Here is a 184,627-nt window from a genome sequence, read left to right on the forward strand (position 1 = left end):
TCAGGGCGAGGTCACCGACGGTTTTCACCCCGAGGCGGGCCAACCGGGCGGCCGTGGCCGGCCCCACACCGGGCAGTACTCGGATCGGCAGCGGGTGCAGGATATCGAGTTCTGTGCCGGGCTCGACGACGACGAGTCCGTCGGGTTTGGCCTCCTCGGAGGCGATCTTGGCGAGGGTTTTGGAGGTGGCCGCGCCGACGCTGGCGGTGATCCCGGTGGCGTCGTGGATTGCTTCACGTAGCCGCTCGCCCAGCTGCCGCACACCGTCGACGGATAGGTCGTGGCCGGCGTCGACGTCGAGGTCGACGAAAGCCTCGTCGAGGGAAAGCGGCTCCACCAGCGGCGACAACGCCCGTAACCGGTCCATGACGATGCCGCTCACGGCTCGGTAAGCCCCGAACCGGCCACCGAGGAAGGCGGCGTTCGGGCAGCGGGCGCGGGCTTCGGACATCGGCATAGCCGAGCGCACGCCGAACGGGCGCGCCTCATACGACGCGGTCGACACCACCCCGCGCGGCCCGAGTCCGCCGACGATCACCGGCCGCCCCCGCAACGATGGCTTGTCGCGCTGTTCGACCGCGGCGAAGAACGCGTCCACGTCGAGATGGAGCACGCTCGCGGTGGCCCGGATCCGGGCACCATTCTCCCGGCCGGGAGGGCTGTTCACACCGGCCACCGCGTCGCCTCCACGCCCTGAATGGTGCCATGGCCCGGGGACATGGTGCGGCGCTCCGGCCCGGCGCGCTAGTGTCCCGTTAGCGGAATGGGGCCACGGTGCTTCGTGCGGGTGGTGTTAGAACGTCAGTGTCGACCAGAGGAGGGCGAGAGGCGATGACGGCGATCGTGGTGGGGTATGTCCCCAAGCCGGAGGGCCGGGCCGCGCTGCGCCGGGCCGCCGAAGAGGCCAAATTGCGCGGTGCGCGGCTGGTCGTGATCAACTCCGAGCGGGGCGGGCGCAGCTTCGACGCCGACGACGCCCAGGAGCACGAGGCTGAACTCGACGCGGTGCGTGCGCAGCTGGCCGAGGCCGGTATCGAAGCCGAGGTGCGCCAACTCGTGCGTGGCATGGAGGTCGCCGACGACCTCATCGCCGTCGCCAAGGAGTCAGCCGCGGACTTCATCGTCATCGGGCTGCGCCGGCGCAGCCCGGTGGGTAAGTTGATCCTGGGCAGCAACGCGCAGCGCATCCTGCTTGACGCGCCGTGTCCGGTCCTCGCCGTCAAAGCCGACGACGGTGCCGACGAGGCAGAGGACACACCGTGATGGTCGAGCTCCACTTGGCTGGCGATCCGGCCGCCGACGAACTCCTCGGCCGCGACCCGTTCGCTTTGATGGTCGGCATGTTGTTGGACCAGCAGATCCCTATGGAATGGGCGTTTACCGGCCCGGCCACCATCGCCGCCCGGCTGGGCGTCACCCACCTTGATCCGGCGGCCATCGCCCACCACGATCCCGAGCAGTTCGCGGCCCTCATGGCCCAGAAGCCGGCCGTGCACCGATACCCGGGCTCGATGGCCAAGCGGGTGCAGGCGCTGGCCGCGTACGTCGTCGAACACTGGGGTGGCGACGCCGGCGCGATCTGGCAGGACGTCAGCACCGGTCGGGAGTTGTTCACTCGGTTCAAGGCCCTGCCGGGGTACGGTGAACAGAAGGCACGTATTCTCGTCGCTCTCCTCGGTAAGCAGTGTGGTGTCCAGCCTGACGGTTGGCGGGAGGCGGCCGGGCCATACGGCGAGGAGGGTGCCAGGCGGTCCATCGCCGACGTCGTCGACACGGAGTCGCTGGCCGAGGTGCGCGCGTTCAAGAAGGAAGCCAAACGCCGCGCGGCCGGCGCCACCAGCACGTGACACCGGCCGTCCGACCCGACCCGACCGCTACCGGTGGGGGCGCTCGACATGAGGGGGGTTAACCGTGCGGCCAGCCGATGCCCAGCGGTTGCTGGGCGCGTTGGCAGGTGCTGACGCGCCCGTCGGCTTCGCCGTCTTCGATACCGATCACCAGTACCTGGCCATCAACGCCTTTCTGGCCGAGCGCGCCGGCAAGACCATCGCGGAGCATCTCGGCCGCCGCCCATCCGATGTGCTCCCGCCTGAGCTCGCCACCCATACCGAGACGATGATCGACCGAGTTCTGCGCAGCGGTGAGACGATCAAGGCGGACGAGCCGCCATGGCCGAGTCCGTCGGGCTCCGCGCCCTACCTCCGGTCGACGTGGTACCTGGTCAGTGACGATGACCAGCGTCAAGTGGCGATGTTCGTCGTTGACGACACGTCCCAGCGCAGTGCATTGTCGGCGTTGCGGCACAGCCGTGCACGTAATGCGCGGCTCCTGGAGGTGGCCGAGGAGTTGGCGGAAGCCGTCACGGTGGACGAGGTCGCCGCCGCGGTGGCGGTGATCGGCCGGGCCACGGTCGGCGCTCGGTGGATCGGTCTGAGCCTGGTGGGGGAGGCGGCCAACAGCGTTCCAGACGGGCTGTACCTCTCGATGTGGCCGGATGACGCCGTCACGCCTGTCTCCGAAGTCCTCCGCACGGGCTGGCCGGTCTTCCTGGCGTCGAAGGAGCGGGCTCGCGAGGAGTTCGCCAACGAGCAGTTCCATGCCTTCCTGGACAGCACGGACGAGCAAGCGTGGGCCATCCTGCCGCTGAGCGCGGACTCGGGACGGATCGGCGTGGTGCGGTTCGCGTTCGACGAAGCACAACCGTTCGAGTCCGATACCTGCCGGTTCCTGCGGGCGGTGGCTCAGCAATGCTCGGTGGCCTTCGACCGAGCCCGGCTGTTCGAGCAGGAGCGCACGGCCACGGCGTCACTGACCGAAGGGCTCAAACCCCCTGTGCTGCCGGTCATCGAAGGCATCGAGGTGGGCGCCCGCAGCCTGGGCGGCTCCGCGGAACACGTCGTCGGCGGCGACTGGTATGACGCGTTCGAGCTGCCCTCCGGTGAGGTCGCGGTGGCCGTCGGCGACGTCATGGGTCATGGACTGACGGCGGCGTCGGGGATGGGCCAGCTACGTGCGGCGCTGCGGGCGCTGGCGCTGGCCGACCCCGATCCCGCGGCGGTCCTGGCCGGGTTGGACCGGCTGGTGGAGGGCGGCGGCTCGGTCGAGCTGGCCACCGTCGTGTACTTCGTTATCGATCCGGCCGACGGCACGGTGCGTCTGGGGGATGCCGGGCACCTGCCGATGGTGCGGATGCCTCCGGACGGTGAGCTGGAGTTGATCGACACCGGGACCGACACCACTCCGATCGGCGTGGCCGAACAACGGTACTGCCGGCGGATCCGGCTGGGCGCCGGCGAGATGCTGCTCGCCTTCACCGACGGTCTCGTCGAGAACCGCCTGCGTAGCCTCGAGGAAGGCGTCGGTGAGCTGCTCGCCTGTTTAGAAGAACATCGTCACGACACACTCGATGGCATACTTGATGCTGTGGTCTCGCGGTTGCGCACCGCGGGTGCTGCGGACGACCTCACGGTTCTCGCGCTACGGTGGGGTGGTTCATGATCCGCACGGTTCGTCGCGTCGGCATGTCCGGAGAAGACCGGAGAACCTCCTTCGTGTCAGAATGATGTGTTGCCCCGTTCAGTGATTCTTTGCCCCCGTTGATGACGAGAGGTTGTTCGTGTCGCCTAGCCCCTCCCGCTCCAAGTACGCCCGGATCTTCGAGCTGCCACCCGTGCAGGAGCTTGTGATACGAGGCCGGGAAGCCGGCTCAGTCGACGCACAGGATGTGCGGGCCGCGTGCGAAGCGGCCAACCTTCAGATGAAAGAAAGCCGCATCGTCGTCGAGCATTTGAAGTCAACAGGTATTACTGTCGAGGTTGCGGCTGCTGACTCGCGGGTCTCGCGCAAGCGAGTAGTGGCTGCGGCGTCGCGTCGTTCCTCGGCGACGGCGACCGCGCCGGCGGACGGGGCCATCACCTCTGCCGGGGAGAAGCGCAAACAGGCAGCGGAGAAGAGCGAGGCATCTGTGAAGACTGCGGTGAAGAAGACAACGGAGACAGCAGCTCAAGATGAACCCTCCGAGGCGGCGGCGACGCCCCCAGCGGCCAAGGCTGGCGGGGCCAAGACGAAGCCCGGGCGCAAACGCAAGGCCGGCAAAGCCGATGGTGGTGAGGCTGCCGACGCCGCGTCTGACGGTCCCGCGGACGCTGCCGAATCCGCGGACGAACCAGCTCCCAACGAGCTGACGGATGAAGGTTTCGTCCTTTCCGAGGATGACGACACCGATGAGCCAGAGCAGCAGGTGGTGGTGGCAGGTGCCACGGCCGACCCGGTCAAGGACTACCTGAAGCAAATCGGCAAGGTGCCCCTGCTGAACGCCGAGCAGGAGGTCGAACTCGCCAAGCGGATCGAGGCCGGTCTGTTCGGCGAGGAGAAGCTCGCCACCGAAGCCGACACCATGGATCCGACGCTCGCGAACGAGCTGACCTGGATCGCCGAAGACGGCCGTCGGGCCAAGAACCACCTTCTCGAGGCCAACCTGCGGCTTGTGGTGTCCCTCGCCAAGCGGTACACAGGTCGAGGGATGCTCTTCCTCGACTTGATCCAGGAGGGCAACCTCGGCTTGATCCGCGCCGTGGAGAAGTTCGACTACACCAAGGGCTACAAGTTCTCCACCTACGCCACCTGGTGGATCCGGCAGGCGATCACCCGTGCCATGGCCGACCAGGCCCGCACCATCCGCATCCCGGTGCACATGGTCGAGGTCATCAACAAGCTCGCCCGCGTACAGCGGCAGATGCTGCAAGACCTGGGCCGTGAGCCTACTCCGGAGGAGCTGGCCAAAGAGCTGGACATGACCCCGGAGAAGGTGGTCGAGGTCCAGAAGTACGGTCGTGAGCCCATCTCGCTGCACACTCCGCTTGGTGAGGACGGCGACAGCGAGTTCGGTGATCTGATCGAAGACTCCGAGGCCATCGTCCCGGCCGAAGCGGTGTCGTTCACCCTCCTGCAGGAACAGCTGCACGCCGTGCTCGACACCCTGTCGGAACGAGAGGCGGGGGTCGTGTCGATGCGGTTCGGGCTCACCGACGGTCAGCCGAAGACGCTCGACGAGATCGGTAAGGTCTACGGCGTCACCCGTGAGCGTATCCGGCAGATCGAGAGCAAGACGATGAGCAAGCTGCGTCATCCGTCTCGTTCGCAGGTGCTACGCGACTACCTCGACTAAGCGGCCGCGGGTCCATGCGTGTGGTCGGCAGCTCGCATAAGGTGAAGGCGTGAGTTCTTCCGGCGAGATCGAACGACGCAGCCTACCCGCCCCGGTCGCTCTGGTGATCCCTGTGCTCGGCATGCTCGCCGTGATGTGGGGCCAAGAGATCGTGGACCAGCTTCCGGGTGTCAACCTGGACCAGTACGGGATCCGGCCACGCAGCGGCGAGGGTCTGCTGGGTATCGTCACCGCGCCGTTCTTGCACAGTGGGTTCAGCCATCTGATCGCCAACAGCGGTGCGTTTCTTGTGCTCGGCAGCCTGATCGCGCTCACCACCCGCCTGTTCTGGCCGGTCACCATCGGAGTGGCGTTCCTGGGTGGATTCGCTACCTGGCTGGTGGCTGCGTCCAACACCAATCACATTGGCGCTAGCGGCCTTGTCTACGGGTTCGCGGCGTTCCTCGTCGCCTGGGCTGTGCTCACTCGGCGGTTGTTGAGCCTTGTGGTGGCTGTTGTGGTGGTCATCATGTACGGCAGCATCGTGATCGGCGTGCTGCCCGGTCAGCCGGGCATCTCGTGGCAAGGCCACCTTTTCGGTGCGCTTGCCGGGGTGCTTATGGCGTTCGTGCTCCGCGGCCGCGCGGCCGAATCTACGGCCCGCGGATAGCCGACCTCGTCAGCTGACAACAACGGCGGGTGTACGAGAGGGGAGTACCCAACTCGCACACCCGCCGTGGATAGGCGTGTGTGTAGAGCCGCCGATCAGCCGACGGGCTCGCTGGTGGTCAGACGGGAGGTCTCGTCGTGCCATCCGAGCGACTTCGGACGTAACGTCGCCTCGAATTTGCGACCGTGATGCCCGCAGAAAAGCAGGTCCCCTTGGTCGAGAACCGCACGGACGTAGGCTTGGGCACCACAGCTGTCGCAACGGTCAGTGGTGCTGAGTGGTGTGGTCGCGAGAGTAGCTGTCACGGTCGCGCACCTTCCTGTCGATGGGCCACCGGGTGTGTTGGTGGTCGTGTCACTGCATCCGTATAAACATCAAACCATCCACGAGCGTTCCCGCCACGCTGTGGCAGGCCGGTTCGCTCTGCGCGTACAAGATGCTAGGTGACGCTGCTCACATGGGGGTGGCTTGGTCGTCGAGCCAGGGCCGACGCCGTCGTCGACTGTCCACATTCTGACACGATCTGTCTCAAATGGCACATCGATCATGGTGTCGTTCCTATTGACGCCTGCCTGGCGTCTGCTTGACCGCTGCGTCTCCTCGGCCGGCGAACATCGCCCCAGCGTGGCTGCTCGGCCGGACCCACCGCTGGGTTTATGCTGGGCCAGGCCGGTGCGTTCCTGGTGCCGGCTATCAAGGTGAGGAGGATGTGCGCCCGTGACCGCGCAGACGGCCCGTTCCACCAGCCGGGGCAGTGACTACACCGCCCGCCACCTTTCGGTTCTCGAAGGGCTGGAAGCCGTCCGGAAGCGCCCCGGCATGTATGTCGGCTCCACCGACTCGCGGGGCCTGATGCACTGCCTGTGGGAGATCATCGACAACGCGGTCGACGAAGCACTCGGCGGGCATTGCGACCGCGTCGAGGTCGTGCTTCGGGCTGACGGCTCGGCTGAGGTCCGCGACAACGGACGCGGCATTCCGGTCGACATCCATAGCAAGTCCGGCCTGTCCGGCGTCGAGGTCGTCTTCACCAAGCTGCACGCCGGTGGCAAGTTCGGCGGCGGCTCCTACGCCGCCAGCGGTGGGCTACACGGCGTGGGCGCCAGTGTCGTCAACGCGCTGTCGGCCCGGCTGGACGTCGAGATCGACCGAGACAGCCGGATCCACGCCATGTCCTTCCGCCGTGGCGAGCCGGGGGAGTATGGCGGCGACGGCCCAGATGCGCCGTTCCAGCCGTTTACCGACCACTCCGAACTCCGGATCGCGGGCAAGGTCCGCAAGGGTGTCACCGGCTCGCGGATCCGGTTCTGGGCCGACCGACAGATCTTCCTCGGTGATGCCGACTACTCGTGGGATGATCTCGTCTCGCGCGCCCGCCAGACGTCGTACCTCATCCCCGGCCTGGAACTGGTCGTCCGCGACGAGCGCGGCGAGACGCCGATCGAGGAGAAGTTCCGGCACGACGGAGGTATCAGCGAGTTCGTCGAGTTCCTGAGCCCCGGTGCGCCGGTCACCGACGTGCTCCGGGTGACCGGGCAAGACACCTTCCGCGAGACCGTACCGGTGTTGGACGACGACGGCCAGTTGGTCTCCAAAGACACCGAGCGCACCTGCGAGGTCGACATCGCGTTGCGGTGGGACACCGGATACGACACCGTGTCGCGTTCGTTCGTCAACGTCATCGCCACCCCCAAAGGGGGCACCCATACGGCCGGGTTCGAGCAGGGCCTGATCAAAGCCGTCCGCGAACAGGTGAAGGCCAACACGCGGCGGCTCAAGGCGGGTAACGACAAGATCGAGAAAGAGGATGTCCTCGAGGGGTTGACGTCGGTCGTCACGGTCCGGCTGGACGAGCCGCAGTTCGAGGGACAGACCAAGGAGGTCCTGGGGACGGCGGCCGTACGAGGCATCGTCTCCGGCGTGGTCGACCGTGAGCTCAAGGCCATTCTCGGCTCCACCAAACGCGCCGAGAAAGCGCAGGCCACAGCGGTCCTGGAGAAGGTGGTGTCGGCGGCCAAGGCACGGGTGGCCGCTCGTCAACACAAGGAGGCGGTCCGGCGCAAGAACGCCTTGGAGACGAGTGCGCTGCCCACCAAACTGGTCGACTGCCGCTCCAGCAGCCTCGAGAAGTCAGAACTGTTCATCGTCGAGGGAGACTCCGCGCTCGGCACCGGAAGGTCGGCCCGCGACGCCGAGTTCCAAGCCCTCCTGCCGATCCGCGGCAAGATCCTCAACGTGCAGAAAGCATCCGTCGGCGACATGCTCAAGAACGCCGAATGTGCCGCCATTATTCAGGTGCTCGGTGCGGGCAGCGGCAAAACATTCGACATCGACCAAGCCCGGTATGGCCGGGTGATCCTCATGGTTGACGCCGACGTCGACGGCGCACACATCCGAACGTTGCTGATCACCCTGTTCTTCCGCTACATGCGCCCGTTCGTCGAGGCTGGCCGGTTGTTCGCGGCGGTGCCGCCGTTGCACCGGATCGAGTTGGTCAACCCGAAGAAGGGCCAGGACAAGTACATCTACACCTACACCGACGCGGAACTGCACCGGGTGAGCCTCGACTTGCAGCGCAAGAATGTGCGCTGGAAAGAACCACCTCAACGGTACAAGGGTCTGGGGGAGATGGACCCCGACCAGCTGGCCGAGACCACCATGGACCCGCGGCATCGCCGCCTGCGCCGGATCACCGCCGCCAACGCCGAGGCCGCCGAGAAGGCGTTCGAGCTGCTCATGGGTAACGACGTCGCCCCGCGTAAGGAGTTCATCATCGCCGGGGCCGCTGAGCTGGACCGCGAACGTATCGACATGTAACCGGCTGGGTGGGTTCGTGGTGATCAGCTTCCTGCTCTTACATTCTCCGTTGCTCGGTCCCACGTCGTGGCGGCCGTGTGGTGAGGTCCTCGCCGCGGCTGGGCACCAGGTCGCCATCCCTGATCTGCGGTGGTGTTTGACACCGGTGGAACGGTGGTGGGACCGGGTCGTGAGCCAGGCGGCCGTGGCTTTGGGGATGGCGGGGCCGCCGGATCGGATCGTGGTGGCCGGGCATTCGGGTGCCGGGATTGTCCTGCCGCTGGTCGCTCAGGGGGTGACCGCCAGCGCCGTCGTGTTCGTCGACGCCGTCATTCCGGCCGCGTCAGGCGCCACCCGAACCGACGGTGGGCTCCGCGAGAAGGTCGCCGCACTAGCGGACGACGACGGCCTGTTGCCACCGTGGAGTTCGTGGTGGCCGCCGTCGACCATGGCTGAACTTGTACCTGACGACGCGTTGCGCCAGGCACTCGAAGCCGAACAGCTCCGGCTGCCGGAGACCTTCTACGACGTCGAAGTGCCGGTCCCGGACGGCTGGGAGCAGGCCGACGTCAGTTATGTGCAGCTGAGCCCGGCGTATGACGTCGTTGCTGCCGAGGCAGTCGATCGTGGCTGGCGTGTCGACGCCATCCCCGGCCTCCATCTCGACATCGTCCGGCGCCCGGCCGAGGTGGCGGCGGCGCTGTGTGGGGTGATCGAGTGAGCGTCGCCACCGTACTGTTCCTCTCCGGTGGTTTCGTGTTGCTGGTCGTCGGCGGAGAGGCCCTCGTCCGTGGTGCTGGTTCGTTGGCCCGCAGCATCGGGATGTCGTCGCTGGTGGTCGGGCTGACTGTAGTGTCGTTCGCCACGTCGGCACCCGAGTTGGCCGTGAGTACCGGAGCGGCGCTCACCGGCTCGCCCGGGTTGGCAGTTGGCAACGTGGTCGGCAGCAACATCGCCAACATCCTCTTGGTACTCGGCATGTCCGCGCTGTTCGTCCCACTGCTGGTGAAGTCTCAGGTGGTCCGGGCCGACATTCCGGTGATGCTGGGGCTGACCGTCGTGCTCCTGCTGCTGGTCCTTGACGGCAACGTCGGCCGGTTCGACGGAATGCTGCTGTTGACCGTCTTGCTGGTGTACGTCACGGTGACCGTTGGCATGGCGCGCCGGCGAACGTCTGAACGACCCCGAGCGCCGGTGCGTCCGGAGGTCAGCCGGCGCCGGTCGATGACTCGGGACCTCGGCCTCATCGTGCTGGGGATCGCCACGTTGGTTGGCGGTGCACAACTGCTCGTGCGCGGAGCCACCGACGTCGCGCTGGCCTTAGGGGTAAGTGAGCTCATCGTCGGGTTGACGGTCGTCGCCATCGGAACCTCGCTCCCGGAGTTGGCCACGAGCATCATCGCCGTCATTCGCGGGGAACGCGATCTTGCGGTCGGCAACATCGTCGGTAGCAATGTCTTCAACATCGGCGCGGTGCTGGGGCTGACCGCCATCATCGCCCCTGACGGGATCGACGTGGCCCCCGCGGCGGTGCGTTTCGACATCCCGATCATGTTGGCCGCAGCGGTTGTGCTGTTGCCCATCGCTTTCACCGGCCAGGCGGTAGCTCGTTGGGAGGGCGCTCTGCTGGCGCTCCTCTACGGCGGCTACATCACCTTCCTCCTGCTGCAAGCGACCGAGCATGCCGCGTTGGAGCCGTACAGCGCGGCCATGTTGTGGTTCGTCATCCCGATTGTCGGCGTCACGCTCCTGCTGTTCGCCGTCTATGAGATGGGTGTGCGCCGCGGCCGTCGTCAGGCGAGGGGGAGCGAACGAACTCACCCGCCCGATGAGTCCTCCGGGCGCTGAGTGCTGACTAGTTCCCCGGACTTCGGGGTCCTGCAGCAGTTTAGGAATTGAAGAATTCTGCAATTGTGTAGATGATGAAGTAGAACACCGCAGGCGATCCAAGGGAGGCGTACCCGTCATGCCGGTGCCGCTCTACCAAGCGAAGGCTGAGTTCTTCCGGACTCTCGGGCACCCGGCGCGGATCCGCATTCTGGAACTCTTGCAGGACGGCCCAGTGTCGGTTCGTGACCTTTTGGCCGCCATGGAGATCGAACCCTCGAACCTGTCACAACAGCTGGCGGTACTTCGGCGGACCGGTCTGGTGATCTCGGAGCGGGATGGCCAGACCGTGGTCTACCAGTGCAGCACACCTGATGTTGGGCACCTTCTCCGCGCAGCCCGGGGTATTCTCACCGATGTCTTGGCCGATCAAGGTGAGCTTCTGGCCGCGTTGCGGGACGACGCCGCAGCTAACGCGCAGTGAGCGCGCGCACGGTCCGGGTAGCCGCCGGCCGGTTTCGGTCGCTTCTGCCATCTCGGCTAGACCTCGCGTTGATGAGGCGAACTCCGGGGCGCGATCTTCTCGCCGGAGTGACGGTGGCCATCGTCGCGCTGCCACTGGCGCTGGGGTTCGGGCAGACGTCCGGGCTCGGCGCCGAGGCCGGGCTGGTTACTGCCATCGTGGCGGGTGTGCTCGCCGCCCTCTTCGGCGGTTCCAACCTTCAGGTGTCTGGGCCTACCGGCGCCATGACGGTGGTCCTGGTGCCGATCGTCGCTCAGCATGGCCCCGCGGGTGTACTCATGGTTGGCTTGCTCGCCGGCTTGCTGTTGATGGCGCTGGCGGTGGCCCGAGCTGGCCGGTACATGCGATATGTACCCGCGCCGGTGGTTGAAGGGTTCACCGTCGGTATCGCCGTCGTGATCGCCCTGCAACAGGTGCCGTTCGCCCTCGGGGTTGACGTGCACGGTGAGCGGGTGATCGGCGTAGCGTTCGACGCGATCGTGGCGTTCGGCAGGAACCCGGACTGGGGTGCGGTGGGTATCGCCGTCGGTGTCGCGGCAGTCATGCTGATCGGGGCGCGCTGGCGTCCAGTCATTCCGTTCTCGCTGGTGGCCGTAGCACTCGCGACGATTCTGGTCGAGATGACCAGCCTGACGACGGCGCACATCGGTGATCTACCTCGTGGCCTCCCGCTGCCGTCGTTGGACTTCCTACACCTGTCTGAACTGTCGCACCTGATCGGACCAGCTATCGCGGTGGCCGCGCTGGCCGCCCTGGAGTCGTTGTTGTCGGCCACCGTGGCCGACGGGATGAGCGTCGGCCAGCGGCATGATCCTGACCGCGAGCTGTTCGGGCAGGGTGTCGCCAACATTGCGGTTCCAATGTTCGGTGGTGTCCCAGCCACCGCGGCGATCGCCCGGACCGCGGTTAATGTCCGCTCCGGAGCGACGTCTCGCCTGGCCGCGATCTCCCATGCTTTGGTCTTGGCCGCTGTTGTCTTCGCATTGGCACCGTTGGTGGGCAAGATCCCGCTGGCGGCGTTGGCCGGGGTGCTGATAGCGACGGCTGTGCGGATGATCGAGGTGGGGTCGGTGCACGCGCTCGCCCGATCCACGCGTTCCGACGCCATCGTTTTGGTCCTGACCTTCGCCGCCACCGTGGTGTTCGATCTCGTGATCGCGGTTCTGCTCGGTCTGGCCGTGGCGGGCGCTCTGGCGTTACGCGCCGTGGCCAAACAGGCCCGTTTGGATCAGGTTCCGCTCGACGCCGACGACCTACCCGGCGAGCACAGCGACGAGGAGCATGCGCTGTTGGTGGAACACATCGTCGCCTACCGGATCGACGGTCCGCTGTTCTTCGCCGCCGCCCACCGGTTCCTGCTGGAGTTGTCCGAGGTTGCCGACGTGCAGGTGGTGATCCTGCGCATGTCACGGGTCACCACCATTGACGCGACGGGTGCCCTCGTCATCAAGGACGCGGTGGACCGGCTGACCGCCCGGGGCGTCAAGGTACTGATCTCTGGGGTAAAACCGGGGCAGGTGCAGGCTCTGGACTCGGTTGGAGCGATAGCCGCCGTCCGTGCCGCCGGGCACGTCTTCGACACCACACCGGAGGCGATCTCAGCCGCTCACCAGCTGGTACGTCGATGAGGAACGGGGAAACCGACGGGGCGCATTCGTCAGTGCGGTCACGTCACCGCCGTCAGTCGCCCGGTGCCGACGTCGTAGACGAAGCCACTCACGGCGATCCCGGGTGGAAAGAATGGCCACGAGCGGATCTTCTGCACGTCGATCAGCAGTGTCTCCCGTTGGTCGGATACCAGGCGGAAGTCGAGGCTGCGCACGTCGATACCCGACGCCTGCTCCACGATGTCGATCACTTGGTCGCGAGTAGCGCTGGCCATCTTGCAATTGGTATGGGGAACCACCATGATCCGGTCGACGCCGAGCAGGTGCGTAGCGAGGGCGAGCGTACGCAGGACGTCTTCGGTGACTCGGGCGCCGGCGTTGCGGATGATCTTTGCGTCCCCGGGTTTGAGACCGAGCATGTCCAGGGGTTCGATCCGTGAGTCCATACACGTGACGATGGCCAGGCCACGGGCGGCCCGCGGCGCTAGGCCATCGAGGTCGAACGTCTTGACATACTCGTCATTCGCGGCCAGGACGTCGTCGAACGCTTCGAGGTGCTCAGGCACTGAGACCTTCCTCCACTGGTAGTGTCCCGCTGACGGCAGCGATTGGCTGCCGGGCAGGGCTGCCGGAGCCGTCACGGCGGCCGGGCTCGTCCGGAAGGTCGACGGGGACACCGCTAGCCGCGGCTGCCCGGGCCGGCGCCGGGCCGGTCCATGCCAGCAGCAGAGTGTCCTCACCTTTGAGGAAGCGGTGGCAGCGCACGCCGCCGGTGGCCCGGCCTTTGGCTGGATACTCGCTGTAGGGTGTGACCTTGATGTTTCCGGCCTGAGTGCCGGGCAGCGCCGACGACGAGCCCGATATGGTGACGACGTTCAGCTCCGCGGTGGGGTCCGTCGCCCCGAAGAACCGCACCTTGGCCCCGGTGGTCAGTTTGATGCCGGCCACCCCGCCACCCGACCGGCCTTGCGGGCGCACCAGAGTGGCAGAGAAACGGAGCAGTTGTGCATCGGTGCTGATGAACACCAGGTCTTCGGACCCTGACGTCAGCTGGACCGCGCCGACGACGCGGTCGCCGTCGTCGAGCCGGATGATGTCCCAGGAGTCTTTGTTGGACGGGTGGTCGGGGGCCACCCGCTTGACGACCCCCTGCTCGGTACCGAGAGCCAGCCCGGGCGAGTCGGGGTCGAGAGTGGCCAGGCACAACAGCTGCTCGCCCGGATCGAGTTCGATGAACTCCTTGACGGGTGCACCGCCAGCCAGGGTTGGTGATGTTGTGGGTGGCAGCGCTGGCAGGTCGAGCACCGACATTCGGATGAGCCGGCCGGCGCTCGTCACCGCGCCGATCTCACCGCGGGCAGTGGCAGGCACCGACGACACGACGAGATCGTGCTTGGCCCGTTTCTCACCGGGTACGAGTGGATCGTCGCCCGCCGTGCGGGCCAGGAGCCCGGTGGACGAGAGGAGAACCCGGCAGGGGTCGTCGGCCACCTCCAGCGTCGCGGGCACACCGCGGGCTGTCGGCTTGGGGAGGCCCGTGTCTTCCAGCAGAACCGTGCGCCGCGGGGTGGCATGGCTCGCCGCGACGTCGGCCAACTCGGAAGACACGGCCTGACGCATCAGGGTGTCGTCCTCCAGCAACGCGGTCAGCTCGCTGATGGTCCGGCGCAGCTCGTCAGCCTCGCGGTCCAGCTCCAGCCGGTCGAACTTGGTGAGCCGGCGTAGCGGAGTGTCCAAGATGTAGCGGGCCTGGATCTCGGACAGGTCGAAGATCTCCATCAGGCGATCGCGTGCGGCCGTAGCGTCGTCGGAGGAACGGATCACCGCGATGACCTCATCGATGTCCAGCAACGCGACCAATAGGCCATCGACCAGGTGCAGGCGGTCTGCTGCCTTCTGCCGACGGAACTCGCTACGCCGGCGCACGACCTCTAGCCGGTGTTTGATGAAGACCTCGAGCAGTTCCTTCAAGCCCAGCGTGCGTGGCTGGCCATCGACCAGCGCGACGTTGTTGATAGAGAACGAGTCTTCCAGCGGAGTCAGCCGGTACAGCTCCTCCAACACCGCTTCCGGTACGAACCCGCTCTTCAGCTCGATCACCAAGCGCAGGCTGGTGTTGCGGTCGGTGTAGTCGACGACGTCGGCCACCCCGGAGAGCTTCTTGTTCTTGACCAACTCGACGATCCGCTCGCGGACCCGCTCGGGCCCGACCATGTACGGCAGTTCGGTGATGACGATGCCCTTGCGGCGCGCGGTGATGTTCTCCACGCGGGCCGTCGCGCGGGTTTTGAACGCGCCACGGCCGGTCTCGTACGCCTCGCGGATGCCGTCGAGGCCGACGATCCGTCCGCCGCTGGGTAGGTCTGGTCCGGGCACGAACCGCATGAGATCGTCGAGCGTGGCGTCGGGGTTGACGAGCAGGTGCCGGGTAGCGTCGATCACCTCGCCCAGGTTGTGTGGGGCCATGTTGGTGGCCATCCCCACCGCGATCCCGCTCGCCCCGTTGACCAGTAGGTTCGGGAACGCCGCCGGCAGCACCTCAGGCTGCTCGAACTGGCCGTCGTAGTTCGGCACCATGTCGACGACGTCCTCGTCGAGCGACCGGGTCAGCAGCATGGCGGGTTCAGCCAGGCGGCACTCGGTGTACCTGTAAGCCGCGGGACCCGCGTCCAACGAGCCGAAGTTGCCGTGGCCGTCGACCAAGGGCACACGCATCGCCCAGGGCTGCGCCATCCGCACCAAAGTGTCGTAGATGGCGCCGTCGCCATGTGGATGCAGCTTGCCCATGACGTCGCCGACGACGCGGCCACACTTGACGTGGGCACGGTCCGGGCGCAGGCCCATCTCGTTCATCTGGAACAAGATGCGCCGCTGTACCGGCTTCAGGCCGTCGCGGGCGTCCGGGATGGCCCGAGAGTAGATAACCGAGTACGCATACTCGAGGAAGCTGCCCCGCATCTCATCGGAGACGTCGACATCGATGATCGTCTCCTCGAAGTCTTCGGGTGGGGGAGTCTTGGTTCCGCGCGCCATGGGCCCCATTCTTACCCCTGCCACCGACGAGTTCCGGCAGCGACCCACGTCTTCGGCGTGATGTCGGGCATGCCGCGCCGGGTATAACCGCCGGGGAAGTCGGGTGGCGCTTAAGGGTACGAGTACGCGACGAGCTGCCAACCGGGGGTGTTCTGGTCGGCTGGGTTGTGTTGTGGTCGGGGTGGCCTGTGTTGTGGTCGGGGTGGCCTGTGTTGTGGTCGGGGTGGCGGCGCCGGAGGTGGTGTCCGGTGACGAAGCGTCGGCTGTGGCTTCTTGTCCACTGCCGACATGATCTCCAGCGCGCCAAATAGTTCCGCCTGGCCATGACGGTTGATCCGAATGAGTGTTCGAGTTAGGATGGGTGTAGTTGCCGGGAGAGTTCGTCTGGCTCTTCGAGACGGCGTGTTGACGAGTGCTTTTTCCTTCAGGTGTGTCGAGCTGGCACACATACTCCTTTCCTCTGCGCGTTGGAGTGTTTGGTCGTCCGGCGCATGCAGTTGGTGCCTGATGTGGGAGCGCATGTCATGTTCGTCTCCGACCGGAATGGTCATGTCCACAGTGGCGGCGGGGTTGATGCGCCGGTACCTGTCCCCGACGGACTGGCGACGATGCCGCCTGGTCCTGCTTTGGCTGCCCTGCTTGCCGAGCTTCCTATGCAGCGGGTGTGCGGATATGACACGGTTGAGATTCTGACAGCAGCGTACCGCCAGGCCAATCATGACCGAGCGGTGTTCTTGCAGGCCATGCTCGAGACCGGGATGCGGCGGGCGCATACACCTGACACCGTCGCCCGCTTGGAGCACCCGGGCGAGTTTGCCGCTGAGGAGGCTCGGGCGGCGCTGGTATGGTCGCGTCGCCGTTCTGACACCACGTTCGCGCTTGCGTATGACGTGCACTTCCGGCTGCCGATGCTGGGGGAGGCGATGCTGGCTGGCGAGCTGGACGAGCCGCGCGCGGCGGCGTTCACGCACTGGACAGTCGGATTGAGTGACGATCAGGCAGCACAGGTCTGCTATGACTTGCTGCCGGCGGCGGCTTCCATGCTGGTGGGCGAGTTGATCGACGCGCTCAAGCGGGCTGCGATCGCCATTGACCCGGAATGGGCAGGTCGGCGGTACCGGCAGGCGGTCAGAGGCAGACGAGTGCAAGGGTCGCGGAACCCGGATGGCAGTGTGAATGTGTCCGGGCTAGATCTCCCAGTCGACCGCGCGGCGGCAGCGTGTCACCGGGTCGATACGTTGGCCAGGAGATGTAAACGTGCTGGAGACACTAGGCCCAGCAACCACATCCGGGCCGACCTCTATCTCGGCATGTTGGATGGAACTTTCCAAGCGATGGATGACGGGGACATCGTCAACCATGTGCTGGCCAACCCGTTCGTGGAACCTTCAGCATCCCCCGCAACGCCCCGCCCGGATGACGACGGCGGTGCCCTTGATGGCGGCGACGCACCTAGCTCGCAGCCCGGCGGCGGTGGTGGGTCTTCGGGTGGGTCTTCGGGTGGTGCTGGGTCGCCTGGCGGTGTTGGTGGTGCTGGGTCGCCTGGCGGTGTTGGTGGTGCTGGGTCGCCTGGCGGTGTTGGTGGTGCTGGGTCGCCTGGCGGTGTTGGTGGTGCTGGGTCGCCTGGCGGTGTTGGTGGTGCTGGGTCGCCTGGCGGTGTTGGTGGTGCTGGGTCGCCTGGCGGTGTTGGTGGTGCTGGGTCGCCTGGCGGTGTTGGTAGTGCTGGGTCGCCTGGCGGTGCTGGCCAGCGGGATGTTGGCGGCGCAGGGAAGGGCGGAGTTAACTCTGCGTATGGTGACTGCGCCGGCCGTCCGGATCGCGAGTATGAGGCTTCCCATTCGGATCCTAGACCGTCGGACGTTGAGCGGCGGGCGTCTCGCCAGCTTGATGGTGGCGGTCCAGACACCGACTCGCGGCATCGTGGCGGGCCCGGTGATGGCGGGCCCGGTGACGGTCGTCCCAATGATGCTGGACGTTGGACGCCTGGTGAGTTGCGGGTCGGCCTGGCGACTCTGCTTGGTTTGGACGAGCGGCCGGCTGAGCTCGTCGGATGGGACTTCATTCCGGCGGCTCTTGCCCGCCAGATCATTCTCACCATGACCAGCGCGGAGTTCAGATGGGTTCTGTGCGATGCGGAGGGGCACCTGGTGGCCACCGGCATTACCTCAGCACGTCCGGATGGGGGTGCCCCGGCTGGTGGTGTGTCTGGATCGGGACGTGGCGTCGTCGAGTTGCAGCTACGCGGCGACGAGGTCTCTCGTGTCGCCGCGGTGGCACATTCGGCGCGTCCGGACTACAAGGACGTCGTCGACGATGTCATCGCCCTGATCACTGTCTCTGGGGTTGATGTTGCGCCGGTGCCGGGACTGGACGGTAAGTCCGGGGTGGAGAAGGCTTCCGAGTCTTCTGCGTCGGACCATAGCCGGCGTCGTACCCCGGGGGCTCGGTTGCGTCGATTGGTGCAGATCCGGGATCGGAAGTGTACGCATCCGGCCTGTCGGGCTCCGGCGCGGCATGCTGACCAGGATCATGTCGTCGACTATGCACATGGCGGGCTGACGACGGACGCCAATCTGGCCTGTTGCTGCCGACATCATCACAGGTTGAAGCATTGTGGGGGATGGGCAGTGGCGAAGCCGGGTCCGCTCACCACGGTGTGGACCAGCAGCCTAGGGCGCCGTCATACAAATATCGCGCCACCGATCATGCCAATGGTGTCCGCGCCGCGGCCATACGCTGGCTATCCGGCCGATTCGATTCCGTCCAGCCTGGGCTGTGGTTGTTGTGGCTACTGCGGTTGTGGGCCAACGTTGCCTTCTGCCGGTAGGTCCGCGACCTCAGAAGGGCCCCGCCAGCCCAGTCATCCTTCATCCCAGCTCGAGCCCGACGAAGCTGGCCACGAGGAGGTTCCACCGTTCTAGCGTCATGGACGTGGATCGCTGTCAATCGGGAGCTAGGCGGCGAAGTCGCCGTCCGGCCACGCGGCCAGACACATGACAGAAGGCGCGTTGCGGTCTACGTGGTGGCGGGGTGAGTGTGGTGGCGCGGTGAGTGTGGTGGCGGGGTGAGTGTGGTGGCGGGGTGAGTGTGGTGGCGGGGTGAGTGTGGTGGCGGGGTGAGTGTGGTGGACGTTCTCGGCACCCACGACAAGAGGGCTGTATGGCCTAGATCGCGATGACGAGGTGCCCTATGCCTGACGTGGCGCCGGTGATGTGGTGGATTCGTTGAAAGGAAGCGATGCAACGTTCACAGAGGGAGGAATCATGCGAGCGACCGTCGGTGACCGAATTATCGTCAAAGCACACCATGTGGGCGAGCCGGAGCGTGATGGTGAAGTCCTCGACGTGCGTGGAGAGCACGGCGGGCCTCCGTATCTGGTGCGTTGGAGTGACGACGGACACGAGGCGCTGGTGTTTCCGGGGGTTGACGCCGTCATCGACCACTTTGACGACGCGCCGATGTCGCGGTCGACAACACGCCCCTAGGCCCAAGCAGCGGGCAGCGGGCAGGCAGCTGGCAGGCAGCGGGCGGGCAGCTGGCAGCGAGCAGCGACTGGGGTGTTGTGGTCTGGTGGCTGGTGAGGTGTCCGGGGCTGGTGAGGTGTCTGGGCGACTTCGTGGGTGTTGGTCCGAAGCCTTTCATGTGGAGTTGGTGATTCGGTATTCTCCACCGTGCCGAGTGCGGTGTCCGAGGGGGACATGTGGATCTCAGCGCAGCGTTGGAGTTTCTCAGAGCTCACAACATCAATCTTGGCGTGAACAACGCGCTGGTCGCGTGGCGCGCTTTGGAGCGGGGGATCCGAGTCCAGGGTGACGCGAAGGGGCGGGTCCGGATGCGCGCTTACGGCCGGACTATGCGCTTCAAACATGGCTGGACGAACCTTAACCCCAGAATTGTTGGACGCTGCACTGTCAACAAGGACGTGACGAGCCGGCTGTTGCGCCCACGCGGTGTCAGGGCGCCAGAGAACGCGTTTTTTGGCGCCGACGACATCAAGCGCGCTTGGGCCTGGGCGGAGCCGATCCTCCCCGTCGTGGTGAAGCCGAGTAACTCCACGAAGGGACGGCTCGTCTATGTCGGAATCACTGATGTCGACGATTTTGGTGCTGCTTTTGCCAGTGTTGCCGAGGTGTTCGGCGGGGCGTTGGTGGAAGAGTTCGTGCCGGGCGTGGAGCATCGGGTGACGGTGGTCGGCGGCGCAGTGGTGGCTGCTACCCGCCGGGTGGCAGCGAATGTGGTTGGTGATGGCGGCTCCACGGTCGGCGAACTGGTGGCCGAGAAGAACAGGCAACGCGCTGATGGCTCCAATCCCATCCACAAGTACATCGCGTTGGATTCGTTCGCTGATCGTGAGCTGACCCGTCAAGGTTTGACGTTGCAGTCTGTCCCGTCCGCGGGTCAGCGGGTGTTTCTGCGGGCCACTACCAACTTGCACACCGGTGGCGATGCGGTGGATGCGACGGACGCCCTCACGCCCGTCGATATTCAACTGGTGGAGCGGGCCGCCCGGGCGCTCCCGGGGCTGAAGCTGGGTGGCTTCGATGTGCTACGTCCGCCGCCAGGCGATGCCGGCGAGCCGTGTGTGCTGGAGGTCAACATGTCACCCATGTTGTCCATGCATCACTATCCTTGGGAGGGGCAACCGCGGGAGGTCGCCTCACGGTTGATCGACGTGATGTATCCCGAGACCGCTGATAAGGATCATCGTCTGGAGTAGATCGCCGCGAAACCGGCCGATGAGGTGTCGTACGAGCGTCTCCATCAGCTCGTCCCGGCGGCGTGGGAGCGTGCCTTCGTGTTCCGGCCCATCTCGGGTCCCTTGGTTGCCGTTACACCGAGGTGAGCGTGCAGATGACAGAGCTCTGGTGTGGTCGAGGACTGGGCTACGTCGTCCGGCCCGCGTGTCGGTGGGCTCAAACTCGACGTCGGTTCCCTCGCCGATGGCTCCGACACCACCCATGACCTCTACGTGGCAGTCCACTGAGGATCACAGCCGGCCGTGCTGGCAACGGATGGGTCTTAGCTGAAACGTGGTGGCTACATGACCGTGAACGCCGCGACGACGGCGGCAATCATGACGATCCCCACCAGGACGAGGATGGCGACTCCGACCATTTTTATGAAGCTCAGCCGCTCGTACCACGGCAGCGCTTTGGGGTAGGAGGTGGCGAACGTGGGTGGGTCAACCACGTCCGGGTGGACCACTGGCCGCATCCCCAACCGCTGGATCAACGCTGTGCGGTCCTCCCGTGACCAGTGGGTGCTGCGCAGGCGGAGGATAGTACGCCCGGTGCGGTCCAGGAGGAACAGGTTCTCGGCGAAGCGGCTATCCACGATGGAGAGATGGATGTCGGCTACTACGAGCATCGCGATGTCCGAGCGTGGCCACATCCGACGCCGAGGGGTGAGTCCGGACCGGCCGATCTCAGTGGGCGTGAGCACGATGTGTACGCCGCGGAAGTAGAAGTGCAACCCCACGAAGCAGCAGGCAGCCGTGACGACGGCGATGACCAGACCGGCCACACCCTGCTGGATTGCTGGGAACAGCGCGAGCAGGAGGATCACCGGTGGGGTGGCCTTGAGCATCTGTTTGTACTCTTCGCGGCATGGCCGGATGAGGAACTCGTCGGTGCTGGTGTGGACGGACATCGCGCTTAACCTACTGTCTCCCCGGCCGGTGGTGGTTCGCCCCAGCGTGTCCCATCCGCTGGCTCCTGTGCTAGGGAGCGTCATGAGGCTGGGTGCGTCGGGGGTGCCGGATCGGGATCCGGACGGTGAACCGGGCTCCGGGGTAGGCGTCTTCCACGTGGACGTCGCCACCATGCGCCTGGGCTACCTCACGAACGATGGCCAGGCCCAGGCCGGTCCCGCCGGCGTCGCGGCTGCGGGCATCGTCCAGTCGGGTGAAGCGTTCGAAGATGCGTTCCCGGTCCGCGTGTGGCACCGGTGGTCCGTCATTGCTGATCCGCAGATCGGAGATGACCCCGAAACTGCGGATCTCGATGTCGACGCGGTTGGCTGCGTGTCGCAGCGCGTTGTCGACGAGGTTGCGGATCATTCGGCCGAGTGCGTCACGGTTCCCGTACACCCACGCGGGGGCCAGAGCGTCGATGTGGACGGGAACCCGTGGCTCGCGATAGGAGTCGATGACCTCCTCGACCACCTCGCGCAGCTCGATTGGGGCCGCGCTGCTGCGGCGTGGCTCGTCGAGACGGGCCAACACCAGTAGGTCCTCCACGAGCCGCGCCATCCGGTCTACCTCGGCGAGGGCCTCTTGGGCGGTTTCGTGAGGGTCGACGGCCTCGGGGTGTGCCAGGGAGACCTCGAGTTCGGTGCGTAGGGTGGCGATCGGACTGCGCAGCTCGTGCGCGGCATCGGCGACGAAGGCCCGTTGCCGGGCGGAGGCCGTCTCCAGCCGGCGCAACATGTCGTTCAGCGTGGTGGCGAGTCGGTGTAGCTCGTCACGGGCGGCCGGCACCGGCAGCAACCGGCGTTCCCCGGCGCCGGTAATCTCGGCGGCCCCGCTGCGCAGCTGCTCAACCGGCCGGAGCGTGCGCCCGGTGATGAACCAGCTGAGCACGCCGACAGCCACGGCGACGGCGGTGCTGACGGCGATCACCGCCAGCCGGAGAAGGTGTGCCGTGCGGCGTTGCTCCGCCAGAGACACCGCGACGAGGACGGTTTGCGGGTCATCCGGCGGGCCGGCCTGCACCCCGACGGCGCGGAACGGCTCGGCGTGCCCGAGGCGGGTACCGGGCATGGTCACGGCGTCTCCGGCCCGGGCCGCGGCGAGGTCGAGTCCGCCCAGGATCGGCGCCAGCCGGTCTCCTCCGGGGGTGGACGTGAGCACCCGGTTCTGTGCGTCCACGACCTGTGCGACGGCGGCGCCCGAGCTTGGCAGCGGGTCGGTGAGGCGATCCGCTTCGACCAGGGCGGCGATGTCGTGTGCGTGGCTGCGGGCCGACTCGTCGAGGTCGCGCAGCAACACCTGTTGCAGGAGGACGACGATCAAGGCGCCACCGAGGACCAAACCCAGCTCCGCGACCGTGGTGGCGGCGATGGTGAGCTTCGCCCGCAGTGACAGCTTGTCCAGCAGTCGCGCGACGAGTCGGCGTGGCGTGCCAGCGCGCTGCTCACTTGTACCGGCGGGGTTGTCGCTCATGCCAGCTGATCGTCCACCAGCCGGTATCCCGCGCCGCGGACGGTTCGCAGGCTACGCCGGCCATAAGGAGTGTCGATCTTGCGACGTAAGTATCCGACGTAGACCTCGACGATGTTCGGATCGCCGTCGTAGTGCGCATCCCACACGTGCTCAAGCAGTTCGACTTTGGAGACGACTTCGTCACGGCGGTACATAAGGTAGTGCAGCACCCCGAATTCGCGTGGGGTGAGCGCGATGGTCTCCGCGCCCCGGCGTACGGTGTGGGTGGCTGGATCGAGAGAGAGGTCGCCGATGGCTAGCACCGCTGGTCGTTCCGGCGCTCCGCGGCGCATCAGCGCGCGCAGCCTGGCGACGAGCACTACGTACGAGAACGGCTTGGTGAGGTAGTCGTCGGCGCCGACATCGAGCCCGTCGGCTTGGTCGTATTCACCGTCCTTGGCCGACAACATCAAGATGGGTACCCAGTTGCCCTCGGCGCGCAGCGCCTGACAGATCCGGTAGCCCGACAACGACGGCAGCATGATGTCCAGCACGATCGCGTCGTAACGGTTCTCACGGGCCAGGTGCAGCCCCTCCAGCCCGTCCCCGGCCAGTTCCACGGAGAACCCTTCAGCACTGAGCCCGCGCTTGAGCGCCCGCGCCAGTCCACGCTCGTCCTCGACTACCAGGATCCGCATCCGAACGCTCCCTTCTTCGACGCCGGCCACAAGACGGTACCCGCCGAGTGGCGAGCCCGTGTCCACCAACAGTCTGCCGCGCCAGGGTTCCTTTCGTCCCACGAGGTCGTCCGTGGCGGGCAACCACTCTCAGTCCGTTCACAGGGCATGTGCGTCATAGTCAACGGTGAATCAACAGGTCCCAGGGGTTACCCTGGATGGGGAGAGATCCAATGAGTTCGCTGCGTTCTACTTTGTTCAGTTCGTCCAGGTTGCCGTGGACAGTGCCGCTGGCTGTGACGTCACTGGTGTTGGCCACCGCGGTGGCGGTGCCGCGGATCGCCGATGCCGACGCCGACCTTCCGGACCGCAGCGCCGGACAACTTATCGTGGCGTTGGCCGAGTCCCGCGAGGTTCCGTTGGCCGGCACCATCGTGCATTCGGCCGACGTCGGTATCCCGGAGCTGCCTCGGTTCTCCTCGTCTGGCACGTCGCCGCTCTCTCTGCTCAGCGGCGCCACGAGTCTGCGCGTCTGGTACGCCGATGAGACCACGTACCGGCTGGCGCTGTACGGCGACCTCGCCGAGACCGATCTCATCCGTGACGGCAACGACGTGTGGTACTGGAACAGCGATCAGAACGTCGTCATGCATCAACGGGCCGACGAGCTCGAGGCCGCGACCGAGCACAAGCAGAATCCCACCGCTGGGCTGCCCACGGAGACCCTCGCCGAACTAGCCCTGTTGGCGGTGGAGGAGTCCACGGTGGTCGAGGTGGACGGTACCGTCACGGTGGCCGGTCGGGCGGCCTACGAGCTGGTGGCCCGCCCACGCGATGACCGGTCCCTGATCGGTGAGATCCGAATCGCGGTGGACGGCGACCACGGTGTCCCGTTGCGTGTTCAGGTGATCGGCACTGACGGGGGAGACCCAGCGGTAGACATCGGCTTCACCTCTGTCGCCTTCGATGAACCCGACCGTTCGGTGTTCGACTTCACCCCGCCTCCAGGGGCGACGCTCGAAGAGTTCGACATGAGCCGGTGGTTTGCGGACGCCGACGACGAGAAGTTCCCGTCCGACCTCGAGGCGGAGGTGGTCGGCGACGGCTGGACGTCGGTCCTGGTGGTGTCCGGATTCGACCTCGACATGCTGATGGACCACTTTCGAGAAATGACCGACGGTGTGCAGGAGTTCGGCGACCTGTCCGGGCTGGTCGACGCGTTCATCGCGGAAATGCGACCCACCGTCGGACCCTACGGCACCGGGCTGGCTCTCGAAAGCCGGCTGTTCTCCGCGTTATGGCTCGACGACGGCCGGCTGTTGGTCGGCGCGGTGGATGTCGACGTGCTCGAAGACGCCGCTGAAGGGCGCACCTCGACACCGTGACCGCCGCCATCGCCACTACGGGCCTGACCAAGCGGTTCGGCCGGCAGACCGCCGTCGACGCGATCGACCTGAACGTCCCGCAAGGGGCCGTGTACGGATTCCTCGGCCCGAACGGCTCGGGCAAGACCACCACCATCCGGATGCTGCTCGGATTGGTGTCGCCCACCGCCGGCACCGTCGAAGTGCTCGGTGAGCCGATGCCGGTCAACGGCGGCTCGGTCTTGCCCCGGGTCGGCGCGCTGGTGGATGGCCCAGCCTTCCACCCCTACCTCTCGGGCCGGGCCAATCTGGTGCGTTTGGACGCGGCGGACGGCACAACTGGCCGGCGCGACCGGCCGGCCCGGGTGGCGTCGGCCTTGGAGGCCGTGGGCCTGGCACCGGCGGCGGGTAAACCCTACCGCGCGTACTCCCAGGGCATGCGGCAGCGGCTCGGTCTGGCCGCCGCGTTGCTGAAGCGTCGTGAACTGCTGGTGCTGGACGAACCCACCAATGGGCTGGACCCGCAGGGGACCCGCGAGGTGCGCCGGATCGTCGCCGAGGTGGCGGCCGCCGGTACCACCGTCTTCGTATCGTCGCACCTGCTGGGCGAGATCGACCAGATGTGTACTCATCTCGGTGTCATGCGGTCCGGCCGGCTGGTCGCCCAGGACGACATCGGTGCGTTGCGCGCCGCGTTGTCCGCGCGGATCCGCATCGATACCCCAGCCAGTGACGATGCGCTGGTGGTGCTGCGCCGGATCGGCCTCGATCAACCGCGGGTGCTCGCCGGCGGCGGCGTCGTCGGCGAATTGGGCGGGACGCCGTCGGAGGATGTCGTGGACGAGTTGGTGAAGGCGGCGGTGCCGGTACGTCAGGCCGTGGTGGAGCGCCCAGGGCTGGAGGAGCTGTTCGTGTCGCTGACCGGAGAGGGCTTCGATGTCGACGAGTAGCCTGACCGCCTCCGAGCTCGGTTTGGTGCTCCGCCGGCGGCGGAATCTGATACTGCTGGTGGTGCTGGCCGCGGCGCCGCTCATCATCGGACTGGCGTTGCGTCTGTCGACCGGCGAGCCGAGGGGGCCCAACCCGGGCTTGCTGGCCGAGGTAGCCAGCAACGGCCTGTTCCTCGGGTTCTCCGCACTCATCCTTCTCACCCCGTTCTTTATGCCGCTCACCATGGCTGTGGTGTCGGGTGATGCCATCGCGGGAGAGTCCGCGGGCGGGACCCTCCGGTATCTGCTGACGGTGCCGGTGGCGCGCGGGCGGGTGCTGGCGGTGAAGTACACGTCGTGTGTGGTCTTCGGGTTGGTGGCCGCCGTGATCGTGGTGGCATCCGGGATGATCGTGGGAGCGTTGTTGTTCCCGGTCGGCGACGTCACGCTGCTATCCGGGCAGACCGTCGGCTTCACCGGCACGGTCGGCCGGGCGCTGCTGATGGCCAGCTACGCGGCGGTGATGCTGGCCGGGCTGGCGGCCATCGGCATGTTCATCTCGACGCTGACCGAGGTTCCGGCGACGGCGATGGCTACTACGGCGGCGGTCCCGGTGGTGGCGCAGATCCTCGGTGCCATTCCGCAGCTGTCCGGGTTGCACCCGTGGCTGCTCACCGACACGTGGCGGGTGTATGGCGACTTTCTGCGAGAACCCATGATGCTAGAGACGATTCAGCGTGGCTTGCTGACCCAGGCCGCCTACGCGGTGATCTTCTTGTCGTTGGCCTGGGCCCGGCTGACCACCCGAGACGTCACGTCGTAAGAGCCTGCCGGCGCCTACCTGGTCTACTCGGCGGGGCTGCTGGCAAGCAGATGTGAGAGTAGCTGTGCGGGCGCGTCCTCCTGCAACAGGTGTCCCGCGTCGTCGACCCAGTGCAGCTCCGAGTGGGGGATGTGTTGGTGCAACCAGCTCCCATACTCCGGCGGGAGAATCCGGTCCTCGCGTCCCCAGAGCAGCGTGACCGGCACGGCGATCTGTCCGAGTTTGGCCTCGTACGGTTCGGTGTCGGACTGGGAGAGCTGGCGGTATTGGCGATAGAAGGCCGCCTGTCCGGTGGGTCCGAGCCACGGGGCGAGATGCGCCTTGAGCACGCCGGGCGAGAAACCGAGGTGGGTGGCGTTGTTGAGGTGGCTGACGACGAGGGCCTCGTGGGCATAGCCGGGAAGTTGATCGAAGACGTCGGGATGGGTCCGCATGAGCGTGAACAGACCGCGCTCCCACTCGCCGCCGCTGACCGCGTCGAAGATCGTGAGATCGCGGTAGGAGGCGCCCTCGAGAAGCAAAGCACGCAACACTATGGCGCCACCGATGTCGTTGGCGACCACGCTGGGACGGCGCAACTCCCAGTACGCGAGAAGTTCCACGAATCGGCGCGCCTGAGCGGCCAGGGTCAGATCCTGGTCCGCGTTCTGCTCGGATTGCCCGTAGCCGAGAAGATCGAAGACGAAGACGGAGCGCTTGAGGGCGAGCGCTGGTGCGATGTCCCGCCAGAGGAAAGATGAGTAGGGCGTGCCGTGCACGAGCACGATCGGATCCGGCCCGGCGCCGAACCGCGCCCAGCGGACCACGCCGCCGTCGGTCTCGAACGTTTCGGACAAAGTCCAGGCCATGGGAGGTCCTTTCGCTGCCGGCGGACATACACGTTGCCTGCCAGCGTTACCCAACCTCGTCGCGGTTATGACACCGCGGAGCGGTCCGCGATGTCCGCGTCGACGATCCACGTGGGGTGATGGCCTCGACGAGCCGAGAGGTCGCCTGGACGAGCCGAGAGGTTGCGCCGGCGGTTGCCGCGAGGGGCCCGCGAACCGCGGCCGCAGGGGGGCCGGCCGTTCGGGTCGCGGGACCCCGCCGGGGGCACGGGCGGAGAGCCCGCCGACGCAACGTTTCTCAGCGAATCCGGCGTGCTTCGATCACTCGAAGGCGGGACCGGCCTCCGCGGCAGCCTTCTCGCCGTCGGCGACCTTGGCCTCGATCGCGTCGAGGACCTCGTCCTTGCGGTCCGCGGCCGCTGTGGCCAGAGCCCGGCTGCTGCGCGAGCTCAGGGCCGCCGCCGCGCTGGTGTCGCAGTTCTCAGCACCACGGATGCGGTTGTCGCTGACCACCGGTGCCGGGCTGTTGTCGCTGCACACCAGGTCGCCACGGATCACGTTGTTGCTGACGAACGAGTCGGCCTGGTTGCCGGTGAGGGTGAGGTCGCCGCCGAACACGTTGAACCCACAGTCTTGCACCGGCCCGTTGGCCCCGATCTGTACCAGGCCGGTGTTGCCGGTGAACGAGGCGTCGCCATCGATCTCCGACAGGCAGACGACGCTTCCGAGCTCGGCTCCGGTCACCGACACGTTGCCCTCGACCACGGAGTCGTGCAGGTCGGTGAGGTAGGAGCCCTCGCTGGTGACGTTACGGCTGACCCAGCTTTCCTCGAGGAACGTCTCGGCGTTAGTGCTGGTCACGTTACGCTGCAGGTCGGCTCCGAGAGTGTAGAAGAACTCGGAGTCGGTGGCGACGACGTTGAGCTCGTGGACGCTGCCTTCGGAGTACACACCGTAGGCCCCGACGAGCCGGGTGTTGCCGGCGACGTGGGAGTCGACGAGGCTGGCGAAACCGTCGGCGTTCACCCGGAGGTTGCCCTGCACCGTGGAGTCGTCCAGCAGGAGGTTCGCGTCAGCCCGCACGGTGGCGTTGCCGTTGATGGTCACGTTGGTGAGTTCACACGACGCACCCGCCCGGACGACGAGGTCACCCGGGACTGTGACGTCGGAGGCGACACCGTTACAGAACGTGGTGAGGCTGGCCTGCGACGGTACGGCGAAACCGACGGCAATGAGGGCGGCACCGACCGCCATGAGAATAAGTCGTTTCAAGCGCATGGTTTTCTCGTCCCCTTGGATCGCTTGGTTGGCGCACGCTTAGTGCCTCTCCTGCCTCGATGCGGCTCATCCGGGTTGCGGACAATTCGGACAACGGGCATTCGGGCGACCCGAGTGGTCACGACATCGAGCGCGGCGCTCACGATCGGCGAGCGTCCTCGGCACAAAAGACGCGACCCCCCGACCCCATGTGGGGCAAACCGTGCAGTTGGACTCTTTCGGGAATACGGTTGCCTGTCAAGGTTTTGCGCCGCGTAAGGTCGAAAAGACAGAAACGTGTCGCCATTCGGACGGCATGCCGTCACCCGCGCGCCCCCACGGATCATCTCAGGATGTCGCCACGATCATGGATGCGGCGGCCAGATGTTCTAGCCTCGAACCGTGCAGCCCGATCCGACCTACCCGGACCACTGGGAAGCCGACGTGGTGTTGTCCGACGGCGCCACCGCCCACGTGCGGCCAATCCGGGAAGACGACGCCGACCGGCTGGTCGACTTCTATGCCCGCGTCAGCGACGAGTCGAAGTACTACCGATTCTTCGCCCCTTATCCGAGGCTGAGCGAACGCGACGTCGACCACTTCACCCGGGTCGACCACGTCCAGAGAGTGGCGCTGGTGGTCCTGGTCGGCGACGAGATGATCGCCGTCGGCCGCTTCGACCGCATCCGGGCCGGCGAGGCCGAGGTGTCGTTTCTCGTCGAGGACGACCACCAGGGGCGCGGTGTCGCCACGGTCCTCCTCGAACATCTGGCCCAGGCCGCTCGGGAACGCGGGCTCCACCGTTTCGTCGCCGACGTGCTGCCCACCAATCGCAAGATGATCACCGTCTTCGCCGAGGCCGGCTACCGCGTCGACGACCACTTCGAGGACGGCGTCGTCCACGTCGAGTTCGAGATCCTGCCCACCGACAGCTCACTCGCGGTTATGGCCGCACGGGAACACCGCGCCGAGGCGCGTTCCATCGAGCGTCTGCTGACCCCACGCTCGGTCGCGGTGATCGGCGCCAGCCGGTCAGCCGGTAAAGCCGGACAGGTCTTGATCCGCAACCTGCAGAATGGAACCGGCGACAACGGCTTCACCGGCCAGCTCTACGCCGTTCATCCCGAGGCCACGTCGGTCGCCGGAGTCGACGCCTACCGGAGCGTACGAGACATCCCCGGCGAGATCGACCTGGCCGTGCTGGCGGTGCCGGCAGCCGCCGTCAACGACGTCGTCCTCGACTGCGCCGCCAAAGGAGTGCGTGGCCTGGTCGTGGTCGCCGCCGGATTCGCCGAGCGGGGCGACGCCGAGGGCAACACCCGGCAGGCTCGGCTGGTGCGGGTCGCCCGGGCCAACGGCATGCGAGTGGTCGGGCCGAACTGCCTCGGTATCGTCAACACCGATCCCCGGTACTCGCTGAACGCCTCTCTCGCACCGGTGCTGCCGCCGCCCGGCCGGGTGGGGCTGTTCTCTCAGTCCGGCGCGCTTGGTTTGGCGGTTCTCAGCGACGGCGCCGCGCGAGGCCTGGGTTTGTCGACGTTCGTCTCCGCGGGGAACCGCGCCGACCTGTCCGGCAATGACCTCCTGCAGTACTGGCGTGACGACGCGGCGACGGAGGTGGTGTTGCTGTACCTGGAATCGCTGGGAAATCCGCGCAAGTTCTCCCGGCTGGCCCGGCGGGTGGCCGAGGTCAAACCGGTGGTGGTGGTCAAAGGAGGGCGTTCCACGCAAGGGGTGCCGATCGGCCACGCGGTGCGCCCGATCGACGTGCCGCCGGCGGCTCTCGACGCGATGTTCCGCCAGTCGGGTGTGCTACGCGTCGACACCATCGCGGAGATGTTCGACGTCGCCCAGGTGCTGGCGTACCAGCCGTTGCCGAGCGGCGACCGGGTAGGCATTATCGGCAACTCCAGCTCGTTGTGCATGCTCGCCGCCGACGCCGTGGTGACCAGCGGGCTCCAGATCGTCCGGGAGCCCATGGACCTCGGCGTAGCGGCCTCCGCGGAGGACTACGCGGCCGCCCTGACCGACCTGGCCGGATGCGCCGAGGTGGACTCGCTGCTCGTGGTGTTCGCCCCCGCCGTCGACGCATCCAGCGGCGAGGACGTCGCCCGGGTGCTGGCCCAGGCGTCCGCGGCGGGGGAGAAACCCATGGTGACCACCTTCCTCGGCATCCGTGGTGTTCCTCAACAGATGCGCCAGCTCGACGAACTCGGGGTCGCCCAGCGCGGCTCGGTGCCGTCCTACCCGTCGCTGGAGGAGGGCGCGCGGGCACTGGCGCACGCCACGTCGTACGCGGCCTGGCGCCGGCGCCGGCACGGGGCGGTGCCCGAACTCGACGACGTCGACCCAGACGGCGCGCGCCGGCTCGCCGAACGGTTGCTGGCCGCGGCGGATGGCGAACCCGTCGACCTCACCGCCTCCCAGACCGCCACCTTTCTCGCTCACTATGGGATCCGGCTGCTGCCGATGGAACCCGCCCCCACCTTGGAGGCGGCCCTAGACGCCGCGGTGCGCATCGACGGTGAGGTGGTCCTCAAAGCCACTGCCGCCCATCTCCGGCACCGCCCCGACCTCGCCGATGTGTGGCGCAACATCGGCAGCGCCGACGAGATGCGCGACGCTTGGCACACGATGTCGCAGACGCTGGCCGACCCGGCCGAGGCGGCGTTCGTGGTGCAGCCTATGGCGGCCGCGGGTGTACCGGTCGCGGTCTGGTCGCGCGAAGACCCCATGTTTGGCCCCGTGGTGTCGTTCGGGATCTCCGGCGTCGCCACCGAGCTGCTCGAAGACCGCGCCTACCGGATCCCACCCCTCACCGACGTCGACGCCGCCGAGATGGTCCGCGAGGTGAAAGCCGCGGCTCTGCTGTTCGGCTACCGTGGTAGCCAGCAGGCCGATGTGACAGCCGTGGAAGACCTCCTGCACCGCGTGTCGCGGATGTCCGACGACCTACCAGAATTGGACGGGCTCGAGTTGAACCCAGTGCTCGCGGGCGAGAAGGGATTGTCGGTGGTCAACGCCGCGGTGCGGCTGGCCCGCCCGCAGCCACGACCCGATTGGTATGCGCGCCGGCTCGGCCCGGCCACGGCGTGACGCCTAACCAGCGCAGAGCGTGTAAGGATAGGACGCATGGCGGACATAGGGACCCGCGAAGGGCTTCGCATCGCGATTCAGCAGGCCGGCTACTACCCCAACCTTGTGGCGGAGACGCTCGAGACGGCGCTGGCGGGGGAGCCGGTGGAGTCTTTCGTCGTCCACCACGAACCACACTTCGACCGAGACGAGCTGCGCCGGCATGTGAGCGTGCTGGTGCTCACGCCCACTCGGCTGATCGTCGGGCACTCCGACGAGTACCCATCCGACGACACCCACGCAGCGCCATACGCCACCACGTCCACCGAGGCGGTGCCGCTGGCCAGCGTCACGTCGGTGGTGGTCAGCCGCACCGTGCCCACCCCGGCGTCGCACCAGATCGGCGACCGCCCGCTCGACGTGGTCCTGACCGTCGGGTGGGGTGCCATGAGCCGCATCGACCTCGAGCCGGCCACCTGTGGTGATCCCGATTGTGAGGCCGACCACGGCTACACCGGAACCGTCACCTCGGACGACTTCACGCTGCGGGTCAGCGAAGCTGGCGACGGCATGAGCCGGGTCGACGACATGCTGACCTTCTCCCGGGCGCTCTCGGCCGCTACCGTACGGGTGCGGTGACCGCGTGCCCTTGGTGCCCGAGTACGGCGAACGTTCGCTGGCCGACGTCATCCGGTCGGCGCTGGGTGCGCTGGGCGTCGCCGGTGAAGACAACCCCCTGGGGCTCCCACCGGCCAGCCGTTACTGCGTGCTGCTCGTCGACGGCCTCGGATGGAACCTCCTCAAGTCGCACACCATTCAAACCCCGTTCCTGTCATCGCTGCGGCAGCAGCCCATCACCTGCGGCGTGCCGAGCACCACGGCGACCAGCCTCACCAGCCTCGGCACCGGCCTGCCACCCGGTCGGCACGGCGTGCTCGGGTACACCACCCGAATGCCGGGCCGGAACGAGCTCTTCCATGCGCTGAAATGGGAGCCGACCGTCGACCCCCTCACCTACCAGCCATATCCATCGTTGTTCGAGCGGGCCCAGCGCTCCGGCGTGACAACCACCGTCGTGAGCAAACGACGGTTCCGCGACACCGGGCTCACGAACGCCGCGCTTCGCGGGCCGTTCCGGCCGGCCGACTCCTACGGTGAACGGGTGGCGACGGCGGTCAGCGCGCTCGCCGGCCAACCCGCTCTCGCCTACGTGTACGAGGCCGACCTGGACTCCACCGGCCACCAGCACGGCTGCCAGTCGGCGGCGTGGCGGCACCAGTTGGTAATGGTGGACCGGTTCGCCGAAGAGCTCTACGAGTCCCTGCCAGCTGACACCGTCCTCCTGATCACCGGCGACCACGGCATGGTGGACGTCCCGGCGGACGACCGCATCGACGTCGACGACATTCCGGCGCTGCGGGCCGGGGTGACGCTGATCGCCGGAGAGGCCAGATTCCGGCACCTCTACGTCGAGCCCGGCGCCGACACCGACGTGCAGGCCACATGGCGCGAGCAGCTGGGAGCCACCGCGGCGGTACTGCTCCGCGACGAAGCCATCGAGGCCGGCTGGTTCGGCGCGGTGGAGAGCCGGGTGCTCGACCGCATCGGTGATGTCGTGGCCGGCCTACACGGCAGCGGGGCAGTGTGCCAACGCAGCGTGTTCCCAACCGAGGCCAAGCTGGTAGGTCTGCACGGTGGCCTCAGCGAAGACGAACTCTTGGTGCCCCTGCTCCTGGCTCATTGACGCAGGTGGCATGGTGAGCCTCACCCCTGGTCGGTTGTCCAACCGGTGACAAACGGGGTACGGGTGGGGTCGTCGAACTGACATGAGAACGCCAGCGGGCCAGCTGGCACCTCGGTGGCGCGGAACCGGCCGTGGCCGTCCGCCCGGACCTGGACGGCGGCACCGTAGGCGGTGCGGATCTCCACGTTGGCATCACCAGCCGGCAGAACCTGCCCGATCACCCGCCGCCCGGCCGCCGGCTCTCCCACCCTGGCGACGGTGACGATCTCGACAACCAAGGTGGTGCCCTCGGCGTCGAACGTCAACACCCGTGGCGGGGCCGCGGCCCGCAACGCGGGAGCACCGGTAGCTGCGGAGTCGGCGACGAGTTCGGCGAGGATGGCGTCGGCGTTCATCCAGTCGAGGCTGGTGTGAGCCGCGTGCAGCAGGTGCGGGGGTGGTGGATCGAGCTGTTGGAAGGCATCGCGCAAGTCCGCCAGCAGGGCGCGGTCGGCCGCGGTGAGATCATCCATCACCGGCCTCCTTCAACGTCATGGGCGTCATTCGGCCCGCCCAGGAGCTTGCGTAGATGGTTGAGGCAGCGGCTGCGGTTGGGGCCCACACTGCCGACCGGCACGTCCAGGAGTTCGGCGATCTCCTGGTAGCTAAGCGGCGGGTCGGCGAGATAGAGCCGCAACAGGCTCTGACAGCGGGCCGGCAGACGCCGGTAGGCATCGAGAAGTTCATGGTTGCGCTCACGGCGAAGCAGCGCGGCGTCGGGTGCGTCCACGGGTCGCTCAGACACACCGAGGAGCTGTGTCCCGCCATTGTGCACCGCGGTGCCGGCGTCAAGCGCGTCGGCGTCGGGAATCTCGCGGTCGCGCCGCTTGATGAGGCGTAGGCACTCTCGGCGGGCCGTGGTAACCAGCCACGCTGACAGTTGGTCGGGTTGCCGCAAACGATGCAGACTCTCCACCAGCCGTAGCCAGGTGGTTTGGAACGCGTCGCCCGCGTCGGGGTCCGGGAGCCGGTGGCTGCGTACCACCGACCACACCAGACCGGCGTGCCTGTCGACGATCTCGCGCCAGGCCCGCTGGTCCCCTTGGGTCGCCTCGCGAACGAGGTCGCTGATGGAGCAATCCGCCAAACGTTCCCCCGGCAAGTCACTAAGCTCTCCGGGCGGTTCCCGGAAAGCTGCTGGGTGACATTATCCATCGACGATCCCATCCCATGTGATGACCGTCGGCGACGAGCGCGCGACCCCCGACACGAGATGCCGTGTCACACTCACGCGCCCGTCACCCCCGTGGTGCTCCGATCCTGCAAGCAAGGCCCCCTCGCGCCTTTACCCCCTCAGGACGGCTAGCCGCCATCCGTCGTGACGCAACCTGGCTCTCAGGATCCCGACGGTGCGGACTCGGTGGTGAGTCCGCACACAGTCCGGATAAGTGCGCGCGTCGTGGCCCACCGAAGCCGAGACGGCGACTGGTCGGTTCTCAGATGGCGTCACCGTCTCTGCTCCGTTTCCCTCATAAGCACGACGCGACCGGAGGATCCGGACCGTCTTGGACGCCGCAAGGTGGTCAACGGCGCCCACCTATACAGAGCATCCGGGTAGCGGTTTGATACATAATTCCGCAGATTTCTTTCTGGGAGCGCCCAAGTCAGCGTCAGAAGCGGCTCCTACCTGCGGTATCTCTTCTGGGCCGTGCAGCCTCATGAGCTCAGATCGAACGACCTGAAGCAACCGATCGCGGATGATACGACCCCGACCCAGTGGATGGTCGTGCGAGAGGCCATTCTTGGGGTGCGGCAGCGGCGCTCCACGAACACCGTCGCCTACGACCCGGCTTCGGAATGGGAACTCGAGACGCCCGGGCCGGCGCCCGATCTGACGGAACCGGCGCAAGGCGAGGCCCCTGTCGTCTGACGCGATCGTGCTGAAATCGAGCGCATGTGGCCCGAGGAACTCGCGGACGATATCGCTCAAGCAGACAACGCCGAAGAGCTCCACAACATTGCCGTGTTCCTCGAGGATCCCGACCCTCTCGCCCTCGTGCTCGAACACCCGGCCCTGGACGTCGGCACCGCACTGCTCGCCTATTGGAGGCTGAGGCGAGCCGCCATAGTCTGGACAACCGCGGACGCGCTGCTGGAACACGCGGAGCGACTGCTGAGGTCAGGGAAACTCCCCTCGGTCGTGGCCTATGAACCGATCGGTGATCCCCACAATGAAGAACTCATCCGCGCTCCGCGGTGGGGCATCCCAGACGTCCTAATGCGTCCGACTCCGGCCGTCAGCTAGGTGTCGCGCCGTCTTCCTCAGCTACCGCCGAGGATCTGCCTGGTTGGTGCGGCCTCTCAGTGGGTCAATCGTTTGGGTCAATCGTTCTTACGTCGCCCGAACATGATCTCGTCCCAGCTGGGCACACTCGGCCGACGCGAGCGCGACGAGCCGGTACGGCGGGGCGGGGTGGGCGGAGCGTCCTGGGCGGTGGGCGCGAGCTCGTCCGGTGTGTCGTCCGGCGGCTCGTTGTCCTCAACCTCGATGTGGTTGGCGATGTCGCTGAGCCGAAGCCGATCGGTGTTGGTGGTGTCAGCGTCGGCTGGCTCGCTGGGCTCGGTAAGTTCGGCCGGATCGCCGAGCCACGACTCCGACGCCTCACGGCGGCGGCGCTCGGGCCGGCCGTAACGTCCGGTGCGTCGAGAACGCCGCGTGGGATCCAGCGGCGCCACGGGGTCGACGGGGTCGACGGTGTCGGGTGTGTCATCCGTCCGGGTGTCCGGTCCGGATGTGCCCATCGGACCAGTGACAGGTTGAGCGTCGGTGCCGGCGTCGGTGCCGGCGGCGTCGAACGGCAGCGGTTCGGCGTCGGCCACGGTGTCTTCGGCGTCGTCGTCGACGGGCGACTGCACCACCGACAGCCGTGCCGGGCCGGACGGCTCGGGGGCGGCGACGGGTTCGGGTTCGGGCTGCGGTTCAGGCTCCGGGCGGGCCTCGCCGGCGACCACACGAGCATTGATGTCCAGAGGCGACACCGACCGTCCGGACGGGTCGAACGAGAACAGCGCGGAGTGGCCATCGGCGTCGGTAGTGGTGTCCTCGGCCTGCCAGACGCACTGCACCCGCCACCGGCCGTCCTCGGCCCGCCAGGCGTCCCACGTCAGGGTGTCCGGCTGGGCGCCGACCGAGGCCACATGGTCGGCGGCGGCGGCCTCGAGTGTGCGTACCGGGCCTTCGCCAGCGACCCGGCGCATGTTGGATTGCCGGGCACGTTGGGCGATGTGCTCACGTTCGGCCAGCACGGGGCCGGCGAAACGCTCCACCTTCTCCCGCGGCATCGTCGCGGCCGCGGCGACGGAATCAACCGACTCGCCGGCCCGGATCCGGGCCTGGATCTCCCGCGGACGCAGTTGGCTTTCGAGCTGAATATCCAACTGTCCCAACCTCGCTCGGTCGCCTCGAATCGCAGCGTGCACCCGCTCGTCGGCACGCAACGCGTACTGCTCGTCACCGTCGGAGAGGATGAAGTACGCGCCGTCCTCGCTGACCGCGGTCAGGCGAAGCTCGCGCATCGTCTACCTCCCCAACATCACTGTGTCCATCGTCGCTTGTGCGGGACTTTGTACCAAGCCGCCACGCCGGATGGGTGCTGTCTGCCGACGGGCTTGGCCTTCAGCATAGGTGCCGGATACCCCGATAAGGACCACTCACGGGCCCCCATCTCGCTGCCGTAGCTCCAGTTGGAGGTCGATCTCGATCTCCTGGCGCTGCTCGGCGCCGTCACGTTCGACGACCATGGTGGTGCGGGACGTGGTGTGGGTGGCCGCCGCGGCGGCGATGGGGCTGTTGAGGCTGCCGCTGCTATGCCCCGTACCACGGCCCGATCCGCCTATCACGTCGATGGACGTCCCGTTGTCGGCGATGGTGGTGGGCGCGACACCCTGCGTCAGCTCGATGTCGAGCTCGTATTGGTCGCCATCGAGGCTGGTCAGCGTATAGGTGGTCAAGGTGCAGTAGACAACGCCGCCGGACTCGAAGGAGCTGGCGACCTCCCACCGGGCGCCGACCCCCACCGGTTCGGTTGGTAGCGGTGCGGTGAGCGCGGCGAGGTGCCGTTCGGTCTGCTCGACCAGCGACTCCACCTCGGGATCGAGACCGTCGGTGGAGATCCCGCCATCCTGGAACGCGCCGGAGCGGTCGGTCCGGAGCATGCCGGACGCGCCCGGGAGGTCGGCCAGCATCTCGCCGAGCGCCGTCTCGTCGTCATCGGTCGACGCTTGGTCATAGGTGAACGACATGTCGACGGTGTCGTCGGAGACGTCGTCGACGCTGATGAGCAGGCCGAAACTCAGTGGCGGAGCATCGTGATCGGCTCCCGCGCGGCCGTCGATGAGCGCTTCGGTGCCGACGGACATATCGAGGTCGAGTTCGATGACGTCACCTGGTGTGGGGTCCAGCCGCAGCGGGACGGTCGGTTCGGCGCCGGCGTCGAGCAGGGTGAGTTCCACCGGCGCCGCCTCACACGGCAGCGTCGGAAGGTCGTCGTCGTTCGCGTCGTCGCCGCATCCGCTGAGCCCCACGACGAGCACGGCCAGCACAGCCGGCACGGTGAGCGGCATGATCGGGCGCACAGGAGCTTCCGTTCGGTCGAGTGGGCCGGCGACGTGCCCCAAGTTCGTTGCGTCGTGGTTGCGTCGTGGTTGCGTCGTGGTTGCGTCGTGGTTGCGTCGTGGTTACGTCGTGGTTACGTCGTGTTCGTCTCGTCGCCTCGTCCAGCGTAGCGACGCCTCACCCGCCGCTGATGGGTGATACCGGCTGTCCGCTGGAACCCGACCCTGTGTACGGCACCGGCGAGGCACTTGGGAGGATCGGAGGGTGAGCAGTAGTAGAGACGTAGAGGTCAACGGGTCGCGAGTGGCCCCGTACGACGCGTTGCTGGTGGTCTCGTTCGGAGGGCCCGAAGGACAGGACGACGTCATCCCCTTCCTGGAGAACGTCACACGAGGTAAGGACGTGCCTCGTGAACGGCTGGAAGAAGTGGGGGAGCACTATCGCGCGTTCGGCGGCAAAAGCCCCATCAATGATCAGAACCGTGCGTTGGTGGCCAACCTCGAGCACGAGCTCGCCGAGGCAGGGTTGTCCATCCCGGTGTACTGGGGCAACCGCAACTGGCATCCGTATCTGGTCGACGAGATCGCCCGGATGGCCGCCGACGGTATGGGGCGGGTGGCCGCCTTCATCACCAGCGCTTACGACTCCTACTCCGGCTGCCGTCAATACCGGGAGAACCTCGCCGACGCGGTGGCCGAGGTTGGGCCCGGCGCGCCGGTCATCGACCGGCTGCGGCACTGTTTCGACCACCCGGGGTTCATCTCCGCCAACGCCGACAGCGTGGTGGGGGCCTTGGGCGAGCTGTCCGGCGAGGTGGCCCAGCGGGCCCGTCTGGTGTTCGTCACCCACTCCATCCCGGTCGGCATGTCCGAGACGTCCGGACCCAACGGTGGTTCGTACGTCGCTCAGCACGAGGCGGTCGCCCAGGCGGTCACGGAGCAGGTGTCGCAACGGCGCGGGGTCAGGTACGAGTACGACCTCGTCTATTGCTCACGCAGCGGACCTCCCGACATGCCGTGGCTGGAGCCCGACGTCAACGACCACCTGGAGGCGTTGGCGGCCCGCGGTGTCCCGGCCGTCGTGATGGCACCCATCGGGTTCCTCTCCGACCACATGGAGGTCGCCTACGACCTCGACACCGAGGCGATGGAGACGGCCGCGAAGCTGGGGCTTCAGGCGGCCCGCGCGGCCACCGTCGGCACCCACCCGGACTTCGTCGCGGCCGTCATCGACCTCCTGCTGGAGCGGGCTGCGGCGGAACGTGGGGAGGCGGTCACCCGGTCCAGCATCGGAGCGCCCGGTCCCGCCGCCGACGTGTGCCCGGCCACCTGCTGCCCGAACCTGCGCGGCCCCCGGCCCGCCTTGTGCGGCGCGGACGCACCGCCACATCCCAACGCTGCCGACGGACAATAGCCGCCGACGGACAATAGCCGCCGACGGACAATAGAGGAGACCTTCGTGACGGTCGATGTGAAGAGTCTGGTCGAGTTGGGCGTAGCCGCTGCCCGCGAAGCCGGAGAGTTGGCGCGAGAGCGGCGGCAGGCCGTTGAGCGGATGGCGGTGGCCGCCACGAAGTCCACCCCGACCGATGTGGTCACCGAATCCGACACCGCGGCCGAGAAGCTCATCCGGGAGCGCCTGCTGGCGGCCCGGCCGGGCGACGCCGTCCATGGTGAAGAAGGTGGGCACAGCGCGGGTGACTCAGGTGTGGTGTGGGTGGTCGACCCCATCGACGGCACGGTCAACTACCTGTACGGCATCCCGCAGTATTCGGTGTCGATCGCCGCGCAGGTCGACGGTGTCGTGGAGGCGGGCGTCGTCCACAATCCGGTGAGCGGCGAGACCTGGACGGCGATGCGCGGGTCGGGTGCGCTGCTGGATGGCGAGCCCATCCGGGTATCCGGCTGCACTGATCTGGGGCTGGCGCTCGTGGGCACCGGCTTCGGCTACGACGCGCAGCGCCGGGCTCGCCAGGCGGCCGTGCTGGCCGAGGTGGTGCCAAGGGTCCGGGATATCCGCCGGGGTGGCTCAGCCGCCTTGGACCTGTGCTGGGTGGCGTGTGGTCGGATGGACGCTTACTACGAGCGGGGACTGAACCCGTGGGACCGAGCCGCCGGTGGTTTGATCGCGGAGGAGGCCGGAGCCGTGGTTAGCGGGCTCCACGGCCGGCCGCCCGGCGAGGCCATGACCCTGGCGGTCAGCCCGGGTATCGAGGCCGACCTGCGAGCACTGTTGGAGCGGCTGGGTGCCGACCGCGACCCCCAACTCCCGTGATCATTGGCTTTTGACTACCGAATTCGGTAGTCAAAAGCCAATGATCACGGGAGGAAGGGGAGTTGTGGATCTTGTCAGGGCGATGTCAGGGTCATGTCGCTGGGCGATCAGGTGCATGATCCACAACGCTTAGGTGCGCAGGATGCAGCGCCGCTGGACACCGATCCGCGACCAGCGGCCGCCGAAGTCCGGCACATCAGGTCCGGGCCGGTCGCGCCCATCCGGGGGGCATGGGTGCCACCGGCCCGGCTTGTGTTCGGGCGCCGGCATGGATCGCCCCAGAGTCGGTCGGCGCCCGGACTCGCCGAACGCCCAGCGCCTCAGCTGGGCCACTGCTCGGGCGGAGTGGGTGGTGTGGGCGGTGTGGGTGGCGTGGGCGGTGTGCCGCCGTGGACGTCATGCAGATAGCGTCGCGCCGCACGGACCCCCTCCTCGTCGCCGGCGTTCTGGTACAGCTCGAGTGCCGCCGTCAGGTGGGTGAGGGCCCCGGTAGGGTCGCCATCGAGAAGGGCCAGGTGGCCAGCGCCGAGGTGAGCCGCAGCCCGGTCCGTGTCGGGGGTCGGGCCTGTGTCGGGGGTCGGGCCTGTGTCGACGCGATCCGCCGGCTCTGGGCCGTCAGCACCAGCCGGATCGGCCGTGGCCGCCAGGGCAGCCTCCAGCCAGGCTCGACCGGCCGCGTAGTGCCCGCGCCACCGGCAGTATGGGTACAAAGCGCCGGTGAGCCGTATCGCGGCGCGGCGTCGGGGTTGGGCCAGCGCACGATCGACGGCTATCCGCACGTTGTCTATCTCGGTGTCGATCCAGGTCAGCCACCTCGTACGATCGACGGCGTCGGCTGACGAGCCGTCATGGGCGACCGCCCGTAGGAAGTGGTCCACGTGTGCGTGTTCGGCGGTGTCGGTCAGACCGAATTCGGCCAGCCGCTCGGCTGCGTGCTCCCGGATGACGTCGAACATGTGATACCGGGCGGCGGAGCCGTCATGCCGCACGACGATGAGCGATTTGTCGGCCAGTCGACCGGTGATGTCCACCACTCTCGCCCACGACGGGTCAGGGGCCAGTGCGGTCCACACGTCGTATGCCGCGGGCATGGTCCATCCCGCGGAGAACACCGACATCGCGGCGAAGAAGTGTTGTTCTTCGTTGTCGAGCAGGTCGAAACTCCAGCCGATGGTGGCCCGAAGGGTGCGCTGGCGCGGCGGAGCGGTCCGTGAGCCGGACGTGAGGATCCGGAACGACGATGCCAGCTCGGCCGAGATCTGCTCCACGGTAAGGATCCGAACCCGCGCGGCGGCCATCTCGATCGCTAGCGGGATGCCGTCGAGCCGGTGGCAGATCTGGCCGACGTGTGCCTGCCCGTCGGCATCCAGTTGTACCCCGTGGGCTCGGGCCCTGGCTTTGAACAGCCGGGTCGCGTCGGGGACGGGCAGCGGGTGGACGACGTTGATGACCTCGCCCGGAACCCGGAGCAGTTCGCGGCTGGTGGCGAGGATACTCAGGGCCGGGCAGCGCCGTAACAGGGCGGCGCACAGCGCAGCGGCGTCGTCGACCACATGCTCGCAGTTGTCCAGAATGAGCAGGGTGCGGCGTTTCCCGAGTTGGTCGGCGAGTTGGTCCACACCGGCCGGAGCCGCCGGCTCCGGTCCGCCGACCACGGCCGCCACCGCGCTGGCCACGTCGGCCCGCGGCTCCGACGCCGGCTCGGGAGTGCCCACCAGCGACACCCAGTGGACGCCGCCGGGAAAGGTCGGACGAAGTGTCGACGCGGCCTCGTTCGCCAGCCTGGTCTTCCCGACGCCGCCCGGCCCGATCAGCGTGATCATCCGGCCGTCGGCCGCGGTGAGCAGCCTGGTCAGGGTGGCCAGCTCGCCGGCTCGGCCAACGAGTTCGTCCGGACCGGCCTGAGACCGTCCCCGGGTTAGCCCGCCCATCGGGCGTTGGCTGGGGACCGACTCAGCCTCCGCCGAGGTTCTGGAGGCTTCGATGAAGGCGCTGCGGCCGGCACCGTCCAATCCGAGCGCGTCGGCGAGCAGCCGGACGGTCAGCGGCCGCGGGGCCCGGCGCCGGCCACGCTCCAGTGCGGCGATGGCGTCGCCACTGAGGCCGGCCCGCTGGGCGAGTTCTTCCTGCGACAAGCCGGCAGCATGCCGATACTGCCTGAGCAACGCGGCGAACTCAGTCGGCGGCATTCGCACATCTAAATCCCGATCTGGCGGTGTTGTCCAGTCGGCGGGTAAATGACTGCCCCCTTGACTTTTCGGCCGCCAGGTCAAAGGGTCAGTCGCGGCCGGTCGACGTATGCTGTCCGGTTGTGAGCGACGACGGGCCCCATCAACCCCGACCGTGGTCCGGACGGGCCGGCGACACGTGGCTGACCCTCGCCACCGCGCTGTTGGTCATCGGGGGCACCGCCGTGACCGGGGCTAATGACGTCTCGGTGGTCGGTTGGATACTGATGGCGGCCGCCTCCGCGGCGGTGTTCTTCCGGCGTGACTATCCGATAGCCGTAGCCGTGTTCACCTTGGTGACCTCCGCTATCTACCTCGTTATGCCAGATCGCGACGGCCCGATCATCGTGGCGTTCGCCATCGCCCTCTACACCGTGATGGCGGCCGGACGGTTCGCCGCCGGCATCCTCATCGGTGCCACGGCCGTGGTGGCCGCCTTCTATGGCGAATACGCGACGGACACGGAGAACCTCGGCGATCTCGGTGTCGTGTTCTTCGCGAGCTGGCTGGTGTCGGTGATGGCGATCGGTGGTGCCATCCACAGCCGCCGTGCCTACCTGCGGGAGATGGAACAGGCTCGCGAGGAGGAAGTGCGTCGGCGCACCACCGAAGAACGCCTGCGTATCGCCCACGAAGTGCATGACGTGCTCGGTCACACCATCTCTCTGATCAACGTCCAGGCCAGCGCGGCACTGCACCGGTTGCCAAAAGATCCCGGCCAGGCCACCGAGGCGTTGTCGACGATTAAGGCCAGCAGCCATGAGGCGCTGCGGGAACTACGCTCCACCCTCGGTGGTTTGCGGGACGTCGACGGCGCGGCTCCTATGGCACCGGCTCCGACCCTCGGCCGGGTCGGGGAACTCGTCGACCGGACCAGCTCGGCCGACCTGTCCGTCGCCCTGGAGGTCGAGGGGGCACCGCGGGAGCTGACACCCGCAGTGGATCTGGCAGGCTATCGGATCGTGCAGGAGGCCTTGACGAACGTGACCCGGCATTCCGGTGCCCGTGCGGCGAATGTCCGGATCGCGTATGGCGACGACACCGTCCGGGTGGAGATCACCGACGACGGTTCCGGTGCCACCCCCGACGCCGGCGACGGTGATGGCTGGCAGGGGAGCGGCATCATCGGCATGCGGGAGCGGGCTGATTCGGTGGGTGGTGAGCTCAGCGCGGGACCGTCCCCCGACGGCGGGTTCGTGGTGCGCGCCCGGCTGCCGATCGGAGGTGTCCGGTGATCCGCGTCTTGCTCGCCGACGACCAACGGCTGGTCCGCGCCGGGTTCGGGTCGATTCTCGATGGTGAGGATGACATCACCGTCGTCGCGGAGGCCGCCGACGGCCAGGAGGCGATGGACCTGACCCGTGAGTTACGCCCGGACGTCGTCCTGATGGATATCCGGATGCCGGGCACCGATGGCCTGGAGGCCACTCGACAGATCGTGGCCGACCCCGAGCTGGCCGCGGTGCGGGTGGTGATCCTGACGACGTTCGACCTCGACGATTACGTCTACGGCGCACTCCGCGCCGGGGCCAGCGGATTCATGGTCAAAGACACCGAGCCGTTGGAGCTGATCCACGCGGTCCGCGTAGCCGCTCGTGGCGACGCCCTGATCGCGCCGTCGGTCACCCGCCGGCTCATCTCCGAGCTGGCCGGCCGGGCCGCTCGGCCAGAACCCAACCCGCGACTCGACGCCCTGACCGACCGCGAGCGCGAGGTTACGGTGCTCGTCGCGGCGGGAATGTCCAACGACGAGATCGCCGAGCAGCTGGTGTTGAGCCCGGCCACCGCGAAGACCCACGTCAGCCGGATCATGACCAAGCTGCAGGTCCGCGACCGGGCCCAACTGGTGGTCCAGGCCTACGAGTCCGGCCTCGTCACCCCTGGCTGGCTGGACTGACCGGCGCGCCGTCGTAGGTGGGTTCACCGGCCCGCGGACGCTACCAGCGTGGTACGCCGCGGCGGCCGCCCACAACCAGGGGTGTAGAGCAGGTGTCACCCCACGGCCGACGACGTGACCTGCACTTTCGTCAGATCCTGGAGTGTATTCACTCCTGAGACGAAAGAGGTCGGACGACGGTGGCACCCACGCCAGAAACTCCGGAACCGGTAGACCGGGACAGGCCGCTATCGCAACCAGCCAGCCGCATGCAGCGCCTGGCCGGGTGGTCGCAGCGGCGCCGCTGGCTGGCGCTGGCCCTCTGGGTGCTGGTGCTGGTGGGCGTCACCGCGGTGTCCCAGGGCATCGGCAACGACTATTACGACGACCACACCTTGCCGGGCACCGAGTCGCAAGAGCTCAGCGACATGCTCGCCGAGCACGCCCCGGCGCAGGCCGGCGACTCGATCCAGATCGTCCTCCACGATCCCGACGGGGTCGACGCCCCTGCGGTGCAGGAGCGGGTGGCGACGATGCTAGACGACGTGTCGGCGCTGCCACACGTCGTCGGGTTCACCGGCCCGTACGAGTCGGCACACACGATCTCCGACGACGCCACGATCGGCTACGCCACCGTCGCGCTCGACGGCGGCGCCACCGACGTCCCGCGGGATGCCGTCGAAGACATCATCGACACCGCACACGCGGCGGCCGGCGACGGGCTGCGGGTCGAGCTCAGCGGCGACGCGGTCCGCGGTGCGGAGGAGGCCGAAGGGGGAGCGGCGGAGGGGGCCGGGATCCTGGCGGCCCTGGTGATCCTCGTCTTCATGTTCGGCTCGTTCCTCGCGGCGACGCTGCCGGTGATCACGGCGATCTTCGCGGTGGGCAGCACTCTCGGCGTGATCGCGCTGATGTCCAACCTGACCACCATCGCCAGCTACACCCCACCGCTGATGATGCTGGTAGGCCTCGGGGTGGGCATCGACTACGCACTGCTGATCTTCGCCCGTTACCGCAGCGAGCTGTTGCGCGGGTCCGACCGCCACCAGGCCGCGAGGACGGCCTTGGACACAGCCGGCCGGGCGGTGATCTTCGCCGGGGTGACGGTCGTGTTCGCGCTGCTCGGGCTGTTCGCGCTCGGCCTCGGTGCCCTCCAGGGAGTGGCGCTGGCCGTCGCGCTCACCGTGCTGGTCACTATGGTGGCCTCGCTGACGTTGCTGCCGTCGTTGCTGACCGTGTTCGGCCGCCGGATCGAACGACGCATCACCCGGCACGCCGCCCGCACCAAACGTGGTGAGGGGGAGGGGGAGGGGGAATGGTGGCGACGGCTCGCCGACGGTGTGGCGCGCCGCCCATGGCCACCGGTGGCCATTGCTCTGGTGCTGCTGGCAGCGCTGTCGGTGCCGATGCTCGGTATGCGGCTCGGGTTCGCCGACGCCGGCAACGACGCGGAGACCACCACCAGCCGGCAGGCCTACGACCTGCTCGCCGAGGGGTTCGGCCCGGGCGTGAACGGGCCGCTGTTCGTCCTCACCGACGGGGTGGCCGAGCAGCACGCCGGGGTGGTGCAGCAGACCCTCGCCGCTACCCCCGGGGTGGCCAGCGTGTCGCCGCCTCAGCCGATTCCGGACAGCGACCTCACCACCATGATGGTGATTCCCGACAGCGCACCCCAGGATGAGGCCACCAGCGATCTGGTCGCGGACCTACGCGGCGATGTCCTGCCGGAGCTGACCGGGCAGACCGGCGGCACCTACCTGGTGGGTGGCTCCACCGCGGCAGCCGACGACTTCTCAGCCGCCATCAGCGACCGGATGCCGCTGTTCCTCCTCGTTGTCGTTGGGCTGTCATCGCTGTTGCTCATGGCGGTGTTCCGGTCCGTTCTCATTCCGTTGAAGGCAGCCCTGCTGAACCTGCTCGTCATCAGCGCCGCACTCGGTGTCGTGACCATGGTGTTCGGCGAAGGAATGTTCGGTGTCGCCGCTGGCCCGGTCGAAGCGTTCGTGCCAGTGATGATCTTCGCGATCGTGTTCGGCCTGTCGATGGACTACGAGGTATTCCTGGTCTCGCGGATGCACGAGGAATGGCGCCGGACCGGCGACGCGCGCCTGGCCATGCGGGAGGGCCTGGCGCGGACCGGCGGCGTGATCACGGCGGCGGCCGCCATCATGATCGTGGTCTTCGGCGCCTTCATGCTGAGCCCGGACCGGATGTTGCAACAGTTCGGTCTCGGCCTGGCGGTCGCGGTCTTCCTCGACGCCATCGTCGTCCGGTGCCTCGTCGTTCCCGCCGTCATGCGGCTGTTCGGCACGAAGGCCTGGTGGCTGCCGCGCTGGTTGGACCGCATCTTGCCGGAGATCCCGATCGAACGTGCTGAGACCACCGCGCCGTCGGCGCCCGCCACCGCACCGGTCGGGGAAGGTGTTCGATGAGGGCACGCCGGACCGGTGGGAGAACGCTGGAAGGTCCTGCGGCGCCGCGAGCGGTGGTAGCTGACCGATGACTCCTGAAACCGTCGAGCTGGCCCGCCTCCAGTTCGCGTTGACCGCGGGGATTCACTTCCTCTTCGTGGCGTTGACCCTCGGGTTAGCGACGACGGTGGCCTGCCTTCAGCTTCGGGCCACCGTCACCCGGAGCCCACTCCACACCCACATGGTGCGATTCTGGGGGCAGCTCTACGTCATCAACTACGCCATGGGTATCGTCACCGGACTGGTGATGGAACTCCAGTTCGGCCTGAGCTGGAGCGGGCTCACCCACTTCGCCGGGAACCTCTTCGGCGCCGCGCTCGCGATGGAGACCCTGGTCGCGTTCTTCATCGAGTCCACGTTCCTCGGCCTGTGGATCTTCGGTTGGGGCCGGATGAACCGGTGGCTCCACCTAGGTGTGATCTGGGTGGTCACCCTGACCGCCTACGCGTCGGCGTACTGGATCCTGGTGGCCAACGGCTTCATGCAGAACCCGACCGGTGCGGCGCTCGACGGCGACACCCTGGTGCTGACCGATCTGAGCGCTCTGCTGACCAATCCGAGCACACTCACCGCGTTCGGGCACATCGCCGGTGGTGCCCTCCTGACCAGCGGCTTCTTCGTAGCCGGGGTGAGCGCCTATCACCTGCGTCGGCGGACCGAACAGCGGGAGTTCTTCGGGCGCTCGCTGCGGATCGGGGTGTACACGTCGGTACCCGCCCTGTTCCTGGCGGTGGCGACCGGCGGCCTCCAGTTCGGCCACCTCGAGGGCACCCAGCCGATGAAACTGGCGGTGTTCGCCATGGACGGCGACGAGATAGACGCACTCCAAGCGGCGATGATCGAGCAGTTCGGTGCGGGCGACTACACCCCACCGGGCCTGGCCCGGGCGGCAGGGTTGGTGATGCTCGTGGTCTTCGCCGCGATGTTCTGGATCCTGCTCGTCGGCGCCCTACTGGCCATATCCAGGAAGGTGATCGTCCGGTTCCGCCTCTGGCACGTCGTCCTGATGGCTGCGATGCCGTTGCCGTACGTCGCGATGATTTCGGGTTGGGTCTTCCGGGAGGTCGGCCGACAACCGTGGGTCGTGTACGAGATGTTAACCGTCGACGACGCCGTCTCGGACATCTCCGACACCGCGATGCGTGCGTCGCTGATCACCTTCACCACCCTGTTCGGCGTTCTCGTCGCCGTGACGATCTGGCTGATGGCCCGGCACGCCCGCCGCGGCCCGGACGCCGTGACGCTGGGGGCCGGCGAGCTGGGTGGCGACACGTCATCCAGGCCAGCGCGCGACCCGTCCGAGGCCATCTTGACCTTCGTAGGGAGGTGAGCACAGATGGAGATACTGGCCATCGCCATCCTGGGTTTCTACGCCATCGGGTATTTCGTGCTGGGTGGTGCGGACATCGGCGCGGGTATGCTGCTGCCGATTCTGGCTCGCACCCGCGGCGAGCGGCAGCGGGTGGTGGCGACCATCGTGCCGTACTTCCTGACCAACGAGGTGTGGCTGGTCGCGGCCGCCGGTGTCTTGATCGGATTGTTCCCGGTGGTCGAAGGTGACCTGCTGACCGGCCTGTTTCCGCTGGTGTGTGCCCTGCTGGTGGGGTGGGTGAGCCGGGACGCCGGGGTGTGGTTCCGGGGCCGCGTCGACGGCGACGGCCGTGGTGCCCGGGTGTGGAGAGCCACCTGCGACGCCACCATCTGTGCAGGAAGCTGGATCGTGGCCGGTGCCTGGGCGTGGATTCTCGCGGGCCTGCTCGCTGGTGAGACCGACCACGTCGTGACGGACCCGACGGTCGTCGTGGCGATCGGCGCGGTGTTGTCCGTCTTCGCGCTGCACGGGCTGGCGTTCGTCGGGCTCCGGAGCAGCGGCGACCTGCGGCGACGGTCGATGCGATGGTTCGGTTCGTCGGGGGAGCGGCGGATGTTCGTCGTGACGGGGGCGATCGTGGCAGGCTTGGTTATCGCCGCCGGATCGAACATCCCGCTCACCGCGGCGGCCGCGGACCGGGCCACCCTCGACTGGCTGGTGCCGGCGATCCTGATGGTGACGCCGGTGCTACTGGCCGCACAGATGTGGGCATGGCGGCTGTTCAGGCATCGGATACCCAGTCATCGGATACCCAGTGGACATCACTCCGGCCAGGGCAGCTCAGCGGTCAGGGTGAAGCCGAGGTCGGACGTGGGACCGTAAGACAACGCACCACCGGCCAAAGCAGTCCGCTCGGCCAACCCGACCAGGCCGGTACTGGAGCCAGGGATAGACGCCTGCGGTCCAACCGGCCCGGCGGGCGGGCCGTTGCGCACGTGTACCGTCAACACCCCACCGGCAGAGCCGGCCAAGGCAACGGCCACCGCGGCGCCCGCGGCGTGTTTCCGGGCGTTCGTCAGCCCTTCCTGCACGACGCGGTAGGCGCACCGGGAGACGGCGGTCGGCAGCGGCTGGTCGCCGTCGCGCCAGTCATCGAAGGTGACGCTGGCGCCGGCCCGCCGAGAATCGTCCAGCAGGGCTGGAAGATCGTCCAGGTCCGAACCGACCTCGTCGGGACTATGGCCGGTCGGCGCGCGCAATACGCCGATCACCTCGCGTAGGTCACGTAAGGCCTGGTGGGCACTCTCCCGGATGACATCGGAGACCTGTTCGATGTCGTGGCGGCTGGCGTCGCGCCGGTGGATGAGTGCGTTCGCGTGCACGCTGAGCAGCGACAACCGATGCGCCAACACATCATGCATCTCGCGGGCGATCCGCTGCCGCTCGCGTTGCCGTGCCTGATCAACCCTGAGGTGAGCCTCGGCCTCGGCCTGGCGGGCGCGTTCACGGAGCGACACGAGCAGCTGTCGGCGGGCCCGGATGAACATCCCCCACACCGCGGCGATGACGATCACCAACGCCGAGAACACCATCGACACGGTCCAGGACTCGTTCGGTGACGGAAACAGCCAGAAGTGCACCCCGCCGACGAGGATGTTGGCCGCGGCGATCGCGACGGCCGGCGGGTAAGGACGGTGAACGGCGACAGTGAAGATCAAGATCAGTTGGGCGCCACCGATCGACGCTGCGAACACCGACACCGCGGTGGCGGCGACCGCCAAATGCACCGGCCAGCGGCGCCGGAACCACAGAGCCACCACACCCAGCACCCCGACGGCGACATCCACGGCCCGGAACGTGGTGAACCCGTCGTCGGCGTTCACCCGTTCGACAACACTCACCAGGCCAACCGCAACAGCGATGAGCGTGCACAAGACGTCGACCAACCAGTCGCGGGCCGAGCGCCCGTGCTGCGGGCCGGCAGCCCGGTCAGCGGTGAGGAAAGCAGGAAGCAAGCTGGGCAATTCCGGATGGGGCCGGTTGGATGAGGAGGTGGTGGCCACGGGCACACGTTAGCGAAGTGGGCGCGACAATGCGGACTCAGCGGCGGACGTACGTACCTTTGGCCGGCAACGTCCAGATGAGCTGGCGGTCCCGCAGCTCGGCGGCAACCCGCCGGACGGTGCCGATGGAGACACCATACTGGCGGGCCAAATGGCGTTCCGCCGGAAGTTGACTGCCTGGTTCGAGATCATGAGCCTCGATTCGGGCAGCAAGGTGGTCGGCGAGGCGTAAGTAGACATAACCTCCGTCGCGCGTGTCGGGATCGAACTCGGGGATACGTGGGGTGTGGGTGGGTGGGTGTCGGGATTCGGTGCCAGACCGGCGCGACTCGGTGGCTGGCCGGGCAGGTGCGGCGGCCCGGCGCTGCGACGGGTGCGGCGGCTGACCCGGCGCGCCCCGCTCAGCCGCCCAGGGATCGGTGGGGTCGATCCCGGCGGCGAGCAGCGCCTGTTCGGCCGCGGCGGATGCGGCCACATCGACCTGGCGGCGAGCGAGCAGCGAGATGTCCGGCGTCTCAGACGTCGCGCCGGGAGCACGCGAGACCTCGACCAGCGCGGACTGCAAAGAGCGTTCAGAGTCCGACATGACGACGATGCTAACCCAACGTAAAACGCTAAACAAGCAGGTCAGGCGTCTAGTCCGGGGTTGACGCCGGGGTTGGTGCTGGCTCGACGCCGCGGGGCGATCAGGCGTCGGATGTGGGGGCGTCCACCCGGCGCAAAGCCACGCCGTTGATGCAGTAACGCTGGTCGGTAGGGGTAGGGAATCCCTCACCGGTGAACACATGCCCGAGGTGTGAGCCGCAGCGGCCGCATCGAACCTCGGTGCGCACCTGGCCAAGAGTGCGGTCTTCGACGTACTCGACTCGGTCCTCGGCCAGCGGGGCGTAGAACGCCGGCCAGCCGCAGCGGGCGTCGAACTTCGTCTCGCTTCGGAACAACTCGGCACCGCAGCCCCGGCATTGATACACGTAGGGACGATCGTCCAGATGCTCCAACGGGCTGGAGCCGGGCCGCTCAGTGCCAGCCTCGCGTAACACGTGATATTCCTCGGGCGAGAGTTCGGCCTGCCATTGCTCGTCGCTCTTCTCCACGTCGTAGGGCATACCTTCGACTCTAGCGCCCAGCGCAGCGTTGCCACCGTGACGGCGTACGTCGTCCACGCCCCACCCCGGCCCGGCGCGGGTTTCACCGCCGCCCCCGTTGCGCACCTGATCTCCGTTTTGTCACCTGATCGTTCTTGTGGCGACGATCAGGTGCACGGCGGATGGCGTTTACCCTGCTCAACGGCCCGTTGGCGCATGCGACCTCGTCTCAGGATATGGGCGAGCCGTGGATCAGATGCACGGTCGCGCCTCGTGGGGCGGGTTATGCATCTGATCGTCAGAGCGGCTGCCGCCTTCGCCAGCTCGGGCGTCGGGTTGGACGCCCAGTCCGGCGGCACCCGTCCTCAGCTGACCGCCACAAGCTTCCTTGCGGCACGCTGCCGTGTGCAGTAAGCCTCCTTGTTGTTGCCCTGGTGACAGTAAGCCTCCTTGTGCCCGGGGCGGGGGCCGCAGTAAACCTCCTTGTTGTGGCCTGGACGGCGACACGTTTCCCCTGCGGTGCGGGCCGCGCCGGCGTGCCCCGGCACTTCGCTACCGCCAGATGGGGTTGAGGGCCGGAATCGGGTGTTAACGCCATCTGGCGGTAGCGAAGTGCGCTATGCCGTACCGGGATCTGGCGATCATCCGGCTCATACACCGCCACAGCGCCGCGTTCGCCGTCGTCGCACAGCCCGACGGCCGTATTTCGCCTGACAGCAATCCCAGCCAGCACCACCAGCCCCAAAACGCACAGATCGTTTTCGCGGGGACGATCAGGTGCGGAAACGGAGATCAGGTGCGGAAACGGAGATCAGGTGCGGAAACGGGGTGGGTCAGTCCCCGGGGTGGCGGGCGCGGCTGGGTTGGACCCGCATGGGTTCGCCGGGCATCTTCGGATACTCAGGTGGGTACGGAAGGTCGCCGAGGTCGTGGTCTCGGGCGTCGCGTTCGGCCATCGTCAGCAGCGGCTCGATCGAGTACGCGTTCTCCTCCATGTCGGCGTGTGGATCACCGATTTCCGCATACCGCGCCGGCATAGTGGCGACGTCGAAATCCTCTGGCCGGGCGTCGCCGACTTCGTCCCAGCGCAGCGGGGCCGACACCGTGGCCTGCGGCCGTGGCCGGATCGAGTAGGCCGAGGCGATGGTGCGGTCGCGGGCCATCTGGTTGAAGTCGATGAAGATCTTCTCGCCGCGCTCCTCTTTCCACCATGACATGGTGACCAGCGACGGTAGCCGCCGCTCCAACTCTCGGCCGAAGGCGATCACCGCGCGCCGGACCTCGACGAAGTCCCACCGCGGTTCGATCGGAACGTACAGGTGTAGTCCGCGTCCGCCGGAGGTTTTGGGGAATCCGTCCAGGCCGAGTTCTTGCAGCAATGCCCGTGCCTCTGGTGCGACTCGGGCGGCGTCGGCGTAGTCGGTGCCTGGCTGCGGATCGAGATCGATTCGCAGTTGGTCGGGGTGGTCCGGGGTGTCTCGCCGGACCGGCCAAGGGTGGAAGGTCAACGTCCCGAGGTTGGCCGCCCAGGCAACCACGGCCAGTTCGGTAGGGCAGACCTCGTCGGCGGGGCGACCGCTGGGGAAGGTGATGCTGGCCGTCTCTACCCACGACGGTGCACCCTTGGGTACCCGTTTCTGGTAGAACGCGTCGCCCCGGTTGTTCTGCCGGGTGGACAGCCGCGCACCCTCGACGACGCCGCCGGGCCAGCGTTCCAGCGTGGTGGGCCGCTGATGTAGCGCCCCCAGGATGCCGTCGCCCACCGCCACGAAGTAGTTGACGACGTCGAGCTTGGTGAAGCCCCGCTCCGGAAAGTAGATCTTGTCTGGGCTGGACACGCGGACCTCGCGCCCTCCCACGTCGAGGAAGACCGGTTCACTCACCTGGGCGGCCCCTTGTCATTCGTGCGTCGTTCTTGCCGTCACGGGCTGTCGCCGTTCTGGTGCCGTACCTCCGATTCCCAATCCGGCTCGGACTGGGCGAGCAGGTGCAGCACCGGCACGTTCAGCTTACGCCGAGCGCGGGCGGTCCAATCGACGTGGAACAGTTCGGCTACGACGTGGGGCCGGGTCAAGATGATGACCTCGGCAGCGCCACACTCCTGTACCAGCGTGGCGAGCCGGTCGAGCGGGTCGTGTGCGGTGACCTCGCCGGTGACCTGCGCGCCGAGGGTACTGAACGCTTGTACGGACATGTCGAGCGAGCGGCGGCTGGCCTCGCGGATCTCTTCGTGGACCCGTTCGAGGTCGTTCTCGTCGAGGTACAGCGCGGCGGTTCCCATGACCTCGCTGGCGGCCAACGAGCCGATGGTGGACTCGACCCGGCTCGCGGCATCCTCGACCGGGATCAGGACGTAGTAGTGGACCGGCTCCGGGGTGTCGGAATGCAGAGCGACGATCTGCCGGGCGTCCCAGCTGGTGACCGGCTCTTCGACGAGGACGACAACTTTGTACGACATGGCGTACCTCCCGGGTCTCGACCGACGTGGTGCCGTCGATCCAAGGATTCATACGTCATCGTGACACCAAAGTCCACCGCTGCGGTGAAGATGAGACCTTGCGGTGCGGTCCTGTACGGAAAGCGTTACATTTCTGCGCCGCTGGGGTATCAACGACGTTGCCGAGTGCGCCTTCGCCGACGTCGTCGGTGGGTGCCATTAGTGTGTGGCCATGGATCTGCCCGTGATGCCGCCGGTGGTGCCGATGCTGGCACGGTCGGCGAAGAAGCTCCCGCCCGCTGCGCACTATGAGGGCAAGTGGGACGGCTTCCGCGCCATCATCTTCCGCGACGGCGACGACGTGGAGATCGGCAGCCGCAACGAGCGGCCGATGACGCGGTACTTTCCGGAGGTCGTCGCGGCCGCCCGGGAACACCTGCCGCCGCGGTGTGTCGTCGACGGCGAACTGATCATCGTCACCGACGACCACCTCGACTTCGAGCGCCTCCTCGACCGCATCCATCCGGCTGAATCGAGGGTCCGCGAACTTGCCGAGCGGACTCCGGCCAGCTTCGTCGCCTTCGACGTGTTGGCGCTCGGCGACACCAACCACATGGCCGACCCGTTCAGCCACCGCCGCGAGGTCCTCGCCGCTGCACTCGCCGACGCCGGCCCACCGGTGTACCTGACCCAGGCCACCACCGACCAAGCCACCGCTCAGCAGTGGTTCGAGCAGTTCGAGGGGGCTGGCCTGGACGGGCTGATCGCTAAGGGCCTCGACGACTCGTACCGCCCCGGCGAACGTATCCTCACCAAGATCAAACACGATCGCACCGCCGAGTGCGTCGTCGCCGGGTTCCGCTGGCACAAGAGCGGCGGGGTGGTCGGATCGCTGCTGCTGGGTTTGTACGACGACGCCGGAGCGCTCCACTTCATCGGGGTGAGCGCGTCGTTCGCGATGAAACGCCGCGCCGAGCTGGTCGACGAGCTCGAGCCGTATCGGATGTCCGACGACACCGTCGCCGAACACCCGTGGGCCGAGTGGGCCCAGGCCGAGGCACACGAGAGCACCCGGCTGCCGGGCGGGCAGAGCCGGTGGAGTGCCGGCAAGGACATGTCGTGGCAGCCGCTGCGGCCGGAACTGGTCGTCGAAGTCGCCTACGACCACATGCAGGGCACCCGCCTACGGCACACCGCGCAGTTCCGCCGCTGGCGGCCGGACCGTGACCCGCGCAGCTGCACCTATGACCAATTGCAGGAGCCGGTCAGCTTCGACATCGCCGAGGTGCTCGCCGGCTGATCGACGCCAGGCACCTGCCGTCTGGTCCCCAGCGCGTTCGGAGCAACGACGGCGTCCCGCGGTGGATGGGTGGAAAATCCGTTGCCGGCCCTCGAAAGGCTACGTAGCATCGATTTTCCGATCATGAACTCTCAGCTAGACGCCTCCCATCCCGACGCCCGCCGGCTGGTCCTTTCGACGTTGCGCCCTGGCCGGCGGGCAATGTTCGCGCTGGTTCTCGCGGTCCTGGCGGCTACCGTCCTGCCGTTGGTGGCGCCGCTGTTCACCCGGCGGTTCGTCGACGGCGCGATGGCCGGCGACGGTCTCCGGCTGTTGACCTTCATCGCCCTCGGGTATCTGGGGTTCGCCGTCGCCGGTCAACTCGCCCGGATGCTCACCGCATGGCTGGCCAGCCGGCTGGCCTGGGACGGCACCAACCGACTACGTGAACTACTCGCGGCGCACGCGCTCGGCCTCGACATGGCGTATCACCGCCAGCGCACACCGGGCGAGATGATCGAGCGGGTCGACGGAGATGTCGACGCCATCGCACAATTCGTCGTCGCCTTCCTGCTCGACGTCGTGGTCAGCGTGTTGTTGCTGTTCGGCGTGGTGGCCGTGGTGTTCGCCGTCGACCCGCGGATCGGCGCCGTATTGCTGGTGTACTGCGTAGCGCTGGTGGTTGGCATGGTTCGGGCGCAACGCCTGGCCGTGCCCGCGGCCACTACCGTGCGCCAGCGGCACGCGGCCTTGTTCGGTCAGCTGGAGGAGCGGCTGGCCGGCGCGGAAGACATCCGGGCCAACGGCGCCGGCCACCACGTCGTCAACCGATTGCACCAGAGCAGCGCCGAACTCTACCGGGCCGATCTGCGAGCCGAGCGGATCGCCGGTGGGCTTTACGCCGGAACCACGGTGGCCTTCGCCGTCGGCACCGCGCTGGTTCTCGGCATGGCGGCGTGGGGACACAACGCCGGCACTCTCACCGTTGGCACCGCCGTGTTGCTGTTTCAGTACATGCAGATGGTGCGGGCCCCGTTCGAGCGGCTCATCGACCAGTTGAAGAACTATCAGAAGGCACTGGCCGCGGTGTCGCGAGTGGGTGGTCTGCTGGCGGAGCAGCGGACACTCCCGGTGCCGGCACACCCACAGCCGTTGCCACCGGTCGGTCCGCTCAGCATCGACATGGACGGGGTCGCGTTTGCCTACCCGGACGACGACGAGCAGATACTGGCCGACGTCGACCTCCACCTGGCACCGGGGGAGACCCTCGGACTGGTCGGGCGCACCGGCAGCGGCAAAACCACCATCGCCAGGATGGTGCTACGGCTGTACGACCCTACCGCCGGCTCGGTGCGCGTCGGCGGCGTAGACCTGCGCGACGTCGGCCTGGCCGACCTGCACCAGCGGGTCTGTGTCGTCACCCAAGACGTGCAGTTGTTCGCGGCAAGCGTGCGCGACAACCTGACGTTGTTCCGGGCCAGCGACAGCACGGCAAGCCCAGACGCGAGCGCCGACGTCCCGCCGGACATCGACGGCGCCATGTCGGAGACGAACACCGACCGGTACTCCGATGATCGGCTGCGGTCCGTCCTCGCCGAGGTCGGCCTGGAAGACTGGCTCGATGCGCTGCCGGACGGTCTCGACACCGTCCTCGGCCCACAAGGTGAAGGGGTCTCCGCCGGGGAAGCGCAGTTGCTCGCCTTCGCCCGCGCGTTCCTCACCAACGCCGGCGTGGTCGTGCTCGACGAAGCGTCCAGCCGGCTCGATCCCGCGACCGAACTGCGCATCGATGCCGCCCTCGACCGCCTGCTGGCCGCGCGGACCGGCGTGTTGATCGCCCACCGGTTGTCGTCGCTGTCGCGGGTCGACAAGATCGCCGTCGTCGACGATGGCCGGGTCATGGAGTATGGACGACGGGCCGAGCTCGACGCCGCGGGGGTGGCCCGATGAACCGGCCGCGCGGGGTGTGGCTAGTGATCGGACGGCTGGCCATGGTGACCCCGTCCCGGTATCTCGGCGGCGGTGTGTTGTGGGTGCTGCTCTTCGTCGCACCCCTGCTCAGCGGGCTCGTACTGCAGGCGCTCTTCGACTCGATCAGCGGTGAACGGACCGCATCGCTGGACGCGGCGTTGTGGCTGTGCGCGGCGTTCGTCGCGGTGGAGCTGGTGCGGGGTGGGCTGTTCTGGTCGGCGCTAGTGCTGTGGGCCTACTGGTGGAACGGGGCCGGCACTACCCTGCGGGCCAACACGTTGCGCTCCATCCTCACCGCACGGGGGCCAGCGAAGAGCCGGTTGCCGCATTCCTCCGGCGAGGCCGTGGCCCGGTTCAGAGACGACGTCAACGATCTAGTGATGGTGACCGACCAGTTGGTCGACCTCATTGGTGCCATCCTGTTCGCCGCCGGTGCCTTCGCCATCATGGCCAGCATCGATCCCGTCATCACCGTCGTGCTCGTGCTCCCGCTCACGGTGATCGCCGTGCTGAACCGGATGCTGCGGGTCGTCATCGCGCGGATCCACCGGCGGGCCCGGCAACTCGGCGCGGTCGTGACGGCCTACATCGGAGAGACGTTCGCCGGGGTCCTCGCCATCAAAACCGCCGGCGCCGAGCAGGCCGTCCTGCGCCGGCTTCGCGAGCACAACCGTCGGCGCCGGGATGCCGCGGTCAAGGACCGGCTGGCTATGGACATGCTCGACACCGCGACGAGCGCCACCGTCGAGGTGAGTGTTGGTCTGGTGCTGCTGCTGGCGGCCCCGGCGATGCGCACGGGTGAGTTCACCGTAGGTGACTTCGCCTTGTTCATCAGCTACGTGAGCTGGTTGACCATGCTCCCGCGGGTGCTCGGCCGGATGCTCTACCGGGTACCGCAGGGTGCGGTAGCCACCGAGCGGCTGGGCCGGCTGATGGCTGACCACGAAGACGCCGATCACCTCTCCGAACATGCCGGTTTCTGGTTCCACTCGGACCCGCCGCCGGCGATGACCACCACCCCGGAGCGCACCGACCCACTCGAGACTCTCGAGGCGCGGGGATTAACCGTGGTGCACGACGATGCCGGACGTGGTCTACACGACGTCGACCTGACCCTCAAACGCGGCACGTTCACCGTGGTCACCGGGGCCGTGGGAGCGGGCAAGACCACCCTCGTCCGTGCGTTGCTCGGGTTGCTGCCGCTCGACGCCGGATCGGTGTCGTGGAACGGGCGTCCCATCGACGATCCGGGCACCTTCCTCGTGCCGGACCGGGTGGCCTACGCCGGCCAGGTGCCGCGGTTGTTCTCCGAATCGCTGCGCGAGAACCTCCTGCTGGGCTGGCCGGCACCTCCGGATAGTGTCGAGGCGGCTATCGAGTTGGCCGTCTTCGACGACGACGTCGCCGCGATGCCCGAAGGTATGGACACCGTGGTGGGTTCGCGTGGAGTGCGCCTGTCCGGTGGTCAAGTGCAACGGGCCACGGCGGCGCGGGCGCTGGTGCGCCGTCCTGATCTGCTGGTGGTGGACGACTTGTCGTCGGCATTGGACGTCGAAACCGAACGACGGCTCTGGAACCGCATCGGCACGGCCACCGGTGCCGGACACGGACCGGCAGCACTGCTGGTGGTGTCACACCGCCGGGCCGCCCTCGAACGCGCCGATCAGGTGGTGATTCTCGACCGCGGCCGGGTCGTCGGCGTCGGGCCCCTGCCGGAACTACTCCGCGACTGCCCCGAGATGCGGCGGCTGTGGAGCGAGGAACTCGTCGTCGAAGCCGAGGAAGACACACAGGCCGACCAGCGGCGCGGTTAGCCGGACGGCGCCAGCCACCGGGTCAGCAGCGTGCCGTCTGCTTCGATCACATGGGCAAGCCTCCACGGGCTGCCGTCGACGGGGGCACCGTCGAGGATGTGGGTGGCGTAGCCGCCAGCGAGCATGGGTGTCATGGTGTAGCAGAGTTCGTCGAGCACACCGGCCTGTACCACGTGGGCCAGCAGTTGTGGCCCGCCCTCACACAGCACCCGCGGCAGGCCCCGCTCGGCCAGGTGCGCCATCGCGGCGGGAAGATCGATGTCGGTGTCGCCGGCGACGATCACGTCGGCGACCTCGGCCAGCGCGGAGCGCCGATCGGTAGGCGCCGCGTCGACGGTGAACACGATGGTGCGTTGCGGTGAGCCGGTCAGCTCTTCGGCGCGCGTGAACAGGGGCGACGCCGGATGCAGGTCCAGTCTGCGGCTGACGACGGCCATCGGCGGCGAGGCCGAGCGGCCCGCGCGCAGCCCGGCGAACCGTGGGTTGGGTTCGGCCGGGCCGTAGCGCTCGGCACGGGCGGTTCCGGCGCCAACGAGCACCACGTCGGCCAGCGCCCGCAACAACGCAAGAACATGCTGGTCAGCCGGGGAGGATAAGGTTCCGGAACGGCCATCGTGGCCCTGCGCAGCACCGTCGATGCTGCTGACCATGTTGGCTCGCAGCCATACGTGGCGCCCGTCGACGTCCGGATATCCGTAGGCCGCGGCCAAGCGGTCCGGCCGGGTGAGATCGGCATCCGGGTCCATCGCGGAACCGCGGGGCGGGTAGATCAGGCGCATACCCCGATTCCACCAGAACGGGGACGTGACCGTCGGTGTTGCAGTGGTGCCGGGGCGGGCGTGTCGAGGTGGTGCGGCTTGGTGCGGGGTGGTGCGGGGTGGCGGCCCGCACCCGTACCACCACGCCATGGTGGACGGCCTATCCTGTCAACCGTGCCCGATCAGCTGGTGAGCCGACGCCCGGAGGTTCCGGCATCCCGTCTGATCGCCGAGATGGTGCCACCGCCGCGGTTCGCCGCGGTCAGCTTCGACACCTATATTCCCGACCCCTCCCAGCCCTCACAGAACGAAGCAGTTGTCGCGCTGCGGTCCTTCGCCGGGGCCGTCGTCGACGTCGGTGGGTCGTCAGTCCGGTGGTGGCGACGACGTGGACGCGGGTCTGGCCCGGCCCGATCCGCCGACATCAGCCGGCCCGGTATGTACGTCGATGGTGGGTTCGGGGTGGGGAAGACCCACTTGCTCGCGTCACTCTGGCATGCCGCTGACCTTCCAGCCGAACAGAAGACGTTCTGTACGTTCGTCGAGTTGACCCACCTGGTTGGTGCACTCGGGTTCGCAGCGACGGTCGACGCATTGTCGAGGCGTCGACTGGTGTGCATCGACGAGTTCGAACTCGACGACCCCGGCGACACCGTGTTGGTGTCCACCCTGCTGAACCGGCTGACCGAAGCCGGTGTGCGGCTGGCCGCCACAAGCAACACGCTGCCCGACAAGCTGGGAGAGGGACGTTTCGCCGCCGCCGACTTCCTCCGCGAGATCCAGGCACTCGCGGCGCGGTTCACCGTGGTACGAGTGGACGGCGAGGACTACCGGCACCGAGGCCTGCCCGCGGCGCCGGAACCGCCGGGCGACGACTCCGTCGCTGCGCGCGCCGCCAACACGGCTGGGTCGACGCTGGACGACTTCAGCACGCTCTGCGACCACCTGGCCCAGGTGCATCCGTCCCGGTATGGGCCGATGCTGGACGGGGTGCGGCAGGTGTACCTGACCGGTGTGACAACCGTGGCCGACCAGAACGTCGCACTGCGTCTAGTGGTGTTGGCCGACCGCCTCTACGACCGTGAGGTCCCGGTGGTCGCCAGCGGAGTGCGGCTGGACCGGCTGTTCGCGCCGGAGCTGTTGACCGGGGGATACCGCAAGAAGTACCACCGCGCGGTGAGCCGCCTCGTCGCCCTGGCCCGCGACGCCCCTCCCGCGTTGTGCACCTGATCTTCGTTTTGACGCCTGATCGTTTTCATGGCGACGATCAGGTGCGTCGGTGGTGGCGACGGGCAGTGTCGACGCGCGGTTGCCGCGCCTGATCGTCTCCACGATGTGGGACGGTTGGCGATCAGATGCGTGAACCGTCGCATGGCGTCTGGTAGCGCATCTGATCGTGTCGAGGCGGCACCGTGCTATGCGGATGTGGCGGTGGCCTGCGGGGCGGATGTGGCGGGGTGCCGGTGCCGACTACTCCAGGGGGTTGTCCGGGGCTTGCCGGGGTAGCCCGGTGTGCCAGGACCTGGGTTGGTGCGTTGACCGCCTCCACAACTGCGACATTTCACCCACGGCAACAAGCGGCCAGCGCACCAGGCCTTCGTCCGACGGTGCTGCCCTCGTCCGTTGGCGGGCACCCGTGCGCCCTGCGCGTCCACGTAGCGCCCATTGCGACGCGATCAGATGCACTACCGGACGCCATGCGACGGTTGGCGCATCTGATCGCCAAGCGTCCCACATCGTGGAGACGATCAGGTGCGGCAACCGCGCGTCGCCACTGGCCGTCGTCACCACCGACGCACCTGATCGTCGCCATGAAAACGATCAGGCGTCAAAACGGAGATCAGGTGCACACCCGGGTGAGGGGGGTGGGGAGATCGCCGCTGTGGATGATGTCGAGCCGCTGGGTAGGGCGGGTCAGTGCGACGTAGAGGTCGGTGGCGCCCCGCGCGGACTCGGCCACGATCTCACCCGGCTCGACCACGATCACCGTGTCGAATTCCAACCCCTTCGCCTGTTCCACCGTCAGGACGGCGGCGCGGGCGTCGAGTGCGCTGGGGTCGTCGGTGCCAAGCGCAACGGTCGCCCCGATCGTCGTGTCCAACATCCGATGGAGTTCGCCAGCTAGCGAGCGAGGTGTGATGACCGCGAGCCGGCCATCATGGTCGGCATCGATATCAGCCGCGACGGCGGCCGCCACTTGGTCGGCCAGTTTCTCGGCCGGAACCTGACTGGCCTGCGGGTAGATGCCGGTGGAACGCACCGACGTCGGCGGCTCGAGGTCGGAGTTGATGGTGTGCAGGACGTCGGCGGCTAGCTCCATCACCTCCGCCGGGGTGCGGTAGTTCACCGTCAGCGTCTCCTGCCGCCACCGGCCGGGTACATGTGGGTCGAGCACGTCGGCCCAGGAGTGTGCGCCTGCGGCGGCCGTGGTCTGCGCGATGTCACCGACGACGGTCATGGATTTGTTCGGCACCCGCCGCACCACCATGCGCCAGGCCATCGGCGACAACTCCTGGGCTTCGTCGACGATCACATGACCGTAGGCCCAATGGCGGTCAGCGCCGGCTCGTTCGGCGACGGCGGCGGTGGCTGTCGCGCCGCGGTAGCGTTCGGCCACTTGGGCGGCGTCGACCGGGAACCCGAGGTCGAGACCGGTCAGCATCTCCTGAGCGAACCGCGCCTCGGCCTGCCGCTCCTGCGCTTCTCGCCGGGCCGCGGCGAGTGCGGCCTCATCCGGAGGTTCGCCGAGTAGATCGGCGGCCTCGTCCAGCAGCGGAATGTCGGCCTCGGACCACACGTCGTCACCACGGGAGTATTCGGGTTGGTGCAGGGCGGCACGTTCGGGTTCGTCGAGGGTCCGTGCGGTCGCGAGCAGGCGTGGGGTGGTGAACAGGCGGGTGAGAAGCTGCGTCGGCGACAACACTGGCCACAGGTCGTCGATGACCGCCTGCACGTCGGGTTCACCGGCCAGGTCGGCCCTGGCGTCGGTGACGTCTTCGTCGTCGGCCACCTGACCGGAGCGTTCGAGATACTGGCGGGCCAGCACGGTGCGGATCTCGCGGGAGAACGTCGCCCGGGCCTCGTTGTGCGCCCGTCGGGTCCGTCGAGCACGGGTACGGGCGGTCCGCACGGCGTCCGGCTCGAGAATGAGGGCGGTTCCGTCGACGTGGAGTGGGACGGGGGAGCGGGGCACACGTTGGTGGTGCCGCACAGCGGCGGCCACCACCGACGCCATCCGCAGATCGCCTTTGAGGATCGCGGTGTGGTCGGGTTCACGACGCTGAGCTTCGACGCCGGGGAGCAGCCGGCCGACCGTCGTCAGCGTCACCCCGGTCTCGCCCAGCGACGGCAGCACCTGCTCGATGTAGCGCATGAACGTGGCGTTGGGGCCGAGCACCAGGACGCCACTGCGTTCTAGATGGTCGCGGTGGGTGTAGAGGAGATAGGCGGCGCGATGGAGCGCGGCCACCGTCTTGCCCGTGCCGGGGCCGCCTTGCACGACGAGGACGCCACCGAGTGGGGAGCGGATGATGCGGTCCTGTTCGGCCTGGATGGTGGCGACGATGTCGGACATCCGTCCGGTGCGGTGTTCGCCGAGCGTGGCGAGTAGGGCGGCTTCCCCGCTGAGCGCGCCGGTTCCGGTAGACCTGGCGGTTTCGGCGAAGGTTTCGGCGAAGACTTCGTCGTCCACGCCGGTGACGACTCGCTGGCGGATCCGGATATGCCGCCGCCGGGCGATCTCGCCCGGGTTGGCCGCGGTGGCGCGGTAGAACGGTTCGGCCGCCGGGGCCCGCCAGTCGATCAGCAGCGGGTTGTACTCGTCGTCGGCCAGCGCGATCCGTCCGATGTGCGAGACGGCGTGGTCTCGGGTGTCCAACCGGCCGAAACACAGTCCCCGGTCGACGGAGAGGAGCCGCTCGAGGCGTTCGACCTCACGATCGACGAAGGCTTCCCGTTCCCACACCGCTTGGTGGTTGAACCCCTGCTGTTTGTACAGCTCGGCCAGGCGTTCGGTGGTGCGGGTGCGGAGCTGGTCGAGGCGGTCGTAGAGCAACGAAACGTACTGCTGCTCCTCCGTGACCGGATCCGAAGCTGAATGACCGGCGTCATTTGACAGAAGGCGCCGCCGCTCACTATTGTTAATAGTAATTCCTCTCTCGCGTATTTCTAATTCTGCAATTCTTTAAATTCTGACGCGAATTGCTTACTATACCGAAAAGCGCGAGCCGCGGAAACTCTGCCGTCACCCACCACAAATGATGTGGGGTCGCGCCACCCCGCCGCCATAGGCGTAGTGTTGGTCATGCGAGGTAATACGAACATGAGCGAGCCAGGCGAGCCGATGAGCCGCGCACGGAGTTCGATCGAATCGGGTGAACAGCAGCTCGACGAGGAAGACATGCTCCGGCAGGTGCGGCAGGTCATGGCGGAGGCTACCGGTGCCGATACCTGGCCGACCACTGACGACGACGGTGCTCCGCTTCCGCGTCTCGACGTAGACGAGCCAGACCTGGATGCCGATGACCCCCTGCTACGGGGCGGCTATGTGTGACTGACTCAGCTGCCGGATCCGTGGGACACCGTGATTCTTCACGTCACATCGGCGGCGGACGACGTCCGTGCGGTGGCGACGCTGGGATGCGAGATGAGTCGGCCTGGCACAGTGAGTTCTTCTTTCCGGCGATCAGCCCGGAGTTCGCCGCGGCATGTCTCGAATTGCGCCGCTCCATGTATCAAGCGGATCGCCCCGGCGGCCGTGGCGCCTGGTACAACGCCATCATCAGGATGCGCCGGGACGGGCTGATCGCCCCGCTGTATGACTTCTCCCAGCCGCCGTTCGGTCACTGGGGTCCGCGTGAGGTCGACCTCGTCCGTCGCGACCAAGAATTGTATCCGCGTGATCCAGGGCAGCTGCCGGCCTGGCATCCAGCGCGCGAACACCCCTGAGCCGCTCAGCGGTAAGGGCGCCGCCGTCTAGGCGCTACCCGTTGTTGTCGTTCTCGGCCGGCTCGTCGGACGGGGGAGTCACCCCGGCTGAGGCCATCTCGGCGGCCTGCCGTACGAGCGGAGCGGCCTGGGCCATCTGTTCACCCTCAAGCCGGTATGACGGACCGGACAGGCCGATCGCCGCGATCACCGAGCCGTCGGCGGCGTATACCGGGGCGGCAGCGGCACTCAGCCCTTCCTCGAACTCTTCGCTGCTGGTGGCGTAGCCGTCGGCCCGGACCCGGTCGATCTCCTCGGCCAGCTGGTTGGGGTCGACGATGGTGTGGTCGGTATAACGCTCGTGAGGTCCGGCGATGATGGACTCGCGCTCGGCGTCGTCGAGGCCGGCGAGAAACACCTTCCCCGGCGAGGTGCAGTGGAGCGGGGTCCGCCGGCCGAGCCAGCTGCGGCTGGCCACGGTAGAGGTAGACAGGATCTGATCGATGGTCACCGATTCGTTACCTTCGAGGACTGACAGTGTGACTGTCTCTTCGCTCTGCCGGGCCAGCCACTCACATCCTGGTTGAGCCTGGCGGGTGACGTCGGGGCCGACGGTGACGGCGTGCGCGAGGTGCACGAGGCCAAAGCCGAGGCGGTACTTGCCGCTCTGGATGTGCTGCTCTACCAGTCCGCGGCTTTCAAGGGTGTTGAGCAGGCGAAACGCCGTTGATTTGTGGACTCCGAGGGCGTTGCCGACATCCGTGACACCCGCCCAATCGGCCCGGGCTAGGTATTCGAGGATGGCAATGGCGCGTTCTACGGATTGAACGTGACCGGTTGCCCGGCCGTGTCTGGTTGACTCCACACGGCGCGAGTCTACAGATCGGGGCGGTCCCCGTCGTGCCCATCCGCCCCAACACCCGGGGCGGGGAGGGGGAGTGGGCTCGGGGTTCGGCGGCGGATCTCGGCGACCACCGCGGGCACCACCTCGCCGACGTCGCCGATGACGGCGTACGTCGCGCGGCTGACCAGCGGCGCGTCCGGATCGGTGTTGATCGCCAGGATGTGTTTGGCCCCCATACACCCCACCCAATGCTGGGTGGCGCCGCTGATGCCGCAGGCGATGTACAGGTCGGGATTCACCTTGGTCCCGGTCTGGCCCACTTGGTCGCGGTGTGGGCGCCACCCGTTGTTCGTCGCCACCCGGGAGCATCCGACGGCGCCTCCGACCAGCTCCGCCAGCTCCTCCAGCGGGGCGAACCCGTCGGCGCCGCCCACTCCTCGTCCGCCGGACACCACCACGCGGGCCGAGGCGAGCGTGACGCCGTCGCCACGGGTGGTGCGTTCGATGACCCGGGCATGGGGGAGGGTGTCGTCAAGAACCGGGCTGAAGGTTTCCGTCGTCAGGTCTCCGACGACGCTGGCCGGTGCGGGCTCGATCGCTCCGGCGGCCACCGTGAACAGCGCTGTCGACGCGACGAGTTCAGCGTCCTCGAGCAGCATGCCACCGTTGCGGACTCGGGTGAGCCGCCACTCGTCGCCACTGGCGGTGGCCGTGATGGTGGTGCAATTGGCGGCCAGGGGTAGATCCAGCCGCGCCGCGGTCTGCGCCATGACCTCGGTGGTGCGATCACCGGCGCTCGCGACCACCGCGGACGGGGCCAGCGTGCGGACCAGCTGAGCCGACGCTGCACCCCACAACTCGGGGGAGTAGGCATCGAGCAGCGGGTGCGCGACGCGGAACCAGCGCACCACCCCATAGGTGGTCAGCTCGGCCGCGGTCGGTGCGTCATCGTGCCGGCCGGAATCGTCGAACGTCATCGCCCGCAGGGGCTCGCCACGAGTGCTCGCGAGTTCCCTCGCGAGGGTCAGGGTCTCCGTCGCCGACGGCGTCAGCGATCCCGCGTCGAGGTCGACGAATGCGAGCACCATCGTTGTTCACCTCTCCCCAGAGTGCGTGGCACGTTGAAATGCAGTGCGTGGCACGTTGAAGTGTTGCCAGCGCGCCCGAAATGCCGGCTTTGTGGAGCGCCCTGGCGTGCCACGCCCGTCACAGCACCTCCAACTCCTGGAGAACGTCGACGACGGCCGGTGCGGCGGCCGCGCCATGTCCGAGGAGCACCGTCTCCGACTGCTTCTCCTCAGGTAGCCGCAACCTCACCTTGCGCAGCCCACCGGCCGACACCGCCGCGCGCACCACGGTTGCCGAGGCCTTGCGGGCACGTAGCCGGCCACGCATGCTCGGATACCGCGGGAGGTTCAGCCCTTCCTTCACCGCGACGGCAGCGGGCAGCGGCGTCTCGTAGACTTCGACCCCGGCCGGGACGTCCCGGCGCAGCCTCACCCGAGACAAGCCGGGGTCCACCTCGATACCTTTGACCCCACCTACCATGGGCCGCCCGGTTGCCACCGCGACCCGGACGCCCACCTGGTAGTGGCCGGCGTCGGGTGACTCGTTGCCGAAGAACATCAGGTCGAATGGTCCGGCGGCCGTCTCGAGGTCACCAACGGCGTCGACGATCACCGCCGCGGTGGCCTGCGGGTCCAGCTCGCCGGTGCCGGTGTCGACGAGTACGCCGTCGTCGGCGCCCATGGAGATGGCGTAGCGCAGCTGCTCGTCGGCCTCGACCGGCCCGACGGTCAGGACCGTGACGCTGCCGCCATGTTCGGCGACGAGCCGCACGGCCTCCTCGATGGCGCACTCCTCGTGCGGACTGACGGTGAAGGCGAGGTGCCGGACGTCGAGACCGTCGGCGTTCAGCTGCGGAGCACCACCGGAGGCGGGCACCCGCTTCACGCACACCAGAATCCGCATGGCCACTCACCTCACCCCTTCATGCGGGAGTCGTCCGGGTCGAAGAGGGGAGTGCGGTCGGTGCGGGCGACGGTGACCGGGTAGTACTCACCCATGTACTGCACCAGCAACGACGTGCCCTCTACCGCGTGTTCGACGGGTAGATACGCCATCAGCAGGTACGCACCCACCGACGGGCCGGCCCCGGCAGTGGTGACGTACGACGGTCGGCCCAGCCGGTCGGTGATCCTGGTCCGGTCCAGAGTCAGGATGGGTTCGCCGCCCTGGGGGTAGCGCAGCCGCCCGGTGGAGTCGTGGTGGTCGTCGACGGTCAGGGTGCACATCGCCGCCGCCTGGGGCCGCTCCCGGGCCCGCACGTAGGCGTCCTTGCCGATGAAGTCCGCCTCCTTGACCCGGCGTGCGGCCAGCCCCGCCTCCACCGGGTTGTATTCCCCGTCCAGTTCGGCACCCATGAGCCGGTAGCCCTTCTCGATCCGCCCGGTGGTGCCGTAGACACCGATGCCGGCCGGGACGATGCCGTGTGCGCGCCCGGCTTCGGCGACCGCGTCCCAGACCGCGCCGCCCTGCTCGAACGGGGCGTGTAGCTCCCACCCGAGTTCGCCAACGTAGGAGACCCGTAGCGCGAGCACCGGCACGGTGCCGATGTGGAGGTGCCGCGCGGTGGCGAACGGGAAGGCCGCGTCGCCGACGTCGTCCTCGGTCACCTCGGCGAGCACGTCGCGGGCGCGTGGTCCCCACAGGCCCAGCGTGCACACCGCCGACGTGAGGTCGACGAATCCGACCGAGCCGTCGCCCGGCAGGTGACGGGTGAACCAGGCCCGGTCGCGGGCGCCGTCGGCGCCGCCGGTGATGATCCGGTACCGGTGCTCGTCGAGCCGCACCACCGTGAGGTCGCTGCGGAACCCGCCGCCGGGCCCGAGCACGGGGGTGTAGATGAGCCGCCCGACCGGCCGGTCGGCCTGCCCGACGATCATCCGTTGTAGGTAGTCGACGACGCTCGGCCCGAACACCTCGAACTGGGCGAACGCGGTCAGGTCGATCATGGCGCCGCGGGCCCGCATGGCCAGATGTTCGGCGTTGACGATGGGGGACCACCAGCGTCGGTCCCACTCGTGTGGCCGGTCGGCTACCCCGAACTCGTCGACGAGATCCGCGTTCGAGTTGTACCACTGGGGCCGCTCCCAGCCGCCTACCTCGAAGAACTCCGCCCCCAGCTCTTGCTCGCGGGAGTAGAACGGGGACAGCCGTTGCTGGCGCGACGATGCCCACTGCTCACGCGGGTGGACGATGCCGTAGGTCTTGTTGAACCCTTCCGACGTGCGGGCACGGACGTGGGCGCGGCTGCGTTGGTGCGGGTAGAAACGGGTGATGTCGGCGCCGTGCAGGTCGATCTCGGTGGCGCCGTCGGTCATCCAGTCGGCGAGTGCCCGGCCGACGCCGGGGCCCTCCTTGATCCACACCGCGGCGGCCGACCACAGGCCACGCACCTCGGGGGTTTCACCCAGTAGTGGTCCGCCGTCCGGCGTCAGCGACAACAGTCCGTTGATGGCGTGCCGGACCCCGACGTCTTCCCGGTCGAGGATGGGGCCGAACAACTCCAGCGCATCCTCCATCTGCGGGTCGAAGTCGTCGTGGGTGAACGGCAGCTGGGTGGGGGAGAGCTGGGCGGCCGCCAGTGACGGGATGTCGTCCGGATCGTGCAGGATGGGGCGGTGGGCGTAGGAGCCGATCTCGAGGTCGGCGCCGCTCTGCCGTTCGTACATGAACGGGTCCATGTCGCGCACGATGGGGTAGGCGATTTCCACGCCGGTCTCGGCCAGCTCAGGGATCGGGCCGACGTCGATCATCTGGTGCACCGCCGGGGTCAACGGGATGCTCGCCCCGGCCATCCGGGCGATCCGCGGGCTCCACACGCCGCAGGCGATGACGACGGCTCCGGCTTCGATGTCACCCCGGTCGGTGATCACCTTGCGGACCCGGCCGCCGGCGGTCTGGATGTCGAGCACCTCGGTATTCGCCGACACGGTGAGCTCGGTCATCGCCGCGGCCTGCTCCCGCATCAGCACACCGGCCTGCAGCGGATCGACGACGGCGACCGACGGGGTCCAGAACGCGCTCCGGATGACGTCGCGGCTCATGAACGGCACCAGCTCGACGGCGCGTGCGGCGCTGATCAGTTCGGCGTCGATCCCCCAGGCGGTCGCGGACGACATCCGTCGTCGCAGCTCTTCCTCCCGTTCGGTGGTCCGGGCGATCTCGATGCCGCCGCAGGTGGTGAGCACGCCGAGCTTCTCGTATTGCCGCATCGAGTCCAGCGTCAGCGCGGTGATCTCTTTCGAGTGATCCACCGGGAAGATGAAGTTCGACGCGTGCCCGGTGGAGCCCCCGGGGTCGGGCAACGGGCCTTTGTCCAACAGCACGATGCTGCGCCAGCCGCGTTCGGCCAGGTGGTAGGTGAGAGAGTTGCCGACGATACCGGCACCGATCACTACCACGTCGGCGCGTTCTGGCAGGGTGGTCGAGGTCATGTCGACGTCCTCCCTCCGGGTGTTTGGACGGTTATGTCAAGCCGACGATGTTGCCGTGAGCGTCGATGTCGATACGTTCGGCGGCCGGAGCCGACGAAAGGCCGGGCATGGTGCGCATGTCGCCGCAGATCGGGTAGATGAACCCGGCGCCGACGGAGGCACGCACCTCTCGCACCGGCAGCCGCCAGCCACGGGGTGCCCCTTTCAGCGCCGGATCGGCCGACAGCGACAGGTGCGTCTTGGCGATGCAGACCGGAAGCGACCCGAATCCGAGCCGCTCGTACGTGTCGAGCTGGCGCTGCGCGGCCGGGGCGACGTCGATGCCGTCGGCGCCGTACACGCCGCGGGCGACCGTGTCGATCTTGCCGATCAGCGGCAGGTCGTCGTCGTACAAGAAGCGGAAGTCCGACGGTTCCGCACACGCCTCGGCAACCGCCTCGGCCAGATGTACCGCACCTTTGCCGCCCTCGGTGAAATGGGTGCTGACCGCCGCGCGGGCGCCCTCCTCCGCGGCGACGTCGAGGATGGCCTGCCGCTCGCTCGGGTGATCGGTGGGGAAGGCGTTCACCGCAACCACGGGTGTTACTCCATGGAGCCGGACGTTGGCGATCTGCCGGCGCAGGTTGGCCGCTCCCGCGAAGACGTCGGCCGGGTTCTCTTCCAGCAACTCCTCAGGCAGCGGCCGGCCGGCCTTGACCGTGTACCTCCCGGAATGCGCCTTCAGCGCGCGCACCGTCGCCACGATGACGGCGGCATCCGGCACCAGCCCCGATATCCGGCATTTGATGTTGAAGAACCGTTCGGCACCCATGTCCGCGCCGAAACCGGCTTCGGTGATCAGGTAGTCGCCGGCGTGGATGCCGATCCGGTCGGCGATGATCGACGAGTTGCCGTGGGCGATGTTGCCGAACGGGCCACAGTGCACCAGGACCGGCGTGCGTTCGGCGGTCTGCATCAGGTTCGGTTTGATCGCCTCCCGCAGGATCACCGTCATCGCCCCGGCCGCACGTAGCATCTCGGCGGTGACCGGCTCCCCGTCGTAGCTGTAGGCGACGACGATCCGAGCGAGCCGTTCCCGCAGATCTTGCAGCGACGCCGACAACGCCAGCACCGCCATGACCTCGCTGGCGGCGGTGATGTCGAAGCCGGTCTGCCGGGGGCTCCCGTCGGCCCGGGGGCCCAGCCCGGTGACGATCTGGCGCAGGTCGCGGTCGTTGACGTCTAACACCCGGCGCCACGTCACCGTCTGCGGGTCGATACCTAGCCGGTTGCCCTGGAACAGGTGGTTGTCCACCATGGCGGCCAGCAGGTTGTGAGCGGCAGTGACCGCGTGCATGTCGCCGGTGAGGTGGAGGTTGAGCGCCTCCATGGGGACCACCTGGGCGTACCCGCCGCCCGCGGCGCCGCCTTTGATACCGAACGTCGGCCCCATCGACGGCTGCCGGATGGCGATCACACCACGCTGCCCCAGCACCCCGAACGCCTGGCCGAGACCGACGGTTGTTGTGGTTTTGCCCTCGCCGAGCGGGGTGGGGGTGATGGCGGTGACGACGACGTAGCGGCCCCGCGGCCGATGCGCCACCGCGCCGATGGTGTCGAGGGAAACCTTGGCGACGGCCCGGCCGTAGGGTTCGATGAGGTGGTCGCCGATGCCCATCCCGGCGGCGACCTGATCGAGCGGCAGGGTGACGGCACTACGCGAGATGTCCAGGTCAGACGGCATGGTCATTGGAGGCCACCTCCTCTCTTGTGGTGGACCGGCGTTGCTGCTCCAACCAGCGCAGCGTCGCGGCGATCTCGTTGAACGTGTAGAAGTGCAGTCCCGTCACCTGCTGGTCGGCGGCCAGTTGCCGCATCAGGGTGTCCGGCCGGTAGCCGAGCGGGCGCAGGAGCCGCTTGGCCACTGACTGATGCCCGCGCACGAACCGGAGGGAGTCGCCCACCCCGATGCGCAGGCCCACCCGGAGGAGTTTGGCCGGCGCGACGACACCAGGCATCCCCGCGACGACGGGCAAGGTGATGCCACGTACCCGGGCGGCCCGGATGAACCGGGTGACCGCCCGGCCGTCGAAACACATCTGAGTCACGGTGTAGGTGGCGTAGTGCTGCTTCGACGCGAGAGCGGACCAGAGGGTGTCGTCGTCGATGGTCGGATGGCCCTCCGGGTAGGAGGGCACACCGATCCGGTCGAACCGGTATCCGGCGCTGTCGATGGCCTTCAGCAGGCTCAGGCCGTCGACGAACGGGCCGGCCGGGGTAGTGGTGTCGCCGCCGACGACGAACACCTCTCGTACGCCGGCGTCGTGAAATCGGCGCAGCGCCGCGTCGAGTTCGTCCTCACCGGTGAACCGGCGAGCCGCCAAGTGGGGAACGGCGGTGAATCCGCTCTCCGCGAGTGCGGCCGCGAGATCGACGGTGGCCTGCACACCAAGCCGGGGTGAGGCGGTGACGGTGACCGTCGCGCCGCGCGGCAGGCCGCCGAGGTTCGGTGCGCCGCCGGGCAGCGGCAGAATCTCGAAGCGCGCGGTGTCGAGCAACATCCGGCGGCGCTGCCGGTCGGGGCGTGGTCCGGGGATGTGGTGCCTCATGGTGTATCACCACCTGCTCGCGCCGCCCGGTCACGACCTCGGAGTGCGTTTGGTTGGATCGATGAACGGCTTCTCCACCACCACGCCGCCGCGAAGCCCCGACGGCGTCTCGACGACGACGTTGGTGCCGAGGGCGGTGAACTCCATCGGCACCATCGCCAGGCCGATGTTGCGTTCCATCCGCGGCGAGTGGCAGGCGCTGGTGACCGTGCCCATCACCTCGCGGTGGGTGGCCGACGGGGAGAGCACCGGGAACGGCTCGATCATCGATCCGTCGTTGAACGAACCCAGCGGGTCGCCGTCGATCTCCAGCCCCACCATCAGGCGGGATACACCGGTGTCGCGGACACGTTGGAGTGCCTGCTTGCCGACGAAGTCCGCTTCCTGGTCGAGATCGACCATCCAGCGGTAGTCGTACCCGACCTCCATGGGGTTGGTGTCGAGTGTGATGTCGCAGCCGTAGGCAAGCATGCCGCCTTCGATCCGGCGGATGTGGCACGGTCCGATGACCCGCAGGTCATGTGGCTGGCCAGCCTGCCACACCGCGTCCCACAGGCGAGCGGCGTTCTCGGTGGCGTTGTAGAGGTAGATCTCGTAGCCGACCTCGCTGGTGTAGCCGGTCCGGCTGACCACGACGTCCATGCCGTCGAGGGTGTAGTTGTGCAGGTCGTAGTACCGGATGTCGAGGATCGACGGTCCGAACAGGTCGACCATCACGTCCTTCGACTTCGGTCCCTGGACCTGCACCGGCGCGACGTCGACCTCTTTGATCTCGACGTTCCAGCGGCCGGCGTGGGCCAGGCCGAGCGCCCAGAGGCGTACGTCGCTGTCGGCCAGGGAGAGCCAGAACCGGTTCTCCTCGACCCGCAGTAGGATCGGGTCATTGATGATGCCGCCGTCGGGGGCGGTGATGAACACGTACTTGCATTGGCCCACGGCGCACTTGTTGAGGTCGCGGGGGACCAGGTAGTTGGTGAACTCGAAGGCGTCCGGACCGGAGATCTCCAGCTGGCGCTCGACGCCGACGTCCCACAGAGTGACGTCGCTGAGCAGGTGCCAGTACTCGGCAACCGGGTCGCCGTAGTGACGCGGGTGGTACGTGTGGTTGTAGACGCTGTACATCGCTACGCCGTGGGCCCGCGACTTCCAGAAGTACGGCGACTTGCGCAGCCGTGGGTAGAGCAGGATCTGCGGGGCCGGCGAGGGGCCGGCCGGTGTTGCGTGTGGGGTGTGGGCCGGCGGTGCGGTGACCGCTGTCTCCGTGAACTGTGGCCCGAGCAGGTCGGTCATGTCGCCCCCTTCGGCGCAGCGTGGACGTAGGTGTAGGAGGGGTTCGGATGACGTGATGTGGGCGCAGGGCGCCCCGCTCTCTTGATGTAAATGTGCTGGTGAATGCAGGCGGGTTGCTTAATAAGAAACCGTTCTGCACTACGCAACCCAGTGTTACGCGTTTATCACGGGAGCGTCAAGCATTCGGCACGGCGGGTTTTTCCGCCCGGCCAGAAACCGGTTTCAGAGGAGGTTTCGCTGATGTCCGAAATCCGCGACCAGCGCTGTGCGCTCGGGTGTCGTGGCCCGGTGGATTTGCGGCTCTGATCGTCGCCTAACATGGGCTGGTCCGGACCAGTTGGGCGCTTGGCGGCTTGCGCAACGCGGCTGGTGCAGGTGACGATGCTTGAGGTGAAGCTCAAACTCGACCTACACGACGTCTACAACCGCGGCGACGAGATCGACCGCCAGTTGCGGGCCGTCATCGACGAAGCCGTGTCGAAGCGGATCAAGGTTGTCGAGATCATCCCTGGCAAGGGGTCGGGGCAGCTGAAGAAGCGGGTGCTCCGGTTCCTCCAGCAGAAGGAGATCAAAGAGCTGTATCACCGCGTGGAGAAGGACTCTGACAACTTCGGGCGGATCTTCGTCCACTTCAAGTGGTCGCGCGATCGCCGGCGCTGAGTACGTCGTCGTTGGCTCGGGCGTTCGTGAGGGCACGTTCTCGCGTCGTTACTTGATCATGTGCGAGTTACACCCCCGATGTGGGGAGAAAGTCGCACGTGATCAAGGTCGACTGGGCTGCCCAGGTCAGCTCGCCAAGGTCCTGGCCCACATCACAGAATCTCCGCCTGCGGCCACATCTGCGTAACAAGCATTGACACCGCAACCTACTGGCGAGTAGGAAACCTACACGGCACAGCGGGCGGAGCTAGTCGATCACGTCTAGTGACGCCTGCCGGCGGGTGACAACCGGTAGGGCGACGAAACGGGGGCAGAGTGCTCGCAGTCGAGAATCTCGACGTCGTCTACGAGGACGTCATCCTCGTTCTCAAGAGTGTCACGCTCGAGATTCCCAGCGGCGAAATCGTGGCGTTACTCGGGGCCAACGGTGCTGGAAAGACGACGGTGTTGCGGGCTATCACCGGCCTGCTCGACATCCACCGCGGCTCGATCACCCGAGGCCGGGTGACCTTGGATGGCATGCGCATCGACCACCTCGACGCTCCGGGCACGGTCGCGGCCGGCATCGGGCAGGTCATGGAGGGCCGGCGGATCCTCGCCGAACTCACCGTCGAGGAGAACCTGCGCATCGGAGCGCACACGGCCGCACGGGACGCCGTCGGTGCCGGCCTCGAGCGGGTGTACGGACTGTTTCCGGTGCTGGCCCAGCGGCGCACCCAGGTGGCGGGTTACCTCTCCGGCGGCGAGCAACAGATGCTCGCCATCGGGCGCGCGCTCATGGCTCAACCCCGGTACCTGCTGCTCGACGAGCCGAGCCTCGGTCTCGCTCCGCGGATGGTGCAACAGATCAAAGAGCTGATCGTGGAGATCAACGAGCAGGGCACCGCTGTGCTGCTGGTGGAGCAGAACGCCGCCATGGCGCTGTCGGTGGCCCGCCACGGCTATGTGCTGGAAACGGGCAAGATCGTCATGGATAAACCAGCCGAGGAGCTGCGAGCCGACGACGACATCCGCGAGTTCTACCTCGGCCTCGCCGACGAAGGGGCGGTCTCGTTCCGCGACATCAAACACTACAAGCGCCGGAAGAGGTGGTTGTCGTGACTGATGCTCCATTGCTCGAGGTCGCTGACCTGACGCTGCGCTTCGGCGGCATGACCGCGATCGATCAGGTGAGCTTCAGTGTCGATCCGGGCGAGTTGTTCGCCGTGATCGGCCCGAACGGCGCGGGCAAAACCTCGATCTTCAACTGCCTGTCCGGGGTGTACCGGCCACAGGCCGGCAGCATGAGGTTCGGCGGCGAGGAGCTGCGGGGGCGGCGGCCCGATAACATCGCCCGGCTCGGGATGGCCCGGATGTTCCAGAACATCGAGCTGTTCGAGAACCTGACGGTGCTGGAGAACCTCATGCTCGGCCGGCATCAGCACCTGCGGTACGGCACGTTGTCCGCCCTCGTGTATGCCGGCCGGGCCAAACGCTCCGAGATCGAGAACCGCCGCGTCGTCGAGGACATCATCGACTTCCTGGAGATCGAGGCGATCCGGCGCAGCCTGGTCGGGATGTTGCCGTACGGGCTGAAGAAGCGGGTCGAGCTGGGCCGGGCGCTGGCGATGGCGCCGCGCCTGCTGCTCCTCGACGAGCCCGTGGCCGGCATGAACGTGGAGGAGACCGAGGACATGGCCCGGTTCATCCTCGACATCCGCACCGAGCTCGGCGTCACCATGATCATGGTCGAGCACGACATGGGGCTGGTGATGGACATCGCCGATCGAGTACTGGTTCTCGACTTCGGGCAGCACATTGCCCTGGGGCCGCCGGGACAGGTGCAGAGCGACCCCGCGGTCATCAAGGCGTACCTGGGCGAGGCGTCATGAACACCACGGCGGCCACCACCGGCGAGACCTGGCGCACCATCCCGCACCGGATCCGCACGTGGGCGGACCGCCAGCCGGACCGGGTCTGCCTGCGGGAGAAGCGGTTCGGCATCTGGCAAGACATCACCTGGCGGGAGTATTGGGACAACGCACAACTCGTCGCCCACGGGCTGGCGGCGCTCGGCGTCGGTGCGGGCGACCGGGTCGGGATCCACTCCGAGAACCGCCCCGAATGGCTCTACACCGACGTCGGCTGTGTGGCGATCCGGGCGATCAGCGTCGGGCTGTACTCCACCAACCCACCAGCCGAGGTGGCCTACCTGCTGCGCGACTCCGGTGCCCGGGTCCTGATCGCCGAAGATCAGGAGCAGGTCGACAAAGCGCTAGCGGTGGAAGATCAGTGTCCCGACCTGGAATGGATCGTCTACCTGGAGCCGCGCGGGGTGCGCGAATACACCAACCCGAAGCTGCTGCATTGGCCGGACTTCATCGAACGTGGCCGGGCACATCAAGCTGAGCACCCGACGCTGCTCGACGACGCCACGGCGGCGGCCGGCCCGGACGACGTCGTCACCCTCATCTACACGTCGGGCACCACGGGGCCACCCAAAGGGGCCATGCTCACCGTCCGCAACGTCTCGTTCGCCACCGACGTGCTCGGCGGCGGACCAGGGCTGTACGACCCGGCACCGCGCGAGAGCGACGTGACGTTGTCCTACCTGCCGCTGTGTCACGTCGTCGAGCGCGCGGCGACGATCTGGGTGAACGCGGCGGCCGGGACGACGGTGCACTTCGCCGAGTCGATCGACACCGTGGTGGCCAACCTGCGTGAGGTCCAGCCGACCCTCTTCTTCGGAGTCCCGCGCATCTGGGAGAAGATCCACGCCGGGATCCAGATCCGGATGAGTTCGGCGTCGCGGGTGAAACGGCTGGCCTATCGGGTGGGCCGGGCGCTGGCCGACCGGATCGCCGACGACATCGTGCGGCACGAGGGGCGCCGCTCGGTGCGCGCCAAACTGCTGTATGCGCTGGGATATCCGCTGCTGTTCCGCGCCCTGCGGGACCGGATCGGGCTGCGCAAGGTTCGCGCCTGCGGTTCGGGTGCGGCGCCGATCGCGCCCGAGGTGTTGCGGTTCTTCTTCGGCATCGGTGTTGTCATCCGGGAGGCGTACGGCATGACGGAGAACTCCGCCGTCGCCACCGGCAACCGGGGTGCGCGGGTGAAACTCGGCACCGTCGGCGAAGCCCATGAGGGAACCGAGGTACGCCTCGACGACGACACCGGGGAGATCATGACCCGGCATCCGGGCAACTTCGCCGGCTACTGGAACAAACCCGACAAGACCGTCGAGGTGCTCGACGCCGACGGGTGGTTGCGCACCGGCGACGTCGGTGAATGGGTCGACGGCACCCATCTGAAGATCGTCGACCGGATCAAAGACGTGATCATCACCGCGGGTGGCAAGAACATCGCCCCGTCGGAGATCGAGAACGCGCTCAAGACGTCGCCGTTCATCAAGGAGGCGGTGGTGGTGGGCGATCGCCAGCCGTACCTCACCGCGCTGATCGGTATCGAGCTGGAAACGGTCGGAAACTGGGCCCAGCGGCGCCGCCTCACGTACACCACGTATCGGGACCTGATCGAGAAACGGGAGGTCCTCGAGCTCATCCAGGGTGTGATCAAACAGGTCAACGCCGACTTCGCCCGGGTGGAGCAGGTCCGTAAGTTCCGCACCTTCCCCAAAGAACTCGATCACGACGACGGGGAGTTGACCGCGACGCAGAAGGTGAAGCGGGCGACATTGCACGACCGGTTCGGCGACCTGATCGACGACATGTACGGCGGCACCACCAAGTTCGCCGGCGGCGACCTCGCTCAGGTGCACACTCCGGCCAGCTCGGAGGTGCCGGCATGACCGAGCTGATCTCCTCCGGGCTGATCCGCGGGCTGGGCATCGGCAGCACCTACGCGCTGCTCGCCGTCGGCTTCGTGATCATCTACCGGGCCACCGGGGTGATCAACTTCGCGCAGCCGGCGCTGATGATCCTCGGGGCGTACTTCACCTCGGTGTTCGCGACGAGTGTTGGGGTGCCGTTCCCGCTGGCGGTGCTCGCCGCCATGGCCGTGCTGGCCGTGATCGGACTGGCTACGGAGCGGGTGGCGTTGCGGCCCATGGTGGGCAAGCAGCCATTCGCGGCCGCCATGGTCACCGTGGGTGTGTTCATCGTGTTGTTCGTCGTCGCGCACCGGCTGATCGGCGCCCAGGTGCGTACCGTCGGCGACCCGTGGGGGCTGGAGCGGGCATCGCTGTTCGGGGTGAGCGTCGCGCAGGTAGACCTGGCCAAGATCGTCATCTCGCTCTTCGCGATCGCGATCGTCGGTCTGTTCCTGACCCGGTCGCGGCTGGGGCTGGCCATGCGCGCGACCTCCATGGACCAGGAGGTCGCACTCGCCCAGGGCGTCAACGTCGGTCGGATCTTCGGCCTCGCGTGGGCCATCTCGGCGGCTCTAGCGGCCCTGGCCGGCATGCTCATCGGCACCGCGGCCGGCGGGTTCGAGGCCGTGGTGGCTCTGGTCGCGTTGAAGGCACTCCCGGTGATCATCGTGGGAGGCCTCGACTCCATCAAAGGGGCGGTCTATGCGGGCCTGTTCATCGGGGTAGCCGAGGCGCTGACCCGGACGTATCAGCCGCAATACGCGGCCTGGCTCGGCGCGAACTTCGACGTCGTCGTCCCCTATGTGATCATGATCATCGTGCTGGTGTTCCGGCCGTACGGCCTGTTCGGCACCCGGGAGGTGGAGCGGGTATGAGCCTGCAGGTGGACGGCGCGGCGCGCGGTGGTGCGGACGTGCCTAGCGGCGGTGGTGGTGGCGGTGACGGCGCACGGCGACGGCCGCGGAGCCGGGTCCGCGGGCGGCCGCAGCTGTACACGTCGTACGCGGCTGATCAGGCGATCTGGAACACCCCGGCCAAACGCGCCTGGACGTTGGCCCTGGTGGCCGCGGTGCTGGTGCTTCCGTTCCTGCTCAGCCGCGACCTGACCAGCCTGCTGACGACGGTGTTCATCTTCGCCATCGGCGGGATCGGGCTCAACCTGATCACCGGTTACGCCGGCCAGGTGTCGCTGGGACACGCGTTCTTCATGGGACTGGGCGCCTACACGGCCGCAGTGTTCGGCGGCGAGAGCACCGACCGGGTGGTTGGCCTCGGCCTGGACATGGCCATCTGGTTGCCCCTGGCCGGGATCGTGCCAGCCGTCGTGGGGCTGGTGGTGGCGCCGCTGGCGGCCCGGGTGCGGGGGTTGTACTTGGCCATCCTCACCCTTGGTCTCGTGTTCATCGGGGAACACGTCTTCAAGGAAGCACGCTCGATCACCGGGGGAGCGGGTGTGGGCCGGGCGCCGGCCGAGCCGGTACTGTTCGGCGTCGACCTCAGCGGCCGGTACCACCTCTTCGGCTACATCCTGTCCCGTGAAGACGTCTTCTACTTCGTCTGCTTCGCGATCTTCCTAGTGATGGCTATCGCGGCGCGCAACCTCACCCGGTCCAAGCTCGGCCGGGCCTTCGCCGCCGTCCGGGACCGCGACGTCGCCGCCGCCGTCATGGGGGTCTCGCTGCGCCGCACCAAAACGCTGGCGTTCACCATCTCGTCGTTCTACGCCGGTATCGCCGGTGCATTGCTGGTGCTGGTGATCGGGCGGGTCACGCCCACCAGCTGGAACCTGTTCCTTTCCATCGACTTCCTCGCCGTCATCCTGATCGGCGGGATCGCCACCATCAGCGGTTCCATTCTCGGAGCGATGTTCGTCGTGCTCATGCCCCGCTTGGTGTCGGAGCTCGCCGACGTCGTCCCATTCATCTCCACCAGCCCGGGTACCGGCGTCTTCTCCGTTTTCCAGCTTCAGACGATGCTGTTCGGCGCGCTGATCGTGCTGTTCCTGGTGTTGGAGCCACGCGGCCTCTACGGCCTGTGGGTCAGGGCACGCAACTACTGGAAAGCGTGGCCGTTCTCGCATTAACCAAACAGAGAGAAGGTGAGCTCAATGACGAGCAGCAAGGCACGGGGCATGGTCGCCGCGTTCGGGGTGGTCGCCCTGGTCGCGGCCGGCTGCGCGGTGGACGACGACGACGGTGAGCCGGACGACCCGGGCACCGTCGAAGAGGACCCGGATGATCCCGACGATCCGCCGGAGGACGAGCCCGACGGGCTGGCGTTCGACCTCGGCGTGACCGAGGAGGCGTGTCCGGCCGGCGTCAACCCCGACAACGGGTGTATCTACCTGGGGGTGCTGTCCGACCTCAGCGAGGGGCCGTTCGCCGCGCTGGCCATCCCGATCACCGCTGGCCAGGAGGCTTTCTGGCAGCGAGTGAACGAGGACGGCGGGATCGGCGGGTTCGACGTCGACATCTCCACCTACACCCGCGACACCCTGTACGACCCGCAGGAACACAGCGCCCGGTACCGGGAGATCGAACCGAACGTGCTGGCGTTGGCACAGACCCTTGGCACCGAGCCGACCGAGGCGATCCTGTCCGACATGGACAGCGACAACGTCATCGGCGCACCGGCGACATGGTGGTCCGGGTGGCACTTCGAGGACGCCGATCAAGGGTTGATCCTGGAGTCGGGTTATTCGTACTGCATCGAGTCGCAGATCGGGCTGGACTGGGTGAGTGGCAACGTGGCCCCGCCGTCGTCGGTGTTGGCCGTCGGATACCCGGGTGACTACGGCGGTGACTCGGCTGCCGGGGTCGAGGCGTGGGCCGAGGCCAACGACGCCGAGTTCGTCGGCTGGGTCGAGACGGCGCCGGATGCCGTCGTCGGCTCACAAGACGCGGCGATCGGGCAGGTCGTCGGTAGCGGGGCGGACGTTGTTATGCTGGCGGTTGGCCCGGCGGAGGCCGCGGCGATCGTCGGCGGTTCGATGGCGAACGGCTTCGAGGGTCAGTTCCTCGGGTCGGTACCGACGTGGAACCCGGCCTTGCTGGGGTCGCCGGCGGCCGACGCGCTGAAGGCGGCCTACCTGCACATCGCCCCGTGGGAAGGCTGGGAGGCGGACACCCCTGGCCACGAGGCGATGCGGGAGACGGTAGGCGACAATTTGCCGGACAACGAGGGCTTCATCTTCGGCTGGGTGTGGTCGTACCCGATCAAGGCGGCTCTGGAAGCGGCTGTGGCCAACGAGGACCTGACCCGGGCCGGGCTGCGGTCCGTCGTCGACGGTCTGCAGGTTGACTACGAAGGCATGCTGCCGGACGCGACGTTCGGCGGTGACCGGGACGAGAGTGCGATCCGGACCGCGGTGATCAACCGGCCGGACGACGACGCCGCGCTCGGTGTCACGCCGGTCGAAGCCGGAGTGACCGGCGAGACCGCTGACGCGTTCGAGTACACCGCACCCTGCGCCTGACGCCGCACGTATTCGCGATCCCGCGGGGGTCGGCGCCGAGGTGAAAGGCCCGCCTGCTGTTTCCTTGGCAGGCGGGCCTTCTCATGTGTCCGCACTAGTGGATATGTCACTCACCGTGGGCACGGTATTGACTTTTCGTGACGGCCGCGTGATATACGTCATAGGCCCGATGATTCGTTGGTGTACAACCGACAGAAGGGATCTCCATGAGCCGTCCGCGCCGTCGTCATCCGATGTTGAGCGTCTGGTTGATGGTCCTCACACTGCTCGCTGGGTCGGTCGCCGTCGCTACCGCGGCCTCCGCCAACCCCGGCGGCCCACACGTCCCACCCAATCAAGGTGACCCGAACCGCTCGTCACTACTGAGCTACGACGACGTCCAAGCCGAACTTCGCGCGATCGAAGCGCGCAGCAAGGGCGCCGTCACCGTCGAAGAGATCGGCGTCAGCGGAGAAGGGCGCTCACTCAGCGTCGCCCACATCGGCACCGGCGACACCCGAGTCTGGATCCAGGGCCGCATCCACGGCAACGAGCCCTACGGCGCCGAGGCGTCGCTGGCCTTCCTCAAACACCTCGCCACCGGCAACAAACACGCCCGGGCCGTCTTAGACGAGATCACGTTCGTCATCATCCCGCTCTACAATCCCGACGGATACGAGGCCTACATCCGCCAGGACACCACCCACCGCATCGACCTCAACCGCGACTGGGGTGTCGACCGCGAGGCCTTCGATCTCGTCAACACCATCCGAGTGGGACGGGGCCTGTCGCCGCTGCCGGAGTCGGTGTTCCAGAACTACACCCGGCACCGCGCCGTGGAATCGCAGGCGCACTGGTACCTATGGGCCGACTTCAAGCCGCACTACATGATCGACCTCCACCACCAGGGCACCTACTACGTCGACGACACCGACGACATGACCACCTTCTCGATGGGCATCTCGCTGGACGAAGGCATGCTGGAGCCGGCGCAATGGGACGCCGTGCGGCAGATGGCCGTCGTCGCCGCCGACGCCGCCGGCCGCCACGGCGCGGTGAACGTCACCCGGTACCCGTACATCAACATCCCGGAAGGCGTCACCTCAGCCTCCATGCTCAACGCACCGGGACCGAACGGCGAATACGCCGACTGGCGCACCAACGCGATGTTCTTCGAGACCCGAGGCGGCATCGGCCAGAAGAGCCGCGGCTACCTGATCAACCAGAACGTCGTCGGGCTACGGGCCATCACCGACGCCATCGCCAACGGCACCCTGAGCGACGTCGACCCCGACCGCTGGATGGACATCCCGCCACAGGGCCGGGCCATCACCCGGTGTTCGCAGTTCCCGCAGCAGTGCGCTTACTGATCTGACCGCAGGAGCACGACACGGTCGTGTCCGGGACGGCTGCCGGGCTGGCTGAGCAGCCCGGACACGACCGTGGCGTGTCCGTCCAATGTGAGCACCGCCGCCACCCGCCCCGTTGTGCACCTGATCTCCGTTTTGACGCCTGATCGTTTTCGTGGCGACGATCAGATGCACGGTGGTGGCGACGGCCAGCGTCGACGTGAGGTAGCCCCACCTGATCGTCGCCACGATGTGGGACGCCTGGTGATCAGATGCGCGAACCGTCGCATGGCGTCCGGTAGCGCATCTGATCCTTCCGAGTCGGCACCGTGCTAAGCGGATGCGGCGTTCGCCTGCCGGGCGGATGTGGCGCCGACTTCCCCAGAGGTTTGTCCAGGGTTCACCGGGGCAGCCCGGTGAGTCAGGCCCGGGGGTGGTGCGTTGGCGGCCTCCACAACTGCGACATTTCACCCACGCCCAACAAGCGGTCAGCGCACCAGGCCTCGTCCGCCGCTCCAGTCCCTCGTTCACAACGGGCACCCGCGGGCCGCGCACGTCTGCCAAGGGCCATCGCGACGCGATCAGATGCGCTACCGGACGCCAATCGACGGTTCATGCATCTGATCGCTCGCCGTTCCACATCGCATCCACATCGTGGAGACGATCAGACGCGGCTACCGCGTGTCGACCCTGACCGTCGCCACCACCGTGCATCTGATCGTCGCCACGAAAACGATCAGGCGTCAAAACGGAGATCAGGTGCACACGGGGGGAGGGGTGGCGACGTTGACGACATCGCCGACGACGATCACCGCGGGCGGCTTGGCGCCCACCGCGGCGGCGCGGTCGGCGATGTCGGCCAACGTACCGGTGGTCAGCCGCTGACGGGGACCGTAGCCGTCTTCTACCACCGCGGCCGGCGTCGTGGCGGCCATCCCGGCGGCCACCAGGTTCGCCGCCGTGTCGGCGAGCAGCGAGACCCCCATCAGGAACACCAGTGTGCCCTGGGATGCCGCCAGTGACGGCCAATCGAGGCCCTCGTGCCCGGATACCACGGTGAACTGCTTGGACAGGCCGCGGTGGGTCACCGGGATCCCGGCGGCCGCGGGCACCGAGACCGCGCTGGTGACACCCGGCACGACCTGCACCGGAACGCCAGCCTCGCGGCAGGCCAGGGCTTCCTCGCCGCCGCGGCCGAGCACGAACGGGTCGCCACCTTTGAGCCGGACCACTCGGCGGCCGGCCTGGGCGTGTTCGACGAGTAGCCGGTTGATCTCGTCCTGCGGTACGGGGTGGTGGCCGGGGGTTTTGCCGACGTCGACCACGATGACGTCGTCGTCGAGGTCGTCCAGCAGTGCACGCGGGGCGAGCCGGTCGACGACGACGACGTCCGCGCTGGCCAGCAGTTGCCGTCCGCGAGCGGTGATGAGCCCCGGATCACCTGGGCCACCACCGACCAGCGCGACGCTGCCGGCGCCGCCGCCGCGCACTGGCCGCAACGGGAGGTCGCCGCTTTCCAGCGCGGCTTGAACGGAGTTGCGCAGCGCCCGGGCCCGGCCGGGATCGCCGCCACCGCTGACGGCGACGACGACGTCGCCCACCCGGGCAACGGCTGGGGTCCACGCGGCGGACGCGGCTGCGTCGTCCGCGCGGACACACCACACCCGGGCCGCCTCGGCTTCGGCGGCTACCGCAGCGTCGACATCGTGGTCGCCGGTGGCCGTGTGGACCAGCCAGGCGCCGTCGAGGTCGGCGGAGCGGTACTGCCGGGGCTGCCAGGACGCGCACCCGTCGGCGATCAGGTCCGCCAGCGGTTCACAGACGGCGGGTGCGACGACGACGAGGTCGGAGCCGGCGTCGGCCAGCGCCTCGGCCCGGCGGGCCGCCACCGGACCACCACCAACAACGACGACGCGACGTCCGCGCAGGTCGAGCAGCAACGGATACCGCCTGTGATCGTTGCCTGATTCAGGTTGTTGTCCGCGCAGCCCACCTGGGGTTTTGGCAGCGGATAACGACGCAGATCCGTCAACGATCACCGGGTCGGGGTTGGGTAAGCCGCTCACTAGAGGTGGATCCCGCATTCGGTTTTGGCCCGTCCGGCCCAGCGGCCGGCCCGCGGGTCTTCCCCGGGGGCGACGGGACGGGTGCACGGCTCGCAGCCGATGGAGAGGTAGCCGATCGACTTGAGGGGGTTGATCAGGATGTCGTGGGTGGCGACGTAGGTGTCGACGTCATCGTCGGTCCAGGTGGCCAGCGGGTTCACCTTGACCTTGCGACGCTTGGGGTCCCAGGCGACGACGGGGGCGTCGGCCCGGCTGGGCGACTCCGCCCGGCGCACCCCACCGGCCCACGCGTCATACGGCGCGAGGGCGCGGTCCAAGGGCCATACCTTGCGGATGGCGCAGCACAGGTCGGGGTCGATCTGATAAAGCTTGCCATATTCGGCTTCGTGTTCTGGCACCCGGAGCGGATGGGTGATGGTCTCCACCTCGATGTTGTACGCCGACGCGATCGCGTCGCGGGTGCCGATGGTTTCGGCGAAGTGGTAGCCGGTGTCGAGAAACAGCACCTTGATGCCCGGCACTGCCTGCGACGCGACGTGAGAGAGCACACCGTCGGCCATGGACGCGGTGACCGCGAACTTCTCGCCGAACGTCTCGTGCGCCCAGCGGACGATCTCACCGGCGGGAGCACCTTCGAGCTCCCGCGCGGCGTCGATGGCTAGTTCTTCCAGCGGCTCTGCTGTCGTGACGGTCATCGAGCACCCCTTCGCGTGGACAAGCCGAGCATCTTTACCGAGAAGACACGCAGACAAGAGCGGCATTCCCAGGCCCCGTGTTCCTCTACGGGGTGGAGATCTTCCTCACCACAGAACGGGCAGTGCAGGATGGCCGCTCGTGTCGTCGTCATTGCAGGTCGGCCTCCTCGGCTCGGGCTACCCACTGGGCGAACCGCTCGCCGGGTTCACGCTGGTTGAGGAAGCCGCGCACCAGGCGTTCCACATAGGCCGGCAGATCGGCGGCGGTCACTTTGTGGCCGCGCAGTTTGCGGCCGAACCCGGCGTCGAGGCCGATGCCCCCGCCCAGATGCACCTGGAAACCTTCGCCACCTTTGACGATCTGGCCTTTCAGCCCGATGTCGGCCACCTGGATCCGAGCACAGGAGTTGGGGCAGCCGTTGACGTTGAGCGTGATGGGGACGTCGAGCTGGTCGTTGACGTCGGAGAGCCGTTTCTCGAGTTCGGCGACGGTGTCGGCGGCCAGGCCTTTGGTTTCGACGATGGCTAGTTTGCAGTACTCCAGCCCGGTGCAGGCCATGGTGCCGCGGCGGAACACGCTGGGGCGGGCCTGCAAGCCGATCGCGTCGAGCGCGGCGACCAGCGGTTCGACCGAGTCGGGGTCGACGTCGAGCACCACGAGTTTCTGGTACGGCGTGAGCCGGACCCGGGTGGAACCGTGTGCTTCGGCGACGTCGGCCAGGGTGGCCAGGGTGGCTCCGGAGACCCGGCCGACCAGCGGCGCCACACCGACGTAGAAACGTCCGTCTTTCTGCTGGTGGACGCCGACGTGGTCATAGGGATGTTCGGGTACCGGGGGAGCGGGGCCGTCGATCAGTTTGCGCCCGAGGTACTCGTCGGATTCGAGAACTTCGCGGAACTTCTCCGGGCCCCAGTCGTCGACGAGGAACTTCAGCCGGGCACGGTGCCGTAGCCGGCGGTAGCCGTAGTCGCGGAAGATCCGGGTGACGCCGGCCCAGACGTCGGGAACTTCGTCCAGCGGGATCCAGGTGCCCAGGCGGACGGCCAGCTTCGGGTTGGTGGACAGGCCGCCGCCCACCCACAGGTCGAGCCCCGGCCCGTGGTCGGGGTGCTGCACGCCGATGAAGGAGATGTCGTTGGTCTCGTGGGACACGTCCGGCAAGCCGCTGATCGCCGACTTGAATTTACGAGGCAGGTTGGAGAACTCCGGTGAGCCGATGTACCGGTTCTGGATCTCCTCGATCGCCCATTCGGGGTCGAGGACCTCGTCGGCGGCGATGCCGGCGACGGGGGAGCCCAGAATGACCCGCGGGGTGTCGCCACAGGCCTCCATGGTGGACAACCCGACGGCTTCGAGCTTCTCCCAGATGGCCGGGACGTCTTCCACCCGGATCCAGTGCAACTGGATGTTCTGCCGGTCGGTGACGTCGGCGGTGTCGCGGCCGTAGGTGGTGGAGATGTCGGCGATGACCCGTAGCTGTTCGGTGGAGAGTGCGCCGCCGTCGCTACGGATGCGCAGCATGAAGTACTCGTCGTCGAGTTCGTGTGGCTCGAGCACGGCGGTCCGGCCGCCGGGGATGCCTGGACGGCGCTGGGTGTACAGGCCGTACCAGCGGAACCGCCCGCGCAGGTCCTGCGGGTCGATGCTGGCGAAGCCGCGTTTGCTGTAGATGTTCTCGATCCGGGCGCGGACGTTGAGACCGTCGTCGTCCTTCTTGACCCGCTCGTTGGGGTTGAGCGGCTCGAGATGGCCGAACGCCCACTGGCCTTCACCGCGGGGGCGGCGGGGAATGTCGACGTTGCTCGCTGGCATGGGGGAGATCTCGTCCTCGAGGAGTCGGGGACGCACGTCCGCGCGGGTCAGATCGACGGTGACCGATTAGCCGACACGTCCGAGCGCCCGGAAATGATCACGGGCGGGGTCAGCTGGTCAGACACATCATGCTGGCGACGCGCCTGAGGTCTACGTGGCGGCGGACCACGAGGTAGAGCATCGACGCGTGCAACATGACAGTTATCGTCGCATGGTGTCGTGGATATCACGAACCACTGTCCATCATTCGGACCGCGGCGTCTCAAATAGTGGCAGCGATCCCCACCCCTCCCGGTGATCATTGGCTTTTGACTACCGGATCCGGTAGTCAAAAGCCAATGATCACCGGAGAAGCGCGCTGCTCAGTCCACCGCCGGCACGATCGACGACGGCGCGAACGTCGGCCCCACCGGGTTGTAGTCCGAAGACGCCGTGGGTGGCGTCCATCCGGGTCGAGCAGAACACGTCGGCGACGGCCGGAGGCGCAAACCGGATCAGCAACGACGCCTGCAGCAAGGTCGCCATCCGGCCGGCGAGGAGACGGGCTTGCCGGACCGCACGGTCCGGATCGGCGGCCGCGGCTCGCAGCAGAGCGTCCACGTCGTCGAGACCACTCCGCAGCAGCTGGGTCTCGGCTCGCCCGGAGTCCAGGGCCAGCTCTATCTCGGCCCGCCACGCCGCCACCGACTCGGATTCGCGGGCCAGCACCCGCAGCAGGTCGAGTGCCTGGATGTTGCCGGCGCCCTCCCAGATCGAGTTGAGCGGCGCCTCCCGGTACAGCCGTGGCAGGTCGCTGTCTTCGACGTACCCGTTGCCGCCCAGGCATTCCAATGCCTCCACGACCACGTGCGGAGTACGTTTGCACACCCAGAACTTCGCCAGCGGCAACCCGATCCGGCGCAGCGCGCTCTCGTGGGGGTGCTGCGCCTCGTCGACGCTGTGGGCCAGGCGCATCGCCAGCGTGGTGGCCGCCTCGGACTCGACCGCGAGGTCGGCCAGCACCGCCTGCATCAAGGGTGCGTCGTCGAGTTTGGTTCCGAACGCGGAGCGGTGGGTGGTGTGCCACAACGCCTCGCTGAGCGCACGTCGCATCTGCGCGGCCGAGCCCAGCACGCAGTCGAGGCGGGTGGCGGCGACCATCTCGATGATGGTGGCCACCCCGCGCCCCTCCGGTCCGAGCAGCCGGCCGTACGCGCCGTCGAGTTCGATCTCGGCTGAGGCGTTGGCGCGGTTGCCGAGTTTGTCCTTCAGCCGTTGCAGCCGGATCGGGTTGCGGCTGCCGTCGTCGAGAATGCGGGGAACGACGTAACAGCTGAGCCCGTCCGGCGCCTGGGCCAGCATCAAGAAGACGTCGTTCATCGGCGCGGAGCAGAACCACTTGTGTCCGGTGATCTCGTACCAGCCGCCGCCGACGGGTTCGGCGCGGGTGGTGTTGGCCCGGACGTCGGAACCGCCCTGCTTCTCCGTCATCGCCATGCCGGCGAGGACACCTGCCTTCTCCGCCGGCGGCCGCAACCCGGGCTGATAGACCGGTGCGGCCAGCAGCGGCTCCCAGAAACCGGCGAGATCGGGGTCGGTGCGTAGTGCGGGCACGGCGGCGTAGGTCATGGAGATGGGGCACAGGTGGGCCGCCTCGACCTGGGTCCACAGCAGGAACCCGGCCGCCCGAATGGCGTGGGCCTGCTGGTGCTGGCTGGCCCAGGGCGCGGCGTGCAGACCGCTGCGGACGGCGACGTCCATCAATCGGTGCCACGACGGATGGAACTCGACCTCATCGATGCGATGGCCGTAGCGGTCGTGGGTACGCAGCACGGGGGGATGGGTGTCGGCATCGCGGGCCCACTGGCGCGCTTCGGCCGACCCGGTCAGCCGTCCGATCTCGTGCAGACGGTCTTTCTCGGCGGTGGACCCGTAACGGGCGACGGACTCGGCGAGGGCGGCGTCGGCGGCGAAGGCGTCGTAGCCGGCCAGTGGTGGGGGTTGGTTGGTCACCTCGTGCGTGGCAGCCATGACCTCACCGTACGCGGCACAGGCGGGGCTGACGAGGTAGCGTCCGTGATGTGCCAGAACCGATATTCGACATCAGCGACGAGGTGCGCGCCGCCCTGGCGGCCGGTGCCCCCGTCGTCGCACTAGAGAGCACCATCATTTCCCACGGCCTGCCCCGGCCGGACAACCTCCGGGTCGCCCGCGAGATCGAACAGGCGGTACGCGACCACGGCGCGGTGCCGGCCACCATCGGCATGGTCGAGGGGCGGCTGCGGGTCGGCCTCGACGACGCCGCCCTCACCCGGTTGGCGACCAGCGATGACGTCCACAAGTTGTCTATCCGCGATCTCGCGGTGGCGACGGCCAAGGGTGCGGATGGAGCGACGACGGTAGCCGGCACCGGCGCGGTGGCCGCCGCCGCGGGGATCGCGGTGTTCGCCACCGGCGGGCTGGGTGGTGTCCACCGGGAGGCGAATCACACCTTCGACGAGTCGGCCGACCTCAGCACACTCGCATCCACGCCGATCGTGGTGGTCTGCGCCGGGGTGAAGTCGATTCTGGACGTCGGCGCCACCCTGGAGAGGCTGGAGACGCTGGGTGTCGGGGTGGTCGGATACGGCACCGAACGGTTCGCCGGGTTCTTCGTCACCGACGGCGGCCACGACCTCGACTGGCGGCTGGACACTCCGGAGGAGGTGGCCGCCGCCTGGCACGCCCAGCGTCGGCTCGGGGTCAGCCGGGCCGCCCTCGTGGTGTCCAACCCGTTGCCCGAGGCCGAACAGCTCGACCGCGAGCTCCATGACAAGGTGCTCGCCGAGGGGCTGGCGATCGTCGAACGTGACCAGGTGACCGGTAAAGACGTCACACCCGTGCTGCTCGACCATTTCCACCGCGCCACCGACGGCGCCAGCCTCGCCACCAACGTCCGGGTGATCCTCGCCAACGCGGCGCTGGCGGCCCGGATCGCCGTCGCGGCGGCCAGTGAGCGCACGTGATCGTCGTCGGCGACATCGTCACCGACGTCCTGGCCCTGATGGCCGGGGATCCCGCACCCGGCTCGGACACACCGGCGACCATCCGGGTCGCCGGCGGCGGACAGGCGGCGAACACCGCGGCCTGGCTGGCCGCCGAGGGGGTCGAGGTGACCCTGGTGGGTGCCGTGGGAGACGACCAGCCCGGCCAGGCCCGGCTCGCGGAACTTCAGGCGGCTGGGGTGCGGACCGACGTGACGGTGTGCCCCGACCGGGCCACGGGCAGCGTGATCGTGTTGGCCCACTCCGCGGACCGCACCATGATCAGCGACCGGGGCGCGAACCGCGGGCTGGAGGCCAGCCGGGTGGTCGCTGCGGTGAAGGCTAGTAGGTCACGTCATCTGCATTTGTCCGGTTATGTGCTGCTGGATCTCGAGTCGCGTCCGGCCGGCCTGGCGGCGTTGGCGAGTGCCCGGGCGGGCGGCCTGACGACCAGCGTCGACGCGTCGTCGGCGATACCGCTGCGGGAGGTGGCGGCGGAGTTCCTGGAGTGGGTGGCCGGGGTGGACGTGCTGTTCGCGAACGCGGCCGAGGCCGATGTGCTCGCCGGTCCTGGTGATCCGGTCGAGCAGGCTACCCGGCTCGCCGGCCGGGTTGGTGGGTCGGTGGTGGTGAAGCTGGGCGCCGGGGGAGCGGTGTGGGCCGGCGACGACGGGGTACGACGCGAACCCGGCCGGGTGGTGGACGTCGTGGACACCACCGGCGCCGGTGACGCGTTCGCGGCCGGTGTGCTGCGGGCGTGGTGCGCGGGCGACGGCGTGGCGGCCGCGTTGCGGGCTGGTTGCGATCTCGGTGCCCGCGCGGTGGGAATGGTGGGTGCTCGCCTGGCACGCTGAGGTGTTGCGCCTGGCACGCTGAGGTGTCACCCGCGTGGGTGGTATGTCCAGTTTGTGGAGCACTCCAGCGTGCCAAGCCCTGGCTCGGAAAATCCCGCGACAGCGGCGGGCGGATCCGGATACGGTGTCAACGTCCGATATGAGGCGTACGACGTGAGGAGGTGAGTGGCGATGACCGTGCTTGTTAGTGCCCGGAATCCGTTCACCTCGAGGATCCGCCGCCGCTGAGCCGTCCTGGACGCCGGTGGGGGATCCCCCTTCCAGCAAAGGCTCACCCATGTCTCAACCACTGAATTCTCAGCGTGCCGATCTCGACCCTCAACAACGACGTCTCGACCCTCAACAACGACGCCCAACCGGCGCGTCATCCGGCGGTGCCTCCCACCTCGACGCGGTCGGCTGGTCCTCCGCCGTCGCCGAAACCTTCGCGCCGTACTCGGGGACCCACCAGCCGGCCCGGGTATCTCGCGTGGAGCGCGGCGGCGCAGAGGTGATGACCGCCGACGGCACCATCCAGGCCAGCTACGGCGGCGACGTGCTGGCGGCCGCGGCCGCGGACCGTTCGAGTCTGCCCGCGGTGGGCGATTGGGTAGGCCTGCGGCACTGGCCGGACGCCCGGATCACCATCGACGTCGTCCTGCCTCGCCGCACAGCGGTGGTCCGCGACAGCGCGGACCGCACCTCGCACGGGCAGGCGGTAGCGGCCAACATCGACTACGTCGTCATCGTCGAACACCTCGACCCGGAACCCGACCTCGGCCGGATCGAGCGGCTCCTCGTGCTGGCCTGGGCCAGTGGTGCCACGCCGCTGGTGGTGATGACCAAAGCCGACCTGGTGCCCGACCCGGAGGGGATGTGCGACGACGTGTCGGCGGTCGCCCTGGGCGTCGACGTCGTCGCGGTGAGTGTGCCGCGGGGTGACGGACTGGCTCAGCTGCGTTCGTTCGTGCGTCCGGACACCACGTTGACCTTCGTCGGACCGTCGGGAGCCGGGAAATCGAGTCTGGTCAACGTCCTGGCCGGGGAGGAGGTCATGGACACCGGGGAGGTCCGGGCGCGGGACGGCAAGGGGCGGCACACCACCACTCACCGGGAGCTGATCGTCTTGCCCGGGGGCGGTGTGGTGATCGACACGCCGGGGGTGCGAGCCGTGGGGCTCGTCGCCGACGCGGACGCCGTGGCCGCGGCGTTCCCGGAGATCGATGAGCTGGCCGAGCAGTGCCGGTTCCGGGACTGCGCCCATCAGAGCGAGCCCGGCTGTGCCGTGCTCGGCGCGGTCGACGACGGTGAACTGGACGAGAGCCGGCTGGCCCGGTGGCGCAAACTCGGGCGCGAGGCCGCCTATCAGGCCCGCCGTTCCGACGTGCGGCTGCGGCAACAGGAGCTCGCGTTGTGGAAGAAGCGGGAGCGGTCGCTGCGGGCGCACTACCGATTCGGCCGCCCACCTCGGTGATAAGGGCTAATACTCTCGAAGGGTGACCTTGACGGCGGAGATCGACGACGCCCGGCCGATTGCCGCACGCATCGCGGCGGTGCTCGGCCCGGGACCGGTGACCGTGTTGACGGGGGCCGGGATCTCCACCGATTCCGGGATCCCGGACTACCGCGGCCCCGATTCACCGCCGCGGACACCGATGACGTACCAGCAGTTCGTGGGCGACGTCGCGTTCCGGCGGCACTACTGGGCCCGCAACCACGTTGGTTGGCGGCACATGTCCGGCGTGCGGCCGAACCCCGGCCACCACGCGCTGGCCACATTGGAGGAAGCTGGCGTGGTGGCCGGCGTGATCACGCAGAACGTGGATACGTTGCACGAGGTAGCCGGCAGCCGTCGGGTCATCGACCTACACGGCCGCTTCGACCGGGTGATCTGCCTGTCTTGCCGGCGGGTGATCAGCCGGGACCGGTTGGCAGCCCGGCTGGCGGCGCTCAACCCGACGTTTGCCGCGGAGGTCGCCGACGTCGAAATCGCGCCGGACGCGGACGCCGTGGTCGCCTCCACCGAACACTTCCAGGTGGCCGACTGCGAGTGGTGCGGCGGGATGCTCAAACCCGACATCGTGTACTTCGGCGAGAACGTCCCCAAAGACCGCGTGCAGGAAGCCTATGACCTCGTCGACGAAGGATCCGCCCTGTTGGTGGCCGGGTCGTCGCTGAGTGTGCTGTCGGGGCTGCGGTTCGTCCGGCACGCTGCCCGCAGCGGCCGGCCGGTGGTCATCCTCAACCGGGGTGATACCCGCGGCGACGAGTTCGCGACGTTGAAGGTGGACGCCGGCTGCTCGCCGGTGTTGCAAGCGCTGGCCGGCTCCCACACCCGGCCACGATCACCCGGAGGTGAGGGAGGTGTACTGGGGGTCGGCGAGGATCTGCGATAGCAGCTCGGGGCTGACGTTGCCACCACTGACGACCGCGACGGTGGTGCCCGCGTCGTTGGCCGGGCCGGCATCCGGGAGCTGGTCACGGGCGAACAGGTAGGCGGCCACGGCGGCTGCTCCGCTGGGTTCGGCGACGATGTTGGCCTGGACGGCGAGGGCGTGCATCGCCGCCATGATCTGCTCGTCGGTGACGGTGACGATGTCGTCCACGTAGGCGCGGATGTGCTCCCACGGCAGGACACCGACCGACGTGGTACGCAGCCCGTCGGCGATGGTGCGCCGAGTAGCCGACGGCTCCCAGACGACCCGCCGGCCGCTGCGGAAACTCTCGGCGGCGTCGGCGGCCAGTTCGGGCTCGACCCCGACGACGCGTGCACCCGGGTGGGCCGCTTTCACCGCCGTCGCCACCCCGGAGAGCAGCCCGCCACCGCTGACCGGCACGAGGACGAGGTCGACGTCCGGGCGGGCGGCGGCGATCTCGGCACCCACGGTGCCCTGCCCGGCGATGATCGCGGCGTGATCGTAGGGCGGGACGTGGACGTAGCCGTGTTCGGCGGCCAGCCGGGTCACGGCGACATCGCGCTCGGCTTGCGGGACGAGGACGACGTCGGCGCCGAGCGCCTTGGTAGCGGCTACCTTGTGGGGAGCCGCGACATCGGGGATGACGATGGTGGCGTGGGCGGCGAACTCGCGGGCGGCGTAGGCGACGGCCTGGGCGTGATTGCCGCTGGAGCTGGCCACCAATCCCCGCGCCCGCTCTTCGGGGCTGAGGCCGGCGATCATGTTGTAAGCGCCGCGAATCTTGAACGCCCCGATCACCTGCAGCGACTCGGGTTTGACGAGCAGCGAGCCAGGACCGGGCGCCCATGGGCACGGCACCAGCGGGGTAGGGACGACGACGCCGGTGAGGCGTTGCTGAGCGTCGCGGATGTCGGCCAGGGTGACGAGATCGGCCGCGGTAGAGCCCCCGACGGGCGAGGCGGCGGCCATCACGCGGCCTCGTCCGCGGCGTCGGCCATGGAGTCCCAGAACATCAACTCGTACGCCTGGAGTAGCCGGGCGGCCGAGAGCGCCCGCCCCGGCGGGCTGCCCCGGCGCAACCCGTGGTCGATGACGGCCAGCGCGTCGTCCTCGAAGCCGGGGGCCGGGGTGGCGAAAAAGTCGAAGAACGCGACGGCGGCGTCGTCGGCTCCGTACCGCTCCCGTAAGGCCTGCGCGGACCGCCCGCAGTTGATGCCCCACGCTCGCAGATTGGCGAGGAAGGCGGCGGCGACGTCGGCTGCCGAGCCGTTGAGGGCCAGCCAGGAGACGTAGGCGGTGTAGGCGTGTGCCCCCGGGGTGGGGGCGGTGTCGTCCAGCAGGGCCGGGTCGAGGTCGAGCCACCGGGCGAAGCCGTCGAGGTGGCCGAGTGCCACACCCTCGCCCTGCGCCAGCGAGAGGAACAGTTCACCACCAGGGCCATTGGAGAACCGCGCGGCGAGGTGGGCGAAGCTGCGGCGGTCGCCGGAGATGATCCAGTGTTGTTCGGCGGCGAACTGTCGTAGCGCGTCGGCGGGTACGTCGCCGTTGGTGAGCGCGGTGACGAACCGGTGGCCAGCGAGCCGTTGCTCGATGGGTTCGAGTTCAGCGCGGATCTCTTCGACGAGGCGGGCCGCGTCCGGCTGCGACGGTGGGGTGGGTGGAACTGTAGTGCCCATAAGAACGGTGTCCTCCAGCGTCTACGCCGAGACGGGTAGTGGCAGGGTCCGGTCGGTCCAGTTGATGCCGTCGAAGAAGCGTTCGCCGGAGCCGAAGGGGTCGTTGTACCAGCCGGGCGGGGTGCTCTTGCGGATGACGAGCTCACCCGGCGGTGGGGTGCTGGCCGCTCGTGGCTCGGCTGGGCGAGCGGCTGTGGTGGTCGGCTGCCAGACGAGCATGCCGGCGACGAGTAGGGCGAGGAACGCCAGCACGCCGAGGCACACCAGGGCGGCGCCCAACATCGGCCACAGCGCGGTGACCTCGGTGTACCACGGCTGCCGGCCGGAGACCAGGAGCAGGCCGGAGGCGAGGCTGGCCAGCCCGAGCACAACGAGCCCGGGTGTATAGGGATTGCGGCGATGAGTGTGGGTTTGCTTCATACCTGGGCCCATGTCGTCTCGGTCTCGTTGTCCGGTCCGGAGTGCACCCGCCGGATAGCTCGACGATCATGTTAGCCGGTGCCGGTGACACCACCGGCAGGACCGGAGCTCGACTCTCGAACCCGCAGCTCAGGCTGGAGCCGGATGCTGTCCGGGCGGTGGCCGTCCAGTACCTCCATCAGCATGTCGACGCCGCGGGAGCCGACCTCGTGCATGGGGGAGTGCACGCTGGTCAGCGGGATGGTGAGTTGGGCGGCGATGGGGACGTCGTTGAATCCGACGACGGCGACGTGGTGGCCCGGTACCAGTGAGTGCTGGCGTAGCACCCCCATGGCGCCGATGGCGGCGAAGTCGCTGACCGCGAACATGGCGGTGGGGCGAGGCGTCGACTGAAGGAGTCGCTCGGCGCCGAGGGCCCCGCTGGCCGCGTCGAAACCGGTGGCTACGGCCTCGGGTTCGGGGAGACCGTGTTCGGTGAAGGTGTCGCGGAAGCCCCGGGTGCGGTCGACGCCGTTGCTGGCGTACGGCAGCCCAGCGAGCACCCCGGCGTGGACGTGGCCGAGCGAGATGAGGTGCTCCGCGGCGAGCCGGCCGCCGGCGTAGTCGTCACACGTCACCGATGGATACCCCTCGGCGTACCGGTTGACCAGCACGAACGGCACGCCGCGGGTGGCGAATTCGGCGACGAAGGCGCCGTCGACATGCGCGTCGCCGAAGATGACCGCGTCGACCCTCCGGGCCAGCAGCATGTCGACGCTGGCCTTGCGTGCGTCGGCGTCGTCCCACGAGTTGGTGACCATGGTCTGGAGCCCGTGCCGGAGTGCGGCGTGTTCGATGCCCTCGTAGATGGTGGCCAGCACTTGGTCGGCTAGGCGGGCCATGACGACGCCGACGAGTTGTGACCGTTGCATACGTAGCCCGGCGGCGCTGGCGTCGGGGACGTAGCCGACCTCGCAGGCGGCTTGCCGGATCCGTTCCGCGGTGGCGGCCGAGGCGGACCGCGCGTTGGTGCTGGTGCCGTTGAGGACGCGGGACACGGTGGAGACGTGGAGACCGGTCAGCTCGGCGACGGTTTTGAGGGTGGCACGACGCATGGGCCGGCGTCGGGCAGCGCCGGCGCCGGTCGGACGATCATCGGCGCGCGCCTCGTGCACACGTATCTCCTCATCGAGCATCGTCAAGGTCTTGACAGGGCCAAATTAGCATGGTCGGATTGCGCAAACGTTATAGCCAAACGTTTGCACACTGTCGTGCCGGGAGGTCTGATGTCGCTCGCCACACGCACCGCAGCAAGCCGCCGCACCCGCCTAGCCCCCATCCTGGGGATCGTCTGCGTCGCCGCGGTGGCGTTGAACCTCGGCATGAAAGCCCTGGAGGACAACCTCGGCCGGGACCCTGCCGCCGGTGCCGAGCCAGCCACCGGAGGCTGGCGCGACTGGCTGGAATGGATCGCCGGAGACACCACCGAGGCCCAGTTCTACAAGGTGGCCGCCGCCGGCGTCGCGATGATCGCGCTCGCCGCCGTCGCCCACGTGCTGGCCCGGCGCGGTTCACGCTGGCGGGGCTTCGACATCTCGTACGGCTCCGGCCTATGGCCGTGGGTGTTCGCCGCGGCCACCGGCGGGTTGCTGTTGTCCAACCTGATCTGGGGCTGGAGCCTGTCCGGTGGCGATTGGCAGCCGACGTTCGTGCCGTTCGTCTCCGTGCCACCGGCACTCGTGCTCATCTATGGGCCGGGCTGGCGGGTCGCCGCCACGGCCGCGACGCTGGGCGCGTTGTTGACCACCCCCGTCTCCCTCGTCGTCGTCAATCACATCTGTATCCCGCTCGACCTGCCCGGCGTCATCGGCAACGTCACGGGGATGTGGGCGGGCGCGCTGATCGCCTTCGCCATCGCCCGGTACTTGCCGTGGATGCCCTCACTGACCCGCACCGACGAACGCCAGAAGAGCTCCGACCCGGGCGAGCAAGCGGGCACCGACGCGGGCACCGACCCGGGCACCGACGCGGCGCGCGAGGACGCCGAACCGGAGAGCCGACCGAACACCGAGGCCGTACCCGCAGCACCCACCGCGGTGCCGCGCAGCTGGCTGCCTCGTCGGGCCCTCGCCGACTTCACCGAAGCCCAGTTCTACGGCAACGAGTGGGCCTCGGCCGGACTACTCGTCGCCATCCTGGCCGCCTGGATGGTGAACGTGCTCGGCCCGGCCTACGGCACCGGGGTCTTCCCCGACCTGCTCACCGCACAAATCCTCGCCGCCGCCTTCGGGGTGTGGTTCCATGCCGACCGGTGGGCCGAACACGGCTGGTACCCGACGTTCGTCCCGGTGGTGTCGCTGGCCCCGGCCGCGGTGATCGACCTGGGCGGCGGCTGGGGAGTGGTCATCCTGGCCGCGCTCGGCGGCGCGCTGGTCGGACCCCCGCTGGCCCGGACCATCGCGTTGCGCCTGCCCGGTGACTTCCATCCGTTCATCGGCAGCGTGATGTCGATGACTGTTATCACCTTGATCGGAGTGCCGTTGCTCCGGCTGCTCGACTCGGCGGGGCTGGTGTGAAGACCAGCTCAGGAACAGGCTCGCAGAAAGGCCAAGGCTTGACTGACATGACAGAAGCACAGGTACCGCGGATCGTGCGCGCCCGGCGGATCATCACGATGACCGACGAGCAGCCGGAGGCGCTGGTGATGCTCGGTGAGCGGATCGTCGCCACCGGTGCTGCGGCCGACCTGGCCGGGCGGTTCCCCGGTGCCGAACGGATCGACGTCGGGCCGGCCGTCGTCGTTCCGGGTCTGAACGACGCACACGCTCATCCGTGCCTGTGCGCCGACGGTGGGCTGTACGTGGACCTCGGCCCGGACAAGGTGACCGATGCCGGTCAGGTGCGCGACGCCCTGGCGGCCCGGGCCGCACAGACCCCGCCGGGGGAGTGGGTGGTGGGACACAACTTCGACGTATCGCGGACCGGCGACGGGGCGACCGTGGACCGTGACCTGCTGGATCAGGTGTCCACCGAGCATCCGGTCCTGATCATCCACTACTCGTACCACGGAGCCGTGGCCAACTCGGCCGCCCTCGCCGCCGCCGGCTACGACGCGTCCACCCCCGACCCGACGGGCGGGGAACTGGTGCGCGACGCCGCCGGGCAGCCCACCGGGGTTCTCTACGAGCGGGCCTGGACCCAGGGCTACCTCGGCCACGGGAACCGGCCCGGGTTGTTGCCGTCGGCGTCCATCGAGGCCCGGGTGGCGTCGCTGGCGCGGATGCTGGGCCGGATGAACGCCGCCGGACTCACGTCGGTGTGCGACGCCCTGGTACACCCGGCGCACTGGGAGCTGTACCAGGCCGCACGGGGCGCCGGCGCCTTGACCGCGCGGATCGGGATGCTGCTCTGGTACGAGTTCTTCGACCCGGCGGTGCAGCTGGGGCTCTCGTCGGGGTTCGGCGACCCGTGGCTGCGTTTCACCGGCGTGAAGATGATGGCCGACGGTGCCGTCTCCGGCGGGACCTGCCTGTGCAGCCGCCCCTACCAGGGCACCCACGGCGAGACCACCGGCATCCAGGTGATGACCGACGACGAACTCCGCGACGCGATCCACCTGGTGCACCGGGCCGGCAGCCGGCTGGCCGTCCACGCCAACGGCGACCTCGCCATCACCAAGGTGCTCGATGCCCTGGAGGCCGCGCAGGCCGAGACACCCGCCCGGCCCGGTCAGGTGCACCGCATCGAACACTGCTCCGACGTCGACGATCACCTCATCGAGCGGATCCGCGGGCTCGGGGTGATACCAGTGCCGTTCGGCGCATTCGTGCACTACCACGGGCACAACCTGGTAGCCCACTACGGAACCGAACGGGCCAGACGGCTGCTGCCGCACCGCCGGCTCCGGGACGCCGGGGTCACCGTCGCGGGGTCCTCCGACTACCCGTGCGGCCCGCTTGAGCCGCTGCTGGCGCTGCGTTCGATGACCACCCGGCGCACCCACGACGGCACCGTACTCGGCGCTGACCAGCGGCTCACCCCTCTGGAGGCGCTAGAGGTGTACACCGTCGGCTCGGCCGCCGCCTCCGGGGAGGACGGCATCAAAGGCCGCCTCGCCCCGGGATTCCTCGCCGACTTCACCGTGCTCGACGACGACCCGCTGGCCGTCCCGCTCGACGAACTGTCCGCCATCCCGGTCCGCGCGACGTGGGTGGGCGGGCGGGAGGTCTGGGCCGCATCCACCACGTGATCCGAATCCACCCGACGACGGGAGTCACCATGTCCAACCAGCAGTCTGACCACCGGCCCGCACCATCGGCCGACCCGCTGGACCTGACCATCGAACACCTACGCCCACTGCTCGACCACGGCGAGATCTCGCCAGTGGCGCTCACCGAGGCCGCGATCCAGCGGATCGACGCGGGCAACGAGGAGTTGTTCGCCTTCGCCGACGTCTACCGCGACACCGCCCTCGACCGGGCCCGGGCGGCGGAGGACCGGCTGGCGACCGGGGCGCCGGTGAGCCCACTCGACGGGGTTCCGGTGGCGGTCAAAAGCCTGATCGACGTCGCCGGGCGGCGTTGTGAGGCCGGTTCGCGGGTGCTGGAGGGGCACACCGCGGTACGCGACGCGGCTGTCGTCAACGCCCTCGAGCGGGCCGGAGCGATCATCGTCGGCGCCACCACCATGGACGAGTTCGCCCTGACCACGGTGGGCCCGGCGCGTAGCCCGATCGATCCACGACGCACCGCCGGCGGCTCCAGCGGTGGGTCCGGTGCGGCGGTGCGGGCCGGGATGTGCTTCGCGGCGCTCGGCACCGACACCGGTGGCAGCATCCGCGTCCCGGCCACCTGTTGTGGTGTGGTCGGCCTCAAACCCACGTACGGCCTGCTGCCCCTGGAGGGTGTGGTGCCACTGGCGTGGTCGCTGGACCACGTCGGCCCGCTGGCCCGCACCGTCGGCGACGTGCGGGTGATGTTCGACGTGCTTCTGGCGGGTGCGGCCGGCGGGACCGCTGCGGCGCCGTCGGCGGGTACCGGCCTGGCCGGGCGGACGATCGCGGTCCCCGACGACGAATACCTGGCTGTCCTCGCGCCATCGATCGCCGAGCAGTTCGCCGCGACGTTACAGGCGCTGCGGGATGCCGGCGCCGAGCTGCGCACCGTCGAACTGCCGGCTCAGGACGGCGTCAAAGCCGTACATTGGCCAGTGTTGTCCGGGGAGATGGCGGCCTACCACCGGCGCCGTTTCGGCCAGGCGGAGGGGCGATATGCGCCGCCGCTACGAGACGGCCTGACCGCGGGCGACACGGTCAGCAAAGAAGAGTACGTGGCCGCGCAGCGGCAGCGGCCGGCGATCCGGGCCCACCTGGACGGCATTCTTGCCGGCGTCGACGCGATCGCCCTGCCCACGATGGCCATCGAGCCGCCGCTGGTTGGGCAGGACACCGTCGACCTGGCCGGGCAGCCCGAAGACGCCACCGCGGCCATGGTGCGGCTCACGTCGCTGGCCAACCACACCGGCCATCCGGCGGTGTCGGTGCCACCGGGCACCACCTCGGCGGAGCGGATGTTCGGAGTCCAGCTGATCGGGCGCTACTACGACGAGCACCACCTGTTGGACGTGGCGGGCGCGGTGGAAGCTCTACGTTAAGCATCGAGGCCGTGGCACGCTGAAGTGCTCCACAGAACGGGCAAATAGGGCACGTTTGCGACACTTCAGCGTGCCAGGCACGACACTTCAGCGTGCCAGGCACATCACGTGGCCGGAGCGGCGGCTTCGAGGTCCGCGACGCTGCCCGACATGATGGTGCCAAGGTGCGCTGTGATGTGCGCCATAGGCCAGTCCCACCAGGTCAACGCCAGCAATCGAGCCACGTCATCGTCGTCGTGTCGGGTGCGGATGAGGCGGGCCGGGGTGCCGCCGACGATCCCGTAGTCGGAGACGTCCGCGGTGACGACGGAACCGGCGGCGATGATGGCGCCATGACCGACTCGTACACCCGGCAGGATCATGCCGTTGTCGTGGGGAAGGGAAAGGTGGACGGCCCGTCCATCCGATGGTTGGTGCCGTTCATGCTGAACCGCGCCCCCGTCCCCAGGGCGCGGAATCTGCCGATGATCAGTTTCTCCGGCCCATAGTGGTAGAGGACGTTGCGGGTCTCGAACGCGGTCGCGTCGGCGGGGACAAACATGGTGGGGATCCTCACCGGGCATAGCGGCACCGCCGGCGACGATCACCGTGGTGTTGGCGAAGGCCGTGATCTCGCGGCCCGGATACGTGTGCTGGGCGGTCAGATCGGCTGGTTGCCCTCGTAGACGTAGATGGTCTCCGGCGTGCTGGCGATCTTGTCGTCGATGTCGCCCGGGAGGTCGTCCGCGCGGTTCTTCAGCCGGTCCTTCTCGCCGTCGAGGTCCGCCGAGAACTCACGCGCCTGAGCGCCGAACCAGACGCTGCCGTTCCCGATCCGCTCGGCGATGCTATCCAGCTCATCGCGCAGGGTGGGGAGCCGATCATTGACGTCCGACTTCAAGTTCTCCAGCCGGCCCAGCGCGGGGTTGTCGATTTCGGTTCGTCCCATGTTCACGACGTTGGACGATCGATGCTGATAAGTCAACTTCAGTCGAGGCCGGGTATGTCAGACTCTGACACCATGAGTCGACGACCGCGGCGGCTGGTGGGTGCGCTGACCTTGCCGATACTCCTTGCCGGATGTGGTCTGTTCGGTGGTGGTTCTTCGGATCTCGAGCTGGTGGCCGGGGGTGGCGACGATCCACAGGGCACCACCGGCGAGGATGTCCGGCTCGGTGGCGTGGCGGTTGATCTCGCGGTCGCCGATGGCATGGTGTACCTGCTGGCCAGCACCGGGGGCGACCGGCGCCTGGTGACGGTGGCCCCGGATGGGTCCGTGACCCACCAGCCGTTGGACTTCCCAGCCGCTCAGTACGTGGCGGCCGGCCCGGCTGGTGAGGTGTATGCCGCGTCGAAGAATGAGATCCGCCGTCTGGACACCGACCCTGACGAAGCGCTGATCGTTAGTGTGGACAGCGGTGCCGCCGAGAATTCCGACGCCTTGGTCACCGACGGCAGTATCCAAGGACTAGCCGTCGATGCCGACGGGCACCCGATCTGGACGGAGAGTTTCCTGGGCGCCGGTCCCGACGGGGCGGAACCGCCCTTGGTCCGCATCAACCGCCTAGTAGGCGGCGAGGTCGAACACGTGGCCGGGGCGTCGGAAACCGCCGTGGATGGACACGAGCTGGTTGGTTTGCGAACGACGCCACCGGAGGGCGTCACCGCCGTTGACCTGCCCCTGCGAGCAATAGGTCGAGGAGGCGCGCTGGCGGCGGGCGAAGCCGGGATCTTCATCGGCAGTTCCGACGGCATCCTGCGTATAGGCGACGACGGCTCGGTGGCGTCGGTCGTCGGCCCCGCGGACAGGGAAGCTCCGGACGCACCATTCGATGACGAGCGCGATGCGCGGGAGTTCGGCGGTGGGTGGGAGGCCGGGGGAGATCTGGACACGTCGGGTGAGGTGCTCGTTGGCGTCCAGAGCACGTTCAGTAGTCAGATCGTGGACGTTGGCGCTTTCGACTGGTCGGGAGACTTCACCGACGGTGCGGAGGACGTCGCGGCGAAGATCGTGCGCGGGCCGCGAGCCGACGGCTCCTTCGACCTCGACGCCGACCGGAGCCCCTACGGTGATGTCGCTGTTGTGATTCACGACGGCCGGGCGGCAACCGCGATGGCACACGTCACCCGAGTCGCCATCGACGACGGGCGGCTGTATGCGGTCGGTCAAACCCGTGGATACGGCGATTCCGACGCCGACGACGCCGAGATGCTCATCGTCGCGATGGAACTGCCCGACGACTGGCGATGACACGTCCCGCGCTCTCGGCGCGCCTCAGTTGTTGGTCAGATGGCTAGGCAACTGAGCGCTGAAGTCGTCCCAGAACATGTTCTGTACCGCCGGGTCTTGGATCCATTCCAGATAGGCCCGCATGCCGCCATGCTCCTCGATCTCCTCTAGCGACATGATGCTGCCGTCATCTGCGACAAAACGGCCACCGTGCCGGTCCTCATACGTCGACGGGTCGCCGTTGAAGGTGATCGGCCCGTTGCCGCGGTCGATGGTGACCTCCGGCAGCGAACCGTCGTCGAGGCGGCGTTTCGAGTAGATGTCCGAGGCGTCGAAATGCAGGCTGTGTTCGAGGCTGTCCGCCCATGCGGCGTCGACGTCGTAGTCGGGTTTGTCTTGCTGGAGGAACGCCTTGAGCCCCCGTTTGGACAGGTCTTTGAGGAGCCCTTTCGGATCCGCGCCGACGAACAGGATGTCGATGGCCGTCTCCATCCGCTTGTTCCACTCGTCGACCTCGATGCCGAGCTGTTCGCGGACGTTCTCGCCCCGCGTCAGGAACCAGTCGGCGAAGTAACGGCTCTGGGCGAGGGAGAAGTTGTTGGCGTCCGGGTTGTCGCCGTCGGTGACACCGAGCCAGCGGGAGCGGTTGGACTCGTACTGGTTCTGGAATACGGCGGACAGGAACGCCGCGGTGTCCATGTCGCGCATGGCCTCCTCGGCGAGGCTCACCCACCAGGCGGGAGGTGCTTCCACACCGGGACGGTTGCCGTCGGGGTCGTCGAAGTACGACGGTGCCGGAGAGGTGACGCTGTCGTAGAGGTCGTCGATGTGGTGTTCGATCAGTTCACCGAACCATTGCTGGATCTCGGTCATGGCGTGCTCACGGCCCCAGCCGTCCACTGTCTCCAGCAGCAGCCGGGTGGTCTCGTCGGCCAGCCCCTCATCGAACCGCCGGGCCCGGATGGTGGCGGAGTTCATGATGCTGGTGAACGCCGCGCGGACGTCCGCGTTGCCCATGAGGAAGCTGCGGCCTTGCATGTACATGTCGGCCCGGCGGGTATTGTCCTTGAACCAGTTCGCCGCGGCCGTGGGATGCCGGGCCAAGGCCAGCATGATCGCCTCGGCATCTTCCATGGTCGGCGCCGGGATGTCCTCGAGCTCGTCCATCGCATAATGCAGGAAGTTGTCGTTGAAGTGCCCGTAGCGCAGCAGCGGGGCGATGACGTTGGTGTTGCCCGGCGCCTTATGCCCGACGTAGTCCTCGATCCACTGCGGGTCGCTGAAGTCGATGCGGTGACTCGCGGTTCCGAGGGCGTAGGAGAGCGGGACGAGTTTGGCGCGGTCATAGCCGTCGTCGCTGTCCCGGTCGAGCGCGCCGACGCGTAGCGCGGCGACGCCTCGTCCGCCGATGGCGTTGAAGAACGCCTCGACGTAGTCGGGGTCGCCGTTGTGCTCCATGAGCAGTTGGTAGACCTCATCAGGGATCGTGTCACCCGGCCGGACGCCGTCCATATACTGGCTGGCGTCTTCGCGGGCCTGCCGGGCTGCCTCGTCGGCGGTGTCGAAGGCCAACTCGCCAGCTCCGGCAGTAACGAAGGAAACCCCTTGCTGTTCGGCGGCGAGGCTGGCGATGTCCCGGCGTCGCTCCAGCATCGGAAGCTGGTCACGGACCCACTCCGCCACCTGCTCGAGCTGCCCCATGTTGGTGGTGGAAACACCATTGGCGAGGAAGCGCCCACGGAAGTCGGAGACGAACTCCTCGACGTTCTCGGCGGCCTGACCAGCGTGCGTGATGAGCTCATCCAGGGCATCGGGATCGATGCCGACGGCCGGGCCGCCCCCGTACAAGTCGTGCATATCTGCTTCCTCCGAGGTCTGGGCCGGGGCTGAGCGTGAAACGACCTGCCGCGTGGACGTGATATGTCTAACGGTTCCGGGTCAGCATAGGCATATCGGGCCTATGTGGGCATGCGGGTCCGTTCGATGCGTCGCCTCGCGGCCGCGTGTGCTGGCACGTGTCACAGCAGGTTCTCGATCTCGTCCGCCAGCTCGGTGATCGGGCGGCGGCCGTCAAGCTCGACGCTGGCGCCGCGGCGCAGCAACGGTTCGACCTCCGCGGTGTACCGGCGGATCTCCGTCTGTTGTTCGGTGGTACGGCCGTACGGGCTGTTCGTGCGGTTGGTCACCCGGTCGATCAGGACCTCGATCGGAGCGGTCAGCAGGACGACGTGCTCGAAACGGCTGTAGAAGTGGCCCTGGTTCTCGACGGTCCCCGAGATGACGACATCCTCGTGCTCGGTGAGGAGCGCGCTCATCTTCGCCTCGTCCCAGGTTCCGTCGGCTTGCTTCCAGCCGTCGTAGTCGGTGTCGACGGTGTGATGGCCGCGCCGGCTCAGCTCATCGAGTACCGTCGTCTTCCCTGCACCCGACATGCCGGTGATGAGGATCCGTGCCATGGCCGGAAGCCTAGACCACCCGGCATCACCCGGCCGACAACGTCTGAGCGGGCGACCCACCCAAGCGCTACTCCTTCTCCCGCCGCTCTATTCGTCTTGTGGGCCAGTCATGGTGTCTTGTTGGCCAGGATCGTTTCCATCTGGTGGATCTGCGTATTTTGCGTCGTCATCATGTCGGTGGCGACCTGTTGGATGAACTGATCGTTGCCGTTGACGATGACGTCGATCGTCATCCTGACCGCACCCTCGTGGTGCCGGATCATCAGCTGAAGGAACAACACGTCGAAGGTGGTGCCCTGGGCCGCGCTGAGCTCTGCTAATTGGGCGGGAGAGGCCATACCCATATGTTCGAGATGTTCCGGGTGATGGAGCATCTCCTCGTAAGCCTGCTGTGCATCGGTGACCTCAAGGGAATTGCGACCCTGCCAGCCCTGCATAGAGCCGATCTCGACGCTTTGTTCCACGTCGATCCGGTTGGCCATCGCGAGCAGTTCGTCATCATGTGACCTCCCGGGAGCCAACTCACTCATCACGAGTGCCTGGAAATGGTGCGGGATCATCATGGCGACGAACATCATGTCCGCGGAGTTCGGCGCGGTCTGCGTCGACACCACGGCCGAAGGGGACGGGTCCGGCGACGCGACGGGGGAGTGTTGAGCCGTCGTCGCGGACGCCGACGCCGCAACGAATACGCCCGCGACGATCAACGCCGCACCTGTAGCTTTCCGAAACCTCATGGTGCGCCTGTCCTTTCTTATCCGGCCACGGATAGATGCGACCGAAGTGGCCGGTGTCGATGAGGTCGACGAAGTTGATAGGCCGAGTCCCGGCGAGGGCGGCCGCCGGGACCCGGTAGCCCGGTAGATGGCGGGGTCAGTGCGCGTAGCGGTACTGGGTTTGTGCGTTCAGGAGGTCGAACTTGATCCGATTGGCGCTGGGCACACCTTGGAGGCCGGTGAGTTTGAGGACGTCGAGTCCCTTGATCATGTCGCTGGAGTAGATGAAGCCGTTGTACCAATACGCCGACCATGAACCACCGACCTGGAGTACGTCGGTGCTCAGCGGGCCGCGCTCCCAATAGGCGATCTCGACCGGGTTGTCCGGGTCGGTGAACTCCCACACCGACACGCCGCCCTGGTACCACGCCTGCACCATGATGTCGCGGCCTTTGACGGGGACCAGCGAACCGTTGTGTGCGACGCAGTTCTCAGTGCTCTGCTGGTGGCGAGGGATCTTGTAGTAGCTGCGGAAGACCAGTTCTCGGTCGTCGCCCTCGCCGACGATGTCATAGATCGCATTGGCGCCGTGGTGCGGGCCGACGGCTTCGTTGCAGGTGGCAGCCACGCCGCCACCCAACTCATCGGTGAACACCACTCGCTGCGCGTCATTGGTGAACGTCGCCGAATGATAGAACGCGAAGTTGGCGTCGGTGATGTTGGTGATCACGTACGGATCCGCGGGATCGGTGATGTCCATCAGGATGCCCTCACCCATACAGGCGCCGGCCGCGAGATCCTCCTCGGGGAAGACCGTGATGTCGTGGCAGCCCGACGTGCGGGGTGCTCCGCCGTCGGGGAAGAGGATGGGCTTGGCGATCACCGATGCGTCAGCCGGGTTGTCGAGCGGGACCTCGATGATCGAGATCGAATCGTGCGGCGGCTGGCAGTGGGGGAACACCGGCGCCGGGCCATACGACGAGATGTAGAGGTAGATCTCGTCGTTGCCGGTGCCCGGGACGAGCGTGTGGGTGTGCGATCCGCAGTCCGTCCGCACCGACGTGACGTAGTGCGGGTTGCCGACGTCGCTGACGTCGAAGATCCGAATGCCCTCCCACCCGGTCGGATTGGCCGGCGACGTCGGTGGGCTCCCGCAGACGTCGTCCGTGCGGGGATAGTCGACCGACACGAACAGGAGGTCGCCATCCGGGCTAATGGAAACGTCACCTTGCCCGCCAGGACAATGCACCAGTCCAACGACCGTGGGCCGATGCGGCTGAGTGATGTCATAGATCGTGACTCCGCCGTAACTGCCTTGATAGGCGTAGTTACCCCAGAACGCGATGTCGGTGTGCCAGTCGTTATCGACTGCTTCCTGCCTCGGCACGTTGGCTACTGATCGGATGTATTTGCTGTGCGACACCTCGTCCACGTCGAGCTCGTCGCTCTGCGCGATTGACGGGCCGGCCGAGCCGAGCGACATGAGTACCATGGCGACGCCCAGCACGGCCGCCTGTAGTGCTCGACGCGGTCTGCGCCCGAGGAGGGGGGTAGGCATAAGGCGACTCTCCTTCCGCTTTGTAAGCAACATCACAATTGCGGCGGAAAGTCACAATAGACAACTGTAGGAAACTCCGAGAATTCTTCCGACGATCCATCTCAGGGCCTAACACCGGCAGTCATAGGCCATAACCCCAACTGATGCCCCCCGTTGTGCACCTGATCTCCGTTTTGCCACCTGATCTTTTTGCTTGGGGCGATCAGGTGTACCAACGGCGGGTGTCGGCGCGGTGTGGTGCATCTGATCGCGTCCCGTGATGTGGACGCGCGGCGATCAGATGCACGATCGGCGCTTTGAGGGCGGGTTGTGCATCTGATCGGCAGCAGGTGTCCGGTCAGCGATCGGTGGCGGGTCCGGCGAGCGGGGTCCGGCGAGTGGGTCGGTCATCGGGGGTCCGGCCGGGGATGTTGTGCTCGTGGTGTTGGTGCTGGTGCTGGGGTGGCTCGTCGTTGTTCGCGTATCGCGCGGTCGACACCGGGCGTGACGATCAGATGCATCAACTGACCGGCAGGCCGCGTTGACGCATCTGATCGCCGCGCGTCCGCATGGTGGAGGCGATCAGGTGCAGCACACCGTGCCGGGACGCGTCGTTGGTACACCTGATCGCCCCAGGGAAAGATCAGGTGACAAAACGGAGATCAGGTGCACGCGCGGGGGGCGCTCGAGACCGGACACGCAGCATGGCCAACAGCCGGGTTGGCGGAGTGCCGGACAAGTGGCTCTTCGGACTTCAGCGGGGTTGTGGGTTCGTTGGACGTTCGTCATGTTGGGAAGCAACCGGCTTGGTGCGGTGAGTCCTCGTTCGATCGGCCCAGATGCCGGTTTCCAGCGAGCGTTCAGCGCACCAAGCACCCCGCTGAGATCTGAAGAGCCGGACAAGTGCGCGGCAAGAGGCGCCGCCCCGAACAAGAGCAAAGCCCCGGTCCGAAAACCGGGGCTAACCTGGCACCACGTGTGGTGGGCGATACTGGGATTGAACCAGTGACCTCTACCGTGTCAAGGTAGCGCTCTCCCACTGAGCTAATCGCCCGCGTCGGGTGTGCCGACTGCTGGTGTGCAGCGAGGTGGAGACGGGATTTGAACCCGTGTAGACGGCTTTGCAGGCCGTTGCCTCGCCTCTCGGCCACTCCACCGAGGTGAGGCCGACTTAGGCCTCGCTCCGAGCGGACGACGGGATTCGAACCCGCGACCCTCACCTTGGCAAGGTGATGCGCTACCAGCTGCGCCACGTCCGCATGCCCTCCGGATCGACCGGTCGTGGCCGGTGATCCGGGGTGCGATAGAACATTAACGCATCCGAGCCACCGAGGCCAAACGGGGTGCCGGCGGGGTGTCGGCGGCGAGCGGGCCGACCTGGCGGCACACATCCGGTGTGCGACGCAGCCGCCACGCGGGGTGTAGCGTCGCAAAGCGTGAGCGACGATGGCGCGCGGGCCTGGCCGGTCGCCCATGTGGGCGGGATGCTGGCCACCGAGCTCGAGGAGGTCTCCGACCGCTCTGAGGTGCTGGAGGGCAGCGGCCGTTGGGCCGTGGTCGTCACCTTCGAGGGTCGGGTCACGTGTGCGCGGTTCGGCCGTTGGGAGCGCAGGCCACTAGCGGGGTGGGCCGGTGAGCACCCCTGGCGTGGGCCGCGGGCCGAGCAGTGGACGACGTCGATGGATCGCGCGGCGTACATGGCCGCCGTCGACGACGTCCGCGAGCGGATCGCTGCCGGAACTGTCTACCAGGTGAACGTCTGCCGGGTTCTGCGGGCGGCGCTGCCGGAGGCGGGGGAGCCGGGGTTGGTGCCGCTGGCGGTACGGCTGGCCGAGCGGCACGACGCACCCTTCGGGGGCCTGATCCAGGTGCCCGGAGCGCAGGTCGTGACGGCATCTCCAGAGCTGTTCCTGCGCCGTCGCGGCGGGGTGGTGTGGTCGTCTCCGATCAAAGGCACCGGCCGCACCGTCGACGATCTGACCGCGAAAGATGACGCCGAGAACATCATGATCGTCGACCTCGTGCGCAACGACCTCTCCCGGGCCAGCAAGACCGGCAGCATAGCCGTGGAGGGACTGCTGAGCGTCGAGAAACACCCTGGCCTGGTGCACCTGGTGTCCACGGTCAAAGGTGAGCTGGCTCCTGGGGTGGGGTGGCCCGAGCTGCTGGAGGCGACGTTCCCGCCCGGGTCGGTCAGTGGGGCGCCCAAGTCGAGTGCACTACAGGCGATCGCCGACCTCGAACCGGTGCCACGCGGTCCGTACTGCGGCGCGATCGGATGGGTCGACGCAGACACCGGCGACGGTGAGCTCGCCGTCGGGATCCGCACGTTCTGGGCAGAGGACGGTGCGTTGAAGTTCGGCACCGGGGCCGGGATCACATGGGGATCCGACGCCGCGCGGGAGTGGGCCGAGACGGAACTCAAGGCCGAACGTCTCGTAGGCTTGGCCACGTGTTGATCTGGGTGAACGGTGACCTCAAACCAGCGGCCGACGCGACAGTGAACGCGCTCGACCACGGCCTGACCGTCGGTGACGGCGTGTTCGAGACGGCGAAGGTGGTGAACGGCGTGCCGTTTGCCCTGGAACGACATCTCGAACGGCTCGAACGATCCGCCACCGGCCTGGGCCTGCCCGCGCCGGACCGGGCAGCCGTGCGTGCCGCGTGTCAGGAGGTGCTGGATCAGTTCGGACGTCCGCCGCTGGGCCGCATCCGCATCACCTACACCGGCGGCGTCGGTCCGTTGGGCTCCGCCCGCGGCGACGCCGGCCCTACCCTGATGGTGGCCTGCACCGTCGTCGAGCCGTATCCGTCGACCACCAGCATCGCGGTGGTGCCGTGGCCGCGTAACGAGCGTGGCGCGACAGCCGGGTTGAAGAGCACGTCGTACGCCGAGAACGTGATCGCGTTGGAGCGTGCACACGAACTCGGTGCAGGGGAGGCGATCGTCGCCGACACCCAGGGCCGACTCTGTGAAGGCACCGGCAGCAACATCTTCGTCGTCGTCGATGGTCGTCTGGTGACGCCGTCGCTGGCCACCGGTTGCCTGGCCGGCATCACCCGCGCGCTTGTACTGGAATGGACGCAGGCCGAGGAAGTCGACCTACCGGTTGAGGTGCTGCGCACCGCCGACGAGATCTTCCTCACCTCGTCGGTCCGGGACATCCAACCCGTGTCGGCCGTGATCGACGACGCCGGGCGGCGTGAGTTGGCGGCACCAGGTCCGGTCACGAAGGCGGCACTGGATGCTTTCCAACGACGTGAAGTGGTGACGCCGGAGCCGTAGCGGCGGGGGTGGAACTGGACTCACCCGGCGGCGCGGCGACGCTCGCGATAGGCGGCCACATGAAGACGATTGCCGCAGGTGCGGCTGTCACAGTACCGCTTCGACCGGTTGCGGGACAGATCCACGAGGACCCGCCGACAATCCGGCGCTGCGCAGGTCTGTAGCCGTTCATGCTCTCCGGCGACCACGACGAACGCCAGCGCCATGCCCCCGTCGGTCAGCAAGTGTTCGGCCAGCGCGGCACCGGGGGCGAAGTAATGCATGTGCCAGTCATAGCCGTCGTGGTTGGTCAGGCGAGGACACAACCGGGTGGTAGCGAGCAACTCGTTGACGAGAGCCGAGGCATGTTCGGTGTCCTCGGCGAGAAAAATCTCCCGGAATCTGGGGCGAAGCGCCCGGACATGCTCAAGGTCGGCGTCGGTGAGGGGGCCGACGTCGCTGATCACATGGTCGGCGACGAAACCTTGCAGCGCTTCGACATCGGGGAGCAGCTCCTGGTCAGCGCCTTCAGGGGCGGTGTTGACCAGGTCGACCACCATGCCGAGCGCGTGTTGTACGTCGTGGCTGAAAGTCACGGCCTACCTCATCGAGGACGGTTATCGGGTGGGCCGACGTTAGACCGCACCCGCCGTTGCGCACAACAGCCAGTCCGAAAACAGTCAGCAACAACGATTCTTCCCTCATGCCCCGTTCAACAACGAGTCGAGAGCCAGATCGATGTCGAGGTGTGACGACTCCGTGCCTGGAGGCACCAGCTGCCAGGTGCGGGTGACGAACTCCTCGACCTGCCGGGCCGGGGCAAGGATGTGTGCGTCGCCGTCCGGTGAGCTCAGCCGAATCTGGACACACGGCATCCCGTCGTCGTCCTCGACCGGCCCGATCGACACGTCACCGAGCCCGGTCTTCCGGTCCAAGCCGTCGACCAGCAGGTCACGCGAGAAGACCCAGCGGACGGGGGACTCCGAGGTCGTGTCGAAGTTGACCGTCACCGCAAGTGGGTCGTGCGGAGAGTAGTGAAACTCTGCGGGCAGGGGACGAGCGCCGGTCGGGCCACTCAGCAGCCGCAGGGTCATCGGGTGGGAGACCATCGAGCGTTCCATGCCCGATAAGACGGAGCGGCAACCCTTTTCTGACGCATCCAAGGTCACGATTTCGTCACTGTGGCGCAGGTCACGTCTGGTGCGGACATGGCGCCGATCAGTTGGGGTGTCAGTTCGATCCGGGTACCCGGCGTGAGGTATGGTTCTGTTCGCACCCGGGCGATTAGCTCAGCGGGAGAGCGCTTCGTTCACACCGAAGAGGTCACTGGTTCGATCCCAGTATCGCCCACCACACATTTCGGCAGTGTCAGAGCCGGTTCCGGCGTTCTGTTGCGGGAGCCGGGACCCAGGATTGGGAGAGTATTGGGAGACGATCTTGTTCGTCTCTTCCAGTGCTAGCTGCGGGCTTTGAGTAGTTCGTCGAGCACGGCGACGGTGGGGGTGCGGGTGCATGGCTGCTCGCGTCTGAAGCGCCTCGGCCCAGTGGTCCGTCAGACTGTGTACGAGTTCTTCTCGCATGGCCGGGGTCACGTGGCTGTAGCGGGCGCCGATGCCGCCGAGTTCGTGTCCGAGACGCTCATGTGACAAAACCTCAGGTGTGCGGATTTCGGCCATGAGGGTTTTGTGGGAATGCCGCAGGCCATGGGGTGTCAGGCCGTTCGCGATCGGTGCCCAGCAGGCGTTGGCCCGTTGCTGGTTTTCACGGCCACGGAGCACTGAACCTGGCCAGGGCGTGGCTGAGAGTGAGACTGGTCGTGGTGGGAGGCGTTTGCCTCGTGATGGGAACCAGCCGCTGACGGCTGGGTCGAAGATCCAGTCTGAGAACGAGGAACGCCGCCCATGGGCGCTGGGTAGTCCGTGGAACAGGTAGTTGGAGCCATGACAGACACAGCGCTGTGGCGTCGTCTGAACCGCCTCGGCGTGTCCGGAGACTCCGTTCCTTGGGAAGGATGGAGTCATGGCAGGGAGTACGTCGAAGAGGTACCCGGCTGAGCTGCGTGAGCGGGCGGTCCGGATGGTCGCTGAGATCCGGGCGGATCATGAGTCGGGTTGGGCGGCGAGGGGCAAGGTCGCCGAGTTGCTCGGGATCGGGACGCCGGAGACGGTGCGTACGTGGTGCCGCCAGGCCGAGGTCGATGCCGGCAAGCGGCCGGGTGTCACCACCGAAGAGTCGGCGGAGCTGAAGCGCGAGAACGCCGAGTTCAAGCGCGCCAACGCGATTCTGAAGAGCGCGTCGGTCTTTTTTGCGGCCGAGCTCGACCGGCCACAGCGTTGATCGTGCGCTACATCGACGAGCACGTCGGTGTCCGCGACGGCGATGGTCTGCGGTGGGGTGTCGAGTCGATCTGCGCGCAGCTCACCGAGCTGGGCTGCAAGATCGCCCCCGCGACCTACTACGAGCACCGCTCCCGCAAGCCGACGGCCCGAGAGCAACGGGACGGGGAGCTGAAGCCGAAGATCGCCGCGGTGCATGCAGCGAACTACGGCGTCTATGGCGCCCGGAAGGTCTGGCTGACCCTGAACCGGGCGCGACCGGTGGACACGCCGCCGATCGCGCGGTGCACCGTGGAGCGGCTTATGAGCGAACTCGGGCTGGCCGGCGCGGTGCGTGGGAAAGTAAAGCGCACCACGATCAGCGACCCGAGAGCGCCGAAGCCGCACGACCTGGTCGAGCGCAACTTCGCACCGCTAGCACCCGACCGCTTGTGGGAGGCCGACTTCACCTACTGCTCGACGTGGTCGGGCTGGTGCTACACGGCGTTCGTGATCGACGCCTACGCCCGGCGGATCCTGGGCTGGTCGGTGGCGACCACGATGACTAGCCAGCTCGTCCTAGATGGGGTCGAGCAGGCGATCTGGACCCGGCATCGCGAGGGCAAGGACCTGGCCGGCCTGACCGCGCATCACGACCACGGCAGCCAGTACCTGTCCGTGGCCTACTCCGAGCGACTCGATGATGCCGGGATCAAGCCCTCGACCGGGGCGGTCGGGTCGTCGTATGGCAACGCCCTGGCCGAGTCGGTGATCGGCCTGTACAAGACCGAACTGGTCAAGCCGCGACGGCCGTGGAAGGGCTTCGAGGACCTCGAGGTCGCCACCGCCGAGTGGGTCGACTGATACAACCACCGCCGGCCCTTCGAGTACTGCAACGACCTCACACCCGTCGGAGTCTCAAACTAGAAAGTCTCCGGACATGCCGGGGCGGTTCACTCGGCCCCTGATGCAGCGAAGTGTGACTGACGAGTCAGGATTTCCTCACGCACAGACATAAGGTGCGCCCGGCCCGCACATGAGGCTAGATGGCTGTCCAAGAGTCCCGATCCGGCGCGTTCTCATGTTCGTGACCCCGGAATGGCCCGGAGCTCCAGTTCAGCTCCGGTCTTCTTTGGTCATCCATTCGATCCGTCGCTCCGGATCGTTTTTCACGTCGTTGGTCCAATAGATTGGAATACTGTCCCAACTCTCGGAAGTCTCCATGAGTGTGGCTCTATTTGAGTCGCTGATGCGGCGCGCGGCGCGGAGTCAAATCCGCCGCCAATTTTGTTTTTCTAGTTCGGTTCTGGTTTCACTTGCCGAGTGCTCTGTGAATTGATGTAGCCATTCCCGAAAATCTCAGGCTAGATCTGGCTCGAGATACTCGCCTCATGTCAGCACAATGGGCACGGTGATTTGCTCAACCAAAGGCTTAAATGCTGACCACCCACCGTCATCAACCATGACCAAGACTATCGCCTCATTGATGTGTTCATCTACATCCACAGCCTCTATGACCACAGAATAGACAGTTCCAGATGGTGCGACGACCTCCCGCCGCTCCTCTTCTTCCAGTAGCGCGCCAATCTTGACGGGAGGCCATGTGAGCAAGTCTTGCGCCACCTCTTCCGCGATCCTCCTAGCTTCAACTTTGTCCATTTTCCACCTGTCCAGTGACTCTATTTCCGCAGAGGAATTCGGAACACCCATGACTTGCCTTTAATGCCACGTCGCCACTTGTTGAACTGAAGATGTTTCCTGTTTCCAAGGCGTTTAAAGCCGTGATGTTTTCTGTCGTACGCGGCCTTCCATCCATGCGTCCTTCCTTGATATTTTAATCCATATTCTCTTCCGGGCTTATGTACCTTGCTGAACTTATTCTTGGCATGCCCAATTTTGCGAGCAGCTGATTTCCCACCATTGTACCCTCCGCGCATTACTGCACGTGCACCTTTAGCTATGTTTCTGCAGAAGCGGATGCAGCCCGTGACGGTAGGTACGAACCAAGCTTTGCCGTCGAGGTCGTATTTGTTGATGGGGTCGGGTGGGTAGGTGTAGGGGTTGTCGTTTCCGCCGGTGATGGGGTCGAGGGTGAGGAAGCGGCCGGTGGTGGGTTGTGGAGGCGGACGCCCATGAGGATGAGGCCGCCGAGCTTGTCGGCGGAGCGTTGTTTGGCGCCGAACCATCCGTACCGAGCAGGCTCGCCGCTGGTGGTGCGGGGTTGGCCGCATTCGGTGTGTTCGGTGTAGGTGTTGAGCCAGTCCGCGCCGGTGGTGTTGGGCATGGGGGCTGTGATGTCGCCGTGCAGGTTCGCGAGTTGCACCGCGGTCGTACCGTCGCTGTGCTGGATGACACCCAGGTCACCGATCGGCGTGACGACATGACGGGTCCAGGTCTCATCCCAGATGCCCGGCTCCGGGTCGGGGAGTTGCTCGGCGATCCAGGCTGGATTGTCGCTGTCGGCGAGCAAGACTCTACAACGGCTGTCACATGGAGCACTGGCGTAAAGATTGCTGGAGCAATTGGGGCCGACCTTACTTCCGGGAGTGGCTACACTTCAACTGTGATGTTGCGTTTCGATTTTAAGGAAAAGCGCAGATTGTGTGGCACACACGCAAAGCCTGGTTCGGGAGCTGTGAGGAGGCTCGTTGCAAAGAACTAGCGGCTTAGTGGGCTGTTGGCTATTTATCGCGGCAACAGCCTGTGGCTGCGGATTGTCAAGTGGGCCGTCTGAAGGCGGCCCACTGATGCTAGGTGGAGACTCTAGCCGCATCTGCGTTCCATCGGCGTCTGGACAAACAGTGACCTTCGGCTTCAATGTCCTGACCAATGATTCGGATGCGACCGTCGAACTTCGAGCTGTGGAGATCGACGACCCTGTCAATGTCGAGCTAGTTCACGCGCTAGTGACGCCGACGGATCTGGAGACGATTGGGGTGTGGAGCGAGTGGCCACCGCCGTACGGCGAGGACGATTTCATGTGGTCCGGGCGCGAAGAAGTTGCGGGCGCGACTATCGGGCCTGGCGAGGAGCGGGGTTTGGTACTTGGCCTCGAGCCGACGACCGCGCATGAGGTCGGTCGGTCATCGGCAATACGCGTAACTTACGTTAACGATCAAGGCCGCGAATTCGTGGCGGTGGCTACTACGGGAATTCTGGTGGCGTCCGGGCGCGACACTTGTGAAGACCTCTGAAGCAGGAACCGGGCTGTTCCGCAGTAGCTGGCGTCGTTGAACCGGGACGGCGCGCAACAACGGCCGCTCGCTCTCGCTTAATCGCCGACAGTCACTCGCTTGGATCGCGATCGCAGGGCCACGTGTCGGACCCCGGTGAGTTGACGGTATACGCTGGTGAGGCCGTCGAGGAGTTCGCGTCTCATAGCGGGAGTCACATGGCTGTCGCGGCCACCGATTCCGCCGAGTTCGTGGCCGAGCCGTTCATGCGACAGGATCTCAGGTGTGCGCAACTCGACCATGGTGGTCTTGTGGGAGTGCCTTAGCGCGTGAGGGGTGAGGCCGGGTGCGATGGGAGCCCAGCAGGCGTTGGCCCGTTCCTGGATTCCATGGTCACGATTCCTGAACGGGTGGGGCGACGAACCTCGAACCACCAGGCACGATGAGCCGACAACCCACGCAAACTAGCCCAGCGGCCGCCGGGCTTCGATGAGGTGACGGGTGGAATGCGCGACGAATGGACCGTCCCGCCGGATGAGGTCGTGGAGATCGCGTAGCCGGTCGCGATACTTCTGGACCGTGAAGCCCGGCACCCACCAGACCACCTTCCGCAGCAAATAGACCACAGCCGCGACGTCATGGATCTCGATGCGCAGCCTCGCCGTTCGCAGATCGACAATCTCCAGCCCGGCGGCTTCGGCAGCGGCGGTCTCATCGTCGGGGTGCCGTGCTCGGCGGGCCTCGGGCTGTGGGCCAAGGAAGAACTCGATCAGCTCGAAGACGCTCGCCGGTCCCACGTGCTGAGCAAAGTAGGTTCCGCCACGCTGGAGCACGCGGGCGATTTCTTCCCACCAGATCGTCGCGGGATGCCTGCTGGTGACCAGATCGAAGGCCTCATCGGCAAACGGCAGCGGAGGCTCGTCCGGGTCGGCCACGACGACCACGCCACGCGAATGTAGCAAACGAGTGGCCTTGGTGACGTTCGGCGGCCATGATTCCGTTGCGACCGCAGTGGGGGGAAAGGTCTTCGCTTCGGCGAGTACCTCGCCGCCGCCGGTCTGGATATCCAGTGACGCGGACGCCTCGCTCAGCCGGTCGGCCAGTTGCTGAGCGTACCTCCAGGCGGGTCGTTCCTCGGTGGCCCGCCCGTCCAGCCATGAGAAATCCCACCCGGTCACGTCAGCGGACGCTCCCGCTTCAAGGAGTGCCTCGAATGCGTCGGTCATGCCCACATTCTCCCGGCCGGACTATGCCCGAATAGGGTCGGGTCACATCAAAGGCGACAACTACCGACCCAAAGACGGAGAACTCGGCCGCGTTCCCCACAGCCGCGACCGACGAATCTAACGGGCTACGTGTTGCGCTTCAGATTTGAACCCGGGCTGACACGCCAGCCAGGGCAGGCACGGTAGGCTTGATCGGTGAGGAAGGGAGGTGCGTGATGACCGAGCCAGGTATTCACCGCCATGAGTTTGAGCCGGTGGAGGAGAGCCCGGAAGAGATTCTGGAATCGGCTAAGCCGTTCCCGCCGTTTGAAGAGATGGTCATCGAGGGCCTCACCGAGGACGAAGACCGGATCTTCTTGGAGACCATTCTCAACGCATGATCGAATCCCCTCGCGGGCCGGTCGTTGTCGACACCGGCGTGTACGGCGCAACCATGACGCCCAGCGGCAAGCCACTCGCTAGCGGGTACAGGCAGATTCTTGAAGACCGCCGCACGATCATCTCATTCGTCACCGTCGCCGAACTCCGGTTCGGAGCATCGCTAGCCGGATGGGGTGCGAGGCGTCGTCAAGGGCTGGAAGACAAGCTAGATCAGACGCGCACTGTCTGGGCCACGCCGAACCTAATCACCGCCTACGTTGATCTTCGATCATGGGCGATCCGGGCCGGGCACGGGCTGGGCCAGAAGGACCACGAGGCAGACCGGTGGGTCGCGGCGACCGCAATCCATCTCGGGGTCCCTCTCGTGGCCCATGACTCGATCTTCTTCAATGTCGAGGATCTACAGTTGATCACCAAGCTTCCGAAGCTTGGGGTGCGACCAGTTTCGGACGGGGAGTAGCGAACGTCCCCTTCGCGGGCAGCGTGACTACGGCGCCACAGTCCCGTAGTTCTTCAGTGGTGCGTCGTATCGTGCCGACGGAGACGGCTCATGTCGGCATCCACGAACGACGCACTGGACGCGCCCATCACGCGGCGACGGGACACATTCGAGCACCGGCCGGCCATGCGCACCCACAACGACGGCTGCAACCGGTTGCCAAGAGGCCGTGCCGCCGATACCTTGTTGCACAAGGACGCCCTGCAAGCGGTTGCAGCGCGTCGGGTGGCCGGCCCACAGCTCTGGACGCACATCTCCCGCACGACGAAAAGCCCGCGGTGCGTCCGGAGCAGACGTCTACGGAAAGGGGCTCCACGTGTCTGAAGTTTCCCCGCCTACTCGGATCCGCCGAATGTTCGCATTAACCGTGGGGGTGGTCTTCGCGGCCTTCTCACTCGTGCTGGGTTCTGCGGCCGGAGCTGCGCCGCCGACCGACGACACCTCGGTTACCGATCTCGGTCCGGCGAACTTCACGGTCAACGTGCGTCAAGCCGAGTTCGGGACACTGCCCGATGGCAGCGAGGTGATCTTCGCGAGTTCCAACGGGTCGCCACTGACCTTCACCGTCCTCGACATGGAAGGGGAACAGCTTCACGCCGAGGCGATCGAAGGATACGAACTGGGCGGCTTCATCCTGCAGGACGACGACGGAACCGTGTATTTCACCGCTCGGACCGGCTCGTATGCCGGCCTCTTCACCTTCGATCCCGCAGCCATGGAGATCACCCGGCTCGACGTCGACCTCCAGGGGCAACGAGTGCTGTACGGGGGAGGATTTGGCCCGGACGGGGTGCTGTACTTCGGCACCTATCCCAACGCGATGCTGATGGGTTATGACCCGGCCGCGGGTGAGCTACGCAGTTTCGGGAGCCTGACCAACGATGCCGCGTACGTGTTCTCGGTGGGCATCGTCGGCGACGAGGTGTGGGCCGGTACCGGGCCGGTGCCGCATCTGTTCCGGGTGAATCCAGGGACGGGTGAGGTCTCGGAGATGTTTCCGCCGGATGCGGTGATGGAGAACACCGACTGGTTCATCGACATCTATGAACGCGGAGACTATGCCTTCGTCCGGCTTTCTCCACGTGGCGGGTTCGATATGGCGGTGTACCACCTGGCGGAGGAACGCTGGCTCGACGACGTCATCGAGGGAACGTTCGCCGCGCCGGTCTCCGAGGTCATCGACAACAAGGTCTATTTCCTCGCCGGCGACGTTCTCACCGGTTTCGACCTCGATACCGAGGAGGTGTTCTCGACCGGATTCGAGGACTCCTGGATTCATGAGGAGATGGCCGATGCCGTGGGGACATATGGCTTCACCATCACCGAGGTGCCAGGTGACGACTTCCCGGGGGCAACCGTTGTCGGCCTCAACACGGACGGACATCTCTGGCGCTACAACCTCGAAACCGGGGCGGCGCAGCTTGTCCCCGCGGATGTGCTCGGCTCCCCAGCGGGAGCGCACTCGATGGGCGTGGGTCCGGATGGCGCGGTCTACATGGGTGCCTACCTCAGCAGTGGTGCGATGAGCAGAATCGACCCGGTCACCCACGAGATCGAGTACGGCCGTGGACCTAAGCAGGGCGACGCGATCGTCACACATGACAACCAACTCGTAGTGTCCTCGTACCCGGGGGCGGGAGTCCACATCGGCTCGGTCGACGACGGATGGGCCTGGAGCCGGATGGAGCACGTGCTGCAGCTGGAGCGCGGCGCTCCGTACTACCAGGACCGTATCTTCGCCATGGTCTCCGCCGGTGACCGACTGGCCGTGGGTAGCGTGCCCGACTACGGCCAGGTCGGCGGTGCGCTGACGCTGCTGGACACCGCGACCGGAGATTTCGAGTTCCATCGCGACGTCATTCCTGGCCAGTCGGTCACCGCACTCGCCTACGCGGATGGCCTCGTCTATGGCGGGACGTCCATCCATGGGGGGATCGACAGTACGCCGACCGCATCCGAGGCCGAGTACTTCGTGTGGGACGTCGATGCGTCAGAACTCGTTTGGCACGAGGTGCCGGTCGACGGGGCACGGATCATCAATCAGCTCACCGTCGGCCCTGACGGTCAGGTCTGGGGTCTGACGAACACCGGCGTCGTCTTTGTGGTCGATCCGCACACACACGAGGTCCTCGACCGCATATCGACCGGCCGTTCCACCGGCAACGTTTGGGGCCGGACGACGTCGTTGTATCTAAACGAATTCGACGGGTTCATGTACGGAAACTCCGGTGGCGCGCTGTTCCGGATCGACCCGGTGACGCACGAGGTTGACATCCTGGTGGAGTCCGGCGTGCGGGAGTCGGCGATCGACGCGCGCGGGCAGATCTACTTCGCCGACTCGATCAACGTGTTCGCCTTCGGAACCGCCGCTACGCCGGAGTGCACTGACACCATCACCGGAAACCACGAGGGGCCGCTCAACATCTCTGACGGTGTGACATGTATCGACGACGCGGTGGTCGACGGTCCGGTGACGGTGACGTCCGGGGCCGGAATCGTCATCGTGGACTCGGACGTCTCGGGCCCGCTGACGGTGCAGGGGGCCGTCCTCGTGCACATCTCCGATGCGGAGATCCGCGGACCGGTTCGGCTCGGTGAAAGCACGGGACGCATCGTGCTCGAGCGTAACCTCATCGCCGGTCCGTTGGGCATCGTCGGCAACACCACCTCCCAGGCACCTCTGATCTCGGACAACACCGTGACCGGTCCGCTGACCTGCTCCGGGAACGACCCCGCCCCAGTGGACGCGGGCGTACCCAATTCGGTACACGGGCCTGCCACGGGGCAATGCGCCGGCTGGTGATCGATCACGGAATGAACGGCGCCTGACACAGGCTGAGGGCCCGCCCCCACCGTGGGACGGGCCCTCACGTTGTGTACCAGCCGTCAGCCGGCGATGACGGTGCACTGACCGCTGACGGGACCGTGCAGCGAGTTCGGTCTGCCTTCGTCGTCGGGCTTCTCCGCATTCCCCGCGCAGGCGAGCGGCCCGAAGATTTCGTTGCCAGACAGAACGAACGTCCCACTGGTGTTGTTCACCGATACCGGCCCATTCACCGACGAGTCCCGGACGACGACATCGTCGGCTCCATCGGCCCGCACCGGACCGTCGATGGTGGACCCGCTCACGACGAGTGAAGCCCCGCCGGTGACCCGCACCGGACCGCTCAGCGTCGCATCAGTGATGCACGTCGTGCCAGCGGTGACGGTCAGCGGCCCGGCATGAGTGCCGGTGATCTCGTCGTCGCAGTGAATGGTGGGTGTGGCGACGTCGTAGTGGAAGACGTTCGTCGTATCGGTGAAATACACATCACCGTTGGCCACCGTGGATCTGGCCACGCCGGAGGAGACCAAGACCTCAACGGAGGCGTCCTCGGTGTCGACGCGGATCAGCCGGCCGCCGGCGGCTCCGTAAAGGTGACCGTCGGCGGGGTTGAGGTGGAGATCGGCGCCGGTGCCCCATTGGTTGGAATGCTGGAAGCCCGTGTCGATCGTCTGCACCAGCTGCTCGGCATCGGTGTCGTAGTGGAAGAGGGCCCCGGTGTTGGCCATACCCCACAGCCCACCGGTGGTGTCGAACGCCAGAGAACTGATGATCTCTGCGTCGTCGATGATCGGGGTGCTGTACATGAGGCCCTCGTCGATGTCCCAGGCAAACAGCTCCGCGGTGTCCTGTGTGGGAGTGGAGTCCAGCCCGCCGTGGATGGTTGTGCCGCCGTAGACCACACCGTCGTTATAGGCCAGGTCGGTCACGCTCTGGTCGGGCACAACGTCGCGGTGGAACTCGTACTCCCCGGTGGCCGGATCGAAGAGGGTGAGCGCACCGCCCAGCTCTCCGTAATTGGGGATGGTTCCGGCCGCGACGAGATCGCCAGCGCTGATCATATGGCGTGGTCGATCCTGGCCGGTCTGCGCGCGTCCGAGGGTGAACAGGTGCCTGGGGTTTGTTCCCCACTCCCATGGCTGGCTGTGCTCGGCGGCATAGAACTTGGCCTCCGGGTACGTACTGACCACGGTGAACGTACCGTGAGCGGTGATCGCGTCCGCCTGCTCCGGGCCGTCGAGCTGTTCGATCTCGCCGGTCTCCACATCGACGCGGGCCATCACGCCGGGACTGAGATAGGCGCCGACGTAAACGTCGCCATCACCGCCCTGGCCGATGGAGATCGTGGTGACGGGCGCGCCGTGAGTCTGGCTGAACATGACGTCACCGTGGCCCGTCGCGAGGTTGTACCGCCACACGCGGCCGTCGGCGCGCACCCCGAGCAACGTGTGCCCCGGGAACTCGTCCGTGCCCAGCTCGGCGAGGAAGAGCCGTGTGGTGTCCGCGATCGCGTCGGTGACAACCGGGTCGGCAATCTCGACGGGCGTGGATTCGCCGGTGGCGACGTCGTAGGCCCGGGGGAGGCCGTCGAAGCCGAGGTAGTAGAAGGCGCCATCGGCCATCTGCTCGGTGTAGAGCCAGATTCCGGAGATGGCGAGCTGATCCACCCAGCCGGTGCCGTCGTGTACGTGGGCGGTCGCGCCATCGACCGCACGGTGGCTCACGACCTTGATATCGTCGTACGTCTCGATGCGCTGGATGAAGCCGCCGTGTTCGGCGACACCCGCGGGGAGCTCGATGGGGGTGACGCTTCCGGTGTCCGGGTCCAGCGAGAACAGCTGGGCGGGTGTCCCCGTCCCGGCCCAAAGTTCTCCGTCGTTGGCCTCTAACCCCCAGGCGTAATCGCTGCCGGGTGCGATTGAACCGAAGGAGACGATCTCCTCACTGGCGAGATCCATGGCGTAGACGGTGGCGTTCGGGTAAGTGGTGCCGTACAACGTGTCGCCATCGATGTCGAGGGTGCGGAGCATCCCTTCGCCGGAGATGCGGGTGGCGATCTGAGTCAGTTCCTGAGAATCCGGGGTGTAGCGCCAGAGTGTGCCGTCATTAGGACTGCGCACACTGAGGTACACGGTGCCGTTGTCGGCGACATCGATCGACGAAGCTACCGAATAGGGCGCCATTTCGTGTGTGTCGAGTAGCTCGCCGGTACGAAGATCGACGACGTTGAAGCTCACTGGCTCGCCATCGGAGAACAGGTACCCGACGGGGGTGCCGTCGGCCAGTTCCCCGATATCGGACAGCCGGACGTTGGGAGCGTACATCGCCACGCCGAGATCCGTGACCCGATCGCCCGGCTCAGGCTGAGCTGCTGCAACCGGTGGGTTCGCGGGGGCGAAGGCGAGCGCGGCCCCGAGGAGCGCCGCGCTGAGTGCGGTGATGGTGACTCGTTCACTGGTGCGTCTGACTGCATGGTGGAGAGATGAGGTCATTGTGTCCCCTAAATCCATAGATCGACGGCGACCGGAGTGTGCCCGCCACCGTACTGCAAGCGGTTGCAAAGTGGCAATAGCGACGGCGTAGGCGGCTTGCCGCCGCTCAGGCCGGCGGATCCCATCGGTACTGTTTGCGGGCGTCGTGCCTACGGATGAGGGTGGCCACCGCGGCGGCCACCCTGAGATCCCACCATGGACGATCAATGTGCAGCTTGCCGGCCTGATCTAGCTGACGGTCCACCCGATGCGCCAGGACCACCTCGCCACGGTCGCGCCATTGCACATGCGGCGGGAGCCGTTCGGGCACGGTTGGTTGGAGGACGATCAGCGATAGGACGAAGCCGCCAACCAGCAGTGGCGCGGTCAGCCACCGGATGGGCCTGGACATGAGGCGTCCCTGATACCCGACGACGGGTGGGCGGCCGGCCAGCTCGATGATCCAGCGGGGCCGGCGCACGGACAACGGCGCCGCCCTCCGATAGGTGACCACCGCCAGCGATCCGCCAGCGGCATCCGTCACCGCGTAGCGCGTCGCCCGGCGGGACGGGGCGGGTTCGATGTTCACCCGAGCGAACACATCACGTCTGTTGGCGTCAGCCCAGAGGACGAGCGACCCGGCGGAGCTCCCGCTGGCTGCGGTGTTGTCGGGTGCAGCGGTGTCATCGGGGATCTGCCAGTCCGGGTAGGCGACGACGGTGATGTCGACGTGCTCAGGCACCAGGACGTCGGCGTTGCTCCCTCGCACTTCCCAGATCGCGTCGTCGGCACCGGTGGACTGGAGCGGCGGTCCGGAAACCCGGCCACCCGTGCGCTGGCTTCGCCGCTCGAGCCAGAGCACCCGGGTCGCCGCCGACGGGTCAGCGGGCTTCGTGTCGAGAAGGCCGTCATCGTCGGAACCGTAGTCGTCGGAACCGTCGTCGTCCCGCACGTCGGAGCCCGGCGCAGGTCTGCGCCGGAGCCCCGCATAAACGACGACGGCGCCGGTCAGCACCAACAGGCTCACCGCGACGACAACGGTCGCCGACCGGACGGCGCCACGGTCCTCGCCGGTGTCGTCCAGCCGCGGTGGAAGTACGCCGCGCGGGTCCTGATAGATGGTGACGAGCTCTTGTTCGCCGATGTGATCGAAGCAGTTCTGCCGCTGATCAAGATGGTGCGACGCACCGGTCTCGTCGATGACATGGCAACGCCTGGAGTTGAGTCCGGTGTGCTGGCCCGGCTCGCGGACCTGGACCACCAGCGCGGAGAGAGGTTCCCCGAACACCCGCATGTACTGCTCGTAGGCCGCGGGCCCGGCGAAGAGCATGGCGGCGAACCCGGCCACGCAGACGATGATCGCCGGCGCGGTACGGCGCCACACCATGCCGAGTAGGCAGGCGGTGCCGCCCAGAACGACCAGCGCCAGGATGACACCGATCCAGAGGCCCCAGCTGCCGATCTGCGTCAACAGTGCGGCCACACCCACAGCGACGACGACCGCGACCGCCCACACCATCGAGTCGACGAGCCGTTGTGGCTGCCGCGAGCGGGGACTGCTGGCCGCGGTGCCCGACTCGCCGCCGAACGTCTCCGGCACTGGTTGACCTTTCACGGGAACGACGTGATCTGCTGCGAGTGTGAGCTTACGGCGTCGTGGCGCTCTGCTCCGGTGGCGGATATCCCGCGAACATGTCTATCCGATGCCGCCGCGTACGACGAGAGCCCAAGCCAACAGCCCGAACGCCGTCGTCGTCAAAACTGTCCTGACCAGGTTCCAGGTGATCCACCGGGCCTCGTCGAACCGGCCGCGGATAGCGGCCGGATCCGCGCCGGCGGGCAACGGCACTTCAGCCCGCATGGCGTGGTTGCGTGGGATATGTACGGTCGAGGTGATGGCCATCGCGGCGAAGTAGAGAACGAAGGCTGCGACAACCCAGGGGAGCACCGACCGGTAGGTGGAGCCGAGGTGCAACAACCCGGCCAGTGCGGGGAAGACCAAGGCGCCACCAACAACCGGCATGAATCGTGGTTGCTCGATGGCCCGGTCCAACTGTTGGAACGCTTCGATGAACGTGTGGTCGTCGGTCTTCCGGAGGCCGGGCATGATCGCGTGGGAATAGAGGTAGAACACGCCAGCCATCAGGCCCATGGACCCCGTCGCGGCGATGAGCGCTATCAGCTGCAGGACATTCACGACGGCAGTCCCTTTCGGTGTCGCAACGGCTGCGGGATTGCGTCGAGGCTGGTGAGGTTAGACATGACGTGGCCCCTCCCGGTGGTCTTGATCGACCTGTCTGATCGACCTGTCTGATCGAGTGGTGTGGTCGACTTGTTTGGTCGCCTGCTGGATGTTTCAAGCTCATCACCAGTTGCTGGGTCGAGCCATGGTTCGGAGTCCGGTTGTCATGTCTGAGCGTCTTAACGGCTGAGCCGGGGTTCAGAAACAAAGGAGCGGCGCACGCCACCGGTCGGCAGTAGATGGCTCACCCGTCAGCCGAGCACGCTGAAGTTCCCTTGCACGATGAACTCGGGGTCACGTTCCTTCTTGAGCTGAGCAAGCCGTCGAAGCGAAACCGCCGGAAGTGCGTCGGCCAGGCGTTCCGAGGGGTTAAGGAAGGTGGCCGGCTTACGTCCGGTGGTCGGCAACGCCTCGGCTAGCGCTGTTTGTTTGCGCACGATCGACGCCCCGACGGCATCGCTTGTTGGCACCCCGAACAGATAGGCGAGGTATGGCTCCGAGAGTGCCCCATGTGGGCTATCGCTCGGGCGGGCGAGGGCCCCTCCAAGATGGCGGATCTGCACGGCCATGAGGGGAGAGATCGGTTCGTCGAGGAGAGCCGTCAACGCAGTATCGTCGAGTCTGGTGAGCAGCTCGGCGCGTGATTGGCCAGGGGCTGGGTCGGTGGGCTCCGCCGTGATGGTCCCCAGGTCGGCGACGCTCATCGGCGCACGGGTGTCCGATAGAGGTGTGGGCAGCAGGCTGGTGTCGTGCATCAGGCGTCGGGCGGTGGCTTCGTCGCCCAGGTAGGTCGAATCGATCGCGACCATCGGGTCGGCTCCGGGGAAGCTCAGCAGCTCCAACCATAGAGTCAGCGATTCGGGGGCTGCTTCGGTGATCGATCGGTAGACCTCCGCAACCTGGCGGGCATGGACGGCGGGCCAGAGCTGGCGCCCGCCGAACAACTGCGGGGCGGCCCGGAGCTGCAACTCCACAGCTGTGACGATGGCGAGCTCGCCGCCGCCCCCGCGCAACGCCCAGAACAGGTCGGGATCGGTGGTGGGGGTGACTCGTCGGGCCTTGCCGTCGGCGTCGACAACCTCAAAGCCGAGAACGCTGTCAGCCATCCATCCGAACGACCGCCCGAACCAGCTCAGGCCTCCGCCTAGCGCCGCACCGGTGACGGTGACGACGGGCGAGCTGCCCGGCAGCGCGGTGAGATCATGGACGGCGGCGGCTCGCTGAAGGTCGCCGGAGCGCACCCCGGCGCCGATCCGCGCCGTCATCCGGCCCGCGTCGATGTCGATCCTGTTCAGCCGGGTGGTGCGCAGCAGTATGGCACCGGCCGTTCGGCCCGTCGCGCCGTGGCCGCTGGGCTGAGTGGCGATCGGCACCCCATTTTCTCGGGCGAAGCGCATCAGGTCGACGATGTCGTCGGCGTCGGCGGCTTCGACGACGGCGCACACGTTCTGCTCGACGGCGAGGTTCCATGGCCGGCGGGCGCCGTCGAAACCGGCGTCGGCGGGAGACCAGACCCGCCCGCGGATACTTGCCTGCAGATCGACGATGATGGTTGGCGGCAGAGTAGTCACGGTGGCTCCTTCACAGAGGTGATGAAAGTGGGTTGAGCAGGACCAGGAACGTCCGTCTCACCTCTGAGTCGAGCGAGCCGACAAGAACGTGACAGAGCACTGTGTGGAAAGAGGCCCATGACACCACAACCGTCGGTGCGGAGTTTCGACGACGTCGCAGCTCAGTTCGTCGTTCACCGGCCGAAGCTGTACGCGATCGCCTACCGGACGCTCGGCTCTGCGTGGAGTGCTGACGACGCCGTCCAGGAAGTGTGGCTGCGGCTGCAACGTACCGACGTCGCCGCCGTCAGAAACCTCGAGGCGTGGCTGACCACGGTCGTCTCACGGGTGTGTATCGACCTGATCCGGCAGCGGGCGACCTGGCGTGAAGACCTGGCCGGCGACGACGTGCCGGAAACAGGATCGGTCGACGACGCGCCGGCGGGACGTGACCCGGCAGCCACCGCGATGCGATCCGAGGACCTTGCGTTGGCCATCCAAGTGCTCCTCGATACGCTCGGTCCGCTTGAACGCCTGGCCCTGGTCCTGCATGACGTCTTCGCGTTGTCCTACGACGAGATCGCGCCCATCGTCGAACGCACGCCCTCGACCGCGCGCCAGCTCGCATCCCGCGCCCGAGCCCGGCTACGTGCCGTCGACGTGGACACGGTGCGAGAACGTCAACAGGAAGCGATCGACGCCTTCCTTGCCGCGGCGAGAAACGGCGACTTCGGGGGGCTCCTTCAACTCCTCGACCCCGAGATCGAGCTGCGCAGCGACGAAACAGCCGTTGCACTCGCATCCGCTGGCGCCGACTACGGTGCGCCGCTTCTTGACCACAGAGTCCGCGGCGTAGACGCCGTAGCGAGAGTGTTCGCCGGGCGAGCCGAACTCACCAGGCTCGTCTACATCGACGGCGTACCGGCCGCGGCCTACATCGCGGACGGCGTGGTCCGCGCGGTCTATCTGATCAGGTTCGATAACAACAACAAGATCGCTCGGATGGATGTACTCGCAGACGGCGAACATCTGGCGAATCTGGCGGTGGCCGGGTAGGTTGCCGCCGCGTGCAGCTGGATGATCAGTTCGGTAGGCCTAGCGCCGATCGGCACGCCTCGACGCCGCTCAACGTGATGTCGGCGCGCCGTAGGGTGAGCCACGTCTGACGATCAAGCAGCCACCGTTGGCCGAGCACTGGGTCTCCCTGGTGGGTGGCCCAGGACGTCCCGTTGCGCTTGTATCCGAGGCGTTCGGAGACGCCGTTGGAGCCGGTGTTGTTGACGGCCGCCTCGGTAGTGGCTTCGGCTGCACCGAATCCGTCGAACGCGAGGTGCAAGATGGCTGACCTCATCTCGGTACCGATCCCGCGCCGGCGGGCGTCGGACGAGACCCACGAGGACGTTTCCACAGCTCTGAATGAGTTGAAGTCGCTGCCGATCAGGTCTTGCATGCCAATCGGTTCGTCGTCGACCACCACCACGAAGTACAGGCGCCAGAGATCAGGTGTGACGGTGCCTCGGCCGCGCCAGATCCCGCGTAGCCATTTGTGTACGCGTACATCCGGGTCGGACTCGTAGAACGGATGTGGATCGTCCCATGGTGGCGGGTCGGCGGTGGCTTTGCCGGCCTTTACCGCAGGGATGAGGTGTTGGAGGAGGTCATCGGTGGCCCCGCGGAGTTCGAGGCGAGGAGTGACGATCTTTACGTCGAGTGGGGGATAGTGCGACACGAGGGGCAGTGTAGGCGGCGTCGCGGGGTGACGTCACTGGGATTTCGCGCCGACGGTGGGGACCGGGCCACCCTCGGCCGTCGGCCAGAAAACCATGTGCCGGTCAGCATGCCGGTGGATACGCCCGTACCCCAGCCTGGAGTTCGACATCCCCGAAGGACTAACTACCCAGGACTTCGTGCTCCGGCCGATTCTGGCTACTGACGCGGAGCTGGATTACGCGGCGGTCATGGAGAGCAAGGACTATCTGCGCACGTGGGAGCAGACGAGCTGGCCCGAAGACGATTTCACCGTAGCGGCCAACCGGGAAGACTTGGAAACGCTCGAGCGGCGGCATGCAGACGGTCAGGCATTCACCTATAGACAGCCGGTGGGAAGACTACGAGGCAGCGGTCTACTTCTGGGTCCGTCAGTCTCGGTTGGCGGTGGAGATGGACCGCGCCCTGCTCGACGCTCTGCGCGACTCGCTCGGGCAGGACTGGGGTCTCAAGCGGCATCTCTTCGTCACCAACGAACAGTTCACCCAGCAGGTCGGCATGATCGGCAAGAGCGACCTACAGGTGCGTTTCGAGATCGAGGAAGCTGGCAAACCCGGCCGGTACCTCGCCTACGAGTGACGCTTTCACGGGTGATCGACTCCGTCAGCGGCCCGCGTGTGTTCACCGTCCCGCGCCGGGCGAAGTCCATGGCTGGTGTCCCGGTGTTCATCGACGGCTCACTCGTCGAGGTACTGGCCCTGACACGTCGGTGATTCCTGCCGCCGAGATATAACTCCGCTTGCCGTTGCGACTACCCTGGTTGACAAGGTAAAGTCGAACGTATGAACGACATGACAGCGAGTGAGATCACCGGTATGGTTGACCGGCTGATCGCGTTGTCATCGGTGGCAGAAGGCGACGCGGCGTGTGTGGATGTGATCGCTGCTGCTGAGCGGCTGAAGGCTGCGGCAGCGGCGTTTCAACTCGAGAAGATCACCCAGTTCGCTGCGTCGCAGGCTGAGGCGAAGAAGGCCATGGGTTTTGCGGCCCGTCATGCCATGCGTGGTGTGCCTGAGCAGGTCGGTTTAGCCACGAAGACGTCGCCGTCGTCGGCGGCGCGCCAGCTCACCCGAGCGCGAGCATTGCGTGAGCACCTCCCGGAGACGTTCGCCTTGCTGCGAACCGGGGAGGTGTCGGATCTGGTGGCCACGCACGTGGTGAACGAAACCTCGCACCTGGACGCGGACAGTCGTCGGGCGGTGGACAGCCAACTTGCGCCGATGCTGGCGGGGTTAGGGCCTAAGCGGGCTCAATGCCTGGCCCGTAAGTTGGCGATCGAGGCTGACCCCGCTGGCGCTGTTGCTCGGGCCAGCCGGGCGCGCAAAGACCGGCGGGTGGGGGTTCGTCCCGCGCCGGACACCATGACCGTCTTCTCCGCGCTGCTGCCGTGCGAACAAGGTGTAGCGGCGTATGCGTCGCTGCGTCGGCACGCCGATGCGCTTGTCGCGGCCGGAGATGGCCGCTCGCGGGGCCAGATCATGGCCGACACACTCGTGGAACGGGTCACCGGGCAGGCCACCGCCGATGCGGTGGCGGCCGAGGTGGGATTGGTCATGACCGACGCCACCCTCTTCGGTGGTGATGACGAACCCGCCGACGTCGTCGGATACGGGCCGATCCCCGCCGAAACCGCCCGTGCGCTGATCCGGCAAGGCCACGGGCAGGGGACCCATGGGCGGGTTGATGGTGCCGGTGTGGTTGAGCGGGCGCGAGTGTTTCTGCGGCGGTTGTTCACCGACCCGGTCACCGGGATCATCGTCGATTGTGACCCCAAGCGGCGCCGCTTCGACGGCGTGCTCGCGAGGCTGCTGACCTACCGGGATCACCTGTGCCGGGACGCGTTCTGTGACGCCCCGATCCGCCATATAGACCATATTCAGCGCTACTGCGACAACGGCCGTACCGTGCCGGTGAACGGGCGCGGCACCTGCGAACGGGGAAACTACGTCCGAGATCTACCGGGCTGGACTATCCGCCTCGTCGATCCGGACGGTCATCTCGTCGAAACCACCACGCCAACCGGACACCGATACTTCTCAACACCCCCGCCGGCACCCGGCATTCGACGCCGATTAGCCGCCGAAAGATCCAACGGACTCCGCGCGGCCTAAGCCGACGGTTTGCAGTGCGCGCACGCTGACTCCGGTTCGGTGCGACAACTCGCCGATTTTCATGCGCCGTCCGCCCGTCTCAGGCTACGCAGCCGGCATGATCATCGGCGGTCCGGTTTTTACTGCACTGACCGCTGGCGCGGATCGCAAGCGGCTGATGGTTTTGCTGGCCACCCCGGCGGGCGGTTGCCGATTTTGTTGCTCGGGTTTGGTCTCGGCGCGACCATCGGCAACGTGGTAGGTGGGGTTCTTTACGACCGGAAGCGATCGGAGCCTGCGCGGGAGTTGTTGGTGGATTCATCGCGGACTCCGCCGCTGGCCCTCGGCTGATCTATCTCGTCGCGGCCGCCCGCACGAACTCAGTGAAGTCTCGCGGTTCTCGGCCAAGAGCACGACGTACCCCGTCAGAGATATGACGATCCAAGCCTCGGCGTACCGCGCCCAAGACGTCGGCAAAGCCTTCGGCATCCGCGAGCGGCCAACCCTCCTCAACAAGTTCCCCGATGAACTCGTCGGGGCTCAGGTCTACGTAAGAGATCTTCAGCCCCGTCGCGGCGGTGATCTCGGCCGCCGCACTTGCCATGGTCAGCGCACGTGGACCGGACAGCTCGTAGGTCTGGCCGGTGTGTCCGTCACCGGTGAGCGCCGCGACGGCGACCGCTGCGATGTCTTCTGCGTCGACGAAGCTCACGGCACCGTCGCCGGTCGGCAAACGTAGCTCCCCACGGACAATGGCGTCGCGGAAGAAGCCTTCGCTGAAGTTCTGGGCGAACCACGTCGGACGCAAGATAGTCCAATCGATGCCCGAGGTACGCACTGCCGCCTCGCCGTCGATGTGGGTGGTGCCCGCCTCACCCTGCGTGCTGGCATAGCCGGGTACATCAACGCCGCGCCCGGACAGGAGCACCACCCGTTCGACTCCAAGATCGACGGCCCGCCGAATAAAGGGCCTGGTCAGTTGCGTTCCGTCATGAGGAACGACGAAGACGGCGGATGCCTCTAGGAGTGTCGTGTCCCAGGTGTTCTGGTTGGTCCAGTCGAAGGGCGGTGTGGAGGAACGGCTCGCGCCCCGGACTTTGACATCGAGCTCTCTCAGCCGAGCCGTAACCCGCTGGCCGATCTTCCCGGTGGCGCCGAGTACAAGAAATGTCGGTTCGGTCATGGCTCCAGCCAACAGCAGTCATTTGATACGTGCCATGGCTGAAAGGCGCTGTTTGATGTTTGTACGTCTACAGTAGAGAGGTGGATCCTCTCGGTGACGTTTTAGAGCGGGTTCGGGGCAGAGGGGCGTTGTTCGGTCAGGCCATCTTGGATCCGCCATGGTCCCTGCGCTTCGCTACCGGTGCTTCGCTGACGCTTGTCACCATGCTGCGAGGGCAAGCTGTGGTCGTCGCCGCAGGACAGGCCAGGGCCTTGCGGCCCGGAGAGGTCGCGGTTGTCCGTGGCCCCGCCGAGTTCGTCGTCGGTGATCAGGCCACCACCGAACCTCGGTTTGTCGTGACGACGACGGAGTACTGCGAGCGCGTCGACGGTTCCAGTGCGAAGATCTCGCTGGATCCACGTACGTGCGGATACGAGAACGGCAGGGATCTGCTACTCAGCGGTGCGTTCAACGGCACGGTCGGAATCAGCGACCGGCTTCTCGACGCCCTCCCGGACGTGCTGGTTGTTCCCGCGGAACGCGGCCACCAGGCGATCCTCGACCTGATCGCGGTAGAGATCAGCCTGGAGCAGGCCGGGCAGCAGGTGGTGCTTGATCGGTTGCTCGACCTCATGCTCGTCGCAACCTTGCGAGTGTGGTTTGACGAGTATGCCGAGAAGGTGCCGGCCTGGTATGGAGCCATCGAACACCCTGTGGTGGGGCCGGCCCTTCGGCTGCTACATGATCGTCCGGCAGACCGGTGGACCGTCGCCAGCCTTGCCGGGTCGGTTGGTGTCTCCCGTGCTGCGCTTGCCCGCCAGTTCACTCGGCTGGTCGGAATGCCGCCGATGGCCTACCTGGCTTGCTGGCGGGTCACCTTGGCGGCAGACCTGCTCCGCGAAACCGACGCGACAGTCTCCTCGATAGCCCGAAAGGTCGGCTACGCCAACACCTTCGCGCTCAGCGTCGCCTTCAAACGACTACGTGGCGTCACCCCTTCGCAACACCGCCAAGAGGTGCGATCCGGATGACGAATGGACAGTTCACCTTCGCTACCCGCTGACTACCTCACCGCCAACCATGGTGAGCACCGGTTTAACCGCGCTGATCCTCTCCGCGGCCAGGATGTCCTGGTCGAGGACGACGATGTCGGCCAGTTTGCCTTCTTCGATGGTGCCGGTGTCGGTGTCGAGGTGGTTGGCGTAGGCCGACCCGGCAGTGTAGGCGGCTAGTGCGGTGGGCAGCTCGATGGCTTGGTCCGGTTCGAGGGGGACATGTAGCGCGTCGTCGCCCACCGCATGGGGGTCTTCCGGTGGACCGGTCCGGTGCACGGCGGTGTGCAGTGCCCAGAGTGGGTTGGGGTCGGTGACCGGCCAGTCGCTGCCCATCGCTAGGCGTGCGCCGGCGCGGGCCAGCGCGCCGAACGGGAAGTGCCACGGTTCGCGGTCCGGGCCGAGCAGGGGAAGTTTGCGTTCGACGATTTCGGTGTCGCGCCTGGCCCAGAGCGCCTGGATGTTGGCGATCACGTCGAGCTGTGCGAAGCGGGCGATGTCGTCGGGGTGGACGACGTCGAGGTGGGCGATCTGGTGACGGTGGTCCGCACCGGGGTTGGCGCGCCGGGCGGACTCGATGGCGTCGAGTGACTCGCGGACCGCGCGGTCACCGACGGCGTGTAGGTGGATCTGGAAGCCGTCGGTGTCCAGCGCCCGGGCGATCTGCCGCAGCTCGTCGGGGTCGATGAACGACATACCGGTCGCGCCGGGATGGCCCCCGGTGTGCAGATACGGGCTGAGCATCGCGCCGGTGCAGTTTTCGCAGATGCCGTCCTGCATGATCTTCACGCTGGTGGCGCGGAACCGGCCGCGGCGGCCCTGGTGTCGGCGGGTCCGCAGCTCGTCGAGCTGCTCGATCCCACGTTCGGCGGCCCACCACAACGCTCCGGTGACGCGGGCGGTGAGCAGGCCACGCTCGGCGAGGCTGAGGTAGATCGGCAGGTTGTCGGGGGTGCCCCACATGGAGCCGACGATGGCGTCTTGCCACGCGGTGACGCCGACGGAGTGCAAATGGCGTTGTGCCTCCAGCAGCGCCCGTTCGAGCAGGTCAGTACCGGGTTCTGGGATGAGGCGGGTGACGAGCTCGGCGGCCGACTCGACGAGCACCCCGGTGGCCACCCCGGCCGCGTCGCGGTTGATCCGGCCTCCCGGCGGATCAGGTGTGGTGTTGGTGATTCCGGCCAGTTCCAGGGCCCGGCTGTTCACCCACACGCCGTGGGCGTCATGGCTGGCGAGCGCTACCGGCCGGCCGGGGACCACCTCGTCGAGGAGCTCGCGTGTCGGCAGGTGACCCGGGAAGGTGTCGCCGTACCACCCGGCTCCGGTGATCCACTCGTCGTCGTGGGCATCGGCGTAGGCCTTGATCCGGTCGAGGTAGACCTCCAGCGAATGCGGCAGCTCGGATAGGTCACATCGCAGCCGGCGTAGGCCCGCCTCCAGCGGGTGGACGTGGGCGTCCTGGAATCCGGGGAGGATGGTGCCGCCCGCGGCGTCGATCACCTCGGTGCCGGTTTCCGCGAGTTCGAGCACCTCGTCGTCGCCGACCGCGACGATCCGCCCCGAGCTGATCGCGACGGCGCTGGCCGGGCGGTCCGCTCCGGCGGAGAAGACGGTGCCGCCGCGAAGAATGGTGTCCACGTGCATCAGTTCACCTCACCGGGGCCGGTTCTTCGACTGCCTGCGTCTGAGCTGGCTCGGTGATGACGTCGGGGCGCCGCCGCGCCAACAGGTAGTACACCCCGCCGGATACCACCAGGCCGAACATCCAGGCCAGGTCGACGCCGCCGATAGCGCGGGCGATCGGCCCGGTGTACAGCTCGGTGACGGCGAACGGAACCTGGACGGCTACGCCGAGAGCGTAGACACCCAGCGCGGTCCAGTTCCAATAACCGTAACGGCCGCCGTCGGCGGCGAAGAACGCCTCGACGTCGTAGTGGCCGCGCCGGACGAGGAAGTAGTCCACCAGGTTGATCGCCGACCACGGCACCAGCACGTAGAGCAGCAGGAGAATGAAGTTCTTGAAGTTGACGAGGAAGTCTCCCTGGCCGGCGATGGCGACGACGAGCCCGACCGCGTGCAGCGCCACCGTGGTGACGATGCGGCCGCGCAGGCCGGGGAGCCAGCCCTTGCGGAACGTTTCACCGATGGTGAGCGTGTTGAGCATCGCGCAGTAGATGTTGCCGGCGTTGGTGCTGGCCGAGGCCACGGCGAAGGCAAGGAGCACCACCGTGCCCAGCCCGCCCAGCAGGTTCCCCAATCCGGCCATCGGTTCGCTTCCCGGAGCTGCGGCTCCGACCAGCGCGCCGAGACTCATGACGAAGATGGTGCTCAGCACCGAGCCGCCGTAGGTGCCCCAGAACGCGCCGCGCGCACCGAACCCTGCGGGCAGATAGCGGGAGTAGTCCGAGACGTACGGTGCATACGCTTTCTGCCACACGGCGCCGATCGCCATCACGGAGAAGAAACCCACGGCGTTGAACTCCCCGGACAACACACCGTCGGCGGCGCCGTTGGTCCCGATCCAGATGAGCGACATCACCACCAGTGCGCCGATGACAACCGCCCACAACGAGACGATCGCGCGGATCAGGCGCAGGCCGAAGATGGAGATCACCAGGCTGATGCTCGCCGCGATGCAGATCCCGGCCGTCACGCTCAGGCCCGGGACGACGTGGTGTAGTGCCTGGGCGCCGACGACGAGGTTGGAGATGAAGAACCCGAGGAACATCACGAGGGCGATGACGACGATCAACGCCGCGCCCCGGGCCCCGAACTGGCCGCGGGCCTGCAGCATCTGCGGCACGCCGAGCTGCGGACCTTGCACCGCGTGAAGGGCCATGAAGATTCCGCCGACGACGTTGCCGAGCACGATGGCGACGAACGCCCACCAGAACGGCAGCGCGAAGACGACGGTGGCGATGGCCCCGGTGACCACGGTCAGCGGCAGCATGTTGACGCCGAGCCAGATGCCGAACAGGCCCTTGCCGGACCCGTGCCGCTCAGCCAGTGGGATGGGGCCGATGGTGTGCCGCTCCAGCACGCGCGCGGGGGCGTTGGGCGGATCGGGCAATGTCATGTCGGTTCCTCTCGGTGCTGGGTAGGGCTCTGCCTGGTGATTAGCGCCGGGCAGGCCGGACAACGGAGGTGGAGAGGGTGCCCGCCGCTTCCCGGAGGGCGGCGGCGATGGTGCTGGCTTCGGGCGGATGCAGCGTGGTGCTGTAGTTCACCGGCGGGAAGTAGACGCGCAGGTGGCTCGCCGCGTACGGTTCGACCCGCAGCCGCCAGTGCGTGGCCCGCGGGCACCAGGTGACGGTGAACGACGTGAGGTCGATGGTGCGGGCTAGGGCGTCGACGGCAGGTCCACGCAGGGCGGCGCAGAGGTCGGTGAGGTCGCGTGCGGATGTGGTCCATCGATAGCGGCGTTCGCGGGACGCGGTCACCACCAGCCGAAGTGAACACGGCTGGCCGGGGCCGTCCGACGCCGGTACGTCGACGTCGGCTTGGAGCTGGCGGATCCGCCCCAGCAGCATGCGTTGAACCCGGAAGCTCAGGTCGATGGGGTGCGGTTCGCCGTCAACGCGGATCCGGTCGGGCAGCCGCTCGATGACGTCGAGGCCGGCCTGGCGGAACGGGAAGGCCTGGGTGTCGAGCAGGCGGCCCACCATCATCGCGGCCTCCCGGCTACGGCCACCGGCGGTTCCGGCGCGGCGGGACCGGCGGAGGGCAGCGGCGCCGGCGTGAAGAACGGCAGCCGCTTAACGATCTTGAGCCACACCACGGCGTAGCCGAGGATCACCGCGGCGCATCCCGCCGCTCCGAGCCATACGGTCGTGCGCATGCTGGGGTCCGGATGGATGTTGACGATCATCCACCCGCACATCGCGATGCCCATGATCTGCGGCAGCGGATACAACGGGGTGCGGAAACCGCGCCTGGCGTGCGGATAGCGGCGGCGCAGCACGATGACGTCGACCTGGGCGAGGATGTAAGACAGCAGCCACATCACGGTCGCGACGAGGATCAAGGTGAGAATCGATCCGCTGTCCGCCACCGTGACGATCGCCGCGATGATCAACGCCGTGACCCCGAACACCGCGACCCACGGGGTGTGGAAACGCGGGTGCACCCAGGCGAACACCCGCGGAAGCATGCCGTCGCGGGCCAGTCCGTACACCATCCGGGGCACCGCGGCCAGGATCGCCGACACCGAACTCGCCGCGGCCAGCACGGTGGCGGCGGTGAGGATCAGCAGCCCGGTCCGTCCGCCGATGCTCTCGGCCACCAGCAGGTGCGGGATGGCCGATGATGCGAGTTCGTCGAGGCCGACGTACTTCAGTGCGGCGAACCCGAACAACATGTCGACGCAGAACACCGTGACCAGTCCGACGATCATCGCCCGGGGGATGATCCGTCCAGGTCTGCGGATCTCCTCGCTCATCGGGCAGACGAACTCGATGCCGATGAACAGGTACACCCCGAGCGCCACCAGCTGGGCGATCTCGCCCCATCCGGCCGGGTTGAACACGATCGGATCGGCGACGAGTGTCCCGCCACCGGCTTCCATCAGGCCGGCGACGCCGAACCCGATCAGCACGAGCATCATTGCCCCGGTGACGACGGCCTGGGCCCGGCCGAAGGAGCGCACGCCCAGCAGGTTGATGACGCAGAAGATCACCGTGACCGTCACGGCGAACACCATCGGCGACACCGCGGGTATCAGTTCCTGAGCGGCGAGGCCGCCCACCATCTGGTTGGCCGGCTCCACCGTCGCCACCAGCACGATGTAACCGGCGAGTACCGCGAATATGGCGGGGCCACGGCCGAGCGCGGGTGCGGTGTACGCGCCGATCATGCCGGCGCCGGGGATCAAGTTCGCCAGCTCCGAATAGGAGAACGCGATCAAGATCATCACGAGCAGGGCGGCTCCGGCGGCAACCACGAACGCCGGCCCGCCGAGCCCGAAGCCGTTGCCCAGCGTCGTCAGCGTGGTGGCGGCGACGACGAGGCCGATCCCGGTGAACAGCGCGGGCCAGAAGCCGAGTGCGCGTTCCAATCTGGGCGCGGTCACGGCACTAACCTTTGACCACGCCGTCGGGGCCGGTCCGGCTGAGGACGTCCCGCAGCGCGACGGCGATCCGATCGGCGGCGGTGTGCTCGAGGGTGAGGGCGGGGGACAGGACGAGCCCCTGCGCGGAGTCGCGGACGATCACCGCGTGGTCCCGGCGCACGGCATCGGCGATGCCCTGGGTGCCGGGTAGCGGGGTGCGGCTGGTGGTGTCGGTGACCAGTTCGATGCCGAGCATCATGCCGACCCCACGGATCTCGCCCACCACGGGAAGGTCCCGCAGCTCCTGGGTCAGCCGCGACTTGAGATAGGTGCCGATCTCGTCTGCCCGGGCGAGTAGTCCTTCTTGGGCGATGATGTCCAGGTTGGCCAGCGCCACCGCGCAGCCGGTGGGGTGGCCGTTGTAGGTGTACCCCATGGGAAAGCCGTGGTCTCGGCCTAAAGACTCGGCGACCTGGTCACCGACGAGGACGGCGCCCAGCGGGAAGTAGCCGGAGGTGATGCCCTTGGCGGTGACGATGATGTCGGGCTGGACGTTGAACCGTTGGGCGGCGAACCAGGCGCCGACCCGGCCGTACGCGGTGACGACCTCGTCGAAGATGAGGAGGATGCCGTGTTTGTGCAGGACTTCCTGGACCCGTGGCCAGTAGTCGTCGGGCGGCACGACCATACCGGCCACCCCCATGATTGGTTCACCGATCATGGCGGCGATGTTGTCCGCCCCAATACGTTCGATGGTCTGCTCCAGCTCGCGGATGCAGAAGTCGGTGCAGTCGTCGCCGTCGAAGAGTTCGCGGCGGTACGGCCACGGGGGTGTGAGGTGCTCGACGTGCGGCAGCATCGGCCCGAAGCCGTCGTGGAAGACGGGGAATCCGCTGGCGGTGCCGCCACCGTAGGCGATGCCGTGGTAGGCGCGATGGCGGGCCAGGATCCACGTCCGGCTGCCTTCGCCTCGGCGGTGGTGGTGATAGCGCGCCATCTTCAGCGCTGCTTCGATTCCTTCCGAACCGCCGCTGGTGAAGTAGACGTGGTTGATGGTGTCCGGGGCGAGTGTGGCCAACCGGTCGGCGAGGCGGATCGCGGGCGGGTTGGAGAACTCCCAGAAGCTGGTGAAGTACTCCAGTTCCCGCATCTGCGCGGAGGCGACGTCGGCGAGTTCGGTGCGGCCGTGCCCGATCTGGGCCAGCCAGAGCCCACCGGTGGCGTCGAGGTATTCGCGGCCGTCGACGTCCCATAGGGACGAGCCCTTGCCACGAGCCATGATGACCCGTTCAGACGTGGTCGCGGGCAGGTATGGATGAATGATCCGGGCTCGGTCGATCGCGGCCAGGTCGGTATGCGAAGGCGACATCGATCTGCTCCTCTAGTGTGTGATCCAGGTGGTCTTGAGCCCGGTGAACTTGTCTAGGGCGTGCAGGGAGAGGTCGCGGCCGAAGCCGGACTGGCCGAACCCGCCGAACGGCGTCTGCGGGCTGAGCGCGTCGACGGTGTTGACGGAGACGGTGCCGGCCCGCAGCGCGCCGGAGACGCGTAGTGCGCGGGACAGATCCGCCGTCCACACCGATGCCGCCAGGCCGTAACCGCTGCTATTGGCCAGCCGCACCGCGTGTGCCTCGTCGTCGAACGGGATGACGGACAGGACCGGCCCGAAGATCTCCTCGCGGGCGATCCGGCTGTCGGGATCGACGTCGGTGAACACCGTCGGCTGGACGAAACAGCCGCGTCCGTCGACGCTGACCCGGTCGCCGCCGGTTGCTAGCGTCGCGGTGCGGCGGCCGTCGTCGATGAAATCCAGCACGCGCCGGGTGTGGGTCTCGTCGACGAGTGCACCCATGCGGCTGGCGGGGTCGAGCGGGTCGCCGGGGGTGTGGTCCTGGGCGGTGGCGACGATCCGGGCGACCAACTCGTCATGGATGCTCCGTTCGACGAGGAGCCGGGAATTCGCGGAGCACACCTCACCCTGGTTGGTGAAGATACCGGCGCAGGCCGCTGTCGCGGCCGCGTCGAGGTCGGCGCAGTCGGCGAACACCAGGTTGGGGCTCTTGCCGCCACATTCCGGCCAGACCTGTTTGAGGTTGGACTCCCCGGCATACCGCAGGAACAGTTTTCCGACGGCGGTCGAGCCGGTGAAGGCGATGCAGTCGACGTCGGGATGCAACCCGAGCGCCTTGCCGGTCACCTCACCGATACCCGGCACCACGTTGAGCACCCCGTCGGGTAAACCGGCCTCGGCCGCGAGCTCGGCCAGCCGCAGCGCGGACAGCGGTGATTGCTCGGCCGGTTTGAGGACGACGGAGTTCCCCGCGGCGAGTGCGGGTGCGAGTTTCCACGCCGCCATGTCGAGGGGGAAGTTCCACGGGACCACCGCCCCGACCACCCCGAGTGGTACCCGGGTGACCAGCGCTAAGTCACCGGGGCTGGTCGGGGCGATCTCGCCGTACAGTTTGTCCAGCGCCTCGCCGTACCAGCTGAACAGGGCGGCCGCACCGGGCACATCGACCTGATAGGCGTCCGTGACCAGTTTGCCCATGTCGAGCGTGTCGAGTAAGGCCAGCTCCGGCGCGTGCTCGGTGATCAGCTCGGCGAGGCGCATCAGCACTCGTTTTCGCTCCGCGGGCGCGGCGGTTGCCCAGGTTCCCGCCTCGAACGCGCTGCGGGCCGCGGCGACGGCGGCATCGACGTCCTCGGGTCCACACGCCGCGACAGCGGCCAGCGTTGCGCCGGTGGCCGGGTTGATCGTGTCGAAGGTACGGCCGGAGACGGCGGGCACCGGCTTGCCGCCGATGAAGGCGGCGGTCCGTGGTTCTATGGCAGCCGCTCGAGTGCGCCACCACTGATAGCTCGGGTTGTCCACGTCGCCCTCGCAAGTTCGCTAGGATTTGAACAGGAATTCAAGTTATGGCCTGCATCACAGGTGAGCAAGGTGGAGCGGCATCGAAAAATTTGAACCACTGCATCAAGAAAGGCACCGATGGTCCGAAGCAAGAAGCACTACACGCGCCGCGAGCAGCTGATTGATGCCACCTTGCGATCTGTCGCCGAGCGTGGCCGGGACAACGTCCGGATCCGGGATATCGCGGCCGAGGCGGGTGTCTCGCCGGGATCGGTGCTTTATCACTACCCGGAGCTGAGCGAGTTGATGTTCGATGCGCACCGCACCGTGGTGGAACGTTTCTTCCGAAGCCGGGTCGAGACCGTCGAGGCGCGCGGAACCGCTGGAGATCGGCTCGTGGCCGCCGTCGACACCGGGCTGCCGAGTGGGCGAGACGACGACGTCGCCAGGACGCTCTACGAGATGCACAGCCTCGCTGACCGCAGTTCAGTACATGCGGCCCTGATGACCAGTCTCTTCGACCGGGAGGTCGGCCTCTATGCGACGATCTTGGAGGTCGGCAGGTCAACCGGTGAATTCACGCTGGCGCAGCCGGCCCGGGCCGGCGCCACCACCTTGGTCGCCTTGGAAGACGGGCTCGGGCTGCACCTGCTCAGCAACAACACCTCGGTCGACCTGCCGCTGGCGCGCCGGCTTATGCTCGCCGCGGCCCAGCAGGCCACGGGGGTCGCGCTAGTAGGGGAGTAGGGCCGGGACGGAGTCGGGTGTTCCGGCGTGCACCATTAGGTGCCGGGCTGGCTTTGCCACATCCGCTGGCACACGGAGATGAAGGCTTGCGCCCGCCGGGTGAGCCGGGCGCCCCGCGGGTAGGCCACGACGAGCGGCAGGCTGGGGACGTCGTCGGCGATCTCGAGGATAGCCACCGGCCGCTGCTCGAACTCGGTGGGTACGGTCGAGCGCTGGTTGAGCAACGCATACCCGTGGCCCGCCGCGACGAGTGCGCGCACCGTCTCGTAGTTCGTCGACCGATGCCGCACCTGCGGGGTGGCTCCGGCCGCCGCCATCACGGACATGAAGTACTTGGCGCTGTGCGGCAGGTCGAGCAAGATCATGGGTTCGGCCGCGATATCGGCCAGATGTATCCGGCCGGCGGTGGCGAGGGGATGGTCCGCCGCCACGATCACGTGCACCGGCACGTCGGCCAGCGTCGTGCGCTCGACCTCGTCTCCGAGGTCGATGTCGTAGAGCAGCGCGACCTCCACCCGTCCGGTCAGGGTCGCCTCGCGTACCGCTTCGATCTCTCCCTCGAAGAACGACAACGTGACGTCGGGATAACGCTGCCCGAACTCGGTCAGCAGCCGCGGGAGGAAGAACGGCGCCAGCGTCGTGAAGTAGCCGACGTGCAGGCTGCCCCGGACCGCGTGGCCGAGTCCGTGGGTGACTTCGATCAGCTCGCTGGCATGGTTGAGAAGGTTGCGGATCTCGGCCAGGAACGCCTCGCCGGCGTGGGTGAGCGAGAGCCCTTTGGCGTGGTGGCGGATGAACAACTGCACGCCGAACTCCCGCTCGAGTTGGGCGACGGCGGTCGACACCGCGGATTGTGACACCAGGAGCTCGTTGGCGGCGCGGGTCATACTCCCGGCCTCGGCCGCCGCGGCGAAGTACCGCAACTGGACGAGGGTGAAGTCCGGTTCTCTCGGCATTGGTTCCCCGCTCTGGACGGCGGACATCGGTCACAGCAGGTGCATCAACGTATCAGATGCCTTGCGCCGGAAACATCTGTTGGACACATGCCTTGGGCTCGCGTTGGACTGGTTCCGTTCGATTGAGACGAGTGAGGAGGCCGAGTTGACCAGCACCGAACCCGAGCCCGGTGGGGCGGACGACGTGGACGGCGAACGCTCTGGCCACGACGTCGACGTCCTCGTCGTCGGCGGGGGCCAAGCCGGCCTGGCCATGAGTGAACATCTCAGCGAGCGAGGTATCACCCACCTCGTCCTCGAGCGGCACCGCATCGCCGAACGCTGGCGTTCGCAGCGGTGGGACACCTTGGTTGCGAACGGGCCCGCCTGGCACGACCGTTTTCCGAGCCTCGAATTCGTCGACGTCGAGCCGGACGCCTTCGCGTCCAAAGAGCAGGTCGCGGACTACTTCGTCGCGTATGCGGAGAAGATCGGCGCACCGGTCCGGTGTGGTGTCGAGGTGACGGCGGTACGACGGAACACCGGCGCGCCAGGGTTCTGGGTGCAGAGCTCGGCCGGATCGCTCAACACCCGCTTCGTCGTCGCCGCGACCGGGCCGTTCCAGCGGCCCGTCATCCCACCGATCGTGCCGCCGGACGCGGGGCCGGTGCAGATCCACTCCAGCGCCTACCGGAACCCGGCACAGCTGCCCGAGGGGGCCGTCCTGGTGGTCGGCGCGGGATCGTCCGGGGTGCAGATCGCCGACGATCTTCGCAGGTCGGGACGGCGCGTGTACCTGTCGGTCGGTCCACACGACCGGCCACCACGCCGCTATCGCGGCCGCGACTTCTGCTGGTGGCTCGGCGTCCTCGGGAAATGGGACGCGGACACTCCTCCTCAGGGCGCGGAGCACGTCACCATCGCGGTCAGCGGCGCACGCGGCGGTCACACCGTCGACTTCCGTGCCCTGGCCGGCGACGGCATCCACCTCGTCGGGATGACCACGTCGTTCGACGGTGGAAGACTTCGGTTCGCACCGGATCTGGGGGAGAACATCACCGGCGGCGACGCCAGCTACCTGAGGCTGCTCGACGAAGCCGACGCCTATGTCGCCCGCAACGGTCTCGACCTTCCGGAGGAACCGCGGGCCCGCATCGTTGGCCCGGACCCGCAGTGCGTGCGCGACCCGCTGCTCGAACTCGACCTGGCCGACGCGGGCGTTACCTCCATTGTCTGGGCGACGGGGTTCGCCACCGACTACGGCTGGCTGCACGTCGATGCGTTCGACGAGAACGGCCAGCCGAAGCACCGGCGTGGCGTGTCAGCCGAACCCGGCGTGTATTTCCTGGGTTTGCCGTGGCTGTCCCGGCGCGGATCGAGCTTCATCTGGGGGGTCTGGCACGACGCCAAGTACGTGGCCGACCACATCGTCACCCAGCAGGGCTACCTGGCCTACGGAGCCGACACGTCGGGGGCGGCGATATGAACACACCTATCCGCGCCGGCGGCCACGTCCGGATCCGCCCATTCAACACCCGCGACACCTACCCTGAGCAGAACCTCGACAACGACCTGTGCCAAGCGGTGGTGGCCGGCAACACCGTCTACATTCGCGGCCAGATCGGGCAAGACCTCGACACCAGCGAATCGGTTGGTGTCGGCGACGTCGAGGCTCAGGCGGAACGGGCGATGGCGAACATCGACATGTTGCTGACCGAAGCCGGCGCCCGGATGGAGCACCTGGTCAAGCTGACGATCTACCTGGTCGATCCACGTTTTCGAGAACCCGTCTATCGCACCATCGGCCGGTGGACCCGGGGTGTACACCCGATCTCCACCGGGCTGGTCGTCTCCGCGCTGGCTCGGCCGGAGTGGCTGGTCGAGGTCGATGCGATCGCAGTGATCCCGGAGGAGGAACGGTGACCTTTTCGGTGTTGGGGACCGATGGCCGCGGTGGCGTCGGGATGGCGGTGTCGTCGTCGAGCCCCGCCGTGGCGGCACGCTGCGTACACCTGCGCTCCGGGGTTGGTGGTGCCGCCTCCCAGAATGTCACCGACCCCCGGCTCGGCACCTTGCTGCTGGACGCGTTAGAGCGGGGTTGCTCCCCGGAGCGGGCGATGGCTGAGGTGACGGCGTCCACGGCGGACATCGAGTACCGCCAGCTGACGGTGCTCGACCGCACCGGTGCGGGGGCGATCTACTCCGGTCGCCATGCCCTCGGCGTGGTCGGCGAACGGCGGGGACGGTCCGTCGTCGTCGCGGGCAACTTGCTGGCGGCTTCGACCGTGGTCGACGCGGTCGCCGGGGCTTTCGAGCAGGCCGCTGGGGACCTGGAGGTCCGCCTCCTTGCCGCCCTCGAGGCGGGTGTCGCCGCCGGTGGAGAGGAGGGACCGCTGCGTTCGGCGGGCCTGGCCGTGGTCCGTGAGGTGCCATGGCGGGAGACAGACCTACGCGTCGACTGGCACGACGAGCCGGTGGCTGAGCTTCGCCGGTTGGTGCAACTGTGGCTGCCGCAACGCGACGATTACGTCACCCGCGGTCTGTGCCCGGGGGACGCGCCGTCGTACGGCGTCCCCGGGGACCAATGATGGCCGCGAAGGACCATGCCGCCGCCAAGGTGACCACCGTCCACGATCAGCTGGTCCGGCTCTCCGAACAGCTGCACGCCCATCCCGAGACGGCCTGGGAAGAACACCGGGCGGCGCGATGGGTCGGCGAGGTGCTGGCCGGCCATGGGTTCGACGTCGCCGCCGGCTATCTCGGGTTGGATACCGCCCTCCACGCGACGTATGGGACGGGACCGTTCCGCGTCGGGTTATGTGCCGAGTACGACGCGTTGCCCGGCCTGGGCCACGCGTGCGGGCACAACGTGATCGCCGCCATCTCGGTGGGGGCAGCTCTCGCTCTCGCGCCGCTGGCCGACGAGCTGGGCATCACCGTCGAGGTCTACGGCACCCCCGCCGAGGAGGGCGGCGGCGGCAAGATCGAGATGCTGGATCGCGGTGCGTTCCACGGCCTCGACTTGGCCATGATGGCTCATCCGGCGCCGGTCGACGTCGCTGAGGCGCGGCCATTCGCGGTGTCCCATTCCCACGTCTCCTACCGGGGCAAAGCGGCACACGCCGCGGCCTACCCGGAGCATGGTGTCAACGCCGCCGACGCGTTCACCATCGCCCAGGTAGCGGTTGGCCTGCTCCGTCAGCAGCTTCCGCCCAGTGTCCGGGTACACGGCGTGGTGACCAACGGCGGTGCGGCCCCGAACGCCATCCCGGAGCTGACCGAGGGCCGGTGGTACGTACGCGCGGAGTCCATGCACGAGCTGGCCGAGACCGAGGAACGGGTATGGCGTTGTTTCGAGGCCGGCGCTCTCGCCACCGGATGCGAACTCTCGGTGGTGCCGGAGAGTAAACCCTACGCCGAGTTCCGGGCCGACGACGCTGCCCTGACGGCGTATCGCCGCAACGCCGAGGAGCTGGGCCGGGTGTTCGCGGCGGGAGGCACCGCCGCGCGGATGAATCGTGCCTCCACCGACATGGGCAACGTCTCGCAGGTGGTGCCGGCGATCCACCCGTACGTCGGCGTCAACTCCCTGCCAGCGTTGAACCACCAGCCCGAATTCGCCGACCACTGCGTCGGAGTCGACGCCGAGCGGGCGATCCGGGACGCCGCCACCGCGCTGGCATGGACCGCGATCGACCTGGCCAATCGACGCGGAGGCGGAGCGTGACCACGGCGGGTGGCGCCCAGCCGCGGCACGAGCGCGACTTCCTCGGCGAGCGGGTCATCAGCGGCGACGTCTAGCTGGGCCTGCTCGATGACGACGTCGCCGAGGTGATCGACCAAGCGGCCCAGGACGTGTGCTCCGGCGCACTCGACCGCCGATCGTGTCCGCGGTCGACCTCATCGAAGCGACCTCCGACGTGGGCTGCTTCGTCCAGGTGTCGGCGACCCTGAAGCGAACGGCGATCAAAGTATCCAAGATCTGCAACGACCTGCGCCTGCTCTCGTCGGGTCCCCAGACCGGCCTCGGTGAGCTGCGGCTGCCAGCCCGCCAGGCCGGTTCCAGCATCATGCCCGGCAAGGTGAATCCGGTCATCCCGGAGTGCGTGAACCAGATCGCCTTCGCCATCATCGGCAACGACGTCACCGTCACCGTCGCGGCGGAGGCCGGCCAGCTCCAGCTCAATGCCTTCGAGCCGGTCATCGCCCACAAATTCTTGGAAGGCATCGACTGGATGGTGCGTGGACTCGACAGTCTGCGCACCCTGTGTGTCGACGACATCGAGGCCAACCGGGACCACCTGGCCGCGATGACGGACAGCAGCGTCGGTGTCGTCACCGCTCTCACGCCGCACATCGGCTACGCCACGGCAACGATCATCGCGCGCCGCGCGCTCGCCGGAGAAGGGACGGTCCGCGAGCTGGTGCTCCGTGGTGGACAGCTCACCGCGCAGCAGCTCGACGACGTCCTCATGGTAGAGAACCTGACCGGCAACACATCGTGGTAGTCCGCTGGGCGGACTCTAACCCGAGGATAGGCTCGCGAGGATGTCGATCCATCCCGAGCGGGCCATCCATAACTGGTTCATCGAAGAACGCGAGTATCACCGCCAAGAGCAGCAACGTGGCCGGCGGCACGCTTACGAACGCGTCGATTCGGCGAGAGCCGCGCTGGTGGTCGTCGACCTCGTCCCGTTCTTCGCCGAACAGTTGCCGTATGTTCACGGCATCGTGCCGCGTGTGAACCTGCTAGCCGATGTGTTCAGGGAGACCGGAGGGACGGTCGCGTGGGTCGTTCCGGGCTACTCGACGCCAACTGCCAAAGACCGAACGTTCTTCGGCGATGAGGTCGCCGAACTCTATGCGCGATCCGGCGGTTCCGGCGAACCCATGACCCGGCTGTTAAACGAGCTGACGCCCTCCGAGGACGACATCGCGGTGGAGAAGAGCGTATACAGCGCCTACTTTCCAGGCAGTAGCCCGCTGCCGGAACTGCTCGCCGCACGGGACGTCGACACGTTGGTCGTGGCCGGCGCAGTCACCAACGTCTGCGTTGAAGCGACCGTCAGAGATGCCAGCACCCAGGGACTTCGCGTCATCCTGGCGGCCGACGCATGCGCTGCCAGACGCGACCAAGACCACAACGCGACATTGCACACCATCTACCGCAGCTACGGTGATGTGCGACCGACTGAAGAGATCGTCGGCCTGCTCCGCGAGCACCGCTGACTCACGGAGTCCTGTCAGCCTGCTGGCTCAGAGTTGCGGATAGCGGCGGATCCGAGGGGTCTATCCGCAATTCTGAGCCACGAGGTCGACTCGAGAACGTGGTTGCAACCTTCTCGCTTCCGGGTAACGCGGATCCGCGATGCCCGGTCATGTTGTGCGTTCTCCGGTCAAGGACCGCGTGTTGGCGATGTCGTATTCGGCTACCGAGGCCGACAGCATCGCGGCGCTCTGGTCGTCGCTGGGGCCGCTGCCGCGGAATGCTTCGACCGCGGCCCGGGATTCCCAGCGCTCGTAAATGTTGATGCGGCCGGCGTCGTGAAGGTCGGCACTGATGGCGAAATCGAGGCACCCATCGGCCTGGCGGGCCTGTTCGACGATGCTGACGCAGCCGGCGAGATAGGAGTCGCGCTGGTGAGGTTCGACGGTGATGTGTCCTGCGACGATGACCATCGGGTGTGCTCCTTGCCTGGGGGTGTTCGCGTCGGGTCGGTCCTAGTTGTGCGTCACTGTTTAGACAGCGCGGAACGTCGAGATTCATCGGCATCGTTCTCCGCCGCCAGGTATGTCGGTGAGTGCTGGCAGGTAGGGATTTATCAGTGTTTAACGTTGGTTTGCGCCCGGTAGACGTTGTTTGGTCGCCGACGTTGTCGGTGGCGGCCGGTAGGGTCGGATATATGTTCGAAGATGATGCCTTGGCAGGTCGTTCGCCGCACCCGGTGGGTGAGGTGCTGGACGCTGCTGAGGCTGTTTTCGATCGGGCGGGCGAGGTGGATGCTTGGAGTGTCAGTGATGATGATCTGCTGGAGGTTCTTCTCCGGTGTCATGCGCTTGCGGCCCGCCAGGCTGAGCTGTTCCTGCGCCTTCTTGCCGAGGCGGATACTCGTGATGTCGGTCGTCGCATGGGTGCCTCGTCCACGACGGCATGGATCCGCGACGTCCTTCGGATTCGCCCCGGGGTGGCCAAGGCTTCGGTGGACCTCGCTCATCGGCTCAAGGCGCCGGCAGAGGCCGAGGATTATGCCGCCAACCCCGGCGTAGGGGCTGGTGGCCGTTCGATGCCGGCTACCGCGGCGGCGCTGGCTGCCGGACAGGTGTCGGTTGATCATGCCACCGTCATCTCGAAGACCATGGCTCAGCTGCCCACCGACGTCAGCAGCGAGGATGCTGCCAATGCGGAGGCTGATCTTGCTGCTTTCGCTCGGGAGTATGATCCGGGCACGCTGCAACGGTTGGCGACGCACCTGCTGCATGTCTTGTCGACCGAAAGCCTTGAACAACGTGAGGAACGCGCGTATCGCAAGCGTCGTCTGCGGCTGGTAGACAACGGCGACGGCACGGTACGCATCTCTGGGTTGTTGTCCAGCGAAGACGCCGCCACGGTCCGGACCGCTCTGGATCCACTCGCCGCGCCCAGTCCCGCAGCCGACGGCGAACGTGATACCCGGGCTGGCGAGCAACGCCTGGCCGATGCCCTCGTCGAACTCTGCCGCCGCCACTTGCAGGCGGGGACACTACCGAGCAGCCACGGTCATCGACCCCAGCTGTTGTTGCTCGCTGAGCTGACCGCCCTTATGGGCGCCCACAGAGACGAGGACACTGCCGCAAGCGGGTCTGCGGCACCTGGCGGTGACGAACCGACGGCTGCTGGTGGTGCCGCTGGATGCGGATCGTGGTCGCGGCGTTGGTTGGAAGACACCTGGGCGGCACGTTTCGGTGTGGCACCTGGTGAGCTGGCCTGGGGTGATCCCGTGTCGACGGAGACGCTGCGTCGGCTCTGCTGTGCTGCCGATGTCACAAGTGTGCTGGTTGATCCGCATGGTGTCCCTTTGCGGGTCGGGCGCGCCGAACGCACCGTCACCGCCGGTATCTACACCGCGTTGGTTACCCGTGACCGGGGGTGTGCTTTTCCCACGTGTACGCGGCCGCCGGCCTGGTGTCATGGCCACCACATCCGGCATTGGGCTGATGGTGGCGATACCGACATGGACAACATGGTGCTGTTGTGCGGGCATCATCACCGGGTCATCCACCACGGCGGGTGGGATGTGCGGATGGGTCCTGATGGGCATCCCGAGTTTCTGCCGCCGCCGTGGGTGGATCCCGACCGGGCGCCACGCCGAAACACCAGACCCCGGCCTGACCACCAACCCCCGCCCGGACACCGGTCGCGAAGACATGGCCGGCAGAAACATACCCGCCGTCATGACCAGGCACAACAACCGCCACCTCACAGTTGACGAACACCTTCGTCGTCTGTTTGCCCAGGTGTGGGCACACGCGCCCGAGGTTACGCGACCAATCAGCTCGCCATCAGGCGAGCGGTTGGCCGCGAGACCTGGCCTGAGCGCGGGGAGGGGCTTTCCATCGTTCCGTCCCAGCTGAGTCAGCGGATCAAACGCTTGGGGCGCGACGTTGGGCGGCTCTGTTTGGGCGCACCACCCGGCACGTCCCCCTCACTCCCGCCGAGCTGACCTACTTCCGCTTGCGTTACCGGGGCTATCCCGGCCACCTGCACCGCTACGGCGGCTTTGGTGGGAGTTCCCATTGCTGGAATATACCCCTACGGGGTATTGGTTATGGCCCGGCAGAAGCGAAGTCGATCGTGGGAGGGAGCGCCATGAAGAGAACGAGCCACGCCGCCGGGAGAGGTGCGTGATGAGGGCATCGATCAAGCTCGGTGGCTACCTGTGTGTTCTTGCGGTGGCGTTCGCCGCCACCTACGGGGTCGGTGCGGTCACCGGAAGCCCTATCGACCGGTCCGAACGGGACGGTGATCACCAGTCGGATACCCGGGGCGATCACAACGACGTTGGTGAGACGCGCTCCGACGACACCCGCGGCCCGGCCGAGCACTGATACACGAGAAGGAGCAGCATAGTGACGATAGGTACGGCTAGAGGCGCGGCTGAGACAAGCGCCGCTGCCCCTAGCACCCCGACACAGGTGGAGATCTCGATCGGCGGGATGACGTGCGCGTCGTGCGCCAATCGGATCGAGCGGAGCCTGAACAAGGTCGATGGTGTCACCGCGTCGGTCAACTTCGCGACCGAGAAGGCGAAGGTGGAGTACTCGGGCGGGGTCTCGCCAGAAGAGCTCCTCGCCGTGGTCGAGAAGGCGGGCTACGACGCACGTTTGCCGTCGGAGCCGGCCGCAGCGCCGGATGGGGAGAACGCCGGCGACGGTGCTCGCGCCTCGGGCGACGAGGAGCACAACCGTGAGTTGCGGTCGTTGCGGACCAGGCTGATCGTCGGCGCGGTGCTGTCGGTGCCCGTGATCGCGATGGCGATGGCGCCCGCGCTTCAGATCGACTACTGGCAGTGGCTGAGCCTGACCCTGGCTGCTCCGGTGATTGTGTGGGCAGGGTTACCGTTCCACCGCGCGGCGTGGGCGAACCTGAAGCATGGCACCGCCACCATGGACACGCTGATCTCCATGGGCACCAGCGCAGCTTTACTGTGGTCGCTTTACGCGCTGTTCCTCGGCACAGCCGGCGAACCGGGTATGACACATCCATTCGAGCTCACTATCGCGCGGGTGGACGGCTCGTCGAACATCTATCTCGAAGTTGGCGCCGGGGTGATCACGTTCATCCTGTTGGGCCGCTACTTCGAAGCGCGATCCAAGCGGCGAGCGGGTGCGGCGCTGCGTGCGTTGCTAGAACTCGGTGCGAAGGAAGTCTCGATCCTGCGCGATGGACGCGAGGTCCGCGTCCCGGCCGACCAACTGGCGGTGGACGATGTATTCCTGGTTCGCCCTGGTGAGAAGGTCGCCACCGACGGCGTCGTCGTCGAGGGCGCCTCGGCCGTCGACGAGAGCATGCTCACCGGCGAGTCCGTGCCGGTGGAGGTGACGGCAGGAGATCGGGTCGTAGGGGCCACCGTTAATGCCGGAGGCCGGCTCGTTGTCCGCGCGACGAGGGTGGGCGGCGACACACAGCTGGCGCAGATGGCCAAGCTGGTGGAAGAGGCGCAGACGGGGAAGGCGGCGGTACAGCGGCTGGCGGACCGGATCGCTGGTGTTTTCGTGCCGATCGCCATCGCGGTTGCTTTCGCGGCGCTCGGTTTCTGGCTGGGTTCCGGAGCCCCTGCCGCGGCCGCGTTCACCGCCGCGGTAGCTGTGCTGATCATCGCCTGCCCGTGCGCCCTAGGGCTGGCCACACCGCTGGCCCTCCTAGTTGGTACCGGCCGTGGCGCGCAGATGGGGGTGTTGATCAAAGGACCGGAGGTTCTGGAATCAACCCGCAAGGTGGACACGGTTTTGCTGGACAAGACGGGCACGGTCACCACCGGGCAGATGACCCTCGTAGACGTCGTCGCGGCGGAGGGGGTGGCCGAGACCGACGTACTGCGCCTGGCCGGAGCCCTGGAGGACGCCTCCGAGCACCCCATCGCACAAGCCATCGCGAAGGGAGCGCGGCAGACGATTGGTGAGCTGCCGGCTGCGGAGTCGTTCGCCAACGTCGAAGGTTTGGGGGTTCAGGGTGTCGTCGACGGGCACGCCGTTGTTGCCGGGCGGGAGAGCCTGCTCGCCGACTGGTCACAGCCCCTCGGCCCAGCGCTGGCCGAGGCCAAGACTGTCGCGGAGCGGGAGGGCAAGACCGTCGTGGCGGTTGGCTGGGACGGAGCCGCACGGGCGATCTTGGTGATTGCCGACGCGGTTAAACCCACGAGTGCCGAAGCGATCGGGCAGCTCCGGGAGCTCGGCCTGACGCCCATCCTGCTCACCGGTGACAACGAGACCGTCGCGCGTACGGTCGCGGCCGAGGTGGGGATCGACGAGGTGATCGCCGAGGTCCTGCCGAAGGACAAGGTCGATGTGGTCAAGCAGCTGCAGGCGGATGGCAAGGTCGTTGCGATGGTCGGTGATGGAGTCAACGACGCCGCTGCGCTGGCGCAGGCCGACCTCGGTCTGGCCATGGGCACCGGGACCGACGTCGCCATCGAGGCGAGTGACCTGACGCTGGTGCGTGGTGACCTGCGGGCCGCGGCCGACGCCATCCGGCTATCCCGTAAGACGCTGAGCACTATCAAGACCAACCTGGTCTGGGCGTTCGCGTATAACACCTCGGCTATTCCGCTCGCTGCGGCGGGGTTGCTGAATCCGATGCTGGCCGGCGCGGCCATGGCGTTCTCGAGTGTCAGCGTCGTGGCCAACAGCCTGCGTCTGCAGCGCTTCACTTCGTCGAACCGATCCTGACCGTTCGGCACGAAAGAGAAGCCGGCGTGAGGAGGAGGGGAGAACAAGGGACAGAGCCAGGACTCCGACACATTTCTTGGCACACACCGGTGCCAGATAGGGAACTACCCAACCACTTCCGAGCAGGAGGAGATCTCGATGGAAAGCACCGAATACAGCGTGACCGGCATGACGTGCTCGCACTGCGAGCGATCGGTTGCCCAGGCGGTCAACACGATCGCTGGGGTGAGTCAGGTGGCCGTGGACGTGCGAGAGGGCCGGCTGGCCGTGACTGGTGATCAGACGGTGGCGCCCGAAGCCGTGATCGCGGCGATAGAAGAGGCGGGCTATTCGGCAGAGCATCATCCGGTGGATCAGGCGTAGGGCCGGCACCGGTCCACCTTCGCCGCCAGTCGGGGCGCAAGCGAACTCGGCAACTTCGACGCGCTCACCGAGGGGTTCTCGGCCGCGTTTGTTGGCGCCGCGATCACTGCCGGGGCGGGCGCCGTACTCGCGATCATTACGTGGCGGAAGATCTCGTCGCGCACTGGCGCCGAGTAACAGGGAGTGCCGCGAAAGGTGGCTGGCCCGGTCGGACGGGATCGGGCCAGCCACCGTCGCATGCGCTCAACGCACCAAGCACGGCAGGCGTTCGGTTGTCGCGCGCGTTGAGGTACTTGCCGGGTGGCAACACCGGGCCTCGGAGCTGGCTGCCGAACTCTGCTGGAATACCCGACACAGGGTGTCGTGATTCGCTGGGAGGCTGGACGCATGATGAGTGAGCGACAGTCAGGTGATCTACATAGGGTCGCGACCATTGGTGTGTACGGTTTCAACGGTGAGTCCTTCCTGGCCCGATTGCGGCACGGTGGTGTCCGATTGCTGCTCGACATCCGGCAGCGCCGTGGGGTTCGCGGGCCCGAGTATGCATGGGCCAACTCGCGTCGGCTGCAGGAAGCACTCGCCCGGGCTGGGATCGCCTACCAGCACCATCCGGGACTCGCCCCAACCACCGAACTGCGCCAGCTCCAGTATGCCGAGGATGAGCGCCAAGGGATCGGCAAGCGGTACCGCCGTCGCCTTGCGGCCGAGTACACCCGTCGCTACACCGCGGAGATCCTTGACCGGGCTGACTTCGTCCCGGTGGTGTCAGCACTTCCAGGCGACGGGACCGCCGCGCTGTTCTGCGTCGAGCGTGCGGCCGAGGCGTGTCATCGTTCACTGATCGCCCAGCGGCTGACCGACAAGTACGGCGTCACGATCGATCATCTGCAGCCGTGATGAAGATGGACGAGGTGGCCACCCGGTTAGAGCGGATCGCCCAGCAACCCTTCCGGGCCAAGTTCCGGCTGTCCGGCAGGGAGCGGGCGCTGGTTGAGCTGCGGGGCATGACCACCGTCCGCGGCCACGCCGAAGATCTGATAGCTAGCCGGCTGGCCCCTGCAGAGCCGCGCAACGACGGGCGCCAGACGCCTTACCGCGGGCACCCCGTCTTCGTCGCGCAACACGCCACCGCGACTTGTTGCCGTACCTGCTTGGCGCGCTGGCACGACATCCCAGCCGGGCGCGCGCTCGACGCGGCGGAGCGCAGCTACGTCGTTGACGTCATCTGCCGGTGGATCACGCAACAATCCCCATGAGGCGGTGGGCCAGCGCGGCGGGCTGAACCAGCGGAACCAGGTGCGCCGCGCCGGGGATCTCGACGTACGACGCCCGCCGGTATAGGCCCGCCAGCTCGCGCACCACTGTCGGTGGTGTGGACACGTCGTCACCACCGGCGACGGCAAGCACCGGCACCGACACGGCATCCGCCGCGGCACCGATGTCGAATCCGGCTAGCGCGCTCCAGGTGGCCGCCCAGTGCTCAGGGCTCACCTCGTTGAGGTGGTCCATGGCGTAGTCCACCACCGGCTGCGCGCGCTGTGCGGCCGGGCCGAACCAGCGGTCCAGGGTGGTGGCCACCACTTGGTCGCGGTCCTGGTCCGTCAACGATGCGGCCCGCGCCATCATCGGGCTGCGTGGGAACGACGCCGCGGTAGCGATCAGCGCCAGCGACCGAACGTGGTGCGGGTAATCGACGGTGAAACGCTGCGCGACCGCGCCACCGAAGGAGACCCCCACCAGGTTGACCTGTGGGTGGCCGAGTGCCGCGATGACGTCGGCCAGATCGGCGGCGAGCTGATCTACGCCGGTGATCGGTGCCGCGCCGGATGCCGTGCCGTGCCCGCGCAGATCGTAGGCGTAGATCGGGGCCGGCGGTCCGGCGTCGAGCCGGAGGAGGTGGGATACCGTCGGTTGCCACATCTGGTGGTCGAGTAGCGCAGCATGGATGAACACGGTGGGAAGACCGTCGCCGGTTCCCCATTCAGCGACGACGGTTGCGTGGTCGCGTAGCTGAACCCGGCGGATCTGGGCCGGTTCGTTGAAGGTATTCGTGGCCGCCACGGCTACTCCGGATCGCCAGACGGTGACGGCTGGGCGGCCAGAACCAGCGCAAGCTCTCGGGCCGCGTACTCAGCGTCCTCAGCGGTGGTACCCGCGGTGCGCCGGGCCAGGAATGCCTTCGCCGCGGCGACCGCTGGGCGGCGGGCGGCGAGTTCACCGGTGTATCGGCGGGCCCGATCGTCCAGATCGACGTCGGCGACGACGACGGGCAGCGCCCCGCCGTGGTGTAGCTCCTGGGCGGTGATCGGCGCGCCGGTGGCCGCTAGGTGGAACGCTAGCTGATCCGGCACGACCCGGGTGACCTGTGTCAACGCGAGCAACGGGGCGAACCCGTGCTGGATTTCCGGGAGTGAGAAAACAGCATCGTCAGCGGCGATGATGGCGTCGCAGCTGCTGGCCAGCGCGAAGCCTAACCCCCTCGCGTGCCCTCGCACTGCCGCCACCACTGGGCAAGGGGCCTGGGCGATGCTGGCGTAGAGGTCGAGGATTGGTTGCAAGATCGTCTCGCGGACCAGCGCGGGCTCCCGGGGCGGTGGCCCGTCGCCCGTCGCCCGGCCCAGGCAGAAGTCCGGCCCAGCCGAGCGCACCAGCACAGCGCCAATGTCGGCCGGCAGGGTGGAGATGGCAGTGGTGAGTGCGGTGATGTCGGCGATGGTGAGGGCCTGCCCGTCGAGCACCACTTCGGCAACGGCCGAGTCCGGACCGTCCAGGCTGAATCGTTCGGTCACGACGCCTCACCTTCCCCAACGTTCCCGGTTCCTAACCAGTCCCGGAGCACCTCGGCGGCGTGTTCACCGAGCCGGGGCGGCCGAGCAGGTGCGGCCTCCCGCCCGCCGTCGGTGAACTTCACCGGGTTGCCGAGCAGCTGGAGGGCCGGTAGGTCACCATCGGCGGGAAGGTCGACCACCATGTCGCGGTGTCGAACGTGCGGGTCGGCCAGTGCTTCGGGCACCGTGTGGACCGGGGCGGCTGGGACCGCCGCGGCGTGGAGGCGGTCCAGCCACTCGGCGGCCGGTCGGGTGGTGAAGCTCTTCTCGAGGAGCGGTTCAAGCTCGGCTCGGTGGGCCTGCCGTCCGGCGGCATCGGCGAAGCGGGGATCGTCGAGGAGTTCGGCGCGGTCCAGCACCCCGCACAACGCTCGCCACATACCGTCGGTGTTGGCGGTGACCACCAGATCGACGCCGTCGGCGGCGGTAAACGCCCGGTACGTGGGAATCGAGTCGTGTCCACGGCCTTGCCGTCCCGGGGTGACGCCGGCCAGGAGGTGATAGGCCCCCTGATAGGACAGCATCGAGATCTGGCAGTCCAGCATAGAGATGTCCAGGGCTCGGCCGACACCGGTCTGCGCGCGCTGATGCAGGGCGGCACCGATCCCGATCACCGCGTACATGCCGGCCGCGAGGTCACCGAGTGGAATCCCGGACCGCACCGGCGGACCATCGGGTAGCCCGGTCAGGCTCATCCCACCGGACATGGCCTGCACGATCATGTCGTAGGCGGGCCGGTCGCGGTATGGACCGTCTTGGCCGAACCCGCTGATGGAACACCACACCACGCCGGGGTTGTGGGGGCGTAGCTCGTGGTAAGTCAACCCCAGCCGGGCAAGCACACCCGGGCGGTAGTTCTCGATGACCACATCCGCGACCCGCGCCAGCTCACCCAGCAACTGAACCCCGTCCGGGGTCTTGAGGTTGGCCACAACACTACGTTTGTTGCGGTTCACCCCCAGGTAGTAGGCGCTGTCCCGGTCGACGAAATGTGGCGGGATGGCCCGGCTGGAGTCGCCGGCGGGTGGTTCGACTTTGACGACGTCGGCGCCGAGGTCGGCCAGGATCTGGGTGGCGTACGGGCCGGACAGGAAGGTGGTGAGGTCGAGGACCCGCACCCCGGTTAAGGGTGGTGGAGGTGCCGTCATGCGGACACCTCCGCCGGTGCCGCGGTGTGCAGGATGTGGTGTATTTCGGCGGGGGTCACCGGATGGTGGTTGATCCGCACACCGGTCTCGGCCACCGCGTTCTCGATCGCGGCGATGACCGCGGCGGCCGCCGGGATGGTGCCGCCTTCGCCGGCCCCCTTGATGCCGAGCGGGTTGAGGTCGGTGGGGGACTCCAGATGGACGACGTCGGCGACGGGGACGTCGGCCGCCTCCGGCAACAGGTAGTCGGCGAACGTGGTGGTGGTTGGCTGCGCACTGGTGTCGTAGCGCATGACCTCGAGTAGTGCGTTGCCGACGCCGTGCGCCAGCCCGCCCTGCACCTGTCCGTCCACCACCATCGGGTTGATCACCTTGCCGCAGTCATGGACGACGACGTAGTGGATGATGTCTACCGCGCCGGTCTCCGGGTCGATCTCAATCTCGGCGACGTGGAAGCCGTGGGCGTAGGTGGAACGCTTCGGGCTGAAGTAGGAGTCGGCCATCAGCCCTGGTGCGGTCCCACCGGGCATGGAGAATCCCGGCATCCCTTGGGCAATCCGGGCGAGTTCGCCGAAGGTCCGGCCCGAGCCGGGGACCCCGGCTACCTGGACCTCGCCGTCGGCCAGCTCCACATCCTTCGCGTCCACCTCCAGCACCGCGGCGGCCAGGTCGACGATCTTCTGTCGGACCTCGCGGGCCGCGACATGGACCGACGAGCCGGCGTTCACCGCGATCCGACTGGCGAACGTGCCGATACCGATCGGCATCGTCGCGGTGTCACCGGTCACCACCGAGACCTGGTCGATGTCGACGCCGAGCTGGTCGGCGGCGAGCTGGGCGAGGACGGTCTGGTGGGACTGACCCTGTGGTGCCGCGCTGGTCTGGACGACGATCCGGCCGTCCTGCTGAACCCGGACCGCCGCCCCTTCAAACGGCCCGAGTCCGGTGCCCTCCACGTAGAACGCCATGCCGATACCCAGCAGCCGCCCTTCGGCGCGGCCGGCCCGCTGCCGTTCGGCGAACGACGTGTACTCGGCCCGTTCGAGCCCGGCCTCGAGGGTGGCGGGGTAGTCGCCGCTGTCGTAGATCACGGGGCTGCCGTCGCGGTAGGTCAACCCGACCTCATAAGGCATCTGGTCGGCCGGGATGAGGTTCCGTCGCCGGATGTCGGCGCGATCGAGCCCGATCTGGTCGGCGGCCTGATCCAGCAGCCGCTCGATGGCGAACACGGCCTGCGGGCGGCCGGCTCCACGCACCGGAGTGGTGGGTACGGTGTTGGTCAGGACGCAGGTGACGTGGAGTTGGTAGGCGGGTAGCACGTAGGGGCCCGGGGTCGTGGTGGCCGAGATGTACGGCATGATCACTCCCCACGGCAGGTAGGCGCCGGAGTCGTGGGCCATCGTCCCGCGTAGGCCGCGAAGAGTCCCATCGCCGTTGAGGGCCATCTCCACGGTCCAGATCTGATCGCGCTCCTGGGTGGTGCAGAGGAAATGTTCGCGCCGGTCTTCGATCCACTTCACCGGCCGGCCGAGCGCCCGGGCCAGCGCGGGGACGATGATGTCCTCCGGGTACACGATGGCTTTGGGGCCGAAGCCACCGCCGACGTCGGGTGGGGCGATGACGCGGACCTGATCGCCGCTGAGCCCGAGCACGTCCATGATGCTCCGTTTGACCAGATGCGGAGCCTGGGTGCCGGAACGGACGGTGAGGTTGTGCCCGTCCGCGTCGGGTTGCGCCAGAACCCCACGGCATTCCATCGCGTGCCCACCACCGCGATGCGGTTTCAGGGTCGCCTGGACGACGTGGGCGGCTTCGGCGAAGGCTGTGTCGACATCTCCGTAGCCCACGGTGAGCTGGGCGGCGACGTTGTCGGCGTCATCGGCATGGCTGGGGTGGCCGCCGTTGAGGGCGGATTCGATGTCCGAGACCGGCGGCAGGTCGTCGTACTCAACGGCCACCAGGGCGGCCGCGTCCTCAGCCACGTAGGAGTTCTCGGCGACGACGACGGCCACCGCCTCGCCGGCGAAACACACCTCGCCGTCAGCCAGGGGAGCCTGGGTGTGCGGTTTGGTGATGGCGGCATTGGGCACGTGCAACGGGAGCCGGGCACCCTTCGGCAGGCCCGGTAGGTCATCGTGGGTGTACACGGCGAGAACACCCGGCACCGCGCGGGCAGCGGACAGGTCGACGGACCGGATCCGGGCGTGCGCCAGCGGCGAGCGGGTGAAGGCGGCATGGACGGTGCCGGGTGGTTGGTGATCGGCGATGAACCTGCCGTGGCCGGTGAGCAGGGCCGGATCTTCGCGTCGTTGTACCCGGTTGCCGAAGTAACTCATGACCCGTTGCCTCCGGAGGTGGGGGATTGGTCGTGGTGCTCGACGCCGTCCCGCGCTGTCTGCAACGTGGCCGCGACGACGGCTGCGTACCCCGTGCATCGGCAGAGGTTCCCGCTGAGTGCCTCGGTGACGTCGTTCGCCGTCGGGTTGGTGTGCTCGTCGAGGAAAGACTGCATACTCATGAGAACGCCTGGTGTGCAGAAGCCACACTGCAGGGCGTGGTTCTCCCGAAACGCCTGCTGCAACGGGGAGAGCGCGTCGCCATCGCTGAGCCCTTCGACGGTGCGCACCGCACTGCCGTCCACCTGGACGGCGAGCATGAGGCAGCCGCGGACCGCCGCACCGTCGACGTGCACCGTACACGCGCCACACACTCCGTGTTCACAGCCTAGGTGGGTGCCGGTCAAGGTGAGCTGGTCCCGCAGGAAGTCGGCCAGAGTCAGCCGGGTCTCCACCGTGGCGGTCACGGGTTCGCCGTTGACGGTGCAGTCGATCTGTCGAGTGGTGGCCATCAGTTCACCTCCGGGGTGGTCGGCTGGGTAGCCCTCCGTAGGGCCCGGCGCAGCCCTCGGCGGACCAGAGTCTCGGCCAGGGCCAGCCGGTACTCGGCGGGCGCGGCGTCGTCTCCGACGGCGGAGAGGTTCCGGGCCAGCGCCGCGGCCGAGCGGAGTGCGTCGTCATCGGCAACTCCGCCGTTGAGTAGCTCCTCGGCCTTGGTGAGCCGGATTGGTGCCGGGCCCAGCCCTACCAGCGACACCCGACAGCGGCGGATGGACCGGTGGGTGGTGTCGAGCTCCAGCAGAACCGCTGCTGCCACCAGTGCGAAGTCCCCGTGCCGCCGGGCGAACTCCTCGAAGGCGTAACCGTGGCCGTCCGGCCACAGCGGGACGTCGATGGCGACCAGCAACTCGTCGGAGGTGAGGTCGGTGGTCAGGTGTCCGCGAGGGAAGTCGGCCATCGGGATAGCCCGGACCGCCCGGGTCGATGCCGCATACAGGGTGGCCTCGGCCGCTGAAGCCACGGCGACGAGTTCGGCCGACGCATCGAGGTGGGCCAGGCTGCCCCCGACGGTGCCCCGGTTGCGGGTCTGGAAATGCCCGATGTGGCTGATGGCCTCGGGCAGCAGCGGGTACCGCCGGGCGAGGTCGGGATCCTTCTCTATGGTCCGCTGCCGGGTGGCCGCCCCGATGCGCACCACCTGTTCGGGTTCGTACCAGCCGATCCCGGCCAGGCCGTCGACCCGGTTGATGTCCACCAGGTGACCAGGCTGGGCCAGCCGCATGTTGAGCATCGGCATGAGGGACTGTCCGCCGGCGATCACCTTGGCGTCGTCCAGCTCGGACAGCAAATGGAGGGTGTCCTCCACGGTGCGTGGATCGTGGTAGTGGAAGGGTGGGGGTTTCATCCGCGAGCCACCTGCTTGCGGGGCGCCTCCAGGATATGGACGGCACACGCACCGTGATCGACCCCGGACAGGCCGCCGCCGGTGGCATGAATCAACCCCAGTCGGGCGCCGTCCACCTGCCGCTGCTCGGCTTGGTCGCGCAGCTGCCAGACGATCTCCACGGCTTGGGCCGCTCCGGTGGCGCCGATGGGATGGCCCTTGGCCAGCAGTCCGCCGCTGGGGTTCACCACTGTGGAGCCGCCGAACGTGGTGGCGCCACTGTGCAACAACGCAGCGGCCCGGCCGCGTTCAGCCAGCCCTAGGGCCTCGTAGTAGAGGAGCTCGGCGATGGTGAAGGCGTCGTGGAGTTCGATGACGTCGATGTCGTCGGGTCCGATCCCGGCCTGTTCGTATGCTTCCTGTGCGCTGTGCACAGTGATGTCCGGGCTGGTCATGTCGCGGAACCCGGTGCGGAATTCGCCGGAATGCAACACCGACGCACGGATCCGCACGGCGGGTGCCTCGAAGGTGGGAGCGCGTTCGGCCGCGGTGACCACCAGCGCGGCCGCGCCGTCGCCGCTCGGGCAGCATTGGAAGAGGGTGAGCGGCGTTGCGATCGGGCGGGACGCGAGGACGTCGTCGACGGTGGTTTCGGTGCGGAGGTAGGCGTAGGGGTTGCGGGCGCCGTGGCGGCGCGCCTTCACCGCGACGGCCGCGAGGTCAGTGGGGGATAGGCCGTACTCGGACAGGTAACGACGGGCCCGCATGGCGTAGATGGCGGGCATCATCTGACCGTTGGCGACCTCATGATCGGCGTCGTCCAGTGGGAGTGGGCCGCCACCCAGGGCGGTCAGTTTCTCCACACCGAGAACCACGACGGTGTTGTGGAGCCCGGAGCCGACCGCGACGTACGCCTCGCGTAGTGCGGCCGCACTCGACGAGCAGGCGTTCTCGATGTTGACCACGGGAATGCCGCCGAGGCCGAGGTCACGGACGGCACGCTGGCCGACGAGCATGCCACCGGTGACGTTACCCGAGTACACGGCGTCAATCTGCGACCGCTCCGCGCCGGCATCCTTCAGGGCGCCGAGGACCGCCTCAGCACCAAGTGCGCCGACGCTGCGGTCGAGGTGTTTGCCGAACGGTGTCATGTCGGCGCCGACGATCACGACGTCACGCATCGGCGACCTCCTTGTTTGGGGCGGATGGCCAGGACGGTGTCCAGATAGCGCGGTAGCCGGAACCGTCGGGGTGTAAGGAGAGCCGCACCGGCATGTCGGTGCGTAGGTGGGTGTCGTCGTCCGCGGCCACGTGCGCGAACAGGCGGGTGCCGTCGGGCAGGTCGACGTATCCGACGGTGTAAGGCAGCCGCCGTCCGCGCGGACCAGCGTGAATCATGGCGTAGCTGTACAGCTTTCCCTCGGCGGCCAGCGGCCGCGCGGCCAGCGGGCCGAGGCAGCTGGGGCACCGCGGTGGCGCCGGGTAGGCGCTGAGCTGGCAATGCTCACAGTGGCCGCCGAGCAGCCGGCCACTGTCGGAATCGACGTGTTCGCTGGGGATGTGCACCCCCGGTTCCAGCTCCGTGGCCGGTGCAGCGCTGTGAGTGGTCGAGGGAGAAGTCACGATCCTGCCTTTCGGTGACGGCGGGTGACCCGGCGCAGCCCGTTGGTGATCCGTTCGCCGAGCCGCCGGATCCGGCGGCGGGCCAGCGCCCGGGCCAGCCGGAACGCGGACAGTGTGGGGGCCGGAGCGGAAGCCCGCGCCGAGCCGGTCCGCTGCGTCGGAGGTGATGGTGTGGGTGATGCCGTTGCGGCGGCGGGCGGGGGCCACGGTGGCGCCGGCGGGCTGGCCAGGCCGGGATCGCCGGCGGCCGGTGACGTTGTTGATGGTGTGGGGGTGGGGATATAGGCCCACAAGCCGGTTGCCTGATCCAGGGTGGTTGGTCGCGCCTGAGGTGTCGGCGCGGGCGCGGTGCTCGCGGCGGCCGCGGCGAGCTCCGGCTGGGTGGTGGTGTCGCCGGGGTCGGCAGGGCTGCCGAGGTCTCCGGTGACCGACGGGGATCCGTGCAGGATCTCCTGCTTCAGCTCACCGACGAACTGCTCGATGAGGAGGTCGGAGACGTCCTCCAGGATGCCGCCACGGCGGCCGAACTGGGCTACCGGACCGGAGAGTTCTAGGTCGGCCTCGACGTCGACCTGGGTGCCGGCACCCGCGGCGGTCATCTGCACGGCGATGGTGGTGCGGACGGTGCCCCGGCCCTGCCGCTCGCTGCCGGAGGCCGTGACCCGGAGCCGCCCGTCGGCCCGGTTCACCTGGTCGAAGTGGGCTCGCCCCTGGAACGACAGCGCTGCGGGACCAAGTTTGACGCTCACCGTGCCGTGGTGCACGCCGTCGGCATCGATGTCGCGCAGGTCAGCACCAGGCAGGCACCGGGCGACCCGGGACAGATCGGTGAGTGCCGGCCACACGTCCGCCGGTGGGGCATCCACCTGGAAGTTCTTGGCGATCTCCATCGCGCATGCCCTTCTGTTCGGTTAAACGAAACAGTCATTCGGTTCAACGGAATGGTTTATATCCGTGGCCGGCGCCGCTCGTCAAGGTGTGTGCTCCGGTGTGGTGCCGCCGACGCGGGTGGTGGCGGTCGCCGCAGCGGTGACGACCTGGGTGGCGAGGGTTGCCTCCTGGGTGGGGTCGAACCGTCCGTCGGGCATGGTGATACCGATGTCGCCGACGACGCCACCGTGGGGGCCGAAGACCGGCGCGGCGATGGCCAGTGCGCCGGGGATCCGCTGCCCGCGCGACATCGCGTAGCCATGCTTGCGGACTTCGGCGAGGGAGGCGTCGAGCTGCTGCGGATCGGTGATGGTGGCGTCGGTGATCGGTTCGAGCCGGTCCGCACTGGTGATCTCGGCGCGGACGGCCGGGGGGAGGTGGGCCAGGATCGCATGGCCGCTCGCTCCGGCGTGCAGTGGCATCCACCGATTGAGTTCGACGACGTAGCGCAGTGGGTGGCGAGACTCCACGCAGGTGGCGAACATCATCTGGTGATGGAGGTCGTCGTATACGCCGAGAAAGGCCGTCTCACCCGACGCGCGGGCCAGGTCTCGAAGTGGCTCGCGGGCGGCCTGGCGTAGCGGGAACCGGGCGGTGGCCGCCCAGGCAAGTCGGTAGAACTCGTGGCCGACCTGGTAGTTGGCATCCGCGGTGCGGGCGATGAGGCCGAGCTTCTCCAGGTCGTTGAGGAGTCGATGGGCGGTGCTGGCGCTCACCGAGAGGCGGCTGGCCAGTTGCCGGACGCCGAACGACTCGTCGTCGGACTCCACCATGATGCTCAGTATTTGGAATGCCCGGGCGAGCGGATCGCGTGGCCGGGGAGCGGGGGTGCGGTCAGGTCCGGGAGTGGTGTCCATCGGGGATCCGGATCCTCCTCGTGTCTTGACGGGGGTGGCGGCCGGGGCTACAGTCAGCGTCACGTTTCGTTCAAACGAACGCTGTTCCGCTTAAGAGAACATACCACGAACCATTCGCCGGGAGGCGCTATGCGGGTATGCCAGATCACCGGGCCGCGGCAGGTAGAAATCGTCGACCGGCCAGACCCGGAGCCGCGAGCTGGCCATGTAGTTATCGCCGTCCGGTCGGCCAGCCTGTGCGGCACCGACGTCCACCAGTACGACGCCCGGCTACCAGTTGAGTATCCACGGATCCCGGGCCACGACTGCAGCGGTATCGTCTCCGCCGTGGCGCCGGACGTGGCGACCGTAGACGTCGGCGATCGGGTGGCGGTGAAACCGTCCTTTCCGTGCTTGGACTGCCGCGCCTGTACACACGCACAGTTCAGCGATTGCGCCAACAAGCGGCTGATCGGGCTCTGGTCCGACGGCTGTCTGGCCGAGTCCCTGCTGGTGCCCGCGTCCAACGTTGCTGTCCTGCCAGCGTCCGTGGGCTTCGACGCGGCGGCCAACCTCGAGCCATTCACCGTCGCCATCAACACTCAGCGCCGGCTCGGGCTAGCCATGGGGGAGTGGGTGGTCATCCTCGGCCAAGGGCCGATCGGGCTCGGGCAGACCCGGATCGCCGTCCTCGCCGGGGCCCGGGTGGTGGCCGTCGACCCACGTCCAGAGGCCCGCGACCTCGCCCGCGCCTATGGCGCCGAAGTGACGGTGGATCCCGACGCCGACGACGTCACTACTGCTGTCCACGCGCTGACCAATGGCGACGGCGCGGCCGCGGTGATCGAGACCGCCGGCGTCGCCGCGACCGTCGAGCTGATGCCGTCGCTGGTGCGGAAGTATGGCCAGCTGGCCAACGTGGGAATCGCCGCCGGTATCGGTTCACTCGACGTGGCCACCGTCGTCGCCCGTGGCTTAACCGTGCATGGCATCGGTGGCAACGGCGGCAAAGGACAATATGAAGCCGCCATCGCCCTGATCGAGGCCGCCCGGATCGATCCGGCCGCGCTGGTCACCCACACGTTTGGGTTGGCCGACGCGGCACAGGCGTTCTCGTTGGCCCATAACAAGACCGAACCTGTCATCAAGGTTGTGCTTCACCCGTGAGCCCCACCCAGGGAGGAACCGTGCCCACCTCGACCGATGTCCGGTCCTACCACTGTTTTATCGACGGAACGTGGCGGCCGGCCGCTGACGGCGCCACCCGGGACAGCTACAACCCCTACACCGGACAGCGGTGGGCCACCGTCGCCGAATGTACGGCGGGAGACGCCGCCGCCGCGGTGCACGCCGCCCGAGCGGCCTTCGACGGCCCGTGGCGCCAGACCACCGCCCAGGAGCGAGCGCGGCTGCTGCGTAGGTTGGGTGACCTGGTGGAGCGAGATGCCGAGCGGTTGGCCGTCGTCGAGACCACCGACAACGGCAAGTTGCTCAAAGAGATGCGTGCGCAGGCCAGCTACACCGCCGAGTGGTTCCGCTACTACGCGAGTGCCATCGAGACACTGGAAGGTTCGGTCGTTCCCGCCGACCGGCCGAACTTCCTCGTCTACACCAGTCGGGAGCCGGTCGGAGTGGTGGCGGCGATCACGCCGTGGAACAGTCCGCTGCTGCTGCTCGCCTGGAAGGTGGCGCCGGCACTGGCAGCCGGGTGCACGGTGGTGGCGAAACCGTCGGAGTACACCCCAGCGTCGACGCTCGAGCTGGCTCGGCTGATTGAGGAGGCCGGTTTCCCGAAAGGGGTGTTCAACGTCGTCACGGGGGGTGCCGAGGTTGGTGCCGCCCTGGTGGAGCATCCGGACGTGGACAAGGTCGCGTTCACCGGAGCCACCGACACCGGAGCCCGGATCGGTGCTACCGCTATGGCGAACCACGCCCGTGTCACGCTGGAGTTGGGTGGCAAGTCGCCCAACGTCGTCTTCGCCGACGCCGACCTGGACGCCGCGGTGAACGGGGTACTCGCTGGGATCTTCGCCGCGTCCGGCCAATCCTGTATGGCCGGGTCGCGGCTGCTGGTAGCCGACACCATCCACGACGAACTCGTCGCCCGGGTGGCGGACCGGGTCGGCCAGCTCACCCTCGGCGACCCGATGGATCCGGGCACCCACATCGGCCCGGTGGCCAACGAGATGCAACGGGACAAGATCCGTGGTTTCATCTCGCGGGCACGAGCAGCCGGGGCCACCCTCGTTCATGGCGGCGACGAGCCCGCACCGGCCGGGCCACTCTTCGTCCGGCCCACCATTCTGACCGGCGTGAAGAACCACGACGAGATCGTCCGCGACGAGGTGTTCGGCCCGGTACTGGCGGTCCTGCCGTTCGCCGACGAGGGTGAAGCGGTCGCCCTGGCCAATGACACCCGATTCGGATTGGCCGCCGCCGTATGGACCCGTGACGTCCACCGGGCGCACCGGGTAGCCCGCCAGATCCGCGCCGGGACGGTGTGGATCAACGCCTACCGCGTCGTCTCCTTCAACACACCCTTCGGTGGATTCGGGCACAGCGGCCAAGGACGCGAGAACGGCCGGGAAGCCCTGCACGAGTACACCGAGACGAAATCCGTCTGGGTCGAGCTCAGCGGCGACACCCGGGATCCCTTCACCATCGGCTGACTGTGTTGATGCACCGTCGCACGAGCCTGCCCACGAACAGGCCCTCAATGAGGAGGCAGTAGTGCTAGACCGATCATCGCGTAGTCCGGAACTGTCCGCTGGCGAGGCGGGGCGGCGGTTCCGCCGTCGAGCCGTACTCGCCAGCATGATCGCGGTCATGATGTTGGCGCTGCCCTGGATCGCCGTGGTGGCGACGGGCCCCGTGGCCGAGACCGTCATTGGAGCCATACCGCTCCAACTAGCCTGCTTCATCGCCTATGGCGTGATCTCCGCAGGTGCCCTGTGGGCGATCTTCGCGCTGCTGTGGCCCGCGACTGACCAGTAGTTCTTGCCGACCCCACGTCACCTGCTCTCTTCCCCTGTCTAGATTCCTGCCACCGGAGGTCCCCTCATGTCGCAAACCGGGATGGTGCTGACGGGATCCATCGTCTTCATCGCCTTGATGGTGTTTCTGGGCCGCGCCGCAGCAGCCCGCTCCGGCAGTGGTCCGGAGGAGTACTTCCTCGCCGGGCGAGGACTACGCCGTTGGGTGCTCTTCGCCTCGATCTTCGGCACGAACGTCTCCGCACTCGTCATGCTCGGAGTGGCGGGTTCGAGTTACCACCGCGGCATCAGCTTCGGCCTGATGTTTCTCGGGGCCATCATGTTCACGATGCCGCTGTCCTTCTACTTCGGCTATCGCTGCTGGCTGGTGGCCAAGAAGTTTGGCATCGTCTCACCGGTCGAGTTCTACCGGGAGCGGTTTCAGAGTGACGGGCTGGCCATCATCCTGTTCCTCGGCTTCGTCACCTGGACGATCCCGTTGATCCTGACCGGGGTCATCGGCGGTGGCCGGGCCCTGGAGAACTTCACCAACGGCACGGTGCCCTACTGGGTCGGTGGTTTGGCGGTCGCCGTCGTCGTCGGCTATTACACCTGGGCCGGCGGCATGCGAGGTACGGCCTGGACCAACACCGCACAAACCGCCTTCTTCATGGCCTTCCTGGTGCTGGCGGTGATCCTGCTGCCCGTCGTGCTCGGCGGGATCGGCGAGCTCGGCTCGGGCCTGCGGGAGCGGCCCGATCTCATCGTGCGGTCATGGTCGGCGCCAACCGATGTGGGCGGAACCATCAGCGGCTTCCTCGGCTTTGCCCTGATGACCTTTGGGCTGCCCTACGTGTGGATCCGGATGGTCAGCGCCCAATCCGGACGTGACCTGCGCTTCTCCGGCGTCGCCTACCCGCTGGCGATGATCCTCACCTGGATACCCGCCATCTTGCTCGGAGTCTGGGGCGCCACCCTCATCCCCGGCCTGGAAGGCCCGGCGGCCGATTCGATCATCTTCATGCTGACCGCACAATACCTGCCGGTCTGGCTCAGCGCGTTCGGCTTGGTCGCGCTGCTGGCGATCGTCATGTCGTCGATGGACGCGCAGATCCTCACCTTGAGCAACATGCTCAGCCGCGACGTCGTCGCCCGATACTGGCGGACGAACGAACAGAAGCAGGTCACTTACGCGCGGGTATTCGTCCTGGTGATGCTGGCCATCACCTATGCCGTGTCGCTGCTTGATCTACCGGGTGTCTTCGACGTGGCGTCGTTCGCGGTCTCTGGCTTCGCCGGCTTCTACCCGGTGCTCGTCGGGGCGATCTTCTGGCGTCGGGCCACCAAATGGGGTGCGATCGCCAGTGCGCTGAGTGCACAAGCCGTCGTCGTAGCCGGTTTCCTCAACTGGTACCCGACGGTGGCCGGCTTGCAGCCCGTCGTGTGGGGCGTGCTGACCGGAGCCGTGGTGTTCGTCGTCGTCAGCCTCCTCACACCCAAACAGGATGAGGCCGCGGCGCGGTTCCACGACATCTGGTCGGCGATGAACCGCCGCACGGTGACCCGCCCCCGCTGACCTCATGATCATGAACACTTTGCCGGGCTATCGCCCGGTAAAGTGTTCATGATCATGGGAGAGGCGGTGGGCGGCGGGTTCGTTGTTCCACTCTTTGCGCGAGCTAAGCCGGGACGCGAGCTCCATCGGAACGACACGTGGCCAGCGGTCCACGACGCGGCGCGTCGAGACCGGGTAGGGGAGTTGTCGCCGCGCACCGGCCAGTGGGCGAGCCTGTCCGACGACGCGGATGGCACGGACGGGCCACTGCGCTGCAGTCCACCACCATCGAGGCCTACCGCGCCCTCTGGCAGCTGCTATTCGACTTCGACCTGACCAAACGGATCGTGGCGGTGGCCCGTCCGGCGGACGAGCCCCTTCGCTGGATGCTCCGTAATCCCCCCGCCCTGCGCGTCACCCGGCAATCCGACAACCTGTGGGTCCGGCTCCTCGACGTGCCAACCGCGCTCGAAGCCCGGACGTACGACGTCGCCGGCTCCGTCACCTGCACCCCGACGAATGCCAGCCCGGACCTCACACTGGATGTTCCGGCCCTCGGCTCCCTCTACCTCGGCGGGGCGTCGGCCGCGCTACTCGCATCGGCGGGGCGCATTCACCCACACCGCGCGGACGCCGTAGCCACCCTGTCGCGGCTGTTCCGTGTGGACCCGGAGCCGTTCAACTCATTTGCCTTCTAGTCGGGGTTGGGGCGCTTGTCCGTGGAGTTGGGGTTGGGCTATCGGTCGAGTTGCAGCCGTCGCCACGAGATGCAGGTCAGCGCGGCGAACGTGATCGGGACGATCGCGACCATGGCGAGTTGTCCGGCGTGGACGGTGCCAGGCTCGAGTGCCCACACGGCTGGCGCGGACAGTGGTATCCAGGCCGCGGCGTCGGGCGTTGCGATCGCGGTGACCTGTGCGGCGACCAGGATCATCAGGGTGACGGCGATACCGGGCAGTGGTCCGCGGCCGAGTGTCGCGGCCCAGCCGGCTGGAGCCGCCAGCATCCCGGCGAGAATCGTCAGAACCGACAGGCGGATGAGCTGCGATAACGCGTCGCTGTCGAGGGAACCCAGGTCGAGGACGAGCCCGCCGGTGAGGATGAGCATGGTCAGGGTGAGGGAGACGGCGGCGGTCCAGAGCATGTGGATGTACAACTTCGCCAGAGCGACTACGGGTCGAGACACGGGCAGGGCGAACAGCCCGGTGATCGTGCCGTCGGTGAACTCGCGGCCAAACGTCCAGCTCAGCGCTACACCGAAGGCGAGTAGTGCTCCGGCCGCGGTGATCTGAGCAGTGACACCGGTCAGCAGACTCCAGCCGGTCTCGTCGGCGAGCGGCCCAAGCTGCGCGAGAATCTGCTCGTCGCCGGCCTGGGCTGCGGCTACCAGCGCGGTGGCTAGCACGGCGATGCCGACGACAACGAGGATGGTGGTGGTGCGCAAGACCCGGGAGGCGAGGGCTTTGCGCAGTTCGACGTGGACCGCGGTTGCGATGAGGCTCACGATCGTCTCTGTTCGTCGTCGGCGCGGACCAGGTCAAAGAAGGCCCGTTCCAGGTCCGGCATGTCGGTCTCCAGGGCGCCGATGATCTGGCCGTGGTTGAGCACGGAGATGCGGCGTGCGATCCGGGCGACCTCGTCGAGGTGGTGGCTGGACACCAGCGCCCCGGCCCCATCGGCGGCGCGCCGAAGCAGCGTCTCTCGAAGCCGGATCACCCCGGCGGGGTCGAGTGCGTTGGTCGGCTCGTCCAACACGATCAGCGTGGGGTGGTGCTGGAGCGCTGCGGCCAGGCCCAGGCGCTGCCGATTGCCTTGCGAGAGCCGACGCGCGGTGACAGCGGTGTAGCGGCTGAGGTCCAGTTCCGCGATCACGGCGTCTACGGCATCACGCACGTTTGAAGGCTCAAGGCCGTTCAGGCGGGCGGCGAGGGCGAGGTTGGTGCGGGTGTTCAGCTCGGGGTAGGCGAACGGGTGCTCTATCAGATGCCCAACCCGACGCCAGGCGTCGTTCGACAGCCGGGCGAGGGGCACTCCGTCGATCTCCACGCTTCCGCCGGTGAGCCGGAGCATTCCGAGGATCGCGCGCATCAGTGTCGTTTTGCCTGCTCCGTTGAGGCCGACCAGCGCGTGCACCTCACCGGCAGCGACGGTTAGATCGAGGCCGAATAGACCCGCGTCCGGTCCGAAGACCCGCAACGCCCCTTGCACGTTCAGCCGGTCAGCCATCGTCGCCTTCCAGGGTGCGCAACGCGCCGTCGATCGCCGCAGGCAGAGTCAGCCTTTCGTCGCGGGCCCACTCGAACAGGGCGGCGGTCAGCGCCGCCAGCACCGCGGCCGCCGCGGCCCGGGCAACCAGTGCAGGCGCGCCGTCGGCGATGAGCTGGTCACCGATCCGAGCTTCAGTGGCCGCGTTGACGCCTGCACTACTCGCGCGCAACGCCGCCGAGCCCGCGATGATCCTGACCCGGCGCCGTACCCGCTCCACATCCGCTTCAGGCAACCCGTTCAGTGCGCGGCGTACGCCACGCACGGCGCGGACCAGAGCGGGAAGGTCCGCGGGCTGTGCAGCGACGCCGTCCGCGATGGCCGGATCATACGGATCGTTGAGGACGACCAACTCTTTGCTGGAGAAATGCCGGAAGAACGTCATCTCGGTGACCTCTGCCGCCGCGGCGATCTGTGCAACCGTCGTCTGCTCGAAACCCTGAGCCTCGAACAAGTCCAACGCATGCTCGATCAATCGCGTGTGCGTGCGCTCATGTCGTGACGTCGCCATCCTCATAATGTTAGACACTAACATTATGAGTTTTCAGCTGCCGACTGTGACCTCCATCACAGCCAGTGGCGGGGTCTGAACGCTCACATCACGGCGCCGAGCTGCCAGGGGGCGAACTCCTCGTCGCCGAGGCCGAGTTCTTCACTGGCGGTCAGCTTGCCGGAGGCGGTGGCGAGGATCCGCTGGAAGATCTGCTGGCCCATCTCATCGACGCTGATGAGGCCGTCGGCGATGATGCCACAGTTGATGTCCATGTCTTCCGACATCCGGTGGTACATAGGTGTGTTGGTGGCGAGCTTGAGGCTTGGCACGGGTTTGCAGCCGTACACCGAGCCACGGCCGGTGGTGAAACAGACGACGTTGGCTCCGCCGGCCACCATCCCGGTCACCGACACCGGGTCATACCCCGGGGTGTCCATGAAGACCAGACCCTTGGTTGTGACCGGCTCGGCGTAGAGCCGCACGTCGGTCAGTGGCGACGAGCCGGACTTCGCGACCGCGCCCAGTGATTTTTCCAGGATGGTGCTGATGCCGCCGTCTTTGTTGCCGGGGGAGGGGTTGTTGTCGAGGGTGCCGCCATGTTTCGCGGTGTACTCGCGCCACCAGCTGATTCGGTCGAGCAGCCGCCGGGAGACGTCGTCGTTGATTGCACGTTCGGCGAGCAGATGTTCAGCGCCGTAGATCTCCGGGGTTTCGCCGAGGATGGCCGTGCCGCCGTGGGCGACGAGGAGATCCGCGGCCACCCCCAGAGCGGGGTTGGCGGTGATCCCGGAGTATCCGTCGGAGCCGCCGCACTCCAGACCCAGCATCAGCTCCGCGGCCGACACCGGCTGGCGTTCAACTACCATGCCGTCGAGCAGCGCCTCGATGGCCTCGACGCCGGCGCGCACGGCGGCGGCGGTTCCGCCCGCTTCCTGGATGGTGAGGCCGACCACCGGTGTGGTGGTGGGTAGGTCGAGTTCGGCGATCTGGTTCACTTCGCAGCCGAGGCCGATGACAACAAGTGCGCCGAAGTTGGGGTGGTGTGCATACCCGGACAGGGTGCGCCGGAGCAGCTGTAGACCCTCGCCGTCGTCGGCGAGTCCGCAGCCGGTCTGGTGGGTGATGGCGACGACGCCGTCGATACTCGGGTGGTCGGCGAGCCGCCCCGACGTGCGGATCCGATCCGCGACGAGTTTGGCCACGGTAGCGGAGCAGTTGACCGACGTGATGATGCCGACGTAGTTGCGGGTGGCGACTCGTCCGTCGGCCCGGACGATCCCCTGGAACGTCTGCGGTTTCACGGTTGGGAGTGGGTTCGCGACGCCACTGGTCACACCACGTTCGGGCAGGTCGGAGAAGGCCAGGTTGTGCACGTGGACGTGTTCGCCCGCAGTGATGTTTTGGGTGCTGAAGCCGATCACCTGGCCGTACTTGAGCACTGGTGCGCCGGCCGGAATGTCGATGGCGGCGACCTTGTGGCCGGCCGGAATCGGCTGCCGGCAGAGGAGGGCGGTGTTGTCGAGGGGCAACGCCGTTCCCGGCTCCAGGGCGTCGAGTGTCACCACGACGGAATCGTCTGAGCGAAGCCGTAGCAGCCGGGTTTCGGATGGCATGGACACTCCCTATGTGTATCGCCGCTCGCGAGGCGCTCGTCGGTGAGAAACCGGTTCCTCAGGTGAGTCTAAACGATCCGAGTGCGCTGGCCCAGGATGGTGCAGCGTTGCTGCAAGTTCGTGCACCCTGTGGCCGCTCGTGGTTCATCGCCAACGGTGGTGTGACCCGAATCCATGCCTGATATCAGCGTATCTTGGCCGAATATGCGCAATGAAGGCGCTTGCAGTATTGTTGCAATCAGTTGTTGGCAAGCTCGGATCTCGGGAGGGACCTTGTCCAAGGCGGTTCAGCGGTTTCGTGCGGAGGACCTCGATGTCGAGGTATACCCATCGGAGGTGGAGATGGGGCGAGCCGCCGCGGCGAACACGGCCCATATCCTCCGCGCCGCGGTGGCGGAACGTGGTTCGGCCCGAGTGGTGATCGCCACCGGTAACTCGCAGTTCGCGTTCACCGACGCGTTGGCCGACCACGACGTGCCGTGGGACCGGGTGACGGTGTTTCACATGGATGAATACGTCGGCATCGACGCCGGCCACTCGGCCAGTTTCCGGCGTTGGATCCGCGAACGGGTCGAGGACCGGTTCGCGCCACGAGACGTTGAGTACATCGTCGGCGACGTTGCCGACGTTCAGGCCGAATGTGATCGATATGAGCAGGCGCTGCGGGCGGCGCCCCTCGACCTGGTGTGTATGGGAATCGGGGAGAATGGGCACCTGGCGTTCAACGAACCGTTCGACGCCCGCTTCGACGACGACCGATGGGTTCGGGTGATCACGTTGCAGCCGGAATCGCGCGCGCAACAGGTGGGCGAAGGGCATTTCGGCACCCTTGACGAGGTCCCGGCTGAGGCGATCTCGCTCACCATCCCGGCCCTGTTGTCGGCCCGGCAGGTTCAGATATGCGCGCCGGAGAAGCGGAAGGCCGCAGCAGTGGCGCGGGCGTTGCGGGACGAGGTGAGTACGGCCTGCCCGGCCACGATCCTGCGCCGGACTCCGCAGGCGAGGCTGTTCCTCGAGCCGGACTCGGCAGGAATGATCGATGCCGCGACGTCGTCGACACACTAGCGTCGCGGACTCTCCGGACGAACTAGTCCTGACCGGCGGACTCATTGTCACCCCGGCCGAGGTGCGCAGCGGCGTAGCCGTACACGTCCGGGATGGCCGGATCGCTGATCTCGTCCCGTATCCGGCCCCGCCGGGAGACTCCGCCCCCTGGAGTGATGCGGCGACGGTGGTGGACGTGGGTGGGCGACTCGTCACACCTGGCCTCGTGGACCTGCATGTCCATGGGGGTTTTGGATACTCGTTCGATCACTTGGACGATGAATCGGCGCTCGTGGCGATGCTGCGAGGTTTTGCCCGGTCCGGGGTGACCAGCGTGCAGGCGAGCCTGGTGTCGGCCGGGTTGCCCGAGCTCCTCCACCGGATCGACCGCATCGGCGCCGCTGCTGGCCCCGCGGACGGCGCTGAACTGCTCGGAGTCCACCTGGAAGGACCGTTCCTCGCGGCCGGCCAATGCGGCGCCCATGATCCCGCGGTGTTACGTGCACCCACCGACGCCGACGTCGCGGCTCTCGTGCAGCGGCGCGACGTCGTCGGCATGATCACCCTGGCGCCCGAACTGCCCGGCGCCCGGGCCGCGGTAACCCAGCTGGCCACGGCGGGCATCGTCGTTGCTGCCGGGCACAGCGAAGCCACCGTGGACGAGCTCGCCGGGGCAGTTGCGGATGGCCTCTCCCACGTCACCCACCTCTGGAGTGGGCAGACCGGGCTGACCAGGCGCGGCCCGTGGCGAGTGCCAGGGCTGCTCGAAGCGTCCCTGGCGTCGACCGGGCTGACCGCCGAGGTGATCGCCGACGGGCGCCATCTGCCGGCCGAGCTTCTGGAGATAGCCCGGCGCTGTTTGGGCGAGCGGCTGATCGTGGTCTCCGACGGGACGCCGGGCACCGGTATGCCCGCAGGGTTCAGGTACCGCCTGGGAACGGTTGAATGTGAGGTCGCCGACGGGGTCGGTGTGGTAGTCGGCGCCGACGCATTCGGCGGGAGCACATCGCTGCTGCCACGGATGCTGACCCACCTGCATGACGATCTTGAATGGCCGCTGCCGGAGGTGGTAGCGATGGCGACGAGCCGCCCGGCGGCGATAGCCGGGGTAGCTGACCGGAAAGGGGCGGTGGCCGTTGGTATGGACGCCGACCTGGCCGTGTTCGATCCGGGATTCGTGCCGTGGGGCGTCGTGGTCGGCGGCCGCTGGATACCGTCGTCGGCTACCACCTGAATCTGCGACGCACAAGAGCTATGGGTGCGTGAGCCCTCGGTTGTCGCGTCGTCGCATCCAGAGGCGGCCCACCGTTGACATGCGCTTGCCATTTGGCCATCGCTGGTGAATGCGCCAAGGTGCCGTGACAGATTCGCAACTTGCAGCTATTGCGGCAAGCGTTTGTATCTCGTAGCATCGACGCCAACGTGAAGGACCGGCTCTAGCCCTCGATGCGTCAGGACGGCGTGAGCGGCAGCATCCGTGAGTTGCGGTGAGCTTCGCCGGTTGCTGTGCTCGCTGCCCGTCGTCATTCGGAAAGGTGCGTGACTGTGCTGGCTTATGTGGCTCGACGGTTGGTGCGGTTGGTGCTGTCGCTGATTGCGGTGTCGATCATTACGTTCGGTTTGTTGCAGCTGGTTCCGGGATCGTTTTCGGATTTGGCTGAGGTGGGGTCGACGGCGCTAGGAGATCAGACGTCGGGTGATGGTGGTGGTGACAGTCTGGCGAGTCGGTATGGCGACCAGGTGCCGGCGTGGGAGCAGTATGCGCGGTTTATGACTGGTCTGGTGCAGTGGGATATGGGGCCGACGTTTAAGTACCCCCAGTCGTCGGTGGAAGAGCTGATGGGCGAGGCCTTTCTGGTGTCGTTGTCGTTGGCGGTTCCGGCGACGTTGTTGACGCTGCTGGTGGCTATTCCAATTGGGATGGTGGCGGCGGTGAAGAAGGACAAGCTTGCTGATTATGGGTCGATTTTTACGTTGACGACGATTCAGGCGTTGCCTGGTTATTTGTTTGCGTTGGTGCTTGTTCTTGTTTTTTCGGTGGGGTTGGGGTGGTTGCCGGTTCGGGGGTGGGCTGGGCCGGAGTACATGGTGATTCCGGTGGTGGCGTTGGCGGTGCAGCCGACGGCGATGTTGGCGCGGTATGTGCGTTCGTCGATGTTGGAGGCGCTGCGGGATGAGTATGTGGTGGCGGCGCTGGCTAAGGGTGGGTCGCGTCGGACGGTGTTGGTGCGGCATGTGTTGCGGAATTCGTTGATTCCGTTGGTGACGGTGGTGGGGCCGATTTTTGCGGCGTTGGCGACTGGCACGGTGTTTGTGGAGGTGTTGTTGGGGATTCCGGGGTTGGGTCGGTTGTTTACGTTGGCGGCGCGGACGCGGGATATGCCGTTGTTGATGGGGACGACGTTGTTTTTCGCCCTGATCTTGATGGTGATGAACCTGATTGTTGATCTGGTGTATGGGTTGTTGGATCCGCGGATCCGGCATCAGCAACGCACCAGCAGCAGATGGAGACGGCCACGTCGCGCCGGACTCCTACCGGCTTCTCAGCTGGTCGACAGCCGTACACAGGGCGGTCGTGATGATGGCGGTGGGGGCAGCGAGACACCTTCACCGGACGTTTCAGCCGCTGATGGTACGGAGGTGCGTCGATGACCGCGACCACAACCGAGCCGATCGAACCCGTTGATCCGCACAGCTCGACCAACCACGAGAGCGCCCAGAGCGAACTCGGGCGGGGTTGGGCCAGGTTCAAACGGAACAAGCTCGCATTCGGCAGCTTGATCTTCATGGGTGTCCTCATCGTGGTGGCGCTGGGGGCGCCGTGGCTGGCGCCGATGTCCTACACGGAGCAGGACCTCACCGGGCGTCTCCTGGCCCCGCTGACCGACGGGCATCTGCTGGGCACGGACCAGCTCGGCCGCGACGTCTTCTCCCGCATGCTGTATTCGTTGCGGACAGCACTGATGATCGGATTCGCCGCCGAACTCGTAGCGCTACTCGTCGCCTTGGTCATCGGCCTGTGGGCGGGTTGGCGCGGCGGGAGGACCGAATCGCTGCTGATGTCGTTCACCGACGTGATGTACGCGTTCCCGACCTACCTCTTCTCGGTCCTGCTCGTCGTCATCATGGGCCGGACCGTCTTCGCGATCATCCTCGCGATCGGGATCGCCGGGTGGGTAACCCAAGCCCGCCTGGTCCGCGCCCAAGTGCTGAAGATCAAGAACTTCGAGTATGTCGAAGCTGCCCGGTCCATCGGCACCGGTGGGGTGGCGATCACGGTGCGTCACATCCTGCCGAACGCGGTCGGTCCGCTTCTCGTGACGACGAGCTTCGCCATCCCCGGAGCGATCATCGCCGAATCCGGCCTCGCCCTTCTCGGCCTCGGTGTAGCGCCGCCGACACCCTCATGGGGCGGGATGATCGTCGACGGCTATACCTACGTCCTTGCCCACCCACACCTGATCGCCGCGCCATTAGCCCTGTTCAGCCTTACCGTGCTGGCGTTCACCTGGATCGGCGACGGGCTCCGGGATGCGTTCGACTCATCCGAGGAGGACTCCGCATGACCTCCGCCCATGCCGCCGCACCCGCCAACGTAACGGGAGCCGCATGCGTCCCGGAACCCCGGGAGAGCGCGTTGTTGTCGGTGTCCGATTTGCGAGTGTCGTTTACCAAGCCCCGTTCTGCCCATTCGACCGAGGTCGTCGCTGGACTGTCAATGTCGGTGCCGGCCGGTGGGTCGGTGGCCATCGTCGGAGAATCTGGGTCCGGGAAGACAGTGTCGATGCGGGCCATGCTCGGCGTACTTCCTGATACCGCACACGTCACTGGTGAGGCACTGTTCGAGGGCCGCAACCTCGTCGGTATGCCCGAGCCTGATCTCCGGCGGATACGTGGGACCGGAATCGGAATGATCTTCCAGAACGCCATGTCCGCACTTAATCCCACCCGGACACTCAAAGTTCAGCTGACCGAACACCTTCGCTGGCACGGCATAGCAAGCGGCGCCGAGGCGAGGCGACGGGCGGTAGATGCGCTTGATCGGGTGGGGATTCCCGATCCGGAGCGACGGATCCGAATGTATCCGTTCCAACTATCCGGCGGGCAGCGTCAGCGGGCGATGATCGCGATGGCGATCGTCGCAGGGCCCAAGTTGTTGATCGCGGACGAGCCCACAACCGCGCTAGACGTGACCGTGCAACGCCAGGTGCTGGATCTGTTGCAGGACTTACGGCGGGACGGGCTGGCGATCGTGATGATCACCCATGACCTCGGCGTTGCAAGGTATCTCTGCGACGACATCGTTGTTATGCGGCACGGCCAGGTGGTCGAGAACGCGTCCATGCGGTCGTTCATCAGTGCCGCGCAGCACGGATATTCCCAGCATCTGCTGGACACCGCCCTCGACGTCACCACCGCAGTGGGCGAGAACGACATCGACGACGACCCTGTGGAGGACGTTACCGCCACGACGGCGCTCGCCCATCCTTCGCCCGGCGTAGGTGGTGACCAAGCTGAGTTGCTGGTGGTACGGGACCTGGCGAAAGTTTTCCATGGTCGTGGTGGCGACGTGACCGCCGTGACCGATCTGAGCCTCACCATTCCTCGGGGGGAAACCATCGGCGTCATCGGGGAATCCGGCTCTGGAAAGTCGACCCTCGCGCGTCTCATCACCCGACTCACCGAACCAACCGCCGGCGACATCACCTTCGGCGGCACGGATGTTCTGCGCCTTTCGGGGAAGCGTCTCAAGGCGTGGCGACGGCAGGTGCAAATGGTGTTCCAAAACCCCTACGGCTCGTTGCTGCCGCATCAAACCGTCGCCGCGAACGTTGTTGAGCCGTTACGTGTGCACAAGGTCGGCACGAAAGCGTGGCGGCGTGAGCGGGCGCTCGAACTTCTCACCATGGTTGGAATCCCCGAGTCCAGAGCTGACCAGTACCCCCGGCAATTCTCCGGCGGCCAGCAACAACGCGTAGCGATCGCCCGGGCACTGGCCTTGGAACCGGCTCTCTTGGTGTGTGACGAACCCACCTCCGCGCTCGACGTGTCAATCCAGGCCCAGGTACTCGAGCTCTTGCAAGACCTGAAAGAGCGGTTGGGCTTGTCGATGTTGTTCATCACCCACAACCTCGCGGTCGCCCAGCGGCTATGCGATCGGGCGATCGTCATGGCCAACGGGTGCGTCGTCGAAGTTGCCTCCACCGACACGCTGTTCACCCGCCCGCAGCATCCGTACACACAAGCCTTGCTCGCCGCGGTGTTGCCGATCAGGGCTGAACTTCCACCCAGGTCAGGCGTGACCGCGGCGTTAGACCGCGTCCCGGTCGAACAGGAGGGCGACCTGGTTGAGATCACCGCAGGGCATTGGGTGCGCACCAAGCGGAGCGCAGACGACTTCGCGAAACCACAGGTTCTGACACAGAAAGGGCTGACGCAAGCATGACACGAGCCACCACCGTGCGCGGGGCATCGGAGCCCATTCGCCGACGTACCTTCCTTGCCGCGACGCTCGCCGCCGCAGCAGCCGCCAGTGCTGCTTGCGGATTCGGCGGTAGCGACGACGGCGGTAGCGCAGACAACAACGACGACAGCGGTGCTGGGGGGAGCGGGGACGAGCCGCAGCGCGGCGGGACCCTGCGTCAGTCCATGCTTCCGGTGACACTCCTTGATCCCGCCGTCAACGCCAATTACTCCTTCGGGCAGATCATGATGATCGGACTGTGGGAGGGTTTGGTCGTCGCGGACGCCAACGACCCGATCCAGGTTGTTCCTGGTGTGGCCGAATCCTGGGACATCTCCGGCGATGGCCTGATCTACACCTTCCATCTCCGGGGCGAAGCGCGATGGTCCAACGGCGATCCGGTGACCGCCAACGATTTCGAGTGGAACTGGAAACGTATTCTCACGCCGGGAATTGCCGGCGAGTCGAGTCCATCGTATAACCGGGACCGTATCTCCGTTGTTGGTGCAGCCGACTATATGAACGGAGAGATCGATGACTTCAGTAGCGTCGGAGCCAAGGCTATCGACGATGCCACTTTCGAGCTCACCCTGGAGAAGCCGGATCCGGATTTCCTGATCTACCTATCGCAATTCTGGGCGCTACCTCTACATCCCGCCACCGTTGAGCGATTGGGCGACGGGTGGCTGGACCCAGAGAACTGGGTCAGTAACGGCGCATACGTCCTCGACGAGTTCCGGGTCAACCTGGGCGCCGTGCTGTTGCCCAACGACCACTACTGGGACAAGGACAACTACTACATCGACCGGTGGGAGATCACCTTCAATGACGGTGGCACAACCGCCGATCTGTTGTCGTATCAGAGCGGTGACCTTGACATCACCGGCCGCATCGAAGATGACCTCGAAGCGGTTACCACCTCTGATGTCGCCGACGAGCTGATGTCCTCAGGGACCAACCAGTACCGTCACCTAATCGCGTTGAACAGCAGGCATCCAGCACTGCACGACATCAAGGTACGCAAGGCACTGGCCTTAGCGGTCGACCGCGAAGCGCTTGGCGGGGTAGGTAAGCCGGCGATACCGGGCAAGTCGCTCGTGCCGGGGGATGTCGAAGGGTCGGATGAGGTCCCTGGCGTCGAGTATGACCTTGAGGCCGCTCAGAACCTGCTCGCCGAAGCCGGATATCCCGATGGCGAGGGAATGCCCACCATCACCATACTCGACTTTCAAACCAGCCCCTGGGTGGAGGCTATCGCCGAAATGTGGCGTAAGAACCTCGGGCTAAACGTCGTACTCGACATCGTTGAGCTAGGGGTCTATTCCGAGAAACTCAACGTTCCGGTACATCCGGAGGACTATGTCGGATTCATGGTGACGAACAACTCAGTTCAGCCGCCGACGGTTGTGGGTGCGGCTTATAACAACTTGCAGCCCATCCGGACGTATGGCATGAATCTCTCACCGCCTGAGGCTGTCGACGACATCCTCGATGAACTCGGTGCGGACGTAGACACCGCGCAGATCGCCGCGAAGCTAGATGGCAAACGGCACCCGGAGGTCGAGCAGGCGGTGGAGTTGGCCCGCGAAGCCCTGGCTCAGACGGACCCAGAAGCTAGGACTTCTCTGGCGATCGAAGCCGCCATCGCCCGGGACGAGTCTTACGTCAGCATCCCCGCTCTATGGGGTGGCTACTTCTTGCTGGTCAAGCCTCGCGTGCAAAACCTCAAGCCTTGGTTCCACACGAGTGTCATGAGCACCAAGGGTGTGTGGATCAAGCAGTGACAGCTGAACAGGCTGCCAAAGATGAATGCAAGGAGCAGGGGCAAGATGTCGGACAGTGAAGTTGGAACCTTGGCCGCGCGAGTTGGAGTCATTGGCACCAGTAAGCGAGCGGCCTCATACTTCCGATCCTTGAGCGATGAGTTGAGAGCCGAGGTGCAAGTTGCTGCGCTAGCCGATCCGAACGGAAGTAATCGACGAAAGTTCGAGGAACTCATCTGCCCGGGTTCGACTCCACAGCACTATGGTGATTCGGCGTCGATGTTGGCTGACGGGCCGCTTGACGCGGTGGTGATCGCGTCACCGAACTCGGTACATGCCGAGGATGCAGAACAGGTCATGTCACGCGGCATTCGGTTGCTCCTGGAAAAGCCCGTGGCGGTCAGCGTCGAGGAGTGCGCTCGGCTCTGGAATGTGTACCAGCAGCGGCCGGAAACGCAGGTATTCGTGGGTTTTGTGCTCCGCTACACCTGCTTCTACGAGAAGATTAAGCAGCTCATCGATGCCGGCTCTCTGGGAGAGATCCTCGCGATTGACGCTGATGAGAATGTAGGAACCTATGTGACGAACGCGTTACATTCGGGGTGGCGCAAGAACGACGCCATGTCTGGCGGGTTCATTGTTGAGAAATGCTGCCATGACCTGGACATTCTCAACTGGCTCGTTGGTGCCAAGGCTGAACGGGTGTTCTCAATAGGTAGACGTACGCACTTTGTTCCGCGGCCGGCGAGTGAACAGCACCCACGGTTCGCCGCTGTGGAGGTTCCCGGAAACAACATGGATTACGGCGATAAGAGCCTCGAAGCTATGTTTTTCGTCGCGGAAGATTCGTCTCCTTACCAAGCAAATATAGCTTCGCCCGATCACCAATCGGTAATGGTTGAGTACCAGCAAGGAACGATCTGCACGTTAACCGCTGTCATAGGACAGCCACGGCCAACCCGAAGGATCAGGATCTACGGTAGCGACGGATCGTTGAGCGGCGACATCGATGAGTCCAGGATATTCGTAGATCGGCCGGCCCGAGTTGGTAACGGATGGACCCGTGAGGAGATTCCGGTCGACGCTCCCTCCAACGGACACCACGGCGGAGATGGCGTTATTCGGGAAGCTTTCTGGAACGCCGTAACTGGGCGGAGTGCGGAGGGAAGTCGCGCGGGACTGAAGGAAGGAATCGAGTCGGTACTCGTCGGCATCGCTGCTGAAAGGTCTAGAGCTAGTGGGCAGCCTGTGATGATGGCGCCCATGCGGGAGGAAGTGTTCGGCCCGGATTTGCTGGGTTGATGAAAGCCAGCGACCAATATGGAGCAATGTCAAGCTCCTAACGGAAACATTACCTAGCTCTGTTGGTTTATGTGCGTCTGGAGGCTGTTGTGGTTTCTCGTAGGACGATTTCGCGTCGGGCGTTGTTGGGGAGTGCGGCTGCGACGTTGCCGGCTGCGGCGTTGATGGTGGATGCTGCTGGTGCGGTTGGTCGGCG

160 protein-coding genes, 4 tRNA genes and 2 pseudogenes (1 of these 166 running past the window's edge) are annotated in these 184,627 nt (G+C 67.1%); 87 read left to right on the top strand and 79 right to left on the bottom strand.

Features of this window, described 5'->3' with window-relative positions; translation table 11 throughout:
* A protein-coding gene (locus G8760_RS18530) for a DNA polymerase IV (RefSeq protein ID WP_166354173.1) crosses the window boundary here: on the bottom strand, positions 1-631 show its beginning. 683 nt of this gene lie to the left of the window's left edge; only the first 631 of its 1,314 coding nucleotides appear in the window; the start codon lies at positions 629-631; its stop codon lies beyond the left edge, outside the window.
* Between the two features lie 200 nt (positions 632-831).
* On the opposite strand from G8760_RS18530, the gene G8760_RS18535 reads away from it, so the two are divergent.
* The 5 genes from G8760_RS18535 to G8760_RS18555 all read left to right on the top strand — a co-directional run bounded on the left by G8760_RS18535 (position 832) and on the right by G8760_RS18555 (position 5,816).
* Complete coding sequence (locus G8760_RS18535) at positions 832-1,263, top strand: universal stress protein (RefSeq protein ID WP_166353917.1); 432 nt, start codon at positions 832-834, stop codon at positions 1,261-1,263.
* Positions 1,260-1,847 carry an HhH-GPD-type base excision DNA repair protein gene (locus G8760_RS18540; RefSeq protein ID WP_166353919.1) on the top strand — a complete coding sequence of 196 codons (588 nt, stop codon included), beginning with the start codon at positions 1,260-1,262 and terminating at the stop codon, positions 1,845-1,847. The genes G8760_RS18535 and G8760_RS18540 overlap by 4 nt, the downstream gene beginning before the upstream one ends.
* 64 nt (positions 1,848-1,911) lie before the next feature.
* A complete protein-coding gene (locus G8760_RS18545; RefSeq protein ID WP_166353921.1) occupies positions 1,912-3,498 on the top strand; it encodes a SpoIIE family protein phosphatase in 1,587 nt (528 codons plus the stop codon).
* Positions 3,499-3,670: 172 nt separating this feature from the next.
* The gene (locus tag G8760_RS18550; RefSeq protein ID WP_425502360.1) at positions 3,671-5,167 is read left to right on the top strand and encodes an RNA polymerase sigma factor; all 1,497 of its coding nucleotides are present in this window, start codon (positions 3,671-3,673) and stop codon (positions 5,165-5,167) included.
* 49 nt (positions 5,168-5,216) lie between these two features.
* The gene (locus G8760_RS18555) at positions 5,217-5,816 is read left to right on the top strand and encodes a rhomboid family intramembrane serine protease (protein ID WP_207782493.1); all 600 of its coding nucleotides are present in this window, start codon (positions 5,217-5,219) and stop codon (positions 5,814-5,816) included.
* A 95-nt stretch (positions 5,817-5,911) separates the two neighbouring features.
* Here the strand turns inward: G8760_RS18555 and G8760_RS18560 are convergent, their stop codons facing one another.
* Positions 5,912-6,121, bottom strand: coding sequence for a DUF7455 domain-containing protein (locus G8760_RS18560; RefSeq protein WP_166353925.1), 210 nt, complete (start codon positions 6,119-6,121; stop codon positions 5,912-5,914).
* Positions 6,122-6,533: 412 nt separating this feature from the next.
* Here G8760_RS18560 and G8760_RS18565 point away from each other — a divergent pair, with 412 nt between their 5' ends.
* The 5 genes from G8760_RS18565 to G8760_RS18585 all read left to right on the top strand — a co-directional run bounded on the left by G8760_RS18565 (position 6,534) and on the right by G8760_RS18585 (position 12,590).
* A complete protein-coding gene (locus G8760_RS18565) occupies positions 6,534-8,633 on the top strand; it encodes a DNA gyrase/topoisomerase IV subunit B (protein WP_166353927.1) in 2,100 nt (699 codons plus the stop codon).
* A gap of 16 nt (positions 8,634-8,649) precedes the next feature.
* Positions 8,650-9,333: an alpha/beta hydrolase gene (locus tag G8760_RS18570; RefSeq protein ID WP_166353929.1), complete on the top strand. Its 684-nt coding sequence runs from the start codon at positions 8,650-8,652 to the stop codon at positions 9,331-9,333.
* Positions 9,330-10,460: a calcium/sodium antiporter gene (locus tag G8760_RS18575; RefSeq protein WP_166353931.1), complete on the top strand. Its 1,131-nt coding sequence runs from the start codon at positions 9,330-9,332 to the stop codon at positions 10,458-10,460. Before G8760_RS18570 ends, G8760_RS18575 begins: the two co-directional genes overlap by 4 nt.
* 118 nt (positions 10,461-10,578) lie before the next feature.
* Entirely contained in the window at positions 10,579-10,923 is a 345-nt protein-coding gene (locus tag G8760_RS18580) for an ArsR/SmtB family transcription factor (RefSeq protein WP_166353933.1), read from the top strand.
* A gap of 71 nt (positions 10,924-10,994) precedes the next feature.
* Entirely contained in the window at positions 10,995-12,590 is a 1,596-nt protein-coding gene (locus tag G8760_RS18585; RefSeq protein ID WP_166353935.1) for a SulP family inorganic anion transporter, read from the top strand.
* A gap of 38 nt (positions 12,591-12,628) precedes the next feature.
* On the opposite strand, the gene G8760_RS18590 is transcribed toward G8760_RS18585, so the two are convergent.
* A complete protein-coding gene (locus G8760_RS18590; protein ID WP_166353937.1) occupies positions 12,629-13,135 on the bottom strand; it encodes a beta-class carbonic anhydrase in 507 nt (168 codons plus the stop codon).
* Positions 13,128-15,602, bottom strand: coding sequence for a DNA gyrase/topoisomerase IV subunit A (locus tag G8760_RS18595; protein WP_166353939.1), 2,475 nt, complete (start codon positions 15,600-15,602; stop codon positions 13,128-13,130). The genes G8760_RS18590 and G8760_RS18595 overlap by 8 nt, the downstream gene beginning before the upstream one ends.
* A gap of 1,437 nt (positions 15,603-17,039) precedes the next feature.
* Here G8760_RS18595 and G8760_RS30325 point away from each other — a divergent pair.
* From G8760_RS30325 to G8760_RS18610, 3 genes are all read left to right on the top strand, one after another.
* Positions 17,040-17,702, top strand: a complete 663-nt coding sequence (locus tag G8760_RS30325; RefSeq protein WP_246222616.1) for a hypothetical protein — start codon at positions 17,040-17,042, stop codon at positions 17,700-17,702.
* Positions 17,703-18,865: 1,163 nt separating this feature from the next.
* A complete protein-coding gene (locus G8760_RS18605) occupies positions 18,866-19,087 on the top strand; it encodes a DUF1918 domain-containing protein (protein ID WP_166353943.1) in 222 nt (73 codons plus the stop codon).
* A gap of 215 nt (positions 19,088-19,302) precedes the next feature.
* Positions 19,303-20,319, top strand: coding sequence for a hypothetical protein (locus G8760_RS18610; RefSeq protein WP_166353945.1), 1,017 nt, complete (start codon positions 19,303-19,305; stop codon positions 20,317-20,319).
* Between the two features lie 320 nt (positions 20,320-20,639).
* On the opposite strand, the gene G8760_RS18615 is transcribed toward G8760_RS18610, so the two are convergent.
* The 3 genes from G8760_RS18615 to G8760_RS18625 form a co-directional block, all read right to left on the bottom strand.
* On the bottom strand, positions 20,640-21,251 hold the full coding sequence (locus G8760_RS18615) for a hypothetical protein (RefSeq protein WP_166353947.1): 612 nt from the start codon (positions 21,249-21,251) through the stop codon (positions 20,640-20,642).
* Positions 21,252-21,321: 70 nt separating this feature from the next.
* Positions 21,322-22,764: a sensor histidine kinase gene (locus G8760_RS18620; protein WP_166353949.1), complete on the bottom strand. Its 1,443-nt coding sequence runs from the start codon at positions 22,762-22,764 to the stop codon at positions 21,322-21,324.
* A complete protein-coding gene (locus tag G8760_RS18625; protein ID WP_166353951.1) occupies positions 22,761-23,441 on the bottom strand; it encodes a response regulator transcription factor in 681 nt (226 codons plus the stop codon). Before G8760_RS18625 ends, G8760_RS18620 begins: the two co-directional genes overlap by 4 nt.
* 212 nt (positions 23,442-23,653) lie before the next feature.
* Between G8760_RS18625 and G8760_RS18630 the strand changes: the two genes are divergently transcribed.
* The 3 genes from G8760_RS18630 to G8760_RS18640 are packed head-to-tail and all read left to right on the top strand — an operon-like array spanning position 23,654 to position 26,536.
* Complete coding sequence (locus G8760_RS18630; protein WP_166353952.1) at positions 23,654-24,805, top strand: LolA family protein; 1,152 nt, start codon at positions 23,654-23,656, stop codon at positions 24,803-24,805.
* Positions 24,802-25,734, top strand: coding sequence for an ABC transporter ATP-binding protein (locus tag G8760_RS18635; protein WP_166353953.1), 933 nt, complete (start codon positions 24,802-24,804; stop codon positions 25,732-25,734). The genes G8760_RS18630 and G8760_RS18635 overlap by 4 nt, the downstream gene beginning before the upstream one ends.
* Positions 25,721-26,536, top strand: coding sequence for an ABC transporter permease (locus tag G8760_RS18640; RefSeq protein ID WP_166353954.1), 816 nt, complete (start codon positions 25,721-25,723; stop codon positions 26,534-26,536). Before G8760_RS18635 ends, G8760_RS18640 begins: the two co-directional genes overlap by 14 nt.
* Positions 26,537-26,559: 23 nt before the next feature.
* Here G8760_RS18640 and G8760_RS18645 read toward each other — a convergent pair whose 3' ends face one another.
* Together G8760_RS18645 and G8760_RS18650 are read right to left on the bottom strand one after the other, a co-directional pair.
* Positions 26,560-27,384 (bottom strand): alpha/beta fold hydrolase, encoded by an 825-nt coding sequence (locus G8760_RS18645; RefSeq protein ID WP_166353955.1) that lies wholly within the window; start codon positions 27,382-27,384, stop codon positions 26,560-26,562.
* 300 nt (positions 27,385-27,684) lie between these two features.
* Positions 27,685-28,641 carry a hypothetical protein gene (locus G8760_RS18650; protein ID WP_166353956.1) on the bottom strand — a complete coding sequence of 319 codons (957 nt, stop codon included), beginning with the start codon at positions 28,639-28,641 and terminating at the stop codon, positions 27,685-27,687.
* A gap of 381 nt (positions 28,642-29,022) precedes the next feature.
* On the opposite strand from G8760_RS18650, the gene G8760_RS18655 reads away from it, so the two are divergent.
* From G8760_RS18655 to G8760_RS18665, 3 genes are read left to right on the top strand one after another with little or no spacing between them, the layout of a single operon-like run.
* A complete protein-coding gene (locus tag G8760_RS18655) occupies positions 29,023-31,716 on the top strand; it encodes a bifunctional acetate--CoA ligase family protein/GNAT family N-acetyltransferase (protein WP_166353957.1) in 2,694 nt (897 codons plus the stop codon).
* Between the two features lie 36 nt (positions 31,717-31,752).
* On the top strand, positions 31,753-32,334 hold the full coding sequence (locus tag G8760_RS18660) for a DUF5998 family protein (RefSeq protein WP_166353958.1): 582 nt from the start codon (positions 31,753-31,755) through the stop codon (positions 32,332-32,334).
* A gap of 4 nt (positions 32,335-32,338) precedes the next feature.
* Positions 32,339-33,439 carry an alkaline phosphatase family protein gene (locus G8760_RS18665; RefSeq protein ID WP_166353959.1) on the top strand — a complete coding sequence of 367 codons (1,101 nt, stop codon included), beginning with the start codon at positions 32,339-32,341 and terminating at the stop codon, positions 33,437-33,439.
* 20 nt (positions 33,440-33,459) lie between these two features.
* Here the strand turns inward: G8760_RS18665 and G8760_RS18670 are convergent, their stop codons facing one another.
* A complete protein-coding gene (locus G8760_RS18670) occupies positions 33,460-33,951 on the bottom strand; it encodes a hypothetical protein (protein ID WP_166353960.1) in 492 nt (163 codons plus the stop codon).
* Positions 33,951-34,580: an RNA polymerase sigma factor gene (locus G8760_RS18675; protein WP_207782494.1), complete on the bottom strand. Its 630-nt coding sequence runs from the start codon at positions 34,578-34,580 to the stop codon at positions 33,951-33,953. Before G8760_RS18675 ends, G8760_RS18670 begins: the two co-directional genes overlap by 1 nt.
* Positions 34,581-35,372: 792 nt before the next feature.
* Here G8760_RS18675 and G8760_RS18680 point away from each other — a divergent pair.
* A complete protein-coding gene (locus G8760_RS18680) occupies positions 35,373-35,723 on the top strand; it encodes a DUF4274 domain-containing protein (protein ID WP_166353961.1) in 351 nt (116 codons plus the stop codon).
* A gap of 77 nt (positions 35,724-35,800) precedes the next feature.
* On the opposite strand, the gene sepH is transcribed toward G8760_RS18680, so the two are convergent.
* Together sepH and G8760_RS18690 are read right to left on the bottom strand one after the other, a co-directional pair.
* A complete protein-coding gene (sepH, locus tag G8760_RS18685; protein ID WP_166353962.1) occupies positions 35,801-36,994 on the bottom strand; it encodes a septation protein SepH in 1,194 nt (397 codons plus the stop codon).
* 135 nt (positions 36,995-37,129) lie between these two features.
* Positions 37,130-38,053, bottom strand: a complete 924-nt coding sequence (locus G8760_RS18690; RefSeq protein WP_166353963.1) for a hypothetical protein — start codon at positions 38,051-38,053, stop codon at positions 37,130-37,132.
* Positions 38,054-38,297: 244 nt separating this feature from the next.
* On the opposite strand from G8760_RS18690, the gene G8760_RS18695 reads away from it, so the two are divergent.
* Together G8760_RS18695 and G8760_RS18700 are read left to right on the top strand one after the other, a co-directional pair.
* Complete coding sequence (locus tag G8760_RS18695; protein WP_207782495.1) at positions 38,298-39,446, top strand: ferrochelatase; 1,149 nt, start codon at positions 38,298-38,300, stop codon at positions 39,444-39,446.
* Positions 39,447-39,491: 45 nt separating this feature from the next.
* Positions 39,492-40,307 (top strand): inositol monophosphatase family protein, encoded by an 816-nt coding sequence (locus G8760_RS18700; protein ID WP_166353964.1) that lies wholly within the window; start codon positions 39,492-39,494, stop codon positions 40,305-40,307.
* Positions 40,308-40,627: 320 nt separating this feature from the next.
* On the opposite strand, the gene G8760_RS18705 is transcribed toward G8760_RS18700, so the two are convergent.
* Positions 40,628-42,496 carry an ATP-binding protein gene (locus G8760_RS18705; RefSeq protein ID WP_166353965.1) on the bottom strand — a complete coding sequence of 623 codons (1,869 nt, stop codon included), beginning with the start codon at positions 42,494-42,496 and terminating at the stop codon, positions 40,628-40,630.
* A 122-nt stretch (positions 42,497-42,618) separates the two neighbouring features.
* On the opposite strand from G8760_RS18705, the gene G8760_RS18710 reads away from it, so the two are divergent.
* The 5 genes from G8760_RS18710 to G8760_RS18730 all read left to right on the top strand — a co-directional run bounded on the left by G8760_RS18710 (position 42,619) and on the right by G8760_RS18730 (position 49,076).
* A complete protein-coding gene (locus tag G8760_RS18710) occupies positions 42,619-43,770 on the top strand; it encodes a sensor histidine kinase (RefSeq protein WP_166353966.1) in 1,152 nt (383 codons plus the stop codon).
* Positions 43,767-44,432 (top strand): response regulator, encoded by a 666-nt coding sequence (locus tag G8760_RS18715; RefSeq protein WP_166353967.1) that lies wholly within the window; start codon positions 43,767-43,769, stop codon positions 44,430-44,432. Before G8760_RS18710 ends, G8760_RS18715 begins: the two co-directional genes overlap by 4 nt.
* A 248-nt stretch (positions 44,433-44,680) precedes the next feature.
* Complete coding sequence (locus G8760_RS18720) at positions 44,681-46,843, top strand: MMPL family transporter (RefSeq protein ID WP_166353968.1); 2,163 nt, start codon at positions 44,681-44,683, stop codon at positions 46,841-46,843.
* Between the two features lie 67 nt (positions 46,844-46,910).
* Positions 46,911-48,212: a cytochrome ubiquinol oxidase subunit I gene (locus tag G8760_RS18725; protein ID WP_166353969.1), complete on the top strand. Its 1,302-nt coding sequence runs from the start codon at positions 46,911-46,913 to the stop codon at positions 48,210-48,212.
* A 6-nt stretch (positions 48,213-48,218) separates the two neighbouring features.
* Positions 48,219-49,076: a cytochrome d ubiquinol oxidase subunit II gene (locus tag G8760_RS18730; protein WP_166353970.1), complete on the top strand. Its 858-nt coding sequence runs from the start codon at positions 48,219-48,221 to the stop codon at positions 49,074-49,076.
* Here G8760_RS18730 and G8760_RS18735 read toward each other — a convergent pair.
* The 5 genes from G8760_RS18735 to G8760_RS18755 all read right to left on the bottom strand — a co-directional run bounded on the left by G8760_RS18735 (position 49,016) and on the right by G8760_RS18755 (position 53,800).
* On the bottom strand, positions 49,016-50,257 hold the full coding sequence (locus G8760_RS18735; RefSeq protein WP_166353971.1) for a sensor histidine kinase: 1,242 nt from the start codon (positions 50,255-50,257) through the stop codon (positions 49,016-49,018). The genes G8760_RS18730 and G8760_RS18735 overlap by 61 nt on opposite strands.
* A 37-nt stretch (positions 50,258-50,294) precedes the next feature.
* Positions 50,295-50,843, bottom strand: a complete 549-nt coding sequence (locus tag G8760_RS18740; protein WP_166353972.1) for a winged helix-turn-helix domain-containing protein — start codon at positions 50,841-50,843, stop codon at positions 50,295-50,297.
* Positions 50,844-50,943: 100 nt separating this feature from the next.
* Positions 50,944-51,363, bottom strand: coding sequence for a peptide-methionine (R)-S-oxide reductase MsrB (gene msrB / locus G8760_RS18745; RefSeq protein WP_166354182.1), 420 nt, complete (start codon positions 51,361-51,363; stop codon positions 50,944-50,946).
* 812 nt (positions 51,364-52,175) lie between these two features.
* A complete protein-coding gene (gene ligD, locus G8760_RS18750) occupies positions 52,176-53,225 on the bottom strand; it encodes a non-homologous end-joining DNA ligase (protein WP_166353973.1) in 1,050 nt (349 codons plus the stop codon).
* Between the two features lie 38 nt (positions 53,226-53,263).
* Positions 53,264-53,800 carry a hypothetical protein gene (locus G8760_RS18755; protein WP_166353974.1) on the bottom strand — a complete coding sequence of 179 codons (537 nt, stop codon included), beginning with the start codon at positions 53,798-53,800 and terminating at the stop codon, positions 53,264-53,266.
* Between the two features lie 211 nt (positions 53,801-54,011).
* On the opposite strand from G8760_RS18755, the gene G8760_RS18760 reads away from it, so the two are divergent.
* The 3 genes from G8760_RS18760 to G8760_RS18770 all read left to right on the top strand — a co-directional run bounded on the left by G8760_RS18760 (position 54,012) and on the right by G8760_RS18770 (position 58,843).
* On the top strand, positions 54,012-55,079 hold the full coding sequence (locus G8760_RS18760; RefSeq protein WP_166353975.1) for an ATP-dependent DNA ligase: 1,068 nt from the start codon (positions 54,012-54,014) through the stop codon (positions 55,077-55,079).
* Positions 55,080-55,202: 123 nt separating this feature from the next.
* Entirely contained in the window at positions 55,203-57,008 is a 1,806-nt protein-coding gene (locus tag G8760_RS18765; protein ID WP_166353976.1) for an ABC transporter ATP-binding protein, read from the top strand.
* Positions 57,005-58,843 (top strand): ABC transporter ATP-binding protein, encoded by a 1,839-nt coding sequence (locus G8760_RS18770; protein ID WP_207782496.1) that lies wholly within the window; start codon positions 57,005-57,007, stop codon positions 58,841-58,843. The genes G8760_RS18765 and G8760_RS18770 overlap by 4 nt, the downstream gene beginning before the upstream one ends.
* Here G8760_RS18770 and G8760_RS18775 read toward each other — a convergent pair.
* Positions 58,840-59,622, bottom strand: coding sequence for a pyrimidine reductase family protein (locus G8760_RS18775; RefSeq protein WP_207782497.1), 783 nt, complete (start codon positions 59,620-59,622; stop codon positions 58,840-58,842). The two genes, G8760_RS18770 and G8760_RS18775, sit on opposite strands and share 4 nt — an antisense overlap.
* A 153-nt stretch (positions 59,623-59,775) precedes the next feature.
* Here G8760_RS18775 and zapE point away from each other — a divergent pair, with 153 nt between their 5' ends.
* Complete coding sequence (zapE, locus tag G8760_RS18780) at positions 59,776-60,831, top strand: cell division protein ZapE (protein ID WP_246222605.1); 1,056 nt, start codon at positions 59,776-59,778, stop codon at positions 60,829-60,831.
* Between the two features lie 610 nt (positions 60,832-61,441).
* On the opposite strand, the gene G8760_RS18785 is transcribed toward zapE, so the two are convergent.
* Positions 61,442-63,718, bottom strand: coding sequence for a HelD family protein (locus tag G8760_RS18785; protein WP_166354190.1), 2,277 nt, complete (start codon positions 63,716-63,718; stop codon positions 61,442-61,444).
* A gap of 204 nt (positions 63,719-63,922) precedes the next feature.
* On the opposite strand from G8760_RS18785, the gene G8760_RS18790 reads away from it, so the two are divergent.
* On the top strand, positions 63,923-64,153 hold the full coding sequence (locus tag G8760_RS18790) for a hypothetical protein (RefSeq protein WP_166353977.1): 231 nt from the start codon (positions 63,923-63,925) through the stop codon (positions 64,151-64,153).
* 86 nt (positions 64,154-64,239) lie between these two features.
* A complete protein-coding gene (locus G8760_RS18795) occupies positions 64,240-64,548 on the top strand; it encodes a hypothetical protein (protein WP_166353978.1) in 309 nt (102 codons plus the stop codon).
* 34 nt (positions 64,549-64,582) lie between these two features.
* Here G8760_RS18795 and G8760_RS18800 read toward each other — a convergent pair whose 3' ends face one another.
* The 7 genes from G8760_RS18800 to G8760_RS18830 form a co-directional block, all read right to left on the bottom strand.
* The gene (locus G8760_RS18800; RefSeq protein WP_166353979.1) at positions 64,583-65,392 is read right to left on the bottom strand and encodes an IclR family transcriptional regulator; all 810 of its coding nucleotides are present in this window, start codon (positions 65,390-65,392) and stop codon (positions 64,583-64,585) included.
* An 11-nt stretch (positions 65,393-65,403) separates the two neighbouring features.
* Entirely contained in the window at positions 65,404-66,459 is a 1,056-nt protein-coding gene (locus G8760_RS18805) for an electron transfer flavoprotein subunit alpha/FixB family protein (protein ID WP_166353980.1), read from the bottom strand.
* Positions 66,460-66,577: 118 nt separating this feature from the next.
* Complete coding sequence (locus G8760_RS18810) at positions 66,578-67,342, bottom strand: electron transfer flavoprotein subunit beta/FixA family protein (protein ID WP_166353981.1); 765 nt, start codon at positions 67,340-67,342, stop codon at positions 66,578-66,580.
* Between the two features lie 11 nt (positions 67,343-67,353).
* A complete protein-coding gene (locus G8760_RS18815; RefSeq protein WP_166353982.1) occupies positions 67,354-69,870 on the bottom strand; it encodes a GcvT family protein in 2,517 nt (838 codons plus the stop codon).
* A 31-nt stretch (positions 69,871-69,901) separates the two neighbouring features.
* Positions 69,902-71,599 (bottom strand): formate--tetrahydrofolate ligase, encoded by a 1,698-nt coding sequence (locus tag G8760_RS18820; protein WP_207782499.1) that lies wholly within the window; start codon positions 71,597-71,599, stop codon positions 69,902-69,904.
* Positions 71,583-72,458 carry a methylenetetrahydrofolate reductase gene (locus tag G8760_RS18825; protein WP_166353984.1) on the bottom strand — a complete coding sequence of 292 codons (876 nt, stop codon included), beginning with the start codon at positions 72,456-72,458 and terminating at the stop codon, positions 71,583-71,585. Before G8760_RS18825 ends, G8760_RS18820 begins: the two co-directional genes overlap by 17 nt.
* Positions 72,459-72,488: 30 nt before the next feature.
* Positions 72,489-73,748 (bottom strand): glycine cleavage T C-terminal barrel domain-containing protein, encoded by a 1,260-nt coding sequence (locus G8760_RS18830; protein ID WP_166353986.1) that lies wholly within the window; start codon positions 73,746-73,748, stop codon positions 72,489-72,491.
* A gap of 390 nt (positions 73,749-74,138) precedes the next feature.
* On the opposite strand from G8760_RS18830, the gene G8760_RS18835 reads away from it, so the two are divergent.
* The 8 genes from G8760_RS18835 to G8760_RS18870 all read left to right on the top strand — a co-directional run bounded on the left by G8760_RS18835 (position 74,139) and on the right by G8760_RS18870 (position 83,040).
* Entirely contained in the window at positions 74,139-74,408 is a 270-nt protein-coding gene (locus G8760_RS18835) for a Smr/MutS family protein (RefSeq protein WP_166354194.1), read from the top strand.
* A 315-nt stretch (positions 74,409-74,723) separates the two neighbouring features.
* On the top strand, positions 74,724-75,509 hold the full coding sequence (locus tag G8760_RS18840; RefSeq protein WP_166353989.1) for an ABC transporter ATP-binding protein: 786 nt from the start codon (positions 74,724-74,726) through the stop codon (positions 75,507-75,509).
* 50 nt (positions 75,510-75,559) lie between these two features.
* Positions 75,560-76,279, top strand: coding sequence for an ATP-binding cassette domain-containing protein (locus G8760_RS18845; RefSeq protein WP_166354196.1), 720 nt, complete (start codon positions 75,560-75,562; stop codon positions 76,277-76,279).
* Positions 76,276-78,195, top strand: coding sequence for an AMP-dependent synthetase/ligase (locus G8760_RS18850; protein WP_166353991.1), 1,920 nt, complete (start codon positions 76,276-76,278; stop codon positions 78,193-78,195). The genes G8760_RS18845 and G8760_RS18850 overlap by 4 nt, the downstream gene beginning before the upstream one ends.
* The gene (locus G8760_RS18855; protein WP_166353994.1) at positions 78,192-79,091 is read left to right on the top strand and encodes a branched-chain amino acid ABC transporter permease; all 900 of its coding nucleotides are present in this window, start codon (positions 78,192-78,194) and stop codon (positions 79,089-79,091) included. Before G8760_RS18850 ends, G8760_RS18855 begins: the two co-directional genes overlap by 4 nt.
* Entirely contained in the window at positions 79,088-80,299 is a 1,212-nt protein-coding gene (locus G8760_RS18860) for a branched-chain amino acid ABC transporter permease (protein WP_166353996.1), read from the top strand. The genes G8760_RS18855 and G8760_RS18860 overlap by 4 nt, the downstream gene beginning before the upstream one ends.
* Positions 80,300-80,323: 24 nt before the next feature.
* Positions 80,324-81,691, top strand: a complete 1,368-nt coding sequence (locus tag G8760_RS18865; protein ID WP_166353998.1) for an ABC transporter substrate-binding protein — start codon at positions 80,324-80,326, stop codon at positions 81,689-81,691.
* 206 nt (positions 81,692-81,897) lie between these two features.
* Entirely contained in the window at positions 81,898-83,040 is a 1,143-nt protein-coding gene (locus tag G8760_RS18870) for a M14 family metallopeptidase (protein ID WP_166354000.1), read from the top strand.
* A gap of 734 nt (positions 83,041-83,774) precedes the next feature.
* On the opposite strand, the gene cobA is transcribed toward G8760_RS18870, so the two are convergent.
* From cobA to G8760_RS18890, 5 genes are all read right to left on the bottom strand, one after another.
* On the bottom strand, positions 83,775-84,959 hold the full coding sequence (gene cobA / locus G8760_RS18875) for a uroporphyrinogen-III C-methyltransferase (RefSeq protein WP_246222607.1): 1,185 nt from the start codon (positions 84,957-84,959) through the stop codon (positions 83,775-83,777).
* Positions 84,960-85,084: 125 nt separating this feature from the next.
* Positions 85,085-85,780: a phosphoadenylyl-sulfate reductase gene (locus G8760_RS18880; RefSeq protein ID WP_166354004.1), complete on the bottom strand. Its 696-nt coding sequence runs from the start codon at positions 85,778-85,780 to the stop codon at positions 85,085-85,087.
* Positions 85,781-85,928: 148 nt separating this feature from the next.
* The gene (locus tag G8760_RS18885; RefSeq protein ID WP_166354006.1) at positions 85,929-87,593 is read right to left on the bottom strand and encodes a nitrite/sulfite reductase; all 1,665 of its coding nucleotides are present in this window, start codon (positions 87,591-87,593) and stop codon (positions 85,929-85,931) included.
* A 109-nt stretch (positions 87,594-87,702) separates the two neighbouring features.
* On the bottom strand, positions 87,703-87,789 hold the full coding sequence (locus G8760_RS31180; protein WP_425502361.1) for a putative leader peptide: 87 nt from the start codon (positions 87,787-87,789) through the stop codon (positions 87,703-87,705).
* Between the two features lie 146 nt (positions 87,790-87,935).
* Positions 87,936-89,603 (bottom strand): acyl-CoA dehydrogenase family protein, encoded by a 1,668-nt coding sequence (locus G8760_RS18890; protein WP_166354008.1) that lies wholly within the window; start codon positions 89,601-89,603, stop codon positions 87,936-87,938.
* A 50-nt stretch (positions 89,604-89,653) separates the two neighbouring features.
* Between G8760_RS18890 and G8760_RS18895 the strand changes: the two genes are divergently transcribed.
* The 4 genes from G8760_RS18895 (at position 89,654) to G8760_RS18910 (ending at position 93,824) form a co-directional block, all read left to right on the top strand.
* On the top strand, positions 89,654-90,577 hold the full coding sequence (locus tag G8760_RS18895) for a pseudouridine-5'-phosphate glycosidase (RefSeq protein ID WP_166354010.1): 924 nt from the start codon (positions 89,654-89,656) through the stop codon (positions 90,575-90,577).
* Positions 90,578-90,615: 38 nt separating this feature from the next.
* Complete coding sequence (locus G8760_RS18900) at positions 90,616-91,449, top strand: carbohydrate kinase family protein (protein WP_343074425.1); 834 nt, start codon at positions 90,616-90,618, stop codon at positions 91,447-91,449.
* Positions 91,450-91,726: 277 nt separating this feature from the next.
* Complete coding sequence (gene rsgA, locus G8760_RS18905; RefSeq protein WP_207782501.1) at positions 91,727-92,902, top strand: ribosome small subunit-dependent GTPase A; 1,176 nt, start codon at positions 91,727-91,729, stop codon at positions 92,900-92,902.
* Positions 92,903-92,924: 22 nt separating this feature from the next.
* Positions 92,925-93,824 (top strand): NAD-dependent protein deacetylase, encoded by a 900-nt coding sequence (locus tag G8760_RS18910; RefSeq protein WP_246222608.1) that lies wholly within the window; start codon positions 92,925-92,927, stop codon positions 93,822-93,824.
* On the opposite strand, the gene G8760_RS18915 is transcribed toward G8760_RS18910, so the two are convergent.
* The 4 genes from G8760_RS18915 to G8760_RS18930 all read right to left on the bottom strand — a co-directional run bounded on the left by G8760_RS18915 (position 93,774) and on the right by G8760_RS18930 (position 97,095).
* Complete coding sequence (locus tag G8760_RS18915; protein ID WP_166354014.1) at positions 93,774-94,814, bottom strand: threonine ammonia-lyase; 1,041 nt, start codon at positions 94,812-94,814, stop codon at positions 93,774-93,776. The genes G8760_RS18910 and G8760_RS18915 overlap by 51 nt on opposite strands.
* Positions 94,814-95,521, bottom strand: coding sequence for a thiaminase II/PqqC family protein (locus G8760_RS18920; protein WP_166354016.1), 708 nt, complete (start codon positions 95,519-95,521; stop codon positions 94,814-94,816). The genes G8760_RS18915 and G8760_RS18920 overlap by 1 nt, the downstream gene beginning before the upstream one ends.
* 21 nt (positions 95,522-95,542) lie before the next feature.
* On the bottom strand, positions 95,543-95,941 hold the full coding sequence (locus tag G8760_RS18925) for a DUF2510 domain-containing protein (RefSeq protein ID WP_166354018.1): 399 nt from the start codon (positions 95,939-95,941) through the stop codon (positions 95,543-95,545).
* A 71-nt stretch (positions 95,942-96,012) separates the two neighbouring features.
* The gene (locus G8760_RS18930; RefSeq protein WP_207782502.1) at positions 96,013-97,095 is read right to left on the bottom strand and encodes a LacI family DNA-binding transcriptional regulator; all 1,083 of its coding nucleotides are present in this window, start codon (positions 97,093-97,095) and stop codon (positions 96,013-96,015) included.
* Positions 97,096-97,206: 111 nt separating this feature from the next.
* On the opposite strand from G8760_RS18930, the gene G8760_RS18935 reads away from it, so the two are divergent.
* From G8760_RS18935 to G8760_RS18945, 3 genes are read left to right on the top strand one after another with little or no spacing between them, the layout of a single operon-like run.
* Positions 97,207-98,496 carry a hypothetical protein gene (locus G8760_RS18935; protein ID WP_166354020.1) on the top strand — a complete coding sequence of 430 codons (1,290 nt, stop codon included), beginning with the start codon at positions 97,207-97,209 and terminating at the stop codon, positions 98,494-98,496.
* Between the two features lie 47 nt (positions 98,497-98,543).
* Entirely contained in the window at positions 98,544-100,169 is a 1,626-nt protein-coding gene (locus tag G8760_RS18940; protein ID WP_166354022.1) for an amidohydrolase, read from the top strand.
* 29 nt (positions 100,170-100,198) lie between these two features.
* Positions 100,199-101,572 carry an amidase gene (locus tag G8760_RS18945; protein WP_166354024.1) on the top strand — a complete coding sequence of 458 codons (1,374 nt, stop codon included), beginning with the start codon at positions 100,199-100,201 and terminating at the stop codon, positions 101,570-101,572.
* A 104-nt stretch (positions 101,573-101,676) separates the two neighbouring features.
* On the opposite strand, the pseudogene G8760_RS30915 reads toward G8760_RS18945, so the two are convergent.
* Both G8760_RS30915 and G8760_RS18955 read right to left on the bottom strand, forming a co-directional pair.
* Positions 101,677-102,104: pseudogene (locus tag G8760_RS30915) on the bottom strand (CatB-related O-acetyltransferase); the annotation flags it as partial.
* Between the two features lie 108 nt (positions 102,105-102,212).
* The gene (locus G8760_RS18955; RefSeq protein ID WP_166354026.1) at positions 102,213-102,500 is read right to left on the bottom strand and encodes a hypothetical protein; all 288 of its coding nucleotides are present in this window, start codon (positions 102,498-102,500) and stop codon (positions 102,213-102,215) included.
* A 72-nt stretch (positions 102,501-102,572) separates the two neighbouring features.
* On the opposite strand from G8760_RS18955, the gene G8760_RS18960 reads away from it, so the two are divergent.
* Positions 102,573-103,802: a hypothetical protein gene (locus G8760_RS18960; protein WP_166354028.1), complete on the top strand. Its 1,230-nt coding sequence runs from the start codon at positions 102,573-102,575 to the stop codon at positions 103,800-103,802.
* A 24-nt stretch (positions 103,803-103,826) separates the two neighbouring features.
* Here G8760_RS18960 and G8760_RS18965 read toward each other — a convergent pair whose 3' ends face one another.
* The 7 genes from G8760_RS18965 to G8760_RS18995 all read right to left on the bottom strand — a co-directional run bounded on the left by G8760_RS18965 (position 103,827) and on the right by G8760_RS18995 (position 109,749).
* Positions 103,827-105,638 carry a hypothetical protein gene (locus G8760_RS18965; protein ID WP_166354030.1) on the bottom strand — a complete coding sequence of 604 codons (1,812 nt, stop codon included), beginning with the start codon at positions 105,636-105,638 and terminating at the stop codon, positions 103,827-103,829.
* A gap of 161 nt (positions 105,639-105,799) precedes the next feature.
* Positions 105,800-106,237, bottom strand: coding sequence for an AAA family ATPase (locus tag G8760_RS18970; RefSeq protein ID WP_166354032.1), 438 nt, complete (start codon positions 106,235-106,237; stop codon positions 105,800-105,802).
* 107 nt (positions 106,238-106,344) lie between these two features.
* On the bottom strand, positions 106,345-106,974 hold the full coding sequence (locus tag G8760_RS18975) for a DUF305 domain-containing protein (RefSeq protein ID WP_166354034.1): 630 nt from the start codon (positions 106,972-106,974) through the stop codon (positions 106,345-106,347).
* 136 nt (positions 106,975-107,110) lie between these two features.
* Positions 107,111-108,511, bottom strand: a complete 1,401-nt coding sequence (locus G8760_RS18980; RefSeq protein WP_166354036.1) for an LVIVD repeat-containing protein — start codon at positions 108,509-108,511, stop codon at positions 107,111-107,113.
* A 958-nt stretch (positions 108,512-109,469) separates the two neighbouring features.
* Positions 109,470-109,544: transfer RNA gene (locus tag G8760_RS18985), tRNA-Val, on the bottom strand.
* A gap of 32 nt (positions 109,545-109,576) precedes the next feature.
* A tRNA-Cys gene (locus tag G8760_RS18990) sits at positions 109,577-109,647 on the bottom strand.
* Between the two features lie 29 nt (positions 109,648-109,676).
* Positions 109,677-109,749: transfer RNA gene (locus G8760_RS18995), tRNA-Gly, on the bottom strand.
* A 225-nt stretch (positions 109,750-109,974) separates the two neighbouring features.
* Here G8760_RS18995 and G8760_RS19000 point away from each other — a divergent pair.
* Together G8760_RS19000 and G8760_RS19005 are read left to right on the top strand one after the other, a co-directional pair.
* A complete protein-coding gene (locus tag G8760_RS19000; RefSeq protein ID WP_166354204.1) occupies positions 109,975-110,949 on the top strand; it encodes a chorismate-binding protein in 975 nt (324 codons plus the stop codon).
* A complete protein-coding gene (locus G8760_RS19005; protein ID WP_166354039.1) occupies positions 110,943-111,776 on the top strand; it encodes an aminotransferase class IV in 834 nt (277 codons plus the stop codon). Before G8760_RS19000 ends, G8760_RS19005 begins: the two co-directional genes overlap by 7 nt.
* A gap of 20 nt (positions 111,777-111,796) precedes the next feature.
* Here the strand turns inward: G8760_RS19005 and G8760_RS19010 are convergent, their stop codons facing one another.
* Both G8760_RS19010 and G8760_RS19015 read right to left on the bottom strand, forming a co-directional pair.
* Positions 111,797-112,351, bottom strand: coding sequence for a CGNR zinc finger domain-containing protein (locus G8760_RS19010; protein WP_166354041.1), 555 nt, complete (start codon positions 112,349-112,351; stop codon positions 111,797-111,799).
* 105 nt (positions 112,352-112,456) lie between these two features.
* Positions 112,457-112,864, bottom strand: a complete 408-nt coding sequence (locus G8760_RS19015; protein ID WP_166354043.1) for an SsgA family sporulation/cell division regulator — start codon at positions 112,862-112,864, stop codon at positions 112,457-112,459.
* Between the two features lie 169 nt (positions 112,865-113,033).
* Here G8760_RS19015 and G8760_RS19020 point away from each other — a divergent pair.
* Together G8760_RS19020 and G8760_RS19025 are read left to right on the top strand one after the other, a co-directional pair.
* Positions 113,034-113,108 (top strand) — tRNA-Val (locus G8760_RS19020).
* 666 nt (positions 113,109-113,774) lie between these two features.
* A protein-coding gene (locus G8760_RS19025) for an IS3 family transposase (RefSeq protein ID WP_246222609.1) occupies positions 113,775-114,934 on the top strand; the annotation gives its coding sequence in 2 pieces (ribosomal slippage) (positions 113,775-114,063 and positions 114,063-114,934; 1,161 coding nt in all).
* A 525-nt stretch (positions 114,935-115,459) separates the two neighbouring features.
* Here the strand turns inward: G8760_RS19025 and G8760_RS19030 are convergent.
* Both G8760_RS19030 and G8760_RS19035 read right to left on the bottom strand, forming a co-directional pair.
* Entirely contained in the window at positions 115,460-115,780 is a 321-nt protein-coding gene (locus G8760_RS19030) for a hypothetical protein (protein WP_166354045.1), read from the bottom strand.
* Positions 115,781-116,027: 247 nt separating this feature from the next.
* Positions 116,028-116,540, bottom strand: a complete 513-nt coding sequence (locus tag G8760_RS19035; RefSeq protein ID WP_166354048.1) for a hypothetical protein — start codon at positions 116,538-116,540, stop codon at positions 116,028-116,030.
* A 331-nt stretch (positions 116,541-116,871) separates the two neighbouring features.
* On the opposite strand from G8760_RS19035, the gene G8760_RS19040 reads away from it, so the two are divergent.
* Complete coding sequence (locus G8760_RS19040) at positions 116,872-117,264, top strand: hypothetical protein (RefSeq protein WP_166354050.1); 393 nt, start codon at positions 116,872-116,874, stop codon at positions 117,262-117,264.
* 443 nt (positions 117,265-117,707) lie between these two features.
* On the opposite strand, the gene G8760_RS19045 is transcribed toward G8760_RS19040, so the two are convergent.
* Positions 117,708-118,469 (bottom strand): class I SAM-dependent methyltransferase, encoded by a 762-nt coding sequence (locus G8760_RS19045; RefSeq protein ID WP_166354052.1) that lies wholly within the window; start codon positions 118,467-118,469, stop codon positions 117,708-117,710.
* A gap of 215 nt (positions 118,470-118,684) precedes the next feature.
* Here G8760_RS19045 and G8760_RS19050 point away from each other — a divergent pair, with 215 nt between their 5' ends.
* From G8760_RS19050 to G8760_RS19060, 3 genes are all read left to right on the top strand, one after another.
* Positions 118,685-118,849 (top strand): hypothetical protein, encoded by a 165-nt coding sequence (locus G8760_RS19050; RefSeq protein ID WP_166354054.1) that lies wholly within the window; start codon positions 118,685-118,687, stop codon positions 118,847-118,849.
* Positions 118,846-119,310 carry a PIN domain-containing protein gene (locus tag G8760_RS19055; protein WP_166354057.1) on the top strand — a complete coding sequence of 155 codons (465 nt, stop codon included), beginning with the start codon at positions 118,846-118,848 and terminating at the stop codon, positions 119,308-119,310. The genes G8760_RS19050 and G8760_RS19055 overlap by 4 nt, the downstream gene beginning before the upstream one ends.
* Positions 119,311-119,665: 355 nt before the next feature.
* The gene (locus tag G8760_RS19060) at positions 119,666-122,152 is read left to right on the top strand and encodes an NHL repeat-containing protein (RefSeq protein ID WP_166354059.1); all 2,487 of its coding nucleotides are present in this window, start codon (positions 119,666-119,668) and stop codon (positions 122,150-122,152) included.
* Positions 122,153-122,235: 83 nt separating this feature from the next.
* On the opposite strand, the gene G8760_RS19065 is transcribed toward G8760_RS19060, so the two are convergent.
* The 4 genes from G8760_RS19065 to G8760_RS19080 all read right to left on the bottom strand — a co-directional run bounded on the left by G8760_RS19065 (position 122,236) and on the right by G8760_RS19080 (position 128,457).
* The gene (locus G8760_RS19065) at positions 122,236-124,665 is read right to left on the bottom strand and encodes an NHL repeat-containing protein (protein WP_166354061.1); all 2,430 of its coding nucleotides are present in this window, start codon (positions 124,663-124,665) and stop codon (positions 122,236-122,238) included.
* Between the two features lie 106 nt (positions 124,666-124,771).
* Positions 124,772-126,259, bottom strand: a complete 1,488-nt coding sequence (locus G8760_RS19070; protein WP_166354063.1) for a hypothetical protein — start codon at positions 126,257-126,259, stop codon at positions 124,772-124,774.
* Positions 126,260-126,340: 81 nt separating this feature from the next.
* Positions 126,341-126,841 (bottom strand): anthrone oxygenase family protein, encoded by a 501-nt coding sequence (locus G8760_RS19075; protein WP_207782506.1) that lies wholly within the window; start codon positions 126,839-126,841, stop codon positions 126,341-126,343.
* A 296-nt stretch (positions 126,842-127,137) separates the two neighbouring features.
* Entirely contained in the window at positions 127,138-128,457 is a 1,320-nt protein-coding gene (locus G8760_RS19080; protein ID WP_207782507.1) for an FAD-binding oxidoreductase, read from the bottom strand.
* Between the two features lie 117 nt (positions 128,458-128,574).
* On the opposite strand from G8760_RS19080, the gene G8760_RS19085 reads away from it, so the two are divergent.
* Entirely contained in the window at positions 128,575-129,492 is a 918-nt protein-coding gene (locus G8760_RS19085) for a sigma-70 family RNA polymerase sigma factor (protein ID WP_166354065.1), read from the top strand.
* A gap of 25 nt (positions 129,493-129,517) precedes the next feature.
* Here G8760_RS19085 and G8760_RS19090 read toward each other — a convergent pair whose 3' ends face one another.
* The gene (locus tag G8760_RS19090; protein ID WP_166354067.1) at positions 129,518-130,165 is read right to left on the bottom strand and encodes a GNAT family N-acetyltransferase; all 648 of its coding nucleotides are present in this window, start codon (positions 130,163-130,165) and stop codon (positions 129,518-129,520) included.
* 335 nt (positions 130,166-130,500) lie between these two features.
* On the opposite strand from G8760_RS19090, the gene G8760_RS29940 reads away from it, so the two are divergent.
* From G8760_RS29940 to G8760_RS19100, 3 genes are all read left to right on the top strand, one after another.
* Entirely contained in the window at positions 130,501-130,782 is a 282-nt protein-coding gene (locus G8760_RS29940; protein ID WP_207782508.1) for a hypothetical protein, read from the top strand.
* A gap of 11 nt (positions 130,783-130,793) precedes the next feature.
* Complete coding sequence (locus G8760_RS30615) at positions 130,794-130,916, top strand: hypothetical protein (protein WP_281355169.1); 123 nt, start codon at positions 130,794-130,796, stop codon at positions 130,914-130,916.
* A gap of 69 nt (positions 130,917-130,985) precedes the next feature.
* Entirely contained in the window at positions 130,986-132,314 is a 1,329-nt protein-coding gene (locus G8760_RS19100) for a DUF222 domain-containing protein (RefSeq protein ID WP_166354069.1), read from the top strand.
* A gap of 331 nt (positions 132,315-132,645) precedes the next feature.
* Here the strand turns inward: G8760_RS19100 and G8760_RS19105 are convergent, their stop codons facing one another.
* On the bottom strand, positions 132,646-133,476 hold the full coding sequence (locus G8760_RS19105) for an NAD(P)H-binding protein (RefSeq protein ID WP_166354071.1): 831 nt from the start codon (positions 133,474-133,476) through the stop codon (positions 132,646-132,648).
* Between the two features lie 80 nt (positions 133,477-133,556).
* Between G8760_RS19105 and G8760_RS19110 the strand changes: the two genes are divergently transcribed.
* A complete protein-coding gene (locus G8760_RS19110; RefSeq protein WP_166354073.1) occupies positions 133,557-134,486 on the top strand; it encodes an AraC family transcriptional regulator in 930 nt (309 codons plus the stop codon).
* 21 nt (positions 134,487-134,507) lie between these two features.
* Here G8760_RS19110 and G8760_RS19115 read toward each other — a convergent pair whose 3' ends face one another.
* Genes G8760_RS19115 through G8760_RS19140 form a run of 6 tightly spaced genes read right to left on the bottom strand, consistent with a single transcriptional unit; the run spans position 134,508 to position 142,426 of the window.
* Positions 134,508-136,151, bottom strand: a complete 1,644-nt coding sequence (locus G8760_RS19115; RefSeq protein ID WP_166354075.1) for an amidohydrolase — start codon at positions 136,149-136,151, stop codon at positions 134,508-134,510.
* Positions 136,152-136,155: 4 nt separating this feature from the next.
* Positions 136,156-137,583, bottom strand: coding sequence for a purine-cytosine permease family protein (locus tag G8760_RS19120; RefSeq protein WP_166354077.1), 1,428 nt, complete (start codon positions 137,581-137,583; stop codon positions 136,156-136,158).
* Positions 137,584-137,623: 40 nt separating this feature from the next.
* Positions 137,624-138,175 carry a DUF3156 family protein gene (locus tag G8760_RS19125; RefSeq protein WP_166354079.1) on the bottom strand — a complete coding sequence of 184 codons (552 nt, stop codon included), beginning with the start codon at positions 138,173-138,175 and terminating at the stop codon, positions 137,624-137,626.
* On the bottom strand, positions 138,172-139,575 hold the full coding sequence (locus G8760_RS19130) for an APC family permease (RefSeq protein WP_166354081.1): 1,404 nt from the start codon (positions 139,573-139,575) through the stop codon (positions 138,172-138,174). The genes G8760_RS19125 and G8760_RS19130 overlap by 4 nt, the downstream gene beginning before the upstream one ends.
* Before the next feature lie 4 nt (positions 139,576-139,579).
* The gene (locus G8760_RS19135; protein ID WP_166354083.1) at positions 139,580-140,923 is read right to left on the bottom strand and encodes an aminotransferase family protein; all 1,344 of its coding nucleotides are present in this window, start codon (positions 140,921-140,923) and stop codon (positions 139,580-139,582) included.
* Between the two features lie 12 nt (positions 140,924-140,935).
* Positions 140,936-142,426: an aldehyde dehydrogenase gene (locus tag G8760_RS19140; protein ID WP_166354085.1), complete on the bottom strand. Its 1,491-nt coding sequence runs from the start codon at positions 142,424-142,426 to the stop codon at positions 140,936-140,938.
* Between the two features lie 117 nt (positions 142,427-142,543).
* On the opposite strand from G8760_RS19140, the gene G8760_RS19145 reads away from it, so the two are divergent.
* Positions 142,544-143,152 (top strand): TetR/AcrR family transcriptional regulator, encoded by a 609-nt coding sequence (locus G8760_RS19145; RefSeq protein ID WP_166354087.1) that lies wholly within the window; start codon positions 142,544-142,546, stop codon positions 143,150-143,152.
* A gap of 35 nt (positions 143,153-143,187) precedes the next feature.
* Here G8760_RS19145 and G8760_RS19150 read toward each other — a convergent pair whose 3' ends face one another.
* Complete coding sequence (locus G8760_RS19150) at positions 143,188-144,108, bottom strand: LysR family transcriptional regulator (RefSeq protein WP_166354089.1); 921 nt, start codon at positions 144,106-144,108, stop codon at positions 143,188-143,190.
* Positions 144,109-144,292: 184 nt separating this feature from the next.
* On the opposite strand from G8760_RS19150, the gene G8760_RS19155 reads away from it, so the two are divergent.
* The 6 genes and pseudogenes from G8760_RS19155 (at position 144,293) to G8760_RS19180 (ending at position 149,316) form a co-directional block, all read left to right on the top strand.
* On the top strand, positions 144,293-145,573 hold the full coding sequence (locus tag G8760_RS19155) for a flavin-containing monooxygenase (RefSeq protein ID WP_343074427.1): 1,281 nt from the start codon (positions 144,293-144,295) through the stop codon (positions 145,571-145,573).
* Positions 145,570-146,010 (top strand): RidA family protein, encoded by a 441-nt coding sequence (locus G8760_RS19160; protein ID WP_166354091.1) that lies wholly within the window; start codon positions 145,570-145,572, stop codon positions 146,008-146,010. The genes G8760_RS19155 and G8760_RS19160 overlap by 4 nt, the downstream gene beginning before the upstream one ends.
* Entirely contained in the window at positions 146,007-146,675 is a 669-nt protein-coding gene (locus tag G8760_RS19165) for a DUF1028 domain-containing protein (RefSeq protein WP_166354093.1), read from the top strand. The genes G8760_RS19160 and G8760_RS19165 overlap by 4 nt, the downstream gene beginning before the upstream one ends.
* Positions 146,672-147,814 carry an amidohydrolase gene (locus tag G8760_RS19170; protein ID WP_166354095.1) on the top strand — a complete coding sequence of 381 codons (1,143 nt, stop codon included), beginning with the start codon at positions 146,672-146,674 and terminating at the stop codon, positions 147,812-147,814. Before G8760_RS19165 ends, G8760_RS19170 begins: the two co-directional genes overlap by 4 nt.
* A gap of 154 nt (positions 147,815-147,968) precedes the next feature.
* Positions 147,969-148,595 (top strand): annotated as a pseudogene (locus G8760_RS19175) (lyase family protein); the annotation flags it as partial.
* Positions 148,596-148,635: 40 nt separating this feature from the next.
* The gene (locus tag G8760_RS19180) at positions 148,636-149,316 is read left to right on the top strand and encodes a cysteine hydrolase family protein (protein ID WP_207782510.1); all 681 of its coding nucleotides are present in this window, start codon (positions 148,636-148,638) and stop codon (positions 149,314-149,316) included.
* A 147-nt stretch (positions 149,317-149,463) separates the two neighbouring features.
* On the opposite strand, the gene G8760_RS19185 is transcribed toward G8760_RS19180, so the two are convergent.
* Complete coding sequence (locus G8760_RS19185) at positions 149,464-149,766, bottom strand: putative quinol monooxygenase (protein WP_166354099.1); 303 nt, start codon at positions 149,764-149,766, stop codon at positions 149,464-149,466.
* Between the two features lie 224 nt (positions 149,767-149,990).
* Between G8760_RS19185 and G8760_RS19190 the strand changes: the two genes are divergently transcribed.
* The 6 genes from G8760_RS19190 (at position 149,991) to G8760_RS19215 (ending at position 156,131) form a co-directional block, all read left to right on the top strand.
* On the top strand, positions 149,991-151,553 hold the full coding sequence (locus tag G8760_RS19190; RefSeq protein ID WP_166354101.1) for an HNH endonuclease signature motif containing protein: 1,563 nt from the start codon (positions 149,991-149,993) through the stop codon (positions 151,551-151,553).
* Positions 151,554-151,971: 418 nt separating this feature from the next.
* Positions 151,972-152,172 (top strand): hypothetical protein, encoded by a 201-nt coding sequence (locus tag G8760_RS19195; RefSeq protein ID WP_166354103.1) that lies wholly within the window; start codon positions 151,972-151,974, stop codon positions 152,170-152,172.
* A 108-nt stretch (positions 152,173-152,280) separates the two neighbouring features.
* Positions 152,281-154,512, top strand: a complete 2,232-nt coding sequence (locus G8760_RS19200; protein ID WP_166354214.1) for a heavy metal translocating P-type ATPase — start codon at positions 152,281-152,283, stop codon at positions 154,510-154,512.
* A 138-nt stretch (positions 154,513-154,650) separates the two neighbouring features.
* The gene (locus tag G8760_RS19205) at positions 154,651-154,875 is read left to right on the top strand and encodes a heavy-metal-associated domain-containing protein (protein ID WP_166354105.1); all 225 of its coding nucleotides are present in this window, start codon (positions 154,651-154,653) and stop codon (positions 154,873-154,875) included.
* A 390-nt stretch (positions 154,876-155,265) separates the two neighbouring features.
* Positions 155,266-155,772 (top strand): DUF488 domain-containing protein, encoded by a 507-nt coding sequence (locus G8760_RS19210; protein ID WP_166354107.1) that lies wholly within the window; start codon positions 155,266-155,268, stop codon positions 155,770-155,772.
* 5 nt (positions 155,773-155,777) lie between these two features.
* Positions 155,778-156,131 carry a DUF4186 family protein gene (locus G8760_RS19215; protein ID WP_166354216.1) on the top strand — a complete coding sequence of 118 codons (354 nt, stop codon included), beginning with the start codon at positions 155,778-155,780 and terminating at the stop codon, positions 156,129-156,131.
* Here the strand turns inward: G8760_RS19215 and G8760_RS19220 are convergent.
* From G8760_RS19220 to G8760_RS19265, 10 genes are all read right to left on the bottom strand, one after another.
* Positions 156,112-156,936 carry an alpha/beta fold hydrolase gene (locus G8760_RS19220; RefSeq protein ID WP_166354109.1) on the bottom strand — a complete coding sequence of 275 codons (825 nt, stop codon included), beginning with the start codon at positions 156,934-156,936 and terminating at the stop codon, positions 156,112-156,114. The genes G8760_RS19215 and G8760_RS19220 overlap by 20 nt on opposite strands.
* A 2-nt stretch (positions 156,937-156,938) precedes the next feature.
* Positions 156,939-157,664: an enoyl-CoA hydratase/isomerase family protein gene (locus G8760_RS19225; RefSeq protein WP_166354111.1), complete on the bottom strand. Its 726-nt coding sequence runs from the start codon at positions 157,662-157,664 to the stop codon at positions 156,939-156,941.
* Complete coding sequence (locus G8760_RS19230; RefSeq protein ID WP_166354113.1) at positions 157,661-158,851, bottom strand: CaiB/BaiF CoA transferase family protein; 1,191 nt, start codon at positions 158,849-158,851, stop codon at positions 157,661-157,663. Before G8760_RS19230 ends, G8760_RS19225 begins: the two co-directional genes overlap by 4 nt.
* Positions 158,848-161,187: a xanthine dehydrogenase family protein molybdopterin-binding subunit gene (locus tag G8760_RS19235; RefSeq protein ID WP_166354115.1), complete on the bottom strand. Its 2,340-nt coding sequence runs from the start codon at positions 161,185-161,187 to the stop codon at positions 158,848-158,850. The genes G8760_RS19230 and G8760_RS19235 overlap by 4 nt, the downstream gene beginning before the upstream one ends.
* On the bottom strand, positions 161,184-161,699 hold the full coding sequence (locus G8760_RS19240; protein ID WP_166354117.1) for a (2Fe-2S)-binding protein: 516 nt from the start codon (positions 161,697-161,699) through the stop codon (positions 161,184-161,186). Before G8760_RS19240 ends, G8760_RS19235 begins: the two co-directional genes overlap by 4 nt.
* Positions 161,699-162,592: an FAD binding domain-containing protein gene (locus G8760_RS19245; protein WP_166354119.1), complete on the bottom strand. Its 894-nt coding sequence runs from the start codon at positions 162,590-162,592 to the stop codon at positions 161,699-161,701. Before G8760_RS19245 ends, G8760_RS19240 begins: the two co-directional genes overlap by 1 nt.
* Positions 162,589-163,752 (bottom strand): thiolase family protein, encoded by a 1,164-nt coding sequence (locus tag G8760_RS19250; protein WP_166354121.1) that lies wholly within the window; start codon positions 163,750-163,752, stop codon positions 162,589-162,591. The genes G8760_RS19245 and G8760_RS19250 overlap by 4 nt, the downstream gene beginning before the upstream one ends.
* Positions 163,745-164,194, bottom strand: coding sequence for a Zn-ribbon domain-containing OB-fold protein (locus tag G8760_RS19255; protein WP_166354123.1), 450 nt, complete (start codon positions 164,192-164,194; stop codon positions 163,745-163,747). The genes G8760_RS19250 and G8760_RS19255 overlap by 8 nt, the downstream gene beginning before the upstream one ends.
* Positions 164,191-165,084 (bottom strand): SRPBCC family protein, encoded by an 894-nt coding sequence (locus tag G8760_RS19260; RefSeq protein WP_166354125.1) that lies wholly within the window; start codon positions 165,082-165,084, stop codon positions 164,191-164,193. The genes G8760_RS19255 and G8760_RS19260 overlap by 4 nt, the downstream gene beginning before the upstream one ends.
* An 81-nt stretch (positions 165,085-165,165) precedes the next feature.
* Positions 165,166-165,981, bottom strand: a complete 816-nt coding sequence (locus G8760_RS19265) for an IclR family transcriptional regulator (RefSeq protein ID WP_166354127.1) — start codon at positions 165,979-165,981, stop codon at positions 165,166-165,168.
* A 129-nt stretch (positions 165,982-166,110) separates the two neighbouring features.
* Here G8760_RS19265 and G8760_RS19270 point away from each other — a divergent pair, with 129 nt between their 5' ends.
* The 5 genes from G8760_RS19270 (at position 166,111) to G8760_RS19290 (ending at position 171,185) form a co-directional block, all read left to right on the top strand.
* Positions 166,111-167,127, top strand: a complete 1,017-nt coding sequence (locus tag G8760_RS19270) for a zinc-dependent alcohol dehydrogenase (RefSeq protein WP_166354129.1) — start codon at positions 166,111-166,113, stop codon at positions 167,125-167,127.
* A 20-nt stretch (positions 167,128-167,147) separates the two neighbouring features.
* Positions 167,148-168,629 carry an aldehyde dehydrogenase gene (locus G8760_RS19275; protein ID WP_166354131.1) on the top strand — a complete coding sequence of 494 codons (1,482 nt, stop codon included), beginning with the start codon at positions 167,148-167,150 and terminating at the stop codon, positions 168,627-168,629.
* 61 nt (positions 168,630-168,690) lie between these two features.
* Positions 168,691-168,954 (top strand): hypothetical protein, encoded by a 264-nt coding sequence (locus G8760_RS19280; protein WP_166354133.1) that lies wholly within the window; start codon positions 168,691-168,693, stop codon positions 168,952-168,954.
* A 66-nt stretch (positions 168,955-169,020) separates the two neighbouring features.
* On the top strand, positions 169,021-170,508 hold the full coding sequence (locus G8760_RS19285; RefSeq protein WP_166354135.1) for a sodium:solute symporter family protein: 1,488 nt from the start codon (positions 169,021-169,023) through the stop codon (positions 170,506-170,508).
* Between the two features lie 203 nt (positions 170,509-170,711).
* Positions 170,712-171,185, top strand: a complete 474-nt coding sequence (locus G8760_RS19290; protein WP_246222613.1) for a sterol carrier protein domain-containing protein — start codon at positions 170,712-170,714, stop codon at positions 171,183-171,185.
* 38 nt (positions 171,186-171,223) lie between these two features.
* On the opposite strand, the gene G8760_RS19295 is transcribed toward G8760_RS19290, so the two are convergent.
* The 4 genes from G8760_RS19295 to G8760_RS19310 all read right to left on the bottom strand — a co-directional run bounded on the left by G8760_RS19295 (position 171,224) and on the right by G8760_RS19310 (position 174,858).
* A complete protein-coding gene (locus G8760_RS19295; RefSeq protein WP_207782513.1) occupies positions 171,224-171,991 on the bottom strand; it encodes an ABC transporter permease in 768 nt (255 codons plus the stop codon).
* Positions 171,988-172,713: an ABC transporter ATP-binding protein gene (locus G8760_RS19300; RefSeq protein WP_166354137.1), complete on the bottom strand. Its 726-nt coding sequence runs from the start codon at positions 172,711-172,713 to the stop codon at positions 171,988-171,990. Before G8760_RS19300 ends, G8760_RS19295 begins: the two co-directional genes overlap by 4 nt.
* Positions 172,706-173,263 (bottom strand): TetR/AcrR family transcriptional regulator, encoded by a 558-nt coding sequence (locus tag G8760_RS19305; protein ID WP_166354139.1) that lies wholly within the window; start codon positions 173,261-173,263, stop codon positions 172,706-172,708. Before G8760_RS19305 ends, G8760_RS19300 begins: the two co-directional genes overlap by 8 nt.
* 83 nt (positions 173,264-173,346) lie before the next feature.
* The gene (locus tag G8760_RS19310; protein ID WP_166354141.1) at positions 173,347-174,858 is read right to left on the bottom strand and encodes a UxaA family hydrolase; all 1,512 of its coding nucleotides are present in this window, start codon (positions 174,856-174,858) and stop codon (positions 173,347-173,349) included.
* Positions 174,859-175,131: 273 nt separating this feature from the next.
* On the opposite strand from G8760_RS19310, the gene G8760_RS19315 reads away from it, so the two are divergent.
* From G8760_RS19315 to G8760_RS19345, 7 genes are all read left to right on the top strand, one after another.
* Positions 175,132-175,923, top strand: coding sequence for a glucosamine-6-phosphate deaminase (locus G8760_RS19315; protein ID WP_166354143.1), 792 nt, complete (start codon positions 175,132-175,134; stop codon positions 175,921-175,923).
* Positions 175,898-177,136, top strand: a complete 1,239-nt coding sequence (locus G8760_RS19320; protein ID WP_166354145.1) for an N-acetylglucosamine-6-phosphate deacetylase — start codon at positions 175,898-175,900, stop codon at positions 177,134-177,136. Before G8760_RS19315 ends, G8760_RS19320 begins: the two co-directional genes overlap by 26 nt.
* Before the next feature lie 311 nt (positions 177,137-177,447).
* Positions 177,448-178,554 carry an ABC transporter permease gene (locus G8760_RS19325; RefSeq protein WP_207782514.1) on the top strand — a complete coding sequence of 369 codons (1,107 nt, stop codon included), beginning with the start codon at positions 177,448-177,450 and terminating at the stop codon, positions 178,552-178,554.
* Positions 178,551-179,468 carry an ABC transporter permease gene (locus G8760_RS19330; protein WP_166354149.1) on the top strand — a complete coding sequence of 306 codons (918 nt, stop codon included), beginning with the start codon at positions 178,551-178,553 and terminating at the stop codon, positions 179,466-179,468. The genes G8760_RS19325 and G8760_RS19330 overlap by 4 nt, the downstream gene beginning before the upstream one ends.
* Positions 179,465-181,348 carry a dipeptide ABC transporter ATP-binding protein gene (locus G8760_RS19335; protein ID WP_166354151.1) on the top strand — a complete coding sequence of 628 codons (1,884 nt, stop codon included), beginning with the start codon at positions 179,465-179,467 and terminating at the stop codon, positions 181,346-181,348. The genes G8760_RS19330 and G8760_RS19335 overlap by 4 nt, the downstream gene beginning before the upstream one ends.
* The gene (locus G8760_RS19340; protein ID WP_166354153.1) at positions 181,345-183,150 is read left to right on the top strand and encodes a peptide ABC transporter substrate-binding protein; all 1,806 of its coding nucleotides are present in this window, start codon (positions 181,345-181,347) and stop codon (positions 183,148-183,150) included. The genes G8760_RS19335 and G8760_RS19340 overlap by 4 nt, the downstream gene beginning before the upstream one ends.
* A 45-nt stretch (positions 183,151-183,195) precedes the next feature.
* A complete protein-coding gene (locus G8760_RS19345) occupies positions 183,196-184,431 on the top strand; it encodes a Gfo/Idh/MocA family protein (RefSeq protein ID WP_166354155.1) in 1,236 nt (411 codons plus the stop codon).
* The last annotated feature ends 196 nt before the right edge of the window (positions 184,432-184,627 follow it).

Origin of the sequence: Phytoactinopolyspora limicola (assembly GCF_011320225.1) — a bacterium.
GTDB lineage: Bacteria > Actinomycetota > Actinomycetes > Jiangellales > Jiangellaceae > Phytoactinopolyspora > Phytoactinopolyspora limicola.

What these genes read in the sequence shown, in the direction of transcription:
- G8760_RS18720 (WP_166353968.1), top strand. Translation starts at nt 44,681, where the DNA reads ATGCAGCGCCTGGCCGGGTGGTCGCAGCGGCGCCGCTGGCTGGCGCTG.
- G8760_RS19215 (WP_166354216.1), top strand. Translation starts at nt 155,778, where the DNA reads ATGGACGAGGTGGCCACCCGGTTAGAGCGGATCGCCCAGCAACCCTTC.
- G8760_RS18790 (WP_166353977.1), top strand. Translation starts at nt 63,923, where the DNA reads ATGAGCGAGCCAGGCGAGCCGATGAGCCGCGCACGGAGTTCGATCGAA.
- G8760_RS19145 (WP_166354087.1), top strand. Translation starts at nt 142,544, where the DNA reads ATGGTCCGAAGCAAGAAGCACTACACGCGCCGCGAGCAGCTGATTGAT.
- G8760_RS19260 (WP_166354125.1), bottom strand. Translation starts at nt 165,084, where the DNA reads ATGGAGATCGCCAAGAACTTCCAGGTGGATGCCCCACCGGCGGACGTG.
- G8760_RS18855 (WP_166353994.1), top strand. Translation starts at nt 78,192, where the DNA reads ATGACCGAGCTGATCTCCTCCGGGCTGATCCGCGGGCTGGGCATCGGC.
- G8760_RS18825 (WP_166353984.1), bottom strand. Translation starts at nt 72,458, where the DNA reads ATGAGGCACCACATCCCCGGACCACGCCCCGACCGGCAGCGCCGCCGG.
- G8760_RS18585 (WP_166353935.1), top strand. Translation starts at nt 10,995, where the DNA reads ATGAGGCGAACTCCGGGGCGCGATCTTCTCGCCGGAGTGACGGTGGCC.
- G8760_RS18815 (WP_166353982.1), bottom strand. Translation starts at nt 69,870, where the DNA reads ATGACCTCGACCACCCTGCCAGAACGCGCCGACGTGGTAGTGATCGGT.
- G8760_RS18945 (WP_166354024.1), top strand. Translation starts at nt 100,199, where the DNA reads ATGTCCAACCAGCAGTCTGACCACCGGCCCGCACCATCGGCCGACCCG.
- G8760_RS19170 (WP_166354095.1), top strand. Translation starts at nt 146,672, where the DNA reads ATGATGGCCGCGAAGGACCATGCCGCCGCCAAGGTGACCACCGTCCAC.
- G8760_RS19055 (WP_166354057.1), top strand. Translation starts at nt 118,846, where the DNA reads ATGATCGAATCCCCTCGCGGGCCGGTCGTTGTCGACACCGGCGTGTAC.
- G8760_RS18630 (WP_166353952.1), top strand. Translation starts at nt 23,654, where the DNA reads ATGAGTTCGCTGCGTTCTACTTTGTTCAGTTCGTCCAGGTTGCCGTGG.
- sepH (WP_166353962.1), bottom strand. Translation starts at nt 36,994, where the DNA reads ATGCGCGAGCTTCGCCTGACCGCGGTCAGCGAGGACGGCGCGTACTTC.
- G8760_RS18920 (WP_166354016.1), bottom strand. Translation starts at nt 95,521, where the DNA reads ATGGGCACTACAGTTCCACCCACCCCACCGTCGCAGCCGGACGCGGCC.
- G8760_RS18955 (WP_166354026.1), bottom strand. Translation starts at nt 102,500, where the DNA reads ATGGGACGAACCGAAATCGACAACCCCGCGCTGGGCCGGCTGGAGAAC.
- G8760_RS18680 (WP_166353961.1), top strand. Translation starts at nt 35,373, where the DNA reads ATGTGGCCCGAGGAACTCGCGGACGATATCGCTCAAGCAGACAACGCC.
- G8760_RS19285 (WP_166354135.1), top strand. Translation starts at nt 169,021, where the DNA reads ATGTCGCAAACCGGGATGGTGCTGACGGGATCCATCGTCTTCATCGCC.
- G8760_RS31180 (WP_425502361.1), bottom strand. Translation starts at nt 87,789, where the DNA reads ATGTTGCACGCGTCGATGCTCTACCTCGTGGTCCGCCGCCACGTAGAC.
- G8760_RS19335 (WP_166354151.1), top strand. Translation starts at nt 179,465, where the DNA reads ATGACCTCCGCCCATGCCGCCGCACCCGCCAACGTAACGGGAGCCGCA.
- G8760_RS30325 (WP_246222616.1), top strand. Translation starts at nt 17,040, where the DNA reads ATGGCGGCGACGCACCTAGCTCGCAGCCCGGCGGCGGTGGTGGGTCTT.
- G8760_RS18740 (WP_166353972.1), bottom strand. Translation starts at nt 50,843, where the DNA reads ATGTCGGACTCTGAACGCTCTTTGCAGTCCGCGCTGGTCGAGGTCTCG.
- G8760_RS18605 (WP_166353943.1), top strand. Translation starts at nt 18,866, where the DNA reads ATGCGAGCGACCGTCGGTGACCGAATTATCGTCAAAGCACACCATGTG.
- rsgA (WP_207782501.1), top strand. Translation starts at nt 91,727, where the DNA reads ATGTCTCAACCACTGAATTCTCAGCGTGCCGATCTCGACCCTCAACAA.
- G8760_RS18755 (WP_166353974.1), bottom strand. Translation starts at nt 53,800, where the DNA reads ATGTCGTACAAAGTTGTCGTCCTCGTCGAAGAGCCGGTCACCAGCTGG.
- G8760_RS18670 (WP_166353960.1), bottom strand. Translation starts at nt 33,951, where the DNA reads ATGGATGATCTCACCGCGGCCGACCGCGCCCTGCTGGCGGACTTGCGC.
- G8760_RS18595 (WP_166353939.1), bottom strand. Translation starts at nt 15,602, where the DNA reads ATGGCGCGCGGAACCAAGACTCCCCCACCCGAAGACTTCGAGGAGACG.
- G8760_RS18865 (WP_166353998.1), top strand. Translation starts at nt 80,324, where the DNA reads ATGACGAGCAGCAAGGCACGGGGCATGGTCGCCGCGTTCGGGGTGGTC.
- G8760_RS18625 (WP_166353951.1), bottom strand. Translation starts at nt 23,441, where the DNA reads ATGCGGATCCTGGTAGTCGAGGACGAGCGTGGACTGGCGCGGGCGCTC.
- G8760_RS18890 (WP_166354008.1), bottom strand. Translation starts at nt 89,603, where the DNA reads ATGGCTGCCACGCACGAGGTGACCAACCAACCCCCACCACTGGCCGGC.
- G8760_RS18860 (WP_166353996.1), top strand. Translation starts at nt 79,088, where the DNA reads ATGAGCCTGCAGGTGGACGGCGCGGCGCGCGGTGGTGCGGACGTGCCT.
- G8760_RS18830 (WP_166353986.1), bottom strand. Translation starts at nt 73,748, where the DNA reads ATGACCGACCTGCTCGGGCCACAGTTCACGGAGACAGCGGTCACCGCA.
- G8760_RS18925 (WP_166354018.1), bottom strand. Translation starts at nt 95,941, where the DNA reads ATGAAGCAAACCCACACTCATCGCCGCAATCCCTATACACCCGGGCTC.
- G8760_RS18580 (WP_166353933.1), top strand. Translation starts at nt 10,579, where the DNA reads ATGCCGGTGCCGCTCTACCAAGCGAAGGCTGAGTTCTTCCGGACTCTC.
- G8760_RS18845 (WP_166354196.1), top strand. Translation starts at nt 75,560, where the DNA reads ATGACCGCGATCGATCAGGTGAGCTTCAGTGTCGATCCGGGCGAGTTG.
- G8760_RS19195 (WP_166354103.1), top strand. Translation starts at nt 151,972, where the DNA reads ATGAGGGCATCGATCAAGCTCGGTGGCTACCTGTGTGTTCTTGCGGTG.
- G8760_RS19190 (WP_166354101.1), top strand. Translation starts at nt 149,991, where the DNA reads ATGTTCGAAGATGATGCCTTGGCAGGTCGTTCGCCGCACCCGGTGGGT.
- G8760_RS18980 (WP_166354036.1), bottom strand. Translation starts at nt 108,511, where the DNA reads ATGCCTACCCCCCTCCTCGGGCGCAGACCGCGTCGAGCACTACAGGCG.
- G8760_RS18960 (WP_166354028.1), top strand. Translation starts at nt 102,573, where the DNA reads ATGAGTCGACGACCGCGGCGGCTGGTGGGTGCGCTGACCTTGCCGATA.
- G8760_RS19270 (WP_166354129.1), top strand. Translation starts at nt 166,111, where the DNA reads ATGCGGGTATGCCAGATCACCGGGCCGCGGCAGGTAGAAATCGTCGAC.
- msrB (WP_166354182.1), bottom strand. Translation starts at nt 51,363, where the DNA reads ATGCCCTACGACGTGGAGAAGAGCGACGAGCAATGGCAGGCCGAACTC.
- G8760_RS19205 (WP_166354105.1), top strand. Translation starts at nt 154,651, where the DNA reads ATGGAAAGCACCGAATACAGCGTGACCGGCATGACGTGCTCGCACTGC.
- G8760_RS18615 (WP_166353947.1), bottom strand. Translation starts at nt 21,251, where the DNA reads ATGTCCGTCCACACCAGCACCGACGAGTTCCTCATCCGGCCATGCCGC.
- G8760_RS19340 (WP_166354153.1), top strand. Translation starts at nt 181,345, where the DNA reads ATGACACGAGCCACCACCGTGCGCGGGGCATCGGAGCCCATTCGCCGA.
- G8760_RS18885 (WP_166354006.1), bottom strand. Translation starts at nt 87,593, where the DNA reads ATGCCAGCGAGCAACGTCGACATTCCCCGCCGCCCCCGCGGTGAAGGC.
- G8760_RS29940 (WP_207782508.1), top strand. Translation starts at nt 130,501, where the DNA reads ATGCAGACGGTCAGGCATTCACCTATAGACAGCCGGTGGGAAGACTAC.
- G8760_RS18775 (WP_207782497.1), bottom strand. Translation starts at nt 59,622, where the DNA reads ATGCGCCTGATCTACCCGCCCCGCGGTTCCGCGATGGACCCGGATGCC.
- G8760_RS19050 (WP_166354054.1), top strand. Translation starts at nt 118,685, where the DNA reads ATGACCGAGCCAGGTATTCACCGCCATGAGTTTGAGCCGGTGGAGGAG.
- G8760_RS19310 (WP_166354141.1), bottom strand. Translation starts at nt 174,858, where the DNA reads ATGCCATCCGAAACCCGGCTGCTACGGCTTCGCTCAGACGATTCCGTC.
- G8760_RS18820 (WP_207782499.1), bottom strand. Translation starts at nt 71,599, where the DNA reads ATGACCATGCCGTCTGACCTGGACATCTCGCGTAGTGCCGTCACCCTG.
- G8760_RS19320 (WP_166354145.1), top strand. Translation starts at nt 175,898, where the DNA reads ATGCCGCGACGTCGTCGACACACTAGCGTCGCGGACTCTCCGGACGAA.
- G8760_RS18725 (WP_166353969.1), top strand. Translation starts at nt 46,911, where the DNA reads ATGACTCCTGAAACCGTCGAGCTGGCCCGCCTCCAGTTCGCGTTGACC.
- G8760_RS18915 (WP_166354014.1), bottom strand. Translation starts at nt 94,814, where the DNA reads ATGGCCGCCGCCTCGCCCGTCGGGGGCTCTACCGCGGCCGATCTCGTC.
- G8760_RS19345 (WP_166354155.1), top strand. Translation starts at nt 183,196, where the DNA reads ATGTCGGACAGTGAAGTTGGAACCTTGGCCGCGCGAGTTGGAGTCATT.
- G8760_RS18705 (WP_166353965.1), bottom strand. Translation starts at nt 42,496, where the DNA reads ATGCCGCCGACTGAGTTCGCCGCGTTGCTCAGGCAGTATCGGCATGCT.
- G8760_RS18870 (WP_166354000.1), top strand. Translation starts at nt 81,898, where the DNA reads ATGAGCCGTCCGCGCCGTCGTCATCCGATGTTGAGCGTCTGGTTGATG.
- G8760_RS19065 (WP_166354061.1), bottom strand. Translation starts at nt 124,665, where the DNA reads ATGACCTCATCTCTCCACCATGCAGTCAGACGCACCAGTGAACGAGTC.
- G8760_RS19210 (WP_166354107.1), top strand. Translation starts at nt 155,266, where the DNA reads ATGAGTGAGCGACAGTCAGGTGATCTACATAGGGTCGCGACCATTGGT.
- G8760_RS19120 (WP_166354077.1), bottom strand. Translation starts at nt 137,583, where the DNA reads ATGACATTGCCCGATCCGCCCAACGCCCCCGCGCGCGTGCTGGAGCGG.
- G8760_RS19160 (WP_166354091.1), top strand. Translation starts at nt 145,570, where the DNA reads ATGAACACACCTATCCGCGCCGGCGGCCACGTCCGGATCCGCCCATTC.
- G8760_RS18770 (WP_207782496.1), top strand. Translation starts at nt 57,005, where the DNA reads ATGAACCGGCCGCGCGGGGTGTGGCTAGTGATCGGACGGCTGGCCATG.
- G8760_RS18730 (WP_166353970.1), top strand. Translation starts at nt 48,219, where the DNA reads ATGGAGATACTGGCCATCGCCATCCTGGGTTTCTACGCCATCGGGTAT.
- G8760_RS18760 (WP_166353975.1), top strand. Translation starts at nt 54,012, where the DNA reads ATGGATCTGCCCGTGATGCCGCCGGTGGTGCCGATGCTGGCACGGTCG.
- G8760_RS19230 (WP_166354113.1), bottom strand. Translation starts at nt 158,851, where the DNA reads ATGACGGCACCTCCACCACCCTTAACCGGGGTGCGGGTCCTCGACCTC.
- G8760_RS19265 (WP_166354127.1), bottom strand. Translation starts at nt 165,981, where the DNA reads ATGGACACCACTCCCGGACCTGACCGCACCCCCGCTCCCCGGCCACGC.
- G8760_RS18970 (WP_166354032.1), bottom strand. Translation starts at nt 106,237, where the DNA reads ATGGCACGGATCCTCATCACCGGCATGTCGGGTGCAGGGAAGACGACG.
- G8760_RS19245 (WP_166354119.1), bottom strand. Translation starts at nt 162,592, where the DNA reads ATGAAACCCCCACCCTTCCACTACCACGATCCACGCACCGTGGAGGAC.
- G8760_RS18940 (WP_166354022.1), top strand. Translation starts at nt 98,544, where the DNA reads ATGACAGAAGCACAGGTACCGCGGATCGTGCGCGCCCGGCGGATCATC.
- G8760_RS19135 (WP_166354083.1), bottom strand. Translation starts at nt 140,923, where the DNA reads ATGTCGCCTTCGCATACCGACCTGGCCGCGATCGACCGAGCCCGGATC.
- G8760_RS18805 (WP_166353980.1), bottom strand. Translation starts at nt 66,459, where the DNA reads ATGGTGCTCGCATTCGTCGACCTCGACGCGGGATCGCTGACGCCGTCG.
- G8760_RS18935 (WP_166354020.1), top strand. Translation starts at nt 97,207, where the DNA reads ATGTCGCTCGCCACACGCACCGCAGCAAGCCGCCGCACCCGCCTAGCC.
- G8760_RS19000 (WP_166354204.1), top strand. Translation starts at nt 109,975, where the DNA reads ATGCTGGCCACCGAGCTCGAGGAGGTCTCCGACCGCTCTGAGGTGCTG.
- G8760_RS19015 (WP_166354043.1), bottom strand. Translation starts at nt 112,864, where the DNA reads ATGGTCTCCCACCCGATGACCCTGCGGCTGCTGAGTGGCCCGACCGGC.
- G8760_RS18975 (WP_166354034.1), bottom strand. Translation starts at nt 106,974, where the DNA reads ATGAGGTTTCGGAAAGCTACAGGTGCGGCGTTGATCGTCGCGGGCGTA.
- G8760_RS19240 (WP_166354117.1), bottom strand. Translation starts at nt 161,699, where the DNA reads ATGGCCACCACTCGACAGATCGACTGCACCGTCAACGGCGAACCCGTG.
- G8760_RS19180 (WP_207782510.1), top strand. Translation starts at nt 148,636, where the DNA reads ATGTCGATCCATCCCGAGCGGGCCATCCATAACTGGTTCATCGAAGAA.
- G8760_RS19100 (WP_166354069.1), top strand. Translation starts at nt 130,986, where the DNA reads ATGAACGACATGACAGCGAGTGAGATCACCGGTATGGTTGACCGGCTG.
- G8760_RS19250 (WP_166354121.1), bottom strand. Translation starts at nt 163,752, where the DNA reads ATGCGTGACGTCGTGATCGTCGGCGCCGACATGACACCGTTCGGCAAA.
- G8760_RS18535 (WP_166353917.1), top strand. Translation starts at nt 832, where the DNA reads ATGACGGCGATCGTGGTGGGGTATGTCCCCAAGCCGGAGGGCCGGGCC.
- G8760_RS19330 (WP_166354149.1), top strand. Translation starts at nt 178,551, where the DNA reads ATGACCGCGACCACAACCGAGCCGATCGAACCCGTTGATCCGCACAGC.
- G8760_RS19300 (WP_166354137.1), bottom strand. Translation starts at nt 172,713, where the DNA reads ATGGCTGACCGGCTGAACGTGCAAGGGGCGTTGCGGGTCTTCGGACCG.
- G8760_RS18810 (WP_166353981.1), bottom strand. Translation starts at nt 67,342, where the DNA reads ATGCGGATTCTGGTGTGCGTGAAGCGGGTGCCCGCCTCCGGTGGTGCT.
- G8760_RS18640 (WP_166353954.1), top strand. Translation starts at nt 25,721, where the DNA reads ATGTCGACGAGTAGCCTGACCGCCTCCGAGCTCGGTTTGGTGCTCCGC.
- G8760_RS18850 (WP_166353991.1), top strand. Translation starts at nt 76,276, where the DNA reads ATGAACACCACGGCGGCCACCACCGGCGAGACCTGGCGCACCATCCCG.
- G8760_RS19235 (WP_166354115.1), bottom strand. Translation starts at nt 161,187, where the DNA reads ATGAGTTACTTCGGCAACCGGGTACAACGACGCGAAGATCCGGCCCTG.
- G8760_RS19305 (WP_166354139.1), bottom strand. Translation starts at nt 173,263, where the DNA reads ATGGCGACGTCACGACATGAGCGCACGCACACGCGATTGATCGAGCAT.
- G8760_RS18620 (WP_166353949.1), bottom strand. Translation starts at nt 22,764, where the DNA reads ATGAGCGACAACCCCGCCGGTACAAGTGAGCAGCGCGCTGGCACGCCA.
- G8760_RS18645 (WP_166353955.1), bottom strand. Translation starts at nt 27,384, where the DNA reads ATGGCCTGGACTTTGTCCGAAACGTTCGAGACCGACGGCGGCGTGGTC.
- G8760_RS19115 (WP_166354075.1), bottom strand. Translation starts at nt 136,151, where the DNA reads ATGCACGTGGACACCATTCTTCGCGGCGGCACCGTCTTCTCCGCCGGA.
- G8760_RS19030 (WP_166354045.1), bottom strand. Translation starts at nt 115,780, where the DNA reads ATGGGTGTTCCGAATTCCTCTGCGGAAATAGAGTCACTGGACAGGTGG.
- G8760_RS18900 (WP_343074425.1), top strand. Translation starts at nt 90,616, where the DNA reads ATGGCCGGGGATCCCGCACCCGGCTCGGACACACCGGCGACCATCCGG.
- G8760_RS19045 (WP_166354052.1), bottom strand. Translation starts at nt 118,469, where the DNA reads ATGACCGACGCATTCGAGGCACTCCTTGAAGCGGGAGCGTCCGCTGAC.
- G8760_RS19185 (WP_166354099.1), bottom strand. Translation starts at nt 149,766, where the DNA reads ATGGTCATCGTCGCAGGACACATCACCGTCGAACCTCACCAGCGCGAC.
- G8760_RS18650 (WP_166353956.1), bottom strand. Translation starts at nt 28,641, where the DNA reads ATGCGCTTGAAACGACTTATTCTCATGGCGGTCGGTGCCGCCCTCATT.
- G8760_RS18880 (WP_166354004.1), bottom strand. Translation starts at nt 85,780, where the DNA reads ATGACCGTCACGACAGCAGAGCCGCTGGAAGAACTAGCCATCGACGCC.
- G8760_RS19085 (WP_166354065.1), top strand. Translation starts at nt 128,575, where the DNA reads ATGACACCACAACCGTCGGTGCGGAGTTTCGACGACGTCGCAGCTCAG.
- G8760_RS18965 (WP_166354030.1), bottom strand. Translation starts at nt 105,638, where the DNA reads ATGCACGACTTGTACGGGGGCGGCCCGGCCGTCGGCATCGATCCCGAT.
- G8760_RS18660 (WP_166353958.1), top strand. Translation starts at nt 31,753, where the DNA reads ATGGCGGACATAGGGACCCGCGAAGGGCTTCGCATCGCGATTCAGCAG.
- G8760_RS19150 (WP_166354089.1), bottom strand. Translation starts at nt 144,108, where the DNA reads ATGCCGAGAGAACCGGACTTCACCCTCGTCCAGTTGCGGTACTTCGCC.
- G8760_RS19200 (WP_166354214.1), top strand. Translation starts at nt 152,281, where the DNA reads ATGACGTGCGCGTCGTGCGCCAATCGGATCGAGCGGAGCCTGAACAAG.
- G8760_RS18795 (WP_166353978.1), top strand. Translation starts at nt 64,240, where the DNA reads ATGCGAGATGAGTCGGCCTGGCACAGTGAGTTCTTCTTTCCGGCGATC.
- G8760_RS19105 (WP_166354071.1), bottom strand. Translation starts at nt 133,476, where the DNA reads ATGACCGAACCGACATTTCTTGTACTCGGCGCCACCGGGAAGATCGGC.
- G8760_RS19125 (WP_166354079.1), bottom strand. Translation starts at nt 138,175, where the DNA reads ATGATGGTGGGCCGCCTGCTCGACACCCAGGCCTTCCCGTTCCGCCAG.
- G8760_RS18765 (WP_166353976.1), top strand. Translation starts at nt 55,203, where the DNA reads ATGAACTCTCAGCTAGACGCCTCCCATCCCGACGCCCGCCGGCTGGTC.